A 185,114-nucleotide genomic window follows, 5' to 3' on the forward strand; every position below is an offset into this window, starting at 1 on the left:
AGACGTTTCTCTCCACTCATAATGTGCTTCTAGATGCACTCTATATTGTGGGAGGCCGTGCAGAGAATCAACCAGCATTTGATCGGTATGTGGTTGACTTTATCAACGGAGCCTATAAACACTATAAGCCAATCGGTATTGCCACAACAGGTCATGCTTACATTCAACCATCTAATCAACATAATCTAGCTGGAGTGATTTTTGCTAGGAATAACCCTAATTATGAGAAAGACTTTGTTTCGGCTATTGCCGGGCGCAGATTTTGGGAGAGAGTATAGTAATGATTAAAGACCAAATCTTATATGATTTGGTTTTTCTAATGAAAAGGATAGTTAGTCATTCAAATCACGCGACTAAACCAACCCATATCTCGAATACACTATTGATAACACACTTCATTTCACTCAGAATGGAGGTGACAACATGTTTTCGGTAACAGAGATGCAGACGTTTGAGATATTTTCAATTCAACATATCGGTGCATTTTTGTTTTTTATCCTCGTATCTTTCTTACTTATTTTCTTTAGAAGTAGCCTTAAATCGCATCAGTCTAAAGTCAAATGGACATTGTTCAGCATATTGGTCATAAGTGAACTATCGTCACAGATATGGCTCATCACGACAAACCAATGGGAAATGGGTAGTTTACCGCTTCACCTATGTTCCATTAGTACATTTATTTGCATTTATTTATTTTTGAAGCCAAGTAAGAAAGCTTTTTATTTGTTGTATTTCACAGGTACATTACCAGCCATTTTAAGTATGGTTACGCCTGAATTGTTTTATCAATTTCCACATTATCGTTTTATTAAATACTTTCTGCATCATTCTGCCATTACTTGGTCTGTTTTATATTTCCTCTTCTATGAAGGCTATCGAGTACCGAGGAAAGCCATATGGACCGGCTTCTTACTACTCAATATCATTGCCCTTCCTATTTTTATGATTAATATTCTTCTAGATACAAATTTCTTCTACCTAGCTAATCCTACAGAATCCAAGACGATCTTATCTTTTTTCGGCTCTGGTATCATGTACTATGTAAATCTTGAAATAGCAGCAATAGTTGTATTTATTATTACCTATCTTCCAATGGGAGTATGGCTAAGAAAAGAGAAATCAGTGCTGTAAGATTTTATTGAACCTTTAACCATGGAATAGAACCAAAGAAGAAAGACCCCTCTATCTAGAAAAGGATAGAGGGGTAACTGTGTTTGTTAACCTAGAATGTTGCTTCAGTGGAAAAACTCAAAAGCTTAATTTTTGCTTGGCTAGTCGTTGTGATGTTCTAAGACTAAGTAATCATTTGCTTATAGATAATCTCAATAACTCAAATAGGCTCAATAGGACAAAAACCTATACATATACTACTGTTGAGTAGAAAATGAGGTGATGAAATATGAGTAATAGACATGATGTTGATGGGACAGAGAAATGTAATCAGCCTTTTTGTGCCCATACAACAGATGTTGCTCCCTTATTTGTAGCGGAAGCTTATGACAATGTAGAGAAGAGTATAAAGCAGATTAGTCTAGAAGATTATCGTGGTAAATGGGTGATATTATTTTTCTATCCAAGTGATTTTACGTTTGTTTGACCTACAGAATTGGCAGCGGTCGCTGCTAGTTATGAGCAGTTTAAAGAATTAAATACAGAAGTGTTAGCAATTAGTACAGATAGTGTATTCTCTCATAAAGTGTTTACAGAAACATCCTCACTAGTTAAGAATGTGACATATCCACTATTAAGTGACCGGACACATAAGATTAGTAGGGCATATCGTGTATTAAATGAGAAGGTAGGAGCTGCTTACAGAGCAACCATAATCATAAATCCAGAGGGAATCATTGAATTACGTAACGTTTATCCACTAGAAGTAGGACGGAATATTTTTGAAATCATAAGAGTCCTTCAAGGGATTCAGTATGAAAGAGAAACGGGTGAAGTCGTGCCTGCTAATTGGGTTCCTGGTCAACGCTGGATTAGTAGGGATTCGCGGTATATAGGAAAGATATAAGTTTTATAAATGAAGTCGGGTTTTCTGCTTTACCATGCAGTAACCTGGCTTTTTTTAAAACAATTTGTAAAGGAATGAATGAATAATCGCTAAAAATAAGTTTAAAATCTTAAAATTAGTGAATATAACAATATAGCTAATAACTAGGGGGATTCTATGAATCAATTAACAGACAAGCAATTAATGGAGGCATATCTGGAGGCAATCAATCTGGACTTGGAAGAAGAGTTTATTAATACTCTAAAAAGCGAGATAAATCGAAGATGTATAAATAAAAAATCTCAGGAAGAGTTTTCTGGCCTTTATTTATTAATTAGAAATAAATAGAGACCAGAAACATGTATCAACCATGAACTAAATTATCTTTTTATAAATAGTTGGGCCCAGTAGTTTCCATCTGTTACATACCCTACTCCTAAGTGAGTCATATCTGGATGTAATATATTATCACGGTATTCTGTGTGATTCATCCATGCATCCACTACTTCTCTTGGTGTTTGTGGGCCGTACGCTATATTTTCTGCAGCCGTTTGAAAGGTTATGCCTAAGCTACGGAGCATTTGGAAGGGAGTCCCATATTGCGTTGATTGATATGATAGTTCATGATTGGCTGACATATCCTCTGCCTTAAGCTGTGCAGCTTTTTGTAAATCAATATCTGTAGTTAAACTGGGTAATCCATGTCTTCTTCTTTCTTCATTCGTTAGGTCAATGACATCTGCAATAAAAAAGTCGCTCATTGGATTTGGTTCCAGTGTATCACCAAGCCCCCTCGAACTACCATTGCCTACATTTCTAACGGTTCCAACTTGTTGTAACCGGCTATTGTTGGATTGACCAGGCTGATAGTTAACATTATTCCCTGTAATAAGGTTCTCACTTGTTGCTGATTCCTCATTTGCAACGCCATTACAACCTGTAAGGCTCCATATCAAAAACATAAAAAATGCGATTTTCTTCATGACAAAATCCTCCTAAATATTACTCTCGTTTATGTACATTTTTAGCAATTACCCATTTTTTATCCGAATCGTGATGGAAAACGTGAATATTATTTCTGTGAAGTAAAGTGATGTACAAAGTAGCTAGTTAATGACCCAGCTACAGCGCTAGCCAGAATATCTGAAGGATAATGATGGCCTGTCCAAATTCTAGAGAGACCCGTTAAAATAGAAAGACCTGTCATGACCAATCCAACTGTTCGTTCGTAGAATAAGATGATGGTTGAGACCGTAAACACAAGTAAAGTGTGTTTGCTTGGAAAAGAAGAATCCTTCTTTGATGGAATTAGAATGCCAACCTTTCTTTTAATAAAAGGTCTAGGTCTGTAGTAAAACAATTTAATCGTAGTATTCATGAAGAGGGAAATCAGCAATGAGATAAAGGCTTCGGTGGTTAATCTTTTCCCGTAACCTTTTTTTATAAGCATGAAAAGAACGATGAAAAAATAGATGTAACGTGCTCTATTGGATATAAGAATCATGAGAACATCTAGTAATGTAGAACGTCCTGATAGTTTTTGAATTCCACGAAATAGTTTGACATCCATTGAAAATCCTCCTGATCTTAAAAATCTTCACTATTAGTTTCTCGTAAAAGTTTATTCTCATACTAAAAGGCTGTTTTCGTATAGATAGTTGCTCTTTTCTAAGCTTTAAATAGTCAGTTTAATCATATTGAATATGGCGAAATTGCTTAAATATAAGATTGAAAAGCAACAAAGTTTTAGAAAAGAGCCTACTAAAAAGGATAGTTCCTCTGCTTTCATAGCAGAGATACCATCCTGTCATCGATAGATACTTGAAAGATCATGACGAGAAAACTTTAGTGAAAGGATCTCCAGAACTCACCTTGTTTGTTAAGAATGTCTGAAATCTCTTTGTAATAAATTTTAAATGTTGGGAATCCTGCAGCATAAGGAGCAATTTCGTAAGGGGCAAAGTATAGATATAGTGCATCGCTAGATACATAGAAGGGTTGATCCTTGCTAATCCCCTTATAGGCATCGGGAAACACATAAGAATAGGTTGGATCATTTTTAATTTGATTTCCGATAATATCGCTTAATACTTTGATATATTCCTGATTATTTTTAAACAAATCTTCTAGTTGATAGAATTTTCCAGTCTTTAAGTTAATATGAGGATAATTCTTAAATGGCATACCGTGGGCAGCGCCAATTGGGTATTGATAGGCTTCAAGTTTTAGTACGAGGAGGATTCCTTTAAAAAACTCCACATTAAAATCTGCTGAGTAGGTATAGTCCTGTAGTTCATCATTATCTATTTTTTGTTCTTGGGACATTTTCTTAAGTTGATCATTTACTTTTCTTTGGGTCGTTGTATTTGTCATTCCTTCAATTTGAGGATAATAGACAACATAGTCTTCTCGGGGATTATATTTCTTTTCTTTCACAAGGTAATGTCGATTCAACGGAATGACCGAGTTCTGTTTCCAAATTTCTTTTCCTTCGCGGGAATAGTAAGAAACGCGTTGGTTGATCGTCGCTTTTATAAGGTCGCCTTCAAAAGCTAATGTACCTGAGCCCTTTAATACGGGAAGCCCGGTTGCCTGACGACCGTCCTTGTTAATAAAGAATGTCCTTTTGCTGTCGCTTGCTGACGCGACATTCTCTTCAAAAGGTAATACAGATGTATAGATAAAGTCTGTTAGCAATCTCCCAACATTGTCAGCAATTGCGTAGTATGAACCTTTGTATGGCTCTTCTTCCTTTATGGCTTTGCCTAAAGCAACTCTCGTTTCTCCTAGTAGTTGGATATCATTATAGATAGGCTGAATGACCACGTTTCCTTTCGTGTCAATGAGGCCATAAGGATTACGATATTCTTCGGCGACAGTTATGATTGCCCGACGGTCTTTAAACGGTTGGATCCATGTATAACGTGGCGAAAGAATAACAGTCCCTTTTGTATCCATTACACCGACTTTTGCATCAAACTCGCTACTCTCCTTAAATGATAGTAGTCCCTCGCCAAGATTGGTGACGGTAGGGTAAGGATACGTATAGAGCACCTGACCACTTTGGTTGAGTAGAGCGGAAGTTTGATCATCCTTTTGTATAATAGCTTGCCCGTTTAGAAAGTCACTTGCTGAAAGAAAAGAAGCAGGTATAATTTCGTTTCCTTCTAAATCTAGGTAACCATAAAGTAGTTGATTATTCTCATTTAATGAAAAAAGAGCACGTTTGTCTTGGTAAGATCCAATAAAGGAATAAGGCTTTGTCGTCAGAATTTTTCCCTGCTCATTTATGACGTGATACCCATCATAATCCAACACAACCGCTCTACCCTCAGAGAATTCACTGATGGAAAGGAATTGTGGTTTCACCACGTACTTTCCTCTTTCATTTATAATCCCATACTTGTTATATCTTTCGACTACGGCAAGGCCGTTCTCTTGAAAATCCATCGCATAATCAAACAAAGGTTTTGACACTAACTCCCCCTTCTTATTGATATAACCCCATTTGGTACCATCTAAGGTCTTCAGCGAAGCAGGATAAAGATTGATTGTAGTGTGAGTCATTTATACTCTCCTCTGAACCGTATTTTTATTAGTATATAGGAATTACTGGAGGGTGTGCCTAGATAGCCAATTCAGAGAAAAACTTCTATATGGCAAAAAGAAAGAACCCCTAAGGATTCTTTCTAGTAGGTTAATTATTAGTTTCGGCGATCATCAAACCAGCCAATTAAATGCTGTAAACGCTCTAAGCGATGCTTCGGTTTGCCAGAACGTGACAGATCATGGTTTTCATCCGGGAAGCGAACTAGCTTTGTTTCCACACCTAAACGTTTAAGGGCGATATACCATTGTTCAGCTTGCTCCATTGGACAGCGTAAATCCTGTTCACTGTGCAAAATCAGTGTAGGTGTCTTTACGTTGCGTGCATAGGTGAGTGGTGAAAGTTTTAACAGTTTTTCAACATCGTCCCATAGATCGGCATGATCGTGTTGCCATTCTGTAAAGAAGAAGCCAATATCACTTGTTCCGTAGAAGCTGTGCCAGTTACAAATACTACGTTGTGTAACAGCCGCTTTAAATCGATCAGTACGAGTTACTATCACGTTCGTCATATATCCGCCGTAGCTTCCACCAGTCACAAATAATTGGTCAGTATCGATGTAGGTAAAGTTAGCTAATGCATAATCCACGCCTGCCATAATATCTTCATAGTCCATTCCACCGTAATCACCGATGACAGCATTTACGAAGTCATGACCGTATCCGTGGCTTCCTCTTGGATTGGTGTAAAGGACGACATATCCTTTTGAAGCCATTAACTGCATTTCATGGTGGAGTCCATTTCCGTAGGCAGTTGCAGGACCACCATGGATTTGAAGTATCATTGGGTATTTTTTACCTTCTTCATAGCCATAAGGCTTCATAATCCAGCCTTCAACATTCCATCCATCTGTGCTCTTGTAGTGGAAGTTTTCAGGTGTGCTTAAATGGACGTCATTATATAGTTCTTCATTCCAAGCAGTAAGGACCTCAACATTTGCTACATTATTTAAATCTTGAATGACTAAGTCCCCGACAGAATGAGGAGTAGAAAGTACAAGAACTGCTTGATCATCACTTACGATGTCATAAGAATTTAGAGATGCTACTGCTTGGGACAGTGCAGTAGATACTTCACCATCTATGTTCACTTTGAATAATTGACAATCTCCACCAACTGTAGCACTGAAATAGATGGTAGAGCTTGAAGAGTCCCAGATTAAACGAAGCTCAGCGGTTTCATACTTCGCATCTACCCCTACCAGGTTTCCTACAGTGTAGTCAAAGCTTTCTGTAAGGTTCTTTAACTCTCCGGTTTCAAGAGAAAATAGAAGAACATTTGCATTTCCTTGACTTCTTTCCCCACGAGTGTGACCTGCAACAGCTAACCATTTACCATCAGGTGATATAGAAGGTGAGTTTAGATACCCATTTCCTTGATAGAAAAGAGATTCTTCTTTTGACTCAATATCATATTTCCAAATGCAAGGTAGGTAGCCCCACTCTTTATCTTCTGCCTTTGTACCTACATAAAATAAGCTCTTACCATCTGGAGAGAAACGTGGTTGCCCAAAGTCATGGTCTCCTTCCGTTACTTTTGTAAAAGCTTTTGTAGCTACATTAAATAAATAAACGTGCTTACGATCTTCGTTATAAATACCAACTCCGTCTCCTTTATAACGAAGTCTTGTGATGACCTTTACATCACTTTTTTCCTCTTTCTTTTCTTCCTTATCGGTGGAAAGCTTTAATTCACCATTCACGGTAACAGCAAGCTGGCTTCCATCTGGAGACCAAGCGAATTCTCCCACACCTTGTTTCACATCCGTTAGTTGAACCGCCTCACCACCATCAGTATGTAATAACCAAACTTGATTTTTTCCAGTACGATTTGAGCGGAATGCAAGTGCTTTTCCATCTGGTGACCACTGAGGAGCCACATCTTTCACTAGGTTTTCTTTTGAATAATGAGAAGTGAACTTTCTTCCTTCACCTTTTAGATCTGAAACATAAATATAAGAAAAGTATCCATCTTTTTCTTGATCAACATGAGTTAACACATAGGCAACTTTGTCTTTGCTTGGAGACAATTGAGGATCTCCCACATACTTAAATTTATTAAGATCTTCAGCAGTAATAGGACGTTTTGTCATGATACATTCCTCCAATTTATCAATCTATAAAGTTATCTTAACATTTCGGTAAACGAAATAAAACTGCAGTTTTTAAAAATTAAAATTTTCAGACTAGATTATGGTTTCTTTGGAGGATTTGCTTTGAAATACTTATAGATTAATGTAATGCAAAAACCTATAATTAGTAAAAATGGTGTTAGCGGGAGGGGCGTAATAAATGTATATATTTATCATCAATCGAATAGCTGGCGGCGGAAGAGCTGTGCAAGTATTTAATATGATTAAAAATCACCCCCTCTATCATCAAGTAAAGTGTAGAAGTTATGTAACGGAATATGAAGGACATGCCGAGAAGCTAGCTCAACAAGTAGCTTCCATCTATTCTGAATCCATTACTTGTTTTGTTGTAATTGGTGGGGATGGAACCGTTCATGAATGTGTAAATGGTTTAAAGCACTTCCCTACCATTCCGATTTCCTGTATTGCTGCTGGTTCTGGAAACGATTTTGTAAGAGGGTATGGACTAAGCGGTGATCCAGTTGAAGTGTTTAGAAGAATTGTAGAGCACCACAATAAAGATTACTGGCCAGGGAACTTTTGGACGGACTCTAAACGTGAACGAAATAGAAGACTTTTTGTTAATAGCATCAGCTTTGGGTTTGACGCTGAAATCACCCAAACTGCTAATCACTCAACTTATAAAAAAAGGTTAAACAAGTGGAAGATAGGGTCTATTAGTTATGTAATTGCCTTGTTTCAAGTATTAAGAAGGTATAAACCTTTAACCGTAGAATTGGAGATTGACGGGAAGAGGCAGCTTTTTGAAAATGTGTTAATGGTGACAATCTCGAATCAGCCTTATTACGGTGGCGGTATGAAAATAAATCCAAGTGCTAGAATTAGACCAGTTTCTCTTTCGACTCTAATTATCAAAAATTTATCTGCATGGAAAATTCCCTTTTTGTTTGTTTCAGTATTCTTTGGATGGCATGTTCATCTAAAAGAGGTGAGCGTAATGCAAGGAAATAAAATAAAGCTAGAGTCAAAGAACACGATTGTCTATCAAGTAGATGGTCAAACAGGGAAATGCGAGATTTGCCAAGTTTCAAAAGAGGAACAAGCAAGAAATATAAGGGGAGGCAAATAAATAGTAGCCACCTTACTTCTAATCCTTTTCCGCTCGGGAAAAAAATTTCCTTGCGCCAAAATGGTTTTCATAGATTTCTTAACGTTTAAAATACGGATCTTATCCTATCAGATTAGACTCGGGATTAAGATACAAAGCAACAAAGTTTTAGGAAAGACCCATACAAAAAACCATTCTATCAAGGAATAGAATGGTTTTTCTGTATATTTATTATAATTTTGCATTTTCTGTCGTGCTCTCTCTAATAACAAGATCATGGATTACATTAAGATGGGAAACTACATCCTCCTGTTCACCTTTACATAATTTAATTAAGTTACGTGTTGCAGTCATCCCAATTTCAACGGCCGAATATTGTATCGTACTTAGCCTAGGGCGAACTAGCCTTGATAATTCTATACTATCAAAACCAAAGACGGATATATCTTCAGGAACACGGTATCCTTGGTCTTGCAAATATGTCATTGCACCGATTGCGATGTTGTCAGTAGAACAAAAAACAGCGGTGGGCATAGACTGTTGTTCTAGTATGGCTGCCATCGCTTTCTTACCGCCCTCAATAGATAGCTCGCTATCTAAGACCCATTCTTCCTGAATGTTTAATCCTGCATCTAATAATGCTTTTTCATATCCTTTATAGCGGTCTTCACGAACTGATTGTCCGGTTGTACCTCGAATCATGGCTATATTTCGGTGACCACTTTGCAAAAGATAGGTCACCGCCTCGTAAGAAGCTGTAATGTTATCAACATGAACGGATGGGACAGATGGGTGGGTAGATACCTGCCCTATTAATACAACAGGTGTTAGGTTCTTGTTAATAATATCAATATGTTCTTGCTCCCATTGGTTCCCCATGAAAATCATGCCCTGTACACATAATTTGTTGCTAAATAGGTCAATATAATGTTGTTCACTTTCATTGGTTCCATCGGTTAATCCAATAACAGTGTCATAGCCGTATAATTTACATACCTTATTTATTCCCTGAATTAAGTCATCAAGTACAGTATTACTAAATTGAGGACAAATTACCCCAATTAATAGTTGATCGTGTGTATTTGATAAGGTTTGGGCAACATAAGGTAGATAGTTTGTTTCCTTTAAGACGTTTAAGACTCTTTTACGAAGATCTTCGTTCACATGTTTACTATTATTAATAACTCTAGAGACTGTTGAAGTAGAAACATCAGCCATTTTAGCGATCTCTTTTAGTGTTATTTTCATGACAATCACAACCTTGTTTAAAATGATAGTAACAAAATTTATGAAAGCGTTTATTTTTTTTAGTTGTTTTAGTTGACCTAGGAAATATTGTGTCATATAATCACATCATAGGCAAGAAAATTTCCTAGGATATAAAAAATAAAGGGGGATTACCTAAATGAACTTTATGAAAACGCTTAAAAAGACTGCTGCGTTCGGTATGGCTGGCGTATTAGCTCTATCATTAGCAGCATGTGCTGGAAACACTGAAGAGAAAACTACTGAATCAACGGACCCTAACTCAACAGAACCTGTAACAATCATCGTTACAAACGGTAAAGGGGAAATTGATGCGCAATTTAAAGAAGCAGCACAAGCATTCATGGATGCTAACCCTGATATCAATGTAGAAGTGAACTCAATTGCAGTTGGTGATAGCTTAAATGTTTTCGATAAATTAACCGCTTCAGGTAAAGTTGTTACATTAGCGATGTTTGAACCTTATGCAACTTTAAATAAATACAAAGATGTAGGAATTGACTTATCTAACGAGAAGTGGGTTGCTGAAACAGACTCTGCATTTAAAAATGCTGAAGGTCAAGTTGTTGGTTTCCCATTTGCAGTAGAAGGTATGGGTCTAGTTTACAATCAAAAAGTTGTTGAGCAGGCAGTTGGAGGCAGCTTCGATCCATTCTCAATTAACACAGTTGATAAGCTAAAGGAATTATTAGATAAGGTGAAGGCTTCTGGTGTTGAATATCCGGTTGCGTACCAAACAGAAGCGTGGTCTGTAGGTAACCACTATAGCTCATTATTCTTAAACCAAGAAGAAGATCCTAACACACTTGTTGATCAATTAAAGTCAGGATCAGCTGACCTTACTAAGAATGAAATGTGGAATGGTTACTATGACACATTATCATTGTTAACTTCTAAAGAATATAACCAATATGGTGAGCGTCCAATTGGACAATACTATGATTCTGCTCACGTTGCTGTTGGAAAAGGTGAATCAGCGTTCCTATTCAATGGAAACTGGGCATATGACTCACTTCAAGCAGTAGCTGGAGATAACTTTGGTTTTATGCCAGTTCCAGTAGATAACAATGCTGACAATCCACTAAACAGTAAGATTGCGGTTGGGCCTACTCAAGTAATGGTTATCAATAAAAAGGCTACTGAAGAACAACAAGAGGCAGCAAAGAAGTTTCTTGATTGGTTAGTATTTGATGAAGCAGGTCAAGATTTCCTTGTAAATAAAGCACAAATTATTTCTGCTTTCAAGAACAATCCAAATACTGTTACAAACCCACTTGGAGTAGCAATTGCTGATGCTATTGCAAATGGTAACACAATGCCTTTCAGCACGAACTATATTAGTGCTGGAGATTGGTCAAATAGTATTGGACCTGAAGTGCAAAAGCATATTGCAGGGCAACTAAGCAGAGAAGATCTTGCGAAAGTGTTCCAATCTTACTTTGAAGGTCTTGAGTAATAATAAATAGCAATAATTTAAACACCATATAGGTGGGCGAGTATATGTTTATAACTCGCCCACTTGTTTTAGCTTATAGACTTAGTTAAGAGATATTTTTTTGCTTTATAGGGAATTTTAATATTGGTTTAAAAAATTACTATTATAGGATGTGAAGTAAATGACGCATCGTAAAAAAGGTTGGGCTCATTGGGGGAATTCATTCTTATTCCTTGGTCCTACTACTTTTTTCTTTATTATCACGGTTGCGATCCCGTTTCTTTATGGAATTTATATAACGCTTAACCGAATGAGTACTCCAGTTGATCCAATGGTGTTTTCTGGACTTGAGAATTATGTAAATGCCGTACAGGATACTAAATTCTGGGAATCCATGTGGTTAACACTGAAGTTCGTATTAGCAACTGTTTTCTTTGTAAACATAGTAGGGTTTGGTTTGGCATACTTAGTTACATCCGGGTTACGTATACAAAATTCTTTAAGAACAGCTTATTTTACACCAAACTTAATTGGTGGACTTGTGCTTGGATACATCTGGCAGTTCATATTTGTACAGTCTTTACCTGCATTTGGTAAAAGATTTGGTATTGAATGGTTAGAGCTAGGGTGGCTAGGTGATCCAACAATGGCATTCTGGTCAATGGTTATTGTAATGGTGTGGCAAACATCAGGATATATGATGATTATCTTTATTGCAGGGCTCATCAGTATTCCAAAAGAATTAATTGAGGCATCTAAAATAGATGGAGCGAGTTCATTTAGAAGGCTCATTAACGTGACAATTCCACTCATGGTACCTTCTTTTGTTGTAACGGTCTTTTTGTCATTAAAAAATGCTTTCATGGTCTATGATTTAAACTTCTCACTAACAAAGGGTGGACCTTTTGGTAGTACAGAAATGGTGTCCATGCATGTTGTAAATAAAGCTTTTATTGAGGCGAATTACGGAACAGGGCAAGCAGAGGGGATCATTCTTTTCTTAATTGTTGCTGTCATTACCGGTATTCAAGTTTACTCAAGTAAGAAAATGGAGGTTGAAGCATAATGAGAACACAACGAATCGTGACTTCAACACTAGCCTATATCATCGCTATCGTAGCGTTAGTTACATTTATCTTCCCGTTTGTGCTATTAGTAATTAACTCGTTTAAGGATAATGGAGAGATTCTTACAAATCCATTTTCATTACCGGTAAACTGGGATTTTGGACAGTTTATGGAAGTAATAGAGAAAATGAATTTCTTAGTAACTTTTAAGAATACGTTTGTTATTACCTCCTTAAGTACATTGTTTATCGTTATCTTTTCAGCGATGGCAGCTTACCATATGGTAAGAAGACCAACGAAATATAATAAATTCTTCTTTATCATTTTAGTAGCTTCCATGGTTATTCCGTTTCAGACTTTAATGATTCCTTTAATTTATATTTATGGTGCGAAACTGCAATTAATAGATGCCATTCCAATTCCTTTGTTGATTTTCTTTTATATTGGATTTGGTAGTGCACTCTCCATTTTTATTTTCCATGGGTTTATTAAATCCATTCCAGTTGAAATTGAGGAAGCGGCAAGAATTGATGGATGTAACACCATCCAAACTTTCTTTATCATTGTGTTCCCGATGTTAAGGCCAATTGCGGTGACAGTATCCATACTAAACGTTCTTTGGATATGGAATGATTATCTACTTCCTTCTTTAGTATTAAATAACGAAGCAGTATATACCATGCCGGTTATGATGAAGGTGTTTAACGGAACGTATATGAACAACTGGGAATTGCTAATTCCAGCTATCTTATTAACGGTACTACCAATTCTAATCCTTTATATGATTGGTCAACGTGCCATTATTAATGGAGTTATGCAAGGATCTATCAAATAGTCAGAGTTATAAAGGAGATATATATGAAAAGAATATGGTGGAAAGAAGCGGTGGTCTACCAAATCTATCCTCGCAGTTTTATGGATAGTAACGGAGATGGCATTGGTGACCTGAAAGGTATTCTCTCAAAGCTAGATTATTTAAAAGAGCTGGGTATTGATGTTATTTGGTTATCTCCTATCTATGAATCGCCAAATGATGATAATGGATATGACATCAGCGATTATTATGGGATTATGTCAGAGTTTGGAACAATGGAAGACTTTGATACATTACTTGAAGAAGTTCACGGAAGAGGAATGAAGCTCATTATGGATTTGGTTGTGAATCATACTTCTGATGAGCACCCTTGGTTTATTGAGTCCCGTTCTTCGAAAGATAACCCAAAGCGTGATTATTATATATGGAAGACTGGTAAAGATGGTGGCCCACCAAATAACTGGGAATCCTTCTTCAGTGGATCGACATGGGAATATGATGAAGCAACGGGTGAATACTACTTGCATTTATTCACCAAGAAGCAACCTGATTTAAACTGGAATAACCCTGAAGTGGTAAAAGATATATACTCCATGATTAAGTGGTGGTTAGATAAAGGAATTGATGGATTCCGTGTAGATGCGATTAACCATATGGGTAAAGCAGAGGGATTCCCTGATGATCCGAATCCTGAAGATCAGAGATGGAATACAGGATATAAAATGTTTTCAAACCTTCCACAGGTGCATGAACAGCTACAAAAATTAAATAAGGAAGTTTTAAGTCATTACGATATCATGACGGTCGGTGAAACCTCTGGTGTTGGACCTCAAGAAGCCCTGCTCTATGTAGGAGAAGACCGTAATGAATTCAATATGGTGTTCCAATTTGAACATACAGGGATTGATTCTGGGGTTCAAGGAAAATGGGGAGTCGAGCCGTGGAGTCTGCTGGATCTAAAGAAAATCATGTCAAAATGGCAGACAGAACTGTATGAAAAAGGTTGGAATGCATTATTCTTCAATAATCATGACCAACCAAGAGCGGTTTCTCGATTTGGAGATGACAAGAAGTATTGGTCAGAATCAGCTAAGTTACTGGCTACCTATATCCACACACTATCAGGTACACCTTATGTTTACCAAGGTGAAGAAATTGGAATGACAAATGTCGCTTTTGATTCAATTGAATCTTACCGAGACGTGGAAATTCTAAATTATTACCGAGAGAAAGTGGTAGAGCAAGGTCAAGACCGTGATGAAATCATGAAGAGAATTCATCATAAGGGTCGAGACAATTCAAGAACCCCAATGCAGTGGAATACCAGTGAGCAGGCTGGATTTACTACAGGTACACCTTGGATTGCAGTAAACGAAAACTACCCGACCATAAATGTTGAGGATCAATTACATGATCCACATTCCATATTTAATTATTATAAGGAACTCATTCAACTCCGTAAAAAGCATGATGTGTTTGTTTATGGTAACTATGAGCTGATCCTTGAAGAGGACGAGGAAATCTATGCCTATACTCGAACTCTTGGAGATCAGAAGTTACTAGTCATACTTAATTTCTTCGGGGGAACACCTACTTTCCGCTTACCTAATAGCTTAAAAGTAGAGGCGAAGGAACTGTTAATAAGTAACTATTCGGTTGAAGAAAACGAGCAAATTGAAGAAGTAACATTAAAGCCTTATGAAGCGAGAGTGTATTTGCTGAAATAAAGATTATTCGACAAGTGCCTGTCACCTGTCGATTGTAGATGCATATAGTTCTTGTTTAGTTAAGCTAAATATAGCAAAATAGGAGTGCAGAGTTCATATGAGCTCTGCACTCCTTTTTATTTCGTAGTAATAGAATGATAGTAATCGTATGAATGAAAAGGTACTTGTATGATTTGGAGGCGAATATGGCTTATACATCATTGACCCAGGCTAAAAATAAGTTGATTAATTCAATAGATTTTCTAAGAGACATTCTGCCAGGAGTAGGTTTAGTTACGTTAATTGGATTTTTGGCTAATTCAATAGGACGAGAGTTTCCACTTATTGGAGGAGCGGTGTTTTCAATCATCATAGGTCTTCTTGTTAGAAACTTTCTAGTTGTTCCGTTTACGTTTAATAGGGGAATTGATTACACGCTAAAAAAGCTGTTAAAAGTAGCCATTATTTTACTAGGTTTTGGGTTTAGTTTTACTAGTTTTGTTTCAATGGGATTTAGCTTCTTTCTAATTACTTTACTTTCTGTCGTAATAGGCATATTCTTTACGTTCTTTATTGCTAGATTGGCTGGTTTACAGGGGAATATCCCATTACTTGTCGGGCTAGGTACGGGGATTTGCGGAGCTACGGCAATTGCAACAACTGCTCCGATTGTAAGAGCAAAGGAAGAAGAAATGGCCTATGCAATTAATACAATCTTTCTTTTTAATATCGTAGCGGTGCTTGTATATCCATTAATTGGTAGGCTTATAGAATTATCAGACCTTCAATTAGGGGTATGGGTAGGTGCTGCGATCCATGATACGTCTTCAGTTGTCGCAGCTGGTTATGCTTATAGTCATGAAGCAGGAGATACATCGGTGGCGATTAAATTAATCCGGACCTTGGCATTAGTACCTGTAGCAGTCATCCTCTCCTTCTATCTCTCGTATCAAGCAAGGAAATCGAGCACGATAATCCAAGAGAAAGTGAATATCAGTAAGATTTTTCCTTATTTTATACTTGCTTTTGTTGGAGCTGCTATGATCAATACTTTATTTTTACTTCCTGTATCATTTGTAGAAACAACAACTTCAGTTGCAAAATTTCTTATTGTAATGGTAATGGCGAGTGTTGGTTTAGGAACGGATGTTAAAAAGATAAAAAGTATTGGAATTCGTCCACTTCTTGTTGGATTCATATCATCTGTCATCTTAGGGCTAGTTAGCTTAACACTTATTTATTTGCTCCTATAGAATGAATTAAGCTAAACTTAATTTACATGTCTAATCTACTCTACGTAAGTTTATAGATCTATTAATGGTAAAATAGAAGTACTCGAATTTTTAGTAAGGAGTGATCATATGAGAGTCGCTAACAATATGACAGAGTTAATAGGAGAAACACCGATTGTTCGTTTAAATAGAGTGGTCCCAGAAGATGCGGCTGACGTATATGTTAAATTGGAAATGTTTAACCCGTCAAAGAGTGTTAAGGACCGTGCTGCTTATAATTTAATCGCGACCGCAGAACAAAAAGGGATTCTTCAGCCAGGAGCCACCATTATTGAACCTACTTCAGGGAATACAGGTATTGGATTAGCAATGAATGCGGCAGCAAAAGGCTACCCTGCAATTATGATCATGCCTGACAATGCGACACAAGAAAGAATAAATATTTTAAAAGCGTATGGAGCGGAAGTTGTATTAACTCCAGCTGCGGAGAAAATGCCTGGTGCGATAAGAAAAGCCATAGAACTACAAAAACAAATACCTGGTTCCTTTATCCCTCAGCAGTTTGAAAATCAGGCAAATGCTGATATACACAGAGTAACAACGGCACAAGAGATTTATAAACAAATGGATGGTCGATTAGATGCTTTCGTGGCGACAGCAGGAACGGGTGGTACCATAACCGGTACGGGAGAGACACTAAAAGAAATGATACCGAATCTCCATATTACAGTTGTAGAGCCAAAAGGTTCACCTGTCTTATCAGGTGGCGAACCGGGTCCTCATAAGTTAGTCGGTACTAGCCCAGGGTTTATCCCTAAAATCCTAAACACTTCAATCTATGATGAAATCATTCAAATTGCAGATGAAGAAGCGATCGAGCTATTTAAACAATTACCCTTAAAAGAAGGACTATTTGTCGGACCATCAAGCGCAGCCTCTATCTATGCAGGCATAACAGTTGCCAAACGATTAGGAAAAGGTAAGCGGGTAGTATGTATTGCACCTGACTCAGGAGAGCGTTATTTGAGCATGAATTTATTTGAATAAAGATTTTTCGACAAGTGCCTGTCACCTGTCGAGTTGAGTTATAAAAAATAATGCCAGGCTGCTGCCTGGCATTATTTTTATAACATGGATACGACTTGGACATATAGGACCCCAATGATAAGGAAAACAACCCCAAACAGGATATTCCACTTAAATCCGTTTTCAGTAAGGCTTCGGCCATTCATGCTACTTAATAGTAGTAATGGTACTGTAACGGGAGCAACATACAATGTGACAGATACACCTAGGAGTAGGGACAAAGCGACGATATCGGTAGAATATCCGCCAGGTATCTCTACTAATATTCCAGACAACAAGACCATGGCTGGGATTGGTGGAAACCCACAGAAACCAAGTAGAATGACAATGAGTGTAAGACCTATAAGGATATTAAGGTTGAGCCAATCTACTATTAATAAAAATTGCCCAAAAAGCTCCTGACCAAATCCGGTCTCTTTTAATGTTCCTACTAAGATCCCTGCAGATAGCATAAGGAAGATTTCCCTTTTTTTCTTACTGAGGTCAGTTGTAATAAATTGAAACCATAACTGCTTATAATCTTTCATTGCTTTATTACTAATAAAATAACATGTGGTAACCACCACGATGACTAGTGGAACAGCTAGTAATATATCAATCATTAACCACTGGGTAGCGATGAAGATTCCACCCATTAGTAATGATACCCAAAATAAAAATTTACTGACAAGACCGTTGAGATTCTCACTAGCGTCTATCGTCAGATCGGGAATAACATCGACTAACACATTTTTCTTCCCTAACTGTAATCTGTATATGTATATGCTGAGCGAGATTCCAATTAAAGCTAGACCTAAGCCCTTGATCATTGTTGGAAAAAGTGGAGCATCTGTGCCGGCAATGACATAGGCAAAGGCGGGATGAACAGCGGTCCATAGAACGGTTAGAGAAAAGCCGCGAATGACAGCGGTACTCAACGTAAAATCCCACGGTAAACTTGAGACAGAAGGTCTTTTTGAATGCTTAAACATTTGATAAGTAAACGGAACGCCACCCACTGTCATGAAAGATGAAATGATATGTGAGAGAGAGGCGATGAGTGTATAAAAACGAACTGGGGTGGTCATTCTCTTTTTTCCAATCATCATAAGGGCCTTCACATATGGTCGATGACTAATCATCCAACTGACCATTCCAATTAACACGACTAATGTAACAATGGCGTTCATTTCCCGTAACCCCTTCCATAAGGCAATAGGAGAGGATGCGGTCATCCAAACGATGAAAATAGATAGTGAAATTAATAGAAGAGGAAGAATAAGTTCTTTTTTGGGATAGACGATAAAAGTCGTAACCAGCATGAAGACTGCCATGTAAGACTGTACTTCTTGTAACCAAGGTTGCTCCCATATGGTAGATAGTAAGTATAATAGTATAAATAGAACGAGTGAAACAGTAAAAAAGGTAGATAAGAGTTGAGTAATAGGTAAACTTTTTTTCAAGGTAGCGACACTTCCTGTTGGAATTTTTATCCTAATTCTTGTTATCTAGTATACAATGATAAGGGATACTCTGCACGGCTCTATTTTATAGTTATATAAATGAATAGCTCAGAATATGACGATAGTAGCTTAATGTGTAGTGATTGTGACTATGAACGTAAGGCACTAAGAGTAAAGGAGAGTGTGATGATGAGTGAGTTAGAACGAATTGAACAAACAGAAAATCCGAATACTAAAAAAAGTTTGAGAGAGGCCTTTGAAACACTAGGAATAACGGAGGGAATGGTTGTGATCGTCCATTCGTCTCTAAGTTCTCTAGGATGGGTCTGCGGTGGACCTGTCACTGTGATTCAGGCTTTGATGGAAGTGGTTGGAAAAGAAGGAACGATTGTGATGCCAACGCAAACGGCAGATAACACTGACCCGTCAGGTTGGCAAAATCCTCCTGTGCCACAAGAGTGGTGGCCGATCATTCGTGAGGAAATGCCTGCCTATGATCCGCTCGTCACACCCACGAGAGGTATGGGGAAAATCGCAGAAGTTTTTAGAACAATGCCAGACGTTAAGAGAAGTTTACACCCTATCTACTCTTTTGCTGCATGGGGTAAGCATGCGGACTATATCGTATCCGAACAACCACTAGAATCTGGATTTGGACCAGAATCACCTCTAGGAAAGATGTACGAATTGGACGGCTCCATTTTGTTAATAGGTGCTTCACATGATAGTAATACATCCCTGCATTTAGCGGAACATGCTATTCCAGGTCGAAACAAGGTTCAAAAAGGAGTCGCCATGACGGAGAACGGTCAGCGTGTATGGAAAACATACGAGGAAATTGAATATGACTCAGATGTATTTGAAGAGATAGGCCGTGCTTTTGAAGAAGCGCAACCTATTCAGTCGACAGTAATCGGGAAAGCTACATGTAAGCTACTAAAACAAAGGCCAATCATTGATTTTGCAAGAGAGTACTTTAATCAAAAACAAGAATAATAGAAATAGGATGGTACTTGGATGATCTGAACCAAGTAGCCATCCTTTTATCTTACCTCCCAGGTGCCTGTCACTTGTCGAATTCGACAAGTGACAGGCACCTCTTTTTTTCCTTAATAATAGTAAAACTTAACCTCTACCTTTGCTTCAATATCAATTTGCCCTGGTTGAATAGGAGTTGAAGTGTCTCCCGCCTGCTCAATGCTAAATAACGTTTGGTAAGGGATCGGTGGTTGGCTTGGTGGTTGTTCAATTATTTGTATGGGAGTCGGATGAAGGGTAAGGCCCATGGTTGTGGTGAGTGTTTGGGCGGTGGTATAGGCATTTCTTAATGCTTTTTTTATGGCCTGTTGGTAATAGAGTGTTTCATCTTTTAGAGAAAATTGAAGATTACCTACACGATTTGCCCCGTTTTTTACTGCTGTATCTATAATAGCTCCTGCTTGTTTCACGTCTCCTAGTGTGATAGAGAGTAGGTTCGAAATTTCATAGCCGAGAAATTGTTGCGAACCTTGTTTGTATTCATAGAGTGGTTGAATCCGATAATCCGAAGTTTGAATGTTTTCCTCAGTGACTCCAAGTTGTCGAAGAGATTGAATAACGTTTTGGGTAATGCGTGCATTTTCTTGTTGAGCAGGAAGAAGTTCTTGATTTCGGGTGACTACCCCTAAAGCGATTTTGATTTCGTTTGGTTGAATAGAAAGAACACCAGTACCATAAACAGTAAGTACTTGTTTATGATGATTAGTTGTCTTGCCAGCAGAATAATGCATATGACGATCTTCCTTTCCTGTGTTATTCCAAAAAATACTAAAAAGGGCCAAGCGAAATCGTCTGGCACCTTTTATGGATTTAGATATTCTCCATTAATTTCTTTGCAATTCGCTCGTAATCATCACGATCAATGCCTGGTGCGAATTCTTCTGGAAGGTCATCTAAATTTGGAATAGGAGCACCTTTAGGAGAGCCTTCTTTTACAATGAGTTGGTCTCCACTTTCTGGGTTTGTTCCTTTCCATATTCTTGATATGTCTTGATAATCCCCGACATCATTCCATGTATAAAGGATATTCCCAATTCCTTGGTCCTCAAATTTACGAGCATGATCAAACTTTCGATTCGATAAGTTGGGGATGGGAACCATTTTCTTTACATCGACCCCTGTTGCAATTTCTAATGCCTTTGCATAGGCCAATACATGAGTACCACCACGTACTAATAAATACCCAATCATCTCCCGTGCTGTCTCGTGTTCCGTCATTTCATATACTCTCATTTTGTGAGTACGAGCACCCACTTCTAAGAAAAAGTTATGGAGTAAATCCAGGACAAGGTTTCCACTGCTAAACACATTGTCACCTGTCCAAGCACGTCCCATTGAATCCCCTGCCAAAGCGGTCTGGGCTGTTGCGATAAATTGATACGTATTTCGACTGTCTTTCCCTGCTCGTAGAGGGGTTACATCCGGATCTCCGGTGTAGAAGGTGTTTCCTCTAGAAAGTAAATTAATGGTATTCGAAACAAGCTCAACATGACCAAACTCTTCAGCGGTAATGCTGGCAACAAGGTCATAAAAGGGTTTAAGTTTATCCTTACGACGGAAATTAAACGATTGGTACATATAATTATTTAATGTCGACATCTCACCAAATTTTCCGCCGAGTAGCTCTTGAACGGCAGCAGCTGCATTAGAGTCACCATGCTCAGGAATAGGTAAATCAATTAACATGCGGTTTTCACGTTTAAACATGACCTTCCTCCTTATCCTCTTGGAATAACCCAGACAATTTGTTGTGTACGGATAAAGAAAGGAGATCCTCCTGACTCTACGACGATATGATCGGGCATCACGGTAACTAACTTACCTGTAACGGTTCCCTTAGTAGTCTCTACTACGATAAAAGCTCCAATAATGCCCTGAAGTGTTTGATAGACATAGGGGTCAATTATGCTCATAAAAGATGGTGGCTGTTGGTTCATGGTGTCACTCCCCTTATTCTGGAAATTTACTACCTAACTATATGAAACTTTTTTTCTATTTATAACGTATGTTTTACTGGGACAAAACGTAAAGTTCTATGTTTGAAGTAAGAGCCTCTATAATAAAGGTGATATAATAAATTCTTATAAAAGTGCTTGACGAAAGAAATGAGGAAGACCGATGGAGTCAGTTAAACAGAAATTGATCATATATGTTGAAGTCATAAGGAAATTCTGGAGAGAGAAAAAGATTAATAAAATCCTTCTATTACTCTTTCTTTTATTTATTTTGTTCATTATGGCCTTCTTTACTTTTATGGCGGCGACCGCAAATGTAGCATCTCTAAAAAATGGTCTTAGTCAAACTACAATTATTTATGACCAAGAAGGAAAAGAAGCAACCAAAATTGTGACGAACCGAACAGAGGGTGTTTCGTATGATGAGATCCCTGAACATGTACGAAATGCTATTGTTGCCATTGAAGACCAACGTTTTTATAAACACAATGGTTTTGATCTAAAAGGGATGACAAGAGCCTTTTTTAAAAACCTAGTATCTGGACGAATAACAGGTGGTGGAAGTACAATTACCCAACAATTAACTAAAAATGCCTTGCTCTCTCCTGATAAAACTTACAAACGAAAAATTGAAGAGTTGTTCTTGGCCGTTGAAATAGAGAAGAACTATAAAAAAGAAGAAATCTTAGAGATGTATGTAAATCAAGTGTATTTTGGAAGCGGGTCATGGGGAATTAATCAGGCATCAATGAAATACTTTAACAAGGAAATTAGAGACGTTACCATAAGCGAAGGTGCGCTATTGGCAGGCTTACTTCAAGCTCCTTCTGCTCGAAATCCATACAATCACTACGACAGAGCAATCGATCGACGAAATGTTGTCTTAAAAGAGATGGAAGATCAAGGATATATAACAAAGGAAGAGTATGAACGAGCTATACAAGAACAGATAACGTTAGAAGATGGTGGAGGAAGTACCATTAAACGAGATTATCCTTATTACACAGATGCTGTAATAGACGAGGCCATCAATCGCTATGGTTTATCGCAAGAGGAAATCTTAACAAGAGGATATCGCATTTATACGCAAATGGACCAAAATATTCAAGCAGCAATTGAAAAAGCGTATAACAAAGATTCTCTTTTTAAGAAGGGAGTTCAAAGCTCAGCAGTCATCCTTGATCCGACTTCTGGAGGTGTCAGAGGGCTTGTTGGAGGTCGAGGTGAATATGTATTTAGAGGATTTAACAGGGCGACTCATATGAAAGCTCAGCCAGGGTCGACACTAAAACCTTTTGCTGTTTATACGCCTGCCCTAGAAGAAGGCTATGTAACAACGTCCATTTTGAAAGATGAACCTTTAACGTTTGGTGATTATCAACCACAAAATGCCTCTAGAGAATTTGAAGGTGATATGCCGATGTATGAGGCTTTAGAACGTTCTCAAAATGTACCAGCTGTTTGGCTTCTAGATCAAATCGGGTTACAAAAGGGACTAGATTCCATTAACCGCTTCGGGATCACTCTTGAAAAAGAAGACGAATATTTAGGCGTCGCACTGGGTGGTATGCATAAAGGCATATCTCCCTTACAATTAGCAGAGGCATATTCTGTTTTTCCGAATAAAGGAATTAAACATAACAGTCATCTCATTGTAAGTATTGTTGGTCCTACCGGGAATATTATAGCTGAACATAAACCAGAGAAGAAAAGGGTTACATCTGAAGTGGTTGCAAACGAAATGACCTCCATGCTCCTAAATGTTGTAGAGTCAGGGACAGGTCAGGGAGCTAGATTGGAAGGGATTGAACTGGCTGGGAAAACAGGCTCGACTCAACTTCCATACGGAGATATTAACGGAACGAAAGATCAATGGTTTGCGGGCTATACCCCAAATCTTGTGGGTGTGGTTTGGCTTGGATACGATATAACAGACCGAGAACATTATCTCCCAAATAGTACGGCAAAAAACGTCGTTCCTATCTTCCATGCCATGATGGAACAAGCAGTAAAGTATACCGAACCTGCTGAGTTTGATGTGGTATCCGTTAATGCGAGACTAGCGGGGGAAACAAAGCCAGAAAAGTATGATGAAGTAAAAGAAGAAGTAAAAGAAACAGTGAAAAAAGTAGGAGAAAAGATAAAGGAAGAAGCGCCTGGTTGGAAACAGCAATTGGATGCGACATTAATTAAAATAATTGATAAAGTGATCGAGGGTATTGAAAATATTCGAGAGTGATTTTAAAAAAACAGAGGGTTCCGATTTAAAACCGTTTTGTTTTGAGGTGCAATATAAATAACATATTAAATGGCATAGGAATTGACCTGTGCCAATTTCTTTGGAAAAGAGCTTTTTCATATCTTTAATAGAAAAAAGAAATTTATAATGACATAATAAATCTAAATTACAATAGTATCACTTAAGTTAATAAGGAGGACTATTTTTATATGGTTATACCTATCTTTCGTATATTTGATATTGAAAAAACAAACTCATTTTACGTAGATTATTTAGGTTTTAAAATAGATTGGGAACATAAATATTCGGAAAATATGCCAGTTTATTTCCAAGTTTCTTTAAATGATGTAGTTTTACATCTATCTGAACATCATGGTGATTCTTCTCCTGGAGGCGCAATTCGAGTTAAAATACAGGAGTTAGTAAGCTTCCATTCCTTACTATTAAAAAAGGGATATCCATACTCTAATCCTGCCATTGAAAAAACACCCTGGAATACTCTTGAATTGACAGTGATCGACCCTTTCTCAAACAGAATTACATTCTATGAGGAAATTGAATAACTTTTCAGGAGCTTCAATAATATTTGTTAGTAATATATGTACTTGAAAGAAAGAAGGAAAGTTAAAAGATCGGTCGATAAAAGGAAATTACGCAATTAATTTTGGTGTAAAGTTCTTGTTAAGCTAGTATTGCTGAACTATCAACCTTTCAAAAACTTACTATACATAAACTTAATATCGAAGAGATAAGAACCTGCTATTTAAAAAATAAGCTGTTTGACACATCCGTAGTAACCAGTATGTCAAACAGCTTATTTTCTATGAAAATTTTTATTCCATGCAACCAATGGGTACTTTCCCCTATCTAATCTATTGAAAAACAAAACAACTAGTAAGGAGGTGTCTGAATGGGATCACTAAAAGCTTTAGTTAAAAAGGCAAAAAAGGGCGATGGAGAAGCGTTTGTTTCACTCATAACGCAATACGAAGATGTATTGTATCGGACCGCAAGTAGATTGTTGAATAATGATGAAGATGTATCTGATGCTATGCAGGATGCTATTATCTCGGCTTATGAAAAATTACATACTCTGAAAAACGATGAGTACTTTAATACTTGGATATGCAAAATCCTAATTAATAAATGTAACAGTTTACTAATGAAGAAGAAGAATATTTCTGTGATGAATGAACATTTACTCCCTGAAAAAGGTAATGATGAATTTCAGAAAATAGAATTAGAAGATGCACTTAATAGTTTGAATGAAATTTACAGGTTGGCACTGATTTTATACTATATTGTCGGATTGAATGTTAAAGAAATTAGTGAATTTTTAAAGGAACCTGAAGGAACCGTTAAATCTAGACTTTCGAGGGCAAAGTTAATCTTGAGAAATAACTACTATAAACATGAGGGAGTGATAGTCTATGAAAAATAAATTCGAAAAAGAGTTTAATCAAATGATGAATGAAAAGAAGGAAATACCTGTTAAAGTAAGGCAATCGCTAGATCATTCCTATGATATTATTCGTGCTAAATCAAAAAAGAAAAAAGCCAATTTCATTTGGAAAAGAGTAGCTACTGCCGCTTGCGCTCTTATCGTAACAGGTGTTGTCCTTACAAATGACCAAGTACTGGCTGGTGTTAACGAATTCTTTAACTTTGGAGATAAGGGCATAGAACAAGCCGTAGATAATGGATTTACACAAGAAAATAATAGTGTAGTTACCGACCAAGGTATTATGATAACACTAGATAAGCATTTTTCAGACGCCAATAAATTAGGTTTAAGTTTTCAGTTAGTATTTGAAGATTCTTCAATTCTAAAAAATGCAAAAGAAGTTTCAATGGATTATCGATTAAAAAATGGAAATGGCGAATACATCGTGGAATTTGTACCAGATACAAAACTCTTGAAGGGTGACAATAGTTATATTTCTGGTTCAGAACATCAAACCCCAATATTTGATGTGAAAACAGGGAGAATTTATTTTGATGTATTGATTAATTCCAATAAAGGGATAATACCAAATTTAAAAGATGCTGTTCTAGAAGTAGAAAGTGTCAATGTCTTTTATGGTACAGAGGAAGTCAATAAGATTGATGGAGATTGGATACTGCCATTAGCCAACAAAGATAAGGAAAAATCAGATTCTACTGTTCAATATGTGATGCAGGATCCAACATCTATCATCCAAGTTTCTAAAGCTAACGCAAATCCAACATCATTAAATCTAACATTTTCATTAGATGGGACATTTGATGAAAATACTTTTGCAGATATGAAAATCATTGATGAAGAAGGTAATGAATATTTAGCAAATGGTTTTAATAAAACTATAGAAAATAACAAAACGAATATTTCAACAAACTTTCCAATTTCATCTTATAACATTTCTAATAAGCTGAAACTGACCTTAGAGGGAATTGGTGAAGTGGAGTTACTAAAAAAGTAGATAGTAAACAAACCCTGAACTTTCTTGTTTAGTTAATGACAAGGAGGATTCGGGGTTTGATTTATGATGAAACTTTTGTCATTGTAGAACTATCTTTTGCTGAGGAAAACCTTTTCTGGTTTTGGTCAGAGAGGAAGAAACCTTAATTAGGGGATTACTCTTTTGAATTGACTTTGATGTGGTGGTTTTATAGAGCTAACGAGCAGCATTTCTGTTATGGAGAATTGGTTCGTCATCCGTTTGTTTGTGACGCATTTCACTTATAGGGTGCATTTGCTGATCAAAATGCATTGGCCTTTCTATGATTGGAGAGGATTAGTTGAACGGGATATATATTCTTACTAGGGAAAAAATACCTTCAAGATATTTAGGAGGTGCCTTAAATGAAAAAGTTATATTTATTCCTTATCTTTGTTATGTTAATGATTTCATCTACTACGACATATGCAAACTTACCAACCAAAACAGAAGCAACAAGAGAAAATCTATTAGAAGATGCTGTTATAGATTTGTTAGTAAAACCAATGTTTGCGGCAGTAGATGATTATTACGGAACAACCTATGAAATAGGCTCTTTTTGTGAGAGGGTTATAGAAATAAAAAAGCTTCATCATCCTGGTTCTTGGCTCTTTGAGGCCAAGATTGAGTTTGTTACATTTACTGGTCCTCATAATTTTATGGATATATTTACAGTTACATTAAAAAAAGATTGGGAAACAGAGGGTCAATGGGTAATGCAGAAGTACGATGTAAGAAAATATGACCCGAAAGAAAATTATGAATGCCGTAGTCCAGCCTAATTGTTATTAAAGCAACGGTTGCTTTTTAAGTTAGGCAGCTCTCTATTGGCTTGCACCTCTAATTGGTGTATTTTCTTTAAATCAAGGAAACATATCACTGAGGTGATTTACATATATGAAAAAGTTAACTTTAATGACCATTACAATTACAAGTTTGTTCTTTGCTCCAAGTCAGGGTTTCGCTCAACCTGAAAAATGTCCAGTTCTAAGCGAATTAGAGACAACATCGATTAAAGATAGAGAAGAGATAACCAGAGCATTAAATACTCTAATACCCAAAACTTATGGAGCTGGAATAGAAGGTTTCCCTGACATATACACAAAATGGAATATTGTAACTGCCAAACCTTTTCCTAAAACGGTTGGGGATGAAGAAGAAGCCTATTTTGGAATGGCCAAGACCTTTTGTGGAAAAGAAATTGCAGCAAAATCATGGCTTGTGCGTTTAGAATTTCCCAAAGCACCTGGTGCTAACTTGGCCCAAGGTCAAATATTTTTAGCAAAAAGTAAGGAAAAAGGATGGTTTGTTTGGTTTCGATACCATTAGTCTGCTATTCCTTATAAACGAAAGGGCTTTAATTGAAGAAGACGCTTTATGTCTTCAGGACTAAAAAAAACCTTAAATTAAAAAATGGCGTGTCAAAACTGTTATCAGTTTGCACGCCATTTTTAATACAATTACATGGTAAATGCACCCCAAAATGGAACGTTCTATTCCAATTGCCACTCTAATTTTTGGTGAATTATTAAGAAGGCTCTACTCTATAATTTTGTACTTTTGATTCTTATTTATCTAGTAACCTTCCCTTGTATATACTAAGACATCAAAGTTCTATTAGTTAGAAAGGAGCAACTCTCTCTATTAAAAGTACCGTCGAAAACAGCCTGTAAGAACATTACTTTGTTACACTATGTAACAACTCAACATTCGTTGGATTTGAAATGGTTTGTTTTACGACGCAGTAACGCTCTGTTAAGCGAAGTAATGTGGCAAGTTGTTCTTCGGAGGCATCCGTATCTAAATCAAACTTAAGTCGAATGTCAGCAAATCCGACTGGTGTCTCTTTTGATACACCTAATGTTCCACGGAAATCTAAATCACCTTCTGCTGTGATTGTTCCACCATTAATTTGGATTTCAAGTGAGGTGGCAACAGCTTTTAATGTTACACCCGCACATGCCACTAATGCTTCAAGTAGCATATCACCAGAACAAGCGGCCATTCCAGTTCCACCTGTAGCAGGGTGTAGGCCTGCTTCTACAAGAGCTTTACCTGTTTTAACACTACAACTTACACCTTCACCTATTGTTCCCTCAGCTGAAAGAGTAATCATTGCCTCCTTAGGCTCTTCACGATACTTTTCCTTAAGAGGGGTTTGTAATTCACGCAATTCTTGACTCTTCATCTCAATCTCTCCTCATCTTTAACAGTTCTTAGCGTATTAGTGGTCTAAAGAAATTTCTTCACCTCTTGAACGCTTATTGACATTTAATAGTAACATAAATTGGTAAAATTGTCTTAATTTTAGCTCAATTTATGAAATGCCTTATCTTCTGACGGGAAACTACTAACTAGAAAAGGTATAATAAAGTAAGAGAAGAAGAAATTAAACTTATATAGTAATGAATGTAAGGAGTAGTTATTCTGTTACATAAAAAGGAGATCCAATGACAAAAACAACGGGTTGGAAGTTTGATAACAGTTATGCAAGATTACCGGAAACATTCTATCGCCTGACGAATCCGACATCTGTAGCATCACCGAAGCTTATTATAGTAAATGATTCTTTGGCAACTTCACTTGGGCTTGAACCAGAAGAACTAAAGAATGAGGAGAATTTGTCTATTCTAGCTGGAAACAGTATACCAGAAGGTGCATCTCCCTTAGCTCAAGCATACGCAGGACATCAGTTTGGGTATTTTAATATGCTTGGCGATGGTCGAGCCGTACTTATTGGGGAACAAATCACTCCAAGTGGTGAACGCGTTGATCTACAATTAAAGGGAGCAGGCAGAACACCTTATTCACGTGGTGGAGATGGCCGAGCAGCAATCGCTCCAATGCTAAGAGAATACATAATAAGTGAAGCCATGCATGCACTTGGCATCCCGACAACTAGGAGTCTTGCCGTTGTTACTACCGGTGAGAAGATTCAGAGAGAAGTATTGCTACCAGGTGCTATCTTGACACGTGTAGCTTCTAGTCACCTTCGCGTTGGCACTTTTCAATATGCGGCTCAATGGGGAGAGAAGGAAGAACTCCAGACACTCGCGGATTATGCAATTGAACGGCATTATCCCACTATAGAAAAAGACGATTCACGCTACTTACATCTATTAAAGGAAGTTATAAAGCGCCAAGCATCTCTAATCTCAAAATGGCAATTAGTAGGCTTCATTCATGGTGTTATGAACACTGATAATATGACAATTTGTGGAGAAACCATTGATTATGGGCCATGTGCCTTTATGGACACGTATAATCCGGCGACTGTCTTTAGTTCGATTGATAGAGATGGCCGTTATGCGTATGGAAATCAACCTCCTATTGCGGCTTGGAATTTAGCAAGATTAGCAGAGAGTCTTCTACCGTTACTTCATGAAGATCAGGATGAGGCCGTAAAAATAGCACAAAATGAAATTGAACAATTTCAAGCGTTGTATAAATCAAATTGGTTAGCTGGAATACGAGCGAAGTTAGGCTTGTTTAATGAGGAAGTGGAAGATGAAACTCTTATCTTACAGCTACTCGAACTTATGCAGAAGTATAAGGCTGACTATACTAATACTTTTCGTTCTTTAACAGAAGGTAATCAGCGTGATACAAGTTTATTTCGTTCAGATGAATTTTCAGGCTGGCATGAACAATGGTCAGAAAGAAGAAGTCGACAGGAAAAAACAATAGAGGATTCAACTGAGCTGATGCGAAAAACAAATCCTTCGATTATTCCGAGAAATCATCGGGTAGAGGAAGCGTTAGAAGCAGCAGAAGATGGAGATTTTAGTGTAATGGAAAATCTTCTAAAGGCAATTTCCAATCCTTATGCTTACTCATCAGAACAGGGACAGTATTGTTCACCTCCACCTGAATCAATCATACCGTACCGTACATACTGCGGTACCTAGTGAAAAAAAGCGATGACCCGTTATTACGAGGTTATCGCTTTTATTTACGCTCTTTTCTAAAACTTTGTTGTTTTTCAATGTTATCAATCAGCAATTTCGCCATATTTATTAGGATTAAACTGATTTTTAAAAGGTTAGAAAAGAGCAACTCTCTAGATGTAAAGCAGAGACTTTGTATTAACAAGTAAAAATCCGGCTTCCTGAGATTTTTACGAAATCAACAATCTATATGAAAACAGCCTTTATTCATGAATGAATGTTTACTTTTGTTCCAATTGGAACTATTCCTGCAAGTTCCTCAACATCCTGATTATACATACGAACACACCCCAATGAAACCGCCTTTCCAATTGAACTTGGATTATTGGTACCATGAATGCCATAGTGCTCTTTAGATAGACTCATCCACATCGTTCCGTAAGGTCCACCAGGATTCGGCGCTTTATTAATGATAATAAAATCACCGACCGGGGTCTGGTGCAGCATCCGTCCTACCGCGATGGGGTATTGCTTCTGTAGTTGACCATTTCTAAATAGCTTCAACCATCGATTATTTATGGAAATTTCAATCTGAAAGGGAATGGTTTGGGGATTTGGTAGTCCAGGTATGACGATTGACTGCCCGGGATATATCATATTTGGATTAATTGTTGGATTGGCTTTCATAATATCTAACAAGTCTACCCGATAATCTCTTGAAATCTGGTATAATGTTTCTCCCCATTTTACCGTATGATTCATACCTCACCTCAGAATTCGGACATTTTTACTTCATTTATATGATGCACATGGAAAAAAGATACGGCTTTTGCTGTTAAGGCAAAATCTACTAGAATCTAATAATTTCATATTAGGTGTTATTCCTATATACTAGATAAGTCTGATAAAAAATAATAATTTCACATTCATATAAATTCTTGTTGAATAGGTAGAGTTTTTTGAAGGAGGAGTACAAATGACGACAACTAAAGGAGAAATGTGGGAAGCAGAGATCAAAAGTTTGGATCAAAAAGGCTCAGGTCAAGCTGAAGTATGGCGTAAAAATGAGCTAGGGAATCCAAAGAAACTGAGACTTATTATCCCGCAAACATTACCAGGAGAAAAAGTACGTGTGATGGTTGATCAACCAGAACGTAAATTAAGAAAAGCTATGCCGGAAGAAGTACTTGAGGTGCATCCAGAGAGAATGTCACCACCATGTCCACACTTTGAACGTTGTGGTGGATGCGTGTGGCAGCACTGGCAATACGAAGGACAACTAAGACATAAGACCAATCATGTTAAACATGCTATAGAGGAGCAAGGATTTAATCCTGAATTGGTCCAAGATACAATTGGTGTCGAATCTCCATGGCATTACCGTAATAAAATGGAGTTCACCTTTGCGCCAGATGGTTCATTAGGATTACATGAACAGGGGAATTTCCGTAAAATTATCTCACTTGAAACATGTTTAATTGCAGGGAAAGAAATGGTAGAGGCTGCAATGGAAGTAGCTACTTGGGTAAAAGATCATCAGTTAAAGGGATATGACAAAGACCTTCACGAAGGGTTACTTCGACACTTGATGGTTAGACAATCATTTGCCACAGGAGAAGTAATGCTAGCTCTATTCGCAACGGAAGCACCGAATACCCACTTGAAAGATGCGGTTGAAGATTTAGTAAAACGTATTGAAGAGAAATTCCCTCAAGTAAAAAGCTTATTATGGCTTGAGAATACAGACTGGGCAGACCGAACGCAATCGGAAGAGAGCCATGTGCTAGCGGGACGAGACTTTATTTATGATGAAATGGACGGGTATCGTTTTCGACTATGGTTCAATACCTTCTTCCAAACGAATCCCGTTCAAGCACAAAAATTAGTTGATCTAGCTATAGAAATGGGAGAACCTAAAAAGTCGGAGAAGATGATTGACCTATTCTGTGGTGTAGGTACTTTCTCACTACCGTTTGCTAGTAAGGTAGGGAAGCTTGCAGGTATCGAAATAGTAGAGAGTTCGATTGAATCAGCAAAACGAAACGCAAAAGATAATGGACTAGAAAATACATTCTTCTTAGCGAAGGATGCAAGAAAAGGTATTGATGAAATTCTTGAAACGTTTGGAAGACCAGAGCTTTTATTATTAGATCCACCGCGTTCAGGTGCAGGCGGTAAGGTGATGCGTAAAATTGGTCGTTCAAAGCCAGAACGAATTGTCTATGTCTCCTGTAATCCAGATACGTTTGCTACAGATATTAAAGAATTAGAACAGTTTGGCTACACATTAGACATTGTTCAGCCTGTTGACTTATTCCCTCACACCGTTCATGTTGAGGTTGTAGCAAAGTTGACATTAAACAAAGATCTTAACTAAAAACAATTTAGGTTTTGTTTAGGAAAGGTAAACTATGAAAAGAAGAAGAGGATTAAATCTCTTCTTCTTTTTTTAGGCTCTTTTCTATTTAATTAAAAGATTTTTAAATAATTGTTTAAATAGTTGTTAACTTTTAACTTATAAAGACGTCCTATAAGTGGAAAGGAGGAGAGTGATTGAGGGAAGCAGATCTGCACCAAATCTTACAGGAAAAAACTGAAATCATTTATAAGTACTTACTAAAAATAGGAGCAAATCCTCGTGATGCTGAAGATGTGACACAGGAAGCTCTATATAAGTTTCTTATATATATGGATTCCATTGATCCGAAAAAAGCACTTAGCTGGCTTTTTCGTGTTGCCATTAATCAGTATTATGATTTATGTCGTAAGCAGAAAAAACAAGTCATGGTAACACTAGAAAACTTTGAATTTATTGATGACTCTCCCTTGCCTGACCACTATATGGAGAAACGTGAAATGGGGAGTGACATCCAACTAGTTCTTGATCAACTGACTCCACTCTACAAGCAATTACTTTTATTAAAATACGATCTGGAGCTGAGTTATGGAGAGATAGCCGACATGCTAGATTTAAATGAAGGTACATTAAAAACGTATTTATTTCGTGCAAGAAAAACATTTAAGGAATTATATAGGAAGGAGCAAATGAAATATGAAGGACTATAAAGAAGATGAAAAAGAAAGAGAGCTTAATGACCTCTTTGGAAAAGACTCAAGCGGCGCATCATTTGAGAAGATTGTAAAAAAAGCAAAAAGAAAAACCATAGTACGTAATATTTTAATATCGTTACTAGTTATGATCGTGTTAATTGTTGCTCTAGGTTTTTCGTGGTTATCTATGATGAGAGCGAATCAAGAGAAGGCGATGCGAGATGTGGAATTATTTAGCCATATCACGCGTCCCAATGTAGAGGAATTAGGATTCCAAAGCCTAGGGAACGGTCTTTTTGAAGGAATTCTCTACTATAATCGATATAAGGAGATTGAAGGAATCCCGGTAGATTGGAGTCAGGAGGTTGTGACTTACAGTCTATTCGGCGGGGTTAGTAAGCTGTTAGGTGATCATACCCCAATCCAACTTACTGACCGGAATGATGGGATGACCAGATATTTTGACCGTGAAACGAAGCAAAGAATCATGGAATTCTATCACCCTCTCATACAGTATGATTTTATAAGAAATGACGTAGCTAAAGTGAAAGAATTACCGAAAGAGACTCTGGTGGAGTTGGCTCTATCTTTTAACAAAAAGTACACACCAGAAGAAGTACGGAAGTTGATGCCAGACGGAGTTACAGTAAAGTGGTTCTGGGTAGATACTTATTCTAATCTCGACATGCTTAAGGGAGAAGAATTTGAAACAGAAGCAGGTGAGATTGAAAAGATACCTGCCGTACCTGAGCTTGCAAATGATATATATGGGTTTGAAGAATTTCAAGAAGATCCTTCTCTTAGCAAAGAGAGATTTATAGAGGATATAAAGGCAGGATTGCATGTAAGAGAAGGGAAATATTTTAGTGAATATCAAAGAATTAATAACTATCTAATGGGTGATTCTACGGAACTATCCTCCGATCAAATATATATATTGGGAGTAGTGGTAACAGGTACGGCTGAAGAAATGAAGGAACTTGAGAAGTTGGAGTTCTTCCGATCTGCTGTACTTGGAGTAACAGTAGATCCAAATGAATAAATATGATTTTCCAGAGACTGAAGCTTAGCGGCTTTAGTCTTATTTTGTTTCTCATGGTTATTTTCTAAAGGCTCTTTTCGTATAGATTGTTGCTTTCGTAAAAATCCCCAAATCTGGATTTTTACTTGCTGGTTTAATGTTGTATGCTTTTCATCTAGACAGTTGCTCTTTTTTAAACGAACAATACGGCACTTATCGTTAAAAGTGATCTTATCTTCAGATAAAGCCTTTCTCATTAAACCCTCATGAAGCTAACTACAAAGAAGTGAAGGAAACAGTAAGAGCAACTATACTTGAATCAAAGATTCAAGAGGAGTATTCCGTATGGTTAGAAGAAAAAACGGTTGAATACGAGATTGAATATCTATTAGAAGTTTAGACGATAGGAAAAGTACTTAGTGACATGACGGTTCCCTATATAGCTCTCTCCAATAATTGGTATTACTGAAGTATTTAGGATATACTATAAGGAAGGGGAAACCCCCCTGGTCTTCTGGTAGTCATTCTCTTTGGCAGAAGGCGAGACCAAAAGGAGGAGACCAAATTGAAACGAACTAAGGTGTATCAGGCTCAAGTAGGAGATGGCGTTCGAGAAAAATCAGTAAAAAGAACAAATTCATTTTTTAATACAATTGAAGAGGCCGTATTGGAAGCAATGGCTTTAAAAGAAAAGATGGATGCAACTTATAAAAATAATATAGATTGGGATTATACAAAAGAAATTACGAGAACAGCAAATAAAGTGAAAATTCTTAAAGGGTACCATGCTGGAGGAGAAACAAAGCCTTTTTACCTCCAAATAAAAGCTGTTGAATGTCAAGATAGCTATAGTATTGTCATTCCTAAGAAGCCGAAGAAAATGACGGTGCAAGATGAAAAAGTTCTCTCTACTGTGATGAAATTAAGTATATAAATCTAGATATAATATTGTTTGGTAAAATTTTGTTAGCTCATTCAATTGCTTATCTAGTGACACTCTGTTATGATTAAGAAGAATTATTTTTGTTCGGTCTGTAGGATGTAGGGAAGTATTTAAATTCTTCGCCCTTGATAACTAATTGAGCAATTATAGTACCAAATGTGGACTCGCTCCACCCAGGAGGATATTATTATGCAACAAGGTACAGTAAAATGGTTTAACGCAGAAAAAGGTTTCGGATTTATCGAAGTTCAAGGTGGAGAAGATGTATTCGTACATTTCTCAGCTATTCAAGGCGATGGATTTAAGTCTTTAGACGAAGGTCAAAAAGTTTCTTTTGACACAGAAAAAGGTCAACGCGGACTTCAAGCTACTAACGTAGTTAAATTATAATTTTTAGAAACTAGGCCCGGATATCCGGGTCTTTTTCTTTTTTGAGTGCTCATAATCCTCTTTCTAGGAGTGTAAGGTATAATGTTTCTGGAGGGTTAACATATGCAAAAGACTACTAACAAATATATATATACGTACGCTTACCGTAAGGAGGAAAATTCCTTATGCGAGCTAGAGCTTCGCGCCTTTTTTAACACAGACTTTATAGAGGATTCCTCTGTTATAGTGAGTAATATACTGGTGAATCCGAGTAGGAGTACATTTCTTAGGGACCGCATGGATGTTATGTTCGAGGGTGACTCCTTACAAGAAATCGTGGATCAGGTAAGAAGGATAAATGTAACACCACTGACCTACAAGGTACTATATTTAAAGGGTGAAGATGAAGGTCTAGAAAAAATAACGTTATCTGAACGCCGGAGAATCGAACGGGAAGTTGGATTGCAAATAGAAGGAGAGCCTGACCTACTGAAACCTGATAAGTTATTTGCCGTTATCATTGTTAATGGACGTTGGTATTTTGGTGACTATGAGAAAAGTGAGGCAGTCTGGTTACATCACCAAAAGAAACCAAATGACTATTCCACAGCGCTAAATACCAGAATGGCTAGGGCCATAGCAAATATAGCTGTCCCTTTCCCGGAAGGAATAAAAGCCATTGATCCTTGTTGTGGCATAGGAACTGTACTGGTGGAAGCCTTGTCGATGGGCATTAATATTGTAGGCAGTGACGTGAACCCACTTGTTCTTACTGGAGCAAGAGAAAATATTGCGCATTTTGGTTATACGTGTGAAGTGAAAAAGAGAGACATAAGAGATGTAGTAAATCGTTACGATGTCGCAATTATAGATCTACCCTATAACCTATGCTCTGTTATCACGCAGGAGCAACAGTTAGAAATGCTTCAATGTGCTCACCGTATTGCTGACAAGCTTGTATTAGTTACGATCGAAACAATAGATGATGTGATTGAAGATGCTGGTTTTACCATTCATGATCGTTGTGAAGTGAAAAAAGGGAAACTATTAAGACAGATTATTGTCTGTACGAAGGATTAATGGGTGGATCATCTGAAGTCGAAAAAGAGAGTCTTAAGTCTTTTACAAGGGTTTGTCTTACAAACAATAAGGACATGCTGAATGATAGGAATTTGTGTACACAAGGAGAAACAAATGAACAATTATAAACTAACCATACAATATGACGGCGGACGATATAAGGGATGGCAAAGACTGGGAGATAGCGATCAAACGATTCAAGCTAAAATTGAAAATGTTCTTTCTGAAATGGTTGGAGAAAAGATTGAAATCATTGGTAGTGGGAGAACGGATGCAGGGGTGCATGCCCTTTCACAAGTAGCCAATTTCAAACTTAGTGAAGCTAAATCGAAGTCAGAATCTGAAGTTATGACCTATTTAAATCGTTACTTGCCGCAAGATATTAGCATCATGGATGTTTCCATCGTTTCTGACCGGTTTCATGCAAGGTATAACGCAAAAGCCAAAACCTATTTATATAAGATTTGGAATAAAGAATACACTCATCCTTTTTTAAGAAAATATAGCATGCATGTAGAAAAGGAACTAGATCTTGCGAAGATGGAAGAAGCTGCAAAATTTTTTCTTGGAGAACATGACTTTACCGCGTATTCGAATGCGAAGTCTAAGAAAAAATCAATGGTACGAGAGATATATTCCATTTCACTAGAAGAAAATAATGGTTTGATTGAGGTTAGAATTCGTGGTAACGGTTTTCTATATAATATGGTTAGGAAAATGGTAGGGACGTTCATTGAAGTAGGACTCGGTGAAATTGAAGCGAAAAGTATACCGGAAATACTTGCATCAAAAGAGCGCGTACAGACCGGTGGATTAGCGGAGCCAGGTGGATTATATCTAGAGAAAGTAGAATTTTAAATGAGTAGTTTGTGTTAGAGAAATTTTACTATATAAACCAACACCCCCTCAAGCTTAGGTGCTCGAGGGGGTGTTATAGTTACGTGATAATAGCGATAATACCTTCTTCGTCATCTAGCTCAAGCTTTATACCTGAGTATGGATCTCTGTTAAGGAACTCCTCGAGCCAAAGACGAAGGGCTTCAATAATATTAGCTGTAATTAAGACCTGCATTCTACCATTAACATATGTCTCCGCGGAAAAACCTCCATGATCATCATCATAAAGGAGCTCTACCTCAACTTCTTCAGGCTTTACTTGCTTTTTACGTGAAGTATATATACAAATCGCATTAATGATATCTTGTTCAGCTATTTTTAGCTTTGCCATGGATTCGTTTCTTCCTTCTTCTTCTTATCAGTGAAGAATTTAAAGATTTTGCGAATGACGACAAATAAAACGACAATAGCCAATACGTTAATCATGAATCCAAGGATAGAACCGAGCATTCCCATATTAGCAAACAAACTTCCGAACAATAGCCCAGCTAGTCCACCAAGCATTAGTCCCTTCATTAAACCTCCAGACATGAAGCCACCTTTTTTGGCTGGAGTCGTTGTTGCTGAATTGGTAGTTGTTTGATCCTTTTTATCAACGGTAGAATTATTATTTGTGCTGTTGTTATTACTATTAAAGTTTTTCTTACCTGACTTATATTTTTTTGCTTCTACAACAGATACATCATCTTGAAATACGAAATTTCCTACTGGGGTTAATAAAAGGGCTATGGCAATCATAGCAGCTGCAATTTTTTTCATTTAAATTTTCCTCCATTTTGTTCATAATTTAATTTTAAGAAATAGGGAATACAGTTAGTATAACAGGTAAACCTCATTTCCTCCTTTCTATTAAAGCCTCTTTCAACCTAATAAAAAACCTCTACCGGTGATGGTAAAGGTTGGCTTTTATAAAAATATATCCCTTTACCAGATTGGCAAAGGTCTCGCAAACAACATCCGTTGCCAGTTAGGCCGGTGATCCAAATCGGATTCACGTAATGACGACATAACTGTTAGCTACTCCCCTTTGGAGTATTTAATTTTTGGCAGCCTAGATAAACTGTTATCTTATCTTACAACAAGTTGTAAACGTCGTCAATAAAAGTGAAATGGCATATTTATGATGGAAATTAAAGGGTTTTGATTAAAAAAGTAGAATAGATGAGAGATGCACTAACATAGTAGGCTGTTGACATTCACTAAGTTTTTATGGTATTAAAATAGTTGTTAGCACTCTAGGGTTATGAGTGCCAAAGATAATACATACTCGAAAGGAGAAGGAATATGGCTAAGAAACAATTTAAAGCAGAATCTAAACGTCTGCTCGAGATGATGATTAACTCTATTTACTCCCAGAAAGAGATTTTTTTAAGAGAGCTGATCTCAAATGCAAGTGATGCGATTGATAAGATTTACTATAAGGCTTTAACCGATGAGAACCTTCGTTTTAACAAGGACGACTATTATATTAAAGTAGTAGCTGACAAGGAAAACCGAACGTTGACGCTCATTGACACCGGAATTGGGATGACTAAGGAAGAGCTTGAGAATAACCTTGGTACAATTGCGAAAAGTGGTTCATTGGCTTTTAAGAATGAAAATGAATCAAAGGATGGTCATGATATTATTGGTCAATTTGGTGTAGGTTTTTATTCTGCGTTCATGGTGGCAGATGTAGTGACGGTTATTAGTAAAGCACTTGGAAGTGATGAGGCTTACAAGTGGGAGTCTAAAGGAGCAGATGGCTATACGCTCACACCTTATGAGAAGGATGACGTTGGAACTGAAATTATCCTTAAGCTGAAAGAAAATACAGAAGATGACCGTTACGATGAGTACTTAGAGGAATACAAACTGAAATCAATCATCAAGAAGTATTCAGATTTTATTCGCTACCCTATTAAAATGGATGCAACAACTAGTAAGCCTAAAGAGGACAGCGAATCTGAGTTAGAGGAAGTTCAGGAAGAGCAGATTGTAAATAGCATGGTACCAATCTGGCGCAAGAATAAGAATGAACTCACTGATGAGGACTACGAAAACTTTTACAATGAAAAACATTATGGCTTCGATAAGCCTTTAAAGCATATTCACGTTAGTGTTGATGGTGCTATCCGATATAATGCCATCCTATATATACCTGAGAATATTCCATTTGACTACTATTCAAAGGAATTTGAAAAAGGGTTGGAGCTATACTCGAATGGCGTATTAATCATGGAGAAATGCTCAGACCTACTGCCTGATTACTTCAGTTTTGTTAAAGGTATGGTTGATTCTGAGGATCTATCTCTCAATATTTCTAGAGAGATCCTACAGCAGGACAAGCAGTTAAAGCTAATTGCGAAGAACATTAAGAATAAGATCTCTAGCAATCTGCAAAGCATGCTAAAAGAAGATCGTGAAAAGTACGAGACATTTTATAAGTCATTTGGAAGACAATTAAAATACGGCGTCTACAGTGACTTTGGTAGCAATAAAGATACCCTTCAAAATCTGTTACTGTTCTACTCTTCAAAGGAAAAGAAGCTTATTACATTAGATGAGTATATCTCTAGAATGCCAGAGGATCAGAAGTATATCTATTATGCGACTGGTGAGTCTTATGAAAGAATTGAAAGACTGCCTCAAACAGAACTCGTTGCGGAAAAAGGATATGAGATTCTATATTTCACTGAGGATATAGATGAGTTTGCTATTAAGATGTTAATGAATTACAAAGAAAAAGAGTTCAAATCGGTTTCAAGCGGTGATTTAGGAATTGAGGACAACGACCCGCAAACTGAAGAAGAAAAGAATGAAAATAAAGAGCTATTTAGCTTAATGAAAGAAAGCTTAGCTGGGAAAGTCAAGGATGTGAGAGCTTCTAAACGACTTCGCTCCCATCCTGTTTGTCTAACTGCTGAAGGAGAAGTATCCATTGAGATGGAGAAAATCTTAAACGCAATGCCAAACAATGAAAATGTGAAGGCTGATAAAGTGTTAGAGATTAATATTAATCACGAAGTTTATCAATCTTTAAAGGATGCTTTTGAAAAGGATAAGGATAAGTTGAATCTATATACAAACTTACTTTATAACCAGGCTTTATTAATTGAAGGTCTACCTATTCAAGATCCGGTAGAGTTTACGAATGATATTTGCAAGATTATGGTGTAAGATGTGAACCGGCGACGATATCGCCGGTTTTTTTAATGAGCATTATTCTATTTGGTCGATATAAGGATGGAATTGACCAAAAAGCGATGGGATTTGAACAAAATATTTAATAAGTTGCCATTAACCTCTTATGTTTGCTTCATATATGAAAAAATACGCCGATTAGTAGGTTTGGCTGGTCTCCGTTGTATGGGAACTGCTTGTGATGGAAAGTGGGGGTCGCTTAAATTTGCGATTTCCTGATATAATGGGTCGTTTTCCTGATAACGCTGTTGTTCTTGCTGATATATTGTGTGGAATTCCTGATATAGTTAAACAGTTTCATGATATATACATAATTTTTCATGATAAATGAGTATATGTAAGTTGAAAAGCCACCCATCTAGAGATGGGTGGACACCTGAACGCCTTTATTTGACACCTTTTTGTCTTAAATAGCGTTTATCATTCATAAATAAACTCCAAAAGTACACAAATCCAGGAAAGAGGATGGCGAAGCCGATAATATAGGTGATAAAGACGGCTCGAAACGAATTTGGATCTGTAAAAGAGTTTTGAATGGTCACTTCAGGATAAACGATATAAGGTAAATGCGCTTTACCATATACATAACTTGCGATTAAATATTGAATGGTTACAGCGATGACGGATAATCTAGGCATTCCCTTAATTTTTTCACCTTTTTGGAACGGGTTGGAGAAATATAAGCCAAAACCGACAAGTAGGAAGAATGCAACAGATATGATGAGTAAATGAACATCCTGCATCATTTTGTCATATAACCAGGTCGCTTCATTTCGTAAGGTAAGCATAATGAGGAATGCCATAATCAAAGATATGGGACCGAGAATCATGGCGTCCCGAAGGTATACTTGATAGGCCTCCATCTCTCGTGATGCTTTGGAATAATCGGCTAACAGAAGGGATGAGAGAAACAGAGAGCTAATAATGGCAAACCCGACAAAGGCGTATTCATTAGGGCTTGTGAAAAGTTTAGCTAAATTTAAATTCGGGACTCCGTTTACATATTCAACGTACTCACCGTGAGTAATGGGAAGAACGCTAATTAATAGTCCCGGAATAATAATGCCTGCAATTCCTGAGATATAGGTTAGCGGCTTTTTATATTCTGTAGCGATATTTGAAAATACAAGGAACGCACTTCGAAAGGCGAGTAATAATAAAATTAAACTACCTGGTATTAGTAAAATGGTTCCCAGTGTGTTAGCTGCAGCGGGAAAAAGACTATAGACTGCTACTACTAACGCGACGATAAATGTGTTCGTTACTTCCCATGTAGGTGATAAATAACGATTGGCGATATTCGTTGCCTTTGTTTGTTCACGATTAATATAAACCATTGACCAAAAGCCTGCCCCAAAGTCCATGGTAGCCATAACTGCGTATATAAACACGAATCCCCATAGGACGGTTATTGCAATCAGTACATCTGCCATTTAAAAAAACCCCCTAAGAGTTTGAACTGAATAAAGGTTTAGATTTATTTGCAGCTCGCTCTAAATCATCCAGTTCGGTATTTTTTCTAAAGAAATATAAAAGCACAAAGACTACAGCAAAGGCTAAAATGATATATACCGCAATGAAGAGGATAAATAGAATGCCGAGATCTGTAGCAGTTGTTGATGCGTCCGCCGTAGATAAAATACGATAGATGACCCAAGGTTGGCGACCTGAACAAGCTAAAATCCAACCAGCCTCGATCGCAACGACTGCCAGAGGACCGGAAGTTACTAACAACCAAAGAAATAGCTTCGGATAACGTTCTTTTTTTAGAAACTTTCTCCAGGCAAGGGCGGCTAGTGGGATCATAATTAGTAAGGAACCAATTAGGACCATGACATTAAACAGCGTGTGTACGAATAATGGAGGCCATAGCTCTTCTGGGAAATCATTGAGTCCGACTACTACAGTGTCAAAGCTGTCTCCTGCTAAATAGCTTAGTGCCCATGGTATCTCAATCCCCCATTTAATGGTTTGAGTTTCTCGGTCTGTAAAGCCACCTATTGCAAGAGGTGCGTGAGATTGTGTTTCAAATAGTCCTTCAGCAGCAGCAAGTTTCTCGGGTTGATACTTATGTAAGTATTGTGCAGACGAGTGTCCGTTTGTTGCTGTAAGGAAAGCAAAAATTCCTCCGATGACAAGGCTTAGCGTTAATGCTTTTCGATGGAAATTATATACCCGAGAACCATACTCGTTACGAAGCATCTTAAAGGAAGCGACTGAAGCCACAACAAATGCCCCCACCACATAGGCTGACAGTGCAACATGTCCAGCTGTTACGAAAAAACTAGGATTAAAAAAAGCTGCCCAAGGGTCAATATCGGTATATTCCCCGTTTACAAAGTTGAATCCAGCAGGTGTTCCCTGCCAAGCATGGACATTTGTAATCAGGACAGCTGACGCTAATGCTCCGAGAGCAACAAGCACAAGACTAACAATTCTCATCCAAGGAGCAATACGTTCAGCGGCGTATACATAAATGGACATAAAGAGAGCCTCAATGAAAAAAGCATAAATTTCAATTTGGAAGGGAAGAGGCATAACCCTTGCCACTACTTCCAAAAAGCCGGGCCATAGCAAAGATAATTGAACACCAGCTATCGTACCGGTAGGAATCCCGACTCCTAACAAGACAGCGAATGCCTTCGTCCAGCGCTTAGCCATGACCACATAATCCTGATCCTTTGTTTTCTGATACAGCAGCTCAGCCGCTAAAATCATAAGTGGAAGTCCGACTCCAATGGTGGCAAAAATAATATGGAAAGCCATCGTTGTTCCGAATAGAGAGCGTGCAATTGTTAAATCATCCATTACCCATACGTCCTTTCAGCATTTCATCATATTTCCATATCATCTCCATATTGGAAACAAATATGTAATAAATGGATAGACTTAAAGAAAAATCGACAAGTGCCTGTCACCTGTCATATGACAGGTGACAGGCACTTGTCGAACGATTGAGTCCTTGCTTCATTTTCGGTAAAATAGAAACAACATTAAATGGAAACTAGGTGTTTATGATGAGTAAATATATTGTTGTGGGAGCTGGGGTTCTAGGGGCTTCTGCTGCGTTTCATCTTGCGAGAATGGGTGCGGATGTGACGATTGTTGACCGGGATGATCGTGGTCAAGCAACTGCAGCGGCAGCGGGAATTGTGTGTCCTTGGCTGTCTCAACGTAGAAATAAAGCGTGGTATCAGCTTGTGAAAAATGGGGCGCGTTATTATCCGGAATTAATTCAACAATTAGAGGAAATCGGTGAAACGAATACAGGTTATAAACAAGTCGGTGCCCTTAGCATACATACAGATCAAGAGAAGCTAGAGAAGATTGTAGAGCGTGCGCGAATAAAAAGAGAAGAGGCTCCAGAAATAGGGGAGATTTCGCTGCTTACACCCTCTGAGACTAAGCGTTTATTTCCTCCTCTATCAGAGGAGTATAGTTCTGTTTTTGTCAGTGGTGGAGCCCGGGTGAATGGAAGGGCATTGAGAGATGCATTGCTTAATGGAGCGAAAAAACTTGGAGCTACCTATTTAAGTGGTGATGCCGTGTTATCGACTGAAAATGGAAAGATAACCGGTGTGAAGATAGGAGAGCAGACGATATCATCAGAAAAAGTGTTAATTGCAGCGGGTGCTTGGGCAAGAGAGTTACTTACTCCATTGGGTGTTAATCTGGAGATCACGTACCAAAAAGCGCAGATTATTCATTTAGAATGGCAGAATCAAAATACGGGGCAGTGGCCAGTTATCATGCCTCCCAATGATCAATATATGCTTGCTTTTGAGGAAGGAAGAATTGTCATTGGTGCAACACATGAGGACGATACGGGACTGGATACAAGAGTGACGGCTGGTGGTATGAATGAAATTTTAGAAAAAGCTCTTGCTGTTGCTCCGGGGCTTGCTCATTGTACCTATTTAGAAACAAGGGTAGGGTTTCGCCCATTCACCCCAGGATTTCTCCCGATTATTGGAGATGTACCCGATGTGAAAGGGTTACTAGTTGCCAATGGACTTGGTGCATCTGGACTTACAAGTGGCCCGTTTCTAGGAGCGGAGTTAGCTAGGTTAGCTTTAGGTCGAAAGACAGAGCTTGATGTGAACCATTATTCTATAAATGAAGCAATCAAGTAGGAGGAGAATAGAATGGAATTCTTAAAAGAACTACAGGAAGTGTTACCGAGTGATCGCCTGTCAACCAATGAGACGGTACTAGTTCAACATAGTAAGGACGAATCTCACCACCGTCCAGCTTCTCCTCATGTCGTTGCATTTCCACTTAATACCATAGAAATTAGCCAGATTATGAAAATTGCGACCAAACATAAAATACCTGTTGTTCCGTTTGGAGTAGGATCGAGTCTAGAGGGACATGTAATTCCGTATGATGGTGGCATTACGATGGATTTTTCTTTAATGGACCAAGTGCTTGAGGTCAGAGAAAATGATTTCCTTGTAAAGGTCCAGCCGGGAGTAACGCGGTCAAAACTAAATAAAGAATTAAAAAAGTTTGGACTATTCTTTCCGGTTGACCCTGGTGCTGATGCCACTTTAGGTGGGATGGCAGCAACTAATGCAAGTGGAACAACATCAGTCCGATATGGAATTATGAGAGATCAGATTCGTGATTTGGAAGTTGTCTTAGCGGATGGAACCATTATAAACACTGGAAATTTAGCTTCAAAGTCCTCATCTGGTTATCATTTAAACTCTTTATTTGTAGGGTCAGAAGGGACGTTAGGCATTTTTACTGAGCTTACACTTAGAGTTTATGGAATTCCTGAACGAATGACGGCGGCACGTGCTGTTTTTGCAACTACAGAGGAAGCTGTTCAGGCTGTAGTGTCTATTCTTCAAGCTGGTATTCCGATTGCTAGATGTGAATTCGTAGATGCCAGATCTATTAAACAGGTAAATATATTTAGTCATACGACCTATCCAGAATATCCTACTTTATTTCTAGAATTCCATGGAAATGAGGCAGGTTTAACACACGATATAGAATTCACAAAAGATATTCTACAGGACCAAGGTTGTAAAGAGTTTATATTTGAAACAGATTCAAAAGCTGTCCATCAACTTTGGGAAGCAAGGCATAATCTTGCGTATGCATTTCTACATGGGTTTCCTAGTCTTAATATGATGATAACTGATGTGTGTCTACCACTATCTGAATTGGCAGGGGCAATTATGGATGCACGAAAAGCCATTGAAAAAACGGGTTTAGATGGAGCAATCCTCGGTCATGTAGGGGATGGGAATTTTCATACATTACTAATGCTAGATCAATCAAATCCAGACCATGTTGAAAAAGCAGAGCAATATAATGAACATATCGTACAATACGCTCTTGCAAGAGGAGGGACTTGTACAGGAGAACACGGAGTTGGTATTGGGAAAAAGAAATACCAAAAGCTTGAGCATGGAGATTCCTTACAAGTTATGACTGGAATCAAAAAGTTGTTGGATCCTCATTGTCTATTAAATCCAGATAAAATAATCAATCGTTATTAGGAAATACTAGATTCATAGAAAAAGGGTGCTGATGATCAGCACCCTATTCTTATCTTACAATTGGTAACACAATAGATGATGGATAAGCCTTAGTATTGAATATAGTTGCAACTCCTCCAAGTTGATTCATTAATTGTGGTGCAGGTGACATGGCGTGAGGAAAATCACTTGGGCCAATAGCTACTCGAAGACGATGTCCCTCTTTGATGACAACATTGGTAGAGAAAATCTCAATATCTAGTTCCATCACTTCGTTTGGAACGACTTCTTTCACTTCCGCTTTTGTAAAAGGATGCCAAGGCTGAATATTCTGTCCGTCTAGAAATCTGCTTTTTGAATCCATCACAGTGCGGTGAGAGGCAGCAAGCCAACCAGCTGTAATTTCTTGAGAGCTTCCATCAGGTGCGACATCTGTAATACGGACGGATACAACCAATTCTTCTGCAGTTGTTTTGGCAAATAGCTTAGCTGCAATGGGCCCTGAAATTCTTAAGTCCTCATTAAGAGGAGCAGTTGTAAAGGTAAGTTCCGTCGTTTCTGTTAAACGATTATCCTTTGTGCACGGTACTGCACTAACGATGCCTGCTGTCCACTGGTTTGTACTACCAGAGCATATGCCGTTAAAAGGTTGTTGAAGCATGGAAGATGAAGCTTCCAAGGTGGATGGAGTTTCTCTTGTGAGTAGACTACCAGATCGTAAGTAAAATCTTTCAGCTACAGCACCTGCATGTGGCCAACCAGGCTGGACTTCAAATCTCTCCTCTCCAATCACAAATTGAGTAACATCTGGTATTTGCTCTGTTTTTGCAGAACTAATACCCATTAAGTATTGATCAAACCACCTTAACGCAATTTGATCTAGTGTAGGTACTTTGTTGGCTGGTAGGCCTGAACCGTAATTTCCATGAGTCCAGTTACCCATTAATAACTTCGTATGCACGCCATTTGCTTTTAATTGTTCATAGAGAAGAGGTGTTCCGCGTTGGAAAAGATCGTGAAGCCCTCCTGTTAGAAAAGTGGGTACTTTTATTTGGTCTGCTACATAGATGGGAGAGCGAAGCCAAGCGGCAGGTCCGTCATAGGCAAATTCTCCACCTGAGATAGCAGAAGCAAGGGTGTTTGTCTGGTAGCCTGATGTTTGACTAAGGTGATTGATTAACACCGTACTAGCAAGTACGGGTTCAGATAAAGTATAGGTCGGGGGTAGTAACCCACTTGCCGTGACAAGCCCTAGCCATAGAGGGATAAATCCTGTGTTAGCGAGGCCCCCAGACATAATGATGTCGCGGTACACATCAGCCATAGGAACAACCGGAAATATGGCGGCTAATCCTTCTGGTTGCTGAGCGGCAGTTAAAAGTTGGTTAATTGCCCGATAAGAAGAGCCATATAACCCAACTTTACCATTACTCCAAGGCTGCGTTGCTGCCCATTCTACTAATTCTTTTCCGTCACCTTGTTCAGCGAGCCCAAAAGAATCCCACGTCCCTTGTGATGTACCAGTACCACGGACATCAACGACCATATGAGCGTAGCCTCTTTTAATAAAGTATTCATTTAAATTTTCGGTATTGCTTTGATTTTTGTTGTAAGGAGTTTGTGTGAGGATGACTGGAAATGGACCTGGTCCGTCAGGCCGATGAACATCAGCTGCTAAAATGACCCCGTCACGCATTGTGATGAATATGTCCTTTTCTGTGATGTAGCTAGAATATAGGGCAGGACGCTCATAAGGAATTTCCTCCCATTGTTGAAGGGTGCGAGTACTTTCATGTTTACCTTTTGCTGCTTCAACAGGGACTGTGTGAATAAGAAAAGGGGTAAAAACTAATAAGCCTAGTAATAAATAGGTCAGTGACACTTTCATTTGTTTTTGAAACATCTTTTTCCTCCTTTATCATTTTTGTAAATGCTTACAATTTAATGATAAGGACATTAGAGGTTGAATAAAATACTGAAAACTGACTATTTACATACACCAAATGTCCTATTAACGCCGAAAAGAAAAAAGGTACCTGATCTAGATCAGAGACCAAAAAAACTACCTTATTCTAGAGAGTGCCTCATACATGTCGGTCATTGTATGAATCCCTCGCTCCTTTATTTTTTCTAAATAGATATTCCAAAGTTTTGCCGTTAAAATAGAATCACCCAGGGCATGGTGGCGGTTAATTACGGGAATATTATGGTGCGTGCAAAGGTCTTCTAATCGGACTAGCGCAAGTTCTGGGTCTGCAATTTTGTATAAAAAAGATGTATCAAGGATCCGGTGCTTAAAAGGGGTTCTGAATAGCTTCCAGCTTGTATGGTGAAGGAACGTCTTCTCATGGTTCGCATGATGGGCGACTAATATAGCGTCCTGTGTGAATTCAAAAAATTGCATAAGAACAGTCGATAAATTCGGTGCAGCTAGCAAATCTTCCTTTACTATACCGGTTAACGCCGAAACTTCCTCTGAAAGATCCTCGTTGTGATAGACAAGAGAGTAGAAAGTTTCCTTTTCTTTTATCGTTCTGCCCTCCATTTTGACGGCACCAATGGAAAGTATGACATCACCTTTGTCAGGATGAAAGCCTGTTGTTTCTATGTCAAAGACGACATATTTTAGATGGAGCAACGGATCATACATGACCTGTTCTTTTCGAATCTCACGTTGCAGCTCCCTTAAGAAGGCCACGTTTTGAGCATTTTGCTGTCCTTGTAAGCCGCTTAACATTCCACTATTCAGTTTTCCGTTTAACCCCTTTAAGAGGTGCATGATTGGATTATAGGCCACTTCTTAACACCCTTTTTCAATACATTTTTGTACAAAATGATGAAGCTTTTCGCCGTCTTTTAATATTTGTTTAATGATTTTCTTTTGATCAGGATTTAAGTTCTTTATATGAAGATAATGAGTATCTGCATATGTGTTATTGGTTTTGAATGTAGACAGTCTAAAATCCAGCAATGCTCTAAAGCTTTCTTCAAAGGGACGTAACACCTCTTGATAGCGAGCAGACTGGCGCAATAGCAGAAACCTGGTGAGGGTAGAACTTTCCAAAATCCCCTCTTTTATAGCTAGTAATCGGATAGCATTTACATAAGGTAAGAAGGCAGAGTGTTTTAAATCAATGGAACCTGCATAAGGTCCAGTTTGTTGGACGAAAACTTGACCAAATACACCTACCGATTTTTTTATATGCCTAATATTATCTAAAAACCTTATTAATAGATGGGGGTACGCAAGGTGGTGCCTAATAATGAGTTGCTTTAGTTGTTCAATATAATGACACTCACCCATTAAAGATCTAGCATCATAAAAGATTTGAAGATAACGAATAGAATCGAGGCTCTCTTCAAGTGCCCACTGATGTAATTGTTCTTTCCATCCAACTAATGATTTACACCATAAGGGGTTAGAACTCATCACTTTTCCATCACAAAACGGGTAGCCAACCTCAAAGAGACCGTTTGATAATTCTTTACCAAGAGTCAGGAAATAGCGTGCAGCTTCATTTGTATCAGAATGGTAGACGATACCGTGGTCTTGGTCACTAATAAAACCTTGTTCGAATCGACCAGCACTTCCGAGTACAAACCAATTGAACTCACAAGGAGGGTCACCGATTTCCTTTCTAACCATGTGAAAGGCTTTAAGAAAAGTGTCTTTAAGCACTTGATCGTGCAGGTTGTTTAATTGTTCAGAAGAAAGAGATTGAAGAAGAAACTCTTCCTTCCTAGCTTTAATATTGCTGTAAGCTGATGGGTTAGTAGTCATAGGTCACTTCCTTACAGAAAAGCAATTGCTTGAGTAAGAATCTAAAAGTGGATTCTTACTATATTATAAGGTGTAATCTTAATATTTAGGCTCTGTTAAAACTTGTTGTTGATTTTCGTTACAGGACACTCGCTTTCCGTGGGCGAGTCCGGGAGCCTCCTCGGCGAAAACCGTGCCTGTGGGGTCTCCCGCGACCCGCTCTCCCACAGGAGTCTCGCGTCCTTCCACTTCAATCAACTCTGCTAAAAATCAACATTGTACTTTAACACAGCCAATATTTAAAAAGAAACACAAAAGACGACCCTTTTGTGTTCCTAACATCTTATGAACTTAATTTTTCATTCTTAGCATCTAGAAATACTTCCGGATAACCATAGCTACCGTGTTCACTTACGTCTAATCCCATAATCTCTTCTTCTTCTGATACACGAATTCCTTTTAATACAGCTTTACAAATTAAGAGAAGAACGAAAGAAACAATAAATGCGTATGCCCCTGAAGTCACGACACCCATTACCTGTACACCTAGCTGAGTGAATCCTCCGCCATAGAATAAACCAGGTAATCCAACTGACGCTAGCTCTGGAGTGGCAAAGAAACCTGTAGAGATTGTACCCCAAATTCCTGCAGCACCGTGAACAGATAAAGCATAGATAGGATCATCAATCTTCTTCTTTTCAAAAAATCTTGCACTATAGAATACTAGTACTCCAGCGATGAATCCGATTAATACGGCTGCCCATGTATCAACGAAAGCACATGAAGCTGTAATGGCGACTAATCCAGCTAAAGCTCCGTTAAGGATGGTAGGGACATCTGATTTCCCTAATACTAACCATGAGATTAATAAAGCGGCAACGGCTCCTGCACCTGCGGCTAAGTTTGTGTTAAGTGCAACAAACCCGAAGAATGCTCCGTCGACAGATACTGTACTACCGGCATTAAAACCGAACCAGCCAATCCATAAGATGAGTACACCTAATGCCGTATAAACTTGGTTGTGACCGAAAATATTATTCGCTGAACCGTCTTTGTTGTATTTTCCGATACGAGGTTTTAAAAGAATGGTTGCTGCTAGGGCAGCCATCGCTCCTGTTAAATGGACAACTGTTGAACCTGCAAAGTCTTGCTTACCATGACCAGCCAGCCAACCGCCACCCCAGATCCAATGTGCGACGACTGGATATACTAGGCTTGAGAAGAGGATTGTAAATAGAAGATAAACGGATAATTTAGCACGTTCTGCAAACCCACCAAGAGCAATCGTAATGGCTATGCCAGCAAATGCTAACTGGAATAAGAAGAAGACTGCCCCAGATAAAGTTGCACCTTCAGCATCATACCCGGAGTAAAAGAAATCTGACATACCGACCAAGAAGTTTGCATTGCCTCCAAAGATAAAACCGTAACCAACAGCCCAGAATACTAATGATGCTAATCCGAATGTGAAAATGGTCTTACCGGCGATATGCCCGGCATTCTTCATGCGAGTAGAACCTGCCTCTAATAAAATAAATCCACCAATCATGAAAATAACTAAGATTGCACTAAGCATGACCCAAACACTATTGAGTAAAAAAGTAGTATCCAAATCTGTTTCCCCCTTAAAAGATTTTTATAGTTATTTCTTATTACACTATATGTTAGGAAACCTAACATAATTACCTGATATCTATAATTTATGTGAAAAAAATGTAAAAGTCAACGAAAAATCAGAAAATTTTATCTTTTATGTAAGGAAAACTAACATGAAAAGGCTTTCTTATAAATGTATTTGCAAAAGGCTCTTTTCTGAAACTTTGTTGCTCTTCGAACTAATTTTCAAATAAGTTTCCTTCTAATACCTTAAAATTGAAGTAATAATTGTTAGAAAAGAGCAACTGTCTCTATTTAAAGCACTGACCACTGTACTACCGAGTGAAAATCCGGATTTAGGGATTTTTACGGAAGCAACAATCTATACGAAAGGCTCTTTTCTAAAACTTTGTTGCTTTTGAATCAACTATTTCTAGTAACATATCCTTTTTAACGCGTTTATACCGAGTGCTAATTGTTAGAAAAGAGCAACTCTCTTTATTTAAAGCACAGGACTCTGTACTACCGAGTAAAAATCCGGCATTTGGGATTTTTACGAAAGCAACAATCTATACGAAAACAGCCATACGAAAAGAGCCTTGCAAAAACAGAATAAAACGGTCGATAATAATGTGAGTGGAAGAGTATTGAATGGGAGATGGACAAATGTTTTTAACCGTAAAAGAAGCAGCAGAGTATTTATCTATATCTGAAAAAGATATGGTGAAATTAATTCAACAACAAAAAATTAAGGCCATCCATGACGGGGAACAGTACGTAATTAATAAGAATCAATTTGATACACATCTAAAGCAGGTGGAGAAATATAAAAAGTTGGTAGAAGAGGTTATGAGTGAACCAATTCCAGAGGATCTTGATATAAAGGATGAGGATTAAGGTAGGTTGTTGTAAGTTTAAGCACCGTAAGAGAGTGACTTATGAACGAAAAACCTATGTTATCATCCAAAATGTCACTTTTATCGATCAAATGAAATGAGTTATTGAACAGTTTATATATTTTATCAACCAAACCTTTGGATATATCAACTAATGTCCTATCGTTTACGTCATTCAAATGGAAGCTTGGCTTAAAGCCCGGCTTCTTATTTTTGCTTGTGAAGGAAATCTAAGCGAAAGACATCCTTATAAAGTCGAACTTATAGTCGAAACCATGTAGGGAACCTACTCATATCAAAAGGTGCTTGTCTCCAAATGTGCATATTATTTCCTTCGCATTTTTGTCACATTCTGTTACCAATTCTGTCACAGCCTTTCAAAAGGCGCTGTGTTACAATTCTTTTACAAGGGAGCTATCTCCCCTTAAATACTAAGTTGGTTATATGAACCACATTGTCACACGGTTATATAAAAGTGACGATTTTGTGAAAAGTTTAACAAGCTTTATATTAATTGTGACATACTTGTGAATTATTTCACAAAGCTTGTCTGCAAGTGTAAATAAATTTTCCCTTCTATAAGGAGATGAGATTGTGAAACGAAAAGGACTCTTTTCAATTTTATTAACATTTACAGCTGTATTTTTGCTAAGTGGATGTGAAACAAACTTAGTTGTACTTGATCCACAAGGTCCTGTAGCAAAAAGCATCGCTGATTTAATTAACTGGTCATTATGGTGGATGCTACTTGTGGTAGTTGTTGTATTTGGTTTATTTGGATACATCGTTTGGAAGTACAGAGAACGACCTGAAAATATGGATTATGAACCACCAGAAGAGCATGGTAGTACAGTTCTTGAGATTATCTGGACGGCGATTCCAATTTTAATCGTTATTGCATTAACAATTCCTACGGTTAAAACGTTATATGCACTTGAAGAAGTACCTCAAGGGTACGAAGAGCAAGAACCACTTGTTATTCATGTTACAGCAGCAGATTGGAAATGGATTTTTAGTTATCCAGAGCAAGGAATTGAAACAGTTAACTATGTAAATATTCCTGAGGATCGTGCTATTGATTTCCGTCTTACTTCTGCAGGAACCATGCAGTCATTTTGGGTGCCAGCCCTTGGTGGACAAAAATACACGATGAATAAAATGGAAACTCAAATGTATTTAGTCGCTGATAACCCAGGTTCATATTTTGGAAGAAACACGAACTTTAATGGTCGTGGTTATACAGAAATGGAATTCGAAGTACTTGCTCAAACGCAAGAAGAGTTTGAAGAGTGGGTAAAAGAAGTTCATGATACAGCACCAACATTAACTGAAGAAAAATATGAAGAGTTACTTGAACCTACACATTTAGGCAGATTAACCTTCGCTAATACCCATCTAGAATGGGTAAACCACGCAGACGCTAACTCAAAGTCTTACACGAACCCAGAAATGTATAAGTACCATGGGTACCAAGGTAAGACATTTGAAGAAGAAGATAATTACAAGAATGACTCTGAAAGTGATGAGCATAACGATCACCACGGAGATCACAAAGAAGAGGACGAACATGGAGGTGACCACAGTGGGCATTAAATGGGATGAAATGCTAATAACAGGTGATCCGCTAATTTTAGGTGCTCAAATTTCCATAGCATTAACAATGATTGGGATGGTTGTTGGTATCACCTATCTAAAGAAGTGGAAATGGTTATGGAGAGAATGGCTAACAACTGTTGATCATAAACGTATTGGTATTATGTATATTATCGCTGCCGTTCTGATGTTTTTCCGTGGTGGAATTGACGGTTTACTGATGAAAGCACAAACAGCAAGACCAGAGATGGAGTTTCTATCATCTCAGCACTATAATGAAATCTTTACAACTCATGGTGTAATCATGATCTTATTCATGGCGATGCCATTCTTAATAGGTTTAATGAACGTCGTAGTTCCCCTTCAAATCGGGGCACGAGATGTGGCATTCCCTCAATTAAATGCACTAAGCTTCTGGTTATTTATGAGTGGTGCCATGTTATTTAACATCTCGTTTGTTATCGGTGGTTCACCTGATGCTGGTTGGACATCTTACTTCCCATTAGCAGGTAAGGAATTTAGTCCAAGTATCGCTAATAACTATTATGCGGTTGCCCTTCAGATTGCCGGTATCGGTACATTGATGACAGGGATTAACTTTATCGTAACAATCTTAAAAATGCGTACAAAAGGCATGACTTTAATGAAAATGCCAATGTTCACATGGACAACATTTGTAACATCATTTATTATCGTCGGAGCATTCCCTATCTTTACAGTTGCTCTTGCATTGATGACGTTTGACAGACTTTATGGAACGCATTTCTTCACAGTATCTGGTGGAGGAAGTGACATGCTTTGGGCAAACTTGTTCTGGTTATGGGGACATCCTGAAGTATATATCGTAGCTTTACCTGCATTCGGTATTTTCTCTGAGGTAATCGCTACATTTGCTCGTAAGTCTTTATATGGATATAAGTCAATGGTATATGCGATCGCTGGTATCGCAATCTTAAGTTTCCTAGTTTGGGTTCACCATTTCTATACAATGGGTTCAGGAGCACTAGTAAACTCATTCTTCTCGATTACAACGATGCTTATTGCCGTTCCAACTGGGGTTAAGATTTTCAACTGGTTGTTTACGATGAGAAAAGGTCGTATTAAATTTAGTACAGCGATGCTTTGGTCGCTTGCATTCGTACCATGTTTCACGATTGGTGGAGTAACAGGGGTTATGCTTGCAATGGGTGCAGCAGACTATCAATACCATAATACATTGTTCCTAGTTGCTCACTTCCACTATGTATTAATTCCAGGAGTCGTGTTTGCGGTATTTGCTGGACTTTACTACTGGTGGCCAAAGATGTTCGGTCATATGTTAAACGAAAAGCTTGGTAAATGGCATTTCTGGTTATTCGTAATTGGATTTAATGTAACGTTTATGCCAATGTTCTTCTTAGGATTAAATGGAGCTGTACGTCGTGCTCATACGTATTCAGTTGAATCAGGGTTCTCAGATTTATTCCTTCTATCAGCGATTGGTTCTCTAGTATTAGCTGCTGGATTTGCAGTATTCTGTTACAACATCTACTGGAGCGTTCGCTTTGCAGACCGTAATATCTCTAGCGATCCTTGGGACGCAAGAACACTTGAATGGGCTACTGCTTCACCGGTTCAATATTATAACTTTGCTAAGCTTCCAGAAGTGAAATCAATTGATGCTTTCTGGTATATGAAAAAGAATAACGAAGGTTTAACTTTAAAAGAAAATGAATTAGAAGAAATTCACATGCCAAGTAACGCAGGATTACCGATTATCATGTCTGGCGTGTTCACAGTTGCAGGATTCTTCCTTGTCTTTGAAGCACATATTGCAGCATTAGTGTTCGGTATCGGAATTATTGCTTGTCTAATTGCTCGCTCCTTTGATTATAACGATGGATATCACATCCACGTTGAAGAAATTAGTGAACATGAGCGTACTTGGAGAAATGTAGAGGGTGAGGTGCATAATCATGTCAGCTAGTTTAAATACGTCACTTCCTTTAGAATATCAATCTGAACAAAGTCGTATGAATATCCTTGGTTTCTGGATTTTCCTTGGAGCTGAGATTATCTTATTTGCTACCTTATTCGCAGTATATGGAGTTTTAAATCAGAATTATGCAGGTGGACCAACTCACCAGGATATCATTATGGTAAAAGAAGTAATGATTCAAACGCTCTTACTTTTAATTAGTAGCTTTACCTGTGGTGTTGCGATCTGGCAAATGCGTCGTAACAATCTAAAAGGATTAATTACGTGGTTAGTTATCACCTTATTACTAGGTCTTGGATTCCTAGTGATGGAGATTAATGAGTTCATGCATTATGTTCATGTAGGAGCTACAATGCAGACAAGTGCTTTCCTTTCAAGCTTCTTCGTTCTACTTGGAACTCATGGACTTCACGTTGCAATGGGGATTGGCTGGGCAGTATTGATTATCATGCAATTACTAAAAAGAGGGTTAACACCTGTAACTGCTCGTAAGGTATTTATTATTGGTCTATACTGGCACTTCCTTGATGTTGTATGGATTTTCATCTTCACATTCGTTTATCTAAAAGGGATGGTGTTATAGATGCAAATGGGCAAAAGTGAAAATAGCTTCCCTTTAAGTCATGTATTTGGATTTGTGATGTCTTTAGTGCTTACGTTTGTGGCAGCTTGGATTGCGTTAAAAACATCTTTATCTTTCACAGTGGTGATGTGGATTATCGGAACGTTAGCTGTCATTCAAGCGGGTCTCCAACTATTCATGTTCATGCACGTGAATGAGGGAGAAGATAATAAGACACAAATTATCAATATTGCATATGGAGTGTTCTGTGCAGTGGTGATTGTAGTAGGATCCATCTGGGTTCTAACGTCAGGACACGCAGCGCATTAAAAAAAATCCGGCCTTCTTTGGTCGGATTTTTTGTTTTAAGGTTTTTCATTATCTTGGTAACTAAGTATTGTGCATATTAATCCGGCTCCAGCACCCAAACCCTCAATTCAAGAAAACATTTGCTTATCTAGGTTAAACGGGGCGCTTGCGCCTTTTGTTCTTATATAAGTTAATTTCTTGTAATAGGTGTGTGGTCGCTTACTTCTTGCATGAGCATTAAAAATAATCCGAAACCAAAAAGGAGCATAGAAGTAGCCATAATACTAAGGCCAATAAATACGGTGTAGTTGTCATGAGTGGCACCGTTTACAACTAACCCTGTAAGAAATACGATAAAACCAACGAAGAGTCCTAAAGCTGTCATTTTTCTACCAAACGTAAGTGTTTTCATTTGTTTTTCGTTCATTTAAATCATCCCCTTACTTCTATTTTATGTTTGTTCACAAATTTGTCAAACTTTTTCGTTCACAAAATCGCCATTTTTTAAAAAACTTTTTCTTTTATAGTTATTTAGTGAATTACTTTTGGTTAGTGTTAGAATAGAAGCAATAGGATTATTCATGGTTTCATTAATTGAAACAAGGGATTAACTCTCTTGGAGAAGTAATAGTAGATATAATATTTAGGGAAATAAGGAACCAAACTTAACGCATAACTGAATTTATTGTTTACGCTTTTGGCTATTTAGTGAGAGTATAGAATAGTTGAATCAATTTTAGGAAATTATCATTGTAAAGTAAGGGGAAGCTAAAGTGAACATATTACCTACGGTTTCAAGTGACCTTAAGGTTGCAGGGAGAAATATCCTTAAATTAATTAGTAAAAATATAAAAGTTAATACGTTTTGTGTTATACGAGTGAGTAAGACGGAAAGTCACTTTATAAATGTGTTAAACCGACAAGTACAACTGGCTACTGAAGATGCTAAGATTAATGTATATGATACTTTCTGACACTTGCTATTCAATAGTGGTCGTGAACCACTTGTTATAAACGATACTCTAGCACATCAAGAGACGAGCAAGATGGAGATTACAAGTAAGTTAGGACTTAAGAGTTTCTTGGGTGTCCCTATTTTCTATAAGAATGGTGAACTGTACGGAAACTTATGTTGCTTTGATATTGATACATATTCCTTCTCTGAGGAAGATGTTGAACTATTACAAACAATGTCTTCCCTCCTTACATATGTAATTGAGCTAGAAAAGGAACACACTCAAGTTAAAACAAATTATGAACGTCTATTTCATGAAAATGATCTTATTTTGACGTCCCTTTCCGAAGGGGTTTTTGGTATTGATTTAAAAGGAAACATTACTTTTTGTAATCCTTCCACACAAAAGATCCTGAATTGCTCTAATGTATCACTAATAGGAGATACACCCTTTCAGTCTTTTCTTCGCCATGAAATTGAATCATCACCATTTATGGACACATTAAAGGACGGGGAAACCCGTACGAGAAAGGATCAATTTTTCTGTAGGAATGAAGAGGAGTTATTTCCGGTTGAATATACGACAAAGGCTATCTATGAAGCAGATCAAATTACAGGGATGGTTGTAACATTTAAGGATATTACAGAACGAAAAAAGTCTGAAGAAATGATGGTAAAGTCTGAAAAATTGACATTGGCAGGGCAATTAGCAGCAGGAATTGCACATGAAATTAGAAATCCACTTACTGCTATTAAGGGCTTTTTACAAATGATTGAGGCTGGCTACCAAAAAGATTCTTATATAAAAATCATGGCTAGTGAACTTGCTCGTGTCGAAGTCATTGTTAGTGAGCTATTATTACTAGCTAAGCCTCAGGAGACTGAGTATGTACCACAAGAAATGGGACCGCTTCTACAAGATGTCATTTCCGTACTAAATACACAAGCTATATTAAAGAATATAGAAATAACATTAAGCGAACATAAAGATGAGTTGTTAGTCAACGGTGACGCCAATCAAATGAAACAAGTGTTCATTAACTTAATAAAAAATGCCATAGAAGCCCTTCCTAGTGGTGGAAGAATATGTGTGAAACCTTTTAGGAAAGATTCTACGATTGTTATTTTAGTGCAGGATAATGGAGTAGGAATTCCTGAAGAGAAGCTAGAACAGCTAGGTCAGCCTTTTTATTCTACGAAAGAGGATGGTACTGGGTTAGGTTTAATGGTCAGTTTTAATATTATTCAAAATCATAATGGTCATGTTCATGTATCAAGCATCCAGGGAGAAGGGACAACATTTGAAGTTGTATTTCCTAGTTTAGAGAGTCGATAATATTACATAGATGAGGTTGGGACATAAGTATTCCAGTTAATTAAAAACCCAAACTATTTAGTGGATTTTTCACATTATAGTTAGGGTCTTTTTTTTGTTAATGCAAACTATATTTAATAAATTAGTGAAATGAAGCGGAAGACACTCGACTCCTGCGGGAAAAAGAGAAAGGGTCGAGACCCCGCAGGCGAAGCCGAGGAGGCTCGACTTTCTCCCCGCGGAAAGCGAGGGTCTGCAGCGCAATGGAACGCATTTGTTTTTTAAGGTAAGCAGATTAATAAGTAACAAAAGTATCCAAAAACAAATATATATGAACAATTAAATATTCGTGTTTGAGGAAGTCACAATTAGTTATGTCCCAACCTCTTTTTGTATGTACCAGACTGTAACTAGCAGGTACATTTGTTTATGAAAGTAACAATCTATTAAGAAATACCCTTCGTTTAAAAATAATACAATAAATGTAAATGTTTAATAGTTCTACATATGTTATTATTTAGAGAGACGAAATAGTTGGTATTACATGTTAAATAGTAATCTCCTAGAAAGAAAGGAGGATAGGATGGAACAGAAAGTAAAGGAAACGCTTTGGAGTAAATCGTTCATCTTGTTAATGGTAGGGAACTTATTTGTATTTATGTCTTTTCAGATGTTAATTCCGACATTGCCACCTTATATAAAGTCCTTGGGTGCTTCAGGTATTGAGATTGGACTTGTGACAAGTCTATTTTCAATAGGTGCCGTCCTAAGTCGACCTTTTATCGGCTATTTATTAGAATTTAATAAACGCAAGCCTCTGGTATTAATTGGAGCAATTGCCTTATTAACAATCACCTTTATTTATCCTCTTTCACAGGTTGTCATACTTTTTCTCCTTTTTCGATTTATTCACGGTCTTGCATGGGGATGGTCTACGACTGTCAATGGTACCGCTGCAGTAGATATTGTGCCTAATTCAAGACTAGGCGAAGGAATGGGGTACTTTGGTTTATCTGTCACGTTAGGAATGATCATTGCACCGAGTTTAGGAATTTTCTTATATCAAGTGACAAGTTTTAATAACTTGGTACTCATTTCAGGAGCATTAGGAGTTATTGCGATTATTATGTTGTCAATTGTTCATTATTCTACACCTGAGTCAGTCAAGTCGGTAAAAAAGGAAGAACTAACTTTCTCTTATTTTGGTTCACTTATTGAGAAAGCAGGCTGGTATCCTTCTTTAATTACAATTATGGCAACCTTTGGATATGGTTCAATTGCAACGTTCATCGTTATTTTTGCTGAAGAACGAGGAATTGAGCACATTTTCTTATTTTATTTAAGTAATGCGATTATGGCTTCCATATCTAGACCAATCGCCGGAAAATGGTTTGATGAAAAAGGTCCTAAAGGAATTGTACTCGTATGTTCAATTGTGACGTTTATGGGAATGTGGGTGTTATCACTAGCGCATTCTGATTTATTTATTATTATTGCAGGGTTATTGTTTGGTGTAGGTTTTGGCTCGTTGCTTCCAACTCTTCAATCATGGACGCTCTCTAAAACTCCAACGAATAGAAGGGGTGTTGCGAACGGAATGTTCTATTCATCCATTGACCTTGGTATTGGATTAGGGGGCCTAATTTTTGGAGTACTCGCTCAGTTCTTAGAAATCGCAACTTTGTTTCAGATCTCGAGCTTGTTTCTTCTCGTTACCCTAATATTAACTCTACTTGAGAAGCGAAGAAAGCGGATGACGGAGCACCAGGCGGTCTCGTAAACTAATAAAATGTAAAAAGACGATGCAAGCGCATCGTCTTTTTTTACTGCTGATTTAAATAATAGGATTTTTCCTACAGTACCATCTGCACTTTCGCCGGGTACTAGCGAGATTAATTAAACAAAAATTTAGACAATTAACGATGAATTTTGTGAATACACGATTACTAACCTTTTTTATTATTATCCTAAAATAACGTAAGTACTTCCTTATCATTATCAGATTTATTTAAAAAAATAGAAAAACGGTGTATCATAAAAGAATATATAAATTCGAGATATTAGTTAGGCTAAATATTTTATTGTGGATAAACGGGGGCGTAATCATGGTAAAAGCTTTATCGTTTCTAAAACCATATCGCATTCAAGTAACGATTGCATTAATTTTAATGCTAACGGAGTTAACGGTAGAATTAGTTCACCCATTATTAATGGCGAAAATTATTGATGATGGAATTATTAAAGGAGATTTACAAGTAGTCATTTATTGGGGGGCCATTATGATTGGGATGTCATTGCTGGCTTTTTTAGCTGGGATTATAAATTCCTTTTATGCAGCACATGTGAGCCAGAGTTATGGCTTTGATATCCGAAAACACTTATATGAAAAAGTTCAAGCATTCTCGTTTGCCAATTTCAATAAATTCCCGACTTCCTCGCTCATTACGAGAATGACAAACGATGTAACACAGTTGCAGAATACCATCTTTATGGGACTAAGAATTATGTTAAGGGCTCCATTATTAATTATCGGTGGAGTCATCATGTCACTAGTGGTAAATGTAAAGCTGGCGTTTTTATTAGTAGTGACCGTTCCTGTATTATTTTTCTTCTTAGTGTGGGTAATGAACAAGGGTGGAGCATTATTTAGTCATGTTCAGAAGCGACTAGATGCGGTTAACGGAGTAATGCGAGAGAATTTAGTAGGAATGCGTCTCATAAAAGCTTTCTTAAGAAGAAATCATGAAGTAAAACGATTTACGAAGGCCAATGAAGAATTAAGAGAAAAAACTGTTTCTGCTTTACGTCTAATGGAAACAACGATGCCATTATTGCTGGTGCTTATGAATGCAAGTATCATCGCCATTTTATGGTTCGGAAGCTTTAATGTTAATAATGGAGGAGCACAGGTTGGAGAAGTAGTGGCCATTGTTCACTATGCAATGCGTATTACTTCTGCATTATCTGTATTTTCCTGGATTGTAATGGCGTTCTCTAGAGCACGAGCTTCCGCCAATCGTATTGTAGAAGTACTGGATACAGAAATTGATCTAACCGAATCTACACAAGTGAACCATGAGGCGAAGGTCGTATCTGGACGTATTGAGTTTCAAGGTGTGTCCTTTAAGTATCCAGATACTACCGAAACCGTATTAGACGATATCTCTTTCCATGTAAATCCGGGTGAGACGGTTGCCATTTTAGGTGCGACAGGCTCCGGAAAAACCTCGTTATTTCAACTTATTCCAAGGCTATATGATGTGTCAGCGGGGAAGGTATTGATAGATGGTCAGGATGTTACCTTTATGAAAATGGAAAACATTCGAAAACAAATCGGTTATGTACCCCAGGAGGCGTTACTTTTTACTGGTTCCGTTCGAGAAAATATTGAATGGGGAAAAGATCATGCTTCAATGGATGAAATCATCAAGGCTGCTAAGGATGCGCAAATACATCAAACCATTGAGAAGCTACCTAAACAATATGAAACGGTTCTTGGGCAAAAGGGCGTTAATCTTTCAGGTGGTCAAAAACAGCGCCTTTCTATAGCAAGAGCTCTCATAAGAAATCCTAAGATTCTATTATTGGATGACAGTACAAGTGCACTTGATCTAAAGACAGAAGCAAAGTTGCTAAAAGCGATTCGCGAATACACGTGTACGACTTTAATTATTACTCAAAAGATTAGTACAGCAATAGAGGCTGACAAAATACTACTTTTAGAGGAAGGAAGACTTATAGCCGAAGGTAGTCATCCAGAATTATTAAAAGAGTCACCACTCTATAAACGTATTTATATTTCTCAGTATGGAGAGGAGGTAAGAGACCATGTTCGAGCAGTTGAGTAAACCGTTCCGATATAAAAAGATAGAACTAGATTCAGCACAAAAAGCACAATCTACTAAAAAGAAAGTAAAAGTAAAGAATTGGACGGCTACTATTAAACGATTATGGAATTATCTAGCTGAACAAAAAGGTCTCCTTTCCCTTGTCTTACTAATGGTAGTTGTAAGCTCTGCACTAGGACTGCTTGGTCCCTTTCTTATTGGTGTTGCCATTGATGATTATATTGTAAATAAGGAACTGGATGGCTTCTTACAATTAATAATAAGTTTAATTTTTGTTTATATTTTTTATTCTATATCCTTATGGCTTCAAAATGTCTGGATGATTGGAATTGCGCAGTCAACAGTAGAGACGATGAGAAACCAATTGTTTCAGCATTTACATCGCCTACCTATTCCGTTTTTTGATAAGCGACAGCATGGGGAACTAATGAGTCGAATTACAAATGATATAGAGAATGTCAGTTCAACGTTAAACAGTTCCGTCATACAGATTTTTTCTAGTGTACTGACATTGGTCGGAACAATCTCTGTTATGCTTTGGCTCAGTCCATTATTGACACTGATCACGCTAACAATTATTCCTGCCATGTTTCTTGGTATTCGATGGATCACCAACCGAACAGGCAGCTTATTTAAAGAGACTCAGAAGAATTTAGGAAATCTCAATGGGTTTATTGAAGAAACCGTATCAGGCCAACGCATTGTTAAAACCTTTTCTCGTGAAGACAAGGTGATTGAGGAGTTTTTAGTAAAAAGTGAAAAGCTAAAAGGTTCTGCATTTTGGGCCCAAACTTTTACGGGCTTTATCCCTAAAGTCATGAACGTATTAAATAACTTAAGCTTTGCCATCATAGCAGGTGTCGGAGGTATTTTTGCTCTTAATGGCTGGATTACTATTGGAGCGATTGTCATCTTCGCGGAGTACTCTAGACAATTTACAAGACCTCTTAATGATTTAGCCAACCAATTTAATACATTACTCTCTGCTGTTGCAGGTGCAGAGCGCGTATTTGAAATCGTAGATCATGAAGAAGAAGAGAAGGACGAGAAAAGTGCGATTGAACTAAAAGAAGTAAAAGGAGAAGTAGAGTTTAAAGAGGCAACCTTCTCCTATGAAAAAGGAGAGGATACGGTTAGTGAGCTATCCTTTCATGTTCATGCAGGACAGTCTGTAGCATTAGTTGGTCCAACTGGCGCAGGAAAAACAACGGTTATAAACTTATTATCACGCTTCTATGAAATAGATCAGGGCAGTATACTAATTGACGGACATGATCTATCTTCTATTAAGAGATCTAGCTTACGTCAACATATGGGCTTTGTGCTACAGGAATCATACCTATTCGAGGGAACTATTTTAGAAAATATTAGATACGGACGGTTAGATGCAACAGATGAAGAAGTGATTGAGGCTGCAAAACTAGCAAATGCACATTCATTTATTATGAAGCTTCCTAATCAATATGAGATGAAATTAAAGCAGGATGGTAGTGGAATTAGTCAAGGACAAAAGCAGCTATTATCCATTGCGAGAGCCATCCTAGCCGATCCTACCATTTTAATTCTTGATGAAGCAACAAGCAGTATTGATACTATTACAGAATTAAAAATTCAGGAAGCTCTACAAAGACTAATGAGCGGTAGAACGAGCTTTATTATTGCACATCGACTAAATACTATTCAGAATGCAGATATAATTCTTGTGCTGAAGGATGGAACGATCATTGAAAAAGGTACCCATCATGAATTATTAACACAACAAGGATTTTACTATGAGATGTATCATAGTCGAGTAGAAGACGATGCTGTATAGAATGGGTTGCCTCCATATATATGAAAAAAGCTAGCCAGAGTAGAGGCTAGCTTTTTTCGTTCTTATGAATTAGCCCAGGTTCTAAGCTCACCAGGTTCTCTTTTTAACTCCATTTCTCCCATTACATGTTTTCCACACTGTGCTTCTATCGTTCCAAGTATTTCTTCCCAATCCTTTTGAAAGGGGAGGAAAGGAAAAGGTAAAGTTTTTGATATTCCCTTCATATTGACGTCCAAATTCATAATGGGAGATCCGCTCATTTTCCCTTTACTAATCTTTACGATCTCTTCAAATCTCACTTGATATCTAATCATACCAAGTTGTTTTAATGCCAAGCCTTCATTCGTAATGATGATCTTTTGACCTTTAATGGTGAAAAAAAGAATAGCACAAGTCCCAAGATATAGGCCACTAAAGGCAATAAGAGAAAGCCAACTTGAAAGCCCATCTTGGTTCATTATGTTTATGATCGTTCCAGCACACATCACGAGTCCATACACAGTCAACATAAGTCCTAAAATACCAGTAGTAGCGGGAATATAAACCTTTTCCTTCATAAAGAAACTCGCTCCTTCTTACATGATTACAAGGCTTTTATTCTAGAAATAAGCCTCAATATTGTCAAAGCAAATCCATGCTAAAAGAAATCTATTCGTTTCTATTATTCCCAAAGGCCCTATTCTAAAACTTTTAAGTTTATCATCCATTGTTATATGAATGAACATGGAATCCGCGATGGTTTTCTCACATCCTACCGCTACATACAACCTATGAATGGACATGTAATAAACTTATCGAATTAGCGATGTTGGGGAGGGGTTATTCATCCAGGTATGAAAGCGGCCCAAACTGTTCACTACGAAAGGCATCTGCAATAACTTGATAACCACAGAGACTTGGATGTACTCCATCATTTGATAAGTACTGAACTTCATTCCCTTTAAAAATAGAAACCATAATAAACCTCCCAATCTACAATTTGTCTCATTATATTCAAGGGAGCGGGACTTCGTAACGATTCGTATAAGTCAAGGTGGGAAGATAAATTTTGTGTTGTTTAACCGTCCATCCTAGCATATAATTTTTTTAGGATTAAAAAAATTCTGATAAATAGGGGGTATTTATGGTAGGGTTTGTAAATTGGCTTGTTGGTGTCCTTTGGAGTTCGCCGATGATTTATGGTTGTTTAGCAGTAGGACTACTCTTTTCTTTATTAACTCGTTTTTTACAGGTTAGGTACTTTAAAGAAATGTTTTCCTTAATGTTTAAAGGGAAAAGTTCAGATGCAGGGGTTTCTTCTTTCCAAGCGTTAGCGCTTTCATTATCTGGACGTGTAGGTACAGGTAATATTGCTGGAACAGCAACTGCCATTGCGTTTGGTGGACCTGGGGCTGTTTTTTGGATGTGGGCAATCGCATTCATTGGAGCTTCAAGTGCATTTATTGAATCTACGCTTGCTCAAGTGTATAAAACGAAGCAAGACGGTGAATACCGCGGGGGCCCAGCCTACTATATTGAAAAAGGAATTGGCTGGAAGTGGTATGCAGTTATTTTTGCTTTATCGGCACTCTTAGCAGTAGGATTATTAATGCCTGGTATTCAATCAAATTCAATTGCAGTCGCTGTAAAAAACGCATTTGATATAGATACAAAGGTTACTGCAATTATTATTATTGTGCTGTTAGCTCTTATTATTTTTGGTGGTGTTAAACGTATTGCAAAAGCTGCCTCTTATATTGTTCCTTTCATGGCAGTTGGTTATATTGTTCTAGCTCTAATCATCATTGCGGTAAATATTCAGGAGCTTCCAGCGGTATTAGGGTTAATCTTTAGAAGTGCCTTTGCAGTGGATTCTGCTTTTGGTGGAATTATCGGTATGGCCATTGCTTGGGGAGTGAAGCGAGGAATTTATTCTAATGAAGCTGGTCAAGGAACGGGACCACATGCAGCTGCGGCAGCAGAGGTTTCTCATCCAGCTAAACAGGGATTAGTTCAAGCGGCTTCCGTCTATATTGATACATTACTAGTATGTTCAGCTACGGCCTTTATGATCTTATTTACAGGTATGTACAATACACAAGCACCAGATGGTACGTTTATCGTTGAGAACCTTAAAGGAGTACCAGAAGGGGCAGAATATACGCAAAATGCCATTGAGTCCGTATTGCCTGGCTTTGGAGCAGGATTTGTGGCAGTTGCATTATTCTTCTTTGCCTTCACGACAATCATGGCGTATTATTACATTGCAGAAACGAATATTGCCTATTTAACAAGAGGTAAAGTTGGAAAAGTAGCCATGTTTTTACTGAAAATTGTCTTATTAGGTGCAACATATTATGGAGCAGTAAACGAAGCGAAATTAGCATGGGCATTCGGTGATATTGGTCTCGGTTTAATGGTATGGCTTAATATGATCGCCATTCTAATCTTAGCTAAGCCTGCACTACAAGTGTTTAAAGACTACGAAGAGCAGAAAAAAGCTGGAGTGGACCCTGTCTTTAATCCAGAAAAGCTAGGTATAAAGAATGCAGATTATTGGGTAACAGATTTTAAATATGAGGCAGATTCTAATCCTTCAAAGAAGGATAAATCGCTAGACGTATAAAACCATATAAACATGTGATGACAAGCCTTCATGCAGGGCTTGTCTATTTTTTGAGGTTCTAATAGATATCCAGCAGATGACATTAAACTAATATTGAAAGCAACAAACTATACGAAAAGAACCTTTCTAAAACTCTTAAGCACGGAGGAATTATAATGACATTCATACATGAACTTGATACACCTGCACTTTTGTTAGACTATGAAAAACTAAAAGAAAATATAGCGGAGGTTGCTTCATTTGCACGTGAGGTAGGAGTACAAGTTCGTCCCCATATTAAAACACATAAATCCATAAAGATCGCTCAGATGCAACTAGAAGCAGGTGCCACCGGAATAACCGTCGCTAAAATGGAAGAAGCAGAAGTAATGGCTATAGCGGGGATTCAGGATATTTTGATTGCATATCCTATTTCTAGTACATATAAAATTAATAAGATTATTAACCTGCTAGAGAGAGGAATAAGAGTAAAAGTAGCAGTAGATCAGGAACAGCAGTTGACCTACTTACAGCAAGCATTATGCCACACCGACCACCTTCTTGAAGTGTGGATAAAGGTAGATTCAGGATTAAGGCGATGTGGTGTGCAACCAGGGAAGGAAGCTGTCCAGTTAGCAAAGTATATTATGAATCTTTCACATATAAGACTTGGAGGTATTTTTACACACGCAGGTCACTCTTATGGAGCTAAGTCCAAGTTGGATATTAAGAAGATTGGTCATGACGAGGCTAAAGCCGTTGTGGAGAGCGCGGAAGATTGTGAGAAAGAAGGAATTCCTATTAAGGTGAGAAGTGTAGGGTCTACACCAACCTATCAAACGGCAGGTAAAGTGAAAGGTATTACAGAAATTCGTCCAGGCAATGCTGCCTTCATTGATGCCATTCAGGTCGGCTTAGGAGTAACGAATATTGAAAGGTGCGCACTTACCGTATTATCATCTGTTGTGGGAGTTTACCCTGACCGAATCGTGTTTGACGCAGGAAGTAAATCACTTTGTTTAGATAAAGGTGCCCATGGAAACGAGACCGTTACGGGGTATGGCGTCGTGAAAGATATAGAGGGAATCACCATGGAGCGATTATCCGAGGAGCATGGAGTAGGCACTTTTCACCAATCCCTTCTATTGAAACTAAATGATAAAGTTCAAATTATCCCTAATCACGCCTGCACGGTCGCAAATATGTTTGAAGAATATGTCATTCATCGTAACGGGCACGTTATAGGTAAATGGAAAGTCGATGCAAGAGGAAAAGCAAGGTAAGCCTAAACCCCGGTTGAAAAAACAATCGGGGTTTAATACCGATTCAACGAATTTTTTATGTCTATTATCACGATTAATAATGAAAAAATAGTAAATTTCTTGGGAGTATATACCTAACTATTTCGGGTTGCTTTACTTTTTCGTATAGGCTTTGTATAATGTTCTTAATAGGGAACGATTGATTGCTATCTTCAACTTAAGTAAGGGGGATTTTATCCGCAGGAAAAGGAGACTAGAAAACATGGACGGTAAAGTAATAAAAGAGTGGCGTTTAAAAAGAGGTATGTCTTTAACCGAGCTATCAAATAGATCTGGAGTATCCAAATCCTATCTAAGTTTTATAGAAAGAGGAAAGCAAAACAACCCTAGCATTGAAGTAATTGATAAATTAGCTACTGCCTTAAAAGTTGAAGTTCACTCGTTGCTAAACGGAGAACAGCGGGCAAGTGGCGATCTATCATTAATAGATAAAGAGATTATTGATTTAGCAATGGAAATGAGTCAATCCCAAATTGATAAAGCAAAGCTACGGCAACTAATTGAATTACTAAAATAATCCTGATTCTTTTTTTTGGTTGAAATGTTCTCTATTAAGAATAAGTAATATTACTTCTAACGGATTGTTTACTTACATATATATTACTAGATTTAATTTAATTCGTAGTGTTTACTATACCAACTACTGAAAGAAGGAGTAGATAAGAATGTATAAAAAAACCTGTGATCGGTGTATGAGAGCCTCCTATAGTAGTAGTGAGTTTGGGAATTGGATTTGTCCCTCTTGTTATAAAGATATAACCCATTTAAAGTTAAGGCATGCTGAGGTCCCAAAAGTAGAAAAAGTCATCCCCATTTATTTGAAAGATCGTGAAACACAGAAAAAAAGAAAGATTCGTTTTCTAACATATATTTAATAGATGGTAACTATTTTATACTTATTGTGCTTCTGTAAATAACTGCCTACATAAAAAAGCGTTAAGTTAGCTTCAAGCCACCTTAGCGCTTTTTCTCTGAGTTTAAAATCTTATTGTTTAAGTTTCCATTTATTAAAATCTAAGAACTCTCTAAATTGTTCCTTTGATACTCCAGAATTCATGGCATCCCGAACAAGTTTTGCCCAGTCAGAATCTAGCTCTTCAACTTCAGCAGAAGTGGACTCTTGATCATGGAGTAATGTATTTACAGATACTCCTAGAACGGCTGAAACCTTTTCTAAAAATTGAATTGAAGGATTAGATTGAAGATTTCTTTCAATGGAACTTAAATAGGATTTTGCAACTCCTGCTCTCTCTGCTAATTCCGATAAAGAAAGCTGTTTACGTAGTCTGTATTGTTTTATACGTTGGCCGATCATGAGATCACCTTCCTTCGTTATGATTATAACATATAACGAAGAAGATGTTCCATTTTAAGAACGAAAGAAACTTAAATTTTTGTAGCCGGCTGTTCATTCAAAAAGGCTTGGATTTCTTCCACACTTAATCCCATATCCAATGCTGCTAAGATCAGGTCCACCCATTCTTGGTCAAGCTTTTCTAATCCTTTTGAAAGATTTGTAATCATGATACCCTCCTAAAATACTAGTAGTATTTCAGGCAGACCAGCCGTCATTATTGAAAAACCCAATGTTAGACCTGTGACTTTGCGTCCCTATTTTTCAATAGGTTTGCCTTTTTCTGATAAATATATATGTAGAAAAACTTATGTATATAACTATTAATATAAAAATCCACTACAAATGTACTATGTAGTGAATTATATGAAAATATTCTGAATATTAGTGTTGAAGGGTGTCGACGAAACTAAATAAAAAACTGATAAATTTTTACATTTATTTCAAAGACATCTTTTAAATAGAAGAATTATCTTGATTTTTTACCTTAAGAGGGCAGTTTTGTAGGAAAAATAATAGAAATGATAAATCTAAAAGTAAAAATATGTAAATAACCTGTATAATTTGTCGATATGTTTTTAGAAATTTAGTAGGAACAAAGACATGTTTTATAAACGGAAAGAAAAAAGATTAGAGTGAATAAGTAGAGTTACTATATAGGTCATGGGTCTTTAGAAATCTTTTATATGAATAGCTAATGTTCTGGCTGCTCAGAAAATAAGATTTCTTCACCACTAACCAACAACACCTTTTCTCCACACATGATTTCAAAACGCCCATTGCCATAGTCGAAAAGGATCTTGCATTGACAATTTTTATAGTACACGATTTTTTCAATTAGAGATGTGTTTTTAGTTTCTTTCAAAACAGAAATCCTCCTTACTCCACAGTTCATTTCAAGTTGCAAATTTTAGAAAAGTGCCTTAGGAAAAAACAAAAACCGTCTTTCCATACTAAATAAACATGTGTTTTACACATTTTTAGTATAGAAACACGATTAGTATCAAGCAGGTAACGCTACTATCAAACCAACGTTTTCTTTTTTACAATATGTTGACTGTTAAGAACATAAACAGGTTCGCTATCTTGTCTTAACTAATCTCATAGACATTTTAACAATTGATGTATGACTTGAAAACAATTATTTCTTAAGAAGTTATTATCGATTACTTAACAGATGGAAAGGTAAGTGTAAATATGGTCCCTTTTCCAATTTGGCTTTTAACAGTAATTGTTCCACGCATAGATTCAATAATTCGATACACAACCATCATACCAAGCCCAGTACCTTTTACCTTTGTTGAAAAATAAGGCTCGCCAAGCCTTGCCAGTTGGGTTGAACTCATTCCGCTTCCTTGGTCTTCAATTGTAATGACAACAGAATTCTTTGATGTGCTAACACTAATGAATAGATAGCCGCCTTTAGGCATAGATTCTATCCCATTTTTCACTAAATTTATTAAGCATTGTTGAAATTTTGTTTTCTCTCCAGTAATCCAGCCTTCAATCATACTAATATTAATTTGTACATTAGCACTATTTGATAAGGGGGTTAATATGGATACGACTTTTAATATTTCATCTTGAATATTTAATCTTTCATTTTGTTCAGGTGCAGGTCTAGCAAACGTAAGGTAATCTCGTATAATACGTTCTGCTTGATCAAGCTCTCTTATGGCAATTTCTGAGTAAGATTGCCTTTGTTCATCAGAAACTGAAGGTTGTTGTAAGAGTTGTAGAAACCCTCTAGAAGAAGTTAGTGGATTTCTAATCTCATGAGAAATGGAAGCGGCTAAGTGACTTACGACATTCATTCTTTCCGCTCTTTGAAGCTGATTTAATATTAAAAAATGATTATGTGAAAACTCCAATGTATAGACTATGATTCCAGTTCCGAAAGAGATGGCGAATAGGAACATCACACTGGTTGTTAAGGAAAAAGAGTAAACGTGAAGTTTCCATAATAAAACGGCCATAAGAAAAGAACTTAAGCTTACTGATGTTATTAGCTTTAATCTCAATCTCATTTTTAAGTAGACTGGTGAAAAATAATAAAAGAATACAGTGAAAGCTAATCCTGAAATCACTAGATGAATAGACATCGTGTGATCCGTTATGAACAGGAGAAATAAAGTGCTCACTAGTAGTGCTAAATAGCCTGTCCATCCACCGTATAAGCCTGCTATTGTAACGGGGATTAGACCGAGATCAATGGGTGTTCCGTTTGTTTTCTGCATAGGAAAGAAATAACAAAGGATGACCCCTAGAATACAGATCAGGACGAGTAAGTTTTTTTTGAAATGCGAATAAGTTTTGAACCTAGAAGTGATGTTAACATTCACTACATATATAAAGAGAAGACTAATAAAGATGAACAAATTAACGATTATATCCTTAGCGATATCCGACATTTTGCAGTCCCCTCCTTAACTTAGATATAGGCTGTTTTCGTATAGATTGTTGCTTTCGTAAAAATCTCAGGAAGCCGGATTCTTACTTGGTAGTTCAATGTCTCTGCTTTAAATCTAGAAAAGTTGCTCTTTTCTAACCTTAAAAAATCAGTTTAGTCGTAGTATATATAGCGAAATTGCTAAAGTATAAGATTGAAAAGCAACAAAGTTTTAGAAAAGAGCCTATATATAAGGAAATTTTATCAAAAATGGATTTTATTACAATAGCCAAATCATTCTGACAAAATATAAAAAGCTATTGATTAGAAATGGTATAAGATGTATATTTTTAAGATGGTAGGTATTTCTTATTAGTAAAATAGTAGAATTTGTTTAATAGACTAATAGATGGAGCAATCATATGAAACGATTATACACTTTATTTTTAGGTACAGGATTACTATTATCAGGTTGCATGGGCCAATCCAATGAATTTACGGTGGTAGATGATCATGATGTTGAGGAAAAAGAATTTAAGCCTTCTCTAAAAGTCAATCTAGAAGTTGAAGGAAACAAAGCAATTGTTTATGTTGATACAGACTTAGTTGTCTCTAAAGCTAATTACGGTCTTGAAAGTGTAAAAGGCGAAGGACATATTCATCTCTTTTTAGATAATGGAGAAAAGCAGGGAATTACAGTATCCCCTCACATTATAGAAGATATAGAAAGTGGAAATCACGAACTACGAATATCTCTCCACAATAATGACCATACGCCTTATGGAGTTTCCGAAGTAATAGAATTTGAAATTAAGTAAGGGTGAATATGTTGTTAAAAAAACTTTCTTTACAAAAAAAGATTATTTTTATGTTTACTCTGGTCATTGTTGTCACGATGTCCAGTATTGTTTTGTTTAACTCATACACCCTTTATAATGCAGTGAGAGAAACCAATGTGAACCAGTTAAAGGGTATAACTACGGCTATTAATGGTAGATACGAAGAAGCACGTTCGATAAAAGATGTTCAACAGATTTTTGACTATATTAAGCACCGTCAAGACAATGTGCTTGCGCTCAATCTTCATATGGAAGTTAAAGACCGATATGAGGTAGTAGCGTCAACCGATCGGAATGATCTTGAAAGATCTACACCTGAAATATTGAGTCCAACCTATCTATCTGGAAAGACAATGGTGGCGCATGTAAATGATCAAGGGGTAAAGAAAGTTAGAATCGTGGCTCCACTTATAACAGATGGAGAAACAAGCGGTGCGATTGAGCTCATTCTCGATTCAACAGAGGAACTCGAGGCTGCAAACAAAAAAATCATTTTAACTATTTTAGTAGCCGGCGCCGTATCAATTGTATTACTGGTATTCTTATCTTTTATTATTAGGCGACTATTAGTTCAGCCATTATTGACGCTGAGAGAAGCGGCTGTTTCCATTCAGAAGGGTGAAACTTACCAACCAGTGGAAGTAAATGCCAGCCCTGAAATTAGAGAAGTAGCAAATGCGTTTAATGAAATGGTCTATAACCTAGAAGACCGACTACAAAAAAGTATAACAGACCCATTAACAGGTCTATATAATAGCGCTTACTTTAAGCGCATGTTAAACCTCGGTATGAAAGAGTGTAAAGAAAATGGGCATTCCATGGCTCTTTTATTTTGTGATATTGATAATTTTAAAAAGTTAAATGATCATCAAGGCCATCTTTATGGAGATAAAATTTTAACTGAAATCTCAGAACTTATTAGTCATAATGTCCGAGCAGGAGACATTGTGTGTCGATATGGTGGAGAAGAGTTTGTCGTGATCATGAAGAATGCGGATGAAACGACAGCAGGCTATGTAGCGGAGCGGATAAGAGAGAAGGTTGCTATCCATGGAAGTATGAATATCCTTACTCCAATCACGATAAGTATTGGACTAGCTATTTATCCTGATGATACAAGTGAAGATGAATTTGTACATATAGCAGACCAAGCAATGTATGCAGCAAAGAGTCTTGGGAAAAATCGGGTTATCACGGCACGCCAGTTAAAGACGATGGAGAAACAGGAGTACGAGCGTAAAGTAGAGGAACAGAAATCATTACTTCATACCATTCTTTCTATAGTTAAGGCAGTGGAAGTAAAAGATCCGTATACGACAAGTCATTCAGAAGTCGTATCAGAATATGCAGCAAAACTCGCCAGCCGGATGGGTATTGGTGAAAAAGAGATACACGATATAGCGGTTGCGGGCTTATTACATGACGTAGGTAAAATAGGAATACCCCTTGAGATTTTAAACAAGGAAGGGCAACTGGACGAAGAAGAGTACGATACGATCAAAACTCATCCAATACTCGGTTATCATATCTTATCCAATATTGAAGAAGTACATCAATCCCTGCCTTTTATCTTACATCATCATGAGCAGCCGGATGGTGAGGGATATCCTCATGGACTAAAGGGAACCGAAATTCCATTAGGAGCGAGCATTATTGCCGTTGTTGCAGCATACCACTCAATGACCTCAAAACGCCCGTACCGGAAAGAACCGTTGACGGAAGAAGCAGCTATACAAGAGTTGCTAAATGGAAAATCGAAGCAGTTTAACTCAGATGTAGTAGATGAATTTCTGCTGATGTTAGAAGAAATAAGGAAATAGAGATGAAGTCACCTTTACGAAGGTGGCTTTTTCTATGTAATTAGGAAAGAGGGTACATATACTAGCGAATAAATATTAAAAAGGTGGCTTATGGAATAAGGAGATAACGGGCATATTAACCATAAAAAATGCAGGGGTTAGATGATATGTTACAGGCATTATTATGGGGAGGTATAGCAGGTTCATCCCTGTTAATAGGGGCTATTCTCGGCATATTTAAAGAAATACCCAATAAAATATCAGCCTTCATTATGGCATTTGGAACGGGGGTTTTAACAGGTGCAGCTACTTTTGAATTACTCACCGATTCCGCTAGAGAAGGTGGAATACTTTACACGTCCATCGGCTTCTTATTAGGCTCTGTCGCTTTTATTACAGCAGAGTTAATCATTATGAGAAAAGGTGGCCATGAACGAAAAAGATCTAAGACCAGTCCTGCTGGTCATTCAGGTTTAGCCATCTTTGTCGGCACCATGATGGATGCTATTCCTGAATCAGTAATTATTGGTGTTAGCTTGCTAGAGAATCATTCAGTTAGTTGGGTAATTGTCATCGCGATCTTTGTTAGTAATTTCCCTGAAGGGCTTTCTAGTAGCATCGGGATGAAGAAGGATGGATATTCGAAGAAAAAGATCCTGACTCTTTGGTTCGGTGTCATGATACTATCATCAATTAGTTCTTTTTTAGGGTATGTTTGGATTGACGCGTCTTCTCAGTTTTTAATAACTTCAATCGGAGCATTCGCAGCGGGTGGAATCTTTGCAATGGTGTCTTCTACTATGCTTCCAGAAGCATTTGAAGAAGGAGGACCTATAGTTGGTTTCGTTTCTGCACTTGGCTTACTAACCGCACTCATCTTAACTTATTATGGATAAGGCTCATTTATCTAAAAATTTGTAGTTCTACAAATAAAAAGCCTCATTTTTTTCCAAATGATTGCTAGAAAAGAGCCATGGTTACAGATTCAGCCAACAATGGTTATTGTTGGCTGAATCTTTAAATTACGGTTTTAAGTTTACCAGCAATATCTAGTTTACAGGGTGAACGAGTAGAGAGAGTTAATCGTTCACCTTTTCTTGTTTTGAGATTTTATATTGGAAAATGGTGCTTCGGTACAAATCCTTCACCTTCCATTTTTGAGTGGGGGTCCATCCAGGGATTGAAAAGGTGTGAGTGTAAATGGATGTACCATTTTTTAGTTCATGAGTAAACTTATCTTTTAGTTTTTTCATTCCTAATGGGAATAGGTAACATATGACGATATCATAAGAAGATAAGTTTTCTTTGTAGAAATTTCTTCTCTCAATCATAAGATTAGGTGTTTTAGAGACCATTTGGCGTATCTTCATAAATAGAAAGGGTATAAGAGAGTTCTCATATCCTACGACAGTTGCCTCAGGATGCTGCTTAGCAATTGGAAAGACAAGCGTCCCCCACCCTGCCCCTAAGTCTACTATTTTATGAGGGCTTTCTTCTTCCAAGAGCTTAAGTAAGTTCTTTTTAACTTTATAAGATGTTGGGGTAGGAGAAATTCTGTTTCTCATGGTTGTGGTTAATATGGAAAGAGTTGCTAATAGTGATAGTAGAAGTATTGTGTATAAGATCATGAAAAAACTCCTTTAACGTTTCGTATAAAAAAGTCATGTGTTTAAGAGACACATGACTTTTTCATTTTACCCTATTCTTATACTATTAGTCGAATGTAACGTAAGAGAGGCTATGTCCCTTCAATACTTGTGTTGGGTATTTTTAGACTCCTCAGACTAAAGTTGTAGTTGTTCCTCATTCGTTTTATTGAAGAAAAAGTCAATCTACCTTCCGATGGAATGATACTGGTTTCAATCTATACTAAAAGCAATAACTGGAAGAAAGAGGGATGATTTTATGAAAATCCAAAATAAAACGGTGATGATTACAGGGGCAACAAAAGGATTAGGGAAGGCTTTAGCTTTTGCATTTGTGAAAGAAGGCTATAAACTAGCCATCTGTGCACGTAATAACAAAGATTTACAGGAAGTGAAAGAGGAGCTAATACAGTTAGGTGGTAAGGTAATCGCCATCCAAGCGGATGTCTCTAATGAACGAGACGTTGACAGGTTTGTCTCAATTGTAGAATACGAATTTGGAACCATTGATGTACTCATTAATAATGCATCCGTGTTTGGACCGGGACCCTCCTTATTATTAGATTATCCTTCCCGAAATTTTGAAGAAGTGCTTAGGGTAAATGCAGTGAATCCATTCCTTGTAACGAAAAGGGTTCTACCAGGAATGATGGTGAAAAAGGCGGGCTCTATTATTAATGTTACCTCTGAAGCAGGTCGAACGGGATTTGCAACTTGGGGAGCTTACGGAATTTCAAAATTTGCAGTAGAAGGTTTGACTCAAACCTGGGCAGATGAACTAAATGAAACCGGAATTAGAGTAAACATGGTGGATCCAGGGGAAATGGATACTGATATGCATCAAATTGCTGTACCAGATTGTGACTATCCTTTAGAAAAGCCTGAAAATGTAGTAGATGTCTTCTTGTTTTTAGCTTCTGACCAGTCAATAGGAATGAATGGATGTCGATATGAAGCCCAAAAATTTGAACAACCAAAGGAGGTATTATGATGAGATCAGCGAAAGATCACCTCTCTATCCCTGAACAATTAAATGCCAACCAACCAATAGAGCTAGCAGGTGGAAGAAGAGATGGGGTAAAGTTGATGGTGTTGGATCGAAATTCCAAAACCAGCTATCATGAGCCATTCGTTCATATTGAAAGATACCTAGGACCTGGAGATGTTCTTGTCTTCAATAATAGTAGAACAATTCCTGCAGTATTGAAAGGTAAACAAGGAAACCGTGATATTGAAGTTCGACTTTCAAGAAAAATAGATGGTCAAAAATGGGAGGCACTCGTGGTTGATGGTCTATATTCAAGTCGAGATCTACTTCTTTTCCCAGGAAACGTAACGGCAGAAGTGATTGGGAAAGGAATAGAAGGACCATTAGTCATCTTAAGTTTCTCACTTTATGGTTATGAATTACTTGATTTTATTTATAAATACGGTGAACCAATTAGGTATGAATATATAAAAGATTCACTCCCTCTTAATGATTACCAAACTGTTTATTCTTCTGTCCCTGGCTCGGTAGAAATGCCTTCTGCAGGCCGTGCTTTTACATGGGATTTATTAAATAGTCTTCAGAAAAGAGGTATTAAATTGGCATTTGTTCAGCTACACACAGGGCTGAGCTATTACGGTAATGATCAATGGCCTAATCCAACTATGCATCCAGAATATTACCATGTCTCAATGGAAGCTGCGACCATCATCAATCAAGCCAAAAAGAGTGGGAAACGAGTGATAGCAGTTGGGACTACCGTTGTCAGGACACTTGAGACAGTTGCAAATGAAGAAGGATCTATTCAATCGGAAGAAGGAATTACTTCAACGTACATTCATAAACATACTAAATTAAAGCTAGTGGACGGCCTTCTTACTGGTCTTCATGAACCAGAAGCAAGTCACTTAGATATGTTGGGTGCCTTTATAAACCAAGATCAACTCATCCGTGCTTACCAAGAAGCGATTAACAATGGCTATTTATGGCATGAATTTGGGGATGTGAATTTAATTCTACCTGTGAAATAGATATTTAAATATTGTAAAGATAGGGTGGTAGAAATGATATGCATCATATAGGGATCTATGTGAAAAACCTAATGAAGTCAGAAAAATTTTATCAAGAGATGCTTGGTTTTAAGGTAGAGACTAAACTAAAACTAGGTAAAGAAGACATTTTGTTTATGAAAAAAGGGGATGCTCGTATTGAGCTTATCAGTGATGAAGACGTTAAGTCGGTTGAAGGAACGATTCATTTAGCATTGGAAGTGCCTAATGTGGAGCTATCTATGAGACCATTTGCGGAAAAAGGAATTCAACCAATAGAAGGTCCAACCACACTGGAAAACGGTTGGAAGACGGTCTTTTACCTTGGTCCAGATCTTGAAGTGATCGAATTATTACAAACTTGATCCAGTAGAGATCCATTTCTTTTGAAACATTCATTATAACAATCTTGTAACAGTTTTGGTCATTCGTTACTTATTATGTACAAGATATGGTAGAATGAGGGTCGAGCTAAAGAAGGGATGGGATCAAGATGAAGCAACGTATTCTAATTATGCTACTAGCAATAGTAAGTCTTTTCATACTGGGTGCATGTAATAATAATGAAGATGCTGCAAAGGATAACGAAGGAACAGAAGCAGAGGCTAATGAAGAGAACCGTGTGCTTGCGACAGTTAATGGGAAAGAAATTCTTAAATCAGATTATGATTTAATTTTAGAAGATACAATTGCTACCTATGCTGAGCAAGGTGTTGATGTAAATACACTGGATGACGAAACAAAAAAGAAGTTAAGAAATCAGTTGTTGGATCAATTGATTAATACAGAGTTACTTCTTCAACAAGCCGAAAAAGAAGGTATACAAACTGAGGACGAAAGTGTGAATGAGCGTTTGGACGAAATGAAAGCTCAGTTTGAAGATGAGGAAAAGTTCAACGAAGCCCTTGAAGAAAACAACATTACGGAAGTTGCATTGAAAGAGCGTATAAAAAATGAAATGCAAATTTCTACGTATCTAGAAAATTCAATTGGTGAAGTTACTGTTTCAGAAGAAGAAATTACAAAGGTCTATGATCAATACAAACAAGCGATGGAATCACAAGAGCAAGAGGTCCAAGAACTTGATGCAATCAAAGATCAACTAGAGCAGCAAGCTGTCATTCAAAAGAGACAAGAAAAAATAAGTGAACTCATTGAACAATTAAGAGCTGATAATGAAATAAAGATATTATAGTAATGAAGACTCCTCTACAACATAAGAGGAGTCTTTTTGATGTAACAGGTTTTTTAGTCATTCGTTGCGTTTTAACCTTATTCAGCATTTAATCATAATGTAAGTGTGTAGGAGTTTATTGGAAAATATGGAGAAGAAATAATTCTATAAATCTGTCGAAATATGTTAGAATAAGTGTGAAGGGGAGGTGGAACTTTTGAACTATGAACTAATTGTTATGTTAGGTGCCTTATCGTTATCTTTTGGTTTAATGACGCTTATTTGGTCTCATTTAAAAGAAGCGGATGATAGAAAAGTAGGTACGTATTTACCATTTTTCCCGGGTCTTTTTACATTCGGTGGACTAATCATGGTTTTAGCAGGTTTCATTAGCCCATTATTATTGGGCCATTAAACATATAGATTAACACTAAAGAACTCTCGTCTATTACAGAGTTCTTTTTATTTGCCTTTTTTTCTCCTGAAACACCACCTAGTCATCTGTGACATATCATATGAAGACTATATAAGGAGGGGAAGCGAATATGTCATTCTTCTCAAGGCCACTGCCTCCCGTATTATATCCACCAAATACCAGCGCAATAAACACAAGAAACACGGTAGGAGTACCCCCAGTTTATCCGGCGTATATGGTATATGACCACCATCATAATGTACTACACGTTCATTATTTTCCACATACAACATCCGTGGAAAATCATGTTTCTCACCACCATACACATATCCCAGGTCATGGACCAATGATGCCGTCACGACGCCCATTCTTCTAACACAATATGAATGAACGATAGGAGCAGGTGTATCCTGCTTCTATTACTTTGGATTTCTTTTTTCCAGAAATAAAGGATATAGATATTTATGCTGTATTTTTGATATACTGACAAATGACTAGTTAATACGATATAGTATCTGTATTAAACAATATATTAATTACATATAAAGGAGTTTGACATGATGGGAAAGGTACTAATTTTCGGACATAAAAATCCTGATACTGATTCAATTTGTTCTGCTATTGCTTATGCAGATTTGAAAGCTCAATTAGGTTTAGAAGTTGAGCCAGTAAGACTTGGAAGTGTAAATGAAGAAACTCAATTTGCGTTAACTTATTTTGAAGTTACAACTCCACGCCTTGTAGAGACTGTAGCAAACGAAACAAATGAAGTTATCCTTGTTGATCACAATGAGCGACAACAAAGTGCGACTGATATTGATCAAGTAAAGGTGATTGAAGTGATCGACCATCACCGTATCGCAAATTTTGAGACAAGCGACCCTTTGTATTTCCGTGCTGAGCCTGTAGGATGTACGGCAACAATCTTAAATAAGTTATATAAGGAAAATGGAATCACAATTCGCAAAGAGATTGCAGGGTTAATGCTTTCTGCCATTATTTCTGACTCTTTATTATTCAAATCTCCAACTTGTACAGAACAAGATATTGCGGCGGCCCGAGAATTAGCAGCTATTGCAGGAGTAGATGCAGAGGCATATGGTTTAGACATGCTAAAAGCAGGTGCTAACCTGAGTACTAAGTCTATTCAGGAACTGATCTCTCTAGATGCGAAAGAGTTTGAGATGGGATCTTATAAAGTTGAGATTGCCCAAGTAAACGCAGTCGATACCAACGATGTCCTTTCGCGTAAAGCTGAGCTTGAAGAAGTGATAGCAGGTGTCATTAAAGCAAAAAGTTTAGACTTGTTCTTGTTTGTGGTGACTGATATCTTAACAAATGATTCGGTTGGATTAGCATTAGGTGAGCAAACACGTGCTGTTGAAGAGGCATTTGGAGTAACACTTGTGGATCATACTGCTACCTTAAAAGGAGTAGTATCTCGAAAGAAGCAAGTAGTTCCGGTCTTAACGAATGTACTAAGTAAGTAAAATAAAGGGATCCTTAGGGGTCCCTTATTCTATTTCCTATATTTCCATTATTTAGGTATATAGTATTGGGGGGAATAGGTATGATGACTAAAATTATGTGCAAAATATGTTATATAAGGCTCTCTTTCTATACTTTGTTGCTTTTAAATCTTTTTTCTAATGAGGAAGAATATGCATCTACTTCTAACCATCGTTATGATCAGTATCGCTATAAAATATGGAGATCGTAAGAACCTTAGAAATTATGGATTTACCGTTTATTACGTCATAATCTGCAACCTGCTTTACAATATACTTTGTAAAGATCATTTACTATGGTCATACAAACCTGATGTTTTTTTGCAAACACGTATGAATGTGGAGTTATTATATACCTTTGTCATTTTACCGGGTATTACCTTTGTATTCCTTTCCAATTTTCCATTCTCAACAGGGAAAGTAAAACCCATCTTATATATTATAAAATGGGTAGTTGTATCTTTAATTATTGAGTATGTATATATAAAGACAGATCGTTTATTACTTCAAAACGGCTATAAATATTGGATGGAATTTTTTTTCTACCCTGTTATGTATGGAATGATTTACTTACATCATAGAAGACCGTTACTTTCCTATATCTTTTCTATATGTATTATTTCTTTTTTACTATGGTATTTCAATATATCGATTAATTGACAATTATAGAGGGATAGGTAAAAGGATTTCAATAATGGTACCGTCATGGTCACTCCAGATATGGAAGTCGCCATGGTGATTTTGTATAATTTGTTTAGAAATCATGATTCCTAGTCCGGTTCCATTTTCTTTTGTTGTGAAAAAGGGTTCACCGATACGGCTTAAGAGGTGTTGAGGGATACCACAACCATTATCCTTAAAAAGCAGTTTTACTTTTTTTGGTCCATGGTCTCTTAATTCAATAAGAATGTTTCCATTTTTCTCTAGAGCTTCAATTGAGTTTTTAAGTACGTTTATAAAAACTTGCTTTAACTGGTTTTTATCAGCATGTACAATTAAGGTATTGTGATCGTATAAGTCTTCAATGTTAATCCCCTTCATGATAGCTTCGGGGTCAAGTAATGTTCTTACATCTCGAATAAGTGAAACTAAATCTACTTGATCAACCTTCAACTCTTGTGGCCTTGATAAAACTAGTAACTCATTAAGAATGAGTTCAATTCGATCGACCTCCGAATTGATGATATCAAGATACTTTTGATTAGATTCTAATGAGGATTCTGTTTTCATTAACTGATGAAATCCCTTTATAGCTGTAAGCGGGTTTCGTACCTCGTGAGCAATTCCAGCTGCCAGTTTTCCAGCAGTGGCAAGCTTCTCAGAGTTAATAATCAATTCTTGTGTTTTCTTTCTTTCTTCTATACTCCTTACAATAATATGATTGGCAGGCTTATTTTCATAAATAGTAGGAATTCCCATGATCTCAACTTCTATAATTGTACCGTCAAGTCGGAGTAGTTTATATTCTGTGAACTCGGTAGCTCGTCCTTCTTTAACGAGTTTTATTCGTTTAAGTGCAAGTTCAATATAGTCAGGATGCACAAAGTCATAAATACTTTTTGTGTACATTTCTTCTTTTGTGGAAGCCCCGAGAAGCCTCATACCTGTCTCATTAATGAAATTAATATGATTCTCATTTAACACAATAACAGCATCTGGAGAATAATCTATGAGATTTCGATAGGTTTCCTCTCGATTTTTTAGTTTAGATTCGGCCAGCTTCATCGATGAAATATCTCTAATTGTACTAATTACTTCTGTAACTTGTTGGGTATTGGCGTCAAGAATGGGCTTGCAAAGTGCCTCGACCATTAAGACACTTCCGTCTTTTCTAATCATTCTATAAAAATCTCGGCCATTTTCCTTTCTCTTGCATATTTCTAGTCGACCCAACTTAATAGACTCTGCATCTTCAGGGTGAAAAATAACAGATGCATTAGTGCCTATTAATTCTTGAGGAGTATAACCAAGAAGTTTTTCGCAGGCAGGAGATATGTAAAGAATAAGTCCGATTACATTGGTTCTTAAAACAATATCTAAAGAATGCTCTGTTAAGATCCGGAAAATCTCATCTTCTTGTATTTTTGCATTCCTTTCAACCTTTAAGTGACTGATCTCTTTTGCAACGAAGCATGCCCCTAATATAGCTTGGTCTACTTGTAAAGGAATAGTAGAGAAATTTAGATTTACACATTTCCCATTTTTCTGTAGTAAGCTACTGTCAAAGTTCTGAAACTCACCTTTTAAAGAGTGAGTGAAGCCTTGGTATGTATTTAATTGGAATTTTTCTGGAGTTAACTGCTCTAATGTAAGATTTCGTAATTCTTCATTAGAATGCTGAAGTAACCTTCGCCCAGCAATGTTGGTTTTGACAAGAAAACCAGCTGTATCCACAATAAATATAGCATCTTGATTGGATTCAAATACGCCCAAAAATTTTGGGATAAATTCATCAATATGTTTTTCTAAACGTTTTCTCTCTTTACTATGTATGAATTTTGAACTGTTCATGTCTCTTAAATCAGTTCCTTTCCCCACCAGACTTAACAGTTTGCTAGTTGAAAAACGTATATTTTATCATCAGATGATTCATTATTATATTGGTAAAGATTATTATTATATAATTTGAAGTTAGAAGTTGTACTCCTTCTTATATTGTAGTAATCATAGGTAAAATTATCAATATATTCCCAAAAGATTATCTAAAATAGTTTGAATTTTCTTGAAAAAAATTAACATCTCCCCAAAAAATATTTTTTAAAAAGGGACATAAACCTAAAAAACATGTCGAACCTTCTAGCAGACGTCAAAATAAATTAGTAAGGGGAGAGTTTGATCATGAGCACTAATAAATTAATTTCTTTTTTTACAAGTGGAGTTTTAGCAACGACTTTAGTTTTTTCACCAGGGATTAAACAAGCTTTTGCCAATACTGAAGTACAAGGGGAAATTACAACAGACACTTCTACTGAAGTAAGTGGAGAAACACCAGAAACAAATGCTGAAGTAGTTGTGGAAGAAACGCCATCTACTGAGAACGACACAACTAATGACCAAGTTGCGGAAGGAGAGAAGAGTGAACCTTCCTTGTTACCAGGAGACTTCTTTTATTTTGTTAAAGTGATGGTAGAGAAGATTAGATTGGCTGTAACGACGGATGATTATAAAGAAGCAGAATTATTAGCTGAGTTCGCAGCAGAACGTATTAGTGAAGCCAATGCATTACTTGCAGCTGGTAAGTCAGTAGAAGCTGAGGAGTTATTACAAGCAGCTATTGCAACGCAAGAAAAAGCAGAAGAAACACTACCGGTAGTGGAAATTGGAAATGAACAAGAAGAAACAGAAACTCCTGAAGAAACTGAAACAACCGATGAAGCTAATGAAGAGGAAGTAGTTACGGAGGAACAACAACCAGCAATAGATGAGGAACAATTACCAAAGGTTGAACTTGTCCAAGGAAAACTTGCAAATAATATTGATGCTTTGATTATGGCACTAGAAAAGATAGAAAATCCAAAAGCTCAGGAAGCACTAGCTAAAAATATACAAAAATCATTTGAAAAATTAAGTAAGAAGCTTGCAAAAAGAAGCGAAAAAATAGAAAAGCTTGAACAGAAACTAATAGAAGTAGAGGTTAAGCTTAATGCGGGTATTATCTCTAAAGTAGAAGCAAGTGAGAAGATAGAGGAAATCCAAGATAAAGTAAATGAAGTGAATGAGGAAGCGACTGAAGAAGTCGAAGAAGAGATGGAAGAACTTGTAGAAGAAGTAGAAGAAGCTACAGATATGGATCAAGAAGATAATGATGAGGTAGCAAAGAAGGTAGAAAAAGAGAAGCGTGAAGCAGCAAAGAAGGTAGCAGAAGAGAAGCGTGAAGCAGCGAAGAAAGCAGCAGAAGAGAAGCGTGAAGCAGCGAAAAAGGCGGCAGAAGAGAAGCGCGAGGCGGCTAAGAAGGCTGCAGAAGAAAAACGAGAAGCAGCGAAGAAAGCAGAAAAAGGCAAGCAAGAAAAAGACGATGACGACGATGATGAAGACGAAGAAGACGAAGAAGATGAAAACGAAGACGAAGATGAAGATTAAGAATGAACAAGGAGGCACCTATTTTTATAGGTGTCTTTTTCTAAATTTCTCTTCTCAACATTACAACTAATTGACTGAGGTTGGACGAGGTGCTTGCACCTCTAGATCTTTTCTCGTTAAACTAGTAGGTAAATTAGAGCTAAAAAAGGATGGTACATACATGATAGAGTCTAAATTATATTATCAAGAACCGTACAAGAAAGAGTTTACGACTAGATTAAAGTCTCAGATGAAGGATGAGGACGGGAACTGGTATGTCCTTCTTCATGCTACTACTTTTTATCCAACTGGAGGAGGACAACCATTCGATACTGGTACGTTAAATGGTTGCCGAGTAGTGAATGTTGAGGAAGTAGATGGAGAGATCCGTCATTATCTGAGTCAGAAGCTTGAACAGGAACCAGGAAGTGAAGTTGAGGGGAAAATTGATTGGTCTCGCAGGTTCGACCATATGCAGCAACATGCAGGTCAACACATTCTCTCAGCAGCCTTTGTAGAAACAACAGGCTATGAGACGATAAGCTTCCATTTAGGGAAGGATTTGTTGACGATCGATCTAAACACAGAAGAAATTAGTCAACAACAAATAGAACAGGTTGAAGATCTAGCTAACTCTATCATCTTGGAGAATCGTCCAATAGACACGATATGGGTAACACAAGAAGAAATAAATAAATATCCATTAAGAAAAAAGCTCTCTGTTTCAGAAAATATTAGACTCGTTATTATCCCTGACTTTGATTATAACGGGTGTGGAGGTACTCATCCTTCTTCAACAGGAGCTGTCTCTGTTATAAAAATCTTAGATTGGGAGCGTCAAAAAAATAAAACAAGAGTTTATTTTGTATGTGGTAATCGAGTCAGAAATCAACTGCATGTAAAGCATCATATTCTAAAAGAAGTCGGACAGCTTGTCAGTTCATCGGAAAGTTTACTCGTAAATACGATTCAACATTTACTCATAAAAAATAGTGAAGGCGAAAAAGAAAAGGCCAATCTAAAAGAACAGCTATTGCATTTTGAAGCTAGGGAACTAGTACAAACTCATGAGGAGAAAAATATAGTCTCTAACGTTTTTCAAAATCGAAGTATACAAGAGCTTCAGAAATTGGCAAGGTTAATAGTAGCAGAAAATGAGGATGCTGTTGTATTGCTCGTTACAGAGAACGACCAACAATTGCAACTAGTTTTTGCCAAAGGGACTAATTCGCATACAAATATGAAAGAATTGGTTAAAGAAGTACTTCCAATCATTAATGGTAAAGGTGGTGGCAATGAATCGCAGGCTCAAGGTGGTGGAGAACGAACTGTTTCAGGAGAAGAACTAGTAAAAAATACAATAAGTAAATTAGGTTTGTAAGTCGATTCTCAAATTTATAAATGTAGGTTCATCTTACCCCCTAACCTTGAACCTCTCCTTCGAACATTGTAGTAAATGAGCTGCTCCTAGTAGCGAAGGAGGGTGTGGTATGAAAAGATGTACCAAGGATATCGATCAACTACTGGAAGCTACGAAAGAAAACGAGATAGAAAGTCAGGAAGCAATTAGACTTTTTCATATTGATATAGATGCATTATTAGATTCCACACAGGATGTAAAGAAGAGCTAGGAAACACATCCTAGCTTTTTTGTATTCGAGCAAAGCCTATATAAACGGTGTCATTCCTTTACCAAACTCCTCAATTAGAAAAGTAATATAAGAGATTTGGTCATCTGTCAGGTTAAATGTATCTTTCACTTTCTTCTCAAGCTTTAAAGTCACTCTTCGTTTACCAAGTTCCACTAATGCAATAAGAGAATAACTGCAGTTGATTGCGTTGGCAAAATCGCGTTGAGTCATATTGTAATGAAGTCGAATGGACTTAATCGTTTCTTTATCCATAAAGGTCCCACCCCAACAGAAATATACTATATTTAACATTAAAGCATAATACTAGAACTTAACATATGGAATTTTTATTACAATTTTGTAGGTTCCAGAATAAAATAAATCCAATAAATGAAACATCTCATCATTTCTGCTCGTCTAATTGAAAGGCTCTTTTCTAAAACTTTGTTGCTTTTCAACCTAATTTTATAATAAACATCCTTTCTAATGATATAAGACGGAAGTGATAATTGTTAGAAAAGAGCAACTCTCTCTATTTAAAGCACTGAGCAGTGTACTACCGAGTAAAAATCCGGCTTTTGGGATTTTTACGAAAGCAACAATCTATACAAGAAGAGCCAATTGAAAAAAGCGAGGTGGGCTTCTTGAAACTTAGACGAATTGGTCGTGATAGATAGATGTTTTACATTCACATATTTTTATCGGTTCTAGTTTTCGGGGGAATATTTATCACGATTATTTTCTTTATTTTCCAATAGCCTACAGATTTACATATATTCATGACTAAAAAATGAAACTCATCAGGGATTACAATCGTATATAAACTAGAAATTAATTTTGAGCTGAAGGTGGTAGGTAAGATGAAGAATTCACATGAGATTGAGTTTAAGCTACATGGAGATGATATGCAATTTGTAGAGATAGAATTAGATCCAAATGAGAGTGCCATTGCCGAGGCTGGAGCTATGATGATGATGGAAGATGGTATAGAGCTTGAAACCATTTTTGGAGATGGTTCACAGAGTAAAGGGCTATTCGGAAAGCTTGTTGGAGCCGGAAAACGTATTGTAACAGGAGAAAGTCTATTTATGACGGTTTTCACAAATAAAGGGTATGAAAAACGACATCTTTCTTTTGCGGCACCATATCCTGGGAAAATCATACCTGTTGATTTAAGTGAGCTAGGAGGAAAATTGATCTGTCAGAAGGACTCTTTTCTCTGTGCTGCCAAGGGTGTTTCCATTGGCATTGAATTCCAACGAAAACTAGGGGCAGGATTTTTCGGAGGAGAAGGCTTTATTATGCAAAAATTAGAAGGTGATGGATTAGCTTTTCTTCACGCAGGAGGTACCATCTTAAGAAGAGATTTACAACCAGGAGAGAAGCTAAGAATAGATACAGGATGTTTAGTAGCTATGACAAAAAATGTGGACTACAACATTGAATATGTAGGAAAGGTAAAAACAGCGCTCTTTGGTGGAGAAGGTTTATTCTTCGCTACAGTAAAGGGACCTGGAACAGTTTGGATTCAATCTCTTCCATTTAGTAGATTGGCAGATCGTGTATATGCTAGTGCCCCTCAAGGCGGAGGTCGCTCTACTGGAGAAGGTGGAATTTTAGGATCCTTTTTAAATGGTGATAATTAAAGGCTCATTTCTAATACTTTGTTGCTTTTTAGGCTACTTTTTCTATAAAACCTGGACATATACAAGGGACCGTCCTTAAATCAGACAGATAAAAATATCTATTGACTTCTTAAAAAAATCTTATAAAATAAAAGTATCAAAACCGAATAGATCTCCTAAAGGGGAGTAGCTTTTACATTAAAGTCGTCATTTCAGGATGGTTCATCCTCGGCTTTAATGGCAACGTTTGTTGTTAGCAAGACCTTTACCATATCGGTGAAGGTCTTTATGATTTTTTAGACCTTTACCCAAAACGGTAGAGGTCTTTTGTTTTTTTGAAACTTTGTTGCTTTTCAAGCTAATATTTCTAAGACCCAACCTTTCTTGTACGTAAAACCAAAGTGATCATTGTTAGAAAAGAGCAACTCTCTCAATTTAAAGAACTGGCCGCTGTACTACCGAGTAAAAATCCGGCTATTGGGATTTTTACGAAAAAAGCCTTTGAAAAAAAATAACAAAAAGAGAAAGAAGGATGAAACTTGAATAAAGGTACTAACGTAAAAAAAGGAAGGCTATCTTTTCAGGAGCTCATTATGAAAAACAAAGAAGAGATTTTAAAATCGCCAGAACAATTAGAGAAAATTGATAAAAAAATTGAAGACAAAAAAATTAATAATAAGTGAAAGGAAGAGCGAGAATGCTATTAAGAAAATATATGTCTTTATTAGGTATAGGGTCGGCTAAGGTAGATTTAGTACTTGAGAAAGATGAAGCGATGGTTGGTGAGAGTATTAGAGGGGCTATTCATATCAACGGCGGGACGATTGAACAGCAGATAAAACGTATTGAGTGTGACCTTGTCAAAACAGATGACGAAGACAGTGAAGAAGTCGTAGAAACGAGAACAATCTTAACAAGTAAGGTAATTGACTCAGAGGATCAAACAAAAATACCATTCTCTTTTTATATCCCATGTGAAATTACACCATCTACAGATGGTATTAGTTATCGTTTTAAGACAAGGCTTGTCTTCCAGGAAGGGGTTAAAAGCCTAGATCAGGACATAATAAAAATAGTAGCCAATTAAATTAGTAATAAAAAGGAGGATGAATGTTGGAATTTTCAATTCTTTTAGAGTATGGCTGGATCTTACTCGTTCTTATAGCGTTGGAAGGAATACTTGCTGCAGATAATGCGCTTGTATTAGCCATTATGGTTAAACATTTACCAGAGGAACAGAGAAAAAGAGCATTGTTCTACGGGTTAGCAGGTGCGTTTATATTTAGGTTTGCATCGCTGTTTGCGATATCATTCCTTGTTAATGTTTGGCAAGTTCAAGCAATAGGTGCTATCTATCTATTATTTATTGCCATTAATCATATTACACGAAAACTTGTGATGAAAAGGAAGCCAGAAAAAGATGAAAAGGAAAAGAAAAAGTCAGGCTTCTGGATGACCGTTTTTAAGGTTGAGTTAGCGGATGTTGCGTTTGCAGTTGATTCTATTTTAGCTGCCGTTGCTCTCGCAGTGACATTGCCGCACTTACCTATTGGTACGATCGGTGGTATGAATGCAGGACATTTTATAGTTATATTTTTAGGTGGGTTAATTGGTTTAATTATTATGAGATTTGCTGCAAATATCTTCGTCAAATTATTACAAGAGAGACCCGGTCTAGAAATCGCTGCCTTTCTTATCGTTGGTTGGGTGGGCGTAAAGCTAGCTGTATACACATTGTCTCATCCAGATTTAGCAATTATACCTTATGGATTTGCTAAATCTCCAGAATGGAAAATTTCGTTCTACTTAATCCTAATCGTTATTGCCTTAGGAGGATGGTTTTTATCTGGCAAGAAGAAACAAGAAACAGGGAGCGAGCAATTATCATAATGAAGGGCTCTCTTTGCGGCTAGTTCTAATCGAAGAGGGACGACAGGTCACTTGACGCAAAGTAGCAAATTCTCGAAAACAGACAAACTAAAAGAAATTTTTTTAATGATGTATAAAAAATAGAGTCTTGGTAATAATGGAAGATGTAAGGTATTCCCCCTTATTAAATATTTTATTGCGGTCCGCCAATATTGGTGGATCATTTTTTTGGTTTAAAAGATTCTTTTCTATTATTTCAATAGATATTCTAAGGACTCGTCTCATATGTATATAGTACAAAACATGTGAGGACAAGGAGACTTAGTACATGAATACGTTTTTGAAAGGATTACTTTTTCTCGTAGTTGCTGCTTTTATTGGGGAATGTGTTGAGTTTTTTGTTAACCTAGTTCTTGCAAGGCAGCTAGGGGAGCATGGTATGGGTTTATATATGACGATCCTGCCCTCTATTTTTCTTGTGGTAATCTTAGCTAGTCTAGAGCTGCCGATATCCATCTCCAAATTCATTGCAGAGAGAAAAGAACAATATCATCAAAGCATGATGAAACATGCAGCAAGATTTGCCATTAAGCTTATGTTTATTTTTACAGGAGTCGGACTCTTCATTGTCCCAAATATTCCACTCTTTGATGGGTATCATCCCATGGTTAAATGGATGTTTATTATTTTGATCCCCATTGTGGCGATTACCTCCCTAACGAGGGGGTATTTTATGGGCAAGCAGGATATGAGTAAGATTGCAATGGCGAACTTCCTCCGAAAAGCATTGCAGCTTTTATTGCTCGTTGTCATTTATCAACTTTTTTCATTTGAGTTACATACATCCATTCTTATAGCCTTATGTACATTAATTGGTAGTGAACTTGTCGTTTGTATTTATCTATTGCATGCATTTTTTATTCAATGGCAAGTAGTAAAGCAAGGAAAGTATACCGTACTTACGAAAAAAGAGGTCCATAAGAACTTATTATCTGTCTCGGTACCGACGACCGGAATGAGATTATTCCATGCTCTAACTCACGCTTATCAACCATTTCTTATTAAAGCTGCATTATTACAAGCTGGGGTACCAGAAACATTGGCAACAGAACAATTTGGGCTTATGACCGGTGTTGCCATGAGTATTGGATTTTTCCCGGCATTCATTGCCCACTCTTTGTTAATAGCTCTCATTCCGACGGTTTCTGAAGCTTACGAAAAAAAAGAGTTCGGACGCCTTCAGAAGATTTTACAGCAGGTCATCTTCATTACCGCCATATATGGGATTCCGGCTGTCTGCCTGTTTTATTTCTTTGCAGAACCTCTAACACATATTTTCTTTCAGTCATCATCAGCTACTCTGTACCTACAAATTTTATGGCCCTATTTCCTGATTCACTTTTTCGTCATTCCCATGCAAGCCTATTTGATAGGGTTAGGGCTAGTTAAGGATGCCTTTTACCATTCGATTTGGTCAACTTTTTTTCAGTTTATCCTTATGTACCTTCTTGGATCAACTCATTTGCAGATGCAAGGGGTCATCATCGGGATGAACTTCGGGGCTTTGTTGATTATGATGATGCATTATTTGACGATCTGTCAAAAGATTGGGGTTTCAATATGGCTAAGAGATCCAATTAGACGATAAGGCTCTGTTTGTAAGGCTGTTTTCGTAAAGATTTTTACTTACTAGTCTGATGCCATCTACTTATCAAATAGACAGTTGATCTTTTCTAAAGGATAAATACGGCATTTATCGTTAAAGAAAGCTTTACTTCAGAGTAGGATAGAAAACAACAAAGTTTAGAAAAGAGCCAAAGATAAGGATTGTTATGATTGGGAAAAGTACTCTGTTAAGGATATAATGAAAGGAAAATAATTGGGGGTGGTCATCTTGTATAAAATCTCCTTAATAGTACTAAGTGTTTTTTTACTTATATTAGCGGGATGTGGTCAGGAATCAATTAAAGGATCAATGACCTTACAAAATCAAAATGGTGAAGAAGTTTCCTTTCCTTCGGATGAACCCGTCGTGTTCTTCTTCATGACAACCTATACTTGAACATTGTGTCAAAAGCAGCTGGTCCAGCTGCATGAGAATCTTGAACAGTTTAAAGAATTAGGTGTAGATATGTATATTGTTAGTGCAGATCAACCTGCACAGCAAAAAAAGCTTTATGATGCATTGCTGGAAAAGTACGATGAGGTTGTTCCGTTTGTATCAGACCCGAACCTTGAACTAATTGAAAAGATGGGTATGAAAAATGGCAATATTGCCTACCGTGGATATGCGGTACTGAATCCAGACGGAAAGGTCCTGTTCTCCACAAAGAATGATTATTGGGGAGAACAAATAGACCAAACGTTTGAGGAAATCTCAAAAGAATTAGACTAAATTTAAAACATCGATTAAGGCTAAGAAGAGACGATCTTCCTAGCCTTTTATTTATTATCTATAGGAACTTTCTAGCTAAGAAAGTTCCTAAATATTCCTTATTTTACAGGCTTGCTCATACGTTATAATAAAATTAGTAAATAATGCTTTTTCAGAGGGCTATTTTTGTTAAGTTTGTTGCTAGTAAAACACCATACTCATTAGGTAGCGCAATGGAACGCCATGGTACTAAATTATACCTAAAAAGCCTTAAATAATTTAGAAAAGAGGTAAACTGATGGATTATTCGTACGTAGCCTCAGAAGATAAGATTCGTAGAGCTTATGAAGATGGTGAATTTAAGAATTTACCCGGATATGGCAAGCCTCTAGTACTTGAAGATTTATCAGCGATCCCAGAAGAACTTCGAATGGGTTATAAAATGTTGAAAAATGGTGGATATAATCCAGAAGAGTATAAGCTGAAGAGTGAAATAAAAACCATTGAAGACCTAATAAAAGTGAGTAAAGATGAGCATCAAATAGAACTGTATAAAAAGCAGCTAAATGAAAAGACCATTCGTTTAAATAGTATGATAAAAAAACGTCAAGTCCATAACTCTTCTGCATTTAAGGATTACGGGGCTAAAATGTATGATAAGTTCAAATGATGGACTGTACCCTCTATAAAACAAGCTACCATTCAAATGGTAGCTTGTTTTCATAGGTCCCTACGTTTTTGTCTTGTCGGATCCTTTAGGTAATGGGTCTATAGCAACAGCATCTTTAGGATCAACACTTATTCTTATTGAATAATAGAATACGGCAAGCCCCAATAATAGCATTACAAATAAGACTGTTAAAGTAAGCCATAACTGAACCATATAATCCCTCCTTAATTACATATATGCATAGTAGTCGTTCTGCTGAACTGAAGGAGGGTAGAATTGACAGATGAATCTAATTTTATTATCATCTAATTAGATAATGATAAAATTAGATGAGGTGATGTAAATGCAGTTATCTAGGCTTGTGCAATTTCATAAGGTGCTTGCAGATCCAACGAGGATTAGGATGGTATTGATTCTTGCAAAAGGGCCCATACATGGACAGGAACTTTCTGAACGTCTAAACATTTCAACCTCGACTGTTACTCACCATGCAAATAAGTTGAGAGAAGTTGGATTACTACATCAGCGTCGAGACAAGAACACCATATATTTCAGCTTGAATGAAAAAAGCCTGCAGCAGAGTAGTAGTGCCATCCTGAAATTAATTGACCAAGCAAGGACTGAGAAGGGAGAGGTTGACGTGTTGACAGAAGAACAACAAAAGATGCGAAATAATGTGATTAGTAATTTCCTTACAAAAGAGGGTCGTTTAAAGCAAATACCATCTCAGTTAAAGAAGAAAGTAATGGTCTTAACATACATGGCTGAAAAATTAGAAAAAGGCAAAAAATATCAGGAAAAAGAACTAAATGAATTTATTAAGCAATTTCATGAGGATTTTGCTACAATAAGAAGAGAGTTTATTATGCATCAATTTATGTATCGCGAGGATTCAGTGTATGAGCTAAATCCAGAGGAACTGTGGACAAAGTGGGAAAAACTTTCTTAGCATGCCTAGTACTTGCATAATGGTTAAAAAAGCTAGTACTATTGTTTATTACTGAAATGAAAATAAAGACTAGGACTGAATAGGCCCTAGTTTTTTTGCTCTAAAAAAGTGCGTAGTATAATAGAACTAGGCTATACTTTCATGAATTAGGAAGGCTCTTTTCTAAAACTTTGTTGTTTTAAAAGCTAATTTTTCTAAAAACCCACCCTATTATGTACGCAAAACCAGAGTGATAATTGTACGGAAAATACCGTATTTAACTTAGAAAAGAGCAACTGTCTAGATGAAGCAAATGACATTAAACGAATGAGTAAATATCCGGCTTTTGGGATTTTGACGAAATCACCTTTATATACGAAAAGAGCCATTAGGAAAAAGGGGTAACTCAAGTGAGATTAATTAGTACTTCAGAATATGATCATATAAAAATGCAATTAGCTAGGCCTATTTATGATCGTCATAAGCGGGTTTTATTAGCAGCTGGCAGGTCCATTCATCCGAAGTACTTAGAACGCTTGGAGGATATGGATATCCGCTATCTATTTGTGGAAGATGCTGTCTCTAAAGGAATTACGCTAGAAGAGATGATGGATATGCCGACTTGGATGGATGCCATTGAAATCGTCCAGAAGGAATATGAGCTTGCTCAATCTAATAAGGGCCTCGAGCTTCGAGGACTACAAAAGATTGTAACAAAGCTCATAAGTGAAGTGGATAAACGAAAAGCAGTTATTCTCATTCCAACTACCTCAATAGCTGAGAATTTAAGAAAGTATGCTCATTCCGTCAATGTAACACTACTCGCTCTACAAGTAGCGAAAAAGCTACGATTAAATAAACTGAGATTAAAAGATCTTGCTATTGGATGTTTGTTGCATGATATTGGGAAAGCCATCACCTCTGATGATGAACAGCATCCACAACAAGGCTTTGAATACTTACGTAAAGAAAGAGAAATTAGTCTCCTATCGGCACATATTGCTTATCAACACCATGAACAACTTAACGGTCAAGGTTTTCCGAGAAAAATATCGGGTAAGGAATTTCGTGATATTGCCCAAATTTGTGGCATTTGTAACATGTACGAGAATATGATCTCAAAAGAAAATATTCCACCTCATATGGCCATGGAGTTAATCATGACCAAGAGTGGAAGTGGTTTCGATCCCGAAATAGTCCAAGCTTTTATTAGTAGTATTCCAAGCTATACTCCTGGTACAAAAGTAGTTCTAAACAACGGCCAAGAAGCAATTGTGACAAAGATTCAATCGCTCATGCAGCGCCCGACTGTTCGAGTTCTATCGTCTAACCAAGAATTATCGCTTGAACAAGAATATACGCTATTAATTACTGGAGTGGTAGAGGAGCAAAAAACAAATTAAAAGAGATCATACAAAAAGAAGCCTCTAGAAATAGAAGCTTCTTTTGTTACCTCATTATTTTTTTAAATTTCCAAGCTCTTCTGCAATAGCTTGCATTTCACTGATTGAGAATGTAGGTTTGCTTTTGACAAGCATATATATGTCCTTCAGTTCTTCATATGCTTCTTCACTAAAGTGTTGTGATTTTAAAACACCCATATTTAAAACCTTCAGTTTTTGCATGATTTCATTAACCATAAACTCAATATTTTCAACCGTTTTTTGATTTAAATCCAAAACAACCAACTCCTTGTTAGTTATGTACTACCTGTTATTGTACCATGAAAACTAATGAAAAAAATGTTGGTGGACAAAATTTAGTAGGATACTCATTTGCTTGTCTACATAAGTTTAATACTAGATGTAGAAGGTAAAATAAACAAAGTAAAAGAAAACAATCAAACAATAAGAGCGTGAAAGAGGAGTTAATAATGATGACAAGAACAAGAGGTCCATCTTTCCTAAAAGATTTATGGGGAAGGTTTCATCAAGATGAACTGGCAGGATTATCTGCAGAGCTGGCCTACTTTTTTTTACTGTCGCTTTTTCCTTTTATGATTTTCCTTGTGACCCTCATTGGGTATTTACCGCTTGATCAAGAAAATATCATTGAATTTTTAAGACAATATGCACCAGGTGAGGCATTGACTTTAATTGAGCGAAATATACAAGGTATTATTAGAAGTGAAAACGGTGGATTATTATCCTTCGGGATTATCGCGACAATATGGTCGGCATCAAATGGATTAAATGCGGTGATACGAGCTTTTAATCGTGCCTATGATGTAAAAGAAACAAGATCCTTTATCATCGCAAGAATGATGTCAGTCATCTTAACCATTGCGATGATTGTGGTCATTATTATTGCATTGCTATTACCTGTTTTTGGAAAGCAAATTGGTGTGTTTATTTTTTCGACATTGGGCTTATCAGATACTTTTTTGTTAATCTGGAATGCAGCTAGATGGGTCATTAGCTTTTTTGTATTATTAGTCGTATTTAGTTGCCTGTATTACTTTGCACCGAACAAACATTTACATTGGAAAGAAGTATTTACTGGTGCTTTTTTTGCAACGGTTGGATGGATAATCGTATCTACAGCTTTTTCTTACTATGTAGGAAGTTTTGGTAATTACTCTGCGACTTACGGAAGCTTAGGTGGGATTATTGTACTCATGATTTGGTTTTACTTAACAGGTATGATTATCTTAATTGGTGGAGAAATCAATGCCATTCTAAACTGTAAGCGAGTGAGCAAGATTACATGATATTCCTCCTTTATATTTGTCAATCTGGGGAGATGATAAGCAAAGAGGGTTCTTACCTTCCAAAAAGCTTAGAGGGGGATTTATTGTGAGTAAAAAGAAAAAGCGCAAAAATGACCACCATAAGGGGAACAGCCCTAAGCATAAAACCAGCAGTAGTGCCAATGGGCATAACAATTACCATTGATGTTAAAAAGGGACCAGTAGTGGTCCCTTTAATTTTTATTCTTGTACAAGCTCGAATTGATAATAAGCAGTATTGTAAATATGTTCAATCTCTACATCTGTCATATATAGAAGGACCCCTTCAGAAATTCCTCTAGTTCGTTGAATAAATTCAATCATATTCTTTCGTTCTTGACGACTCATGTCAAATCCTCTCCTTTTCTGTTTTAATACAGTTGTTATTTTGTTAATATTATTATATAACAGTTTAAAGCAAGTGTGCAACAGTGTTTTTAAAATTTCTGAAAATAGGCTATAAAAAAAGGGTGTGGAATTCCACACCCTAAACTTCTAGTACAGATCTATATTCTTTTTTTCCAAATTGAAAAATTGCCAATAATATAAGTAGTAAAACGGCACTTATCATATGGAAATAGCTAATACCATGGAACCATTGGATAACGGCACCTCCAAGGAAAGGTCCTAACAGACTGCCAAGACTAAAACAAACCCCACAAAGCAAGTTGCCAGTAGGCAGTAGGTTTTGAGGCATAAGGTCTGCCATATAGCTAATCCCTAGTGAAAACGTGGAACCAACCATCATACCGGCAAGACCAAAGCAGAGCATTAAACCTAAAATAGAAGCTGAGTCTTCAAGAATACTTGCTAGAAAAAATGCGCTCATTCCGGATGTTAAAACAATGAGTAACACATTTCGTCGTCCCCATTTATCACTTAGCATACCAAGGGGGAGTTGTGTAATAATACCTCCAATTGCAAAGGCTGTAAGCAGTAAGGATACGTTTGTGACATTTATTCCAATCCGAAGACCATACACTGGGAAGATTCCGTTTAGAGATGACTCTAAAAAACCATATCCTAGAGGCGGTAAAAACGCTACCCAGCCGTATTTCCATGCTTCTTTAAAGCGTTGTAGTGTATCAAAGATCGTATTAACCTTCAATTCCTGTTCAGGAATTTCATTTTTTAAGAGTAAAAGAAAACACCAGCCTATTAAACATAATAGGGATGAAATTAAAAAAGGTAACGCTTCATTTATGGTCACGAGTGGAGTCATCAGTGGCCCTACAGCAAAACCAATTCCGAAGAAGAGACCATATAATGAAATATTTCGTCCTAAATTATTCTTTGTAGAAAAAGAGGTAATCCAAGTTTGTGTAGCAAAGTGCAAGGCATGATCTCCAATTCCAATGATAAAACGAAGTGCAAACCAAAACCAAAAAGAGCTCCAGACTGGAAATAGGGCGAGTGAGACGGTAACCAATAGACCACCGGCCATAATAATAGGTTTGTATCCATATTTTCTTAACGGATTTTCCATAAAAGGAGAAGCTAATAAAATGCCTATATAAAGTGCGGTAGCGTTTAGTCCGTTTAAGGTAGAATTGATACCGTTATTTTCAAAAATGACAGCGATCAAGGGTAAGAGCATACCTTGTGAAAAGCCTGATATTGCCACAGTGCTGACCAAGATCCAAAATCGAATTCGACTATTCATAGTGACCCTCAATTCATTAAACTATTTATTCATTCATACAGATGGTAACACCGTTTTTTAGGAAGTGCCACCTTTAAATCTGGAAAGGCAAAGTTTTAGAAATATGCAGTGATAAAAAGGTATACTAATACTATGAACATGAAGGGGGAATTCAGATGAAGTTTGAAATGAAAGAAGTTGGATTTAAGACAAATCTAGAATATGGTGAGCTCCATGTAGCGGGAAATGAGGAGTATGGATTCCGCCCATATCAGTTAATGGTGGCATCTATAGCTGTATGTAGTGGAGGTGTTCTTCGCACTATCTTAAGTAAGAAGAAGATAGTAATTGAAGATATGAGCCTATCAGCTGATGTGGTTAGAAATGAGCAAGAGGCAAACAGAATTGAGAAAATAATGATTCACTATACAATTAAGGGTAATAATTTAGATTCTACCCAAATTGAGAAGGCCATACATCTAGCAAGTAAGAACTGCCCGATGGCGCAGTCGGTAAAAGGAAGTATTGAAATTGAGGAAACGTTTGAATTGATTTAATAAGGATCTAGATGAAAAATAGTAAAGCGACTTGTCACAGTGACAAGTCGCTTTACTATTTCTTTAGGAATTTAGGAATGAAAAGCTTTAGGGTAGGTTAAGTATAACAGTTAATCTGAATGTTGTAAATATTCTAATTAATTTTAATTTCAAATTCTCCTTGGTTAGAAAAGTTTTTGGATAATCCTAAAAAGAGTAGTAGAGACTAAAAACAAATTTAGAATATGGAAAGGAGCAGTTGAAAAATATGAAGGTAGTATTAACCGCATTTTTATCTTGTCTTCTTCTTTTCAATAATGTAATCATGACTCATGCAGAAAAGGCAGATAAAAAAACAGAAGAAGAGAAAACAGAGGAAAAGCAAGTTGACGAGAAGTTTAAGATTCCAAACTCGGTGATGAATATCACCAAAGAGAACACGTATCCGAATCCTACTCAAGATTTACCTTATCTGCAGCCAAGTGATTTGGCTCAGCAGCTGATTGAAACAGCGGATGTTCCGATAGAAAATCCGGATTTAATTAGAATGTTAAACGAAACCACCATATCAGATGCACCACTAGCATTTGGTTACCGAGCAACGATCTATATGGGGCAGTGGCCACTCTTCTATGAGTCAAGTGAAACAAGTGCCAACTGGGAGTATCAAAAAATCAATACGAACATGTATGATAACCGTGGCGGAAAAATTGCACATCAAATCCACTACCAACAAGAAGCTGAGAAGCATGTAAAGGGTGGATTAACAGCTAAAATTGAAAGCGCAGAAGATGTGAAGAAAATGATGCTATTAAAAGCGATGCAAAAAACAAACTTACCTTTATCTTTCCAAACCATTATCGGGGGTGGAACCAAAAAGGATCAAGTTTACAACATTGCACCTAAACGTCTAGGCTATCTATACGGATATGCACCAGCAATCAACGAAAAAGGAAAGGTTACGTTTGGTGAAGTGTATCTAGTCCTTAAAGGAAACAAGCGTACTCTCGTCATTAAAAATATCACGTCTCAAGGAATAGGTGCCTGGATTCCAATCCAAGACCATGTCTCCTTTGGTTTCCTTGTATCGGAAAAGCCGAGATAAATAGATCTTTTTATAGCTATTGATAATTAGTAATTAGTTATTTGGTTGTTTGTTTGGTCGTTTGTTTGGTTGTTTTAACACAGTAAAGCGGTGGGGGACAGGCCCCCACCGCTTTACTGTGTTAAAGGTAGCTATTTTGTTTGCAACGCGCATTAAACAACAAAAATGTGTACACAACATTTAATTTATGGGCATACTATACATGTACATAATAAGAATGTAAGACGAGGAGAGCTAAAATGGGTAAAGCGACGACTGATAAGGATTCACAATTATCTTATTTAAAGAACCGATTAGAGATGTTTATGGATGTAATTGATCATTTAGATCCAGAGCACGCTGAGCTTGAGGATATTGATCGGTTAATTCAGATACTTGATGATATGGAAGTAAAGGTTGAACAATTCAAGAAGGACAAGTAAGTGAGGATTCCATCAAAATAGCAGTAAGTACGAGAGGGTTGAGTGATCTCAATCCTCTTATGTATTTATGAATATGCATTATATTCTTGTTCCCCTCTAGCATTCAATAGAAGGAAATAAAATAGAGATGAAATAATCTCCAATGGGTGACTGGCTATACATTCCGTCGTATAATAGAAGATGGTAAATATATAAAGACGTGTTTGCGTCATCCCATTTGGGTTACGGGGGAAAGGAGCAAGACTATTATGCAAAAGTTACAAGAAAGTATGTACAAGCTTATTGTTGAAACTTCTACTAACTTACCGAAAGATGTTCGCCGTGCGATTAAAGCTGCAAAAGAAAAAGAAAATGCAGGTACACGTGCTGCGATGTCTCTTGCGACCATTACAAACAATATTACGATGGCAGATGAAAACGTTTCACCTATCTGTCAGGACACTGGTTTACCAACGTTTAAGGTGAAAACTCCAGTTGGAGTAAATCAGTTGAAAATTAAAGAAGCTATTAAAGCGGCAATGGTTCAAGCTACTAAGGATGGGAAAATGCGACCAAACTCTGTTGACTCTCTTACAGGTGAAAACAGTGGAGACAACTTAGGGGATGGAGTACCTGTCATTAAGTTCGAACAATGGGAAAAGGACTACGTAGATGTTCGCCTTATTTTAAAAGGAGGCGGCTGTGAAAATAAAAATATCCAATATAGCTTACCATGTGAGCTTGAAGGGTTAGGTCGTGCTGGACGTGATCTTGATGGAATCCGTAAATGTATTATGCACTCTGTGTATCAGGCACAAGGTCAAGGCTGTAGTGCCGGCTTCATCGGTGTAGGAATCGGTGGAGACCGTTCAAGTGGTTATGACTTAGCAAAAGAGCAGCTATTCCGTTCTGTTGACGATGTGAATCCAAATGAGGATTTACGTAAACTTGAAGAATATGTGATGGCAAATGCTAATGAGCTAGGAATTGGAACGATGGGCTTTGGTGGAGAAACCACTCTTCTAGGATGTAAAGTTGGTGTGATGCACCGTATACCAGCAAGCTTCTTTGTATCTGTTGCTTATAACTGTTGGGCGTTCCGTCGTCTTGGTGTAAAGCTAGACCCGGAAACTGGTGACATTCAAGACTGGATGTATCAAGAAGGAGAAAAAATTGATTTCTCTAAAGAGGTAGCGGCTACTTCAGAAGAAGTAAAAGAAGAAACAAGAGAAGTGGTATTAGAAGCGCCTATTACAGAAGAACAGATTCGTGAATTAAAAGTGGGCGATGTAGTTGTCATTAACGGTATGATCTACACAGGCCGTGATGCGATTCATAAGCATCTATCCACAAATGATGCCCCTATTGATTTAAATGGTCAAGTTATTTACCATTGTGGACCAGTTATGTTAAAAGATGAAGAAGGTAAATGGCATGTAAAGGCGGCAGGACCAACAACAAGTATCCGTGAAGAACCTTATCAAGGTGATATTATGAAGAAGTTTGGCCTTCGTGCTGTTATCGGAAAAGGCGGAATGGGTGCAAACACACTAGCAGCCTTAGAAGAACATGGTGGTGTCTACTTAAACGCAATCGGTGGCGCAGCACAATACTATGCAGACTGTATCCAATCAGTTGAAGGTGTTGACTTAATGGAATTCGGAATCCCTGAAGCCATGTGGCACCTAAAAGTAAAAGGGTTTAAAGCTGTTGTTACCATGGACTCACATGGAAACAGCCTTCACAGAGATGTTGAAAAGACCTCTCTTGAAAAGCTTGCCCAATTTAAAGAGCCAGTATTTAAATAATCTGCAATAAGACAGGTGAACTTCACCTGTCTTTTCTCTTGGTTCAAAACCGACAAAAATCAACAAAATCCGACAGGTGCCTGGCACCTGTCGATTTTTATTGTGGTTGGAAAACCTTTCAGAGCATGATTTTAACGACAAGTTAGAAACTAGAAGTAAAGGAATGAAAAATGTACTTCATATAAATGATCTGGTATGGAAAGGAGTCGGTTTGATGTTTGTAAGAAGAGGAATTATGTTATGTGTAACCTTTCTTTTATTACTTCCTGCTTTTACACAGGCTAGTGCTACTACCTACTCCAATGCAAAAATTCATTGGGGGTTTAAGAAAAGTGTCAATCATGAAGCACCTTCAGCAGGAAAGCAGTTGGAGGATTTGCTAGCAGAGTACAATAGTTTTTACTTAGGAGATCCTACGAAGAAGGAGATTTATTTAACTTTTGATAATGGATATGAAAATGGCTATACAGGTGCTGTCCTAGATGTATTAAAGAAGAAAAAGGTACCAGCTACATTTTTTGTGACAGGATATTATCTAAAAGACCAACCTGAGTTAATAAAACGCATGGTGAAGGAAGGTCATATTGTTGGGAACCATTCTTGGCACCATCCCGATTTAACAGAAGTTAGTGATGTAAGATTGAAAAAAGAATTAGAACTAGTGAAAGAAGAGTATGAATCCCTAACCGGACAGAAAGGAATGAACTATCTACGAGCTCCTCGAGGAATATTCAGCGAGAGAACGTTAGCCCTTTCTGAAGAGTTAGGTTATGTTAATGTTTTCTGGTCATTAGCCTTTGTCGATTGGTATACAGATAAACAAAAAGGTTGGAAATACTCGTATGATCAAGTGATGAAACAAATACATCCTGGATCGATCCTTTTATTGCATACCGTTTCTAAAGATAATGCAGAAGCTTTAGAGAAAATTATTACTGATCTTCAAGCAGAAGGTTATGTATTCAAAAGTCTGGATGATCTTATGATGGAAAGAACACTTCCACACCCGTGGTTGTTTAGTTACCAAGAAGAAGTTTCGTCTATGTAACACATGTCGATGTTCTTAGTACATGTCTAAGAACGTCGGCTTTTTGTTGTTTCCTATATTGGTGTAAGCTACCATCATTTAGAATAGCCACTTTTAATGATATAATACGAACAAAATAAACTTTGTTCAAAAAGGGCGATGAACTTGTGGCATGAGTATATAGAAATAAAAGGGCCATATTGCTTTGAAGCGGTATTAGAGCGACTAAGTATGGATCCATTAAATCACATTAATCAGCAAGAAAAAATCATTACCATTCCAATTTACATAAATGATGCCAAAGAGGTTGTAACCATTCAAGGAACTGGTACAATTAATAACCCAAGCTTTCACGTTTCTGGAGGAGAAAATAAAGGTGAAGTTCTAAAGGAAGTAAGAAGGATTTTTCAATGGGATGTTCCACTTGAACAGGTATATCAACATTTTGCAAAGACTAACCTACATGATTTAGCTAAATTGCATATTGGTACGCCGTTGGTCTTAGATATGAATCCTTATTTAAGTCTAATTAAGTGTATTATTCATCAGCAGATAAATATGAAATTTGCTTTTACGCTTACTGAAAGATTTGTTAAAACATTTGGGGAGAAAAAGGATGGTATTTGGTTTTATCCACGACCAGAAAAGGTAGCCTCCTTATCTATTTCAGATTTACGCTCCTTACAATTTAGCCAGAGAAAAGCAGAATATATCCTAAACATTTCTACATTACTCGCAAATAACGACTTATCCATACAAGAGTTGGCTAGGATGAACAGTGAAGAGGTCATACAAACATTAATCAAGATTCGTGGAGTGGGTCGTTGGACCATCGAGAACCTATTATTATTCGGGTTTGGTCGACCCAACTTATTTCCTAAAGCAGATATCGGCATACAAAATGCAATAAAATTGTACTTTGGTTTAGAAGAGAAGCCGGACATAGAAGTAATGAACGATCTTTCAAAGGAATGGGAGCCATATTTAAGCTATGCGTCCCTGTATCTTTGGAGAAGTCTAGAAAAGAAAGTAAATGGAGCGATTAATAGTGAAACATAAACAACAAGAAGGTGCTGTTTTAGAAGTAGGACAAGACTTTCCTATTACGATAAAAAGACTAGGAATTAATGGAGAAGGCGTCGGATTTTTTAAACGCAAGGTTGTCTTTATCCCAGGAGCCTTACCTGGAGAAGAAGTCGTAGCTAAAGCAACAAAAGTCCTTCCTTCAATCATTGAAGCTAAAATAAAGAAGATTAGAAAAAAATCACCAGACCGCGTTGCACCCCCTTGTCCGGTTTTTGACCAATGTGGAGGGTGTCAACTTCAACATCTAGATTACCAAGCACAATTACGAGAAAAAAGAGATATAGTACTTCAGGCTTTTGAACGATATACAAAACTACCGTTAGAAACACTTGACGTCCGCTCAACCATTGGAATGGAAGAACCGTGGAACTACCGTAATAAAAGTCAGCTTCAGGTAGGACTTGAAAAACAAAAAGTCATTGCTGGACTATATGGTATGAACTCACATGAACTAATCGACATAAGTGATTGTATGGTACAACATAAAAGTACCAATCATGTCACACAAGTGGTAAAAACGATCCTTCAAGATCTACAGATTCCCATTTATCATGAGCGTACAAGAAAAGGTCTCATCAGGACTATTGTAACGCGAGTTGGTGTCAAAACGGGTGAGTTACAGGTAGTACTGATCACAACCAAGAAGGACATACCACGTCGTGAACTTCTAATTAAAGAAATTCAAAAGCAGTTGCCGGAAGTAAAGTCCATTATGCAGAACATTAACGGAGAAAAAACATCTCTGATTTTTGGTACTGACACCTTGCATATGGCAGGAAAAGAGACCATACAGGAAGTACTTGGAGATTTATCATTCGAACTTTCAGCCAGAGCGTTCTTTCAATTAAATCCAATCCAAACCGTTAAATTATACGACGAAGTAAAAAAAGCGGCAGACCTTAATGGGACAGAAAAAGTACTTGATGCTTATTGTGGTGTAGGTACGATTGGATTGTGGTTAGCGAAGGAAGCGAAAGAATTACGTGGAATGGATGTCATTCCTGAATCCATTGTAGATGCGAAAAAAAATGCAGAACAGCACGGCTTTAGTCATGCAAAATATGAAGTAGGTAAAGCAGAACAAATTCTACCTAAATGGGTAAAAGCCGGCTGGAAACCTGATGTTGTCGTGGTAGACCCTCCAAGAACCGGATGCGATCAAGGACTGTTAGACACGTTAAAGAAAACAAAACCAAAGAAAATTGTCTATGTTTCCTGCAATCCTTCTACCTTAGCAAAAGATGTGGCAGCTCTAGGGAAGTTATACAATGTCTCTTATTTGCAGCCAGTAGATATGTTCCCTCACACATCACATGTTGAGGCTGTCGTACAGCTTATCTTGAATAGTAAATAAAGATAATTGAAAAAAGCGCCTCCAAGCTAACTTTGGAGGTGCTTTCTTCGTATAGTAAGTACTATTTATGCCTTTCTTATGGTTTTAAAAGTGTATATAAAAAGTTTTCCTTGAATAGTTTTTATTTAAATATTCATAAAATAAAAACTATTTATCTATCGTTATTTTAATATTGTAATATATAAAAAAGTTAGTATAATTGTAACAATACTTGTTAAAAGACAATTGTCCTTCCAGGGAGGACACGTGGGTTGTTTTTTAGAAATGGGGTAATCATAGTTGAAGATGATAATGGATAATTGGAATAAAATAGGATTGGTAAAACAAATAATTATAGGTTTATTCCTCGGTATTGTTTTAGCTTTATTAGTACCAGTAGGAGCAGCACCTGTTGTAATTTTTGGTTCGATATTTGTTGGCGCATTGAAAGCAATTGCTCCTTTGTTAGTGTTCTTTTTGGTAATGTCGGCGATTGCTCAACATAAGAACCGCCATAAAACAAATATGAAAACTGTTACGGTTCTTTATCTTTTAGGGACTTTTTTAGCGGCGTTAATTGCTGTCATTGCAAGCTTTATTTTTCCTGTAAGCTTAACTCTTGTTCAGGGAGCAGAAGGGTTAACTCCTCCTGGTGATGTTGTTGAGGTGCTAAAATCAGTACTCTTAAATATCGTCGATAATCCAGTTAAAGCCATTTATAATGCTAACTATATCGGAATATTAGCATGGGCTCTCCTTCTAGGTTTAGCTTTAAGACATGCTGCTGAAACGACTAAAACAATGATTGCGAATATATCAGATGCTGTTTCTAAATTAGTTACTTGGATCATTAAACTTGCTCCATTTGGAATAATGGGACTAGTATTTGAATCAATTACTACGAATGGTATAGGAGCGTTACTAAGCTACGGGAAACTCCTTGCGATTTTAATTGGATGTATGATCTTTGTATCACTAGTTGTGAATCCAATCTTAGTTTATGCTCTAATTAAACAAAATCCTTATCCATTAGTATTTAAGTGTCTAAAGGAAAGTGGTATGACAGCATTCTTTACTCGAAGCTCTGCTTCTAATATTCCGGTTAATATGAAGTTGTGTGAAGATCTTGGATTAAATAAAGAAAGTTATTCAGTTTCAATCCCATTGGGTGCAACTATTAATATGGCAGGGGCAGCTGTTACGATTTCTGTTATGGCGCTTGCAGCTGTACATACACTTGGGATTCAAGTCGACCTTACTACAGCCATTATCCTTAGTGTGTTGGCGGCTTTATCGGCTTGTGGTGCATCCGGAGTTGCAGGAGGATCTTTATTGTTGATTCCACTAGCTTGTAGCTTGTTCGGGATTCCTGCAGATATCGCGATGCAAGTTGTAGGAGTCGGCTTTATAATTGGTGTGTTACAAGACTCTTTTGAAACGGCCCTTAACTCCTCTACAGATGTTCTTTTCACAGCAGCTGCTGAATTTAGGGAATGGCGCAACGAAGGTAAGGATATAACGATCAAAGGATAAATTTCTATATGTATGAATTTTAAAACTTTATAGTATCGATGGCTTGAATAACTAAGGTATGATCTAAGTAACTTTCTAAAGTGCTAATGATCATGCCTTTTTTTGTGTGTAGTAATGAACTAGGAAAGGAGAATGGAGTTGAAGCTATTAATGAATATGCTTTTTCCTTTATTGTATTCTCACATTCTCCTACATTTATTTGCGGTGGTCGAAGATGGAGTGTTGCATGGAAATCGTTTTGTTCCTTGGAGACAGATTCAATCATTCGTTTTTGTTCCGATTTATACACTCCATATGTATTATGGTTATTCACAAGAAGTAAATGATAGATATGAATTAATATTGAAGAAACGCTTATTTACATTAAGTTGTATTGTTGCTTCAGAAGAGATGAAGGAAAGACTCACTCAAGCATTAAGTGAACAGGGGATAGCAAAAGAAGAAGTTGTACAAACGAATTGATTATAATGAGGCAGACCTTAAAGGAATCTGTCTCTTTTTTGTTGTTAAAAGGAAGGTTTTGTCATTGACATAAATTTTACAATAATGTTACTCTGATTTAGTTGTTTACCATATTAGCAATTTAATAGGATAAAGGATTTTGGAGTGAATGATGATGAATGCAGTTTTAGTTTCAGTTATTTTATTATTAGTTCTTAGTCTAGCCCGTGTTCATGTTGTGGTGGCACTTGCAGTTGCCGCTTTAGCTGGTGGACTATTAGGTGGACTTGGATTAGAAGACACCATTTCAGTTTTTAGTGAAGGATTAGGAGGAAGTGCGACCGTTGCATTAAGCTATGCACTTTTAGGTGCATTTGCGGTTGCTATTGCTAGAACAGGATTACCTGAAGCAATGGTAAACGGCGTAACAAAAATAGTTGGAAGAAAAAATGACTCAAAAAAGAAAAACTTATCGAAAGCATTAATTTTCTTTTTACTTACTATTATTGCTTGTTTCTCACAAAATGTGGTTCCCATCCACATTGCGTTTATACCGATTTTAATTCCACCTATTTTAAAAATTTTGAATGAACTAGGTGTCGACCGACGAGCAATTGCGACGATGTTAACGTTTGGCTTGACAGCACCTTATATTTTTCTTCCGTATGGATTTGGCGCAATCTTTCATGGAATCATCGCCGATAACATGGCGCAAAATGGATTATCTGTGGAGCTTGCTTCCATTCCTAAGGCAATGCTACTTCCAACGGTAGGGCTAGTAGTTGGTTTACTTATTGCAGTGTTTTTCACTTATCGCAAGGATCGATATTATCAAAATAAAAACATTGTAGGTGCAGCAAAAGAAACGAAGGTTTACTCAATACGCTCCATTGTAATAGCTATTGCCTCAATTCTCGTTACATTAGTGGTTCAAACCGTATCTGATTCAATGATTGTTGCAGCGTTAGCTGGTTTAGTCATTCTATTAGGAAGTGGCTCTGTTAAATGGAGTGAAGCGGATGATGTCATTACTGATGGGATGAAAATGATGGCTTTCATTTCCTTTGTCATGCTAACGGCTTCAGGTTTTGCTTCTGTTATTCGTGAGACTGGACATGTTGATTTATTAGTCTCGCAAACAGCAAATATGGTTGGAGATAGTAAAGCAGCGGCGGCATTACTGATGTTAGGAATTGGTCTATTTATCACAATGGGAATCGGTTCATCATTTGCAACTATTCCGATTGTAGCAACTCTACTTGTTCCGTTAGGATTAGAGGCTGGATTTTCTTCTCTAGCGATTATTGCTCTTATTGGAACAGCAGGTGCATTGGGTGATGCGGGCGCACCGGCGTCAGATAGTACATTAGGACCGACAGCCGGATTAAACGCTGACGGTCAGCATAACCATATATGGGATACTTGTGTACCAACTTTCCTTCACTTTAATATTCCATTGTTTATCTTTGGTTGGGTTGCAGCAATGCTTTTATAATAAAACAAAAATAAACCTATTCACGAATATGTGATAGGTTTTATTTCATTTCCATAAAGCTATTTAATATATTCCATAGACTTCATAGCCTTATTAGAACGGTAGTAACTGTAAAGCCCAAAAGATAAAACACCTGTCCCGATCACAATGGATACGTAGCTTGTTCTCTCTAAGAAAATATTTTGATCGAAGAATTCAATTAGAGCTGCAGCTGTAGCGAAAAAAGCTAGTGAAGTTCGTATAAAGGCCAATAACGTTCGTTGGTTGGCTAATTTCGTTCTTTCCATTCCTAATCGGGTTCGCTCCCATGCTAGTAATTCTTCCGGAGAGATAGAAATAATCTCATTTTGAGTAGAGGTTTTCGTATGTTGTGAGTTTTCTTTATTTTGTTGGATGATGTGTTGAAGTTGCTGAACAGACTCAATAGCCTCTTGTAATTTCTTTTGCTCCTGTAAAATTTTGAACACACCTTTCAAGATTGTATGATGAGTAATGTGTCAAAAGATAGATGACTTTATCATAACCCAAATATCGCTTTTTTATGCTGTCGTTTAGAACAACATAAAACGGGGTAAATCAATCTCTAACACTTGTTAGGAGGGATTTACAAATGGTTATGTATATTTCCATACTCATCATCCTAATCCTTTTAGTAGTGTGGAGAATTTGGAGCAAATCTATTTGGCAAACTGTTTTAGTTGTTTCGGACTATCACTCAGAAGATGAAGTAAGAGAAAAATATAACCAACTAGTAAAGAAACGTGTGCGATGTAAGCTTAAGACAGAAATGCAGAGTCCAGGGATAGCAAGGGTAGATGAAATGGGAGCGGGGCAACCTCAGCCTAAATGGAGAGTATTAAAATTACTCGTTCATAAAAACGATGTAAACCAGATAAGTAAATAGTTTAGCTTGGGGGAATAAGGATACTAGAAGCCTTATTCCCCTTTACTATTACAAGAGTTTTTCCTTAATTTTGGAAAAAACTAGCATGTACATGACATTTATCATAGTCTTCATTATGACATTTATGACTTATCGCATTTACCTAAATAGTATAAACTACTTCTAGTGAATGCCGATCCCTTTCTATGGAATCTAGGCTTTAGAGGAGGAACTAATACGTGAGTAAGTCAAGTATCGCTCAATTGAAAAAAGATGTTTCCCCATTCGAGGAAAGTAATACAAGAACAAGTATTATTCAAGTTATAAATACATTAGGACCATTAATTATCTTGTGGTACGTAGCCTATTTAAGTCTATCGGTATCATATTGGTTGACTCTTCCAATATTGATTGTAGCATCAGGTTTCTTAGTTCGAACTTTTATATTATTTCATGATTGCTGCCATCAATCTTTATTTAAGAACCGAAAGGTAAACGATATTCTCGGTACAATTACGGGTGTGCTTACATTAGTACCTTACCAACAGTGGAAGCATAGTCATTCTGTTCATCACGCAACTAGTAGTAATCTAGATAAAAGAGGCACAGGAGATATGTGGCTTCTAACTGTAACTGAATATGCCGAAGCAACAGCTTGGACAAAATTCAGTTATCGTGTTTACCGAAATCCGATTGTGATGTTAGGAATCGGGCCGATTGCGACGTTTTTAATTCAATACCGCTTTAATCGTAAAGATGCAAGAAGAAAAGAACGGATCAATACGTACATTACTAATGCATCAATCATTGGATTATATGGATTATTAAGCTTGCTAATTGGTTGGGAAGCCCTCGTGCTTATTCAGGGACCTATCTTTTTATTCTCTGGTATGCTAGGGATTTGGTTATTTTACGTACAACATCAATTTGAAGATTCTTACTTTGAAAATGAAGATGAATGGAGTTATGTACAAGCTGCCGTAGAAGGAAGCTCATACTATAAGCTTCCAAAGGTACTTCAATGGATTACTGGTAATATTGGTTTTCACCATGTTCATCACTTAAGTCCAAGAGTTCCAAACTATAACTTAGAGAAGGCTCATAATTCAACACCGCCACTTCAAAAGGCGACAACGATTACGATTGCGACAAGTTTTAAGTCGTTAAAATATCGTTTATGGGATGAGCAAACTAAGACCTTCATTAGCTTTAAGGAATTAAAAGATTATCTTCCTGTAAAAGATGAAGACGGTAATAGTATAATGGTTTCCATGAAAGCAGGAAGTCCAAGCCTTCAATCCAAATAATTGAAACATGACCCCCATATCACTTGTGAAACAAGATGAATGGGGGTTTATGTGCTAAAATAAACAGAAGAAAAGCAAGAATGAAAGGAAGCGGCAACATGAAAAAATGGGGGAATGTCTTTAAAAGGAACACAGGTTTAAGTCCGTTTGTTTGGATTATTTTTTACATACTTCCTTTTTACTTTATCTTTCATTCATCCTCTACCTATGAAATAGCCTTTGGGATCGCGATGATTATCATGTTTTTTATTTGTTATGTGCTTTCGTTCGTTTCCAAAGGGTGGCTTGTCTATTTTTGGACGAGTCTAGAAATTGCGATATCAAGTGCGATGAGTTTACTCTTCGGCTATATTTATTTTTCTCTCTTTCTAGCTTTTCTGATTGGACATCTGAAAAATAAAATTGCTTTTTTTATCCTATATATCATCCTTTTAGTAAGTACGTTCGCAACTGTCAATTACGGATTTGTCACGGGAAATCGGGTTCTGATTACCCAATTGCCATTTGTTTTTATTAGTATTCTTGCAGTTATTATCTTACCAATTAGTACCTATAATAAAAATAAAGAAGATCTACTACAAGGAAAGCTTGAAGATGCAAATAAACGGATCTCGGAACTCGTGAAACTAGAGGAACGTCAACGAATTGCCCGTGATCTTCACGATACCTTAGGGCAAAAGCTATCCCTAATTGGTTTAAAGAGTGACCTTGCTAGCAAATTAATAACAAAGGATCCAAGTCGGGCCAAAAGTGAGATTTACGATGTTCAACAAACAGCCAGAATTGCTTTAAAAGAAGTTCGTGAAATGGTTACACAAATGAGAGGAATTAAGCTTGAAGATGAAATTAACCATGTTAGACAAATTCTTGACGCTGCCGACATAAACTTTGTAATAGAAGGGAAGCCAAGACTCTCTAACATTTCACTAATCGTGGAAAATGTCCTTAGTATGTGTATTAAAGAAGCTGTAACAAATATTGTCAAGCATAGCAAAGCCAGTACATGCACGCTGAAAATCGCTCCTTCTGTCAATGAACTTAAGGTAATGATTATAGATGATGGAATAGGTATTGAACATATAAACGAAGATTTCAAAGGGAACGGTTTGCAAGGGATGCTTGAACGCTTAGAATTTGTAAATGGAAGCTTATCAATAGAATCAAATAATGGAACGTCTATCATTCTGAATGTTCCTTATACACATATTAACGAGGAGGTGACGAAATGATTCGTATTGTCATTGCTGAAGATCAAGGTATGTTGCTTGGTGCATTAGCTGCATTGATTGATTTGGAAGATGATATGGAAGTTGTCGGAAAAGCTGGTAATGGAGATGAAGCCGTTACGCTTGTTCATCAGTTGAAGCCAGATATATGTATAATGGATATTGAAATGCCAGGGAGAAGTGGACTTGATGCTGCTGAAGAGTTAAAAGGATCTGGATGTAAGATTATGATTTTAACTACTTTTGCGAGATCCGGTTATTTTGAGAGAGCCGTTAAGGCAAATGTATTCGGATATATGTTAAAAGACAGTCCAAGTGAGGAATTGGCGAATTCAATCAGAAGTGTCATGGAAGGTCGGAGAATTTACGCATCGGAGTTAATTGATGAAGCATATAGTCAAGAAAATCCCTTAACAGAACGTGAAAGTGCAGTCATTGAACTTATGGCTGAAGGGAAAAGTACAAAAGAAATAGCCAGTCAGTTATTTATCACGACTGGAACAGTACGTAATTACATATCTGTCATACTTGATAAGCTTGAAGTAACAAACCGAATTGAAGCGATTAAGAGATTTAAGGAAAAAGGTTGGTTTAGGTAGACTTTTTCATGATGTTATGATGTTCCATCCAATAGGGTGGAGCATTTTTTAGATTGTATTAGTAGAAATGTTTAAAAAGGAAAAAATAGTATTTATTGAATATATATTATTTAGGCTGTGTTAAAGTACAGTGTTGATTTTTAGCAGAGTTTATTGAAGTGGAAGGACGCGAGACTCCTGTGGGCTCCCGGACTCGCCCACGGAAAGCGAGTGTCCTGGAACGAAAATCAACAACAAGGTTTTACAGAGCCATTATTTAATACTTGGAGAGTGAGCCACTTGAAAGTAAGCGAAAAGGCATATGTTGTTAGGAATTATATTGAGGATGATGCAAGTAAGATTGGAGAATTTAATTTTATGGCGATGCTTGCCTATCAATATAACAAAGACTATGAGACAAGCAATATATTTTGTGCTGTAGATGTTGAGGGGCATGTTCTTGGAGTAGGCCATGTTGTACCTGATCAGACGTGGTACTTACTCAAAGAATCTAATCAACCAGAAGATTTTGTCTGTAAGTTAAATGTAGATCTTTCAATAAATGATCATATTGCTAATAGCGAGATTGTCATAGATGATTTGTATGAAGCGCTACTAAAGAGGGCTAAACATTTGAGAGCAGGGTATCCATCCAACAAATTTAGTCTCAATCATGTGATAGAGTCAGATGATAGAGAAGAGATTGACTATTATCTTTCAAAAGGCTTCGTGACGAAGAGGAATCATCTTATTATGAAGAGGAATTTGACTGAACCAATACCAACTTATGAGTTGCCAAATAATATAACGGTAAAGAATTGGAGAATGGATACTCCTGAGGAGCAAGAGCAATATCTTGCTGCAGAAGATGCAGGAGACGAAATCGGGGGTGCGTGGAGCTTGAATCATCTTCGTTGGACTAAATCTGGGTCTGAATGGGATACATTTACGGCCTTTGCTGGAGATCAAGTTGTAGGGAGCGTGATGACTTGGGGACTGGGGGAAGAAAGAAGTGCAACGGAAAGTATATTTGTCCTACCAGAGTGGAGACGAAAAGGGATTGCGAAAGCTATAATTACGAAAGCACTAAAATTCTTAAGGGAAGAAAAGGGGAAAACGGAAGCAACTTTAGGTGTGTTCGGTGACAATGCAAAAGCGATAGCTTTATATCAATCTCTTGGATACAGGATGCTTTCTATCAACATTGAGTTTGGTTTAGAGATATAAGTATAATGTATGGGAAGGAATACTATAGGTGACGGAAAGGAAGTCTAATGAAACAAGATGCGAACTATTATATAGATCACTTAAAATTAATACCACATCCAGAAGGTGGTTTCTACAAAAGCACCTTTGCATCAGATATGTATTCTTCTGTGCATGGGAAGGAACGTAGATTATACACAAGTATTTATTTTCTACTCCGTTCAAAAGATATTTCTCACCTGCATAGGCTAAAGTCAGATGAACTATGGTACTTTCATGGAGGAAGTCCGCTAACTGTTCATATCATTAATGAGAGTGGCGAATATGAAGAAGAAAAGTTAGGACTTAATTTGGAAAAAGGAGAAGTTCCTCAAATCCTTGTTCCTAGGAATTGTATTTTTGGTTCATCTGTAATGGAACCAGATACATTCTCACTCGTGGGATGTATGGTATCTCCTGGTTTTGACTTTGAAGACTTTGAGTTGTTTACACAGGATGAGCTACTTAAGGATTATCCACAACATGAAGCAGTGATTAAAAAGCTTGCTTATAAAAACGCCTAGGGACTTTATAAAACTTCCCTAGGCGTTATCTTTTTATCGTTAGCCTCTAATGGCTCCGTGCGGAAGCACCGCATGAACGCCTTTTACACCATTTACCACTTGAGTAATTCGTAAGTCTACCGCAACACTAGCTAACGCCGTCGCTTCTGTTTTTTCAATATGATACTGTGACTGGATAAACTGAACCATTTCGTCGAGGGCGATAGCTGTTGCTTCGTTTAAGTCTTCATGGAATCCAAATGTAATCCAGTCCGTTGGTGTTTTAGCTCTTGGCATGTTGATGTTCATATCTTCATGAACAATTAAGGTAATATCAACATAATCCATCGGGCATTCAATGGCTGTACCAGATACTTCACCGTCCCCTTGAAGCGCATGACCGTCACCAATTGAGAAAAGGGCGCCTTCTACTTCAATCGGTAAGAATAAGCTCGTCCCCCTAATTAATTCTTTACAATCGATATTACCACCTACTGAACGAGGAGGAGCTGTCGGATGAACTCCTTCACTAGCAGGAGCCACTCCCATTAATCCCATAAATGGCTGTAAACCTACATGGAATTTTCTTTCCCCTATTGTACAAGTACCTGTCATCGTTTCAGGTTCTAAAGCCCAATCCAGCTGAACTTGCTTAGATTCAGTGATCCCTAGCTTTTCATTTTGCCAGCTCTTGTTACCTCCTGACCAATTTCGACCATACCATCCTGGAACCAGCTCATTTACTCTCACTTCTAATACCATTCCAGGTTTTGCCTCTTTTACAGCAATCGGTCCAACAATAGAATGTCCAGGACGCTCTTCCTTTTCTCTTGATGTATAAACAGTGCGTTCTACATTTCTTGCTGGTGAATATCCCCACTGGATATCGGGGGTCGTCAAATGAAGAGAATCCCCAGAGTTGACTGTAATAATCGGTTGATACTCCTTACTAAAAGAACCATGTAAGAACTGTTGTTGTAATTCTATTTTATGTATCATATGTTCACTCCTTAAGAAAATAGGTCAGGTATTATTATTTCAATAGAGGAATACAAAAGTCCTTTTAATTTCGTGACCCTAAATTACTCTTTTCTTAGGCCTTTTCGTAGGACTTATGAAATTCAATATTAATAATGATAGTGGAATGGAGCGAAAGACACTTGCAATCAAATCTCACTAAAGCAACAAGGTATAACGACATAGCGTTATCTTAAATAGAAAATAAAAGAAAATTTTGGTAAAATAAAAATATTCTCAAAATATAGCAGATTAATCTGTACAACAACATAAGGAGAATAAAATGATCAAACCAAAAACAAAAGCATTTTGGAAAACTACCTTAGCGTTAATTATTGGTTCTATCGTTGTATTTGGAAATGTTTATGTGACACAGCCAATCTTACCGGTATTAACGGAAGAATTTCAAATTAGCTCATTGATGGCTAGTATGTCTGTTTCTTTGGTCATTTTTTCACTAGGTTTATCTTTAATAGTATACGGCCCTCTTTCAGACAGTTTTGGAAGAAGGGGAATTATGTATGTTTCCATGTTTTTGGCATCTGTTTTAACAATCTTAATGGCATATGTGACAAAATATGAATGGTTGTTAGTGCTCAGGATGCTACAAGGGGTATGTTTAGCAGGTATACCTTCCATCGCAATGGCTTATATAGGGGAGGAATATGAAAAAAAGGCGATTCCACTTGCTATTGGTTTGTACATAGGAGGAAACACAATAGGAGGAATGGGAGGACGCGTGATAAGTGGGTTTCTTACCGATCAATATAACTGGAGAGTTACCCTATTGGTATTAGGTTGTATTAGTTTTCTTTGCTTTATCTTGTTTGTACTATTATTGAAACCATCAGAACATTTTGTTGCTAAGAAGCTAGATTGGAAGCTAGCGTTACGAGATTATAAATCTCATTTACATAATAAAACGCTTCTTTTTGCTTTTCTAATTGGCGGGTTGCACTTCTTAATTTTTGTTGGACAGTTTAATTATTTAACCTATTTTCTTAGTGATGAACCGTATTCTCTTTCAACAACATTGATTGGATTGCTATTCTTGACCTATCTTGCAGGTACAATAAGTTCATCCTTGGCTGGTAAAATGGCGGATCGCTTACCATTAACAACCTGTATATTATTAGGGATACTCATCATGTTTGTAGGACTCTTATTCACTTTATTTCATCACATTCTTCTCATTATTGCTGGGGTGCTTTTATTCTGTTTTGGTTTCTTTTTAGCCCATTCCATATCAGCCTCATGGGTTAGTAAGTACGCAAGTTTTGCGAAAGCGAGTGCTTCAGGTCTGTATTTAATTATTTATTATATAGGTGGAAGTATTGGCCCGTTTTATTTAGATCCATTTTGGAGTAATATAAGCTGGCCGGGCGTCGTGATTGGTTGCTCATGCATCCTGGTCGCGACAGGCTTTCTAAGCTTTAAGCTAAAGCTTATTGAAACACCGGTTGTTTATTTACAAGAAAAGAAGAGTACTAGTTAAAAAGAACTATAAAAGGATATTTATATTTCTATATTTTTCTATTTTATAGGAACATATACCAATAAAATGCTTGCATATAGGAACATATTCCTATATTATAAAAATAAGTAATAAATAAATAGACATGACAAAGGCAAACCCATTGAAAGATGGCGACGCAAAGCTAAAGGGGCTAAGATCTCATTGATTATGCCAGCCAGTTACCGATAGAACATCTTATCGTACCATATGCTGATAGATAGACTAGTCGGATTTTTTTGGATTAGTCTATTTTTGTTGCTCGATGTGCAAAAATCAGTTAAAAGGTAGAGGATGTATATATGGAATGCATATATTTACTAGTTGGTTTATTACTTGGAGCAGTAGGGCTACAAATCTATAAATTAACAATAAAGGCAACCGTCAAAGAAAGATGGGCAAATGAGAAGCGAATTTATAACTTAGTTGAGAGTTCGAAGGATATCATTTATTATTACGATTTAAAACCTGAGAAAAAGTTTAGATACTTAAGCCCTTCTATAGAAAAGGTATTGGGCGCGGGATTAGTAGAAGAAAGTTATAAAAATCCCAATACACCTATAGAATTAATTCATCCAGATGACCATGAATTACTATTAAAAAAACTTAGTGGACAATTAGACTATAATAAGCCAATTATACAACGCTGGAAAAATGCACAAGGCGAATATATACATTTTGAAGAATATGCCACACCTATTTATGAGAATGGAGAGATCGTAGCCATTCAAGGGATCATCCGAAACATTGATGAGAAAGTAAAAATGCAGCAAGATCTGGAATATCGAATTTCACATGATTCCCTAACAGGCATTTATAATCGAAATTACTTTGATACAAAAATGGAAAAATTTAATAAAACTAATGATTCAGAAGTAGCCATCATTTTGTGTGATTTAGATGAATTAAAGCAAATCAATGATACACTAGGTCACAGGTCAGGTGACTTACTCATTAAAGAAGCTGGACAACTGTTGAATCAGTTCTCTAACCAAGAAACGACAGTAGCTAGAATTGGTGGGGATGAATTTGCGATTCTCATTAATGGTGAGGGTAGTCAACGAACAGAAAAACTTGTCAGTGATATAAAACAAGCAGTAGAAGACTATAATCAAACAAGTGAGGCATTTCACATTAAGGTTTCAATGGGAGCGACATACAGTCCTACATCCATTGGAAACATGAGTAAGCTCTTTGTAACTGCAGATGCAAAAATGTACAAAGAGAAAAATAAGAAAAAAGAAGTAGCTAACGGATGTCATTATACTATATAACTGTCGACGGTGTAGACGTCGGCAGTTTTTTTGTCTAATCGACAAAACTCGACAGGTGCCTGGCACCTGTCGAGTTGTCGGTTTTTAAAGATTTACTTCCTGCTTAACAGTTCGCTAATCACAAGATTGGTTAGGTTAGGGACAATGTCTAACGAATAGGACAATTCCATTCGTTCGTACTTCTTATGAGCATCAAACCCATAAGGACCAATATTAATAACTGGTATATTAACTTCTCGAATGTCCTGATAATGTACATAATGTTTGGTTCCCCAGCCAGGGTTATTGGTTGTGACTGCTTCAATGCCGGCTACATCATCGCTTAGGGCAACAAAACTCATGTCAGAGATATAAGGGAAGAAATTTCTTACTACGATTGGATGTTGATAGTTAGGCTGCATCTGATCAACTGCATAGTCTAAAGCTTGAATTAAGTTTCGCTCGGCCTCTGATTCTCCTGAAAGTTCGATACGTGGTGAATAGAGGGAGGAATAAAATAGGATCATCGCAGGACGCTTATCCTCCATCCACTTCCAGGCTTCTTCTACGACTCTTGCTGCATACATTCTTGTATCAAGGCTTTGATCAAGAAGGAGTTGCTCTTTAAATTGATTCATGTGCACTGTATATGAATCACCATGCGCTATCACTAATAATCCATGCATCTCTTCATAGGTCATGACACGTGGAGTCCACACTAATTCTCGAAAAGGCTCTCCGCTCATGTCACAGTAATTTTTATACCTTTCACTGTATACATCAAGAGCGTTTTGAAAAGCAACTAAAGCTTCTGCTTTTAGTTTTTCTAATACGTCCTTTGGTGACCAAGAATGGATAAAGAAATTATAATACACATACGCAGATAGTGCTGTTTGTACGGTGTAGGACGGTTTTAAATCGGTTTGCTTCAAAGAAACAGGAGGTACGGTAGTCTCTCCATATGCTTCGTTACAAAGGTCCGGATTGTAACTAATTTGTCTTGTTAATTCAGCTGCCAAAAAGTTAGGATCTAGACCTTCAAAGCAAGAACCAACATGTGTTTCAGCTCCTGTTATGAAGAAGGATGGAAGTAGCTTACCAACCGTGCCTTTATAGATATATCGATTTTGGTCTCCCTCATATCGCGGTGAGACGAAATCTGCATTAATGGCTCCCTTATAGTCAAATCCGTGTTCTTTTTTCCAAGCAATTAAGTCTTTTAAAGCAGATAATATTCCGTGAGAACCGTCCTCTTCGTCACACTCCGCAACAAGTACAAGATTTCCTTCCAGTTCCTCAGGATACTCGGAATAGTATTTTAATAGATAGATATGGCTAGCTAGCCCACTCTTCATATCGAGTACGCCTCGGCCGAACATCCACTCACCGGATTCAGCGTGAGCTTTTACCACTTCATCTAGAATTAGTTCCTTCTTTATTTCAACAAGAAGTTCATCAGGATTAGTAGCTTGGTCTTTTAATTGATTATAGTCATCAATTCCCACTGTATCCATATGTCCCATAAGCACAATTGTTGAGGAATGGGACTGCCCACCTTTCGTTCCTTTTACAAAAGCGAGAATATTGTAACGTTCCCTATCGTCCTCGATGGTCTGCGCCATCTTAATGTAAGACGGATTTTCTTTAAAATAAGGATAAGAAGAAAGCAGTGTATATAATGACTGGGCGATCTCCTTCTCTCCGCTAGTGTTTACGATACTTTCTATATTAACGAGTTGCTTTGTTAAGAATAGTACTTCGTCTCGACATTTTAGCAATAGTAGCACCTCTTTCATGGGTATGAATAAAAATTATCTTACTCTAGCAAAAAAAACAATAGAGGATGAAGAAAATGAACCGCCTATTTATTCATATACAAGTTTTTAATATGAATAAGGATGCATAAGTATAAAAAGCTAAGTGAGAGAAGTAGTGATTTTATTTATTATTTTATAAAAAAATGATAATTTTTACTAATTTTATTGCATAAAAATACTACTGGTATTATAATCATACATTATTAAAGGGTTTAGGAGTTGAGGAGTTTGAAGGCTGCGGTTATTGGTGGAACTGGTTACAGTGCAATAGAGCTCATTAGACTATTGCATCATCATCCTTATGTAGAGCTAGAGGCAATTGTCTCTCATTCTAAGACAGGTCAGGACCTAAAAGATATTTATCCCCATTTAACAGGTGTGATAACAACACCGTTAGCTGGCTTGGAGACGGAGTCAATTTGTGAGAGGGCAGATGTTGTATTTTTTGCAACACCATCAGGAGTAAGTAAGGATCTACTACCTGGATTTTTAGATAAGGGAGTTACTTGTATTGATTTGTCAGGAGATTTTAGGCTGAGGTCTAGAGAGTGTTATGAAACATGGTACCGTCATGAAGCGGCTGATGAACACTATATAAGTCAGGCTGTTTACGGTTTAAGTGAAAGATATAAAGAGGCGATTCAAGGAGCAGCATTTGTATCTAACCCAGGCTGTTATCCTACCGCAACTTTACTAGCATTAATACCTGCTATGCAGAACAAACTGATCAACCATCAATCTATTATCATTGATGCTAAGTCTGGCGTTTCAGGAGCAGGGCGAGGGTTATCGCTTGGAACGCATTACGGTGAAATCAATGAGAATCTTAGAGCTTATAAACTTGGGGCGCATCAGCATATACCAGAGATTGAACAGGTGCTTCAAGATGAGGTGAAAGCACCAGTGACTGTATCATTCTCCACTCATCTTGTCCCGATGACACGTGGCATTATGTGCACGATTTATGCTGAACTTAATGAATATAAAACGTCAAAAGAGCTGATTGAATTATATAAATCTCATTATGAAAATAACCATTTTGTAAGAATTAGAGAAGAAGGAATCTATCCATCTACTAAAGAGGTATACGGTAGTAACTACTGTGATATTGGCATTCATGCTGATGAGAGAACAGGTCGGGTCGTATTTGTTTCTGTGATTGATAATTTAGTAAAAGGTGCGTCAGGTCAGGCGGTCCAAAACTTAAACATCTTAAACGGATGGGATGAAACAAGTGGACTGTTACATGTACCGATGTATCCATAAGAAAGAGGTGGACCTCATGCAAGTAGTGGAAAAGAAAAGTGTTATGACAAAGATAGATGGCAATATTACAACGCCAATTGGTTTTCAAGCGGGTGGCATACATTGTGGAATAAAAAGAAAACGTTTAGACCTTGGCTACATTTACTCAACTGTTCCTGCCATCACGGCAGGGGTATATACAACCAATCTATTTCAAGCACCTCCTTTAAAGGTGACTCAAGACAGTATTGAGAAAGAAAAGAAAATTCAAGCAGTCCTCGTAAATTCAGGCAATGCCAATGCGTGTACGGGAGATCAGGGGCTACAGGATGCCATCAAGATGCAGAGCCTATTTGCTAAAAAGCTTGATATTCCAGACCATTATGTGGCGGTAACCTCTACTGGAGTAATTGGTGTTCATTTGCCAATGGAGAAAATTGAAAGCGGAATAAATGAGATTTTGCATGATGATTATGTAGGGGCTACACAGTTTGAGCAAGCCATTTTAACAACAGATACAGGAGTCAAAAATATATGTGTTCAAGTCGTCATTGACGGTAAAACGGTAACGATTGGCGGTGCGGCTAAAGGATCAGGAATGATTCATCCCAATATGGCAACGATGCTTGCTTTTATAACAACGGATGCAGCGATTGCTTATGAGGACCTATCGGCAGCATTAAAAGAAGTCACCAATCAAACTTTTAATATGATAACAGTCGATGGGGATACAAGTACAAACGATATGGTTCTCGTCATGGCAAATGGAGAAGCGAAGAACAATATGTTAACAAAGGATCATCCTGATTGGACGACATTTGTTGACGGACTGAAGGTAGTCAGTGAATCACTAGCTAAACAGATTGCTAGAGACGGAGAAGGAGCTACCAAGTTGATTGAAGTTCAAGTAAACCATGCTAACAGTGAAGAAGTTGCAAGAGCCGTTAGTAAGTCTGTCATTTCTTCAAATCTAGTAAAAACAGCCATCTATGGAACGGATGCGAACTGGGGAAGAATCATCTGTGCAGTGGGCTATAGTGGTCAGCCAATCAATCCAGAACAGATTACCGTTCAAATGGGTCCGATTACAGTGGTAGAAAAAGGCTTACCTTACTCATTTGATGAGGAGGAGGCAAAGGCATATCTTCAAAATGAGAACGTACAAATCTTTATTGATCTACATCAAGGGGAGAGTAGCGCAACGGCTTGGGGCTGTGATTTAACTTATGATTATGTCAAAATCAATGCCTCTTACCGAACGTAAAGGAGACGAAGTGATGGAGTACTTGGTTATAAAATGTGGTGGAAGTGTTATGGAGCAATTACCTCCTTCTTTTTATAAAAATATTGTCCAGCTTCACGAAAGTCAAAGCGTGATTCCAGTCATTGTTCACGGTGGCGGGCCTCTTATATCAACAATGATGTCAAAGCTCGGGACAGAAGCGACATTCATCAACGGACTTCGTGTTACATCGGCTGAGGTGCTGGATGTAGTCGAGATGGTATTAAGTGGAACCGTCAATAAACAAATCGTCCGAAAGCTTTTACAAGTAAAAGGGCAGGCGTTTGGAATGAGTGGTGTAGACGGAATGCTATTAAAAGCAGGTCCAACGAAAGATGCCACCACCCTTGGATACGTTGGTGAGGTAGTCGAGGTTAATCGGAAGGCACTGGATAGTATGATGAACAAAGGCTTTATCCCAGTTATTTCTCCAATAGGAATGGATGAGAGTGGTCAACGCTATAACATAAACGGTGATACAGCTGCCTCGGCAATAGCAAAAGCACTTGGTGCTAAGCTTTGCATGATCAGTGATATCCCTGGTATTTATACCGAGTTGAATGGTGAAAAAATGACATTAAAACAAATTACGAAAAAGAAAGTGGAAGATATGATCTCGTCTGGCATGATATCAGGAGGCATGATCCCGAAGGTGAAAGCTGCTATTGATGGGCTATTACATGGAATTCCTGAGGTGGTCATCCTAAACGGGTTAGAGAAAGATAGTTTACTACATTTTATGGCAGGATTAGAGATTGGCACGAAGATTGTGCTTTCAGAGGAGGGCCACTATGTCTACTAATGTTAAAAGCTCACCCCTCATGCCTACTTATAATCGTTTTCCTTTATCCATTGTAAAAGGAAAAGGAAGTAAAGTATGGGATCAACAGGGAGTTGAATATTTAGATTATACATCTGGCATTGCTACATGTAATCTCGGGCATGTTCCGAACGTGGTAAAGGAAAAGTTGGAAGATCAGCTTCAATCACTATGGCACTGCTCGAACCTTTATCATATTCCCGTTCAAGAACAGCTTGCCACTCTACTTGTTGAAAACAGTGTATTTGATCAAGTGTTTTTCTGTAATAGTGGGGCTGAGGCTAATGAAGCAGCCATTAAGCTCGCAAGAAGATATGCTCAAAAGGTAAAAGAAACAGATGCTTATGAAATTGTTACCTTTACCCAATCATTTCATGGTAGAACACTAGCATCATTATCTGCAACAGGTCAAGAGAAGTTACAGGCTGGTTTCTATCCACTGCTACCTGGCTTTAGATATTTACCTTACAATAATTTACCGGCGCTAGAAGAGCTGGTGGCAGAGCAAACTTGTGCCGTACTTCTTGAACTCGTTCAAGGAGAAGGGGGAGTAGTCCCGGCTGATCCTGAGTGGATTGCTGAAATCGTACAGCTTTGTGAAAAGCATGGTCTATTATTGATGGTTGACGAGATTCAAACTGGTATGGGTAGAACGGGTACGCTCTTTGCCTACGAACAATACGGTATCAAGCCGGATGTGGTTAGTTTAGCAAAAGGTTTAGGTTCAGGTTTTCCAATTGGAGCCATCCTTGCGAATGAAAAGGCCGCAAAAGGATTTGAACCAGGAACTCACGGAAGTACGTTCGGTGGCAATCCTCTTGCAGCAGCAGCTGGTTTAGCGACAGTCGAACACATGGTAACAAGTAACGTCATTCAACAAGCAAAAGAAATCGGTCAATATTTAGCAGAAGAGCTGCAAGTCGTTCAAGAAACATTCAAGCACGTTGAAACAATCAGAGGAAGAGGGCTACTGCAAGGAATGGTGATGAAAGACCAGGCGATCAAAGTGGTAGATAAAATGAGAGAGCACCAAATCCTTATTTTAACCGCGGGGCCAAATGTAGTTAGAATTTTACCGCCTTTCACGACAACGAAAGAAGAAGTTGATCATTTTATACAAGTATTAAAGCTTGTCTTAGGAGAGCTAGATAGCTAGTTAGGAGGTAAGGAAATGGAGCAAGGGTACCTAATCCTTGAAACAGGTGAAGTGTTTGAAGGGACCATAATTGGAAAAAATCAAGAATGTATCGGTGAAGTAGTCTTTAACACGGGGATGACTGGTTATCAGGAAATGATGACAGACCCTTCTTACTCTGGGCAGATTTTAACATTTTGCTATCCGTTAATCGGTAATTATGGGATTAATTTAGTTGATGACGAAAGTAAGAAAGTAGCTGTTTCAGGTGTAATTATTGGAGATGCTTGTGATAAGCCGAGTCACTTTTTAGCAGCAAAATCTCTTTCAGCTCAATTAGAGCAAGCGGGGATATCGGGACTAACAGGAGTGGATACTCGCTCATTAGTTCAAAGCATTCGTAAATCAGGAACGGTAAAAGGAGTCATTACAAAAAATCCTTTTTATAATAAAGAGCTTGTTCAACAATATGAGTCACCGTTTTGGGTGGAGCAGGTTTCAACAACAGAATTAATTAGCTATAAGAATGACGGACCACATGTGGTTTTAATGGATTACGGCTATAAAAAATCAATCCTAGATGCGCTGTTACATGAAAACTGTTCAGTAACGGTTGTACCTTATCACTTTAACTTTAAACAGGTACAAGAGTTAAAACCAGACGGAATTGTCTTCAGTAATGGGCCTGGTAATCCGATGGAGCTTGCAGGGCAGTTTGAGGAAATAAAAAAAATGACTCAGCAATACCCTTCTTTAGGGATCTGTCTTGGTCACCAGTTACTTGCACTAGCTTACGGGGCACGAACGGAGAAGTTAGCATATGGTCATCGTGGTGGCAATCATCCAGTGAAAGAACTACTCACTGGTAAAGTCAGAATGACATCTCAAAATCACAGCTATGTGGTTATGGAAGACAGTATTGATCCAAAAGAATTAATAATTACGTATCGAAATGTAAATGACAAAACGGTAGAGGGGTTAAAGCATAAAAAGTACCCCGTACAATCCGTTCAATTCCATCCAGAAGCACACCCTGGGCCAAGTGATACTGCACATATATTTAATGAATTTATTCAACAAATCTCGTCTGTAGGAGTCGTCAACTATGCCGTTAAGTAAAGAACTAAAAAAAGTCCTTGTTATAGGATCTGGTCCAATTGTCATTGGTCAGGCAGCTGAATTTGATTATGCTGGCACACAAGCGTGCCTTGCATTGAAAGAAGAAGGAATTAACGTCATCTTGGTCAATAATAACCCCGCCACAATTATGACCGATTCAGAAATCGCAGACAAAGTGTATATGGAACCATTAACGGTTTCTGCCATAGAAGAGATTATTAAACGTGAGAAGCCTGATGGCATGATTGGTACACTTGGTGGGCAAACAGGTTTAAATTTAACCGTTCAATTATACGAACAACATATCTTGCAAAAGCATGGGGTAGCCTTGCTTGGAACCTCCGTAGATTCCATTCAAAAAGGTGAAGATCGTGAAAAGTTCCGTAATCTTATGCTTGAGATTGGTGAGCCTATTCCTGAATCAAGTATTATTCATAGCTACGAAGAAGGCGTTAAATTTGTAAAAGACATCGGGTATCCGGTCATCATTCGTCCTGCTTATACACTTGGTGGAGCGGGTGGTGGTTTTGCTTACAACGATTTGGAACTTGAAACCATCTTGAAAAAAGGCTTAAAGGCTAGTCCTATTCATCAAGTATTAGTGGAACGAAGCATTAAAGGATGGAAAGAAGTCGAGTATGAAGTCATGAGAGATGTGAACGATACGTGTATCATTGTCTGCAATATGGAGAATATGGATCCAGTTGGCGTCCATACAGGGGACTCAATCGTGGTTGCTCCCTCTCAAACCTTAACAGACGTGCAGTATCAAATGCTACGTGATTCGTCATTAAAGGTTATTCGTGCATTGGAGATTGTGGGAGGATGTAATATACAATTCGCATTAGATCCTACCTCAAATCAATATCACATTATTGAAGTGAACCCACGTGTTAGCCGTTCCTCTGCACTTGCTTCTAAAGCAACAGGCTATCCCATTGCAAGAATGGCGGCGAAATGCGCAATTGGCTATCACTTAGATGAGTTGATAAACCCCATTACAGGGTCGACCTATGCATCGTTTGAACCAGCGCTTGACTACATTGTCGTTAAATTACCGAGATTTCCGTTTGATAAATTTTCAGAGGCAGACCGGACACTTGGTACTCAAATGAAGGCAACGGGAGAAGTCATGGCGATAGATCGTTCGTTTGAAGGAGCGTTAAATAAAGCCATTCGGTCATTAGAAATGAACGTTTGTGGTCTGAAGATGCCATCCCTCTATACATGGTCAGAAGAAGAACTTCAATCATTATTGATGACGGCAACCGACCTTCGTTTATTTGCACTAGCCGAAGCGTTATGGCGAGAAAAGTCTTTAGAAGAAATTCATCAATTAACAAGTATTGATTACTGGTTTTTAGAGAAGTTGGCCAATATTGTTAGCCTTGAAAAAGAGATCGGCTCTTACGATTTTGAAGAACTTCCTATTTCACTTTTTAAAGAAGCTAAACGAATCAATATTGGTGACCAACGATTGTCCCAGTTGCTTTTTGTACCTGAAAAAGAAATAAGAGAGAAGCGCAAAGCGCTCGGGTGGAAACCAGGATACAAGTTAGTAGACACCTGTGCGGCTGAATTTGATGCGGTTACCCCTTACTATTATTCTACTTGGCAAGGTAGTGACGAGGTCCAAATTCCAGTCTATACGAAGAAAATACTAGTAATTGGCTCTGGTCCAATTAGAATCGGGCAAGGTGTTGAATTTGATTATTGCTCTGTTCATGCAGCATTGGCAGTAAAGAAAAAAGGATATGAAGCTATTGTTATTAATAATAATCCTGAAACAGTAAGTACGGATTATTCCATTGCGGACCGTCTATATTTTGAACCGCTAGCTGCTGAAGATGTTCTTCACGTAATAGAAAAAGAGAAGGTTGATGGTGTACTCATTCAGTTTGGTGGTCAGACGGCGATCAATCTTGCACAAGTTTTACAAGAAGAAGGAGTACCTCTATTAGGCACCTCTGTTGAGGCAATTGATGCACTAGAGGATCGGAAACGGTTTTATGAAGCATTACAGAAGCTTGAAATCCCACATATTAAAGGTGAAACAATAACGGAGCCTAACCAATTAGTGGAGCAGGCAAAAAGGCTTGGATATCCCGTTTTAGTAAGACCTTCTTATGTCATCGGTGGTCAATCGATGTATATTTTCTATAAGGAAAAAGAGCTAATCAACTATATAAGTAGATTACAAGCTTCTGGCAATGAGAGAATCTGGCCATTGTTAGTAGATTCCTATATACCAGGACTAGAGTGTGAAGTGGATGTCATTAGTGACGGAAAAGATATTGTCATACCGGGTGTTTTTGAACATATAGAAAAAGCTGGAGTTCATTCAGGAGATAGTATCACAGTTTTTCCACCCGTATCCATTTCAAAAGAAATGAAAGATACAATTATAGATTACGCAACAAGAATCGCTACTGATCTATCAATCACTGGGATGATGAATATACAGTATGTGATTTCAGATGATGTTATTTATGTATTAGAAGTTAACCCAAGGTCTTCTAGGACAGTTCCAATTTTAAGCAAGGTAACAGGGATTCCAATGGTAGAGTGGGCGACCCATGTTCAACTTGGTGACTCACTAAAAGACGTATCTAATCAACTAGGATTATTGCAAGAGCCAACCTATTATTCAGTAAAAGTCCCTGTGTTCTCTGCAACAAAGCTAAAGGGCGTTGATCATGTATTAAGTCCAGAAATGAAATCTACTGGAGAAGTGTTAGGAGTAGGTAATACGCTAGCCGAAGCGATGCAAAAAGCAATCCTTCATGATGACAAGCAACATACCATTACAAATAAAGTTGCTTTCTGTTCCATTTCAGAGGTTGCTAAGGAAGAAAGTCTCCCAATCATGAAAGAACTTCAAGATAATGGATATCAGATTATAGGAACAAAAGGGACCGTTCAATTTTTGAAAGATAACGGAATACAGGCAACGGGTGTATTAGCTAATAAAGAAGCGTTAGAAATGCTTTGGAAAAATGGTGAGGTAGGCGTGGTACTAAACGTTCCAACTCATGGTCGAAATGATCAGAAGCTAGGATTTTTCCTTCGAGAGCTATCAACTCGCTATCAAGTCCCTTGCTATACAAGTCTTGATACATTTAGAAAAGTAATAAGCTTACAACCGACAGAACAGATAAAAGTTCAAGCAATGAGTGATTACGTACAAATTGAAAATATCGTCGTGTAGAAAGGTGGAAATGATGGTGAATAAAGTGAAATGGCAACAAGAGTGGGTGGGTACGACAATGAACCAAAAAGATTTTCTTACAATAGGGGAATGTACACCTGATGAGTTAATGTCCCTACTTGATGATGCGCTTTATATGAAAAAGCTACAGAAACAAGGAGTTCCCCACCCTTACTTAAGTGGTAAGGTGTTAGGGTTGATATTCGAAAAATCTTCAACAAGAACAAGAGTTTCTTTTGAGGTAGGGATGCTGCAGTTGGGAGGTCATGCGATCTTCCTTAGTTCAAAGGATATTCAGTTAGGTAGAGGAGAAACGGCTTCAGACACGGCTAAAGTGTTATCACGATATGTCGATGGACTAATGATTCGAACCTTTAGTCATACTTCTATAGAAGAGTTTGCTCAAAGTGCAACTGTCCCAGTTATTAACGGGTTAACGGACCTACACCACCCTTGTCAAGTAATGGCGGACCTACTGACGATTTTAGAGCATAAAGGAAAGTTTGCGGGATTAAAAATGTGCTACGTCGGAGATGGAAACAATAATATGGCGCATTCCTTAATTGAAGGAGCAGTGAAAGTGGGAATGAACATTAGTGTAGCATGTCCTGAAGGGTATGAGCCGAATGAAGTAATTCTACATCAGGCAAAACTGGCAAGTAAACAAACGGGTGGCTCAGTTATCGTGACAAACAATCCTATTGAAGCGGTGAAGAATGCCGATGTGGTAGTAACAGACGTATGGACTTCTATGGGCATGGAAGATGAGCATGAGGCGCGTTTACAGGCGTTTCAAGCTTTCCAAGTTAATGAAGAATTATGCCAACACGCAAAAAAGGACTATATATTTCTTCATTGTTTACCTGCTCATCGTGGGGAAGAGGTTACAGCAGAGATTATTGATGGCAATCATTCGGTTGTGTTTGATGAGGCTGAAAATCGTTTACATGCACAGAAGGCAATCTTAAAAGCATTAATGAGTTAGATAATAAGAATTTTTTTCGTGCATAATGCATAAAAATACGTTAATATAAATATTAATTCAAAGCTTTTAGGGGGAAATCCAAAAATGGCAAAAGAAAAAGTGGTTCTTGCATACTCTGGGGGATTAGATACCTCTGTTTCAATAAAATGGATTCAAGAGAAATATGGCTATGATGTGATTGCATTAGGGCTTGATGTAGGTGAAGGTAAGGATCTGGAAGCAATTAAAAATAAAGCACTTCAAGTAGGTGCGATCAAGGCTTATATGGTTGACGCAAAGAAATTATTAGCCGATGAGTTTATTGCGCCAGCATTAAAGTCTAACTGCCTATATGAAGGGAAATATCCGATATCCTCAGCATTATCACGTCCACTTATTGCAAAGCTTCTTGTAGAAGTTGCGGAAAAAGAAGGTGCTGTTGCGGTAGCACATGGCTGTACAGGTAAGGGAAATGACCAGGTTCGTTTTGAGGTGTCGATTCAAGCGTTAAACCCTAATTTAAAGGTGCTCGCTCCTGTTCGTGAATGGGGAATGACACGTGATGAAGAAATTAAATATGCAGAAGAAAAAGGGATTCCCATTCCTGTTGATTTAGATAATCCATTTTCGATCGATGCAAATATTTGGGGTCGTGCATGTGAAGCGGGTGTCCTTGAGGACCCGTGGGCAGAAGCACCAGAAGCTGCTTATGACTGGACGAACCCGATTCATTTAACTCCTGATGTAGCAGAATACGTCGAGATTGAGTTTGAAAAAGGTTTGCCTGTCTCGCTTAATGGTGAAAAGCTGGGCTTTGTTCAGTTAATTGAAACGCTAAATGAACTTGGTGGAAAGCATGGTGTAGGAAGAATTGATCATATTGAAAATCGTCTGGTTGGCATTAAATCACGCGAAGTGTATGAAAATCCGGGTGCACTCATTTTAATCAATGCTCATAAAGAATTAGAATTCTTAACATTGCCACGTGAAATTACCCAATTCAAGACATCTGTCGAGCAACAGATGACAAAACTAATTTATGACGGGTTATGGTATTCGCCGTTACGAAACGCACTAGACGCTTTTGTGGAGGAAACACAGAAGGTCGTATCGGGAACGATTCGAGTGAAGCTGCATAAAGGGACGCATACTGTTGTAGGTCGTAAGTCACCACATAGCTTATACAATGAAGAGCTAGCTACGTACTCAAAGGGTGATGCATTTGATCACAATGCGGCAGTTGGATTTATTAAATTGTGGGGTCTTACAACAAAGGTGTATTCGCAGGTGAATACAAAAGAGTCTGAAACTGTTTCTCCATAATTGTGAATTACAGTACCTGGATAATCTATTAATAATGATTCCATCTTAAAAGAAGAGAGGAGAGCCCTTTCTTCTTTTTCATGAAGAGGTTGGTAGATTAGAAAGTTGCAAGAAACATTGGTTGGAGTTGCAAGAAAATAGGTCGGAGCCGCAAGAAAAAAAGCTGAAGTCGCAAGAATAAGAGCTGAAGTCGCAAGAATAATGAGCAAAGCGGCAAGAAAACAGGTTGTAGTTGCAAGAAAAATGTGAGCTCGCAAGAAAGAGAGCTGAAGTCGCAAGAATAATGAACAAAGCGGCAAGAAAACAGGTCGGAGTCGCAAGAAAAATGTGAGCTCGCAAGAAAGAGAGCCAAAGTCGCAAGAATAATGAGCAAAGCGGCAAGAAAACAGGTAGGAGTCGCAAGAAAAATGTGAGCTCGCAAGAAAGAGAGCTGAAGTCGCAAGAATAATGACCAAAGCGGCAAGAAAATAGGTCGGAGCCGCAAGAATAATGTGAGCTCGCAAGAAAACGATCCAAAGTCGCAAGAATAATGAGCAATGCGGCAAGAAAATAGGTCGGAGCCGCAAGAATAATGTGAGCTCGCAAGAAAACGATCCAAAGTCGCAAGAATAATGACCAAAGCGGCAAGAAAACAGGTCGGAGTTGCAAGAAAAATGTGAGCTCGCAAGAAAATGAACTGAAGTCGCAAGAATAATGAGCAAAGCGGCAAGAAAATAGGTCGGAGCCGCAAGAAAAATGTGAGCTCGCAAGAAAACGATCCAAAGTCGCAAGAATAATGACCAAAGCGCAAGAAAACAGATCGGAGTCGCAAGAAAAAAACGAATGTGACAAGGAAAAACAGAAAAAGAGTTTTTCAGAGTAGTGAGCATGGGAGGAATAAAGAAATGGCTAAGCTATGGGGTGGACGTTTTACTAAAGAAACGAATAAGCTTGTGGAAGAATTCACTGCTTCCATAACATTCGACCAAAAACTTGCACTAGAGGATGTCGAGGGAAGCCTGGCACACGTGCAAATGCTAGGAGAGTGTAACATCATTCCAATGGAAGATGTCGAGAAGATAAAGGCTGGGCTTCTTGAAATTCAACAAAAGATTCATAACAATACAATCGAATATTCCGTTCAGCACGAAGATATTCACATGAATATTGAAAAACTGCTCATTGACATGATTGGACCGGTTGGTGGGAAGCTTCATACGGGAAGAAGCCGAAATGATCAAGTTGCGACCGACATGCATCTCTATGCAAAACGTAAAACCGAAATGCTAATTTCACTCGTCCAGGATGTGCAAGTAGCCATACTGAATCAGGCGAAAGATAATGTAGACACGATAATCCCTGGTTACACTCATCTTCAACGGGCGCAGCCAGTTTCTTTTGCTCACCATTTAATGGCTTATTTTTGGATGTTTCAACGAGATAAGGAACGATTTCAAGATAGTCTAAAACGTGTTAACTGGTTACCACTAGGAGCTGGTGCTCTTGCTGGAACAACGTTTCCTATCGATCGCGAAAGAGTAGCTGAGCTTTTAGGATTTGAGACAGTGTATCCAAATAGTATGGATGCAGTAAGTGACAGAGATTTTATCGTGGAGCTTTTATCGATTGCTTCATTATTAATGACTCATATCTCAAGACTTTCGGAAGAGCTCGTCATCTGGTCAAGCCAAGAATTTCAATTCATTGAATTGGACGATTCTTTCTGCACGGGTTCAAGCATAATGCCACAAAAAAAGAACCCTGATGTTCCGGAGTTATTGCGCGCCAAAACGGGCAGAGTGTACGGAAACTTAATTGGACTACTGACCGTTCTTAAGGGACTACCGCTAGCCTATAATAAAGACATGCAAGAGGATAAAGAAGGAATGTTTGACACAGTTGAAACATTAGAGGGTTCTTTGAAACTATTGGCTCCGATGATCAATACGATGACGGTTAAAAAGGAAAAAATGAGAAGTGCAGTGAACCAGGATTTTTCGAATGCAACGGATATTGCTGACTATCTAGTGACAAAAGGAATCGCATTCCGAGACGCTCACGAGATTATTGGTAAAATTGTTTTGTATGCCATTGGCAAAAAGAAATTCTTGTTAGACCTTACACTCGATGAGTATAAAGAGTTTAGTATGTTTTTTGAAGAGGATATTTTTAAGGTGTTATCGCCCGAGCAAGTTGTTGGCGCTCGTAAAAGTTATGGTGGAACAGCGCCAAGTCAGGTCGCAGAACAAATTAAGCTGGCTGAGGAATACTTAATAAACGAATATCCGGCCATCTCTTAAATGATAGTCAATGCCGCAGGTGTAAAGCCTGCGGATTTTTTTAAGTATGGGAATGTGGCAAGACGTATATAAAAAAAAATACGCATAAACTCTTATTCCTCCAAAAAATTAATCCGGAAAACTAGAAAAAGTAGAACACATTAGAATTAAATTCTAGAAATGGCACCTGGAATATCTGCTTCTTCCTTCTATAAATTCCTTTTATGGCGAAAAATACCAATCTCTCTACAAATCCCTTGACCCCATCTTCCAACTATGTAAGAAATAAGATAAGCACACTTAAAGGAGTGTTCATAATGAATCCATTTGTTTTTTCATGTATTGCACCTCATGGTGGTGAGATCATCCCAGAATTACAGGGGGCGCTACCAGCAAGAATGAAGATAACAAGAGATAGCATGATTACATTAGGTGAGGAGATGAAGAACGCAAAGCCAGATACGATCATTCTATTAACTCCTCACGGAACAAAGATTAATGGTCAATTTTCAATCTCGGCTTCTGAAAGAATGCTAGGGATTGTGGAGGAGAATGAAGCTAGTTTTCAAATGGAAAAAGTCGTTGATCGAGAGTTGGCTTTTCTAATTGAGGGCTTGGTAAAAGAACAGCAGCTTCCTGTTGGGACTATTAATTACGCAACTAGCGCCGGGCCATTTTCATGCCTACCTCTAGATTGGGGTGCAATCGTGCCGTTGCGTTTCATGCCAGATGTTCCTGTTGTAATCATTACTCCTTCACGAGACATATCATTTGAGGCGCATATTGAATTTGGAAAAGTTCTTAGAAAAGCTGTGCAACAATCTCCTAAACGGATAGGCTTAATTGCCAGCTGCGACTGGGCACATGCTCATGATGAAGAAGGCCCATACGGATTTCATGAAGCAGCCAAGCAATTAGACCAAGAAGTGGTAACCCTTATAATAGAGGACAAGTTAGAAAGAATGACAGAATTTGATTCAACTTACATAGAAAATGCTAAGCCAGATGGAATTTGGCAAACATTAATATTAGCAGGTGCGATACCAGAGACAGAACGTAAGAGTGAATTCTTATCGTACGAAGCGCCTACGTATTTTGGTCTCATTTGTACTGCGTATTATCAAAAATAGAGGTGATTAGATTGGTTAACTGGTATGAAGAGGTTTTAGCTCGAAAAGAAGAGCTTTTAAAAGATTTGAAAGAGCTATTAAAGATTGAAAGTGTAAAAGATGAAAGTTCAACATCAACTCGTTTCCCAATGGGTGAAAAAGTAGGAGAGGCCCTTGATTTAATGCTCTCTAAGGCTGGATCTTCTGGTTTTCATACGAAAAATGTTGACGGCTATGCCGGGTATGCTGAACATGGTGATGGTAGCCATGATGATATGATTGGAATCCTTTGTCATGTCGATGTCGTCCCAGCAACGGGAGAATGGACAACCCCTCCTTTTGAACCAACAATACGTGACGGAAAGCTTTTTGCAAGAGGAGCAATAGATGACAAAGGTCCAACGATGGCTGCTTATTATGGATTGAAGATTGTAAAAGAACTAGGCCTACCTCTACAAAAAAGAGTCCGACTTATCTTTGGAACGGATGAAGAAAGTGGTATGAGCTGCATGAAGCACTACCAAGAGGTTGAAACCATGCCTTCTGTCGGGTTTGCACCTGATGCTGACTTTCCTATAATTAATGCCGAAAAGGGCCAAATTAATACGAGACTTGTAATTGGACCAGCTACAGAGGAGTACTTAGGGGAAGTAAGACTTGTCTCATTTAAAGCAGGAGAGAGAAGTAATATGGTTCCAGAACAGGCAACGGTTATTCTACAAGGAAGTGTTGATCATCTCCTTCTAGAATTTGAAGGCTTCTGTACAAAGCAAGGAGTAAGAAGGAAGATTACCCATTTAGACGACTCTGTAGAGATTACGTTATATGGCCTCTCAGCTCATGGCATGGAGCCCCACATCGGTGTGAATGCAGGCACGACATTAGCAAGTTTCTTAAGAGATTTTGACTTCACCGGAACAGCAGCACAATTCCTAGATTTCCTTGATGAACTACACCTTGATTTTGAAGGGAAGACATTAAATATCTCATACAAGGATGACATCACAGGACCATTAACCGTTAATCCTGGAGTTCTCCATTTTGAAGAAGAAAAAGGCGGTACCGTTCAATTAAACGTTCGTTGTCCTGTTACAACAAAATTTGAGGAGACAAAGGAAGTCCTAACTGCACAAGTAAAAGAAAAAGGATTTGAAGTGGAAGACATAAAAGTCTCACCACCACACCATGTAGGATCTGACCACCCCATGATTCAGGCACTACAAGAAGCCTACCAACAAGAAACAGGCTTAGAACCTACTTTACTATCAACGGGTGGAGCCACATATGCCCGTTTCATGGAAAACGGTGTAGCATTCGGAGCCTGCTTCCCTGGCAAAGAAATGACCGCCCACCAAAAAGATGAATACATCGAGGTAGAAGACCTCCTCAAGGCAACAGCCATCTATGCAAGAGCCATCTACAACCTCGCTAGGTGACAGGCACTTGTCGATATTTGTCGAGCCGGTCGTGGTGACAGGCACTTGTCGAATAATTTCAAAATAAAAAGCATTCCCAATAGAGCGGGACGAACTAGTTGTTCATCCTTCTCCTCTAGGGAATGCCTTTTTTAATTCTCTTCTAAGCTAGTGACTGATACACTAATCTTTTTGTCTGGATTATTTAAAGGATGAACGGTTGCTTTTCCTTGGTCCTGATCCACATGTTCAATATAAACCTTTTCACCATTGTAAGTGACATTAATCATCTCTGGTGATGAAGCAATTTCTTGTGTACGTTTAGCATCCATATGCTCACCTCCTATCTAGTTACTATTTGTCTCGAACGTACTACTTATACTCTTATGTACTTTGTTGCTTTAAAGGATTGGGGGCCTGGCCCCCAATCCTTTAAAGCGTTAAATGAGAGAAGTTAAAAATTACTATTGACATTTGCACTGAATTTTTAGATAATTCTTTCAAGGTTCTACAAAATTCGACATCAGGAGGGAAACAATATGGAGTTTCTTCAGCAGGTAATTGGGCATGCAAATAATATTTTATGGTCATACATTCTAATTGGATTGCTATTAGGTTTAGGGTTGTACTTTACAATTCGAATGAAGTTTATGCAACTGACTCAAATTGGTGAAATGTTTAGAGTACTTAAGGATAAAAATGAATCCATTCCAGGTGAGAAATCTATATCTTCCTTACAGGCTTTCTTTATCGGAGCAGCTACTCGTATTGGAACTGGTAACGTAGCGGGGGTTGCTATGGCGATTGCTTTAGGTGGACCTGGTGCTGTGTTCTGGATGTGGATCGTTGCGATACTTGGTGGAGCAAGTGCTTTTGTAGAGAGTACATTAGCTCAAATCTATAAAGTAAAGGATCAGAACGGTGGCTTTAAAGGTGGACCGGCCTACTACATGAAAAAACAACTAGGTGCGAAATGGTTGAGTTCCTTGTTCGCACTTGGAATTATCATTTCGTTTGGATTAACGTTCAATGCGGTACAAAGTAACACGATTGCCGCTGCATTTAAGAATTCTTTTGGTGTTAACGAGGCAATTATTGGTGGGCTACTTGTCGTATTAACTGCGATTATCATTTTTGGTGGAGTTCAACGTATTGCAAAGTTCTCAGCTACAATTGTTCCTATCATGGCAGGTTTTTATATCTTGTTAGCAGCTTTTGTTGTGTTTACTAACCTATCAGAAGTTCCAGCAGTTTTTGCATTAATTATTAAAAGTGCATTTGGACTTGAGCAGGTTGTAGGTGGTGGAGTTGGTGCTGCTATCATGATGGGAGTAAAGCGTGGTTTATTCTCAAACGAAGCGGGTATGGGTAGTGCGCCAAATGCTGCAGCTACAGCAGTAGTTTCTCACCCGGCAAAACAAGGCTTTGTTCAAGCACTTGGGGTTTTCTTTGATACACTGATCGTTTGTACAGCTACAGCGTTTATCATACTTTTATCTGATTCATATACAACAGGACTACAAGGGATTGAATTGACTCAAGCCTCAATGGCAGAGCATTTTGGTGGCTGGGCAAGTATTTTTGTAGCCTTTGCAATCTTTATGTTTGCATTCAGCTCAATCATTGGAAGCTACTATTATGGAGAAGCGAATATTGAGTTCGTTAATAAGAGCAAATCAGCCTTATTCGTATATCGTGTATTAGCTTTAGGAATGGTAATGTTTGGTACAGTAGCAAGCTTACAAATTGTTTGGGATTTCGCAGATCTAGCAATGGCAATTATGGCCTTAACAAATCTAGTTGCTATCGGTTTGTTAGGAAAGTATGCATTCAAAGCTCTGGAAAATTATCTTGCTCAGCGTAAGCAGGGTGTAGATCCAGTCTTCTATGCTGACGATATTGAAGGGTTAAAAGGTGTAGAAAGCTGGCCAGTAAATCTAGAAAAAAAAGAAGCAAAAAAACTAGCGGAATCATAAGAGCAAGCGGGTGGTAAAATCCATCCGCTTTTTTCATACATCACGTAGTTGTATCCGATCTTTGTCATATATTGTAGAATGGAATACATAGATATATCTGGAAGAATATGATATTTTATAACCAGTACTATTATACTATTTGATAAAGGCAAACTTCTTGAAAGAGAAGGACGCAAAGTCACAGATCTAAGGCATAGCTAGGATGGCTGGACTACCGAATTAGAATCTTCATAGCTATTTTGTTATAGAAGGCTACTCTGATATCGGAGTAGCCTATTTTTAATGCCAAAAAAAATATAAACAGTTTTTTTGTTACAAACCTAAGGGGTGTTCTTGGTTGTGAGGCTTGCTCGAAAAGGTCGAGATAGATTAAATCGTAATAGGATGGTTCGTGAGGAACGATTAAACGAGAGGTTGTTACTATTTTTTAGTGGTATTTTAATTTCAGCCGTAGGGACTGTTTTTTCATTAAAAGTTGCTTACCTCGGACTTAACGCCTGGGACACACTCTATCTCGGTCTAAATAATAGGTTAGGATATAGCATAGGATTTTGGAGTATTGTAGCTTCTCTGCTGATAGTGGTTCTAAATATCCTAGTAACGAAAAAAAGACCTCAAATTGGTACATATATGGAAATGGTATTACTAGGTTTTTTAATAGACATCGTTTATTTTTCAAACATTATTCCAGATGTAGATTCACCAGTATCTGTATCTCTATATGTTTTAGTAAGTATTCTTCTGATAGGAATAGGTACGGGAGTCTATATGGCAGCGGACCTAGGTGCAGGTCCTGTTGATTGGCTAATTTTGATGTTGAAAGATAAAACTGGATATTCATTAAGAAAAGTAACAACCTTAACGGAATTCAGTGCTCTTGTGATAGGGTACTTTTTAGGTTCACCCATACTTGCAGTAACATTATTGAACTCATTCCTATTAGGACCAATCATTCAACTTGCCTATGATAAAACCATTGAACTAAGAGAGCTAAATATTCACTTAGATGTATCAAAAGACTTGGTATGTAAGTTTACAATTTTTTCTTTTAATGTTCAGATTACTAGAGCTAAACACGTTAGAACAGAACATAACTTTTCAACACAAGGAGATTAAATGTTGGACGAGCTAATTTGAACGTAAGGACAGATATATATATTTATCCACAATTAATATAGCTTAAATCACAGAAAACAAAAGGTTTCCCACAGACTTATACACATTATCCACAAAAATTAGAAAAGATATCCACAATTGCAATACACTAAATAGGTACTATTATACCAGTAAAAAATTAAGATATTCACAAAGTGTTGTGGATTGTGGATAACTATAGTTGTTAATAAAAGGGGAGATAGCTTATCCATAAGCTACCTCCCCTTTAATTATTTACGTTCCCGTGCCTTTGCTCTCACATCAGCAGCATTTGAGCGCTCTAACGCTTTTTGATCCGCTTGATCTGCAAACTCACGTGAAAATTCTACATCGCGTCCGTCAGATGGAAGCTTTGCATAACTAGGAGTTTGCGGTAATGTTTCAGCATTCTTGTCTCGTGCTTTATGTCCATGATTTGTTGGCATATGGTTCCCCTCCAGAAGTTATAATGGTGGTACTTGATTATGTTTTCACGAAGGGTCACACTTCATGCCGGTATAATTAGGAATTACGTTTGTTGCTAATGAAGCCACCAGCTCGGTCAGCCATTCTAAACTCTCGTGAATATGTAACCTCTTGCATACTGCTTAATGTGCTTTTAGATTTGTCTTTTCTTTTTTTACCATCAGCCATAATAAATCCCTCACCTTCCATGAACTTATTATCATCGTTACCGAATTCTGTATGGCTTATTCATTTATTGAAACAAAAAAGTCTGCCAAAATTGGCAGACTACATATTTTAAATAAATTTGTATATTTGGCTTTTATTGCAGCGTCTACGAAGAAAGGCGCGACCATTAACCAAGTATTAAGCTTCTTTCAGGTGATCTTCTTGGAATGAATAAGGCTTTCTCATAGAATGAAGATTATAAAGATCCTTAGGGATTTCAAATAGGTTATAAATATCTTCCTTAGCGTTCAACTCTTCATAAAGACTGGTTCTTGTTTCATTTGCGAAGATGGTGTAGGGAAGCTTTTCAGCAGCTTTATATGATCTAACGTTTACTTTGCGAATACGCATAAAGATTCGTTCAATTCCAAGTTCAAAGAATAATTCGTCAAAAAAGGCATCCTTCGCCAGTTTATTATATCCTAGGCCATGGTATGGTTTACCTAGCCATGTTCCTAAAAAACCAGCTTGATCTTGAATATCAAATAAGTTGATGGTACCAATTGGGTTTCCCCATTCATCTAAAATCGTTCTAGAGATAATCTCACCGCGCTCTTCTGCTTCAATCGTTTGCTTGGTAAGGAATAAGAATTCTTCATAAGTTGCAGCTTTATGGCGCACAAAAGGGAAGACGTCTGGGTGCACCATCAGCTCATAAAGAGCTTGACAATCGTTAAGATCACGTTTTTTTAGCATGCTGATCCCCTCCTCATCTCATGAGGGCATAAATGTCCATACGTGTAGTAGGACTCCCACCCTCGAAATTTTTTATGATGTTGATTAAAAAAATTTCGGGATGGGAATCGAACCCATTAGGACCAGCTCTGCTGGTGGCGCACCATTTGCCTTCCCCTAAATTACAATCAGTATAAAATTTTAGGTTATAATATCATATGAATACTTAAAGTATAATACGATATTTTTTGTAAAAAAGATACTACTTTTTTGTTAATTTTTTTTGTAAATTATTTCCCCATTTACCATTGTAAGTCTAGCCTTTGCCATATAGTGAAATGGGTGATGACTCCATAATACAATGTCCGCGTCTTTTCCAACTTCTAAGCTTCCAAGACGGTCCGCTACACGCAAGTTTCTAGCAGGAGTAATGGTAATTCCTTCAAGTGCTTTTTGCTCATCCAATCCTTCACGAACAGCTAGTGCTGCACAAATATTTAAATATTGAATAGGCGTATAGGGGTGGTCTGTTGTGATTGACACTTCTACTCCTACATCAGCAAGTACTTGGTAGGTCTTCCATGATTTATTCTTGAGTTCAATTTTACTTCTACGAGTCAGAGTAGGTCCAACACTGACTTTTACATTTTTACCTTCAAATTCACTTGGAATTAAATGTCCTTCTGTACAGTGTTCAATTCGATAGTCGAGTTCAAATTCCTCTGCAAATCGCATAGCAGACATAATATCATCTGCCCGATGAGCGTGGATCCTAACGGGGATTTCTCTATTTAAGGCTTTGATAATGGGAGCTACTCTAATATCTTCAGGGTGATCACAATACTTCGCCTTGAAAAATGCTTCTCGTAGCATCCCCATAATTCCCATACGGGTAATAGAGTCATTACTGCCGTGACTATGAATGCGTTTAGGATTTTCACCTAAAGCAATTTTTAAGCCTGCTGTCTCTTGAATTAACATTTTTGAGACACTTCGAGCATGTGTTTTAATAACAGAAGTTGTCCCACCAATTACGTTAGCACTGCCGGGCATGATATGAGCAGTTGTTATTCCATGCTGAATAGCATCTGAAAAGGCAGTGTCGAGCGGATGTAAACTGTCTAGTGCTCGTATATGTGGGGTTAGCGGCTCAATCGTTTCATTCGCATCATTTCCAGCCCAACCTGTACCTTCATCATACAGACCTAAATGGGTATGCACATCAACGAAGCCAGGTAATAAAAACATCTCTTTACAATCTACAATAAATGTATCTTCGGTTGGTTGTATATTCAAACCAATCTCTTTAATTTTTCCGTTTTCCACATACAAATCAGCCTTTTGTAGAGGGGCAGATGTAACAGGATAAATAGTCGCATTTTTAAATAAGGTTTTCATGACGTGACTCCTTTTAAGCTTTCATTCCCCTTATTTTAATATGTTAGTTAAAGCTTCATCAAGATATTTATAATGAAATTGATAACCTGAGTCCTCGGCCTTTTGAGGAACAACCTTTTGCCCCTCTAGGACTAAAACACTCATCTCTCCTAATAGTAGTTTTAAAGCGAAACTCGGAGCCGGAAGGAAATGAGGTCTTTTCATAACATGTCCTATATGTTGCCCAAATTTCTTCATGGTAACAGGATTCGAGGAGACAACGTTGAATGGTCCTTTAATGTTTTCATTCTTAATCGCGTACTGAATCATCCCAACTACATCGTCAATGTGAACCCAGGACATCCACTGTGCACCGGATCCCACCGTCCCACCTGCAAACAATTTATAGGGAAGAACCATTTTAGGTAGAGCGCCCTCTTGTTGATCAAGAATAATACCAAATCGAGTATAAACAGTACGAACTCCGAGTTCTTCTGCGGCCTGTGCTTCTTGTTCCCATGAAGCGACTGTCTGTGCTAAGAAGTCTTGACCTGGAATTTTGTTGGACTCTGTGAATTCCTTCTCTAGAGAAGTCCCATAATAACCAATGGCACTCGCATTGATTAGGACCGATGGTTTCTTATTCATATTTTGTAGGATCCTAATAACCTCTCTAGTAGCAGAGATTCTTGAAGAGACGATTCTTTGCTTTCTCTCAGCCGTCCATCTTCCGCTATTTAATGATTCTCCTGCTAGGTTTATAAATACATCAATATCATTCAATTCATTCTCAGGCTGACTGTCTTCTGTCAACCACTTCACATATTGAATTCCGTCCTTGGAAGAGGAATGCTGACTTCTTGATAATATATAAACGTTGTGGCCACCTTGTAAAAAGCTCTTTGTTAACGCTTTACCTACAAAGCCTGTACCTCCCGTTATAGCAATCTTCATAAGGGACCCCCTCTAAATAATAGTAACTAACTATATTCTAGTTTTTATCTCCATATCCTTTCCCAAATTTGTGCTATATTTAAACATGAGGTGAGACGTTTGGCGATTATTACAAAAATCACAACTCAAAAAAAAGCAAAAGACCGATACAATATTTTTGTCGATGATGGACAAGGCGAGCGTTACGCTTTTAGTGTGCACGAGGATGTACTCATTTCGCATTCTCTGCAAAAGGGACAAGAAATTGATGAGTTTGATATAGAAGAAATTAGCTTTAGTGATGATGTAACAAGGGCATTCCAACAATCCCTTGTGTTTCTATCATACCGTATGAGATCATCCTTAGAAGTTATTCAATACCTCAAGGAAAAAGAATATGAAGATGCGGTCATTCAAGAGGTGCTCCATAAGCTTACAAGCTTGAAATATTTGAATGACGAAGAATTTGCCATCGCTTTTGTTAATACGAATGCAAGAGTATCTTTAAAAGGTCCTACGGTTTTAAGACAAGAGCTTACTCAAAAAGGCATTTCGGCAAGTATAATTGAGCTCGCAATGACACATTATGCAAAAGAAGATCAAATTGAATTTGCAAAAAAATACTCAGAAAAGACATTTAAAAAAACATCAGCTAGTTCTGAGAAAATGCAAAGACAGAAAGTAATGGATGCCTTGAAGCGAAAAGGCTATACACAAGACGTTATCTCCATCGTATTGGAAGAGCGTGTCCCTGAGCGCGATGAAATCGATGAGTGGGATGCATTATGTAAGCTGGGGGAGAAAGCCCATCGAAAGTATCAAAAATATAGTGATTGGGAATACAGTCAAAAGATGAAACAATTCTTATATCAAAAGGGTTTTACAATAGAACTTATTGAGCGCTATCTAGAGTCAGAGGATTGCCCTCGGCACAATGTAGATTAATGAAAAGCGAGTGATAAACGTGGAAAAAAGATATAGTCAGATGACAGAATATGAATTGACTCAAGAAATTCGTCAAATACATGAACAGGCAAGAAAAGCAGAGCAAATGGGACGAATTAATGAACTTGCCGTTTTGGAACGTAAGAATCTGATGGCACGAGCTTACTTATTAGATCCAAATGATTTTAAGCCAGATGAAGTGTACGAAATTGAACAAGATCCAGGCACGTTTTTTAAGATTAGTTATATGAATGGAATTTTTGCATGGGGTACGAAGCTTAATGGGGAGAATAAAGAAGACGCTTTGCCCATTTCAATGCTAAAGAGAACAGAAGCCAGAAAGTAGGATCTGGCTTCCGTCATAACTTTCTATTCTTCTTCTCTTAAACCAGATGCGCGCATTCTTTCCTGAGGATGAGTGTTGATGGACCCATCAGCACGTAAAGAGGCATATTCTGCCTTTGCTCGCGGTTCACCTTCAAATTTATTACCGTTCTGGTTTGGGAACCCTCGTTTCTTATTACGTACCATTGTGAGAACCTCCTCGTCAGATAAAAGATAAAAGCTCGTGCTAAAAAGAGACAAGCACTCATCTTTCAAGCACGTAATGATAGTATGGCACCTAATAGGTATGATATGAGATAGAAAATTTGGAAAGGGTGGTAGTGGTTGAACGATTATCAAGAGAGATTAATTCAGTTACTGTTAGAGAAAAATCAGGCATTAACTGCAGCACAAGCTAGAACATGGATAGAGCTATTATGGGATGATTTTGAGACCTCCTCAGCTAAGGCAGGTGCAACATATATGGGGAGCGAGATGACTGAGAGAATTGTTACACAATGGGTGAACAGATATGGAGCAACTCTACATGAATTTGTAGCAACAAATCCGAAATATGCACATTTATTAAATCAAGATCATGGCGGGAAACACTAAAAGTGAGTAATGCACTTTTAGTGTTTTTTTTTGATTTCCTGATATAGGCGGTGGAATTCCTGATATATGAGAAAAGTTACTGATATATTACTTGGAATTACTGATATATCACGGGAAATTCATGATATCAAAGCAAAATACCAAGCACAACAAAACCTACCTCAAAAGGTAGGTTTTGCGTTATTCAGAGGGAAGGATATCAAGTTTTTTACGTAATTTCTTCTCACTGAATATCCAGCCTGTATAGGAACTTATAATCTGTAGGTCTTGATCAAGCTGCACGACTGCGACGAACGGATAATAGTCTTTACTTCTATATCGAAGATCAATAAATCTTACCTCTGTGTAGTCATCACACTCTTCAATTTCCCATCGATATACCGGAGAAAAAGATAAGAAGGCAGATATATTATGATCCTGTTTCGCCGCCTTCATGATGGGAGTATCGGGAATCGGATGGCGGTCAAATGTATCAAGAATTTTAATGGTCCCGTCCATTGCACGAATGACATGAAAGTACCTCTCCGATCTGGCGACGACATGCCAATGGGTAAAACGGATGGTGGGTGATACGATGACCTCCTGTACATCTGAAATAATTCGTTCGACAGATTGTACGACATTTCGTTTCATTTTGTACCTAACCAAATAATAGGCAGCTACAATAATAAACACTCCGGAAAAAACTTGAAGTGGATCCACTCCTAACTGCCACACAACAATACCAACAACATGAGCAAAAAAGATGAAAGGATCAAACGTATTTATTACACCCAGTGCAACCCATCTATGCGAAAAAGGGCGAAGGGCCTGTGTCCCATAAGCGTTAAATATGTCGACGAAAACATGAAGGATAACGGCAATAAATGTCCAAATCCATAGGTGGAATAAATCAACCTGAGGAAGAAATAGGCTAATTCCTGCTACAATCAACAACGGCCATAATAAAACGGCTGGAATAGAGTGAGTGATCCCTCGATGGTTTCGTATATATTTTGCATTATTGCGAAGCTTTAAAATAGTATCTAAGTCAGGGGCTTGTGATCCGATAATCGTCCCTATTAAGACGGCTTCAAGAGTTAATGGGTCTTGGTTAATGGCAGGATCAACAGTTGCTATACCTCCTAGAGCAATCCCCATGACAAAATGAGTGCCAGTATCCATACGAAAGAAGTCCTCCCCTAAAAAAGTTTGCGTTAGTTACTATATAGCTCTTCTCTATAAAAATAAACCTATTCATGCCTTACTAATATGTGCATATTTTTATGTTTTTAAAGGAGACATCGACATGAATAAACCGTTAAAAATATACATTCATTATAAAATTAAACCAAATCACACAAATGAATACGAAAAAATAATGGAAAAAGTCATAGGTTATATGCCTTCATTTGGTGCCCATCAGATAGACTGGTATTCCCCGGAGAAAGATATGTATGCAGAAAGCTTTTCTCTACCGACCATTTCCCACTTTATAGCATTAAGAAATTTGAGGAATGGAAAGAAGCATTCCATATTTGGGCTGCTTGACCAATTTATAGAAGGTGGAGTTGAAAATGTCCAGATTCACGCAGTTAAGGTACAATAGAATCTGGGGAAAGAGTATATTACATCATGGGGGAAGACACGTGAATGCAACTTCATATATAGAGCACTTTTTAATAGATCAATTTCAACATGACTTAATAAGTTGGTTCGAGAAAGAACAGCGGGACCTTCCTTGGCGAAAAGATCAGGATCCATATAAAGTTTGGGTCTCGGAGATTATGCTGCAGCAAACAAGAGTAGATACGGTTATTCCTTATTTTAATAATTTCATTACTCAATTCCCTACAATTGAAGCATTAGCACAAGCAGATGAAGAGAAGGTACTAAAGGCTTGGGAAGGACTAGGCTATTACTCGAGAGTGCGAAATCTGCAGTCAGCTGTAAAAGAAGTACATGCTAGTTATGGTGGGGTTGTCCCTAATACGCCACAGGAGATTTCAAAATTAAAAGGAATTGGACCATATACGACAGGATCAATTCTTAGTATCGCCTATGGTGTTCCAGAGCCAGCAGTGGATGGAAATGTAATGAGAGTGTTATCAAGAATTCTGTCCATATGGGATGATATTGCCAAGCCTAAAACACGTAAGATTTTTGAAGAAATTATTAGAGTGATCATCAGTAAAGAGAATCCCTCTTTCTTTAATCAAGGATTAATGGAACTTGGAGCAATTGTCTGTACTCCAACTTCACCTTCGTGCTTACTTTGTCCTGTTAGGGACCATTGTAAAGCGTTTATGGAGGGTACACAATCGGAGCTTCCAGTGAAAACAAAAAAGAACTCAACAAAAGAAGTACCACTTGCAGCAGGTGTTTTTGTCACAGAAGACGATAAAATACTTATTCATAAGCGTCCAGATACCGGCCTTCTTGCCAAACTGTGGGAATTTCCGAATGTTGAACTGACAGGTACATTACAAACTCCTAAAAAACAGTTGCAGCAATTCGTAGAAGAATACTATAACGCCGGGAATGAAGTAGAAGAAGTAATTGGAACTGTCCAACACGTCTTCTCACATCTTACTTGGAATATAACTGTATATGTAGGGAAACTCAACCACAAAATGGAGAATTCAGACCGAGTGAAACTTGTTACTTATGAAGAGTTAGATGAATATGCGTTTTCCGTATCACATCAACGGATTTGGAAACAATTCCTCGAGACAAAAAGGATTCAGCAATCATAAGCTGAATCCTTTTCTTTTTATCTAAGACTCTTTTCTAAACCTTTGTTGCTTTTCAATCTTATTTATCAGCAATTTGGCCATATTTATATGATTAGATTAAATTATGCGAATGTAGCCTTATCTAAACTTAATCAAACTGAACTCTTGTTCCATGCGTCCAATCTGCCTCATTACGTTGTAAGCCGCCTCGGTCTTCAATTTCCTCTATAATTTCACGATGAATCGTTTGTCCTTCTACATTTAAGTAAGGCATAATTTGCTGAAAAGAGTGGTGGTAAAACGCTAATTCGCTATCCTTCCACTTCTTTTTTGACATCATTGATAGTTCGGTCATATCTCTACCTACATACATAGTTCAACTCTCCTTTCGCCATATGTTGCACTATATTTTTTGTTACAGAGAGAGGAGCTATACCATAAATATATTTGAGAAAATTAGCTAAAGAAAGTACAATATGTTACATGAGAAGGAAGACAGGAGTGAGCGAGTCAATGACACAAAAGGTGGCATTAGTGACAGGAAGTAGTAGAGGAATAGGTAAAGCGATTGCCCTTAGATTAGCAGAAAAAGGGTATGACATTGTTGTAAATTATGCAAGAAGCCGTTCAGCAGCAGAGGAAACCGCGAAAGAAATAGAGGCATTGGGAAGAAAAGCAGTCGTCATTAAAGCAAATGTAGGAAAGCCAGAAAAAATTAAAGAAATGTTCCAAGAAATCGATCAACATTTTGATCGACTTGATGTATTTGTCAGCAATGCAGCCTCTGGGGTATTACGACCGTTAATGGAACTTGAAGAGTCCCATTGGGATTGGACGATGGACATTAACAGTAAGGCATTGTTATTTTGCGCACAAGAAGCTGCAAAGCGAATGGAGTCTTCTGGCGGCGGACATATTGTAAGCTTAAGCTCATTAGGATCCATCCGTTATTTAGACAACTATACAACCGTAGGTGTCTCAAAAGCTGCTGTTGAATCACTAACGAGATATCTAGCAGTGGAGTTAGCGCCGAAAAATATTGTGGTCAATGCGGTGTCAGGTGGGGCAGTTGATACGGATGCATTAAAACATTTTCCAAACCGAGAAGAATTGCTAGAGGATGCTAGAAAGAATACACCAGCGGGTAAGATGATAGAGCCAGGTGACTTAGTAAATGCAGTTATGTTCCTTCTTTCGGATCAAGCTGATATGATCCGTGGACAAACCATAATTGTAGATGGTGGAAGATCCTTACTTGTTTAAAAAAGCTCTCTGCTTTGTTACTACTTAAGAGCAACAGCCTATAAAAAATATACATTTTAGTACGTTAAAAAAATAAAATTTTATTTGAATAAGATGCTCATCTCTGACACAGATTAACAAGTGTTGGAGGTGATAATGATGGCAAAGAAGAGTCAAGCTGCTAAGACAAACGCTGCTGAAGTTAAAGCACAAAACGCTGCATCTGCTGGTCAAGGTTCTTACGGAACTGAGTTCGCTTCTGAAACTAACGTTCAAGAAGTACGCCAACAAAATGCACAAGCTGAAGCTAACAAAGGTCAAAACTCTTAATACTTAAAAAGGGCACTCTTTACCTTAACGGTGAAGAGTGCTTTTTTATCAATGAAAAAGCTTGGTCCATAATAGTCTTCCAACTGACGAGCTCAAAATGGAAAGAGCGCCATTTTGTTCTCTTCAGAACATTTGCTTGTCGGGCCTGATCGAGGTGCCTCCGCTTTTCGGTTTGTCTAGCTACGGCACCTAGGCCCTCGAGGTCAAATAACCTGAAGAGCTCAAAATGGGAAGAGCGCCATTTTGTTCTCTTCAGAACATTTGCTTGTCGGGCCTGATCGAGGTGCCTCCGCTTTTCGGTTTGTCTAGCTACGGCACCTAGGCCCTCGAGGTCAAATAACCTGAAGAGCTCAAAATGGAAAGAGCGCCATTTTGTTCTCTTCAGAACATTTGCTTGTCGGGCCTGACCGAGGTGCCTTCGCTTTTCGTCAAAACTTCTCACGAGTCTACATAGATAGTCAAAGGATTTTTGGAGTGTTCCAAGAATTGATATATACAACGATATTTAGAGGAGTTGACCTATGATGTCTCGCTTTGATTTACTGGTTCGTGAGCAACTTCAAACAATGGATAAGCTTTTGTTTATACAATCAGAACTCGAGCGGTGTCAAGAGCTTGAGCGTGAATTAAAAGATCTCCAGAATAAAACTGAAATGCAATCTTTGAAGGAAGAAATACAAAAGATGAAGGCAGAATTAAAAGAAATTCAACATACGTTTGAAAGACAAACTGAGGAAGTCATTACAGCCTATAAGCACCAGGAAACCTCACTTACTACTGCCTTATAATGGAACATAAATAAAAAGCAGAGCCATTAGAATAAAGATGTGCTCTGCTTTTTACTAGGCTCTTTTCTAAAACTTTGTTGCTATCTAATCTACTTTATCTAAAGTCAAGATTATTCTTAACGATAAATACTGTATTGAACGTTTAGAAAAGAGCTTTTTACTATGACTATTTAAGTACGCTAACTGGTATAGTAAACAAATTCCACAATATGATGATAAAAATAATAGATAATCCCCAAGCAATTAGTGGAATTTCGTGATGTATTTTTAACATGAGAAACATGACAATTAGGAATAAAAAAGACCACCACATGTTCCGACCATTATGATGATTTATTAAGTCTAGATTTTTCAGGTTAATATACTCTACAGTCCAGTAAAAAAAGATCCATAAAGAGATTCAACCAATTTGTTTCCGTTTTTCCTATGGAAATCGTCAGAGATAAATTAAGATTGTCGAAGAGTACGCTATAGCCATGATCTTAAGAGTTATAAGAGTATGATTGGTAGGATCGTTTCACCAAAGAAAGATTCTTCGTACGTCCACATCGAGTAGTTATAAAAGAGGAAGTTCTTCAGCAAATCTATACAAATGAAGAATAGTATAGTTGGATAATATAATCTCCACTTTTTCCAATCCCCCCATTTTATCGCTGCAATGAAAAACAAAGCATTAAATAAAAGTGCATCATTCCGCCTCTTATCAACTTTTATTATTACTATTTCCCCATTTAACGTGAGCTATTAATTTTAAACGATTATAAAATAGTACCTTTTGTAATATAGTTTTCAGATCCTTTTTTACGTGTGACACATATAGAATCAAGGTTGCTTACTATTTTAATTGGCACTTTTGTTTTAAATTATACAGAGAACCGTTATAATAATAAGAAGCGCAAAAATATATACGGATATATAGGGATAAGGCTCTTTTCTAAAACTGTTGCTATCTAACCTGCTTTATCTGAAGGGAAGCTCACTTGAAACGATAAATGACGTAACTTATCAGATTAAAAGTAGATGAAATTAAACTAATTAGTCAAAATCGGCATTTGGGATTTTTACGAAAGCAACAACTTATATGAAATGAGCGATGTATAAAAGAGAAAATACTTTGGATAGAGTATCTATCTAAAATTTCACCATGGCACCACTAAAGTGGGACAAGGCAATGAAAGAAGGGAGCTTATATGGGTTTTCCCATGATAGGAGAAAAAGTTCAAATACATAGCTATAAGCATAATGGACAAATACACAGAGTATGGGAAGAAACAATTGTATTAAAAGGAACGCAAAGTATTGTTATTGGCGGAAATGATCGTACGACTGTCACAGAATCAGATGGGCGGACCTGGATTACAAGGGAGCCCGCGGTATGTTATTTTCATGCTGATTATTGGTTTAATATTATTGGAATGCTAAGAGAGGATGGCATCTACTATTACTGTAATATCAGCTCTCCTTTTATATGGGATAAAGAAGCATTAAAATATATTGATTACGACCTAGATGTTAAAGTATTTCCTGATATGACCTATGTATTACTCGATGAAGATGAATATGAACGACATCGAAAGGAAATGAAATATCCTGAGGTTATTGATCATATATTAAAAAGAAATCTAGATTACTTGCTTCAATGGATCCACGGGCGCAAAGGACCATTTGCTCCAGATTTTGTGGATAATTGGTATGAACAATATTTATTATACAGATCTTAAAAAGGAACCTGTTGGTAGTACACAACAGGTTTTTTCGGCTGGAAGATGTGGTACTTTAAAATGAGGACTCGCAAGAAAACAGCGTGAAGTCGCAAGAAAAGATAGAAAAGTCGCAAGAAAAAATGGAACTCGCAAGAAAACAGTTTGAAGTCGCAAGTAAAATGAGAAAGTCGCAAGAAAAGATAGAAAAGTTGCAAGAAAAAATGGGACTCGCAAGAAAATAGCGTGAAGTCGCAAGTAAAATGAGAAAGTCGCAAGAAAAGATAGAAAAGTTGCAAGAAAAAATGGGACTCGCAAGAAAACAGTTTGAAGTCGCAAGTAAAATGAGAAAGTCGCAAGAAAAAGCACAAAAGTCGTAAGAAAAAGTCTAATACTTACCAGAAAAACAACAAAGTAAGTTAAGAAATGTGGTGTAGTCAACGTGGATAGCATAAAACGTTATTTTATTTTTGTAAGACCTTATTGGTGGAAGATTATTTTTACCATATTAATTGGTATCATTAAGTTTACGATTCCCTTATTAATTCCATTATTATTGCAATACATTATAGATGATGTCATCAACGGAGAGACTTTAACGAATCAAGAGAAGCTTGATCAGTTATTTCTCATAATGGGAGTAGCTTTTGTCTTATTTGTGGTAGTGAGACCGCCCATTGAATACATACGACAATATTATGCGCAGTGGGTGGGAAGCAAGATCTTATATGATATTCGAGATCAGCTTTTTACTCATTTACAAAAACTGAGTCTTCGCTTTTATGCGAATACCAGAGTCGGAGAGGTGATCTCTCGAGTCATTAATGATGTCGAACAAACGAAGTCCTTTGTCATAACAGGACTTATGAATGTATGGCTAGATCTCATTACCATTATTATCGCCATTGCCATTATGTTATCAATGGATGTATCTTTAACGATTGTCTCGATCCTGTTATTTCCTTTATACGGATTCTCGGTCAAGTATTTTTATAGTAGGCTACGAACACTGACTAGAGTTCGTTCGCAGGCACTTGCTAATGTTCAGGGACATTTACATGAACGGGTGCAAGGAATGCCTATTATTCAAGGCTTTGCTCTTGAAGACCATGAGCAAAGAGAATTCGATGTGCAAAACCAAAACTTCCTATCAAAAGCATTAGAGCATACCAAATGGAATGCCAAAACATTTGCTGTCGTGAATACCATTACTGATGCTGCTCCTTTGCTCGTAATTGGATATGCAAGCTATCAGGTCATCCTTGGGGATATTAAAATTGGAACCATGGTAGCCTTTATTGCTTATATGGACCGGCTGTATAGTCCACTCAGAAGATTGGTTAACTCTTCAACGACTCTAACACAGGCTGTTGCATCAATGGATCGAGTATTTGAGTTCATTGATGAAAAGTATGATATTGAGGATACACCAAGTGCAAAAGCATTAAACAAAGTCGAAGGAAAATTAGCTTTTGAGCATGTGACATTTAAATATTCTGATGATGAAACGGCTGTCTTAAAGGATGTAACATTAAATATAAACCGTGGTGAAACCGTCGCATTTGTCGGAATGAGTGGAGGAGGAAAGTCTACACTCGTTAGTTTAATACCACGTTTTTATGACGTGTCATCTGGATCTATTAAACTGGATGGTGTCGACATTCGTGAATATAAAGTGCGTTCGTTACGGGATCAAATTGGGTTAGTCTTGCAAGATTCTATATTATTTAGTGATTCTGTGAAATTTAATATATTAATGGGGAAGCCTGGTGCTTCTGATGAAGAAATCATAGAGGCGGCAAAGGCTGCTAATGCACATGACTTTATTATGGAACTACCAGAAGGGTATGACACGAAAGTTGGCGAGCGTGGAGTCAAACTATCTGGGGGACAAAAACAACGTATTTCTATTGCAAGAGTATTTTTAAAAAATCCTCCGATCTTGATTCTGGATGAAGCAACGTCTGCTCTAGATCTAGAAAGTGAGAACCTCATTCAAGAATCGCTGACCTTGCTTTCAAAAAATAGAACAACTTGTGTTGTTGCACACCGGTTATCAACCATAACACATGCAGATAAAATTGTTGTTTTAGACCATGGTGAAATTAAGGAAGAAGGTACGCATGAAGAATTGATGAAGCGTAAAGGGGCGTATTACGACTTATTCTCTATACAACAGCTTGATAAATAAAGGCTATTTTCGTATAGATTGTTGCTAACGTAAAAATCCCAAAAGCCGGATTTTTACTATGAAGTACAGTGTCAGGAGCACTAAAAAGAGAGAGTTGCTCTTTTCTAACTAAATAGGGTAGTTTTTAGAAATATTAGCTTGAAAAGCAACAAAGTTTTAAAAAAGACCTAAATAAAAAATACCCTGTCTCTTATCTATAGAGAGACAGGGTATTTCTTTGTCTTAATAGTTGGCTACAACTTTTGAATAATCTACAGGACCCTCTTCAACTAAGTGACAAGCTACTTGATGTGTTTCACCAGTTACCGATTGAAGCTTAGGTTCTTCTGTTCGGCATCTTTCGGTTGCGAACGGGCATCGCGTATGGAAACGACAACCTGTAGGTGGGTCGATTGGTGAAGGTACATCACCTTGTAGAATAATTCTTTCCTTCTTTGCTTCCATGTTAGTACTTGGAATAGCTGATAATAATGCTCTTGTATATGGATGCTGAGGATTTTCAAATAATGATTTTTTGTCCGCAATTTCCACAATCTTTCCAAGGTACATAACGATAATTCGATCAGAAATGTGACGAACCACACCTAGGTCATGAGAGATAAACAAGTATGTTAGTTTGAAATCACGTTGTAATTCTTTTAATAAGTTTAATACCTGTGCCTGAATGGAAACGTCTAGTGCAGATACTGCTTCATCACAGATAATTAACTTTGGATCAACTGATAGTGCACGGGCAATCCCAACACGTTGACGTTGACCACCACTAAATTCATGTGGATGGCGGTCTATTTGGTGAGCACCAATTCCAACTGTCTTAAGAAGTTCCTCAATCTTTTGGCGTCTTTCATTAGGAGGAACCACATTTTGAATTTCTAGAGCCTCTTCAAGTATTTGACTTACAGTTTGACGAGGGTTTAACGATGCATAAGGATCTTGGAATATAATTTGTAGATCTTTACGCTTTTTTCTCATCTGAGATTTAGTAAGTTTAAGAAGATTTTCACCTTCAAAATTGATTTCACCAGATGTAGGATTATCAAGGCGGAGGATCGCTCTACCTGTAGTAGACTTTCCGCAACCTGATTCACCTACGATACTAACAGTTTCACCTTCATATACAGTAAAACTTACATCGTCTACAGCTTTAACATGATTAACGGTTCTTCCAAAAACGCCACCAGTGATAGGGAAGTACTGCTTTAAGTTTTTAACTTCTAATAATGGCTTTTTACTCATTAACCCCTACCTCCTCTTTTTCCCATTGATCCGTATGAATCCAGCATCTTACTTGTTCGCCTTCAGCATTAAGATTCTCTAATTCAGGAAGCTCAGCATGACAAATTGCCTTTGCATGTGGACAACGTGGAGCGAAACGGCAACCTTGTGGCAAATTAAATGGGCTTGGCACAGAACCTTCAATTACAGCTAAGTCTCCTTCATAATCCTGGTCATGCTTAGGAACTGAGTTTAATAGACCAATAGTATAAGGATGCTTAGGATTAGTAAAGATCGTCTTTACATCTGCATATTCAACAACCTTACCACAGTACATAACCGCGACTTTATCACACATTTCTGCTACTACTCCAAGGTCATGGGTAATTAACATAAGTGAAGTCCCTAGCTCATCTTGAAGCTTTTTCATTAATTCAAGAATCTGTGCTTGAATTGTAACGTCTAAAGCTGTCGTTGGTTCATCGGCAATAAGTAACTCTGGATTACAGGCTAATGCGATTGCAATCATAACACGTTGTCTCATACCACCAGAAAGCTCAAAAGGATATTGCTTAGCACGTTTTTCTGGTGAAGGAATACCAACAAGACGAAGCATATCTACCGCTTTTACCCAGGCTTCTTTCTTATTTAACTTTTGGTGTATACGAATTGATTCCGCAATTTGCTCACCACAGGTTAAAGTTGGGTTTAATGACGTCATTGGTTCTTGGAATACCATGGAGATATTATTACCACGGATATTCATCATTTCTTTTTTTGTTTTGTCTAAAAGGTTTTCACCTTTGAATAGGATCTCTCCACCAACAACCTTTCCAACAGGTTCTTGAAGAAGTCTAAGAATAGATAGAGAGGTAATACTTTTACCAGATCCTGACTCTCCTACAATTCCGATTGTCTTTCCCTTATCTATTGAGAAATCTACACCGTCAACAGCCTTTACCTCACCTTCATCTGTAAAGAAAGAGGTACGTAAGCCTTTAACTTCTAATATTTTAGTCACACTTTTCACCGTCCTTTTAGTTTAGGTCAATTCGTTTGTTAACAATACGATAAGTGATATCAACAAGGAAGTTAACAAATACGAATAGAACCGCACATACAAGAATTGTACCTTGTACCATAGGGAAATCATGGGCACGGATGGAGTCAATAATTAAACGACCAAGACCGTTAATTGCAAATACCGTTTCAGTAATAACGGCTCCACCAAGTAGTCCACCAAACTGAAGACCAACTACAGTTACTACAGGAATTAATGCATTACGTAATGCGTGCTTATATATAACTAGCTTATCGCTTACACCTTTTGCATAAGCAGTACGAATATAATCTTGGTTAATAACTTCTAGCATACTAGAACGAGTCATACGAGCGATAATAGCAGCTCCACCTGTACCTAATGTTATGGCAGGAAGAATCATATGCTCCCAAGTACCCCAACCAGCTACCGGTAACATTTTTAAATCAACTGCAAAGAAGTAAATTAACATGATCCCAAGCCAAAAGTTAGGCATAGAAAGACCGAATAATGCAAATATCATTAATGAGACATCAGCAAAAGAATACTTCCGTGTTGCAGAGATAATTCCTGCAATTAATCCAATTAATACTGCAAGTGCAGTCCCAATGAATGCTAATTGAACAGTTACCCAAAAGCGATCAGTAAAAATTTCTTCTGCTACTGAACGGTTTGTTCTTATTGATGTACCTAAATCTCCTTGAACGGCATTAACAACATAACTTATATATTGTTCGTGAAGTGGGTCATTAAGACCAAGCTTTTCACGCATTGCTTCAATTTGTGCTTCATCAGCATGTTCTCCGGCCATAATCTTAGCAGCATCACCAGGAATTAAGTGCATCATGAGGAATACCGCTAGTGTAACACCAAGCATAACCGGAATGGTTTGGAAAATCCTTCGGATAATATATGTTAACATTTATTATTCACCTTCTTTAATGTTAGTTTTTGGTTTTTGGATCAAGTGCATCTCTTAAGCCGTCACCAAATAGGTTAAATCCAATTACGACGATTAGAATAACAAGCCCTGGGAATAATGTAATATGAGGTGCTTGTGCTATATATGAACGACCTTGACTAAGCATTGTTCCCCATTCAGCTGTAGGCGGTTGTGTTCCCATTCCAAGGAATGAAAGAGCACTTGCTGTAATAATCGCTGATGCAATATAAAGTGTTGCTTGTACAATAATTGGTGAAACAATATTAGGTAAAATATGCTTAAAGATAATTCTAAAGTCACTTGCTCCCATTGCTCGAATGGCATCAATGTACTCTAGCTTTTTAACACTTAGTGTCGATCCACGAACAATACGAGCGAATGTTGGTACCGCAAAGAATGCTACAGCAATAATTACGTTAATTGTACTTGCTCCAAGCACGCTTACAATGGCAAGTGCAAGTAGAATTCCAGGGAATGCAAGTAAGACGTCTGTCAATCTCATGATAATAGTATCAGTTCTACCACCGTAATAGCCTGAAACAATTCCTAGGATAACCCCTGCGAAAGCACCTAGTAGTGTGGAGACAAATCCTACTGATAATGAGATTTGTGCTCCAAATAGAAGACGGCTTAAGATGTCACGACCTTTATCGTCTGTACCAAGCCAGTGTTCCGCTGAAGGACCTTCCAGTTTTTTAATAATCTCAATATGATCAGGATCATAAGGAGCAATAACTGGTGCTAAGATTGCTAGGATAGCAAAAAAGAAAACGATGAAACCTCCAGCCATTGCTGCTTTGTTTTTTGCAAGCTTTTTAATAAAAGCTTTTCTACGAGCAGCCTTTGCATTAAAAGGCTTTGCTGGGATTATTGTATTAGGTTGAAGCTGTGTTTGACTCATGCAATTCTCATCCTTTCTATATTTAGGACTTATTTTTTAGTTTGTAAGCAACAATCATATCATAGCTAGAATCCTGTAATATTACAATAGATTAGTAGGTATTAAGTTTTGGAAAAAGAAGAATTGGAAATTTAGTGGATAAGCATTAAATTTTATCCAAATTAAGGACTTATGTATAATAGTAGAAAATACACACATACTTACAATTATTAGGGAATATTACGGGATTATTACTGATTTGTTACAAGGGTTTAAAAAATATATTGTGTTTTTTAAATTTTTGCATTATTATTACGATTGTAAGCAAAGCTTAAATTATTAAATGAGGGGGCTATACGTATTATGAAAGCAAAAAAGAATTTGTTTTTAATGCTTTTACTTACGTTTGTACTTGCCTTAGCTGCTTGTGGTGGCGGAGAAAAGCCAGCAGAAGAAGGTGCTGAAGGTACTGAAGGTACAAATGAAGAAACAGAAGTTCAAGAAGGTGGAGAATTAGTATTCGTTATCTCACAAGATGCGCCAACACTTGACCCACACGGAATGAACGACACAGCAACAACAAATGCAACGTCTCAAATGTTTGAGCGTTTAACTGATTATGCAGAAGATGGTTCAGTTATTCCTATGTTAGCAACTGAGTTCAGTCCAGTTGACGAAACTACTTGGGAATTCAAGTTACGTGAAGGTGTTAAATTCCATGACGGTACTGACTTTACTGCTGAAGCGGTTAAATTATCGTTAGAGCGTCTAATTGACCCAGAATTCGCATCACCACGTGCTGTTGTATTAAACATGATCACTGAAGTTGTAATTGTGGACGACTATACAGTTCACATCAAGACGAAATTCCCATTCGCTCCACTACCAGCTCACTTAGCACATAACGCTGGTTCAATCATCGCTCCTTCTGCTCTTGAAGAAGAAAAGAACGGTGGAACAAAGGTTGACCAAAATCCAGTTGGTACTGGTCCATTCAAATTTGTTTCTTGGAGCCCAGGTGCTGAAATCAACTTCGAAAAATTCGCAGACTACTGGGGCGAAGGTGCAAAAGTTGATACTTTAAAATTCGTTACAGTTCCAGAACAAGCAACTCGTAATGCAATGTTAGAAACTGGTGAAGCTGATGTAATCCAAGTTGGTGCTTCTGATGTTTCTTACATGGAAGGTATTGACACTGTTGAACTAACAACTGTACGTGGAACTCGTATGGACTACTTAGGATTCAACATGAACAAAGCTCCATATGATAACGTAAAAGTACGTCAAGCAATCTCTATGGCAGTAAATAAAGAAGATATCATTAACGGAATTTTAGATGGTCAAGGTGTAGCTGCTGTTGGACCACTTGCTCCTACAGTAGTTGGTAACTACCAAGGTTTAACTCCACTTGCATATGATGTGGAAGCTGCTAAAGCATTACTTGCTGAAGCTGGATTTGCTGAAGGATTCAAGACAACTCTTTGGGTAAACGATGGTAACAAAGAGCGTGCTGATATCGCTGAATTAATTCAAGCGCAATTAGCTCCACTAGGAATCGAAGTTTCAATCGAAATCGTTGAGTGGGGTGCATTCTTAGAAAAGACTGGTGCTGGAGAGCATGAACTATTCCTATTAGGATGGACTACAGTAACAGCTGATGCTGACTACGGTCTATATGCTTTATTCCATTCTACAATGGTTGGTGCACCAGGAAACCGTTCATTCTATAAGAACGACAGAGTTGACGAGTTACTTGACCTAGGTCGTCAAGAAGCTGATCAAGCTAAGCGTGACGAAGCTTATAAAGAAGTTTCTGAAATCTTAGTTGAAGAAGCTCCAATGGTTTACTTACAACACCCTGACTTTATCTATGGTTCAAACGGTATTGCTTCAGGATTATTCGTAAACTTCAGTGGAACTCCATTCTTCAAGGACGTTCAACTTGCAAAATAATTAATGCTAAAAACCTCATTTCACTCGTGAAATGAGGTTTTTTTTGTACCTTGGAATGATTCAAGCCTTATATAAAGGCTCTTTTCTAAAACTTTGTTGCTTTTAGTGCAATTATTCTGGGTGTATAACCAGTTTTAGAAGCAAATCGAGGTAGAATCAGAAAAGAGCAACTCTCTTTATGAATAGAAGTATTTAAATACTAAGGTGAAAATCTGGCCTCCTGAGATTTTTACGCAAAGCAACAATCTATACGAAAACAGCCTGTATAAAGTAGTGAAATTTTAGTTCGCTCTTGTTATAATGGAAAAAGTGTGAGGGTGTGACAAGCACTCCTTTTTTCTTTGCCATAATAATAATAATGAAAGTTAGAGGATAAACAGATGGATTTATGGAGTATCATTGTTGCCATTATTTTAGGAATTGTCGAAGGGTTAACGGAGTTTGCACCTGTTTCATCAACTGGACATATGATCCTAGTTGATGATATATGGCTAAATTCAAAAGAACTCTTTTCAGAAGAAGTGGCCAATACATTTAAGGTAGTCATTCAGCTTGGTTCTATATTAGCTGTTGTGATCGTGTTGTGGCATCGTTTCTTTGATTTATTACCATTGAAGCAAAATCTACAAAAAAACCAAGAAGGCCGTCTAGGTTTAATGAAAGTCCTAGTTGGCTTAGCTCCAGCCATTATTCTTGGTTTCACATTTGAAGATTATATTGATGAACATTTATTCTCCATGAATACGGTATTAATTGGACTTGTAGCCGGAGCCATATTAATGATCGTAGCGGATAAACTTGGTCCAAAAGTGCCGAAGATTGAGTCTGTTGATCAAATCTCATATAAACAAGCATTCTTAATCGGATTATTTCAATGTATTGCCTTATGGCCAGGATTTTCTCGTTCGGGATCAACGATCTCTGGTGGGGTAATTTTAGGAATGAGCCACCGTGCTGCTTCTGATTTTACCTTCATAATGGCCGTTCCAATTATGCTTGGAGCTAGCACAATCTCACTTTTAAAGAACTGGGATGCCTTCACTCCTGATGCATTTCCATTCTTAGCAGTTGGTTTTGTGAGTGCATTCATTTTTGCCTATATCTCAGTTCGATTCTTCTTAAAATTAATACACAGAATTAAGCTTACTCCGTTTGCCATTTATCGAATTGTACTAGCTGGAATTGTATATATTGTCTTCTTTTAAGGCTCTTTTCTAAAACTTTTTTGTTTTTCAAAACCAAAGTGATAATTTTAGAAAAGAGCAACTCTCTCTATTTAAATCACTGGACGTTGTACTACCGAGTAAAAATCCGGCAATTGGGATTTTTACGAAAGGAACAATCTTTACGAAGACAGCCTCTTTTAAATAAGCCATACAATAATAGCACACCTACTACAAAGGTGTGCTATTATTGTATCTAAAGATTTAAACAACTTTACTATATTACATATAAACTTTTAGTATTATTTATAAATATAAATTTATATAATCATTTTATAGTCATTCTACATATATTGTGAAACGGGAGGGAAGAAAATTGACTGAAAACTTACTACTCGCATTTGGATTGACGTTAATGGCAGGTCTTGCAACAGGTGTTGGAAGTATATTAGCTTTCTTTACATCTACCACTAATACTAAGTTCCTATCACTATCCCTTGGTTTCTCGGCGGGTGTCATGATATATGTATCAATGGTTGAGATATTTGTAAAAGCACAAGATGCTCTTGTGTCTGCAATGGGAAATGTAGCAGGTAACTGGACGACTGTTGCAGGATTTTTCGGTGGAATGTTTCTAATTGCGCTTATAGATAAACTGATTCCTAAAGCAGGAAACCCTCATGAGGTTAAGAAGGTAGAGGATATGAATGCACCCCGTAACCCTAACCTTCTAAAGATGGGAACCTTTACAGCGCTTGCTATTGCGATTCATAACTTTCCAGAAGGAATTGCTACGTTCACTTCAGCATTACAAGATCCTTCTTTAGGGATTGCAATTGCGGTCGCCATTGCCATTCATAATATACCAGAGGGGATAGCTGTATCAGTACCCGTTTATTTTGCTACAGGAGACAAGAAAAAGGCATTTAAACTTTCTTTTTTATCGGGACTTTCTGAACCACTTGGTGCACTTGTCGCGTACCTTGTATTAATGCCTTACTTAAATGACATTATGTTCGGAGTTATCTTTGCAGCAGTTGCAGGGATTATGGTATTTATTTCATTAGATGAATTATTACCAGCCGCTCAAAAGTATGATGAGGCACATTTATCCATTTATGGAGTAATCGGTGGTATGGCGGTTATGGCAATAAGTTTACTATTATTTATATAGATGTGGAAAGAAAGCAAGAGAGCAAACTAATTGCTCTCTTGCTTTCTTTTCATTAGATCACTTAAATGGTTAATTCGTTGTAGTACAGAAAAATGGTGCATAATCGCCATACCGATGATTATTGCACTGAAAATGCTTGATAGTATGGTACTTGTTACTAATAGCCGATGTGTTTGAAAATTAAACATTGCATCACCACCTAAGTATAATCTTGCTTAGTGTGTATGTATTGACCTATTATTATGCTCAGCAGAGAGCTTTACAAGATATATAATTAATGTTTAAATGTTTAAAAGGTTAAACATTCGAACGGAGGATTTTATGAGCCAAAAAGCTTTAGATGTTTTTAGGGAATGTATCCCTATCTTTGAAGTATTAAGAGATTCACATAGACAAAATATTATTGTATCACTCTGTGATCGAGGTGAGTTGACAGTGAATGAAATTGCACAACAATCTAGTTTATCAAGACCAGCTATATCACATCATCTGAAGTTATTAAGAGCAGAAGGATTAATTAAAGTAAGACAAGTTGGGACACAGCGGTTTTATTCCGTGTCATTACAACCTTCCATTAGTTTATTAAAGGAATTAACAAAGCAATTAGAAGAAGTAGGAGAAGAAAGGGAGATGAAGGATGATGAAAGAAGTGACACCTGAAGTAGTAAAAAAAATTCTAGATAAACACCAAGATTTCTTTGAATCCAATCAAACCCGAAGTTATGAATTTAGAATAAAACAGTTAGATCTATTGAAAGAAGGAATTCTGAAGTACGAAGACAAAATAACAGAAGCATTGCAAAAGGATTTAGGAAAGCATCCTTTCGAAACCTATACAACTGAAATTGGCTATGTGCTACATAGTATACGACAGGCTAAGAAATCACTGAAAAAGTGGATGGAACCAAAGAAAGTCAAAACCCCACTTTATTTACAGCCAGCTAAAAGCTTCATAATGTCTGAGCCATATGGAACCGTGTTAATAATTGGTCCTTTCAACTATCCCTTTCAATTACTGGTTGAGCCTTTAGTAGGGGCAATTGCTGCAGGGAATACAGCAGTAATAAAGCCATCTGAACTTGTACCGAACGTGGCGGGCGTTGTGACTGATATGATTGAAAGTACGTTTCAAAGTAAGTATATTTGCTCCATTGAAGGCGGAATTGAAACGAATCAAGCTTTAATCAATAGTCCGTTTGATTATATATTCTTCACGGGGAGTACCCAGGTAGGTAAGATTGTAATGGAAGCAGCATCGAAGAATCTAATACCTGTAACGTTAGAACTCGGTGGAAAGAGTCCTGTCATTATTGACTCATCAGCCGACATTCAAGCTGCCGCTCAAAAAATCATCTGGGGAAAAACGGTCAACGCCGGTCAGACCTGTGTAGCCCCTGATTACCTGCTCGTTCATGAGGATATTAAAGAATCGATGATAGAAGCATTAAAATCTACAATAAAAACTTTTTACGGTCATAACGTATTAGAAAGTAAGGATTATGGGAGAATTGTCACCACGAGACATTTTAATCGGTTAGTAGAACTACTTGAAAGAGAACAGGACAGTATCATCTTCGGTGGTAAAGTTGACCAAGCTTCAAGGTTTATTGAACCAACCTTAATTGAGGCAAGTGAGAACTCAGCTACGATGGAAGAAGAAATCTTTGGCCCTATTCTACCCGTATTGTCGTATTCTGAACTAACGAATGCAATCTCAATCATTAAGAAGAATTCAAAGCCTCTGGCGCTCTATCTGTTTACATCAAATCCAGAAGTTGAAGAGAGAGTGCTTACAGAAGTTTCTTCAGGGGGAGTATGTGTAAACGATACACTAACACATCTGGGTAATCCTGAGCTTCCATTTGGGGGTGTCGGACATTCCGGAATGGGGGCTTATCACGGCCATTATAGTTTCAAGACTTTTTCACATGAGAAAAGTGTATTAAAGAAAAAGGGTAGCCGTACACTAGACCTCCTTCTTCCACCTTTCAATGAAAGAAAATTAATGCTGGTAAAGAAGTTTTTTAAATAGGTTACTTTACTAGTTGGAGAAAAGAACTCAAAAAGACCATTTTTAAGTGCGTAGATCTACTCGTGATCTACGCACTTTTTTCTCCAGAAAGAAGGATAATCAGAGCTTTTGTTGAAAGTTTCCTTAGTTAGTCCCTAATTGATAAATCTATATTAGCGCAATGTGAGGTAGTATTATGGAGAATGTAGAGAGGCTGAAACCCATCTAGCTTCTTCGTTCATAAAAATGTATAACCACCTTTTAAAAAGCTATCAGCAAGTGCTAGAAAGACAAAGTAAGCTCGATTATGCAGGTACGATTAAGTCAAGCTTAATTCATGAAGTTAAAAATAGCTTAACGGTTATACAAGGTGGAGTACAAATTATGCCAGAGCTTCAAGAGCTTACTCCTAAGTCTAAACAGGTATTAGAGCAAATCCAAATTGCGAGTGATCAGTTACATGATTTTGTTAAAGGATATCAGACCTTTTTGAAGACCCAAAACATGAACTTTGTAGAAAAACCGTTGATGCAGGTGGTCAAAAAGGCTCTTCTTCTTTGCGAACTAACGTTACAAAATCAAAAGTATACAATAGAGGTAGATATACCAAGGAACTTAACCGTAAATATAAACGAAGCCTATATATTACAAGTGTTTGTCAATTTGATAAAAAATAGTATAGAAGCAACTCCTAGTGAAACTGAACGCTTACAACTCCAAATTAAAGCCTATTTGGAACAGGACAAGATATACATTGATTTTATAGATCGAGGTACTGGAATAAACAAAGAAGAGTGGGAAACGGTATTCTATCCATTTCATTCAAATAAAGAAAAGGGAACCGGCCTTGGATTACCATATTGCAAGCAGATTCTATTAGCACATCGTGGAGATATTAATATTGTAAGAAGTGACGACTCCGGAACTCATATTCAATTATGTTTGCCATTATATCCATTCTCTACTTAAAAGGTAGCCCTGGGAAACCAGGGATTTTTTTAATAGATATGTGTCGTTATTTGACTAGGGAAAAAGGGATTTGTTTACATTTGTAGAATGTATGTATAGTGATAATAAACATACCTACAGGAGCAAAGTATGATTACTAATTTATTAGATTTCTTAATTAATATGTTATTTATCATATTACCAATAGTGGCATACCAGGCACTACTACTAAATAGTCCACTCGAAACTATCAAATCCTCAAAGAAACAAAAGCTACTTCTTGCTATCATGTTCTCAATATCAAGCGTGCTATGTCTTCTTTTTCCAGTGCATCTTGGTGAAGGGCTCCTTGACTTGAGAATTATACCATTTATTATTGGTACTCTATATGGAGGGGTCAGGGTAGGGGCAGTAGTGTTATTGACGACATTAGGTCTTCGATATATGGTAGGTGGAAGTGGGTTTTATATCTCCTTAGTAGAATACGGAATAGTAGCTTTTATGTTATTACGAACAATTAAACAATTCCCAACGTTTTCCCTAAAGAAAAAAGTAAGCGTTTCCGCTTGGATCTGTATACTACCTACAATTCTTGGTTTACCTATTGCATTCTTTGTTTATGATATAACAGCTGTCTACCTAGGCTTAGTTTTAATCGCAGTAAGTATCATTTGTATTTTATGTTCTATTTATCTCTTAGAGAGTACGATAGAAAGATTACATACGTTAATTGAATTACACAAAGTAGATAAAATGTCTATTGTTAGTCATTTAGCGGCTTCTGTATCTCATGAGGTTCGAAATCCGCTCACCGTTACAAAAGGGTTTATACAGTTATTAAAAAATAAGTACTCTGATAATGAGGAGGACCGACTTTATTTTGATTTGGCGTTAGAGGGATTAGTAAATGCAGAAACCATAATAACGGATTACTTAACGTTTGCTAAGCCTGCTTTCGATAAGGTTGAAGTATTAGAACTTGGGGAAGAATTACAGAAAATCATTAAAGTAGTGAGTCCTTTTGCAGCTATGCATAATATTAATATTTCGTATGATGGTTCTTATGTACCTATTGAAGGAGATAGGCTGAAAATTCATCAGCTGTTCTTAAATATTCTAAAAAATTCAATAGAGGCCATGCCAAACGGTGGAGAATTATCTATCTTACTTTTACATGATAAAGAGGATGTAAAAGTAATTATAAAGGATACGGGCTTTGGAATGTCTAAAGAGCAGCTGCTCAGATTAGGAGAGCCCTATTTTTCCACGAAGCAAAACGGGACAGGATTGGGAATGATGGTCTCCTTAAATATACTTAAAAGTTTAGGTGGGGCTTATAAAGTGTACAGTAAGCCAAATGAAGGTACCACTTTTTATATCACGTTTCCTGCTTTAAAATAAAGAGCCCGAAAAACAATATGGATTGATCTTCGGGCTCTTTACAATTAATCTTTCCCCTCTACTTCTACCTCGTTATCGTCTGTATGGTAGGTCTGGAAGCTATCAAGTAACTTTTCTAAATGTCCCAAGTGACTCCGGTATTCAAGAACCATTGATACTAGTGGGAAAAGCTGAGTAGCTTCTTGAAGTTGTTGCTCATTTTCTGATTTGTATTGTTCAATATATTCACGTAATAACTCAGAATCCTGATAAGAAACTTTCTCGTCCATCACTGGTACATGCGATTTAATCTTACCGACAAATTGAAGTAGCAGTTGTTCATGAGAAGAAGATAGGGTATCTAATTCTGTCTTAATTAAATCTTGAAAGCTTTGTGGCATACAATGTACTTCATTTTCAAGTCTATGTAGTCTTTTTAACGTGTCATACGCTTGAGTCGTGGTTACTAACATTTGGCGAAATAAGACGAGCTTTCGCGTTTTCGCGTATTGTTTACCTTTTCTTTCAAATCGATTTCGTTCTTCTTTATAAAAAGAGAAGAGTTGATCAAGCTTTACTAATCGATCCTTCATTTTCTCAATTTCTTCCTTAAGTTCAATATGGCCAGATGCATTTCTTGTGTTAATCCGAATCCATTTAATAATGTCTTCTGTTGTATCCACGATCTGATAATACAACTTAGCTTCATATTTGGGTGGAAAGAAAGCAAGATTAACTAAAAAGGCAGATACAACGCCAAGTAGGACAGTCCCGAATCGGATTAAACCGAATTCAATAAATTGCTCGCCTGGTGTTTCCATGATAGCAATAACCGTAACTACCGCTAAAGGAATCGTGCTCTCAATCTTGAGCTTGATCGTAATCCCAATTACAATCATCACTGTAAACCCTATAATAATTGAGTTGTTTGTAAATAGCAGTGTAAACAAAATGGCGAAAAAAGCACCAATGATATTCGCTTGGAACTGGTCAATAATGGATTGAAAAGACCGATAAATAGACGGTTGAATCGCAAAGGCAGCAGCAATTCCAGCAAACGAAGGGGAAGGTAAATCAAGTAAATGGGCGATATAAAGGGAAAGTGCAACGGCAATACCCGTTTTTAAAATACGTGCACCAATTTTCATAATGTATATGGACCTCCTTCAAACCCTTATCACATTTTTCACTTTAAAGAGAACTCATAAACATTATTTTGATGGAAGTGGAGGAGAAGTGCAAGGTTAAGATGTTAATACCGGAGATTTTAGATCTAAACGAGTAAAAAGCATCCTAGAAGAATGCTTGATTTAGGTTATGTTAATCTTACGTTTTATGAATTCATAATAGAGAGCAGTTGTCGTCTGAATAACTAAAAATACAATTACAGAAAAGTATATTTGATATCCATTTTGATAATGAGTAACTCCCATGATGGAAGAAACCTTCTCCATCAACAACCCAACAGTTGTCCAACCTAATATATAAGGTATAAACGATTTTTTATGGATTCGTAAAACTTCATAAAAATAGATAAAAAAGTAACTAAAGGTAGCAAATAAAAAGTATGTCAATAAATCTGTCAGCTCGTAGTTATTGGAATCGTTGACTTTATAAAAATCAAACAATCCTCCTCCAATGGTGAAATCAAAAAGGGTGGAGCTCGCAAACCCCCAAACTAAGAAAAATATAGTAATTTGTGGGGATAACTTTTTAGGAAAACCAATTAACGCTACATAGGCAACTAATAGCATGACAATGATATATACTTCATTCTTATCGTAGGTTTCCCATAGCATCATTTTTCTTCACCACATCTTTACTGATTTTATTAAGTATTCGAATACTTGCTAAAGCAATTAAGCCTAAACAAACAAAGTAAATCGACTCATATAATAAGTTCCAATTCTTAAAATCGGTAACACCTAGACTCGTTGATAACAAACTTAACCCATTTAATACAGAGACAAGAGAAATGAAGACCAGTACTTTATGGGAAGGTTTATTCATTTTTATAGTAAGATCAATAGCTAACAACACCAATAGAGGTATAATGATGCTACGATTCAGTAGAAATCCCGTATAAGCTAATTTTTGTTTGCTGACGGTAATTAAATGTAATTCATTTATGACAATCCAAGAAAAGTTAATACTTACAATAAGAACAACTAAGAAAATAAATGTACTCTCGATTACGTTTAATTTCTTATTTACTACACTATATAAAGCGATAACAAGCCAGGATATAAAGAAAAATACGACAAATTGCATGAGATCCTCCGTAGTCATTTTTATTAGTATGACTTTATTGTAAGGAAGAAATGCAAAATTATAGCTAGTAATGTTCGTAACGAGGAGGGGAAAGGATGGAATCTAAATTAATTATCATACGTGGAAATTCAGCCAGTGGGAAAACGACGATTTCAAAGAGTTTACAAGAGCAGTTAGGAAGGGGCACTCTCTTGGTACCCCAGGATACTGTTCGTCGAGATATGTTAAAGGTTCATGACAGAATGGGGAACCTTTCCATTGATTTAATTAGACAGATTGCAGAGTACGGTAAAGGAAAATGTGAATTTGTCATCGTGGAGGGAATTTTAGTGAAAGATCTGTACGGTAAAATGCTGAATGACCTAATCCAATACTATAATGAAAGAGCATACATTTATTATTTTGATTTATCCTTTGAAGAGACTGTAAAACGCCATAACACCCGTCTCAAAAAGATGAAGTTTGGAGAAGATTCTTTACGAGCTTGGTGGAAGCCACGCGATTATCTTGGGGCGGATGGAGAAACATCCTTGACGAATGACATGTCACATGACGATATAATAAAGCTGATACTTGACCAATTGCAAGGTAAGAGTGTCGGTTGATAGATTAATAAGAAAACCCTCTGCTTGTAGGCAGAGGGTTCGTTTAATTATTCTGTTGAAACAGCTGGATCTGCTTGCTCTTTCATTGGTAACACTTGGAGGAAGTTTTCCTCTGGGCTTTCTAATAGTGGCTTGAGGTATTCAACTTCTTCCCATTGCTCATGTTCTGTTAAAACTTGAATATAAGAGCTTAGAAGTTCTGTTACATCTTCAATGCCTTTCTTAGATAAAGCAGTGATGGATACCTTCGCACCTTTTGCGATTCTTCTAGAGAGTGTTTCCTTTGTTAAATTCATAGAAGCATCATGTCGAAGGTAGACTGTACCACCCGTCATACCTGCACAGATCCATGGACCTGGATCGCCAATGACAAGACCGCGCCCATTTGTCATATATTCAAAAGCAAAGCCTTTAATGTTTGCATGAACACCTACATTTCCAAACTCTTGTTCAGGAATTGGCTTTGTTACGTGTCCGCCGATAATCATATCTGCACCAGATAATCGAATTCCAGCACGTGCATCCGCATTACCTTGAACGAATAATTGTCCTTTTTGAGCGCCATAGCCAAAGCCTTTTCCGACAGAACCGTTATATAACTTTCCGTCTTTTCCTTTAGACTTTAAGATATGAATATTTCCTCCAAACGAAGTTTTACCCGTTCCGTCTTGCGAACCACCTTCAACTCGAATGGTAATTCCTTCACTGTTATAAGCTCCTAAACCATTTCCTGGTATAGACCCGTTTTTGTATTTTAGTGAAATAGCAGGGAGTTTCTTGTAAGATCCGTCAAGTCTTCCACGAACACGGTGACAGGATACACGGCTTCCGAGTACACGTTGCTCGGATGTAACAGCCGAGAATTCACGAGACTTCGTTAATTCACTTACATTTTGATCTAAATATTCAGCTCCTACTGCAACAGCAAGAGTTGATTCTTCAATGCTTGCTGCAACTTCCTTCTGTGTAAATTGACCAACTTCAATTGTTTCTAGCAGAGTTGATAAATTCATTTGATCAACGCCTCTAGTCTGCTCTAGTAAATCTGAACGTCCTACAATGTCTTGAACATTTGTGAATCCTAAGTCAGCCGTTAGCTGCTTTAGTTCATTGCCGAATGCTGTGAACAGATTCATTAAACCATTTACAGCATTGTCAAATTCACGAGGAACGAAACGGCGTAAACCATGCTCTTTTGCTTGAGCTTCAGACTCAATTTGAGTAGCAATTCCTACGTGGCAGGTATCTAAATGACAGCCACGACATGTCGTACAACCGATTGCAATCATGGAAAGTGTTCCAAATCCGATACGGTTTGCTCCAAGTAGCATTACCTTTAGAACATCAGATACACTACGAATACCACCGTCAGCCCAAATCTCAACATGATTACGAATGCCGGCTTCTAATAGTGCATTATGAGCAGCTTTTACACCAATCTCAACAGGTAGACCTACATATTGAAGGGCATGAATTCTTGCTGCCCCGGTACCACCGTCAAAACCACTAATGGTGATAATATCAGCACCAGCTTTGGCTATACCAACCGCGATGGTTCCGATATTTGGTACGACTGGTACTTTAACAGCAACTTTAGCTTGGTCGTTGGCTGTCTTTAACTCAGCAATCATTTGAGCGAGATCTTCAATAGAATAGATATCATGGTTATTAGAAGGTGAGATTAAGTCAGACCCAAGTGTAGCATTACGAGCATCCGCAACCTTTTGAGTTACTTTTGATCCAGGTAAGTGACCGCCTTCCCCAGGCTTTGCGCCTTGCCCAATCTTAATTTCTAATAGGTTAGATGAGTTAAGTAGCTCAGCGTTAACACCAAAACGTCCGGACGCAATTTGCTGCCCACGAGTTTTTGGATACTTACCAAGCATATCCTTAATTTCTCCACCTTCTCCATTTAAACTAACCATATTCAATTTATCCGCAGCTTCCGCATAAGCACGGAACGCAATCTCGTTTTGAGAACCAAATGACATGGAACTAATGACGAACGGTAAATCATGCTCTCCAACCGAAATATTTACCTTTTCAGGGTTAGCAGGCTTTGTAGATTGCTTAAAGCTTGTTAAATGTCTAATGCTTATTGGATTACCTTCTTCTTGTTCAGTAAGCTTTTTACGATAATCATCATATGAACCAGTCTGAGCGACATCACCAATTGCTTTCCAAATTCTCGGGAAGATGTGGAACGACTTACCAGCTCTTGCTGCTTCATTGTTGAAGTCTTCAACACGCTTTAATGCATCTTCTTTTAGCGCAGCAAAATTAAAGCTTAAAGTATTAGAACCAAAGAAGTTTACAATTCGCAGAGCATCCGCAAGCTCATCATTTAATCCCATTGAAGAGAATAATCGGCTATATCCTCTAAGTTCGTGAATACCAAGAGTGGATATAACTTTCTCCAAGCCTTTATTTAAAGATTCAAATAGATTTTTAACCGGTGTTAAATCCTCATCACTAACAGTCGCAAATAATAAATACGGACTTATTGCATCAGCACCTAATCCTAATGCTAAAATTGCATCGTGTAATGAACGGATTGCACCTGAACGTAATAATAGAGAACAGTCTCTTCTTAGTCCTTCTTCAATTAAGGCATGATCGATTGAAGATACCACTAGATGTGGATCAAGCCATAATTGACCGTTTTGATGAGATCTACCATCATTTAAGATGAGTAGGGAGCTTCCGTTCTTTACAGCTTCAATCGCTTCTTTAGATAAACGACTTAAGGCGTCTTTAACGGACTCTTCCTCAGTAAAGGTAATATCTAAATAATAGGATAGTTCCTGTTTATGGAATTCCTGAACAATTTGGTCATATGACGGCTGGCTTAATTCTCCACTGATTTTGAAGCCTTGTAAGCCTTCTAGTAAAATAGGAGACTGTAATTCTAAGAATAGCTGCTTGCCATGCTTCTCAAAAAGAGAAGGGCGCTTTCCAAGCATCATTCTAGTGGAGAAGTGTTCGGTTTCACGATCTCTATCGATCGCAGGATTCGTTACAACCGCCACGCTTTCCTTGATAAAGTCTGCTAAGTTTCTCCGTCCTGTATCAATAGCTGCTAATGGTGCATCATGACCAAGTGAACGGATTGGTTCTGCTCCTTTTTCAGCCATTTGTTCAATTAACTGAATATGCTCACGATCCCAACCGAATGCTGAATACTGGTTGTTTTGTACTTTTGAGATGGTCTTAACGGTAACGGTCTTTTCAAGTGTAGGAGGTTGTAAGTTAAATCTATAACCCTCAAAATCTACACGGTTTTTAATACGTTCATGGACTTCTTCTTGGAAATCACCATAATGGAATACTTTCATTTCTCCATTAATATATTTTAGCCCAACTTTTTCACCAGGCGATAAAGGCTTAGGGTCGTTTGTGTATTCTGATGAGGAAACAATACCTTGCTCAGAACAGAATATATATGACGTCTCTGTTTCAAGCTGCCATAATGGACGTAATCCTAAAGAGTCTAAGCTAAAGGCAGCCTCATCTTGGTATCTTGATATAATTCCTGCAGGACCTTGTGCAAAATGTCCCCATGCTTCACGAAGGTATACATACAAATCCTGTAAATGCGCAGGATATGCTTTAATTTCGTTTATAATAGGCGGGAATAAAATATCCAACGCTTCAAATAAGGTATATCCATGCTGGGCTAGTAGAGTTTCAACTGTTCTGTTTAAGTCTTGTGAATCGCTTCCACCATTCGTAATCGGTACGCCAAGCATAACAGCTTCATCACGAAGTTTGGCAATTGTATTAATTTCCCCGTTATGTCCAAGTACACTGAATGGCTGAACACGGAAGAAGTTTGATAATGTATTAGTAGAATAACGGTTATGTCCTAGTGTCATAGCTGATTTAGCTAGCGGACTGGCAAGATCTTTATAATACTTAGGGAGGATATCACCAGCACCCATTACTTTGTACACACTGTGATAGTTACTTAATGAAGCGACATGGATATGATCATCTTTTTCAATGTTTATGGTTAGTTCGAATAGTAGTTTAGATAAGTTTTTAGGTTGTTCTTCTGGTAATAAGGCTACTTGCCAAAATAGAGGCTCTTGTTGAGTTGCAATAGGTCCAAGTGCAGTAGAGTTTGTCACTTCGTCCGTTTCAAAAACGATGTTGAGCTTCGCATCTGCGAATAACTTTTTAATTGTTGATTTTACTTCATCGTGGTTCGCATCTTTTGACACAAAAAAATGACCAACTGTAAAATGTTCGTCACGTGCTACTGCAGAATCTATTCCCTTGTCAGCTAGCTTTTTTTCCCAAAGCTCTCTAGGAATATCAATGTGTATACCAACACCATCGCCTTCGCCGTTCGTAAAGCCGGCACGATGATTCATGGTTACAAGTGCAGAAATACATAACTCAATATTTTCTTTAGTTGGAATTTGTTTTTTCTCCATAATAGAGACGATTCCACATGCATCATGTTCATGTTCATGATAATTCTTAAAGGAGTTAGGATTCCATTGTGTTGTCATAGTCTTGGCCAGTTAAGGCCGTCACCTCCTTGGTTGATTGTACAGCAAATCTATAAATAAGGCTCTTTTCTAAAACTTTATTGCTTTCTAACCTATCTTTTCTGAAAAAAAACTCACTTTTAACGAAAAATGCCATACTTATCGTTTAGAAAAGAGCAACTGTCTGGATGAAAAGCAGATAACATTAAACTAGTAAGTAAAAATCCGGCTTTTGGGATTTTTACGAAAGCAACAATCTATACGAAAAGAGCCATAGATAAAGAGATTTACAGGCAAAGTTTGCAAAAGCTTGTAGATTAGAAATTTTCAGAATTGTATTTACTATATTATCAAACATATTACAAAAATTCAATTATTATTCATCATTATGGATGGAGATATTAAACATAATTTTCTGTTAATTAAATAAACCTATATATGTAAACGTTTTCAAAAGTACTCAAAAAAGACCAGCTTTTAAATTAAGCTGGTCACTCTGTATGATAGTGAATATTTATACAATGTTATAATTGTGCGAAAGCTCTTCCAACTGCTTCTATCGTATGCTTCACGTCATCTTCTGTATGAGCGATAGTAAGGAACCAGGCTTCATACTTAGAAGGAGCGAGATTAATTCCTTCGTTTAACATTAGCTTAAAAAATTTGGCGAATATCTCACCATTTGTATTCTCAGCCTGCTTGTAATTTCTTACTTTTTCTTCAGTAAAGTAAATCGTAAGTGCGCCTTTTAAACGATTAATCGTAATAGGCACATGATGAGCTTTAGCTTGTTGTAAGATACCTTCTTCCAGCAGAGCTCCTAGTCGATCAAGCTGTTCATACACACCTTCTTGTTGAAGTACCTCTAAACATGCAATTCCAGATAAAATAGATGCAGGATTCCCGGCCATTGTACCTGCTTGATATGCTGGTCCAAGAGGTGCGACTTGTTCCATGATCTCCTTCTTCCCACCATATGCTCCTATTGGTAGACCACCACCGATTATTTTCCCAAGAGCCGTTAAATCAGGTTGTACTCCGAGCATATCTTGAGCACCACCGTACATAAAGCGAAACGCTGTAATGACTTCATCATAGATAACAAGAGCACCAGCTTCATGAGCAAGATCATTTATTTTCTGTAGGAAACCATCTTCAGGTTCAACAATACCAAAGTTTCCTACGATTGGTTCTACTAGAACAGCGGCGATCTGATCTCCCCATTTATCTAATGCTTCCTTAAAAGGTTCGATATCATTAAAAGGAACGGTAATGACTTCTTGCGCGATACTCTTAGGCACCCCAGCAGAGTCAGGTGTACCTAGTGTAGATGGTCCAGACCCAGCGGCGACTAATACTAAATCTGAATGGCCATGATAGCATCCTTCAAACTTGATGATTTTATCACGACCAGTATAAGCTCTAGCAACACGAATTGTCGTCATAACTGCTTCTGTACCTGAGTTTACAAACCTCACTTTATCAAGGTTTGGCATGGCCTCTTTTAACATTTTTGCAAATTTTATTTCATGCTCTGTTGGTGTTCCGTATAGAACTCCACTTTCTGCAGCTCGTGTTATAGCCTCTGTTATGTGAGGATGAGCATGTCCGGTAATAATCGGTCCGTATGCAGCTAAGTAATCAATGTATTGGTTACCATCAACATCCCAAAAGTAAGCACCTTTTCCTCTCGCCATCACAACTGGTGAACCACCACCCACGGCTTTATAAGACCGAGATGGACTATTCACACCGCCTACTATATGTTCAAGTGCTTCTTTATGTAATGCTTCAGATTTTTTAAATTCCATTTTGTTGCCTCCCAAATGTAGATCCAAATTCCTTCTACATCTTATCATGTTCATTGACTTTTATAAAATAGGCTATGTTAAAGTAAAGTGTTGATTTTTAGCAGAGTTGATTGAAGTGGAAGGACGCGAGACTCCTGTGGAAGAGCGGGTCGGGGGAGACCCCGCAGGCACGGTTTTTGCCGAGGAGGCTCCCGGATTCGCCCACGGAAAGCGAGTGTTCTGGAACGAAATCAACAACAAAGTTTAACAGAGCCATAAAATAAAGGAAAATATGTATGCTATAGTTAATGGTTTCTGTTTGTCATACTTTCTAAAATCTCTTAAACTTATACGATGTACTTTAGTTTTACAAATATGGAGGCTAACATGAGTATAGTAATCGATGTAAAAGACCTAAGAAAAGAGTTTAAATCCTATTCAAGTCGTTCTGGTCTTAAAGGAGCGTTTCGAGATTTATTTACACGAAATTATAAGGTACTAGAAGCGGTAAAAGATATCTCCTTTCAAGTAAATGAAGGAGAGATGGTTGGATATATCGGTGAAAATGGTGCAGGTAAGTCAACTTCCATTAAAATGCTGACCGGGATTTTAACACCAACTAGTGGTCAAATAACAGTGAATGGCATGAATCCACATAAAGAGCGCGAAAAATTTGTGAGATCAATTGGGGTTGTTTTTGGGCAACGTTCGCAGCTTTGGTGGGATATTGCGGTCCAAGAATCATTCAGACTGCTGAAAAAGGTTTATCATGTCTCAGATCAAGACTACAAGGAACATATGGACCATGTCATTGAAACGTTAGATATTGGTGATTTACTTGATAAACCGGTCCGAAAGCTGTCCCTTGGTCAACGTATGAGATGTGAACTAGCAGCTGCCTTAATCCATAAACCTTCTTTATTATTTTTAGACGAACCAACCATTGGATTAGATGTTCTTGTCAAAATGAAAATTAGACGCTTTTTGAAAGAAATGAACGAAAAGTATAAAACAACCATCTTGTTAACTACTCATGATTTAACGGATATTGAAGCGTTATGTGAGCGAGTGATCATGCTTGATGAAGGAAGTATCATTTATGATGGATCGTTAAAACAATTGAGGTCAAATTGGGTAGAAGGGAAACAAATTCAATTTGAATTTACAAGAAACATCGTGGAAGAAGAGTTAGAAAACATGAGTCAGCAGTATGCTGTTCAGTGGACAAAAGGGGAAAGGGAAAGTGTATGGATTGCATCTGCTCCTGATGATGACAAGATTATTTCAGATCTCATCTCTAGAATCGTCTCGCACTATCAGATTCGTGACCTTCATATAAAGGAAGCCTCAACAGAAGAGATTATTCGAAACATCTATGAAGAGGGAATCCATCATGGCTAAGTATATTGAGATGATTCGCATTCGCTTTCTCATGATGTTAGCTTATCGAACCAATTATTATAGTGGCATTTTAATATACAGCATCAATATTGGCGCTTATTATTTCTTGTGGAGCGCAATCTACGGAGAAAAAGAATCCATTCAAGGGTTAAGTGTCATCCAGATGACGACCTATATCGCGGTGGCTTGGATGGCGAGAGCCTTTTATTTCAATAATATTGATCGTGAAATCGCCACAGAGATTAAAGACGGCAAGGTGGCCATTGAATTCATCCGACCGTATCACTATTTACGAATGAAAATGATGCAAGCATTAGGAGAGGGGATTTTTAGACTTTTCTTCTTTTCTGTACCTGGAATGGTAATTGTGTATTTATTCTTCCCATTAGATCTTTCTACGAATGTAGTGATCTGGATAAGCTTTTTTGTCTCAATTATGTTTAGTTTTATTATTAATACTCAGATTAATTTATTGGCAGGTATTACCACTTTCTTCCTATATAATAATGACGGGTTAATTCGTGCCAAACGAGTGGTGATTGACTTGTTTTCAGGCTTGCTTTTACCAATCAGTTTCTATCCAATTTGGGCACAAGAAGTGATGGGATATTTGCCCTTTCAGGCAATCAGTTATATTCCAAGTATGATCTTCACAGAAGGCTTTAAGGGAATGGACATCGTGAACGCACTGATCCTTCAAGGGATTTGGTCTATCATATTAATTATTCCCATACAACTATTGTGGATGCTAGCCAAAAAACAGCTCATCATACAGGGGGGCTAAAATGTTTTATTTATCAATGTTTTTTCAGTACATTGCTCAATACATGAAGACAAGACTACAATATCGCTCTGATATGGTCGTGGAAATCATGTCTGATTTATTGTTTCAGGGTGTAAACTTAGTGTTTATTTTAGTTGTATTCGGACACACTCAATTCCTGAATGGTTGGACGAGAGATGAAATTATCTATATCTATGGATTTTTCCTCGTTCCTTTTGCTATTTTTGGAGCATTCTTTAACATATGGGATTTTAATGAACGTTATATTGTAAAAGGTGAAATGGACCGAATTTTAACAAGGCCCATCCACAGTTTGTTTCAAATCATCCTTGAGAGAATGGAACTTGAGTCCTTATTTGGGGTAATTACGGGTCTAATTGTTATGGGGTATGCCAGTGCCCAGTTACAATTAAGCTATTACTGGTATGATGCTCTTATCTTTATCGTGATGGTGTTCGGTGGAGTATTTGTATATGCAGGTATTTTCATTATGTTAGCTAGTATCGGTTTCTGGTCAGATGCGAGAACTTCTATCATGCCGACTATGTATAATATTGGAAATTACGGAAGGTATCCAGTTGATATTTATAATAAGGTTATCAAATTTATACTGACATGGGTTCTCCCCTTTGCTTTCGTTGGAGTATATCCAGCTGCATACTTCTTAAGAAAAGAAGAATGGTATGGATATGCTTTTCTAACTCCAGTAATGGGACTCATTTTTATAACGCTTGCTGTGCTGTTATGGAATGTAGGGGTTACGAAATATAGAGGTGCTGGAAATTAAGCATAAAAAAACAAGAGCGCAACGTATATGCGTTCTTGTTTTTATGTTAGGCTGTTTTCTAATACTTTGTTGCTTTCTAACCTAATTTTTATGAAGTTAAAAATGCCGTACTGATCGTTTAAAAAGAGTAACTGTCTAGATGAAAAGTAGTTGAAGAAAGCAACAATCTTTACAACAACAACCTAATGTTAACTGTTATTGTCTTTAGATAATTCCTCTCGATCAACAGCGGTAGGGGGTTGCTCTAACCAGCCATTCTTAATAAGGAGGTTTGCCCCGTCCTCTGCATATTTACCCATTTCGGCAATTAGTCGTGTGTACTGTAGAGCTAAATCACGACGTTGTGAGACAGAAACGGCTGCCCCGTAGTAACCAACTGCCACTGATAAGAGGGATACAACGTGGAAAAGCATGAGTTTATCGGAAAAAGGTGGAGTGGTAGAATCCGTTACCTCAGATTGCCATCTTTTCGGGCTTGATAGATGATCCTCACTCAATAAAGATCCCATGACTTCTAAATGTTTTTCACAAAGTTGTGCGCCTCTATACATATATTGTCTAATCTCTTCAGATTGTGCGACCTGACCAAATCCAAGTTCCAGGATCACTTTAATAACAGTTTTTTGAAAATTATAGTGAAGGCCACTAATTTCAATTGCGTTTAACGGTCTACGGTCTCCCAACCAACCTCTTAACCATCCTTCTTTGACAAAGTTCACATCACTTGGTGGATTTATATAAGGAGCTCTGCTAAAGATTCCCTTGCTAAGCATGATATGTACGACTCGATCAAATAACTTCGTTGTATCAGACATGCATTGAGTAAAGTATTTTCTTTGATCTTCTCATGCTGAAGTCCCTAAGGACAAGGCGTATCCGTCCGTGTAAAGCCATGATATGTAAGTAGACTAGTATTAATATATCTGAGAATAGAGGGGTGCATCTAGATAGACGTCATTCTTAGTAAATCCTATGGGAATAGGATAGCCGTCCTTCTTTAGGAATTCTCTTATATCTTTCAGGTGTGACCTAGAAAGGTCGTATGCAAATTCAATAACAGGTTTTATTTCTTTATCCTTACAGTTTTGGAGGCAATGGGATAGAAATGCTGCCGCCATACTATCATTCATATATTGGGTCCAAAGGCCAGCGAGTTCCGCTGAGGTTAATTTAACATTTACTTGAGACATTTTGTGGAAGTGTCCTCCTCGATTAACTTGTGAGTTAATTGATAGTTTAATTAGAATGGAGAGATTTATGTGTGTAGAGCAATGATTGTTGAAGAAAACATATCATGCTAGTTACCCAACGCTCATATGTTAGGACGAGGTGGTTTTTCTTGGTTAATATGCTCTTTTTATTTGTGGTTCTGTTTACTTTGTATAAAAGTTTTGTTCAAGTTTTTCAAAGGCATGAGCACCGAAATAACTACATCTCGTTTGAAAATGTAGCATTTCTATTTCTAGTATATACAAATGTATTAATCGGTTTTAGTTTGGTGTATACCCTTTTTGAAATGAAGGGAATACCTGTGCTAGTCGAGGGAGGTTCCATTTTAGAAGGTGGATTTATTGAAATAATGGGTTCCTCCTTATATTTTAGTGCCATTACTTTATTATCTGTTGGTTATGGAGATATCACGCCAATCGGTTTCGGGAGAGGTTTTGCCGTTGTGGAAGCATTAATTGGTTACATTATACCTGCAGCCTTTGTTGTAAGAAGTATGGTGGATTTTGAGGGGAGAACTTAGGTGTGTATGCTGGTAGGAAAGACGAAAAAACAATAAAACAATAAGGATTAAATCAATAACAAATAATAAAAAACTTTTTATAGTTAGACTCGAGTCTATACCATGTAAAGGATAAAGGAATATCTTATTTTATAGGGACCCCCCTCAATTCAGTAAGAGCGGTCGTGAGCGAGAAGTTACATTTCTCGCCTTTTTTTGTTTCTTCTGAATAGAGTAAGTAGGTATAGTTGGCGAAACTTGCAATAATTAGATAAACTTTACATATAAATAATAGTACAAACATAGTAAGTACATTGGACGGAGGGGCCAAGATGAAAATCTATACAAAATCAGGTGACAAAGGAACGACATCTCTTGTTTATGGACAAAGAGTTGCAAAACATGACAGTCGGGTAGAAGCGTATGGTACGTGTGATGAAGCGAACTCTTTAATCGGTCTTGCAGTAAGTTATATTGAGGAAGAGGCAGCTGAGGAGCTAAAGAAGATTTTAGAAGCATGTCAAAAAATCCAGACGACCATCTTCCATGTTGGGGCAGAGCTAGCAACACCTATAGGAAAAGAAGTGAAGTGGAAGTTAACAGAGGCTGATATAGAGTGGTTGGAAACACTAATTGATGAGTGGAGTGAGCAACTGCCGCCATTAACAAACTTTATCCTACCGGGTGGATCCCGAGCTGGTGCAACCTTACATCTAGCTAGAACAGTTATAAGAAGGGCAGAAAGAAGAGCCGTCTTAATTGAGGAAGTAAATCCAATGGTACTGTCTTATTTAAATCGTCTCTCAGATTTTCTTTTTGTAGCCGCAAGATATGTAAATCATCTTTTACAAAAGCAAGAACCTACCTTGCACCAATGAGAGGGTTAAAAAGGTGATTTATAACATATAATATAGACACAATTATTGACAAAAAGAGCTTTATGCATATACACTATTTATAACAATTATAAAATAATATTTTTTTTAATGAGAGGTGCATGACGGTGTCTGTACAATTAAAAGATGCGCTGGAAACGTTGAAAGATTCAGGAGTTCGAATTACTCCACAACGTCATGCGATATTAGAATATCTAATTCAAACAATGACGCATCCAACGGCCGATGATATTTTTAAAGCGCTTGAAGGAAAGTTCCCAAATATGAGTGTTGCAACTGTCTATAATAATTTAAGAGTTTTTAGAGAAGCGGGATTAGTGAAAGAATTAACTTACGGAGATTCTTCCAGTCGTTTTGACTTCGTGACAAGTGATCATTATCATGTCATATGTGAAGAGTGCGGAAAAATAGTTGATTTTCATTACCCTGGCTTGGATGAGGTCGAAGCACTTGCGTCTCACGTTACAGGATTTAAGGTTTCTCACCACAGAATGGAGACCTACGGTACGTGTCCGGACTGTGCTAAGCAACCAAAACATTAATCAACATAAAGAAAGCTGACTTTTTAAAAGTCAGCTTTCTTTTCTGTTTCTGCGGTTATATTTCTCATCAAATTCTTGGCCTTCTAGATTAGGGTCAAGTGTAAGTGGCTCGTTACAATACATACACATATCTACTCGCCCTAAAATTTTGGTTGGTTTTTCACAGTTTGGACACGTGACTAACACCGTCTTGGTAGAAAGCATGCCAATCCAGAAATAAACGATCGTACTAGCTATGATAAATAGTAGCCCTAGCATCATAAAGATACTTATTACCCAAACGTTCGATCTGAAAAATATACCGATATACATAACAATGAAACCAATAAAAATTAAGCTTAATGCAAAAGTTCTAATCTTATTGATTTTATTAGAGTATTTTTTAGCCATAAAATTCCCTCCTGGCTAATACTATATCATATTAGACAAAAGGCCTGTACTGAAAACAAGTGGATAAAAGAGGTTTTTATTCCTTTAGCGTCGAAACTACAAATATACCCTTATATTGGAGGAATTAGGTATGGAAGATTTATTACGTCCGATCTATCAAGAAAGGGCAAGCCATGCTAACACACTAGGTATTGTTTTGTTAGAAAAACAAAAACCAGATAATCCTGCAACTGATAATTTTGATGTTGTTTTATTTGTCATTGTTAATAAGAAGGAACCAGGTAGACTATTAAAGCATTATCAACTTGAGTCTGGTAAGGTGGCTGGATTAAAAATTGTTGATGCGGATCAAGTAGATAAATGGATTAATCTAGGGACGAATAGAAGAATTATTGACTGGATTATGAATGGAAAGATTCTATTTGAACGGAATGATTATTTAACGGATCTAAAACAAAAGCTTTTTGATTTCCCTCTAAAGGACCGTAAGAAAAGAATAGGCTTAGAATTTGCTAAGCTAATAAAAAGGTTTAAAGATGGTAAAGAATTGTTTGAAGCAGGACATATGCTTGATGCATATAATTACATGGTTCATGCACTTCATCATTTAGCTAGGCTTTCCGTTATTGACCATGGCTTCCATCCAGAGGTTACGGTTTGGAATCAAGTGAAAAAGATAGAACCAGAAATATATAAGCTTTATCAAGAACTACTTGAAAGTGAAGAGACACTATATAAAAAGCTAGAATTATTATTTCTGGCAAGTGAGTTCTTGGTTCATTCGAGCACAAAGGTCGGGGCGTTGCATTTACTAGAGGTAATGGATGAAAATGAAGTCTGGACAATACAGGAGCTCAGTACGCATGATGAACTCATTGACTACTCTGTTGATTTTGAGGCTTTGTTGGAGTACTTAATAGATCGAAAAGTGATTAAGGTGAGAACGGAAAAAACAAAGGGACAGGGAATTTACCACAGAATCTACTCTAGTTTTTAATGTTTTAAAAAAATCTATATAAGCTGTTGACATTATTTTTAGAATCATGGTATATTGTTCTTCGTCGCTACTGAATGACTTCACCACTTAGAAAAATAATTTTTAAAAAGTGTTGACTTATTCGTAACGAAAATGTTATATTAATAAAGTCGCTTCTGAGCGGCGAAGAAAGTTCTTTGAAAACTAAACAAAACGTCAAGCGTGTTGGTTTATGTAAATCAACAACAATTTTTAAAAAACTTATTAATGCCAGCGCATAATAAGGAAGTTTATTTTCGTTAATGCGAAATAAACTCGGTGTATTTGAGCTTATCAAACACTTTATTGGAGAGTTTGATCCTGGCTCAGGACGAACGCTGGCGGCGTGCCTAATACATGCAAGTCGAGCGGAGTTTTG

The 185,114-nt window shown here is 37.5% G+C and carries 180 protein-coding genes, 1 rRNA gene, 2 pseudogenes and 3 riboswitches (1 of these 186 only partly in view); of the genes and pseudogenes, 125 read left to right on the forward strand and 58 right to left on the reverse strand.

What is annotated here, in order from left to right:
- The 4 genes from LT143_RS10455 to sda all read left to right on the forward strand — a co-directional run.
- Nucleotides 1-278, forward strand: partial view of a catalase gene (locus LT143_RS10455; protein WP_246942924.1) — the 3' end only. Its footprint begins 1,780 nt before the window's first position; only the last 278 of its 2,058 coding nucleotides appear in the window; the start codon falls outside the window, past its left edge; its stop codon occupies nucleotides 276-278.
- A 145-nt stretch (nucleotides 279-423) separates the two neighbouring features.
- A complete protein-coding gene (locus LT143_RS10460; protein WP_246942925.1) occupies nucleotides 424-1,131 on the forward strand; it encodes a YwaF family protein in 708 nt (235 codons plus the stop codon).
- A gap of 268 nt (nucleotides 1,132-1,399) precedes the next feature.
- Nucleotides 1,400-2,017 (forward strand): peroxiredoxin, encoded by a 618-nt coding sequence (locus LT143_RS10465; RefSeq protein ID WP_246942926.1) that lies wholly within the window; start codon nucleotides 1,400-1,402, stop codon nucleotides 2,015-2,017.
- Nucleotides 2,018-2,173: 156 nt separating this feature from the next.
- A complete protein-coding gene (gene sda, locus LT143_RS10470; RefSeq protein ID WP_246942927.1) occupies nucleotides 2,174-2,344 on the forward strand; it encodes a sporulation histidine kinase inhibitor Sda in 171 nt (56 codons plus the stop codon).
- Nucleotides 2,345-2,376: 32 nt separating this feature from the next.
- Here the strand turns inward: sda and LT143_RS10475 are convergent, their stop codons facing one another.
- The 4 genes from LT143_RS10475 to LT143_RS10490 all read right to left on the reverse strand — a co-directional run bounded on the left by LT143_RS10475 (nucleotide 2,377) and on the right by LT143_RS10490 (nucleotide 7,695).
- Nucleotides 2,377-2,979 (reverse strand): CAP domain-containing protein, encoded by a 603-nt coding sequence (locus tag LT143_RS10475; protein ID WP_246942928.1) that lies wholly within the window; start codon nucleotides 2,977-2,979, stop codon nucleotides 2,377-2,379.
- 89 nt (nucleotides 2,980-3,068) lie between these two features.
- Nucleotides 3,069-3,566, reverse strand: a complete 498-nt coding sequence (locus tag LT143_RS10480) for a phosphatase PAP2 family protein (RefSeq protein WP_246942929.1) — start codon at nucleotides 3,564-3,566, stop codon at nucleotides 3,069-3,071.
- Nucleotides 3,567-3,841: 275 nt separating this feature from the next.
- On the reverse strand, nucleotides 3,842-5,563 hold the full coding sequence (locus LT143_RS10485) for a WG repeat-containing protein (protein WP_246942930.1): 1,722 nt from the start codon (nucleotides 5,561-5,563) through the stop codon (nucleotides 3,842-3,844).
- A gap of 137 nt (nucleotides 5,564-5,700) precedes the next feature.
- Nucleotides 5,701-7,695 (reverse strand): S9 family peptidase, encoded by a 1,995-nt coding sequence (locus LT143_RS10490; protein WP_246942931.1) that lies wholly within the window; start codon nucleotides 7,693-7,695, stop codon nucleotides 5,701-5,703.
- Nucleotides 7,696-7,894: 199 nt separating this feature from the next.
- Between LT143_RS10490 and LT143_RS10495 the strand changes: the two genes are divergently transcribed.
- Entirely contained in the window at nucleotides 7,895-8,824 is a 930-nt protein-coding gene (locus LT143_RS10495) for a diacylglycerol/lipid kinase family protein (protein WP_246942932.1), read from the forward strand.
- A 210-nt stretch (nucleotides 8,825-9,034) separates the two neighbouring features.
- On the opposite strand, the gene LT143_RS10500 is transcribed toward LT143_RS10495, so the two are convergent.
- Complete coding sequence (locus LT143_RS10500) at nucleotides 9,035-10,051, reverse strand: LacI family DNA-binding transcriptional regulator (protein WP_246942933.1); 1,017 nt, start codon at nucleotides 10,049-10,051, stop codon at nucleotides 9,035-9,037.
- A 157-nt stretch (nucleotides 10,052-10,208) separates the two neighbouring features.
- On the opposite strand from LT143_RS10500, the gene LT143_RS10505 reads away from it, so the two are divergent.
- From LT143_RS10505 to cysK, 6 genes are all read left to right on the forward strand, one after another.
- Nucleotides 10,209-11,525, forward strand: a complete 1,317-nt coding sequence (locus tag LT143_RS10505) for a sugar ABC transporter substrate-binding protein (RefSeq protein WP_246942934.1) — start codon at nucleotides 10,209-10,211, stop codon at nucleotides 11,523-11,525.
- Between the two features lie 160 nt (nucleotides 11,526-11,685).
- Entirely contained in the window at nucleotides 11,686-12,570 is an 885-nt protein-coding gene (locus tag LT143_RS10510; RefSeq protein ID WP_246942935.1) for a carbohydrate ABC transporter permease, read from the forward strand.
- Nucleotides 12,570-13,406 carry a carbohydrate ABC transporter permease gene (locus tag LT143_RS10515; RefSeq protein ID WP_246942936.1) on the forward strand — a complete coding sequence of 279 codons (837 nt, stop codon included), beginning with the start codon at nucleotides 12,570-12,572 and terminating at the stop codon, nucleotides 13,404-13,406. Before LT143_RS10510 ends, LT143_RS10515 begins: the two co-directional genes overlap by 1 nt.
- A gap of 23 nt (nucleotides 13,407-13,429) precedes the next feature.
- Nucleotides 13,430-15,112 (forward strand): glycoside hydrolase family 13 protein, encoded by a 1,683-nt coding sequence (locus LT143_RS10520; RefSeq protein ID WP_246942937.1) that lies wholly within the window; start codon nucleotides 13,430-13,432, stop codon nucleotides 15,110-15,112.
- 185 nt (nucleotides 15,113-15,297) lie between these two features.
- Nucleotides 15,298-16,344: a YeiH family protein gene (locus tag LT143_RS10525; protein WP_246942938.1), complete on the forward strand. Its 1,047-nt coding sequence runs from the start codon at nucleotides 15,298-15,300 to the stop codon at nucleotides 16,342-16,344.
- Nucleotides 16,345-16,452: 108 nt separating this feature from the next.
- Complete coding sequence (cysK, locus tag LT143_RS10530; RefSeq protein WP_246942939.1) at nucleotides 16,453-17,370, forward strand: cysteine synthase A; 918 nt, start codon at nucleotides 16,453-16,455, stop codon at nucleotides 17,368-17,370.
- 77 nt (nucleotides 17,371-17,447) lie between these two features.
- Here the strand turns inward: cysK and LT143_RS10535 are convergent, their stop codons facing one another.
- The gene (locus tag LT143_RS10535) at nucleotides 17,448-18,851 is read right to left on the reverse strand and encodes a hypothetical protein (protein WP_246942940.1); all 1,404 of its coding nucleotides are present in this window, start codon (nucleotides 18,849-18,851) and stop codon (nucleotides 17,448-17,450) included.
- Nucleotides 18,852-19,040: 189 nt separating this feature from the next.
- Between LT143_RS10535 and LT143_RS10540 the strand changes: the two genes are divergently transcribed.
- Complete coding sequence (locus tag LT143_RS10540; RefSeq protein WP_246943099.1) at nucleotides 19,041-19,847, forward strand: AAC(3) family N-acetyltransferase; 807 nt, start codon at nucleotides 19,041-19,043, stop codon at nucleotides 19,845-19,847.
- Between the two features lie 113 nt (nucleotides 19,848-19,960).
- On the opposite strand, the gene LT143_RS10545 is transcribed toward LT143_RS10540, so the two are convergent.
- From LT143_RS10545 to LT143_RS10555, 3 genes are all read right to left on the reverse strand, one after another.
- Entirely contained in the window at nucleotides 19,961-20,620 is a 660-nt protein-coding gene (locus tag LT143_RS10545) for an SIMPL domain-containing protein (protein WP_246942941.1), read from the reverse strand.
- Nucleotides 20,621-20,699: 79 nt separating this feature from the next.
- A complete protein-coding gene (locus LT143_RS10550; RefSeq protein ID WP_246942942.1) occupies nucleotides 20,700-21,596 on the reverse strand; it encodes a manganese catalase family protein in 897 nt (298 codons plus the stop codon).
- Between the two features lie 11 nt (nucleotides 21,597-21,607).
- Entirely contained in the window at nucleotides 21,608-21,826 is a 219-nt protein-coding gene (locus tag LT143_RS10555) for a YuzF family protein (RefSeq protein ID WP_246942943.1), read from the reverse strand.
- A 181-nt stretch (nucleotides 21,827-22,007) separates the two neighbouring features.
- Between LT143_RS10555 and LT143_RS10560 the strand changes: the two genes are divergently transcribed.
- The 6 genes from LT143_RS10560 (at nucleotide 22,008) to LT143_RS10585 (ending at nucleotide 27,889) form a co-directional block, all read left to right on the forward strand.
- Complete coding sequence (locus LT143_RS10560; protein ID WP_246942944.1) at nucleotides 22,008-24,083, forward strand: transglycosylase domain-containing protein; 2,076 nt, start codon at nucleotides 22,008-22,010, stop codon at nucleotides 24,081-24,083.
- 209 nt (nucleotides 24,084-24,292) lie between these two features.
- Nucleotides 24,293-24,646 (forward strand): glyoxalase superfamily protein, encoded by a 354-nt coding sequence (locus tag LT143_RS10565; protein WP_246942945.1) that lies wholly within the window; start codon nucleotides 24,293-24,295, stop codon nucleotides 24,644-24,646.
- A gap of 347 nt (nucleotides 24,647-24,993) precedes the next feature.
- A complete protein-coding gene (locus LT143_RS10570; protein WP_246942946.1) occupies nucleotides 24,994-25,524 on the forward strand; it encodes an RNA polymerase sigma factor in 531 nt (176 codons plus the stop codon).
- On the forward strand, nucleotides 25,514-26,542 hold the full coding sequence (locus LT143_RS10575) for a DUF4179 domain-containing protein (protein ID WP_246942947.1): 1,029 nt from the start codon (nucleotides 25,514-25,516) through the stop codon (nucleotides 26,540-26,542). Before LT143_RS10570 ends, LT143_RS10575 begins: the two co-directional genes overlap by 11 nt.
- Nucleotides 26,543-26,925: 383 nt before the next feature.
- Nucleotides 26,926-27,342: a DUF3888 domain-containing protein gene (locus LT143_RS10580; protein WP_246942948.1), complete on the forward strand. Its 417-nt coding sequence runs from the start codon at nucleotides 26,926-26,928 to the stop codon at nucleotides 27,340-27,342.
- Between the two features lie 115 nt (nucleotides 27,343-27,457).
- Entirely contained in the window at nucleotides 27,458-27,889 is a 432-nt protein-coding gene (locus LT143_RS10585) for a hypothetical protein (protein ID WP_246942949.1), read from the forward strand.
- A gap of 349 nt (nucleotides 27,890-28,238) precedes the next feature.
- On the opposite strand, the gene LT143_RS10590 is transcribed toward LT143_RS10585, so the two are convergent.
- Nucleotides 28,239-28,748 carry an OsmC family protein gene (locus LT143_RS10590; protein WP_246942950.1) on the reverse strand — a complete coding sequence of 170 codons (510 nt, stop codon included), beginning with the start codon at nucleotides 28,746-28,748 and terminating at the stop codon, nucleotides 28,239-28,241.
- Between the two features lie 262 nt (nucleotides 28,749-29,010).
- On the opposite strand from LT143_RS10590, the gene LT143_RS10595 reads away from it, so the two are divergent.
- The gene (locus tag LT143_RS10595; RefSeq protein WP_246942951.1) at nucleotides 29,011-30,468 is read left to right on the forward strand and encodes a protein adenylyltransferase SelO; all 1,458 of its coding nucleotides are present in this window, start codon (nucleotides 29,011-29,013) and stop codon (nucleotides 30,466-30,468) included.
- A gap of 246 nt (nucleotides 30,469-30,714) precedes the next feature.
- Here the strand turns inward: LT143_RS10595 and LT143_RS10600 are convergent, their stop codons facing one another.
- Nucleotides 30,715-31,209: a L,D-transpeptidase family protein gene (locus tag LT143_RS10600; RefSeq protein WP_246942952.1), complete on the reverse strand. Its 495-nt coding sequence runs from the start codon at nucleotides 31,207-31,209 to the stop codon at nucleotides 30,715-30,717.
- 214 nt (nucleotides 31,210-31,423) lie between these two features.
- Between LT143_RS10600 and rlmD (LT143_RS10605) the strand changes: the two genes are divergently transcribed.
- From rlmD (LT143_RS10605) to truA, 7 genes are all read left to right on the forward strand, one after another.
- Nucleotides 31,424-32,824, forward strand: a complete 1,401-nt coding sequence (gene rlmD / locus LT143_RS10605) for a 23S rRNA (uracil(1939)-C(5))-methyltransferase RlmD (RefSeq protein WP_246942953.1) — start codon at nucleotides 31,424-31,426, stop codon at nucleotides 32,822-32,824.
- A gap of 176 nt (nucleotides 32,825-33,000) precedes the next feature.
- Nucleotides 33,001-33,513: an RNA polymerase sigma factor gene (locus tag LT143_RS10610; RefSeq protein ID WP_246942954.1), complete on the forward strand. Its 513-nt coding sequence runs from the start codon at nucleotides 33,001-33,003 to the stop codon at nucleotides 33,511-33,513.
- Nucleotides 33,500-34,540, forward strand: a complete 1,041-nt coding sequence (locus tag LT143_RS10615) for an anti sigma factor C-terminal domain-containing protein (RefSeq protein WP_246942955.1) — start codon at nucleotides 33,500-33,502, stop codon at nucleotides 34,538-34,540. Before LT143_RS10610 ends, LT143_RS10615 begins: the two co-directional genes overlap by 14 nt.
- Nucleotides 34,541-35,084: 544 nt before the next feature.
- On the forward strand, nucleotides 35,085-35,453 hold the full coding sequence (locus LT143_RS10620; protein ID WP_246942956.1) for a hypothetical protein: 369 nt from the start codon (nucleotides 35,085-35,087) through the stop codon (nucleotides 35,451-35,453).
- Nucleotides 35,454-35,651: 198 nt separating this feature from the next.
- On the forward strand, nucleotides 35,652-35,852 hold the full coding sequence (locus LT143_RS10625) for a cold-shock protein (protein ID WP_246942957.1): 201 nt from the start codon (nucleotides 35,652-35,654) through the stop codon (nucleotides 35,850-35,852).
- Nucleotides 35,853-35,954: 102 nt separating this feature from the next.
- A complete protein-coding gene (locus LT143_RS10630) occupies nucleotides 35,955-36,911 on the forward strand; it encodes a TRM11 family SAM-dependent methyltransferase (protein WP_246942958.1) in 957 nt (318 codons plus the stop codon).
- A gap of 114 nt (nucleotides 36,912-37,025) precedes the next feature.
- Nucleotides 37,026-37,769 carry a tRNA pseudouridine(38-40) synthase TruA gene (truA, locus tag LT143_RS10635; protein WP_246942959.1) on the forward strand — a complete coding sequence of 248 codons (744 nt, stop codon included), beginning with the start codon at nucleotides 37,026-37,028 and terminating at the stop codon, nucleotides 37,767-37,769.
- 79 nt (nucleotides 37,770-37,848) lie between these two features.
- Here the strand turns inward: truA and LT143_RS10640 are convergent, their stop codons facing one another.
- Entirely contained in the window at nucleotides 37,849-38,139 is a 291-nt protein-coding gene (locus LT143_RS10640; protein WP_246942960.1) for a YxcD family protein, read from the reverse strand.
- Entirely contained in the window at nucleotides 38,127-38,567 is a 441-nt protein-coding gene (locus tag LT143_RS10645) for a hypothetical protein (RefSeq protein WP_246942961.1), read from the reverse strand. The genes LT143_RS10640 and LT143_RS10645 overlap by 13 nt, the downstream gene beginning before the upstream one ends.
- A 525-nt stretch (nucleotides 38,568-39,092) precedes the next feature.
- Here LT143_RS10645 and htpG point away from each other — a divergent pair.
- Nucleotides 39,093-40,967, forward strand: a complete 1,875-nt coding sequence (gene htpG, locus LT143_RS10650; protein ID WP_246942962.1) for a molecular chaperone HtpG — start codon at nucleotides 39,093-39,095, stop codon at nucleotides 40,965-40,967.
- Nucleotides 40,968-41,377: 410 nt separating this feature from the next.
- Here the strand turns inward: htpG and LT143_RS10655 are convergent, their stop codons facing one another.
- Nucleotides 41,378-42,424 (reverse strand): cytochrome d ubiquinol oxidase subunit II, encoded by a 1,047-nt coding sequence (locus LT143_RS10655; protein ID WP_246942963.1) that lies wholly within the window; start codon nucleotides 42,422-42,424, stop codon nucleotides 41,378-41,380.
- A gap of 13 nt (nucleotides 42,425-42,437) precedes the next feature.
- The gene (locus LT143_RS10660) at nucleotides 42,438-43,799 is read right to left on the reverse strand and encodes a cytochrome ubiquinol oxidase subunit I (protein ID WP_246942964.1); all 1,362 of its coding nucleotides are present in this window, start codon (nucleotides 43,797-43,799) and stop codon (nucleotides 42,438-42,440) included.
- 209 nt (nucleotides 43,800-44,008) lie between these two features.
- On the opposite strand from LT143_RS10660, the gene LT143_RS10665 reads away from it, so the two are divergent.
- On the forward strand, nucleotides 44,009-45,124 hold the full coding sequence (locus tag LT143_RS10665; protein WP_246942965.1) for an NAD(P)/FAD-dependent oxidoreductase: 1,116 nt from the start codon (nucleotides 44,009-44,011) through the stop codon (nucleotides 45,122-45,124).
- 12 nt (nucleotides 45,125-45,136) lie between these two features.
- Nucleotides 45,137-46,504 carry an FAD-binding oxidoreductase gene (locus tag LT143_RS10670; protein WP_246942966.1) on the forward strand — a complete coding sequence of 456 codons (1,368 nt, stop codon included), beginning with the start codon at nucleotides 45,137-45,139 and terminating at the stop codon, nucleotides 46,502-46,504.
- A 49-nt stretch (nucleotides 46,505-46,553) separates the two neighbouring features.
- Here the strand turns inward: LT143_RS10670 and LT143_RS10675 are convergent, their stop codons facing one another.
- From LT143_RS10675 to LT143_RS10690, 4 genes are all read right to left on the reverse strand, one after another.
- Nucleotides 46,554-48,386 (reverse strand): CocE/NonD family hydrolase, encoded by a 1,833-nt coding sequence (locus LT143_RS10675; RefSeq protein WP_246942967.1) that lies wholly within the window; start codon nucleotides 48,384-48,386, stop codon nucleotides 46,554-46,556.
- A gap of 159 nt (nucleotides 48,387-48,545) precedes the next feature.
- Nucleotides 48,546-49,280: an exonuclease domain-containing protein gene (locus LT143_RS10680; protein ID WP_246942968.1), complete on the reverse strand. Its 735-nt coding sequence runs from the start codon at nucleotides 49,278-49,280 to the stop codon at nucleotides 48,546-48,548.
- 3 nt (nucleotides 49,281-49,283) lie between these two features.
- On the reverse strand, nucleotides 49,284-50,264 hold the full coding sequence (locus LT143_RS10685) for a DUF294 nucleotidyltransferase-like domain-containing protein (protein WP_246942969.1): 981 nt from the start codon (nucleotides 50,262-50,264) through the stop codon (nucleotides 49,284-49,286).
- A gap of 322 nt (nucleotides 50,265-50,586) precedes the next feature.
- Nucleotides 50,587-51,855: an ammonium transporter gene (locus LT143_RS10690; RefSeq protein WP_246942970.1), complete on the reverse strand. Its 1,269-nt coding sequence runs from the start codon at nucleotides 51,853-51,855 to the stop codon at nucleotides 50,587-50,589.
- A 650-nt stretch (nucleotides 51,856-52,505) separates the two neighbouring features.
- Between LT143_RS10690 and LT143_RS10695 the strand changes: the two genes are divergently transcribed.
- The 5 genes from LT143_RS10695 (at nucleotide 52,506) to qoxD (ending at nucleotide 57,198) form a co-directional block, all read left to right on the forward strand.
- Nucleotides 52,506-52,736, forward strand: a complete 231-nt coding sequence (locus LT143_RS10695; RefSeq protein ID WP_246943100.1) for an excisionase family DNA-binding protein — start codon at nucleotides 52,506-52,508, stop codon at nucleotides 52,734-52,736.
- A gap of 593 nt (nucleotides 52,737-53,329) precedes the next feature.
- Nucleotides 53,330-54,328 (forward strand): cytochrome aa3 quinol oxidase subunit II, encoded by a 999-nt coding sequence (gene qoxA / locus LT143_RS10700; protein ID WP_246942971.1) that lies wholly within the window; start codon nucleotides 53,330-53,332, stop codon nucleotides 54,326-54,328.
- On the forward strand, nucleotides 54,318-56,294 hold the full coding sequence (gene qoxB, locus LT143_RS10705; RefSeq protein WP_246942972.1) for a cytochrome aa3 quinol oxidase subunit I: 1,977 nt from the start codon (nucleotides 54,318-54,320) through the stop codon (nucleotides 56,292-56,294). The genes qoxA and qoxB overlap by 11 nt, the downstream gene beginning before the upstream one ends.
- Complete coding sequence (gene qoxC, locus LT143_RS10710) at nucleotides 56,284-56,889, forward strand: cytochrome aa3 quinol oxidase subunit III (protein WP_246942973.1); 606 nt, start codon at nucleotides 56,284-56,286, stop codon at nucleotides 56,887-56,889. Before qoxB ends, qoxC begins: the two co-directional genes overlap by 11 nt.
- A gap of 6 nt (nucleotides 56,890-56,895) precedes the next feature.
- Complete coding sequence (qoxD, locus tag LT143_RS10715; protein WP_418909826.1) at nucleotides 56,896-57,198, forward strand: cytochrome aa3 quinol oxidase subunit IV; 303 nt, start codon at nucleotides 56,896-56,898, stop codon at nucleotides 57,196-57,198.
- Nucleotides 57,199-57,367: 169 nt separating this feature from the next.
- Here the strand turns inward: qoxD and LT143_RS10720 are convergent, their stop codons facing one another.
- Nucleotides 57,368-57,604 carry a hypothetical protein gene (locus tag LT143_RS10720; RefSeq protein ID WP_246942975.1) on the reverse strand — a complete coding sequence of 79 codons (237 nt, stop codon included), beginning with the start codon at nucleotides 57,602-57,604 and terminating at the stop codon, nucleotides 57,368-57,370.
- Nucleotides 57,605-57,950: 346 nt separating this feature from the next.
- On the opposite strand from LT143_RS10720, the gene LT143_RS10725 reads away from it, so the two are divergent.
- The 5 genes from LT143_RS10725 (at nucleotide 57,951) to LT143_RS10745 (ending at nucleotide 65,108) form a co-directional block, all read left to right on the forward strand.
- Complete coding sequence (locus LT143_RS10725; protein ID WP_246942976.1) at nucleotides 57,951-58,151, forward strand: hypothetical protein; 201 nt, start codon at nucleotides 57,951-57,953, stop codon at nucleotides 58,149-58,151.
- Between the two features lie 3 nt (nucleotides 58,152-58,154).
- Complete coding sequence (locus tag LT143_RS10730) at nucleotides 58,155-59,468, forward strand: ATP-binding protein (protein WP_246942977.1); 1,314 nt, start codon at nucleotides 58,155-58,157, stop codon at nucleotides 59,466-59,468.
- A gap of 562 nt (nucleotides 59,469-60,030) precedes the next feature.
- Complete coding sequence (locus LT143_RS10735) at nucleotides 60,031-61,227, forward strand: MFS transporter (protein ID WP_246942978.1); 1,197 nt, start codon at nucleotides 60,031-60,033, stop codon at nucleotides 61,225-61,227.
- 325 nt (nucleotides 61,228-61,552) lie between these two features.
- Nucleotides 61,553-63,295: an ABC transporter ATP-binding protein gene (locus tag LT143_RS10740; protein WP_246942979.1), complete on the forward strand. Its 1,743-nt coding sequence runs from the start codon at nucleotides 61,553-61,555 to the stop codon at nucleotides 63,293-63,295.
- Complete coding sequence (locus LT143_RS10745; RefSeq protein ID WP_246942980.1) at nucleotides 63,276-65,108, forward strand: ABC transporter ATP-binding protein; 1,833 nt, start codon at nucleotides 63,276-63,278, stop codon at nucleotides 65,106-65,108. The genes LT143_RS10740 and LT143_RS10745 overlap by 20 nt, the downstream gene beginning before the upstream one ends.
- Before the next feature lie 62 nt (nucleotides 65,109-65,170).
- On the opposite strand, the gene LT143_RS10750 is transcribed toward LT143_RS10745, so the two are convergent.
- On the reverse strand, nucleotides 65,171-65,665 hold the full coding sequence (locus LT143_RS10750) for a hypothetical protein (protein WP_246942981.1): 495 nt from the start codon (nucleotides 65,663-65,665) through the stop codon (nucleotides 65,171-65,173).
- A gap of 262 nt (nucleotides 65,666-65,927) precedes the next feature.
- Nucleotides 65,928-66,065, reverse strand: coding sequence for a hypothetical protein (locus tag LT143_RS10755; RefSeq protein WP_246942982.1), 138 nt, complete (start codon nucleotides 66,063-66,065; stop codon nucleotides 65,928-65,930).
- Nucleotides 66,066-66,231: 166 nt separating this feature from the next.
- Here LT143_RS10755 and LT143_RS10760 point away from each other — a divergent pair, with 166 nt between their 5' ends.
- The 3 genes from LT143_RS10760 (at nucleotide 66,232) to LT143_RS10770 (ending at nucleotide 69,531) form a co-directional block, all read left to right on the forward strand.
- The gene (locus LT143_RS10760) at nucleotides 66,232-67,713 is read left to right on the forward strand and encodes an alanine/glycine:cation symporter family protein (RefSeq protein ID WP_246942983.1); all 1,482 of its coding nucleotides are present in this window, start codon (nucleotides 66,232-66,234) and stop codon (nucleotides 67,711-67,713) included.
- 155 nt (nucleotides 67,714-67,868) lie between these two features.
- Nucleotides 67,869-68,975, forward strand: a complete 1,107-nt coding sequence (locus LT143_RS10765; protein WP_246942984.1) for an alanine racemase — start codon at nucleotides 67,869-67,871, stop codon at nucleotides 68,973-68,975.
- 241 nt (nucleotides 68,976-69,216) lie between these two features.
- Nucleotides 69,217-69,531, forward strand: a complete 315-nt coding sequence (locus LT143_RS10770; RefSeq protein ID WP_246942985.1) for a helix-turn-helix domain-containing protein — start codon at nucleotides 69,217-69,219, stop codon at nucleotides 69,529-69,531.
- A gap of 468 nt (nucleotides 69,532-69,999) precedes the next feature.
- Here LT143_RS10770 and LT143_RS10775 read toward each other — a convergent pair whose 3' ends face one another.
- The 4 genes from LT143_RS10775 to LT143_RS10790 all read right to left on the reverse strand — a co-directional run bounded on the left by LT143_RS10775 (nucleotide 70,000) and on the right by LT143_RS10790 (nucleotide 72,605).
- Nucleotides 70,000-70,329 carry a helix-turn-helix domain-containing protein gene (locus LT143_RS10775; protein ID WP_246942986.1) on the reverse strand — a complete coding sequence of 110 codons (330 nt, stop codon included), beginning with the start codon at nucleotides 70,327-70,329 and terminating at the stop codon, nucleotides 70,000-70,002.
- Between the two features lie 71 nt (nucleotides 70,330-70,400).
- On the reverse strand, nucleotides 70,401-70,538 hold the full coding sequence (locus LT143_RS10780; protein WP_246942987.1) for an anti-repressor SinI family protein: 138 nt from the start codon (nucleotides 70,536-70,538) through the stop codon (nucleotides 70,401-70,403).
- A gap of 28 nt (nucleotides 70,539-70,566) precedes the next feature.
- Nucleotides 70,567-70,656: riboswitch (cyclic di-GMP riboswitch) on the reverse strand.
- 406 nt (nucleotides 70,657-71,062) lie between these two features.
- Entirely contained in the window at nucleotides 71,063-71,233 is a 171-nt protein-coding gene (locus LT143_RS10785; protein ID WP_246942988.1) for a hypothetical protein, read from the reverse strand.
- 301 nt (nucleotides 71,234-71,534) lie between these two features.
- A complete protein-coding gene (locus LT143_RS10790; RefSeq protein ID WP_246942989.1) occupies nucleotides 71,535-72,605 on the reverse strand; it encodes an ATP-binding protein in 1,071 nt (356 codons plus the stop codon).
- A 574-nt stretch (nucleotides 72,606-73,179) separates the two neighbouring features.
- Here LT143_RS10790 and LT143_RS10795 point away from each other — a divergent pair.
- From LT143_RS10795 to LT143_RS10805, 3 genes are all read left to right on the forward strand, one after another.
- Nucleotides 73,180-73,575: a hypothetical protein gene (locus LT143_RS10795; RefSeq protein ID WP_246942990.1), complete on the forward strand. Its 396-nt coding sequence runs from the start codon at nucleotides 73,180-73,182 to the stop codon at nucleotides 73,573-73,575.
- Between the two features lie 11 nt (nucleotides 73,576-73,586).
- Nucleotides 73,587-75,416, forward strand: coding sequence for a diguanylate cyclase (locus LT143_RS10800; RefSeq protein ID WP_246942991.1), 1,830 nt, complete (start codon nucleotides 73,587-73,589; stop codon nucleotides 75,414-75,416).
- A gap of 146 nt (nucleotides 75,417-75,562) precedes the next feature.
- Complete coding sequence (locus LT143_RS10805) at nucleotides 75,563-76,291, forward strand: ZIP family metal transporter (protein ID WP_246942992.1); 729 nt, start codon at nucleotides 75,563-75,565, stop codon at nucleotides 76,289-76,291.
- 183 nt (nucleotides 76,292-76,474) lie between these two features.
- Here the strand turns inward: LT143_RS10805 and LT143_RS10810 are convergent, their stop codons facing one another.
- On the reverse strand, nucleotides 76,475-77,023 hold the full coding sequence (locus LT143_RS10810) for a methyltransferase (RefSeq protein WP_246942993.1): 549 nt from the start codon (nucleotides 77,021-77,023) through the stop codon (nucleotides 76,475-76,477).
- Between the two features lie 277 nt (nucleotides 77,024-77,300).
- Between LT143_RS10810 and LT143_RS10815 the strand changes: the two genes are divergently transcribed.
- From LT143_RS10815 to LT143_RS10845, 7 genes are all read left to right on the forward strand, one after another.
- The gene (locus LT143_RS10815) at nucleotides 77,301-78,032 is read left to right on the forward strand and encodes an SDR family NAD(P)-dependent oxidoreductase (protein ID WP_246942994.1); all 732 of its coding nucleotides are present in this window, start codon (nucleotides 77,301-77,303) and stop codon (nucleotides 78,030-78,032) included.
- Nucleotides 78,032-79,060, forward strand: coding sequence for an S-adenosylmethionine:tRNA ribosyltransferase-isomerase (locus LT143_RS10820; RefSeq protein WP_246942995.1), 1,029 nt, complete (start codon nucleotides 78,032-78,034; stop codon nucleotides 79,058-79,060). The genes LT143_RS10815 and LT143_RS10820 overlap by 1 nt, the downstream gene beginning before the upstream one ends.
- Before the next feature lie 38 nt (nucleotides 79,061-79,098).
- The gene (locus LT143_RS10825; RefSeq protein ID WP_272495763.1) at nucleotides 79,099-79,443 is read left to right on the forward strand and encodes a VOC family protein; all 345 of its coding nucleotides are present in this window, start codon (nucleotides 79,099-79,101) and stop codon (nucleotides 79,441-79,443) included.
- 128 nt (nucleotides 79,444-79,571) lie between these two features.
- Nucleotides 79,572-80,273 (forward strand): SurA N-terminal domain-containing protein, encoded by a 702-nt coding sequence (locus LT143_RS10830; RefSeq protein ID WP_246942997.1) that lies wholly within the window; start codon nucleotides 79,572-79,574, stop codon nucleotides 80,271-80,273.
- A gap of 196 nt (nucleotides 80,274-80,469) precedes the next feature.
- Nucleotides 80,470-80,667 (forward strand): hypothetical protein, encoded by a 198-nt coding sequence (locus LT143_RS10835; protein WP_246942998.1) that lies wholly within the window; start codon nucleotides 80,470-80,472, stop codon nucleotides 80,665-80,667.
- Between the two features lie 560 nt (nucleotides 80,668-81,227).
- Nucleotides 81,228-82,157, forward strand: coding sequence for a manganese-dependent inorganic pyrophosphatase (locus LT143_RS10840; RefSeq protein ID WP_246942999.1), 930 nt, complete (start codon nucleotides 81,228-81,230; stop codon nucleotides 82,155-82,157).
- Nucleotides 82,158-82,328: 171 nt separating this feature from the next.
- Complete coding sequence (locus LT143_RS10845) at nucleotides 82,329-82,835, forward strand: CBO0543 family protein (RefSeq protein ID WP_246943000.1); 507 nt, start codon at nucleotides 82,329-82,331, stop codon at nucleotides 82,833-82,835.
- 3 nt (nucleotides 82,836-82,838) lie between these two features.
- Here the strand turns inward: LT143_RS10845 and LT143_RS10850 are convergent, their stop codons facing one another.
- Entirely contained in the window at nucleotides 82,839-84,686 is a 1,848-nt protein-coding gene (locus LT143_RS10850) for a PAS domain-containing protein (protein ID WP_246943001.1), read from the reverse strand.
- A 327-nt stretch (nucleotides 84,687-85,013) separates the two neighbouring features.
- Here LT143_RS10850 and LT143_RS10855 point away from each other — a divergent pair, with 327 nt between their 5' ends.
- The 3 genes from LT143_RS10855 to LT143_RS10865 all read left to right on the forward strand — a co-directional run bounded on the left by LT143_RS10855 (nucleotide 85,014) and on the right by LT143_RS10865 (nucleotide 87,865).
- Nucleotides 85,014-86,255: a DUF5667 domain-containing protein gene (locus LT143_RS10855; protein ID WP_246943002.1), complete on the forward strand. Its 1,242-nt coding sequence runs from the start codon at nucleotides 85,014-85,016 to the stop codon at nucleotides 86,253-86,255.
- Between the two features lie 160 nt (nucleotides 86,256-86,415).
- Nucleotides 86,416-87,615: an alanyl-tRNA editing protein gene (locus tag LT143_RS10860; protein WP_246943003.1), complete on the forward strand. Its 1,200-nt coding sequence runs from the start codon at nucleotides 86,416-86,418 to the stop codon at nucleotides 87,613-87,615.
- Nucleotides 87,616-87,724: 109 nt separating this feature from the next.
- On the forward strand, nucleotides 87,725-87,865 hold the full coding sequence (locus tag LT143_RS10865; RefSeq protein WP_246943004.1) for a hypothetical protein: 141 nt from the start codon (nucleotides 87,725-87,727) through the stop codon (nucleotides 87,863-87,865).
- Between the two features lie 36 nt (nucleotides 87,866-87,901).
- Here the strand turns inward: LT143_RS10865 and LT143_RS10870 are convergent, their stop codons facing one another.
- Entirely contained in the window at nucleotides 87,902-88,138 is a 237-nt protein-coding gene (locus tag LT143_RS10870; protein ID WP_246943005.1) for a helix-turn-helix transcriptional regulator, read from the reverse strand.
- 587 nt (nucleotides 88,139-88,725) lie between these two features.
- Between LT143_RS10870 and LT143_RS10875 the strand changes: the two genes are divergently transcribed.
- The 8 genes from LT143_RS10875 (at nucleotide 88,726) to LT143_RS10910 (ending at nucleotide 94,403) form a co-directional block, all read left to right on the forward strand.
- Nucleotides 88,726-89,511 (forward strand): TIGR00266 family protein, encoded by a 786-nt coding sequence (locus LT143_RS10875; protein WP_246943006.1) that lies wholly within the window; start codon nucleotides 88,726-88,728, stop codon nucleotides 89,509-89,511.
- Between the two features lie 518 nt (nucleotides 89,512-90,029).
- Entirely contained in the window at nucleotides 90,030-90,173 is a 144-nt protein-coding gene (locus tag LT143_RS10880; RefSeq protein WP_246943007.1) for an FbpB family small basic protein, read from the forward strand.
- Between the two features lie 14 nt (nucleotides 90,174-90,187).
- A complete protein-coding gene (locus tag LT143_RS10885) occupies nucleotides 90,188-90,577 on the forward strand; it encodes a sporulation protein (protein WP_246943008.1) in 390 nt (129 codons plus the stop codon).
- A 26-nt stretch (nucleotides 90,578-90,603) separates the two neighbouring features.
- The gene (locus tag LT143_RS10890) at nucleotides 90,604-91,380 is read left to right on the forward strand and encodes a TerC family protein (protein ID WP_246943009.1); all 777 of its coding nucleotides are present in this window, start codon (nucleotides 90,604-90,606) and stop codon (nucleotides 91,378-91,380) included.
- A gap of 307 nt (nucleotides 91,381-91,687) precedes the next feature.
- Nucleotides 91,688-93,007, forward strand: a complete 1,320-nt coding sequence (locus LT143_RS10895; protein WP_246943010.1) for a polysaccharide biosynthesis protein — start codon at nucleotides 91,688-91,690, stop codon at nucleotides 93,005-93,007.
- Between the two features lie 246 nt (nucleotides 93,008-93,253).
- Entirely contained in the window at nucleotides 93,254-93,421 is a 168-nt protein-coding gene (locus LT143_RS10900; RefSeq protein WP_246943011.1) for a hypothetical protein, read from the forward strand.
- Nucleotides 93,422-93,424: 3 nt separating this feature from the next.
- Complete coding sequence (locus tag LT143_RS10905) at nucleotides 93,425-93,754, forward strand: redoxin domain-containing protein (protein ID WP_246943012.1); 330 nt, start codon at nucleotides 93,425-93,427, stop codon at nucleotides 93,752-93,754.
- Nucleotides 93,755-94,031: 277 nt separating this feature from the next.
- Nucleotides 94,032-94,403, forward strand: coding sequence for a DnaJ family domain-containing protein (locus tag LT143_RS10910; protein WP_246943013.1), 372 nt, complete (start codon nucleotides 94,032-94,034; stop codon nucleotides 94,401-94,403).
- Nucleotides 94,404-94,463: 60 nt separating this feature from the next.
- Here the strand turns inward: LT143_RS10910 and LT143_RS10915 are convergent, their stop codons facing one another.
- A complete protein-coding gene (locus LT143_RS10915) occupies nucleotides 94,464-94,616 on the reverse strand; it encodes a hypothetical protein (RefSeq protein WP_246943014.1) in 153 nt (50 codons plus the stop codon).
- Between the two features lie 130 nt (nucleotides 94,617-94,746).
- On the opposite strand from LT143_RS10915, the gene LT143_RS10920 reads away from it, so the two are divergent.
- Both LT143_RS10920 and LT143_RS10925 read left to right on the forward strand, forming a co-directional pair.
- Nucleotides 94,747-95,352, forward strand: a complete 606-nt coding sequence (locus LT143_RS10920; RefSeq protein ID WP_246943015.1) for a DUF2087 domain-containing protein — start codon at nucleotides 94,747-94,749, stop codon at nucleotides 95,350-95,352.
- 389 nt (nucleotides 95,353-95,741) lie between these two features.
- A complete protein-coding gene (locus LT143_RS10925; RefSeq protein WP_246943016.1) occupies nucleotides 95,742-96,734 on the forward strand; it encodes an HD-GYP domain-containing protein in 993 nt (330 codons plus the stop codon).
- A 54-nt stretch (nucleotides 96,735-96,788) separates the two neighbouring features.
- Here LT143_RS10925 and LT143_RS10930 read toward each other — a convergent pair whose 3' ends face one another.
- Nucleotides 96,789-97,010, reverse strand: a complete 222-nt coding sequence (locus LT143_RS10930; protein ID WP_246943017.1) for a DUF1128 domain-containing protein — start codon at nucleotides 97,008-97,010, stop codon at nucleotides 96,789-96,791.
- A 197-nt stretch (nucleotides 97,011-97,207) separates the two neighbouring features.
- On the opposite strand from LT143_RS10930, the gene LT143_RS10935 reads away from it, so the two are divergent.
- Entirely contained in the window at nucleotides 97,208-98,041 is an 834-nt protein-coding gene (locus LT143_RS10935) for a YihY/virulence factor BrkB family protein (protein ID WP_246943018.1), read from the forward strand.
- 219 nt (nucleotides 98,042-98,260) lie between these two features.
- Here LT143_RS10935 and LT143_RS10940 read toward each other — a convergent pair whose 3' ends face one another.
- Together LT143_RS10940 and LT143_RS10945 are read right to left on the reverse strand one after the other, a co-directional pair.
- Nucleotides 98,261-98,407: a BH0509 family protein gene (locus LT143_RS10940; protein WP_246943019.1), complete on the reverse strand. Its 147-nt coding sequence runs from the start codon at nucleotides 98,405-98,407 to the stop codon at nucleotides 98,261-98,263.
- Between the two features lie 139 nt (nucleotides 98,408-98,546).
- Complete coding sequence (locus tag LT143_RS10945) at nucleotides 98,547-99,722, reverse strand: MFS transporter (RefSeq protein WP_246943020.1); 1,176 nt, start codon at nucleotides 99,720-99,722, stop codon at nucleotides 98,547-98,549.
- A 155-nt stretch (nucleotides 99,723-99,877) separates the two neighbouring features.
- Here LT143_RS10945 and LT143_RS10950 point away from each other — a divergent pair, with 155 nt between their 5' ends.
- The 10 genes from LT143_RS10950 to LT143_RS10995 all read left to right on the forward strand — a co-directional run bounded on the left by LT143_RS10950 (nucleotide 99,878) and on the right by LT143_RS10995 (nucleotide 110,466).
- Nucleotides 99,878-100,258 (forward strand): OsmC family protein, encoded by a 381-nt coding sequence (locus LT143_RS10950; RefSeq protein WP_246943021.1) that lies wholly within the window; start codon nucleotides 99,878-99,880, stop codon nucleotides 100,256-100,258.
- 247 nt (nucleotides 100,259-100,505) lie between these two features.
- Nucleotides 100,506-101,342 carry a YfkD famly protein gene (locus LT143_RS10955; protein ID WP_246943022.1) on the forward strand — a complete coding sequence of 279 codons (837 nt, stop codon included), beginning with the start codon at nucleotides 100,506-100,508 and terminating at the stop codon, nucleotides 101,340-101,342.
- A gap of 239 nt (nucleotides 101,343-101,581) precedes the next feature.
- Nucleotides 101,582-101,764 (forward strand): SE1561 family protein, encoded by a 183-nt coding sequence (locus LT143_RS10960; protein ID WP_246943023.1) that lies wholly within the window; start codon nucleotides 101,582-101,584, stop codon nucleotides 101,762-101,764.
- A gap of 248 nt (nucleotides 101,765-102,012) precedes the next feature.
- Nucleotides 102,013-103,551 carry a fumarate hydratase gene (locus LT143_RS10965; protein ID WP_246943024.1) on the forward strand — a complete coding sequence of 513 codons (1,539 nt, stop codon included), beginning with the start codon at nucleotides 102,013-102,015 and terminating at the stop codon, nucleotides 103,549-103,551.
- Between the two features lie 235 nt (nucleotides 103,552-103,786).
- Nucleotides 103,787-104,599, forward strand: a complete 813-nt coding sequence (gene pdaA / locus LT143_RS10970; RefSeq protein WP_418909827.1) for a delta-lactam-biosynthetic de-N-acetylase — start codon at nucleotides 103,787-103,789, stop codon at nucleotides 104,597-104,599.
- A 144-nt stretch (nucleotides 104,600-104,743) separates the two neighbouring features.
- On the forward strand, nucleotides 104,744-105,637 hold the full coding sequence (locus LT143_RS10975; protein WP_246943102.1) for a DNA-3-methyladenine glycosylase family protein: 894 nt from the start codon (nucleotides 104,744-104,746) through the stop codon (nucleotides 105,635-105,637).
- On the forward strand, nucleotides 105,612-107,018 hold the full coding sequence (gene rlmD, locus LT143_RS10980; RefSeq protein ID WP_246943026.1) for a 23S rRNA (uracil(1939)-C(5))-methyltransferase RlmD: 1,407 nt from the start codon (nucleotides 105,612-105,614) through the stop codon (nucleotides 107,016-107,018). The genes LT143_RS10975 and rlmD (LT143_RS10980) overlap by 26 nt, the downstream gene beginning before the upstream one ends.
- Before the next feature lie 285 nt (nucleotides 107,019-107,303).
- The gene (gene sstT, locus LT143_RS10985; RefSeq protein WP_418909828.1) at nucleotides 107,304-108,530 is read left to right on the forward strand and encodes a serine/threonine transporter SstT; all 1,227 of its coding nucleotides are present in this window, start codon (nucleotides 107,304-107,306) and stop codon (nucleotides 108,528-108,530) included.
- A gap of 138 nt (nucleotides 108,531-108,668) precedes the next feature.
- Nucleotides 108,669-108,992 carry a hypothetical protein gene (locus tag LT143_RS10990; protein ID WP_246943028.1) on the forward strand — a complete coding sequence of 108 codons (324 nt, stop codon included), beginning with the start codon at nucleotides 108,669-108,671 and terminating at the stop codon, nucleotides 108,990-108,992.
- Nucleotides 108,993-109,146: 154 nt separating this feature from the next.
- Nucleotides 109,147-110,466: a Na+/H+ antiporter family protein gene (locus tag LT143_RS10995; RefSeq protein ID WP_246943029.1), complete on the forward strand. Its 1,320-nt coding sequence runs from the start codon at nucleotides 109,147-109,149 to the stop codon at nucleotides 110,464-110,466.
- A gap of 59 nt (nucleotides 110,467-110,525) precedes the next feature.
- On the opposite strand, the gene LT143_RS20575 is transcribed toward LT143_RS10995, so the two are convergent.
- Nucleotides 110,526-110,933, reverse strand: a complete 408-nt coding sequence (locus tag LT143_RS20575) for a DUF202 domain-containing protein (RefSeq protein WP_246943030.1) — start codon at nucleotides 110,931-110,933, stop codon at nucleotides 110,526-110,528.
- Between the two features lie 143 nt (nucleotides 110,934-111,076).
- Between LT143_RS20575 and LT143_RS11005 the strand changes: the two genes are divergently transcribed.
- The 6 genes from LT143_RS11005 (at nucleotide 111,077) to LT143_RS11030 (ending at nucleotide 116,229) form a co-directional block, all read left to right on the forward strand.
- The gene (locus tag LT143_RS11005; protein ID WP_246943031.1) at nucleotides 111,077-111,370 is read left to right on the forward strand and encodes a hypothetical protein; all 294 of its coding nucleotides are present in this window, start codon (nucleotides 111,077-111,079) and stop codon (nucleotides 111,368-111,370) included.
- 218 nt (nucleotides 111,371-111,588) lie between these two features.
- A complete protein-coding gene (desA, locus tag LT143_RS11010; RefSeq protein WP_246943032.1) occupies nucleotides 111,589-112,656 on the forward strand; it encodes a Delta(5) desaturase DesA in 1,068 nt (355 codons plus the stop codon).
- A 98-nt stretch (nucleotides 112,657-112,754) separates the two neighbouring features.
- Nucleotides 112,755-113,885, forward strand: a complete 1,131-nt coding sequence (locus LT143_RS11015) for a sensor histidine kinase (protein ID WP_246943033.1) — start codon at nucleotides 112,755-112,757, stop codon at nucleotides 113,883-113,885.
- Entirely contained in the window at nucleotides 113,882-114,481 is a 600-nt protein-coding gene (locus tag LT143_RS11020) for a response regulator transcription factor (RefSeq protein WP_246943034.1), read from the forward strand. The genes LT143_RS11015 and LT143_RS11020 overlap by 4 nt, the downstream gene beginning before the upstream one ends.
- 210 nt (nucleotides 114,482-114,691) lie before the next feature.
- Nucleotides 114,692-115,687, forward strand: a complete 996-nt coding sequence (locus LT143_RS20580) for a GNAT family N-acetyltransferase (protein WP_246943035.1) — start codon at nucleotides 114,692-114,694, stop codon at nucleotides 115,685-115,687.
- A gap of 47 nt (nucleotides 115,688-115,734) precedes the next feature.
- Nucleotides 115,735-116,229, forward strand: coding sequence for a cupin domain-containing protein (locus LT143_RS11030; protein ID WP_246943036.1), 495 nt, complete (start codon nucleotides 115,735-115,737; stop codon nucleotides 116,227-116,229).
- 39 nt (nucleotides 116,230-116,268) lie between these two features.
- On the opposite strand, the gene LT143_RS11035 is transcribed toward LT143_RS11030, so the two are convergent.
- On the reverse strand, nucleotides 116,269-117,207 hold the full coding sequence (locus LT143_RS11035; RefSeq protein ID WP_246943037.1) for an acetamidase/formamidase family protein: 939 nt from the start codon (nucleotides 117,205-117,207) through the stop codon (nucleotides 116,269-116,271).
- Nucleotides 117,208-117,508: 301 nt separating this feature from the next.
- Between LT143_RS11035 and LT143_RS11040 the strand changes: the two genes are divergently transcribed.
- Complete coding sequence (locus LT143_RS11040) at nucleotides 117,509-118,720, forward strand: MFS transporter (protein WP_246943038.1); 1,212 nt, start codon at nucleotides 117,509-117,511, stop codon at nucleotides 118,718-118,720.
- 122 nt (nucleotides 118,721-118,842) lie between these two features.
- Nucleotides 118,843-118,928: riboswitch (cyclic di-GMP riboswitch) on the forward strand.
- Between the two features lie 112 nt (nucleotides 118,929-119,040).
- Nucleotides 119,041-120,012 (forward strand): sensor domain-containing diguanylate cyclase, encoded by a 972-nt coding sequence (locus tag LT143_RS11045; RefSeq protein WP_246943039.1) that lies wholly within the window; start codon nucleotides 119,041-119,043, stop codon nucleotides 120,010-120,012.
- 92 nt (nucleotides 120,013-120,104) lie between these two features.
- On the opposite strand, the gene LT143_RS11050 is transcribed toward LT143_RS11045, so the two are convergent.
- Nucleotides 120,105-121,769, reverse strand: coding sequence for a M20/M25/M40 family metallo-hydrolase (locus LT143_RS11050; protein WP_246943040.1), 1,665 nt, complete (start codon nucleotides 121,767-121,769; stop codon nucleotides 120,105-120,107).
- Between the two features lie 267 nt (nucleotides 121,770-122,036).
- Here LT143_RS11050 and argC point away from each other — a divergent pair, with 267 nt between their 5' ends.
- The 11 genes from argC (at nucleotide 122,037) to pepV (ending at nucleotide 137,707) form a co-directional block, all read left to right on the forward strand.
- Nucleotides 122,037-123,074, forward strand: coding sequence for an N-acetyl-gamma-glutamyl-phosphate reductase (gene argC, locus LT143_RS11055; protein WP_246943041.1), 1,038 nt, complete (start codon nucleotides 122,037-122,039; stop codon nucleotides 123,072-123,074).
- Between the two features lie 16 nt (nucleotides 123,075-123,090).
- Nucleotides 123,091-124,317 carry a bifunctional ornithine acetyltransferase/N-acetylglutamate synthase gene (gene argJ / locus LT143_RS11060; RefSeq protein ID WP_272495773.1) on the forward strand — a complete coding sequence of 409 codons (1,227 nt, stop codon included), beginning with the start codon at nucleotides 123,091-123,093 and terminating at the stop codon, nucleotides 124,315-124,317.
- Nucleotides 124,280-125,137 carry an acetylglutamate kinase gene (gene argB / locus LT143_RS11065; RefSeq protein ID WP_246943042.1) on the forward strand — a complete coding sequence of 286 codons (858 nt, stop codon included), beginning with the start codon at nucleotides 124,280-124,282 and terminating at the stop codon, nucleotides 125,135-125,137. The genes argJ and argB overlap by 38 nt, the downstream gene beginning before the upstream one ends.
- Nucleotides 125,127-126,311, forward strand: coding sequence for an acetylornithine transaminase (locus LT143_RS11070; RefSeq protein WP_246943043.1), 1,185 nt, complete (start codon nucleotides 125,127-125,129; stop codon nucleotides 126,309-126,311). The genes argB and LT143_RS11070 overlap by 11 nt, the downstream gene beginning before the upstream one ends.
- A gap of 15 nt (nucleotides 126,312-126,326) precedes the next feature.
- Entirely contained in the window at nucleotides 126,327-127,409 is a 1,083-nt protein-coding gene (locus LT143_RS11075; protein WP_246943044.1) for a carbamoyl phosphate synthase small subunit, read from the forward strand.
- Nucleotides 127,396-130,617: a carbamoyl-phosphate synthase (glutamine-hydrolyzing) large subunit gene (gene carB, locus LT143_RS11080; protein ID WP_246943045.1), complete on the forward strand. Its 3,222-nt coding sequence runs from the start codon at nucleotides 127,396-127,398 to the stop codon at nucleotides 130,615-130,617. Before LT143_RS11075 ends, carB begins: the two co-directional genes overlap by 14 nt.
- A gap of 13 nt (nucleotides 130,618-130,630) precedes the next feature.
- Nucleotides 130,631-131,602, forward strand: coding sequence for an ornithine carbamoyltransferase (argF, locus tag LT143_RS11085; protein WP_246943046.1), 972 nt, complete (start codon nucleotides 130,631-130,633; stop codon nucleotides 131,600-131,602).
- Between the two features lie 84 nt (nucleotides 131,603-131,686).
- Complete coding sequence (locus tag LT143_RS11090) at nucleotides 131,687-132,904, forward strand: argininosuccinate synthase (RefSeq protein ID WP_246943047.1); 1,218 nt, start codon at nucleotides 131,687-131,689, stop codon at nucleotides 132,902-132,904.
- Nucleotides 132,905-133,788: 884 nt separating this feature from the next.
- Nucleotides 133,789-135,183, forward strand: a complete 1,395-nt coding sequence (gene argH, locus LT143_RS11095; RefSeq protein WP_246943048.1) for an argininosuccinate lyase — start codon at nucleotides 133,789-133,791, stop codon at nucleotides 135,181-135,183.
- A 296-nt stretch (nucleotides 135,184-135,479) separates the two neighbouring features.
- Entirely contained in the window at nucleotides 135,480-136,292 is an 813-nt protein-coding gene (locus LT143_RS11100; RefSeq protein ID WP_246943049.1) for a DODA-type extradiol aromatic ring-opening family dioxygenase, read from the forward strand.
- Between the two features lie 2 nt (nucleotides 136,293-136,294).
- Nucleotides 136,295-137,707 (forward strand): dipeptidase PepV, encoded by a 1,413-nt coding sequence (gene pepV, locus LT143_RS11105; RefSeq protein WP_336296598.1) that lies wholly within the window; start codon nucleotides 136,295-136,297, stop codon nucleotides 137,705-137,707.
- A 131-nt stretch (nucleotides 137,708-137,838) separates the two neighbouring features.
- On the opposite strand, the gene LT143_RS11110 is transcribed toward pepV, so the two are convergent.
- Entirely contained in the window at nucleotides 137,839-138,018 is a 180-nt protein-coding gene (locus LT143_RS11110) for an H-type small acid-soluble spore protein (protein ID WP_246943051.1), read from the reverse strand.
- Between the two features lie 207 nt (nucleotides 138,019-138,225).
- On the opposite strand from LT143_RS11110, the gene LT143_RS11115 reads away from it, so the two are divergent.
- A complete protein-coding gene (locus tag LT143_RS11115; protein ID WP_246943052.1) occupies nucleotides 138,226-139,662 on the forward strand; it encodes an alanine/glycine:cation symporter family protein in 1,437 nt (478 codons plus the stop codon).
- Between the two features lie 137 nt (nucleotides 139,663-139,799).
- A riboswitch (cyclic di-GMP riboswitch) is annotated at nucleotides 139,800-139,881 on the forward strand.
- Nucleotides 139,882-140,001: 120 nt separating this feature from the next.
- Nucleotides 140,002-140,778, forward strand: a complete 777-nt coding sequence (locus LT143_RS11120) for a YczE/YyaS/YitT family protein (protein ID WP_246943053.1) — start codon at nucleotides 140,002-140,004, stop codon at nucleotides 140,776-140,778.
- A gap of 269 nt (nucleotides 140,779-141,047) precedes the next feature.
- On the opposite strand, the gene LT143_RS11125 is transcribed toward LT143_RS11120, so the two are convergent.
- From LT143_RS11125 to LT143_RS11145, 5 genes are all read right to left on the reverse strand, one after another.
- On the reverse strand, nucleotides 141,048-141,242 hold the full coding sequence (locus tag LT143_RS11125) for a YfhD family protein (RefSeq protein ID WP_246943054.1): 195 nt from the start codon (nucleotides 141,240-141,242) through the stop codon (nucleotides 141,048-141,050).
- 76 nt (nucleotides 141,243-141,318) lie between these two features.
- Complete coding sequence (locus LT143_RS11130; protein WP_246943055.1) at nucleotides 141,319-141,450, reverse strand: YfhE family protein; 132 nt, start codon at nucleotides 141,448-141,450, stop codon at nucleotides 141,319-141,321.
- A gap of 177 nt (nucleotides 141,451-141,627) precedes the next feature.
- The gene (locus tag LT143_RS11135) at nucleotides 141,628-142,185 is read right to left on the reverse strand and encodes a GNAT family N-acetyltransferase (protein WP_246943056.1); all 558 of its coding nucleotides are present in this window, start codon (nucleotides 142,183-142,185) and stop codon (nucleotides 141,628-141,630) included.
- 252 nt (nucleotides 142,186-142,437) lie between these two features.
- Nucleotides 142,438-143,562 (reverse strand): amidohydrolase, encoded by a 1,125-nt coding sequence (locus LT143_RS11140; protein WP_246943057.1) that lies wholly within the window; start codon nucleotides 143,560-143,562, stop codon nucleotides 142,438-142,440.
- 30 nt (nucleotides 143,563-143,592) lie between these two features.
- The gene (locus LT143_RS11145; protein WP_246943058.1) at nucleotides 143,593-144,495 is read right to left on the reverse strand and encodes a TIGR01777 family oxidoreductase; all 903 of its coding nucleotides are present in this window, start codon (nucleotides 144,493-144,495) and stop codon (nucleotides 143,593-143,595) included.
- Between the two features lie 99 nt (nucleotides 144,496-144,594).
- On the opposite strand from LT143_RS11145, the gene recX reads away from it, so the two are divergent.
- Together recX and LT143_RS11155 are read left to right on the forward strand one after the other, a co-directional pair.
- Nucleotides 144,595-145,419, forward strand: coding sequence for a recombination regulator RecX (gene recX / locus LT143_RS11150; RefSeq protein WP_246943059.1), 825 nt, complete (start codon nucleotides 144,595-144,597; stop codon nucleotides 145,417-145,419).
- A 19-nt stretch (nucleotides 145,420-145,438) separates the two neighbouring features.
- A complete protein-coding gene (locus tag LT143_RS11155) occupies nucleotides 145,439-145,765 on the forward strand; it encodes a YfhH family protein (RefSeq protein ID WP_336296599.1) in 327 nt (108 codons plus the stop codon).
- 23 nt (nucleotides 145,766-145,788) lie between these two features.
- On the opposite strand, the gene LT143_RS11160 is transcribed toward LT143_RS11155, so the two are convergent.
- Nucleotides 145,789-145,950: a small, acid-soluble spore protein K gene (locus tag LT143_RS11160; RefSeq protein ID WP_246943060.1), complete on the reverse strand. Its 162-nt coding sequence runs from the start codon at nucleotides 145,948-145,950 to the stop codon at nucleotides 145,789-145,791.
- A 138-nt stretch (nucleotides 145,951-146,088) separates the two neighbouring features.
- On the opposite strand from LT143_RS11160, the gene LT143_RS11165 reads away from it, so the two are divergent.
- Entirely contained in the window at nucleotides 146,089-146,358 is a 270-nt protein-coding gene (locus tag LT143_RS11165) for a YfhJ family protein (RefSeq protein WP_246943061.1), read from the forward strand.
- A gap of 180 nt (nucleotides 146,359-146,538) precedes the next feature.
- Here the strand turns inward: LT143_RS11165 and LT143_RS11170 are convergent, their stop codons facing one another.
- The gene (locus tag LT143_RS11170; RefSeq protein WP_246943062.1) at nucleotides 146,539-147,522 is read right to left on the reverse strand and encodes a metal-dependent hydrolase; all 984 of its coding nucleotides are present in this window, start codon (nucleotides 147,520-147,522) and stop codon (nucleotides 146,539-146,541) included.
- A 124-nt stretch (nucleotides 147,523-147,646) separates the two neighbouring features.
- On the opposite strand from LT143_RS11170, the gene LT143_RS11175 reads away from it, so the two are divergent.
- Both LT143_RS11175 and mutY read left to right on the forward strand, forming a co-directional pair.
- The gene (locus LT143_RS11175; RefSeq protein ID WP_246943063.1) at nucleotides 147,647-147,946 is read left to right on the forward strand and encodes a hypothetical protein; all 300 of its coding nucleotides are present in this window, start codon (nucleotides 147,647-147,649) and stop codon (nucleotides 147,944-147,946) included.
- Between the two features lie 40 nt (nucleotides 147,947-147,986).
- On the forward strand, nucleotides 147,987-149,093 hold the full coding sequence (gene mutY / locus LT143_RS11180; protein ID WP_246943106.1) for an A/G-specific adenine glycosylase: 1,107 nt from the start codon (nucleotides 147,987-147,989) through the stop codon (nucleotides 149,091-149,093).
- Between the two features lie 127 nt (nucleotides 149,094-149,220).
- Here the strand turns inward: mutY and LT143_RS11185 are convergent, their stop codons facing one another.
- On the reverse strand, nucleotides 149,221-149,445 hold the full coding sequence (locus LT143_RS11185; RefSeq protein WP_246943064.1) for a hypothetical protein: 225 nt from the start codon (nucleotides 149,443-149,445) through the stop codon (nucleotides 149,221-149,223).
- A 140-nt stretch (nucleotides 149,446-149,585) separates the two neighbouring features.
- Between LT143_RS11185 and fabL the strand changes: the two genes are divergently transcribed.
- From fabL to LT143_RS11215, 6 genes are all read left to right on the forward strand, one after another.
- Complete coding sequence (gene fabL, locus LT143_RS11190; RefSeq protein ID WP_246943065.1) at nucleotides 149,586-150,335, forward strand: enoyl-[acyl-carrier-protein] reductase FabL; 750 nt, start codon at nucleotides 149,586-149,588, stop codon at nucleotides 150,333-150,335.
- Nucleotides 150,336-150,473: 138 nt separating this feature from the next.
- Nucleotides 150,474-150,644 carry a gamma-type small acid-soluble spore protein gene (locus tag LT143_RS11195; RefSeq protein ID WP_272495765.1) on the forward strand — a complete coding sequence of 57 codons (171 nt, stop codon included), beginning with the start codon at nucleotides 150,474-150,476 and terminating at the stop codon, nucleotides 150,642-150,644.
- Nucleotides 150,645-151,168: 524 nt separating this feature from the next.
- Nucleotides 151,169-151,432 (forward strand): YgaB family protein, encoded by a 264-nt coding sequence (locus LT143_RS11200; RefSeq protein ID WP_246943067.1) that lies wholly within the window; start codon nucleotides 151,169-151,171, stop codon nucleotides 151,430-151,432.
- Between the two features lie 1,190 nt (nucleotides 151,433-152,622).
- A complete protein-coding gene (gene ntdP, locus LT143_RS11205; RefSeq protein ID WP_246943068.1) occupies nucleotides 152,623-153,153 on the forward strand; it encodes a nucleoside tri-diphosphate phosphatase in 531 nt (176 codons plus the stop codon).
- An 83-nt stretch (nucleotides 153,154-153,236) separates the two neighbouring features.
- The gene (locus LT143_RS11210; protein ID WP_246943069.1) at nucleotides 153,237-153,377 is read left to right on the forward strand and encodes a hypothetical protein; all 141 of its coding nucleotides are present in this window, start codon (nucleotides 153,237-153,239) and stop codon (nucleotides 153,375-153,377) included.
- Nucleotides 153,378-153,574: 197 nt separating this feature from the next.
- Nucleotides 153,575-155,323 carry an ABC transporter ATP-binding protein gene (locus LT143_RS11215; protein WP_246943070.1) on the forward strand — a complete coding sequence of 583 codons (1,749 nt, stop codon included), beginning with the start codon at nucleotides 153,575-153,577 and terminating at the stop codon, nucleotides 155,321-155,323.
- A 222-nt stretch (nucleotides 155,324-155,545) separates the two neighbouring features.
- Here the strand turns inward: LT143_RS11215 and LT143_RS11220 are convergent, their stop codons facing one another.
- Genes LT143_RS11220 through LT143_RS11235 form a run of 4 tightly spaced genes read right to left on the reverse strand, consistent with a single transcriptional unit; the run spans nucleotide 155,546 to nucleotide 159,421 of the window.
- Nucleotides 155,546-156,559, reverse strand: a complete 1,014-nt coding sequence (locus LT143_RS11220) for an ABC transporter ATP-binding protein (RefSeq protein WP_246943071.1) — start codon at nucleotides 156,557-156,559, stop codon at nucleotides 155,546-155,548.
- On the reverse strand, nucleotides 156,552-157,559 hold the full coding sequence (locus LT143_RS11225) for an ABC transporter ATP-binding protein (protein WP_336296600.1): 1,008 nt from the start codon (nucleotides 157,557-157,559) through the stop codon (nucleotides 156,552-156,554). Before LT143_RS11225 ends, LT143_RS11220 begins: the two co-directional genes overlap by 8 nt.
- A 16-nt stretch (nucleotides 157,560-157,575) precedes the next feature.
- On the reverse strand, nucleotides 157,576-158,499 hold the full coding sequence (locus LT143_RS11230) for an ABC transporter permease (RefSeq protein WP_246943073.1): 924 nt from the start codon (nucleotides 158,497-158,499) through the stop codon (nucleotides 157,576-157,578).
- A gap of 22 nt (nucleotides 158,500-158,521) precedes the next feature.
- Nucleotides 158,522-159,421, reverse strand: a complete 900-nt coding sequence (locus tag LT143_RS11235) for an ABC transporter permease (RefSeq protein ID WP_246943074.1) — start codon at nucleotides 159,419-159,421, stop codon at nucleotides 158,522-158,524.
- A gap of 342 nt (nucleotides 159,422-159,763) precedes the next feature.
- Between LT143_RS11235 and LT143_RS11240 the strand changes: the two genes are divergently transcribed.
- From LT143_RS11240 to zupT, 3 genes are all read left to right on the forward strand, one after another.
- Nucleotides 159,764-161,353, forward strand: coding sequence for a glutathione ABC transporter substrate-binding protein (locus tag LT143_RS11240; RefSeq protein WP_246943075.1), 1,590 nt, complete (start codon nucleotides 159,764-159,766; stop codon nucleotides 161,351-161,353).
- Between the two features lie 380 nt (nucleotides 161,354-161,733).
- Entirely contained in the window at nucleotides 161,734-162,558 is an 825-nt protein-coding gene (locus LT143_RS11245) for an undecaprenyl-diphosphate phosphatase (RefSeq protein ID WP_246943076.1), read from the forward strand.
- Nucleotides 162,559-162,892: 334 nt separating this feature from the next.
- On the forward strand, nucleotides 162,893-163,690 hold the full coding sequence (zupT, locus tag LT143_RS11250) for a zinc transporter ZupT (protein WP_246943077.1): 798 nt from the start codon (nucleotides 162,893-162,895) through the stop codon (nucleotides 163,688-163,690).
- Between the two features lie 26 nt (nucleotides 163,691-163,716).
- Here the strand turns inward: zupT and LT143_RS11255 are convergent, their stop codons facing one another.
- Nucleotides 163,717-163,878 carry a hypothetical protein gene (locus LT143_RS11255; RefSeq protein WP_246943078.1) on the reverse strand — a complete coding sequence of 54 codons (162 nt, stop codon included), beginning with the start codon at nucleotides 163,876-163,878 and terminating at the stop codon, nucleotides 163,717-163,719.
- A 133-nt stretch (nucleotides 163,879-164,011) separates the two neighbouring features.
- Between LT143_RS11255 and LT143_RS11260 the strand changes: the two genes are divergently transcribed.
- From LT143_RS11260 to LT143_RS11275, 4 genes are all read left to right on the forward strand, one after another.
- Complete coding sequence (locus tag LT143_RS11260) at nucleotides 164,012-164,350, forward strand: ArsR/SmtB family transcription factor (protein WP_246943079.1); 339 nt, start codon at nucleotides 164,012-164,014, stop codon at nucleotides 164,348-164,350.
- Entirely contained in the window at nucleotides 164,331-165,722 is a 1,392-nt protein-coding gene (locus LT143_RS11265; protein ID WP_246943080.1) for an aldehyde dehydrogenase, read from the forward strand. Before LT143_RS11260 ends, LT143_RS11265 begins: the two co-directional genes overlap by 20 nt.
- A 225-nt stretch (nucleotides 165,723-165,947) precedes the next feature.
- On the forward strand, nucleotides 165,948-166,670 hold the full coding sequence (locus LT143_RS11270; RefSeq protein WP_246943081.1) for a sensor histidine kinase: 723 nt from the start codon (nucleotides 165,948-165,950) through the stop codon (nucleotides 166,668-166,670).
- 129 nt (nucleotides 166,671-166,799) lie between these two features.
- Nucleotides 166,800-168,050 (forward strand): ATP-binding protein, encoded by a 1,251-nt coding sequence (locus tag LT143_RS11275; protein ID WP_246943082.1) that lies wholly within the window; start codon nucleotides 166,800-166,802, stop codon nucleotides 168,048-168,050.
- A gap of 44 nt (nucleotides 168,051-168,094) precedes the next feature.
- Here the strand turns inward: LT143_RS11275 and LT143_RS11280 are convergent, their stop codons facing one another.
- The 3 genes from LT143_RS11280 to LT143_RS11290 form a co-directional block, all read right to left on the reverse strand.
- Complete coding sequence (locus tag LT143_RS11280) at nucleotides 168,095-169,177, reverse strand: FUSC family protein (RefSeq protein WP_246943083.1); 1,083 nt, start codon at nucleotides 169,175-169,177, stop codon at nucleotides 168,095-168,097.
- Between the two features lie 162 nt (nucleotides 169,178-169,339).
- A complete protein-coding gene (locus tag LT143_RS11285) occupies nucleotides 169,340-169,831 on the reverse strand; it encodes a hypothetical protein (RefSeq protein ID WP_246943084.1) in 492 nt (163 codons plus the stop codon).
- Nucleotides 169,806-170,300 carry a hypothetical protein gene (locus tag LT143_RS11290; protein ID WP_246943085.1) on the reverse strand — a complete coding sequence of 165 codons (495 nt, stop codon included), beginning with the start codon at nucleotides 170,298-170,300 and terminating at the stop codon, nucleotides 169,806-169,808. The genes LT143_RS11285 and LT143_RS11290 overlap by 26 nt, the downstream gene beginning before the upstream one ends.
- Nucleotides 170,301-170,395: 95 nt before the next feature.
- Here LT143_RS11290 and LT143_RS11295 point away from each other — a divergent pair, with 95 nt between their 5' ends.
- Nucleotides 170,396-170,905, forward strand: a complete 510-nt coding sequence (locus tag LT143_RS11295) for a kinase (protein WP_246943086.1) — start codon at nucleotides 170,396-170,398, stop codon at nucleotides 170,903-170,905.
- A 47-nt stretch (nucleotides 170,906-170,952) separates the two neighbouring features.
- Here LT143_RS11295 and LT143_RS11300 read toward each other — a convergent pair whose 3' ends face one another.
- Together LT143_RS11300 and LT143_RS11305 are read right to left on the reverse strand one after the other, a co-directional pair.
- On the reverse strand, nucleotides 170,953-175,422 hold the full coding sequence (locus tag LT143_RS11300; protein ID WP_246943087.1) for a glutamate synthase-related protein: 4,470 nt from the start codon (nucleotides 175,420-175,422) through the stop codon (nucleotides 170,953-170,955).
- A 503-nt stretch (nucleotides 175,423-175,925) separates the two neighbouring features.
- The gene (locus LT143_RS11305) at nucleotides 175,926-177,212 is read right to left on the reverse strand and encodes a glutamate-1-semialdehyde 2,1-aminomutase (protein ID WP_246943088.1); all 1,287 of its coding nucleotides are present in this window, start codon (nucleotides 177,210-177,212) and stop codon (nucleotides 175,926-175,928) included.
- A gap of 366 nt (nucleotides 177,213-177,578) precedes the next feature.
- On the opposite strand from LT143_RS11305, the pseudogene LT143_RS11310 reads away from it, so the two are divergent.
- From LT143_RS11310 to LT143_RS11320, 4 genes and pseudogenes are all read left to right on the forward strand, one after another.
- Nucleotides 177,579-178,326, forward strand: a pseudogene (locus LT143_RS11310) (ABC transporter ATP-binding protein); the annotation flags it as partial.
- A 137-nt stretch (nucleotides 178,327-178,463) separates the two neighbouring features.
- Nucleotides 178,464-178,592: pseudogene (locus tag LT143_RS20745) on the forward strand (daunorubicin ABC transporter ATP-binding protein); the annotation flags it as partial.
- Complete coding sequence (locus LT143_RS11315; protein WP_246943090.1) at nucleotides 178,585-179,376, forward strand: ABC transporter permease; 792 nt, start codon at nucleotides 178,585-178,587, stop codon at nucleotides 179,374-179,376. The pseudogene LT143_RS20745 and the gene LT143_RS11315, both read left to right, overlap by 8 nt.
- 1 nt (nucleotide 179,377) lies before the next feature.
- Nucleotides 179,378-180,163 carry an ABC transporter permease gene (locus LT143_RS11320; RefSeq protein WP_246943091.1) on the forward strand — a complete coding sequence of 262 codons (786 nt, stop codon included), beginning with the start codon at nucleotides 179,378-179,380 and terminating at the stop codon, nucleotides 180,161-180,163.
- 188 nt (nucleotides 180,164-180,351) lie between these two features.
- Here the strand turns inward: LT143_RS11320 and LT143_RS20585 are convergent, their stop codons facing one another.
- Together LT143_RS20585 and LT143_RS20590 are read right to left on the reverse strand one after the other, a co-directional pair.
- The gene (locus LT143_RS20585) at nucleotides 180,352-180,978 is read right to left on the reverse strand and encodes a DUF3231 family protein (protein ID WP_336296601.1); all 627 of its coding nucleotides are present in this window, start codon (nucleotides 180,976-180,978) and stop codon (nucleotides 180,352-180,354) included.
- A 99-nt stretch (nucleotides 180,979-181,077) separates the two neighbouring features.
- Nucleotides 181,078-181,353: a DUF3231 family protein gene (locus LT143_RS20590; protein WP_336296602.1), complete on the reverse strand. Its 276-nt coding sequence runs from the start codon at nucleotides 181,351-181,353 to the stop codon at nucleotides 181,078-181,080.
- A 158-nt stretch (nucleotides 181,354-181,511) separates the two neighbouring features.
- Here LT143_RS20590 and LT143_RS11330 point away from each other — a divergent pair, with 158 nt between their 5' ends.
- The 3 genes from LT143_RS11330 (at nucleotide 181,512) to perR (ending at nucleotide 183,330) form a co-directional block, all read left to right on the forward strand.
- The gene (locus LT143_RS11330; RefSeq protein ID WP_246943108.1) at nucleotides 181,512-181,913 is read left to right on the forward strand and encodes a potassium channel family protein; all 402 of its coding nucleotides are present in this window, start codon (nucleotides 181,512-181,514) and stop codon (nucleotides 181,911-181,913) included.
- A gap of 311 nt (nucleotides 181,914-182,224) precedes the next feature.
- A complete protein-coding gene (locus tag LT143_RS11335) occupies nucleotides 182,225-182,770 on the forward strand; it encodes a cob(I)yrinic acid a,c-diamide adenosyltransferase (RefSeq protein ID WP_246943092.1) in 546 nt (181 codons plus the stop codon).
- A 119-nt stretch (nucleotides 182,771-182,889) separates the two neighbouring features.
- Nucleotides 182,890-183,330, forward strand: coding sequence for a peroxide-responsive transcriptional repressor PerR (perR, locus tag LT143_RS11340; RefSeq protein WP_246943093.1), 441 nt, complete (start codon nucleotides 182,890-182,892; stop codon nucleotides 183,328-183,330).
- 30 nt (nucleotides 183,331-183,360) lie between these two features.
- Here the strand turns inward: perR and LT143_RS11345 are convergent, their stop codons facing one another.
- Complete coding sequence (locus LT143_RS11345; RefSeq protein WP_246943095.1) at nucleotides 183,361-183,720, reverse strand: YgzB family protein; 360 nt, start codon at nucleotides 183,718-183,720, stop codon at nucleotides 183,361-183,363.
- Nucleotides 183,721-183,850: 130 nt separating this feature from the next.
- Here LT143_RS11345 and LT143_RS11350 point away from each other — a divergent pair, with 130 nt between their 5' ends.
- Together LT143_RS11350 and LT143_RS11355 are read left to right on the forward strand one after the other, a co-directional pair.
- On the forward strand, nucleotides 183,851-184,717 hold the full coding sequence (locus LT143_RS11350; protein WP_246943096.1) for a nucleotidyltransferase-like protein: 867 nt from the start codon (nucleotides 183,851-183,853) through the stop codon (nucleotides 184,715-184,717).
- Nucleotides 184,718-185,038: 321 nt separating this feature from the next.
- Nucleotides 185,039-185,114 (forward strand): 16S ribosomal RNA (locus LT143_RS11355); the annotation flags it as partial.

Origin of the sequence: Bacillus pinisoli, from assembly GCF_023036475.1 — a bacterium.
In the GTDB taxonomy this organism is placed as follows: Bacteria; Bacillota; Bacilli; order Bacillales; family SA4; genus Bacillus_BS; species Bacillus_BS pinisoli.

Bases quoted from the DNA above. Each gene is read 5' to 3' on its own strand.
- LT143_RS10460 (WP_246942925.1), top strand. From the start codon at position 424: ATGTTTTCGGTAACAGAGATGCAGACGTTTGAGATATTTTCAATTCAA.
- sda (WP_246942927.1), top strand. From the start codon at position 2,174: ATGAATCAATTAACAGACAAGCAATTAATGGAGGCATATCTGGAGGCA.
- LT143_RS10475 (WP_246942928.1), bottom strand. From the start codon at position 2,979: ATGAAGAAAATCGCATTTTTTATGTTTTTGATATGGAGCCTTACAGGT.
- LT143_RS10480 (WP_246942929.1), bottom strand. From the start codon at position 3,566: ATGGATGTCAAACTATTTCGTGGAATTCAAAAACTATCAGGACGTTCT.
- LT143_RS10485 (WP_246942930.1), bottom strand. From the start codon at position 5,563: ATGACTCACACTACAATCAATCTTTATCCTGCTTCGCTGAAGACCTTA.
- LT143_RS10490 (WP_246942931.1), bottom strand. From the start codon at position 7,695: ATGACAAAACGTCCTATTACTGCTGAAGATCTTAATAAATTTAAGTAT.
- LT143_RS10495 (WP_246942932.1), top strand. From the start codon at position 7,895: ATGTATATATTTATCATCAATCGAATAGCTGGCGGCGGAAGAGCTGTG.
- LT143_RS10500 (WP_246942933.1), bottom strand. From the start codon at position 10,051: ATGAAAATAACACTAAAAGAGATCGCTAAAATGGCTGATGTTTCTACT.
- LT143_RS10505 (WP_246942934.1), top strand. From the start codon at position 10,209: ATGAACTTTATGAAAACGCTTAAAAAGACTGCTGCGTTCGGTATGGCT.
- LT143_RS10510 (WP_246942935.1), top strand. From the start codon at position 11,686: ATGACGCATCGTAAAAAAGGTTGGGCTCATTGGGGGAATTCATTCTTA.
- LT143_RS10515 (WP_246942936.1), top strand. From the start codon at position 12,570: ATGAGAACACAACGAATCGTGACTTCAACACTAGCCTATATCATCGCT.
- LT143_RS10520 (WP_246942937.1), top strand. From the start codon at position 13,430: ATGAAAAGAATATGGTGGAAAGAAGCGGTGGTCTACCAAATCTATCCT.
- LT143_RS10525 (WP_246942938.1), top strand. From the start codon at position 15,298: ATGGCTTATACATCATTGACCCAGGCTAAAAATAAGTTGATTAATTCA.
- cysK (WP_246942939.1), top strand. From the start codon at position 16,453: ATGAGAGTCGCTAACAATATGACAGAGTTAATAGGAGAAACACCGATT.
- LT143_RS10540 (WP_246943099.1), top strand. From the start codon at position 19,041: ATGAGTGAGTTAGAACGAATTGAACAAACAGAAAATCCGAATACTAAA.
- LT143_RS10545 (WP_246942941.1), bottom strand. From the start codon at position 20,620: ATGCATTATTCTGCTGGCAAGACAACTAATCATCATAAACAAGTACTT.
- LT143_RS10550 (WP_246942942.1), bottom strand. From the start codon at position 21,596: ATGTTTAAACGTGAAAACCGCATGTTAATTGATTTACCTATTCCTGAG.
- LT143_RS10555 (WP_246942943.1), bottom strand. From the start codon at position 21,826: ATGAACCAACAGCCACCATCTTTTATGAGCATAATTGACCCCTATGTC.
- LT143_RS10560 (WP_246942944.1), top strand. From the start codon at position 22,008: ATGGAGTCAGTTAAACAGAAATTGATCATATATGTTGAAGTCATAAGG.
- LT143_RS10565 (WP_246942945.1), top strand. From the start codon at position 24,293: ATGGTTATACCTATCTTTCGTATATTTGATATTGAAAAAACAAACTCA.
- LT143_RS10570 (WP_246942946.1), top strand. From the start codon at position 24,994: ATGGGATCACTAAAAGCTTTAGTTAAAAAGGCAAAAAAGGGCGATGGA.
- LT143_RS10575 (WP_246942947.1), top strand. From the start codon at position 25,514: ATGAAAAATAAATTCGAAAAAGAGTTTAATCAAATGATGAATGAAAAG.
- LT143_RS10580 (WP_246942948.1), top strand. From the start codon at position 26,926: ATGAAAAAGTTATATTTATTCCTTATCTTTGTTATGTTAATGATTTCA.
- LT143_RS10585 (WP_246942949.1), top strand. From the start codon at position 27,458: ATGAAAAAGTTAACTTTAATGACCATTACAATTACAAGTTTGTTCTTT.
- LT143_RS10590 (WP_246942950.1), bottom strand. From the start codon at position 28,748: ATGAAGAGTCAAGAATTGCGTGAATTACAAACCCCTCTTAAGGAAAAG.
- LT143_RS10595 (WP_246942951.1), top strand. From the start codon at position 29,011: ATGACAAAAACAACGGGTTGGAAGTTTGATAACAGTTATGCAAGATTA.
- LT143_RS10600 (WP_246942952.1), bottom strand. From the start codon at position 31,209: ATGAATCATACGGTAAAATGGGGAGAAACATTATACCAGATTTCAAGA.
- rlmD (WP_246942953.1), top strand. From the start codon at position 31,424: ATGACGACAACTAAAGGAGAAATGTGGGAAGCAGAGATCAAAAGTTTG.
- LT143_RS10615 (WP_246942955.1), top strand. From the start codon at position 33,500: ATGAAGGACTATAAAGAAGATGAAAAAGAAAGAGAGCTTAATGACCTC.
- LT143_RS10625 (WP_246942957.1), top strand. From the start codon at position 35,652: ATGCAACAAGGTACAGTAAAATGGTTTAACGCAGAAAAAGGTTTCGGA.
- LT143_RS10630 (WP_246942958.1), top strand. From the start codon at position 35,955: ATGCAAAAGACTACTAACAAATATATATATACGTACGCTTACCGTAAG.
- truA (WP_246942959.1), top strand. From the start codon at position 37,026: ATGAACAATTATAAACTAACCATACAATATGACGGCGGACGATATAAG.
- LT143_RS10640 (WP_246942960.1), bottom strand. From the start codon at position 38,139: ATGGCAAAGCTAAAAATAGCTGAACAAGATATCATTAATGCGATTTGT.
- LT143_RS10645 (WP_246942961.1), bottom strand. From the start codon at position 38,567: ATGAAAAAAATTGCAGCTGCTATGATTGCCATAGCCCTTTTATTAACC.
- htpG (WP_246942962.1), top strand. From the start codon at position 39,093: ATGGCTAAGAAACAATTTAAAGCAGAATCTAAACGTCTGCTCGAGATG.
- LT143_RS10655 (WP_246942963.1), bottom strand. From the start codon at position 42,424: ATGGCAGATGTACTGATTGCAATAACCGTCCTATGGGGATTCGTGTTT.
- LT143_RS10660 (WP_246942964.1), bottom strand. From the start codon at position 43,799: ATGGATGATTTAACAATTGCACGCTCTCTATTCGGAACAACGATGGCT.
- LT143_RS10665 (WP_246942965.1), top strand. From the start codon at position 44,009: ATGAGTAAATATATTGTTGTGGGAGCTGGGGTTCTAGGGGCTTCTGCT.
- LT143_RS10670 (WP_246942966.1), top strand. From the start codon at position 45,137: ATGGAATTCTTAAAAGAACTACAGGAAGTGTTACCGAGTGATCGCCTG.
- LT143_RS10675 (WP_246942967.1), bottom strand. From the start codon at position 48,386: ATGTTTCAAAAACAAATGAAAGTGTCACTGACCTATTTATTACTAGGC.
- LT143_RS10685 (WP_246942969.1), bottom strand. From the start codon at position 50,264: ATGACTACTAACCCATCAGCTTACAGCAATATTAAAGCTAGGAAGGAA.
- LT143_RS10695 (WP_246943100.1), top strand. From the start codon at position 52,506: ATGTTTTTAACCGTAAAAGAAGCAGCAGAGTATTTATCTATATCTGAA.
- qoxC (WP_246942973.1), top strand. From the start codon at position 56,284: ATGTCAGCTAGTTTAAATACGTCACTTCCTTTAGAATATCAATCTGAA.
- qoxD (WP_418909826.1), top strand. From the start codon at position 56,896: ATGGGCAAAAGTGAAAATAGCTTCCCTTTAAGTCATGTATTTGGATTT.
- LT143_RS10720 (WP_246942975.1), bottom strand. From the start codon at position 57,604: ATGAACGAAAAACAAATGAAAACACTTACGTTTGGTAGAAAAATGACA.
- LT143_RS10735 (WP_246942978.1), top strand. From the start codon at position 60,031: ATGGAACAGAAAGTAAAGGAAACGCTTTGGAGTAAATCGTTCATCTTG.
- LT143_RS10740 (WP_246942979.1), top strand. From the start codon at position 61,553: ATGGTAAAAGCTTTATCGTTTCTAAAACCATATCGCATTCAAGTAACG.
- LT143_RS10745 (WP_246942980.1), top strand. From the start codon at position 63,276: ATGTTCGAGCAGTTGAGTAAACCGTTCCGATATAAAAAGATAGAACTA.
- LT143_RS10750 (WP_246942981.1), bottom strand. From the start codon at position 65,665: ATGAAGGAAAAGGTTTATATTCCCGCTACTACTGGTATTTTAGGACTT.
- LT143_RS10755 (WP_246942982.1), bottom strand. From the start codon at position 66,065: ATGGTTTCTATTTTTAAAGGGAATGAAGTTCAGTACTTATCAAATGAT.
- LT143_RS10760 (WP_246942983.1), top strand. From the start codon at position 66,232: ATGGTAGGGTTTGTAAATTGGCTTGTTGGTGTCCTTTGGAGTTCGCCG.
- LT143_RS10765 (WP_246942984.1), top strand. From the start codon at position 67,869: ATGACATTCATACATGAACTTGATACACCTGCACTTTTGTTAGACTAT.
- LT143_RS10770 (WP_246942985.1), top strand. From the start codon at position 69,217: ATGGACGGTAAAGTAATAAAAGAGTGGCGTTTAAAAAGAGGTATGTCT.
- LT143_RS10775 (WP_246942986.1), bottom strand. From the start codon at position 70,329: ATGATCGGCCAACGTATAAAACAATACAGACTACGTAAACAGCTTTCT.
- LT143_RS10780 (WP_246942987.1), bottom strand. From the start codon at position 70,538: ATGATTACAAATCTTTCAAAAGGATTAGAAAAGCTTGACCAAGAATGG.
- LT143_RS10790 (WP_246942989.1), bottom strand. From the start codon at position 72,605: ATGCAGAAAACAAACGGAACACCCATTGATCTCGGTCTAATCCCCGTT.
- LT143_RS10795 (WP_246942990.1), top strand. From the start codon at position 73,180: ATGAAACGATTATACACTTTATTTTTAGGTACAGGATTACTATTATCA.
- LT143_RS10805 (WP_246942992.1), top strand. From the start codon at position 75,563: ATGTTACAGGCATTATTATGGGGAGGTATAGCAGGTTCATCCCTGTTA.
- LT143_RS10810 (WP_246942993.1), bottom strand. From the start codon at position 77,023: ATGATCTTATACACAATACTTCTACTATCACTATTAGCAACTCTTTCC.
- LT143_RS10815 (WP_246942994.1), top strand. From the start codon at position 77,301: ATGAAAATCCAAAATAAAACGGTGATGATTACAGGGGCAACAAAAGGA.
- LT143_RS10820 (WP_246942995.1), top strand. From the start codon at position 78,032: ATGAGATCAGCGAAAGATCACCTCTCTATCCCTGAACAATTAAATGCC.
- LT143_RS10825 (WP_272495763.1), top strand. From the start codon at position 79,099: ATGCATCATATAGGGATCTATGTGAAAAACCTAATGAAGTCAGAAAAA.
- LT143_RS10830 (WP_246942997.1), top strand. From the start codon at position 79,572: ATGAAGCAACGTATTCTAATTATGCTACTAGCAATAGTAAGTCTTTTC.
- LT143_RS10840 (WP_246942999.1), top strand. From the start codon at position 81,228: ATGGGAAAGGTACTAATTTTCGGACATAAAAATCCTGATACTGATTCA.
- LT143_RS10845 (WP_246943000.1), top strand. From the start codon at position 82,329: ATGCATCTACTTCTAACCATCGTTATGATCAGTATCGCTATAAAATAT.
- LT143_RS10850 (WP_246943001.1), bottom strand. From the start codon at position 84,686: ATGAACAGTTCAAAATTCATACATAGTAAAGAGAGAAAACGTTTAGAA.
- LT143_RS10855 (WP_246943002.1), top strand. From the start codon at position 85,014: ATGAGCACTAATAAATTAATTTCTTTTTTTACAAGTGGAGTTTTAGCA.
- LT143_RS10860 (WP_246943003.1), top strand. From the start codon at position 86,416: ATGATAGAGTCTAAATTATATTATCAAGAACCGTACAAGAAAGAGTTT.
- LT143_RS10865 (WP_246943004.1), top strand. From the start codon at position 87,725: ATGAAAAGATGTACCAAGGATATCGATCAACTACTGGAAGCTACGAAA.
- LT143_RS10870 (WP_246943005.1), bottom strand. From the start codon at position 88,138: ATGGATAAAGAAACGATTAAGTCCATTCGACTTCATTACAATATGACT.
- LT143_RS10875 (WP_246943006.1), top strand. From the start codon at position 88,726: ATGAAGAATTCACATGAGATTGAGTTTAAGCTACATGGAGATGATATG.
- LT143_RS10885 (WP_246943008.1), top strand. From the start codon at position 90,188: ATGCTATTAAGAAAATATATGTCTTTATTAGGTATAGGGTCGGCTAAG.
- LT143_RS10895 (WP_246943010.1), top strand. From the start codon at position 91,688: ATGAATACGTTTTTGAAAGGATTACTTTTTCTCGTAGTTGCTGCTTTT.
- LT143_RS10910 (WP_246943013.1), top strand. From the start codon at position 94,032: ATGGATTATTCGTACGTAGCCTCAGAAGATAAGATTCGTAGAGCTTAT.
- LT143_RS10915 (WP_246943014.1), bottom strand. From the start codon at position 94,616: ATGGTTCAGTTATGGCTTACTTTAACAGTCTTATTTGTAATGCTATTA.
- LT143_RS10920 (WP_246943015.1), top strand. From the start codon at position 94,747: ATGCAGTTATCTAGGCTTGTGCAATTTCATAAGGTGCTTGCAGATCCA.
- LT143_RS10935 (WP_246943018.1), top strand. From the start codon at position 97,208: ATGACAAGAACAAGAGGTCCATCTTTCCTAAAAGATTTATGGGGAAGG.
- LT143_RS10940 (WP_246943019.1), bottom strand. From the start codon at position 98,407: ATGAGTCGTCAAGAACGAAAGAATATGATTGAATTTATTCAACGAACT.
- LT143_RS10945 (WP_246943020.1), bottom strand. From the start codon at position 99,722: ATGAATAGTCGAATTCGATTTTGGATCTTGGTCAGCACTGTGGCAATA.
- LT143_RS10950 (WP_246943021.1), top strand. From the start codon at position 99,878: ATGAAGTTTGAAATGAAAGAAGTTGGATTTAAGACAAATCTAGAATAT.
- LT143_RS10955 (WP_246943022.1), top strand. From the start codon at position 100,506: ATGAAGGTAGTATTAACCGCATTTTTATCTTGTCTTCTTCTTTTCAAT.
- LT143_RS10960 (WP_246943023.1), top strand. From the start codon at position 101,582: ATGGGTAAAGCGACGACTGATAAGGATTCACAATTATCTTATTTAAAG.
- LT143_RS10965 (WP_246943024.1), top strand. From the start codon at position 102,013: ATGCAAAAGTTACAAGAAAGTATGTACAAGCTTATTGTTGAAACTTCT.
- pdaA (WP_418909827.1), top strand. From the start codon at position 103,787: ATGTTATGTGTAACCTTTCTTTTATTACTTCCTGCTTTTACACAGGCT.
- rlmD (WP_246943026.1), top strand. From the start codon at position 105,612: ATGGAGCGATTAATAGTGAAACATAAACAACAAGAAGGTGCTGTTTTA.
- sstT (WP_418909828.1), top strand. From the start codon at position 107,304: ATGATAATGGATAATTGGAATAAAATAGGATTGGTAAAACAAATAATT.
- LT143_RS10995 (WP_246943029.1), top strand. From the start codon at position 109,147: ATGAATGCAGTTTTAGTTTCAGTTATTTTATTATTAGTTCTTAGTCTA.
- LT143_RS11005 (WP_246943031.1), top strand. From the start codon at position 111,077: ATGGTTATGTATATTTCCATACTCATCATCCTAATCCTTTTAGTAGTG.
- LT143_RS11015 (WP_246943033.1), top strand. From the start codon at position 112,755: ATGAAAAAATGGGGGAATGTCTTTAAAAGGAACACAGGTTTAAGTCCG.
- LT143_RS11020 (WP_246943034.1), top strand. From the start codon at position 113,882: ATGATTCGTATTGTCATTGCTGAAGATCAAGGTATGTTGCTTGGTGCA.
- LT143_RS11030 (WP_246943036.1), top strand. From the start codon at position 115,735: ATGAAACAAGATGCGAACTATTATATAGATCACTTAAAATTAATACCA.
- LT143_RS11035 (WP_246943037.1), bottom strand. From the start codon at position 117,207: ATGATACATAAAATAGAATTACAACAACAGTTCTTACATGGTTCTTTT.
- LT143_RS11040 (WP_246943038.1), top strand. From the start codon at position 117,509: ATGATCAAACCAAAAACAAAAGCATTTTGGAAAACTACCTTAGCGTTA.
- LT143_RS11045 (WP_246943039.1), top strand. From the start codon at position 119,041: ATGGAATGCATATATTTACTAGTTGGTTTATTACTTGGAGCAGTAGGG.
- argJ (WP_272495773.1), top strand. From the start codon at position 123,091: ATGCAAGTAGTGGAAAAGAAAAGTGTTATGACAAAGATAGATGGCAAT.
- argB (WP_246943042.1), top strand. From the start codon at position 124,280: ATGATTATGTCAAAATCAATGCCTCTTACCGAACGTAAAGGAGACGAA.
- LT143_RS11070 (WP_246943043.1), top strand. From the start codon at position 125,127: ATGTCTACTAATGTTAAAAGCTCACCCCTCATGCCTACTTATAATCGT.
- LT143_RS11075 (WP_246943044.1), top strand. From the start codon at position 126,327: ATGGAGCAAGGGTACCTAATCCTTGAAACAGGTGAAGTGTTTGAAGGG.
- carB (WP_246943045.1), top strand. From the start codon at position 127,396: ATGCCGTTAAGTAAAGAACTAAAAAAAGTCCTTGTTATAGGATCTGGT.
- argF (WP_246943046.1), top strand. From the start codon at position 130,631: ATGGTGAATAAAGTGAAATGGCAACAAGAGTGGGTGGGTACGACAATG.
- LT143_RS11090 (WP_246943047.1), top strand. From the start codon at position 131,687: ATGGCAAAAGAAAAAGTGGTTCTTGCATACTCTGGGGGATTAGATACC.
- argH (WP_246943048.1), top strand. From the start codon at position 133,789: ATGGCTAAGCTATGGGGTGGACGTTTTACTAAAGAAACGAATAAGCTT.
- LT143_RS11100 (WP_246943049.1), top strand. From the start codon at position 135,480: ATGAATCCATTTGTTTTTTCATGTATTGCACCTCATGGTGGTGAGATC.
- LT143_RS11110 (WP_246943051.1), bottom strand. From the start codon at position 138,018: ATGGATGCTAAACGTACACAAGAAATTGCTTCATCACCAGAGATGATT.
- LT143_RS11115 (WP_246943052.1), top strand. From the start codon at position 138,226: ATGGAGTTTCTTCAGCAGGTAATTGGGCATGCAAATAATATTTTATGG.
- LT143_RS11125 (WP_246943054.1), bottom strand. From the start codon at position 141,242: ATGCCAACAAATCATGGACATAAAGCACGAGACAAGAATGCTGAAACA.
- LT143_RS11130 (WP_246943055.1), bottom strand. From the start codon at position 141,450: ATGGCTGATGGTAAAAAAAGAAAAGACAAATCTAAAAGCACATTAAGC.
- LT143_RS11135 (WP_246943056.1), bottom strand. From the start codon at position 142,185: ATGCTAAAAAAACGTGATCTTAACGATTGTCAAGCTCTTTATGAGCTG.
- LT143_RS11140 (WP_246943057.1), bottom strand. From the start codon at position 143,562: ATGAAAACCTTATTTAAAAATGCGACTATTTATCCTGTTACATCTGCC.
- LT143_RS11145 (WP_246943058.1), bottom strand. From the start codon at position 144,495: ATGAAGATTGCTATAACGGGAGGTACAGGCTTTGTAGGTAAAGCGTTA.
- LT143_RS11160 (WP_246943060.1), bottom strand. From the start codon at position 145,950: ATGGTACGTAATAAGAAACGAGGGTTCCCAAACCAGAACGGTAATAAA.
- LT143_RS11170 (WP_246943062.1), bottom strand. From the start codon at position 147,522: ATGGATACTGGCACTCATTTTGTCATGGGGATTGCTCTAGGAGGTATA.
- LT143_RS11175 (WP_246943063.1), top strand. From the start codon at position 147,647: ATGAATAAACCGTTAAAAATATACATTCATTATAAAATTAAACCAAAT.
- LT143_RS11185 (WP_246943064.1), bottom strand. From the start codon at position 149,445: ATGTATGTAGGTAGAGATATGACCGAACTATCAATGATGTCAAAAAAG.
- fabL (WP_246943065.1), top strand. From the start codon at position 149,586: ATGACACAAAAGGTGGCATTAGTGACAGGAAGTAGTAGAGGAATAGGT.
- LT143_RS11195 (WP_272495765.1), top strand. From the start codon at position 150,474: ATGGCAAAGAAGAGTCAAGCTGCTAAGACAAACGCTGCTGAAGTTAAA.
- LT143_RS11200 (WP_246943067.1), top strand. From the start codon at position 151,169: ATGTCTCGCTTTGATTTACTGGTTCGTGAGCAACTTCAAACAATGGAT.
- ntdP (WP_246943068.1), top strand. From the start codon at position 152,623: ATGGGTTTTCCCATGATAGGAGAAAAAGTTCAAATACATAGCTATAAG.
- LT143_RS11220 (WP_246943071.1), bottom strand. From the start codon at position 156,559: ATGAGTAAAAAGCCATTATTAGAAGTTAAAAACTTAAAGCAGTACTTC.
- LT143_RS11230 (WP_246943073.1), bottom strand. From the start codon at position 158,499: ATGTTAACATATATTATCCGAAGGATTTTCCAAACCATTCCGGTTATG.
- LT143_RS11235 (WP_246943074.1), bottom strand. From the start codon at position 159,421: ATGAGTCAAACACAGCTTCAACCTAATACAATAATCCCAGCAAAGCCT.
- LT143_RS11240 (WP_246943075.1), top strand. From the start codon at position 159,764: ATGAAAGCAAAAAAGAATTTGTTTTTAATGCTTTTACTTACGTTTGTA.
- LT143_RS11245 (WP_246943076.1), top strand. From the start codon at position 161,734: ATGGATTTATGGAGTATCATTGTTGCCATTATTTTAGGAATTGTCGAA.
- LT143_RS11255 (WP_246943078.1), bottom strand. From the start codon at position 163,878: ATGTTTAATTTTCAAACACATCGGCTATTAGTAACAAGTACCATACTA.
- LT143_RS11260 (WP_246943079.1), top strand. From the start codon at position 164,012: ATGAGCCAAAAAGCTTTAGATGTTTTTAGGGAATGTATCCCTATCTTT.
- LT143_RS11265 (WP_246943080.1), top strand. From the start codon at position 164,331: ATGAAAGAAGTGACACCTGAAGTAGTAAAAAAAATTCTAGATAAACAC.
- LT143_RS11270 (WP_246943081.1), top strand. From the start codon at position 165,948: ATGTATAACCACCTTTTAAAAAGCTATCAGCAAGTGCTAGAAAGACAA.
- LT143_RS11275 (WP_246943082.1), top strand. From the start codon at position 166,800: ATGATTACTAATTTATTAGATTTCTTAATTAATATGTTATTTATCATA.
- LT143_RS11280 (WP_246943083.1), bottom strand. From the start codon at position 169,177: ATGAAAATTGGTGCACGTATTTTAAAAACGGGTATTGCCGTTGCACTT.
- LT143_RS11285 (WP_246943084.1), bottom strand. From the start codon at position 169,831: ATGATGCTATGGGAAACCTACGATAAGAATGAAGTATATATCATTGTC.
- LT143_RS11290 (WP_246943085.1), bottom strand. From the start codon at position 170,300: ATGCAATTTGTCGTATTTTTCTTTATATCCTGGCTTGTTATCGCTTTA.
- LT143_RS11295 (WP_246943086.1), top strand. From the start codon at position 170,396: ATGGAATCTAAATTAATTATCATACGTGGAAATTCAGCCAGTGGGAAA.
- LT143_RS11300 (WP_246943087.1), bottom strand. From the start codon at position 175,422: ATGACAACACAATGGAATCCTAACTCCTTTAAGAATTATCATGAACAT.
- LT143_RS11305 (WP_246943088.1), bottom strand. From the start codon at position 177,212: ATGGAATTTAAAAAATCTGAAGCATTACATAAAGAAGCACTTGAACAT.
- LT143_RS11315 (WP_246943090.1), top strand. From the start codon at position 178,585: ATGGCTAAGTATATTGAGATGATTCGCATTCGCTTTCTCATGATGTTA.
- LT143_RS11320 (WP_246943091.1), top strand. From the start codon at position 179,378: ATGTTTTATTTATCAATGTTTTTTCAGTACATTGCTCAATACATGAAG.
- LT143_RS20585 (WP_336296601.1), bottom strand. From the start codon at position 180,978: ATGTCTGATACAACGAAGTTATTTGATCGAGTCGTACATATCATGCTT.
- LT143_RS20590 (WP_336296602.1), bottom strand. From the start codon at position 181,353: ATGTCTCAAGTAAATGTTAAATTAACCTCAGCGGAACTCGCTGGCCTT.
- LT143_RS11330 (WP_246943108.1), top strand. From the start codon at position 181,512: ATGCTCTTTTTATTTGTGGTTCTGTTTACTTTGTATAAAAGTTTTGTT.
- LT143_RS11335 (WP_246943092.1), top strand. From the start codon at position 182,225: ATGAAAATCTATACAAAATCAGGTGACAAAGGAACGACATCTCTTGTT.
- perR (WP_246943093.1), top strand. From the start codon at position 182,890: ATGACGGTGTCTGTACAATTAAAAGATGCGCTGGAAACGTTGAAAGAT.
- LT143_RS11345 (WP_246943095.1), bottom strand. From the start codon at position 183,720: ATGGCTAAAAAATACTCTAATAAAATCAATAAGATTAGAACTTTTGCA.
- LT143_RS11350 (WP_246943096.1), top strand. From the start codon at position 183,851: ATGGAAGATTTATTACGTCCGATCTATCAAGAAAGGGCAAGCCATGCT.